The organism is Butyrivibrio sp. AE2015 (assembly GCF_000420825.1).
Taxonomy (GTDB): Bacteria; Bacillota; Clostridia; order Lachnospirales; family Lachnospiraceae; genus Butyrivibrio.
On sequence record NZ_ATVR01000002.1, the window covers coordinates 1 to 229,206 of the forward strand.

The following is a 229,206-nucleotide window of genomic DNA, read 5'->3' on the forward strand; positions in this document are numbered from 1 at the left end:
TGATTTTGACTCAGATACCATGTCTTTGCTTAGTAATTCGACATGCTGTGTCAGATTTTTCTCATAATTTCATGCCTTGAATAGAATCGTTTGGCATGAAATCTGGCATTTATTCTATTATTCATGTCTTGTGCATCTTTTTCGACATGACGCGAGCATCTTTTTTCTGTACACATGCTTTCTTTTATAAAACAATCATTGATGTTTAGATGAAAAGGATGATTTGGGCATATAGCGCTTAAAAAACTTCCGGCCACCTCTACTGTTCCCATCATCCTCACCGTCGGCACGCAGACCAGGGCGTTTTCCGCAGGTTCAGTCAATGGGGGCGTACGGAGCAGCAATATAAACTTTTCCAAGAAAGTCCAGAGAGATGGTCTTACCAACAAGCTGAGATTACAAAAAAATCCTCAGCCAACCCATACAGGGTGGCTGAGGACGAATTTTTATCCTACCAAAAATCAACATGTAATATTCCAAAGTCAACATGAAACATTCCAATTGGCTCATGATAGTTCTTATTGCATTTATATTACATAACTGCTGCCTTGAGCTCTTCAACCTTGTCTGTCTGCTCCCAAGGAAGGTTAAGGTCGTTGCGGCCGAAGTGTCCGTAAGCTGCTGTCTGCTTGTAGATAGGACGACGAAGGTCGAGCATCTTGATGATTCCTGCAGGACGAAGGTCGAATACCTTACGTACTGCTGTTGTAAGAACTTCATCAGAAACCTTACCTGTTCCGAATGTATCTACAAGAATTGATGTAGGCTCTGCTACACCGATAGCATATGAAAGCTGGATCTCTGCTCTGTCTGCAAGGCCTGCTGCCACGATATTCTTTGCTACATATCTTGCTGCATATGCTGCAGAACGGTCAACCTTTGTGCAGTCCTTTCCTGAGAAAGCTCCGCCGCCGTGACGAGCAGCTCCGCCGTATGTATCAACGATGATCTTACGACCTGTAAGTCCTGCATCACCCTGAGGTCCACCGATAACGAAACGGCCTGTAGGATTGATATAGATCTTAGTAGCATCATCAACCATAGCACCGTCAACTACCGCATCAATAACGTACTTTCTGATATCCTCATGGATCTGCTCCTGAGTAACCTTCTCATCATGCTGAGTTGAAATTACGATGGCTTCGAGTCTCTTAACTTTTCCATTCTCATCATACTCAACAGAAACCTGGCTCTTACCGTCTGCTCTAAGATATGGAAGTGTTCCGTTCTTTCTTACTTCTGTAAGCTTCTTTGTAAGCTTGTGAGCAAGGCTGATAGCGTAAGGCATATAATCATCTGTCTCGTTTGTAGCATAACCAAACATCATACCCTGGTCACCGGCACCGATAGCTGAAAGCTCTTCATCAGTCATCTGGTTCTCTCTTGCTTCAAGAGCCTTGTCAACGCCCATAGCGATATCTGCTGACTGCTGATCAAGAGCTACAAGTACTGCGCATGTGTTTCCATCAAATCCCTTTGATGAATCATCATATCCGATTTCCTTGATTGTCTCACGGGCAATCTTAGCGTAGTCAACGTGAGCCTTTGTTGTGATCTCACCTGTAATAAGAACGAAACCTGTACAAGCTGCTGTCTCGCAGGCAACACGGCTCATAGGATCCTGTTCCATGCATGCATCAAGAATTGCGTCTGAAATGTTATCGCATATTTTATCAGGATGTCCTTCTGTTACTGATTCTGATGTGAAAATAAATTTATCCATATAATACCTTTCTGTGCCATTTTAGGCACTAAAAAATCCACTCGATTTATGACGCGTGCAAGTCACAAATGAGTGGAACTAATCATCACAAGTCCCTCTTATTGCTCGTAGTCCGAAAAAACGGAATTGCACGCTCAGGTTGGCACCTTCCTGAATGATCAAGGGGTTGCCGTGGCTTCATAGGTCCTATGTACCTCCACCACTCTGAATAAGAGAACAATAAATTGTAAAAGCGGATATATTGCTATATCCGCCTAAATATTACCTTATATAGATCATAAAATCAATAGGGCAAATGATAACATTTGTCTTATAAAATTATAAACAAATGATAGCCACCTATCAGATAGCCTTATCAAAGGCATGCTCATATGTCATCAAACTATCAGATGATCTTGTCAAAAGTATCAGCAAGTGCAGGATAGATGTTCTTAAACTGCTGGTATCTTGCCTCATACTTTGCAACAAGCTCAGGATCTGGCTTCTCAGTCTTATCAACCTTAACGATTGCAGCTGCTGCCTCTTCAACGCTCTTGTAAGCTCCGCAGGCTACCATTGCAAGCATTGCGCCACCCATTCCAGGTCCTTCCTCGCAGGCAGGAACATCAACTTCGATGTTGAGGATGTTAGCGATCATCTTTCTCCAGAGAGGGCTCTTTGCGCCACCGCCGCAGATCATTGTTCTCTTTGGCGCAACTCCGATAGACTTTGCAACTTCATACATATCTCTTGTAGCAAAAGCAACGCCCTCAAGAACAGCCTGAGTCATATCTTCTCTTGTTGTATCCATTGTAATGCCTGTAAATGTGGCACGTGCGTTAGGATTGTTCCATGGTGATCTCTCTCCCATGAGATATGGTAAAAAGAATACGTGGTTCTCACCAAGCTTCTCAATCCCCTTCTGCTCATCGGCATAATTCTTGGTCTTAAGGATTTCATCCATCCACCACTTGTTGCAGCTTGCTGCGCTGAGCATGCATCCCATAAGGTGGAAATGTCCATCTGCATGGTCAAAAGAATGAAGTGCATTGTTCTTGTCTACTGCAAATGAGTCAGCTGACATGAAGATGGTTCCGCTTGTTCCAAGTGAAATATTACATCTGTTGTTGCCAACTGTACCTGTTCCAACTGCGGCTGCTGCGTTGTCTCCAGCACCTGCTGCCACTACAACTCCTGCATTTAAGCCAAGTTCGGAAGAGAGCTCTTTTGTAAGTTCCCCAACCTTCTCATAGCTTTCAAATAGCTGTGGAAGCATATCCTCAGTAATATGGCAGATATCGCACATCTCCTTAGACCACTTGCGGTTCTTAACATCGAGAAGAAGCATTCCTGAAGCATCTGAATAATCTGTGCAGCATGTTCCTGTAAACTTATATGCAAGATAATCCTTAGGAAGCATTATCTTTTTGATCTTTTTGAAGTTTTCAGGCTCATTCTCCTCAACCCAAAGGATCTTAGGAGCTGTGAAACCTGCAAATGCGATATTGGCTGTGTACTCTGAAAGCTTGTCTTTTCCAATCTCGCCGTTTAAATAATCAACCTGTTTCTGTGTTCTTCCGTCATTCCAAAGAATAGCAGGACGGATAACATTGTCATTCTCATCAAGGATAACAAGTCCGTGCATCTGTCCGCCAAAGCTGATGCCTGCAACCTGTGTTTTATCCACATCTTTAAGAAGTTCCTTAAGACCATCTACAGCCTCTCTGTACCAGTCTTCAGGGTTCTGTTCTGACCAGCCCGGCTGTGGAAAATACAAAGGATATTCCCTTGAAGTTGTTCCATGAATAGTTCCCTTTTCATCCATAAGCACGAGCTTAACAGATGAAGTCCCCAAATCTACACCTATAAAAAACATACCTTCCTCCTATTTTATAAAAGTAATTTTCTTTCTTCTCTGATCTACCAACTCTGTGAAAACAATACTCTTACATTTTCCACATGTTAATTATACATACTTTGTATAAAACTATCATTGCAGATTTTGCTTTTCTCTAACTATTTATTTGCATGAAGAAAGCATGTCGCAAACGACATGCCTCCTTATCTCATCACAGCTTCTGTCTTTCCACCATTTGAGCGAACTTGCCATTTTTAGCCATAAGCTGTTCATAGGTTCCCATTTCAGCAACATTTCCATCATCTATCATTATTATGCGATCACAATCTTTAATAGTAGAGAGTCGATGAGCTATTACTATTCTTGTGCACTTCAGTTCACTAAGGGAATCCGATACCACCTTCTGTGTAATGTTATCAAGTGCACTGGTCGCCTCATCAAACAAAAGAAGTTTGGGATTTCCCGCCAAAGCTCTGGCAATAATAATTCTTTGCTTCTGACCTCCTGATATACAGGATGCATTTTCATCCACGATTGTGTGCATCTTCATAGGCATGTTTTCAATATCATCAGCAATTCCAGCTTTTCGCGCCGCTTCCCAGGCCTCTTCCTCTGTCATTTGAGGATTAGCTATAGATATGTTTTTAAAAATAGTGCCTGAAAACAGTCGGCTGTCCTGCATGACAACGCCATAACTTCTGCGAAGAGACTTTTTATCAATGCTCTTAATATTTACTCCGTTTATATAAATACTACCAAGAGTACACTGTTCAAATCCCAAAATGAGACGCATTATCGTGCTTTTTCCACAGCCACTCTTTCCAACTATGGCAACGTACTCTCCCTCTTTTATACTGAGATTCAGTTTCTTTATTACAAGAGGCAGGTTTTCCGCATATTTAAAAGAAACATTATCAAACTCTATTCTGTTTGGCACCACGTGCTGCAGCTCATTGTTATCACTTTCTTCCGGCTTCTCCTCAAAAAGTATCTCCAAAGATTTTAGTATAGGTACTACCAGTGCTGCATTAGGAACTGTGTCCTGAAGCTGCGTAAAAACTCCCGTGAGCATACCGTAAACTGCAGTAAAAGCAATATAGTAATTCGTATACATCTGCATCTGATTTGCAGCAATGTAAGTAAAAAGAATTCCTATAAGTGAGACTGCATTTACCAGTACGTTACCATATACAACAATGAATCCGGGTCTGTACTCAGCTACTGCTTCCTGCTTAAATATCTTGAGCCACTGAGTATATAATCTCCTTTCAGAAGATGTTACTTTAAGGGTCTGGATACCATTCATCATAGAAACCAAAATAGCATTATCTTTGGTTGCATATTCAATCCTTCGGCTATTCACATCACTCTTTTTCCTGATTATCAGAAATGTCAGGCCAATATTAAGTATAGTAGTCACAGATGCCACTACAAACAGATTTCCACCAAGATTATATATTTGGAAAATGTAAAAGATACTTAGAATAGTCATAAGACCGGTCGTAAAAACTCCGGTAATAAGACTCTCGCAAAGCATCGGGAATATCTGCATTCGCTTGGCTATGGCACCTGCTGAATGATTCTTGAAAAAATCTGTGGGGAGTGAAAGCATTCTTTCCATTGTCGCAGCTCTTGTGTCGCGATCTACCTTCGAAGCCATTCTGTAGATCATCTGCGACTGGACAGTCCTGAAAAGTGTCACAGAAAGAGATGTACACACCATAAATACAAGATAAGCAATTATCGGAGTGGTGCTTTTATAATCATCAAGATTAAAGAACAAAGACCTGATAAGAAACGGGACTATAAGGCTCACAAGTATTGCAAATAGCCCAAGAACAATGGCCATAACTATATCAGAAACAATCAAAGACTTCACCATAAACAAAAGAAGATCTTTGATACCAAGTTTCTTTTTCTCAAACTGGCGAAGAAAACAAATTCCTGTTCTATCAAACTTATCTTCATTCTTTTTGGTAATCTTTACACTTTTTCCGCTTTTATAATCTACGTAGTGATAATTTCCTAATAAATTTGGAATAGCAGCAAATATCCTCTTCTCATTGTCAGAAATGATCATTGGACCAAGTGCATTTTCCGACCACCCTTTTTTTAACTGAACCTCGTGGATACTCAGGCCTCTTTTATCAAAAAATCTGGTCAGAATATGTATCCTTTCTTCCTCGGTTTTACCGCTGAACTCTTCCGGGTCGACTCTTTCCGGTTTTCCGGAATATAAAAGAATCTGCTCCACAACATCCGCTGTTACAGATGAAAGATAGTTCCTTCCAAAGCCTGAAAATGCCTTCTTACCTTCAACCACTTCAGTAAGGCCTATGAGAGCGTCCGAAAGATTCTGCTCGTCTTCCTCTATTCTGTTAAACAGTAATTCAGTTTCCGTATTGAAACTTTTTGTGCTCAATATAACACCTCACATCATCTGACCATTTAACTGTTAAACGCTTGTAACAAGGCTTGCATAATATGGGCAATGCTCCATCAGATACTCATGCCTGCCCCTGTCAACTATCACGCCCTTTTCAAGTACAATGATCTCATCGCAGTCACGTATAATAGATAAACGATGCGAAATTACCACTGTTGAAATATTCCTGTTATATATAGCTTTCATTACTCCGTATTCTGTCTCAGCATCCAGCGCTGCAGTTGCCTCATCAAGAATGAGTATCCTTGGATTTCTTGCAAGAATTCTTGCAATAGACATGCGCTGTCTCTGACCTCCGGAGAAATTGGCTCCTCTTTCTTTAAGCTCAGCACTATATCCACCTTCACGCGAAAGAATGTCCTTATGTATCTTTACATCCCTTGCAGCCAGGATAACATCATAGCTTTCAACCGTATCGTCATACATCCTGATATTATCTCCGATAGAACTCTCAAAAAAGGTAGTGTCCTGAGTAACATACCCTATACTTATGGCACGGATTTCTCTGGGAATATTCTCTATGTCAGTTCCATCAAGCATTATGCTCCCGCTCCATGGGGTCTGTAGTCCGGAAATAAGCTTAGCCACTGTACTCTTGCCACTTCCGGATCCGCCTACTATAGCTATGCTCTTACCTGCTTCAAGAACAAGTGAAAAATCCTTAAGAAGAGGCGGCAGCAACCTGTTGTAGCCAAAGGTTATATTTTTTAGTTCTAGTCTATCGCCAAGTTTGCGGTAGCTTTTCCCTTTCTCAATTTCATCCTTGCTGAGGTCATATTCCCTGCTATAGTGCATGACGTCCTGAACACGCTCTGTTTCAGTCTTCATCTCTAAAAATACTTTCGAGACATTTTCTACTGACTTGGCAGGTGCACTAAACGAGGAAAGATACGCATTAAAAGCAACCAGGATACCGATGGTCCAGTTCCCATGCATAACCCATATAGCGCCGATTATTATTACAATATTTGAAGTCAGCATCGAGATCATGTCCGGAATCTGACCAAATCTGACGGCAAGCTTTGACAGATTCATATTCTGCTCGGAGTAATCACCATAAATATCTGCCCAGTTCTGAAAAAAGTTATTCTCAACACCTGATGATTTTATGGTCTCGATCATTTCAATTCCGCTTAGTGTGGCAACGTTTAATGCTGCTGTATTTTTAGCCATAACCCTTGTAATATTGGTTCTCTGATTAGAAATAGCTCTGGTGATAAAAAGATTGACGAGCACAGAAAAAATACCAATTCCAGCCAGCAAAGGGCTATAGCTCACCATCATAAGGGCATAGAACAAAAGCGACGCCACATCGAGGACTACCGGGGTAATATTATTTATTATATTGGTTGCAAGCTCCTGGTTTGAGTTATATCTTTCCAAAAGATCGCCAGTCATTCTCTGTTCATAAAAGCGACAGGGCAAACTCATAAGATGCCACACAAAAGTAGTACAAGCAGTAATAGACATCTTACCTTGAAGCTTTATCATATAAGCTGATTTTATCCACAGAGCAATGAGCTGTATGACAACAAGAGTTAAATACATTGTGTAAAAAAGCAATCCAACTGTAACACCGGACTTAACTAGTATCTGGTCCACAAAAAACCTGTCGATTCCCGGAAGGCACATATTAACAAGTGTCATGATAAGTGTGGTCAGAAGTACAAGCGCAACCATTTTGCCTGTGCCTTTAAGCTGATTTTTGACAAAATCGAAAATCGTGACCGGTCTGCCATAAGGCTCAAATTTGTCAGTAGGTTTAAGCGTCATACAAAAGCCTGAATACATTGCAATAAAGTCCTGCTCAGGCATTTTGATTATTCCTTTTGCCGGATTATTGATATATACAGCATTCTTTTTAAAGCCATTTAAAACGACAAAATGTCCTCCTTCAACAAAAACAATACAAGGAAACGAAGCCCTTTCCTTAAGCCTGTTATACTCCAGCTTAAATGCCTTTGCTTCAAATCCCTGATTCTGCGCCACAAGATACATGTTTTTAAGATTCGACCCATCCCTTGATACACCGCAGTCCTCACGGACTTTCTCTAAAGGAATGTACCTCCCATAATAGGCAAATATCATGGTAAGGCATGCTGCCCCGCACTCTACTGCCTCCATCTGCATAACTATCGGGACTCTTGCAACTCCTTTCGTCAAAGGACCTTTAACTTGTTTTATTCCCATTCTCCACCCCTATAGTTAAGAATATACTCACCAGGAGTTATCTCTCGTTCGATTATCTTGACGTCTTCAACACCATCGTGAAGTACTTCTTCAAGCTTGATGTCCACTCTGTAATACACCTCATTATCTCTGATCATCATCGCCTGGATGTTATAATCACCGACAGCCTCTGCAATATCCCTTATATTCATTCCATTGCCGTCAATTCTTACTACTGTTCCGTTAGTACTGTTGCATATTACCTTCATCCCCGAATGGATATTCATTGCATCTGCATATTCTACCCAGCACATGACATCATCATCGTCTACATAAGCCATTGTGGTAACTGATATTTCTATTTCTCCATATGCCGCCCAGTAAAAGAACCCTATGAGCAAAATAGTTATTGCAAGCAATATGCCCCACACAGAAGGTCTTACAGCGTGCATATATGCCCCAAGTTTTTCCGGTGACTTAAGGCGCACCTCTTCTCTTTTTTCACTGGCATTAATAGTATTCATACAACATAGCTCCTTCTAAGCAATAAAGCTTACGTTAACCGGGACTCTTTTTAGCTTGATACCACCGTTTTCCTCACGCATCAGCATGAGTCTTGTAGGCTCCTTTACTACATTTCCGCTTCTTAAATAGGTCATGATATCATTGTCAAAATCCATAACCACAACCTCCTTTTTACCGGAAGCTGTATAATCAAACACTGCCTTTTCAAATCTAAACAGATCTGACCATCCATCATTGTGCTCATTATCCACTATTTTCTTAAGCACAATTTCAAGCTTATCAAGAAGCTCACTTTGAGTAACAAGTTCATAATACTTAAAAAACAGCATTTCGAAGTCATCTTCGTACTTCTTATAAATATCATGTATCTCATATTTGTTCATGATCTGGTACAGGGTCATGTAAAACCTTCCGGCAAACATGCTAAGCAGCATAACTACAGACTCAATATAGGGATACTTGATCCTCACCTCAGAATCGAAGGTGTAAAACTGAAGGAAAAGCTCTTTGTTCTGCCTTATGAGATCTTTACATCTTTTTCCACAAACTGCCCTGTTAAAAATACTTAAATCCACTTTTTCAAAGTCAAAATATGCTCTGTCTGCAATCTTATCTGCTTCCTCCGTTGCTGGAAGCGGAAAGAATTTGTGAAGCTGCACAGTTGCCTTTCCTGTTAAAAAGACCTTTCTTAGCATTGTAAGTGTCTTTTCATAATCTTCGATGGTTTCATCAGGATAGCCATAAATAAAAGAAACTGTGGGAACAATCCCCTGCCTAATCATGAAAGTTATCATATCCATGGCATTATCAAGGTTCAGATTCTTTTTTATAACCTTCTGCATTCTCTCAGATCCGGTCTCAATGCCAAGATATATTTCAAGACACCCGGACCTTTTCATGAGCTCTATCACTTCATGGTCAAGAACATCTACTCTTGATGAACATCTCCATACATAGGGGCTGCCTTTTTCTATAAGTGAATTGCAAAAGCTGACCAGATGCTTTCTGTTTGCAGTGAACATATCGTGCTGAATGGAAAAGCTGCGAATCCCATACATCTCATAGTATTTGTCCATTTCAGAAATCAGGACAGGAACGGGCTTAACACGAAACTGCCTTTTCCAGAACCTGGAAGTGGAGCAAAAGGTGCACTGAAACGGACACCCTCTTCCTCCCTCTATCATTACTCTTGCATCTTTATGTTTAAGAATTTCTCCCAGATCGTACTGGGTGTAATTAGTTAGCTCATCGTCAGCTAAAAGAGGTGCACATGGATTTTGCCTTATCTCATTTCCGTATCGATACGAAACTCCCGGAACAGATGAAAAATCTCTTTTACCAAAGATTTCATCCATAAGGGGCAATATGCTCTTTTCAGACTCGCCCAGGCATATGAGGTCTACAAAATCAAAGGTCTCAAGGCATTCTTTGGCGGTTAGCGTCGCATGGGGACCGCCATAGAAAATAAATATGTCTCTGTTTCTTTTCCTTATAACCTCTGATACCGCCACCACCATATGAAAGGTGTTGCATATTGTATAAAAGCCCACGACCTCCGGCTTCTTTTCAAGGATTACCTCCGCCATTTCGTCGATAAGATCATCAGGGGTTTTGTTAATGTCAAACTCACCTTTTGCAACGAGATTGTCAAAGCTCAAAATCTCCGTGTCATACTTTTCTGAAATGATGTTCTTTAATATGATCTGTCCAATATGCGGCGTGGCGTTTCCTGACTTGGTAAGCTCCATTCCGTTTACAAATAAGACTTCCATTAGTCTCCTCTGATTCCATTTTGTACCAACATGTTCTCGGTCATACTTTCTATCAGCATCAGTTCCTGACGTCTTCTTACCTTTTGTAATTCCTCGTTCTCAGCCTCTTTCTTTGCAAAAAGCATGCTGCTTGTCAGGGCTGAATGATCAAACCAGTTCTTTAATGCCTCATTAGAAGGCCCATCCATTACTCTGAAGACCTGTTCATATATCTTTTCATCAAAGAAAAACTCTATAAGACTCTTTATTGTTTCCTTGTCCTTGGCGGACATTTCAAGCCTTAGATACTGCAAAAGACACTGTTCATGTCTTCCCTGTTCTCCCTCTAAAAATGAAGCGGCATTATTTTTATCCCCTGTCATGATTGCCAAAAGAGCTTTTAAAATACTGCATGGCAAGGGCATATCCCTCATATCGCTTCTTGCACATACAGCGGACGAGTCGTCTGTTATGGCAAAAAGAATCTCTTTTGCCCTTTCAGCCTCAGTTACTTCCGATAATGCCGCAGCGCTGTGGACTATATCGCGGATTTTCGAATACTGAAGATTTCTTTTTCCAAATTTAAATGGGAGGATTGATACCCCCGGCGCATAAATACGCACTGAATAAATACCTGCGTATTTATATTTTCTTATGTACACATCCCCTGAAAGTCCTAAGAGAATGTCTGTAAGGTGCTGAGTCCATTCGCTATTGCCTGTGTCCTTCTCTTCCCAGCTTTTATATTCCCATGATGGTTTCCCTGCAAAAAAGGCATCGGGAAGATCAGCACAGTCATTTCTAAATGAATCTGAGAGATTTCTAAATCCCAAAACATTGCCGCATTCCTGTGGCCAGGAGACCATGTACTGCCTCGTCTTTAAATCCTTCCATCCCTGGGCCATTTCCGTAAGGCATCTCTCCAGCGCGATCTCAAAGAGCGGATGTGAACCAAATCTTGAAGAATACTTCCCACTTTGCCTGTCTACCAGAACAACATTGATGACAGGAAGCTTTTTACCAAGGGATGCATCCCGCACTATAAGGCTGCATCCTGACTGTTTCTCTATATCAGTTATAAGATCTGCAAGACGTGGCACCCTCTCCCTGATCTCATCAATTGTTATCCGGGGCGGAGTCAGCTCTTTTAATATGATCTCAAACTTGGCATATCTCTCAATAACCTCGCACAAAGCCTGCGTTGCAGCCTCTTCCTGGGTATTGCCTGAGGCCATGCCGTTACTACCCGAAAGTATATTTAACAGGTCCTCTGGCATATAGACCTGCTGCCTTGTTTTCACACTATAATATGGGACAAAAGATACCTCTTCCTGCCCCGTATATTCTTTGACAAATTCCTCTTTGGAGTGGTCATCGGGATCACTTGAAGAATTTCGAAAATCTCTTGCAATATCCTCATTTTCCCAGATCTTAGACGCAGGAAATCTCTTTTCATCAGGCCATCTTTTGATGTTCTCGCTCCCAAGGCTTGTCCTGTACAAGGCCCGGTTCTGCAGCCTCTCAGCAGCTTCACCATAGGCACTTGCCATGGCAAATTCTTTGCTGGCACCTTTTCCCCAGACCTGCCATCTGCAAACAGGGTCATATAAAAGGACGCTAAAAAGCTCATTTCCCGCCTTATACTCTTTTGTTTTTGTCTCTATTCCTATGGACTCGAAGGCATCTTTTACTATTCTTACAGTTTCCCCCGGGTCTCTTTCCTTACCTTTTCGAATCATCTTGTGTCACCCTTCCAACAGAACATCGCTCATAGCTCTTCCACCACCTGCTATAGGCTCTTTAAACACCACCTTCATCGGAGCTTTGAATATTGGTCCGTCAACCGTGATTGAATGATATTCACCATCTTCTCCGCAAACATCAATTTTCTTTTGCCTGAAATCTTCTATAAGTTCTTTGGTTATCTGCTTTCCTATATAAGACGGATCAAGATAATCTGTTTTAACGGCTTTAATTAAGAATTTATATCCTCTGTCAAGAACTTCATTTAGTATGCTTTCTGATGACTCATTCCACAGAGGGCATAAAAGCTCAATATTAAGACGCTCTGCCAGATGCCTGTTCCAGTCAGCCACATCCTCTCTGTAAATATCACCTGTGACCATGGCATCCGCATGATACTTTTCAATGGCCTCTTTCAAGACATTGTACATATCGTCCTCGTTGTGAAGTTCGTCTGTTTCACAGAATATGACAGGTATTCCTAAAAGCTCCTCATACTTCTCATAAACATCCCTTCTGATGCCATGATTGTAGTTAAAGCCTCTTCTTGTAACCGTAGTAAAAAGAGCTACCGGCTCATGTCCCTGACGAATAAGTCTATCCAGACATAAGGTACAATCTTTTCCCCCGCTGTAAGCCATTATAAATTTCATTTAGTCCTCCTATCCAAGGGCTGCCAGGCTCTTTCCCAGCTGCACTGCTGCCTTTACTTTATTAAGATAACCTTCCTTAAAATAGGTACAAAAGTACCTGTCCTTACCATGAAGTCCAAACCCTTCAATTCCTGCGATGATGCGGCACCCTCCCATACAGGTCTTGAGATACCCACATTCTTTGCATTCCGGATTAAAACGCGCATGCTCGCTTAGTGTATACCCCATAAAGTTCATGTATCCCGAGGACTTTATGGCTTTTTCTATCCCACCTTCGGATATCTTTTGCATGGACTCCCGTGCCTCTTTAACCCCGGCAATTCCCGCACAGGGAAGGAGTCTGTCATCCACATACAAAAAAGGAACTGTTTCTTCCTTGGCACACATTGCTTTATCACAGTCATCCACGTACATCTTAAAGCGCTCTACCGGTATATCCCATATTCCATTCTGGCCATCTCCATAGAAATATGCACTGAGAAATACTTTCATTTTGATGTTATCCACAAAATAAAAGGGGATATACTCACAAAATGCATCTAACACCTCAGATGGGGTAAGCATTTTGAGCTGATTTCCTTTTAGGGCATTGCCTGCCATTATAAGAGGTGAAACCTTAAGAGAACTGCAGCCATACTCTTGCAGAGTTTTTATACTCTCTCTTAGATTCTCTGCATTTCCTTTATAGAAGGTCATATCGCTTGCTGTCTCAAAGCCTTCCTCTCTGCAAAGATCAAATGCTGCCAGCGTCTTTTCTTTTGCCCCCTTAAAATTCCTCACAATATCATGCGTTTCATCACCGTCATAGCTGATGCTGAAGGTGGTTTCATTCCCAAAGTCTCTAAGCATGCCCAGGAGCTCTTTTGTTACTAGCGCTCCATTTGTGATTATTCCGGTCACTTTAATGTCAGCATCAAAAAGTGCTCTCAAAAGCTGTCCCAAATCTTTTCTGATAAGAGGCTCTCCTCCTGTCAGAACCACCTTCTTGATCCCATAATCCTTAAAGTATTCAATATCAGATAAAAGGCGGGAAATATCCGGTTCAGTTCTGTTATCTTCACCAAGATAACAGTGGCTGCAGTGATAGTTGCAGTTGCCCGTTATCATCCATTGCACAACATCCACATTTCCCATCAGGCTATTCCTCTAATATCTTTAGAAGTTTCTCGTAGTAACCCTTTTTGTAAAAAGTACATGTTAAAGGCGCCGGAAGTTTTATATCAATATCGCAGTTCTCAAAGGTATATCCGTTTGCAACTGCCTTATAGAGCATTCCGCACACACGACAGTTTCCGCCATGGCACCTTTCTTCCCAGTCGCAGCCTTTACAGTCTTTTGAATGTTCTATTACTTCTTCCGAAGTCATTCTCATAATTTCCGAATAATGCGAATCATTAATGATGTCTCTAAGGGGTCTTTTTAGAATATTGGAATCCTCTCCAAGCCATCCTGTCTGAAGTGCAACGCCTTCGCAGCCATCACATGGGAATACCATTCCTGTAGATGATACATAAAGATCATTTATCGCTTTAAAGCACCAGGCAGAATTTTTGATATCCTCCGATTCATATCTGTATGGAGATCCGCTTTTTAGCGCCTCTGCTGTTATGCCTTTTGTAAGTGTCGGGCCGTTAAACCAGACGATCTCAAGATCTTTTTTATTCTCCTGTCTGATACTTGACATTACCTCAAGCATTACCGTCCAATAATCCTCTGCTGACAAACTTCCATATCCGCTCCTTATCCACTTTGGGCCTTCACTGGTCCTTATGAAAAAGATAGATCGTATTCCCAGATCATAGAGATAGTGGGCAGTTTCAGGGAGTCTCTCTGCCGTCTTGGAATTCACATTGACATTGGCCTTCACCTCAAAGCCGCTATCCAGTGCAAATGCTATGGATTCCTCCGCTTTTTTTTGGGCTCCCTTATAATTTCGTATCCAGTCATGAGTTCCCACACCATCAAAGCTTATTACAATCTGCGGATTTAAACCGTTTTCTTTAAGGCTTTTTACTATCCTTTCATCAAGAAACATTCCATTTGTGTAAAGGCGGAACATTTCCATATTCCTGTCTGCCATGGCCTTTATGATATCTGTAAAATCAGAGCGAAGAAGTGGCTCTCCTCCTGTTATTGTGAGCTTTCTGATACCACAGTCTTTATACTGGTCAAGAATATAAGTTATCTGGTCAAAAGAAAATTCAAAGGGAACTTTCCCATATTCGGTAGCGGAAAAGCAGTGGATACAGTTTAAATTGCACCTTCCTGTCACACTAAAAAAACCGCGAGGAATACGCCTGTTATCAAAGTGCTTATACTTCTGCCAGGTTTCAATTTCTTTTGGTTTGTTCGTCTTTTCAAGGACTCCCATTTCCATATATTTTTTTATAACCTGCTCTTGCCTGCTGCCTTCTTCGATTTCAATATCAGTTACCCCATCGCATTTATTCAGAAGATCAAAGAGCGGAAATGTAAGTCTGTATGGAAGGTCCAGTTCACCGGACTTTTCAAGTAGCATAAGATCTTTTTGGTAACCTCTTAGGCACCATGGTTGTTTTAAGCCAAAAAACATCTATCCTCCCTGAAGGATCACCTGAAAATCCTTTCATATCTGTTAAGGTACTTCTTTAAGATTTTCTGAGCTTCGAGCTGCGACATTGTGGATAAAAGAAGCTCTTTTTCTTCATCTGTAATGTTCAAAAGAAGGTCGTACCAGCTTCCGGATAGCTCTTTTTCTCCGCTTTCTTTATATTTTTTGCTGCAAATATAAGGAACAACCTCTTCGAAGGCTTCTTTAAAGGTTCCGCAGAATCCTTTGTTCATAGTTCCATATGCGTGTTCGCTTTCAATGGCACATCCACCGCCGCAAACCATCATCATTGGACAAGCTTCGCAGTCCTCAAGCCTGTCAGCTGTACGTCCTCTCCATTTGGGGAAATTAAGATCGAAGCGAAAACTCTTTGCTTCAAGATCAGTGTAACCTACTGTGTATTCCTCCATTGAAACCACATCCCAACAGGTATATAACTTGCCGTCAGGGTCTACTACAAGCATATCTGACTCAGCTCCACAAGCTGCAGGACGAAGTGGGGGATATGTCTCTTTTGCAAGTGCACCTCCAACCCTTCTCGTGATCTGTCCATATAGCATGCAGTGCTGCAAAGCCGTTTTTTTATCTATACCTGATGCCTTCATGGTCTCATACATCTCAAGATCCGTTATGGCATTTTGTGGATCATCTTCAAAGCAGCCTATTGTAGCTTTGAAATACCAGTAGAAATTCGGATACTCTAAGAATCCTCTTTTTTCAAACTCCTCTGGGAGCTTCATTACACTTTCTAAATTAGATCTGTTTATATTAGTTCTAAGATGAACCCGTATGCCCTTTTTGAGCACAAGGGAAATATTCTTCATTATTTTCTCATAACTGCCCTGACCACCGGCCAGATATCGCCTCTTGTCGTGAACTTCTCTCGGCCCATCGACAGTTATCTGAATAAAATCGAACCAGTCAGGTTCCAATATATCTATATACTCATCAAGGTCATATCCGTTTGTGACGCATATAAGCTTGATCTCTCTTTCATGACAGGCATTTATTATATACTCCACCTGCTTTTTGTTGGTTCTAAGAAGCGGCTCTCCGCCATATAAAAAGACATTTCTTATGCGCCTGCCCTGTCTTATATACTCATCAACCTGAGCAAATACCGCATCTAAAACCTCATCGCTCATTGAGTGTCCAAGCCACTCATTACCTTTTTCAAGACGCTTACGCTCATAGCAGTAATCACATCTGAAATTACAGTTATAAGTTGGCATTATAACCAGATCAATAATGGACCTGTAGGGCAGAAGCCACCAGCACCTGGTCAAAAGAGAGGCGTTCTTTAGCTCCTCCTCATCTGACTCTTTTACCAGATGCCCCCTTTTCTTAAGTCTTTCAGAAAGCTCTTCATCAAGCCCCTGTCCTTCCGATTTAAGACTATCTATGCATGATAATGGAACAACGTCATAGGCTCCATAAACCCCATTTGCTAAAAGAGCCTTTCCTTCCACATCTTCAAATGGCAGGATCATGTCATACCTACTCAAGTGATAATTATCCATTATGACCCCCATATACTAAGTAAACCCACATATTTATACATATGTGGGTTTAGTTTTTTTTTGAAATTATGTTCCCCTTAGAACAAACCGATGCCTACACAACCAAAAGACACTGCACCGGCACAAGGCTCGCCACCCGCAATCTTCTCTGCGCTATCAAGACTTATTTCTTCACTTGAAAGCTGTGCTATGAATTTCTCCGCATCTTCAATTGGGAGATCTATAGACTCCGCTTTGCAAAGATCAACAACTTCCTGCGCAGTTTTGCAAGTTGTAAGCTTCTGAAAAAGCTCTTTTGACACTTTGATTTCGCTCATTTTTTGCACCTCTTATTCAAAAAACTAAACTTAGCACTGTGCACAGACATTTCCACCGCATGCTCCACCTGCAATATCTGTCATATCATCGATGCTGAGCTCTCCATTTGAAAGCTGTGCAAAATACTTCTCAGCTTCATCCTTAGCAAGTTCTATGCCCTCAGCCTTAGCAAGCTCTAAAAGCTCATCAACACTCTTACATTTTGCAGCCTTCTCAATCTGTTCCTTTGTAAAGTTCATTGCCATACCTCCTTAAAAACATAACAGCTCATTTACGGTTGAAAGTTTATACGAATATTCTATTACGTGTGGAAAAAAGCTGTCAACAAAATGGCTTTTGTTTATAAATATTTAATTTTTATCGATTTTTAGTCTGTCCTGAGAGCATCGATTGGCTTTAGTTTTGCGGCTTTATATGCCGGATTTATACCAAAGAATATACCAAGTACAACAGACGCTCCCGACACAAGCACCACCATTACAGGGTCTACCACAAATGGAAATCCTACGAGCATGCATGCCACATAGGATAAGCCAAGTCCAAGTGCCACACCTATGAGACCACCTATAAAAGTAAGCCTTGATGCATCCCCCAAAAACTGGAGCATGATATATCCCGTTCTTGCACCAATAGATTTTCTTATGCCAATCTCTCTTGTTCTCTCCGTGACAGTAACAGTCATGATATTCATGACGCCAATTCCACCTACCACTATTGATATAGCCGCTATAACAGAACCTACATATTTTATGGCCTTGATTATCTTATCAAATCCACTCATGGTATCTTCTCTTGTTATGGTTATTGCCCCTTTTCCTCTTACCTCCAGCAAATTTTCTGCTATGGAAGAGAGTCTCTTAAGGGCATCATCAACACTGTCATGACCAAGGACCAGCTTACAGGAAGCAACGACCTGATCCGGATTTTTTCCCAAAAACTCGCTGGCTGTAGTGAAAGGCAAGTAGACAAAATAACAGTCTGTAGCTGCATTATCAAGGTCCCAGGCCGTACTTTCAGTAACTCCCACGACTGTCAGATTATATGACTTTTGTCCAATTGTAATTGGCAGTTCTTTTCCAACAACATTGGTATAGCCAAAGATATCTTTTGCTGTAACCTCCGGTATAACACAAACCCTGTTACACTCATAAATATCTTCAAAGCTGTAGTATCTTCCTACAATGAGCTTCATGGCATTTTCATATCCAAGAGCCTCACCATCACCAAAAAGATCTGCAGTCACATCTTTTCCTCTCTTGTTGACGGTCATGGCCGGTCCGCCTACAGCCTCAAGCATATCTATTCCATAAATATCCCCGGCATAAAGATCCTCAAGCGCTTTTAAAACATCGCGTGTTATGAACTTGTCTGTTTTGGTCTGATCGACTTTTAAAATTATGCCTGCTGCCCTCTTATTAAGATCTGCCTTCATCTGGGCCTCATAGCCATCACTCACGATAAGCACAACCAAAACAGCTGTAATACCGATAACAATACCAAGTATAGTAAGTCCACCTCTTACTCGTGTATTTTTGACATCGCTCATGAGATTTCTAAGAGCATCTATGGGTTTCATTCCGGAAGCCTTAGCAGCAGGATATAAACCAAAGAAAACTCCTATTATGACAGAGAAAAGAGCTGCCATTACAATTTCCATCGGAGAAATAATGAATTTGAAACCCAGGAAATTACAGCCAATCTTCGCTGCGATAAGTCCTACAACAATTCCAAGAATTCCTCCAAGAAGAGTCAAAAAAGCTGATTCAGCCAGGAACTGTATCATAACCGCTCCGGTCCTTGCACCTATGGATTTTCTGATACCTATCTCCCTTGTTCTCTCTGTAACTGAGACAAGCATAATGTTCATAACGCCAATTCCGCCTACCACCAATGAAATGATAGCTATCAGGATCATGAACACACGAGCGCTGTTCATGACACTGCCAAAAACATCGCTTAGTCCCTCATATACTCTAAGCGGAATCAGTTCTTTATCCCTTATCATATGGTTCTGGGCTATGACATTTCTTGCCTGTTCCGAAAGCTCTGAAAGGCGCTCAGGATGTGCATATACACTGACTCTGGTCAAAGCATCGGCATTGACGTTGTAATCTGCGCAGTAGGAGGTATATGGAACTTCAACAGATGCCATATATTCATCCCCCGGATCATCGAACATACTAAAAACTACTGAAGCAGTATTTTGTCTCAGTCCTACTACGGTATAAGTTGCAGACTTTGCACCAATAGTAATCTCAATATCCATACCGATACAATTTCGCGTGCCAAATATTTTGTCAGCATCTGTATCGTTAATTACGCATATCCTTGCTGCATTGTCCACCTGCTGCTCAGTAAAATATGATCCGGCTGCCATTACAGGTCCTTGAGCATAAAGTCCCCCCTCTGATCTGCCGACGATAGCTGCCAGATAAGATCCTCTTTTTGTTTTGATCTTTACTGACTCATACTCAGGAGATAAAACGGGTGTGATGCCATATATATCCGGAACACGCTCTTTTACTTCCTTAAGATCCTCACGTGTTATTCTTTCTGTTGTTTTGTTGACATTCATTGAGATATCACCGGTATTAGGCATAACGCTATCCAGTTCTCTGACCAGAAAATCCGTCATACCATTTCCCATAGTGACTACTATGACCACAGATGCAATACCGATGATAATGCCCAGCATCGTCATCAGCGTTCGGGTTTTGTTACTAATTAGTTGTTTGACAGCACTTTTTAAAAATTCAAATAACTCGCCCATTTTGCAATCTGCCTCTCTTAAGATGATGATGCCGGCAAAATTACTTTCACCGGCATCATTATATGATTAACAAGATTCCAAAATAATTATATCATTTTTTTGTATTAGTCGTTAGCATTTCCTTTAAAAATGACAATGCCCTTTTTCTTGAACTTCTTAGGAGCCTCAGTAGTTGTTGCTGCAGGCTTTGCAGCTTCTGCAGGCGCTGATACTGCCTTTGGAGCAGCAGTCTTTTTAACAGGAGCAGCTTTCTTGGTTACTCCTGCTGCCTTTGCAACCTGATCAACAACTGAAGTTCTCTTTGGTGCAGGCTTTGAAGCCTTATCCTCTGCTTTTACCTTTGGTGCAGGTCTCTCTGCAGCTTTTGCAGCAGCTTCTGCAGCAACCTTTGCAGGATCCTGAAGCTTCATTGAAAGAGAAATTCTCTTTTTATCAAGCTCAACATCAAGAACCTGAACATCTACAATATCTCCTACGCTTACTGCCTCAAGAGGGTGTTTGATGTACTTGTCTGTGATGTGTGAGATATGAACAAGTCCATCCTGGTGAACACCTATATCTACGAAACATCCAAAGTCGATTACGTTTCTTACTGTTCCCTTAAGTACCATTCCCGGCTTTAAGTCCTTCATATCAAGGACGTCGCTTCTAAGGATTGGTGCAGGCATATTCTCACGAGGGTCTCTTGATGGTTTTTCAAGCTCTGAGAGGATATCTGTAAGTGTGATCTCACCGATTCCAAGTTCCTCTGCAAGTTTCTTTTTATCTGACTCAGATACTTTCTTTGACAGTGATCCTGCTGCAAGAGCTGTATTTGAAGTATTCTCAGTTTCTTTTTCCTTCTTTGAATTTGAAACCTCCGCTTCTGTGACAGCAAGGTTACTTCCTGCAAGAGCTGCAGCAAGGGCCGCACCCATAGCTGTGCTTGTATTTCTGATAACTACCTGCTTTGCCTTTTTCTGTGGCTTTGGCTTTTCTTCCTTTTTAGCTGAAGGCTTTTCAAGTGAAGCCTTGGCAGCGTTCTTCTGAGCCTGTCTTACATCATCAAATGTGATTCCAAGCTTATCCATGAGTTTTAATGTAGCATCATAGGATTCAGGATGAACACTTGTGGCATCGAGAGGGTTCTCGCCGTCAGCAATCCTTAAGAAACCTGCACACTGCTCATATGCCTTAGGCCCGAGCTTTGGTACATTTAAAAGCTCTGCTCTGCTGTTAAACTTACCGTTTTCTTCTCTATATTCAACAATATTCTTGGCAATAACTTTGCTGATACCTGAAATGTACTGAAGAAGTGGAGCTGATGCTGTGTTGAGGTCTACACCAACTTTGTTAACGCAGGTCTCTACTACACCTTCAAGGGCTTCTCCAAGTTTTTTCTGGTTCATGTCGTGCTGGTACTGACCAACACCGATTGACTTAGGATCGATCTTAACAAGCTCTGCCAAAGGATCCTGAAGTCTTCTGGCAATTGAAGCTGCGCTACGCTGTCCTACATCAAACTGTGGGAATTCCTCTGTAGCAAGCTTACTTGCTGAGTAAACTGAAGCACCTGCCTCACTTACGATTACGTACTGAACAGGCTTATCCAGCTCTTTTATCAGCTCGACAATAACCTGCTCTGACTCTCTTGAAGCAGTACCGTTACCAACTGAAATAAGGTCAACGTCATATTTGTCGATGAGCTTTTTAAGCTCGACCTTAGCCTCCTCAACTTTGTTCTGAGGTGCTGTAGGATAGATGACCTTTGTATCAAGGACCTTACCTGTTGCATCTACGATTGCGAGCTTGCAGCCTGTTCTGAAAGCAGGGTCCCAGCCAAGGACTGTCTTGCCGGCAATAGGTGGTGCCATAAGAAGCTGAGTGAGGTTTTTGCCAAATACGGAAATAGCGCCATCCTCAGCCTTTTCTGTGAGCTCGTTTCTGATATCACGCTCGATAGCAGGAGCAATAAGTCTTTCATATGCATCCTGGTTGATTTCTTTTATTACAGGAGTTGTGACAGGATTGTCGTTTTTGAGCATCTTTTTGTCAAGGTACTGCAAAATCTGCTCTTCGGGTGCCTCAATCTTAACAACCAGGAACTTCTCTGCCTCTCCACGGTTAAGAGCAAGTACTCTGTGTCCGAGAACTTTTTTAACAGGCTCTTCGTAGTTGTAGTACATCTCGTACACGCTCTGAGCCTTCTCATCCTTGGCCTTACTGGTAAGCACGCCCTGCTCCATTGTAGTTTCTCTTATGTATGTTCTGAAGTCAGCGTTATCAGAAACATCCTCAGCTATGATATCCATAGCTCCCTGAAGTGCCTCAGCAGGGTCATTAACTCCTTTTTCAGGGTCAACGAATGCAGCAGCCTCCTCCTGGAGCGGCTTTGTTGTTTCCTGCGCCAAAAGAATATTTGCAAGACCTTCAAGTCCCTTTTCTCTTGCGACGCTGGCTCTTGTCTTTCTCTTTGGTCTGTATGGAAGATAAAGATCCTCCAGAGCTACCATTGTTTCTGCAGCTATGATCTTGGCTTTGAGTTCGTCAGTCATCTTGCCCTGTTCTTCAATAGAAGCAAGTACCTGCTCTCTGCGCTCTTCAAGGCCTCTTAAATACTTAAGCCTTTCATCAAGATTACGAAGCTGCTCATCATTAAGTGAGCCCGTTACTTCCTTTCTGTAACGAGAAATGAATGGGATGGTGTTGCCTTCGTCAATAAGTTTGACAGCAGCCTCTACCTGCCACTTTTCCACGTTAAGTTCTTCTTTGATCTTTAATACAATATCCATACTTCCCTCGCTTATAAAAAGCTATTTAATAATAAATTTTTGCTGAAAATTCTATAAATCAGCACACTCCCCTATTATACCAAGCATTTTGCACTGTTTTCAAGACTTACATAAAGGCCCAAACATTGTAAAAAAGCGGTTAATATTGTATATTTAATGTATGAAATTATGTTCGCGAGGAGTTTTGTATGGGCGATAACGGGGATGATAAGTACTACTACAATAATTACAACTACAACAAGAGTCACAATCAGCTTGACAGCCACGTAAACATGGCCACTGTAGCTCTTGTTACAGGACTTATAGCTATTCCTCTTTGTTTTGTCATGAATATAGGCATCGTCCTTGGAGGAGTGGCAGTTGTCCTTGGCATTTTGTCTAAGGGTTTAGAGAAAAAGCTTCTCCCTCAGGCAAAGCGCGGAATTATATATGGAACTATCGGTATAGTTCTAGGTTACATTGTTTTTGTTTCATCTATGCATACTATTCTTACTGATCCTACCTACAGACAGCAACTCAACCAGATGTCCGAGCAGATGAACGGTCAGAGTTTTGATGATCTGTTAAAAGAGCTGGGGCTAAGTGACCTGTAACAGTAAGAGTCCTATGTTGAAAAGAGGTGCCTATGAGTATGATCGGTGCAATAGGCGGCGGATATGGAATGTTTGGAGGTTATGCAGCATCTTCCACAAGTGCTGCAGAAGCTACAAAACCTATCCTTAATCCAAACGAATCTACCCAGAAAGCTCCTGGAAAAACATCATCTCCTGCAGAGTGTGAGACCTGCAAGAACCGAAAATATCAGGACGGTTCCGATGAGATGGTTTCCTTTAAGAGCGCACAGCACATTGATCCTGCAGCGGCAGGTGCAAGAGTCCGCGGTCACGAGGCGGAACATGTGAGTAATGCATATAAAGACGCAGCCCAGAACAACGGCAAAGTCTTACAGGCTTCTGTTTCTATCAAGACAGCTGTATGTCCTGAGTGCGGACGCGTTTATGTAAGCGGTGGAACGACAGCCACCAAAATAAAATACGAAAACGAGGAGAATCCTTATCAGAAGGCGAGAAAGTCCATGGACAGACAGGGGCTTGTGGGGAACAATGTAGATCTTGCCGGATAAGGCGGGGTTTATTATCAAAATGACTAATCTAAAATCATCAGCAGAACTTAAAGCAATCGCCAAAGAGCGTTCTCTTGAAAAGTACGGAACACTTATATCTGCGGATCTTATCGTCATCATCATACAGCTGGTTCTGTCTGGTATTGTCACTGTTTCCAGTTCCGGAAGCATAGTTCAGTATGTGATAAATGAAGTAATAGTGCTTATTGTAAGCATTCTTTTAGGTGTGCTTGTTTCAGGCAAGACATACCTTTATATGAATCTGATCTATTCACAGAATGTCTCTATTTCAGATCTCTTTTTCGGATTTAAGATATTCCCTGAAAAGGCCGTGAAGGTTCAGTCTCTTTTTGTGCTTGTAGACTTCGTTATAGGGCTTCCTGCCACATATCTTCTCTACCTCACACAGCACAACACTTCACCGAATCTGCTCCTTGGAACAATACTTGCTCTTTTCGTAGAGCTCATTGTTAATATTTATATTCGTCTAACTTATTCACAGGCCTTTTACCTTCTTCATGATTTCCAGGACAGAAGTGCAAAAGAGCTGTTGGCAACAAGCAGACGCCTCATGAAAGGCAATCGTTTTAAACTTCTTTATCTCAACGTATCATTTATCCCGATCATGCTCCTTGGTGTGATAACTCTTTTTATCCCCCTTCTGTGGATAAATGTATATCGCAATGCTACACTTGCAGCATTTTATCAGGACCTTATTATGCAGTACGCGCATAACAATACAGTAGAACACTAAAAGGATGGTATGTTATGGACTTAATTGATGCAATCAAAGCTATCGATAAGCCCCACGAAGATGACATTCTGAACAGACTCTACACGACTTGGGGTGAAAACATTGATCCTGCCAATCTGTTAAAAGAATATCCTCGTCCGCAGTTCGTCCGTGATAGCTATGTCAATCTCAACGGATATTGGGAATATCTTTTTGCCCCTGTTAATTCAAAAGATGAGCTTCCTTCCCGCATGGAAGGAAATATTCTTGTACCGTTTTCACCGGAAGCCATTCTTTCAGGCGTTGAAAAAAGACTCCTTCCGGATCAGCTTCTATGGTATAAAAAGAATCTCCCCTGTATCACAAGAAAATCCCGCACTTCAAGGATTCTTCTGCATTTTGGAGCAGTCGACCAGTTTGCTGATGTATTTGTAAATGACTCCCTTGTTGGTTCTCACAGCGGCGGATATCTGCCATTTACAATTGATATAACTGATTTCCTTATTTTCAATGAGGATAATCTAAGTACAGCCGATAACACGATTTACCTAAGGGTTCGAGACACCAGTGATTCATCCTATCACAGCCGCGGTAAGCAGACTTTAAAACGCGGTGGCATGTACTACACAGCTCAAAGCGGAATCTGGCAGACTGTATGGATTGAAGAAGTTCCTGAAGTCTATGTCAGAGAGATCAAGATACATCCCGGCGCAGACCTTCATTCGGTGACTATAGAAGTTGCAACCAACAAAAAAGCTACCGTAACAGTGAAGATTCCCGGCCACGAACTTGTTAAGTCACCTGACTCTGACACTCGTCCCGGAACAACCTTTAGTGGAGAATGGTCTTTTTCTTCAGACACGTATCCTACTATCGGTGTAGATCACTCTGCTATTGCACCTTCCTATTACAGTTTTAAATTCAAGATTGAAAGTCCTCATCTGTGGAGTCCGGAGGATCCTTACCTGTATCCGATCCAGATCTTATGCGGCCAGGATCACGTAAGCTCCTATTTTGCCATGAGGTCCTTTGAAGTCAAATATGACGACAGAGGTAAATCCAGGTTCTTCTTAAACGGAAGGCCATATTTCCTCATGGGAGTTCTGGATCAGGGCTACTGGCCCGATGGTCTTTACACTGCTCCATCTGATGATGCACTTATATATGACATAACAGAAATGAAACGACTTCATTTCAACATGATGCGCAAGCACATAAAAGTTGAGTCTGCCCGCTGGTACTACCACTGCGACAGACTTGGAATGATAGTATGGCAGGATATGGTAAGTGGCGGCTCTTCCTATGCCAAGCCCGTGGTTTCTTATCTGCCAACTCTTTTCCCTAAGGTATTCGGGCGTATGTCCGACGGACCGGCCTACTACAAGACTTTCTCAAGAGGCTCAGCTGAAGGCCGCAGGGAATGGCTCGATGAAATGCAGAACACCATAAGATATCTCTACAACGTTCCCAGTATTGCAACCTGGGTACTATTTAACGAAGGCTGGGGGCAGTTCAACGCCGCAGGAGCCACCATTATGGCAAAAGAGCTGGATAAGACCCGACCTGTTGACCAGGCCAGCGGATGGTTTGATGAGGGAAGCGGTGACTTTAGAAGTGTCCACAATTACTTCAGGCCTTTGTCTGTAGAAAACGATCCTAAGGGACGTGCATTCGTTATATCAGAGTATGGCGGATACACATGTCACATAAGCGGTCATTCAAGCGTAGACAGGGTTTACGGCTATAAAAAATACGACACCTTAGATGACCTTGGTGTCGCTTATTACAATCTTATAAATGCGGATCTAAAACCGCTAATTCCAAAGGGGCTGGCCGGTGCAGTATATACGCAGGTCTCCGACGTTGAGGAAGAGGTTAATGGTCTTATGACCTACGACCGCAAGATAACCAAGATAAATCCTGACCTGGACCCAAACATGACAAAAAGAATTAATTCTTAAGCTAAAAAAGCTCCTCGATGATCAATCGGGGAGCTTTCTTACAGAAATCAGTAAACTTCTACCTGACCTCCAAATATTCTGCGCAATTTATTCCTTACCATGATGAATGCAGGAATAAGGAAAAGATCTGCAAGTATCCATGCTGCCGGTGAGGCAAGGCATATAGCTATGAATCCAAATCTAGGAACAAGGAGAATAGCAACAACGCTTCGGCCTATCATCTCCATGACTCCTGCAAGGACGGCAAACATTGAAAAGCCCATGCCCTGAATCAGGAATCTCACTATATTAACAAGTGCAAGTGGCACATAAAACATACTGTTGTAGAAAAGGAACATGTGAGCATTATCAAGGCAGGCTGCCTCTCCTGCATTAAGGAATATCATTGAGAACTGTCTTCCAAAAAGGGCAAGCACTACAAATGCAAGGATAGCGTATCCGCATCCAAGCTTAACTGCTGCCACAAGGCCCTGCTGAAGGTGATCAAGCTTTTTGGCTCCAACATTCTGTCCACCATAGGTTGCCATTGTTGAACCAAGAGCATCAAAGGGAATACAGAAGAACATTCCAACCTTACCTCCTGTTGTAACAGCAGCTGCCGCATCTGTACCAAGGGCATTGATAGCTGTCTGGAGGATAACACTTCCGATGGCTGTTATCGAGTACTGAAGCCCCATTGGAACGCCCATGTTAAACAGGATAACAAAGTGGTCTCTGTCAAGCTCCCAGTCTTCTTTCCTCAAATGAAGAATGTCTATCTTTTTGATTATATAAACAAGACACATTGTGCCCGCAGCCAGCTGAGAAACCACAGTGGCAAAGGCTGCTCCAAAAATTCCCCAGTGAAGCGGGATAATAAATACAAGGTCTAAAACGATGTTGAGAACTGAAGCAATTATCAGGTACTCTACAGGGTGCTTGGAATCTCCGAGAGCTCTTATTATGGCAGAAAGAAGATTGTACATATATGTAACCGGAATTCCAAGGAAGATAACAAGAATATAAATATATGCATATTCAAAGACATCTTCAGGAGTCTTCATGATCACAAGAATCTGTCTGCAGAAAATACTGACTAATAATGTCATTACAACTGCAAATACTGAGCAAAGAATAATGGCATGTGACACGAACTTTCTCATGCTCTTATAGTCTTTTGCTCCAAATCTCTGAGCTACAGGAATCGCAAATCCGTTACATACTCCCATGCAAAAACCCATTATAAGGAAGTTAACAGCACCGGTTGTTCCCATTCCTGTATAGGCCTCTTTTCCAAGGAACCATGAAACTATTGCAGTATCGATCATGTTGTACATCTGCTGGAACAGCATTCCCCAGAAAAGTGACATGGCAAATCCGAAAATCAGAGACATTGGATTTCCAACTGTAAGGTCTTTTATATTACTTGTCTTCTTCATAAATTACCTATTTTTCTTGAATCCTAATTCATAACGCGCTTCGCAAAAAGCTTTGCTCAAACAAATTTAAGTCAGAGTGCATGTAACACTCTGACTTAAAATCTACTAACAACGAGATAGTCTACTACTTTTTATCAAAATTTCAAGTGAATTTTTTATGACCAATTATTCCATTGCTGTAAAGCTTGTAACTTCACCCCAATCAGACTCTTCGGCGCCGATATCCTCATTTGCAAGGGCCTTGATTCTGAAGTAGTATGTGTTGCCAATTTCAGGTGTAAATTCAAGGTAGTTATTTATAATTCTGCCTTCTTCTACTGTTGGCTCGACGACACCACATCCGCTCTCAACTTTCTGAGTTAGCGCTTCGTCAAGATAAGTCTCAACCTGGTAACTTGTGAGTGCTTCGCTTGCAAGAGCATCCTTGAGGTCGATTTCAATTCTGTCTACAGTGTGAATATAAGGAATTCCTGGCTGATATGTAGCCTTTGGAGCAGTAAGTACACCGCACTTCTTATATCCGTTAAGGACAGCAACCTGTTTCTCATTATAATTAGCATCAAGCTCATAAAGGACTACTGCATAGTTTTCACCAAATGGCACGCAGTTAATGTTACCAACTCCACCATTTGCAGACTGTGAGCCAAGTACTACCGCACCATCGGCTACGGTTCCGTTTGAAACATCTGAATCGTTATAAACTTTGATAACATAGCTGTTATCTGATGAAGTGAAACTAAAATCACCATTTTCCTGTACTTCAAAATCTTTTACATTTCCACCAGATTCAAGCTTTGATACAGCAAATGCTGCAACTGCAACCACAGCGATAACTGCTACGATTATTGCAACTCTCTTGGCATTACTGTTTTTCTTAAGCTTTTCTGCAGACTCCTCAACTTCCTTAGGTTTTCTTACAAGCATAAAGATGCAAAGAGCAAAAAGTACTACAAATACTGCAATAAGTGCATAAAGTGCTTTCTGCCACCAAGGAAGGACAGCGACAACGATATCATTTGAAGAAATGCCATTCATTGCTGATGAATTTACAACTGCATAGCAGATACGATGACATGCTTCCCTTAAGTTAGACATTACATAAGCGTTATCTTTGTATTCATCAAGCTGGCTTGTACGACCATGATTGTCATACAGACCGTCATACATATCTGTGCCTGTACTAACTGCTCTTGGTGCATACATATAGCTTACACAGATAATTCCTTCATTGTCACTATCAGCATCAGTAATTGTGAATCCATCAAACCCAAACTCGCCTCTTACTACATTGTTGATGTATGAATGCATACCATTCCATGTAGTTCCGAGTCTGTTAAATCCTGTCATTATAGCCTTCGCATTTCCCATATCAGCTCTGAGAACCTTTGAGAATGCATTGAGATAAATCTCTCTTATAGCCTGCTCATTACTCCATGTACCAACACCTTCTCTGTGTGTCTCCTGGTCATTAAGGAAGCAGTGTTTTTCATAAACAATGATACCCTTTGACTGGATACCGATACACTCATTTGTTCCGATTGATCCGGCAATAAATGGATCTTCTGAATAATACTCATAGTTTCTTCCTGAATAAGGAGTACGATGTGTATTTATACCAAATCCATAAATACCTGAAATGTGAGAGTGTAATCCGTCTTCACCAATGAGTTCACCAACTCTTTTTACAAGTTCGTCATTGTATGTCTGTGCACGCATGCTGGCTGAAGGATAAGATGTTCCTTTACCACCGCCAACGAATGTTGTACCAAAACCAGTAGGTCCATTCTGATCTGATGTTGCAGGCTTTGAGATTGAGTTAACGGCTGCTGTTGTATGACCGCCTCTGATAAGAAGAGCTTTCATCTCCTCATAAGTCATCTGATCAAGAAGTTTGTCCCACATAGGATTATCATAAGCTTCGCCTTTTAAGGTAATGAGCTTAAGACCATAATTAGCTCCAAATACCGGCATCTTATATTCATCAGAATTAACTTCCTCAATTTCCGGGAAATAATCGCTCTGAACTTCCTCAAACATTTTGTCTGTCATGTTAAGAACAACAGATTCATGAGGATACGTTGCTACCCAATCATTTCTTGTAAGATATGTTATCTTCTGAGATTCATCATACTTATTGATATCAACATCATCAAACTGGTTTGTGATGTCTGCACCTGTAACAGCAGAGTGCGCAAATTTTTCTTTATCAAGATCAGCTACTGTGATTGTCTTTACAAGATCAGCATTTCCTTCTGCATCCATTCTCTGGTCTGTTGTCTCAGGTGAAAATCCCTTAGCAGCGAGAATGTTGTTAACAGCTTCGTGTGTTCCATTTGCAAGAGTAAAGTAGTATTCTCCGGCATCAAGAATGTATGTCTTGGCATTATTTGAATCGTAAGCAGCAAGTTCTTCTTTAGAAATTGTTATAGTAACTTTTTCACTCTGACCAGGCTCAAGTGATTCTGTCTTATCATATCCGCAAAGTTCAACAGATGCCTTCTCAACACCATTTTCTTTGTCATAGTCTGTATAAGGAGACTGGAAGTATACTTCAACTACTTCTTTACCTGCTACAGAACCTACGTTAGTAACATTAACGTTTACAGTAACATTGTTTTCATCTTCTGTTACTTCATAATCAGAATATTCAAAATCAGTATATGAAAGACCATAGCCAAATGGGAAGGCAACAATATCGTTATAAGCATACTGTCCAGGATTTCCTGTCTGCATTACATAATCTTCATATCTTGTCTCATAATATCTATATCCAATATAGATTCCTTCCTGATAAACCTGATAATTCATCTGGTTCATGAAAGCTTCAGGAATAGAACTTGATTTTACTTTTTCAAGGTAGTCTTTTCTGTAGTTTGCATACTGATGCTCACCAAAGTTCATCATTGCAGGGTTTTTAGTATTGTCATAGCAAATTGTATCTACAAGATGACCTGATGGATTGATATCACCTGTAAGAATTGCACCAAGAGAATCAATTCCGCATTCACCTGTTGTTGAGATTACAAGTACTGCATCTACGCCATAATCCTGAGTAAGGAAATCAACCTGAGGCATATTGGCTGCGTTGATTGTTACGATGATACCTTTCAATTTGCCTTCAGCTTTAAGATTCTTTAAGCCCTCAAGTACGCTCTTTTCATCGTCATTAAGTTTAAGGCCATTTCCATCCATGCCGCTTTCTGTGGCTGTGATTGCACCGAGATCAGACTGAGTAAGTGCATTGTCAAGTCCACTTGGGATATCATAGCCTTCGCCGGCAACTCTTGATACGTTGAAGATAGCAACATCATTGGCAATCATGCTGTCAAATGTGCTGTCTGACTCAAGTATAGACCAATTAACTTCATTTATAAGATAGTCAGCAGGGCTTGTGATAGAAGGGCCGCTTCTCTTAAAGTCTTTTCCTGCTCCTTCACTGTAAAACTTCCAAAGTGCACTGTTAGGTACAAGGCCTGCATGCTCCATAGAAGTATAGAATGTATACTCTCCTGTAGAAGCTGTACTACCTGAACCCGTTCCTGATGTCAAAAGATTCACAGTTGACTGGCTAAAAAGCCCTACCTTTGTCCCCTTCTGAATTGGAAGAAGTCCATCATTCATTACAAGGGCAATTCCTTCAGCCGTTACTTCTTTACAAAGTTCTTGTCCGGCTTTAACAAGGGCCGCATCATCATATACTTCACTTCCAGATGCAGTAAGCTGTGTGCTTCCGTCTGCATCCTTCTTTACAAATTCACTGGGGAAATAAACAACATTTTCCTCAACATCACTTTTGATAGTCTTGTATGGAACAACGCCTAATGCCCAGTTAATTACAGTACCATAGTGTATCGCAATCGGAGTACCTATGATGAAAACAAGCATAAGAATACCTGTTATAACTGTCAGGATTTTCCATATCAGTTTTTTCTTTTTCATTAATATTCTCCTTCTCCTATTATAATTCTTCCATCGCCTGCTGTAGTGACATTCCTGCTGCTATAGCTTCCTTACGCCTCTGATTGACTTCCTGGATTTCCTTCATTTTTTCCCCTGTAAGGATATAGCCTTTCATTGCTATTATTGTGGCAATCCACGCTACCATAGGTACTACGCAGAAAAGTATGATAACAACTACATTCATCCCTGATGAGTAGGGCGTATCTGCAGTTGGAAGAGACTTGATTCCTATCAGACTTACAGCGATTCCGACTACTGTAGCTGATAGTGAGGAAACAAGCTTATCCACAAGGGAAAAGAGTGTTCCCATGATTCCAGGAATATATTTTCCTGATCTGTATGTTTCATAATCTGAGCAGTCTGCAACCATTGGAATGGGCATATCTGCTGTAGAATAATAAGCACCGTAACCAACACCAAAGAACACAAGGAAAAGAACTGTGTAGATATTGATGCTGAGCTTTCCGTTTGAAATAAGTGAAAGGTTAACTCCCGGCACACCCTGCTTCCATGCAAGTAAAAGTGCAAGTACTCCTACGTAGCATACAAGTGCAAGTGATACGTATCTAAGAAGTGAAGCTCTCTGGCCTTTCTTTTGACTTGTTCTTACTGTGAGAACAAAGAAAGGAACTGAGAATACGTAACCAACTATCATCATTGGAAGGTAAAGTCCGTCGTAGTTACCCATCATGCAGCCGTAGAGCATGCACAAAACTGTTGTGTTTGTGGCAATTGAAAGAGCCAGTTTGCATCCTGCGCCCGCGATCATAAGTCTCTTCATAGGGCTGTTGTTTTTGATGATCTCTACATATTCGGAAATCTTTACTTTTTCCTGCTTGCTTCCACCGATTCCGAAGTACTTCGGCTGGTCTTTTTCCCAAATACCGATGATGGCAAGTATTGTAAGAATAATTGAAACTGTGATTCCAATTGGTGTTAAAACCTTATAAAAATCAGCGCTTGAGTAATCCGCTACATTTGCTCTGATGATAGGAGCAAGGAACTGCATAACTCCCATTCCTGCAAGAGAACCTACAGTATTAAAAATTGTGAAAAGAGGTCTCTGGCCAGGATCAGATGTAAGAACTGTCTGACCGGCCCTTGTGCAAGAGGTCTGGAATGTATAACCGATAACCCAGATCGCATAGAGTCCTACAAAAGCTACATACCTAAGGGCCATCATTGTTTCAGGTATCTTAGGGGTGATGATATACATAGTGATAATGCTAAGTGCCATAATGACATTTCCGATCACCATGAAGGGTCTGAACTTACCGAATTTACCGTTTGTTCTGTCCATAAGTGCGCCGATAACAGGATCTGTAAAAGCATCAAACACTCTCATTCCTGTTACCATTACCGATGCAAATAAAACTCCGAGTCCAAGTACGTTTGAACCAAAGGTCGCTATGTAAGCAAGGACCAGGACGTAATAAACATTTGTAGCTCCGTTATTCAGTGGAAAAAGAACCAGCTGATAAAGCTTTGCCCTGTTTATTCCATCATTCTTATTTACTGTTTCTGCCATAACTCTTCTCCCTTATTACTTTGTCCAGTTAGCTCCCTTATCTCCTGATTCCTTAAGTGTATATTCAGGATTTGGTCTGCTAACCTTTCTAAAGACTGCTTTGTCGCGGCATGCCCCGCTTACAGCCATAAATTCATTTTCTCCTGTAAGAGAAACCTTAAACTCAAATATGTGCTGGCCATGCTTGGTCTCAAGCTTGTTTCCATCTTTGTAAAGAGTAACTTCGTTCTGATTTGAATAAACCTTTACAGTTATCTTGTTTGAGGTTCTGTCCCTAAATCTCTTGGATGTGATATGAACAAAAGGTTCTTTGCTCCACCATGATTTGTAGATGTAGAAGCTGTCTTTCTTGGTCTTCCTGTCAAAAGTAATAAGTCCCTTGTGATTCATACCCGGCTCGCCACCCTGATTTCTGGCGTCAGCGGCAAAGTCAAACATATTCCAGACGTGTGTTGCCCACATGAATGGATTTCTTTCAAAGCATCTGAGCATGTACTCGTGATAATGGGCCTGATACTCCTCTGTGTGATCGCCTCTTCTAGGTCTTTCTGAATGAAGGTTTGGCATTCCCTCACATCCATATTCCGAGTAACCAAGACTTCTGTCCGGATAAACAAAGTGGAAAAATCTCATCCAAAGGTCATTCAAGAAAAGCCCCGGAACATACCATCCAAGGTAAAGATTCCAACTCACTGTATCTGTGATGTGCGCCACCTTATTAAATGGTCCGCAAACTGCATAACAGGCAAGAGTTGTAAATCTTGTCTTATCCATTTCATGACATAGATCGTTAAGCTCTCTGTGGTTATCCAGCATATCATTTTTATCTTTTGTGGATATTGTTATCTCATTGGATATTCCCCAGCATACGATTGATGGATGATTGTAGTTCTGAATTATCAGCTCTTTCATCTGACTGATCGTATTAGCTCTTCCCTTTGGCATATGCTCTGAAATATAAGGAATCTCAGCCCACACTACCATTCCTCTCTCATCGCAAAGATCATAGAATGTCTGGCTGTGCTGATAATGTGCAAGTCTGATGGTGTTGGCTCCAACCTCGCAGATAAGATCCATATCCTCTTTGTGCATCTCATCTGTGATTGCATTACCAAGGCCTTTCCTGTCCTGATGTCTGCTAACGCCGTGAAGAGTATATTTTCTACCGTTCAGATAAAAGCCTGTCTTGGGGTGATAATGGAAATCTCTGACACCAAAACGTGTCTCTACTTCATCAACCACATTTCCATCAACCAAAAGCTCTGCCTTTAATCTGTAAAGATATGGGTCATCGATTCCATCCCAGAGATGAACATCCTGAATGAGCATATCTGACCAGCCCTCATCCATAGATCTGTGAGACATCTCCTGACATACTTCATTTCCCTCTTTATCAAAAATCGTGACACGCACTTCCCCTGAATCAGTGTTGAGCCACATTTTTGTGGCTACCTTTGCTTTTTTATATCCTTCAATAGGAGTTGCTGTAACCTGAAGTCCCTTGCCTCCGAAGTAATCCAGGTCAAATCTCTTTTTATTAACTACTACGAGCTTTACATCTCTGTATATTCCGCCGTAGAAAGTGAAATCCGCCTTTTGTGGATAAACTTTATCGTTCGGTCTGTTATCCACTTTCACAAGAAGCTTGTTCTGTCCATCATTCAAAACTTCTGTGATATTCTTTCTGAATGTAGAATAACCACCTTCATGTCTGATTATTCTTTCATCATTTAAAAAGACGTCGCACTCTGAATTCACTCCGTCAAACTCCAGGTAAACGTCTTCGCTGTTTCTATCAAAGGAAGGACTTTCAAATTTCTTTTCATATGTTGCCAGTGTCCTTAGATAGTCATTTCCACCATCCTGACCGTCGATATTGTTCCAGGTATGCGGAATATTGACTACTTCTTTTTCTTTTCCATCAATAGAAAAGTTCCATTCGTTGTTAATGTAGTGAATTTTTCTCATGCAAAATCTCCTTTATATAGTCAAATATTACAAAATTGCAATATATGATTTCAATCATTGTGGAATAAACTACAGTTTTAACAGCATAATTTACAAGGCACAATCTAATGCTGTAAAATATACCTATGAAACAGTTCAGAGTTGCTATTGTAGAAGACGATACAGAGTATTCTTCATTCCTTGAAAGCTGCCTTAATAAATATGGGAGCGAAAAGGGATTTGATTTTAATGCAAAAATATATACCAAGGCCGAGAGCTTTTTAGATGATTACAAAAAGGCTTTCGACATTGTTTTTATGGACGTGGATTTGGGAAAAGGTTTCCTCAATGGTATGGAAGCCGCTAAAAAGCTGCGCCTTATTGACGATACAGCTCTTTTGTTCTTTGTTACAAACATGCCTCAATATGCGCCTGAAGGCTACGGCGTTGACGCACTTGACTACTGCCTAAAGCCCATCAGTTACAGTAACCTCTCAGTAAAACTCGACAAAGCCATGCGCCTTTTAGAGGGCAGGACAGGCCAGCCCGTTAAGGTAAAAGACAAAAAAGGCACTCATATTCTCTCTTCCAATGACATTATGTATATAGAAGTAATGGGACACGATCTTATGTTTCACACTGTAGATGAGATAATTGATTCCTACGGCGGGTTGAGCGAAAGGGAAACAGAGCTTGCAAACTGCAATTTTGCCAGATGCAGTGCTTCCGTCCTTGTAAATCTCGCCTTTGTCAAAGGGCTTTACGGCGATGAGATCAAGGTCGGCAGAGATATGATCAAAATCGGTCGTTCCAAGAAAAAAGCTTTTTTGGAGCAGCTTAATCTGTACCTTGGAGGTTGAGTATTAAATGAATGGTTCTTGGATAAGCAGTTTTACATCTGTTGGTTATTACCTCGAGATACTCATTGCTGAGTTTCTATTCCTTCAGACCTTTGAAAAAAGAAATCTATTTATATTTAGATTTGCAGCTCTTTTGCTGATTTCTTTTCCACTTGTATTTCTTATAGATCTTGATAGTACAGATTCTACATTCATCAGATTTTTCATGCTTCTTTTAATCATCGGAGTATCCATAATCTTTTATCTTAGTAATTACAAGGGCAATACCTTTTCAGTCATTTCTTCCTGTATCAACGGTGTTGCCACGCAGCATATCGCCAATAAGTTTACTGTACTGATATCACTAATTCCTTTTGTAAAAAGAATAAATGCCATTTCTTTTATCTGTCCAATATTGTTAGAGATGCTTGTCTTTTCAGTGGTGTACCTGGTCGTATTCTTTTTGGTTGCTACGAATTTCCATTTTGAAAAGAACTCCATCAGGCTAAATGTTCTCTCTATCACGATCATCCTCACATGTATAGGCGTAAACAGACTGGTTGTAGACCACAGTTCTGGCAACATCTACTACGAGCTTGCAGCTTGCACATACGCTATCATATGCTGTGCACTGGCTCTTGCAATGCAGCTCTACCTTTATAAGTGGCAGGAAGAAAAATCAGAATCCCTTGTTATAAAAGGTCTTTTGTCTGCTTCCGAAAAACAGTATGAGCAGTGGAAAGCAATGGTTCAGTTTACTAACATTCAGACTCATGACTTAAAGCATATGCTGGACAGGATTGAGCGCCTTGCAGATGAGAACAAGCTTGATGTGCCGGATCTTTCACCTATCAGAGATTCGATTGAAGGCTTCGCTCCCCTGGTAAAAACAGGCAACGAAGTTCTTGATGTTCTTCTTAGAAATATGAGCACTCTCTGCAAACAGCAGAATATCCGCTTTAACTGCGTAAGCTACACAGATTCTCTCGGTGCCTATGACAGCATGTCCTTGTATTTTCTTTTTGCCAATGCAATAGATAATGCAAGAGCTGGCGCCGATTCTGTAACAGATCCCGACAAGCGAGTAATTGACGTAAGTCTTAAAAAGTTCGGCGATTCTGTTATTATCCATATTTGGAACTATTTTGAAGGGGAGATTGTTTTTGACGGCCAGCTCCCTGTCAGAGAAAAAAATGAGAGTGGCCATGGATTTGGAGTAAAGAGCATAAAGATGCTGGTTGATAAGTTTGAAGGCGCCATGAACGCATACGCTGAAGAAAATGTATTTCACCTGAATATTATTCTTCCTATTTAACTTTTAAAACCGGGGCAATTAATGTACAATAACTTTATCTTTACTAGCACATTCCGTGCGGAAACGGGGATAAAATGGACAATATTAAGGCTGTAGTTTCTCTAGGACACGAAGCTCTCGGTGTTACAACCAATGAGCAGATGAATGCAACAAAGGTCACTGCCAAGGCATTGGCGGATCTCATAGAAGCTGGTTATCAGCTCGTCATCACCCACAGTAACGGACCTCAGGTCAGCATGATTCATAAAGCGATGACTGAGCTCCACAGAATCTATATCGACTACACAGCTGCTCCCATGTGCGTATGTAACGCTATGAGCCAGGGTTATGTAGGTTACGATATTCAGAACTCCCTAAAAACAGAACTTACAAGTCGCGGCATCTCAACACCTGTAAGCACACTCCTTACCCAAGTTACAGTAGATCCTTATGATGAGGCTTTTTACGCTCCTACCAAGGCAATCGGAAGAAACATGTCAAAGGAAGATGCTGACACCGAAATTAAAAAGGGTAATTTTGTAAAAGAAATTCCAGGCAAAGGCTATCGCAGAATAATTGCTGCTCCAAAGCCTATTGATATTGTAGAAATAGATGCCATCAGAGCACTTGTAGATGCAGGACAGGAAGTTATAGCCTGTGGCGGCGGCGGAATTCCTGTAATTGAACAGGGCCACGTACTTAAGGGCGCTTCCGCTGTTATTGAAAAAGATGCCATTGCCGGTAAGCTTGCTGCAGACCTTAAATCCGACAAGCTTATAATCCTTACTTCCGTTCCTTATGTATATACAAACTTTGGCAAAGAGGATCAGCAGCCAATTCAGAAGATGAATGTTGAGGCAGCTAAGAAATATATCGAAGCCGGAGAATTCGGCGAAGTTGACATGCTTCCAAAAATTGAAGCAGCTATCGAGTTCCTTGAAGCAAATCATAATGGCGAAGTTCTTATCACTTCTCTTGATTCTGTTAAGGATGCGCTCAAGGGCAAAGCAGGAACACAGATCGTATTTGAATAATAACTCAGCATTACTAAAATAGCCCAGTGCACACGCACCGGGCTATTTCTTTATCTCTTTTTACCTATCACTCGATTGGTTCGATATTAACTGAAAGTCTTCCACCATCCCAGCTATCGTTTGTACGATTCTCATCATCAATAAATTCCGGTTCGGAATAGGCATCAGAAGTAAAAGATGAAGACCCTGCAAAAACTGCTGCCCCAGCCAGAATTCCTACAATTGCAATTTTATGCTTTGCTACCATTCCTACAATACTTTTTATATCCACTCCCATATGCTTCCTCCCAAAAGCAGTTCTACTTATATGCTCTAATGTTGTCGAATTTTACTTTTGTTCCAACACCAAACACTCCCCAGTCTGATCCCTGCGACATATACATCCTTGTTGTGAAAGCCATTTTCTCATTGACATACATGCAGACAACACCATCTGAAACCAGCATGGAGACATCAAGCTGATCCGATCCTGAAATATCGAAATCGACATAGGACTGTGCCTTTCTCTCCATGATGTTTTCGCCGTTGTAAAACTCAATTCTGTTTGTTGCCCCATTAAATATGATGTTCAGTCTCCCCACATTTTCATCATTGGTGTTGAAGCAAAAACCAAACATGCCGTCCTTATCGAATTCCTTTATGGTTGTCTTTATGAGATAACTCCCCAGAAGGTCCTTGAACCCTGCCATCTCATACTGATCTCCTGCAAAAGAGATACTGCCCTCTTCAACAGATGTAGTTTCTGTCATTTTTAACGGCTCTACTGCCAGTTCATTAGAAAAGAGCTCTTCGACTTTTGGATTTAATACAGGAAAAAGGCTGCCATCTTCATTCTGTCTCAAAAGATGTGTGACCATATTTCCGCCCCAGTCATAGTCCTCTGAGTCTGCGTGCTTCTTTTTGGTTCCATTCCAGCCTACGACATAGAGATTATCCCCATCTGTCTCCATTCGGCCGGCGTAAAATCCATTACAGTCAAAAATATCCTGATCCGGAATTGTAAATGGTCCATCGATACTGTCCGCTATTCTGTAATGCACCAGCCTGTCAGGCCACTGATCAGAAAATGCCAGATACCATTTTCCCTTATATGTAAGAAGTGATGGACATTCCAAATTCGAATCCGTCCCCATGTCATTTTCAAAGAACACACCGGCATCTTCCCAGCTCTTTAGATCATCTGATGTGAACCTGGCTATAACTCCTATGTTGTCCTTTCTTGTGGCTACCAGCATGTTATAAAGGCCATCTGATTCTACATAGTATACGTAAGGGTCTCTGAAATCGTTTTGTGCATAATTATCACCAGCATACAGCGTATCCTCTGGAATTTTTTCCCAATTCTCCATGTCTGGACTTACGGCATGCATGACCGCTTCTTTTGGCTCAAACATATCATTATGTCCAGTATAAAAAGCATGGTACTGGCCATCCTTCCCCTTAATAACTGATCCGGTACCAAGCGCTATATCCTGATCTTCAACTGAATCGCCGTAGTTTAGGACAACTCCTTTGTCTTCATAAGAAGAGAAATCTGTAGTCTTTATAAGTCCCCAGGGGTGATAACCCTGTTTACCATCCCTTTGATCAGCCAGATAGAATACATTGTATGTCTCATCGTCATAAAAAGGCATTGTATCACCTACAAGTCCCTCCACCGATGCAGGAAAAATCACATGATCTTCTATGCTCTCCCCCAGGTAGTTTTCTTCCTTAGTTTCCACAGTATCCACTACTTCTTCATTCGTTTTTTCTGCCCCACATCCAACACTTGCCACAGCGAGCATGCCAACCAATACCAAAGCATTTAACCGTTGCATAATTCCTCCTTTGGTGCTTTTGCACTATCTTTTGACAGATTCAATATAGCATTATGTTTCATTTGTATCAATATAAAAGTGCATATGCCTCACATTTTCGTAAAATACTACATTTTTTCTGTTTTATTTTTTGTTTAATATGCACACTTGTTTCTCCAGGAATGTTGCATTTGACACATTCATATAGCTAAGATATGATATTTTAAGGTCCGACTTTATTTGATTGGGGATACATTATGAGTAAAAGAGTTACTTTACAAGAAATAGCAGATGCTCTCGGAATGTCCAGAAATACTATATCCAGAGCACTTAACAATTCCGGAAGCGTATCCATTGATACCAGAAACAAGATATGTCAGATGGCAACAGCAATGGGATACAAACAGTTCAATTTGGTTGACACAGCCGTCAACCCTTCCACGTCACTGCCTGCCGCAAATAGCGGAAAAACAGAGATTGCACTGCTTACACATGCTTTTCCCGGAGCTTCGCACTCAGGAAACAAGCTCCTTGAAGCATTCCAAAACAGGATCGATTCTTTGGGGTACAAGCTTTCAATTAATATAATCAAGGATACTGACATTGATAACTTAACCCTTCCTACCAATATAAATCCTGATAATATTGCGGGCATTTTCTGTATAGAAATGTTTTCTGACAAATACAGTAAATTCCTGTGTGATCTAAATATTCCTATTCTTTTTGTAGACACACCTCTTGTGCAAAAAATATCTCTAAATGCAGACACACTATACATGGAGAATATCACAAGCGTTTATCGCCTCGTAGACTCTTTTATCCAGGAAGGAAAAAAGAACATTTCTTTTGTAGGCGACAGATTTCACTGTCAGTCTTTTTACGAAAGATGGCAGGCATATGTTTCAGCAATGACTGACAACGGAATCAGTATCGAAACCGGCAACAGCATTTTGGAGGATGACTCCATGCCTTACCGTGACATTGACTGGCTTGCTGATAAGATCAGAGCTTTAAATAAAAGGCCGGAGGTTTTCTTTTGTGCCAACGATTTCCTTGCCATATGCACAATTAAAGCCCTTAGAAAACTAGGCTTAAATGTACCTGATGATGTATTGGTATGTGGCTTTGACAATGCACCTGAGGCAACAATTATTGATCCGGGTTTAACAACTGTAAAAATACACAGCAGTTCAATGGGATATATTGCCGCAGATATTTTGCTTTCACGAATTGCCAATCCGCATACTCCATATAAAAAGACCTATATAGAAACCGACATAATCCTTCGTGAGTCCACAGGTTCAGTACACATCTCTGTCTGAATCAAACATTAGCTCAATCATCTGTTAATAGAATGTTAACTTGTAAGGATGCGCCCGGTGTGCATATAATAACTTCATGGGTTTAGTAGTTTATATTGAAGATTGGAGTAGTTATGACAAATAACAGAGACGACGAATTTGATTTCAGAGAAGTCAAAGACGGCGAGGAATCCGAAGTTGTGGATACTACAACTGATTCAGCTGCCTCTGACGATAAATCTGATAATACATCGAATAATAATGAAGAAAAAACTGAATACGAAGATGTCTGCTTTGTCTGCAGACGTCCTGAAAGCAAAGCTGGCAAGATGTTCCATCTTCCAAACAACATCTGCATCTGCAATGACTGCATGCAGAAGACCATGGATACTGTAAGCCAGTTTGACTATCAGAATCTTTTGAACAATCCAAATCTCATGAATGAGCTCAACAAGAATCAGAATGGATTCCCAGGATTTGGATTCTTTAACATGGACAACAACAATGGTTTCAACATGGGCGGCATACCAAACTCTCAGAAGATAAAGAAAAAAAGCGAGAGCAAGGTAAAACCTGCTTTTGACATCAAAAACATCCCTGCTCCTCACAAGATCAAGGCTAAACTTGATGAGTATGTTATCGGCCAGGATCAGGCCAAAAAGGTTATGTCTGTAGCAGTTTACAATCACTATAAGAGAGTAGCCACAGACACAATGGATGACATTGAAATTGAGAAATCAAACATTCTTTTACTGGGTCCAACAGGAAGCGGAAAAACATATCTTGTTAAGACCCTTGCAAAGCTCCTTGATGTTCCGCTTGCAATTGCTGATGCCACATCCCTTACAGAGGCAGGATACATCGGCGATGATATCGAGAGTGTTGTTAGTAAGCTCCTTGCTGCAGCAGGCAATGATGTAGAAAAGACTGAGCATGGAATTATCTTTATCGATGAAATAGATAAGATTGCCAAGAAAAAGAACACCACATCAAGAGATGTAAGCGGCGAGTCAGTTCAGCAGGGCATGCTCAAGCTCCTTGAAGGCTCTAACGTTGAAGTACCGGTAGGCGCCGGCAGCAAAAATGCCATGGTTCCTCTTACCACAGTAAACACCAGAAATATCCTGTTTATCTGCGGCGGTGCTTTCCCTGATCTTGAAGAGATCATTACACAGAGACTTAATAAACAGACATCAATTGGTTTTGATGCTGACCTTAAGGATAAATACGAAGATGACCCTAACATTCTTTCTAATGTTACAGTCGAAGACCTTAAGAAATTCGGAATGATTCCTGAGTTCCTCGGAAGACTTCCTATTATCTGCACACTTCAGGCTCTTACAAAGGATATGCTTATCCAGATATTAAAAGAGCCTAAGAATGCGATACTTAAACAGTATCAGAAGCTCCTTGCGCTGGACGAAGTTGATCTTCAGTTCGATGACAGCGCACTTGAAGCTATCGCAGAAAAGGCACTTAAAAAAGATACCGGAGCCAGAGCTCTACGTGCCATCATAGAAGAATTCATGCTTGATATCATGTATGAGATTCCAAAGGATGAGAACATTGGACGTGTAACCATCACAAGAGACTATATTGATGGCAAAGCCTCTCCTCTCATAGAGATCCGCGGTGATTCCATCCAGCCAAAGCTCCCTGTATTTAACACTGAGCAGGCCACATCAGTATAAGGACAAAAAAATATGCTGTGAAAAATGAGAAATCATTTTTCACAGCATATTTTTTATTATCATTAGTGTCCGCCGCCCTGCTGCTGGCTATTGCCACCATTCTGTCCATTCTTGTCATCTGGAAGTGCAGGCTGCTGCTGGCCGTTGTACTGATTTTCACCTGATCCTGCTGCGTTAGAATCTGTGCTGCTTGATGTGCTGGCTGCTTCACCAAGTGTTACATCAAGAGTTACTTCTGTGTAGCCTGAATCACTCTGTCTCATTACAGTGATCGGAACTGTTGTGCCCTTTGCGTAGTACTCAAGTCTGCTCTGCAGATCATCCATTGAGGTGATTTCTTCGCCATCGAAGGAAATGATCACGTCGCCACTCTTAATGCCTGCATCGGCTGCTCCGCCGCCTTCATATACATCGTGAACAAGTACTCCAAGAGGAATTCCGTATACTTCATGAATCTCTGAAGGAACGCTTACACCTGAAATTCCGATATAGCCTCTGTCCTCATCAGATACCTTGCGCTTTGTCTCTTCGTTCATGAGCTTGTCGATGATAGGCTTTGCTACTGAAATAGGAATAGCATATCCCATACCTTCTACTGTATCTCCGCCAATCTTATTAGAGTTGATACCAATAACTTCGCCCTGAATGTTCAAAAGAGCTCCACCTGAGTTACCAGGGTTAATAGCTGCATCTGTCTGAATAAATGTATGTGTAACGCCTTCTTCAGTTTCAACCTCTCTGTTAATAGCTGAAATAACACCTGTTGTAACAGACTGGCCATAACCAAGTGCGTTACCGATTGCTATTGCAGGTTCGCCAAGTGTAAGTGAATCACTGTCACCAAGAGTTGCAACCTTGATTGAGTCAAGTGTGTCTGATGAAACCTCATCGATTGATACGGCAATTACTGCAAGGTCCATATCTGAATCTGATCCCTTAACAACGGCCTCCACTGATGAGTCGTCATTAAAGATTACTTCAAGGGAATCTGCACCCTCTACAACATGGTAGTTAGTTGCGATCAAAAGCTCTGTATCATTCTCACCTACAATAATACCACTACCTGAAGCTGTAGCTTCCTGTGTCTGTGTGTATCCAAAGTAGCTTGCTGATGCTGTGTAGTTATTATGAATGATAACCATTGCAGGCATCACTTCTTCAACAACTTCTGTTACATCTGTTACAACTACTGATGTAGCTGCGCTGGTTGTTGTAGTTTCAACCTTTTTCTCTGTAGACTGCTCTGTTTCTGTGTTCTCAGAGTTATCTGCAGTCTGTGTTTCTTCTTTTGTCTGATCTTCAGTTACTTCCTGAGATTTTTCACTTGAAGCTAAAAGTGAAATATGTCTTGAATATGCATAATATCCTGCACCAATACCTCCAACTACCAATGCAAGTATTAAAACTGCTGCAATAACAATTGCTGCTGTGTTTTTCTTTTTAGGTGGTTTGGGTGGTTCAGGTGTACTTCCAAAATTATTTCCACTATACTGATATGTTCCATATGTCTGCTGACCATTTCCATATCCGTATGAATTCTGACCGCCATATGAATTCTGATTATTTACATAATTATTATTTACATATCCATTTGAAGAAGTACTCTGTTGCCCGTATCCAGATCCATAACTATAAGATCCATAAGAATTGTTCTGTCCGTTTTTATCATCTTCAAACATCTCTACTACCTTCTTCCTTTCTTTTTATGAAATTCAGTATAGTTTTATTCTGTGACGGAATTGTGTTCAATTTATAATATAAAAATAATATTTTTTTTTATAATTTAGCAATACTCTCGAAAAGAAATTTCATATAATAAGAAGAAAATTCTCACATGCACCGCATCGTCAGCGCAGCATGTGAGAATTATTATCAATAGTCTTCTTCTATTACTTGAATTTCCATATAGTCAAAAGGTACGTCTTCAATAAAGGCATCCTTAGTAAATCTGCACTTGGCATGAATCTGAAAATCTCTGACTATAGGTTTAAGCCATATGGGCTTTGAAAGATCCATTTCATAGCAGGCCTTCTCTATTGAATTCATGACTTTATGTGTTCTGCTGTCTACAGTATCATCACACACAACCATGTCTTTGATCAGGTGATTATCGTCTATAAGTTTAACCCACAACCGAAACATCAGTGAATACCCCGCTGTCCTTAAGTCCTTTCAGGAAAGCTTCCCTGGAGCGGTTGATTATAAGCTCCTGTGGGAAATCTATGCTTTCGAGCATATTTACAGCTTTATCCATATGACCTATCTCGATAGAAATATGTGCATCAGTGTTAATACAGATGCTGACACCAAGCTCTGCGCATCTCTCAGCGATCTTTCTGCAAAGCTCTTTGTGATGTCCTTCAAAAGAAAAACTGTGTTCATTGATCTCTATCGGTTTATGGAGCTCTTTTGCCCTTAAAAGAACTTCATCAAGTTCAAAGGGAACTCCCGCTCTTCCAATATGTCCAATAAAGAACACCTTGGGATTCTCAAGAGCATTTATGTACATCTGGGTATTCCTTGCGATAGACTCACCAATCGTATGTCTCTTGGCATGAACACTTGCAATGACATAATCGCATCTGTCAAAAACCATCTTCTGTAAATTCTGAGGTGGATCGTATGTATCACCTATAGTTGATTTCAATACCTCAATATCGTGACCAAATAAATGACCATCCATGTCAACGATATCTGCTTCACAACCTCTTAAAAGTGTAACCCCCTGCCAATTTCTTGGCCACATATTGGTACAAAAGAGATACTGATAATTCTTGACCTCTTTGTAATCCCCAAACAGCATGTCACTGAAGTGATCTGTGCTGCCCAAAAGCGTCATACCCGCTTCCTTCGCTGCTCGTACATTTTCTTCAATAGTTGAATAAGCATGTCTTGAATAAAATGTATGAGTATGTGTGTCACACTCAATTTTGTACATTATAAAACCTCATTTAAATCTTTAATCGTCGTATCCATTTGGATTCTGACTCTGCCATCTCCAGGAATCAGCGCACATTTCCTTGATTCCGTTCTGAGCCTTCCATCCAAGTTCTTTTTCTGCCTTGTCAGCATTGGAGTAGCATGTAGCAATATCGCCGGCACGTCTCTCCTTGATAACATAAGGAATCTTAACTCCTGTAGCAGCTTCAAAGTTCTTTACAATGTCAAGAACGCTGTAGCCCACACCTGTTCCAAGGTTGTAGATGTTAAGTCCGCTGCCCGGTTCAAGCTTCTTAAGAGCCTTTACATGTCCGAGAGCAAGGTCTACAACATGGATATAATCGCGGACACCTGTTCCGTCCGGAGTATCATAGTCATCACCAAATACGTTGAGCTGTGGAAGCTTTCCAACAGCAACCTGTGTGATATAAGGCATCAGGTTGTTAGGAATTCCGTTAGGATTCTCACCGATTGTTCCGCTCTTATGAGCTCCGATAGGATTGAAGTATCTAAGAAGAACAACATTCCACTCTGGATCTGCCTTCTGAATATCTGTAAGAACCTGCTCAAGCATTGACTTTGTCCAACCATAAGGGTTTGTGCATGTTCCCTTAGGGCACTCTTCAGTGATCGGAATAAATGCAGGATTGCCATATACTGTTGCTGATGAAGAGAAGATGATGTTCTTGCAGCCGTGTTTTCTCATAACATCTACGAGAGTAAGTGTTCCTGTAATGTTGTTGTCATAGTACTCCCATGGCTTCTGAACAGATTCTCCAACAGCTTTAAGACCTGCAAAATGAATTACGCTGTCAATCTTCTCACTTGAAAAGATCTTCTCAAGTCCTTCTCTGTCTCTTATATCTGCCTCGTAAAATGGTACTTTCTTACCTGTAAGTGCTTCTATTCTTCCAATTACTTTTTTGCTGGAGTTTGCAAGGTTATCCATAACTACTACATCGTAGCCTGCATTCTGAAGTTCTACTACTGTATGTGATCCAATATAACCTGCTCCACCTGTTACAAGAATTGCCATAATCCACCTCTTTCTATAAAGTGATGGATATTTTTGTGCCACAAAAAATCCATCTGAATTTATTAAAACTGCTTTGTTCTCTCTATATATTATGGTCAGCCTTGTTTCTTTTCAACTTTCTATTGTTAAATCAAGCTGTCATTTTGTTAACTATTCTTATTTATAGTTCTATGCCACACTTCTTGCAGAGCTCTCTTGCGGACTCTACTGAGTCGATTCCTTCTTTGTTTTTGATAGGTGCGAACTCGTACTCTCTTACTACTTCGTATGGAAGACAGCTGTCGAGTTCGTGGATCATATCAAGAACGAGCTGCTCGAACTTGCAGCCGTTTGGCTTTTCAGGCTTTACAAGATTAGCATTCTCATCGATGTATGGAATCTTCTTCTCAACTACGTGAAGAGGAAGTGTCTTTTTAGCAATCTCATTAAGTGCTTTCTCATTAAAGAGGTAGTTAAGGATTACTCCGTAGTTGTATGCAGGATCACCATTCTCATCCTTGGCGTCCATCATTTCCTGTGAAAGCTCATAGTACTCAACAATTGATGGCTTGCCATCTTCAAGGCACATAACGCCAACCTTCTCATCAGGAGCGTTCTTTCTAACAACCTTTGCACCGCAGTCAACTGCTGCATTAACTGTAGCACCTACGAAGCAAGGGTCTGCTATTCTCTGAAGAACGTTGTCTACTGCAAAGATATCGATCCATTCGATGCCCTCTTCTAAAATAAGGTCACGAAGACCAGCCTTGAGCATTGATGAATACCAGCCTGCATTTCCGTTAGGTGATGTGGAGATTCTGTTCTTGCCCTCCATATAAACCTTTCCTTCATAGTCAGAAGCAGGTGCCATGTCCTGTTTAAAGAATGTAACCTTTTCCTCAGGATATCCGAAATAGTTGTGCTCCTTAAGGAAGTTTATTGTTGCATCATTATTCTTTTCACTTGTCATGATAAAGAGTCTTAAGTATGTTCCATCGGCCTGCTTAACTGTATCAAGAAGGTTCTCGATAATTCTCTGGAAAATGTACACATGCTTGGTAAGTCCTATATCATACATGCCCTTTGGATTGTCAGAGCCAAGTCTTGTTCCCATTCCGCCTGCAAGGAGACAAGCTGCTACTTTTCCGGCTTTGATAGTCTCAACACCAATCTTTGTGAACTCTTCTTTTCTCTTTTCAATCTCAGAGATCTGCATTGCTGCAAGTGGAGCAAAGTTTCCTCTTCCCTCGCTCTTACCAAGGTTCTTGCAGTTCTCAAGTACAGCAAAATCTGTCTCATCGATCTGCTGTAAAAGTTCCTTTTTCTCAGCCTCGCTGAGTTCATCGTAGTATTTAAGAACATGTTCCTGACCGAACTGTTCAAGTTTCTTTTTAGCTTCTTCGAAATTCATTAACGTTTCCCTCATCTTTCAAATTATAAAAACTCCAAGGAACATTTTAAGTGATTAGCAGACTTTTTACAAGGTGACAAAAAAGGCATACATACCACGTATTAAATGTGATATGTACGCCTTTAATATTTACGCTTAAATATTCGATAATTATCAGCCTGCTGTAGTTGAAGCAGCTGCTGCAGCATCTGCTGCCGGTGCAGGAGCCGGTGTTCCCGGTGTCCAGCCTGCAGGATCAACTAAGATTCCGTTCTTATCAAATGTGCAGTTTACGTTATCAAGCGGTACTGTCACAGATGTGAGCATCTTGCCTGTGTTGCCATCGAAGAATCTCCAGCCTTCTGCTGTCTGTACCCATCCAAGTGTCATATGTCCGTCTGTTGGCTCAAGGTAGTAGGTTCCGTCTGCAATCTTTGCAAGTCCTGTTACCATCTTGCCATCAGCTCCGAAGTAGTAGGACTGTCCGTCTATCACGTTCCAGCCTGTAACCATCTTGCCATCTGCTCCGAAGTAGTATCTGCTTGCTACATCTCCTGACCAGCCGGTCTGCATTACTCCGTCATCACCAAAGAGGTAATTAGCTCCCTCTACAGTCTGAAGTCCTGCAAGTGCGGTGTGAGTCTCAGGATTAAAATAGAATCTCTGTCCCTGCTCGTTGGAGTACCAGCCGCTTATAGCAATACCGTCTGCTCCAAACATGTACTTACCTGTTTCAAGAGCATGCATTCCTGTAAGCATTACGCCATTTCCGTCAAAGAGATAAAGATTATTACCGACCTGTGTAAGTCCTACATGCATCGCATAATTATCATCAAAGAAGTGGATTCCGTCTTCTAACTGAACAAATCCCTTCTGGCATACGCCGTCAGCATTGGCATAATAAACACCGGCTTCTCCCAGATTAAGGAGACCTGTGCATCTTACGCCGTTGGCATCAAAGTAAAAACGAGATCCGTCGATATCATTAAATCCAACTGCTGCAAGGCCGCCTTCAGCAGGTTTAAAGTAGTAGATACCGCTTTCATCCTGGAACCATCCGGTCTGAACAAATCCATTTTCATCCGCGTGATATCTGCCATTTGCAAGGTTAAGCCATCCGTACTGTTTACGGTAGTTGCTGTAATAATATACATGTCCGCCCCAGCTGTTGAAGCCTTCTCCGATTATTCTGGAGAAATAGTCAACATAAAGGTGGTTAACATCTACTCTTGTAGGGATTCCTGAGTAGGAACCATGGCTGCTTGACTGCCACATTGCATACTCGCCTGCATAATCACAGGAAGAGTTGTACTGTGCAATCCATTTTGCAGAAGCTACATTAGGCATCCTGTTAAGGAACCAGTTTCTGCTTGCATATACCATTGTCTCATATCCGTTAGCATTGAGGATGCCGCAAAATGTGTCGGCAATTGCCTGAAGCTGCGCTGAGCTTAAGTTCTTTTGACAGGAATCTTCTATATCAATTGCTACCGGGAATGTTACTGTATATGGTGCGATCCATGCTAAAACCTGGTTGGCTTCTGCAGCCGCTGCCTCAGGTGTTGTCGCATAAGAATAAATATAGACACCTGTTCTTACGCCTGCTGCATTAGCTCCGTTTATATTATTAGCAAACTGTTCATCAAGTCCTTTTTTGGTTGTGCCCACCCTGATCATTGCAAATCTGACGCCTGCTGCCCTGACCTGCTGCCAGTTGATTCCACCCTGATACTTAGAAACGTCGATACCAACTGCCACTTCCGGGCCGGATGCTCCTGCTGCGGCTTTGATTCCAAAGGCAGGAACAAAAGATAGGAAAGCTAAAACCGCTATCAGCAATCCCATAGAAAAAAAGATTTTTCTAGCTTTTTTCATTTAATGAAACTCCCCTTCAACTTTTTTACAAAACTCTTAACATTTTAATTATAAATGAAAAGCCACCTTGGAGCAACCTCCAAAGTGGCTTCTATTGTCAATCTGCTATACCCTATACATTAAGCAAATGGGTTCTCTGTTGGGTATGGAAGTGATGCTGGCTGATTGTAACCGATTGTCTCAGCACCAACATACTTAAATACTTCGTAAAGAGCCTTTCCAAAGTGACCAAATGCAACAGCACCATGGTGCGGGAAGTTCTGCTGAATAAGTACGTGTCTGTAGAATCTGCCCATCTCAGGAATAGCGAATACACCGATACCGCCGAATGATCTTGTTCCTACAGGAAGAACTTCACCCTGAGCTACATATGCACGAAGGTGGTTGTCTGATGTGCTCTGCAGTCTGTAGAATGTGATATCACCAGGAATGATATCGCCTTCAAGTGTTCCCTGTGTAACTTCTTCAGGAAGGTTTCTAGCCATGATTCTCTGGAACTTCATCTCGCAGCTTGAAAGCTTGCTTGTGCATGTATTTCCGCAGTGGAAGCCCATGAATGTATCTGTGTGCTTGTAATCAAACTTGCCCTTGATGCTCTCTTCATACATATCAGCAGGTACAGAGTTGTTGATATCAAGAAGTGTAACAGCATCGTTGCTGATGCATGTTCCGATGAACTCACTGATTGCACCGTAGATATCTACTTCACAAGATACAGGAATTCCGCGGCCTGTAAGTCTTGAGTTTACGTAGCAAGGAACGAATCCAAACTGTGTCTGGAATGCAGGCCAGCACTTACCAGCGATACATACATATTTCTTGCCGCCTCTGTGCTCTTCGATCCAGTCAAGAAGTGTAAGCTCATACTGAGCAAGCTTCTCAAGGATTTCAGGCTTCTTGTTACCTGCACCGAGGTCTTTTTCCATATCAGCCTTAACTTCAGCGATTCTAGGATCTCCGGCATGCTTGTTGAAGCTCTCGAAGAGGTCAAGCTCTGAGTTTTCTTCAATCTCTGCACCCATGTTGTAGATTTGCTGAATAGGAGCGTTACAAGCAAGGAAGTTCATAGGACGAGGTCCAAAGCTGATAACCTTGAGGTCTCTAAGTCCAACGATTGCTCTTGCGATTGGAACGAACTCGTTGATCATCTTTGCACACTCATCAGCTGTTCCAACAGGATACTCTGGAATGTATGCCTTTACTCCACGAAGGTGAAGGTTGTAGCTTGCGTTGAGCATACCGCAGTATGCATCTCCTCTGCCATCAATAAGGTCGCCCTGTGATTCTTCTGCAGCTGCGCAGAACATTACAGGTCCGTCAAATTTCTCAGCAAGAAGTGTCTCTGAAATTTCAGGTCCGAAGTTTCCAAGATATACGCAAAGAGCGTTACATCCTGCTCTCTTAACATCTTCAAGAGCCTCAAGTGTCTGAACTTCGCTCTCGATGATGCATACAGGACACTCATAAACGTCCTTATCCCCAAACGCTTTCTTGTAGGCTTCAGCCAAAGCCTTTCTTCTGTTTACAGCAAGTGATGCTGGGAAGCAGTCACGGCTTACTGCAACAAGTCCAATTTTTACTTCTGGAATGTTAATCATAAAAATCCCCTTTCTCGCGTAAAAACGCTTAAAACTTATATTGTTTTCCCCTAATTATTTTATTCGTATCTAAAATATTATCTGTCATTGATGACTAAAATACAATCTTGCAAAATGTAGAAAAACACTTCACTTTTTTATTCATATTGTACGCAATCAATGTCACAACTTAACATCAAAGCTTGCACACTTATGTCCTGTGAGCTCCTCAGAACGGGCATCAGGCTGCTGTGTTCCAAAATAGATTCTGAAGTTCTTGCCATATACCTTTCTCTCGCCATCTTCATTGACAGATGTGAAGGCCTTCTTATCAAGCTTTATTGTTACCTCTGTTTCTGCGCCTGCCCTAACATGTACTCTCTTAAATCCGCAAAGACGAGGATAAGTAGTGGCAAACTCAGAATCAAGATCCTTGATATAAACCTGTACAACTTCGTCTGTGTCTACTTTACCATCATTTACTACCGTAACCGTAAGCTCTGCATCAAATGTATCAGGCTCACTGCCGTTATCCATATGTAAATGGTTTTCAGGCTTAACATAGCAGTCACCATATGTAAGGCCATATCCAAAAGGATAAAGAGGTGTTCCTGTAAAGTATCTGTAAGTCCTGTTCTTCATTGAGTAGTCTTTGAAGTCAGGAAGATCATCTGCTGACTTGTAGAAAGTAACAGGAAGCTTTCCTGAAGGTGATACATCACCAAAGAGGATATCGGCTACATCTTTTCCGCCTCTTGCTCCCGGATAAAATGCCTGGAGAACTGCATCTGCATCATCCTGAGCCTTTGAAAGGTCTATCGCACTTCCGGCCATATTGATGACAATTGTAGGCTTTCCGCACTCAAGTACTGAGTAAAGGAGCTGTCTCTGTGGAAGTGGAAGGCTAAGGTTTATCTTATCTCCTGATGCAAACTGGTTTCCTGCATCTCCTTCTTCACCCTCAAGGTTCTCATCAAGGCCCAGCACAACAACTACTACATCTGAGTAATCTGCAACTGCCTTAGCCTCTGAAAGTCTGTCAGGAAGGTTAGGATCAGAAAGGTTACTTATATTGTCTTTGAAAATATCGCAGCCCTCTGAGTAAAGAACGTGGACATCTTCTCCAACCTTATCCTGGATTCCCTCAAGAACAGTGATATATCTTGAAGCTGTTCCGTGATAGTTTCCAATAAGTGACAATCTTGAGTTGGCGTTTGGTCCAACTACTCCGATGGTCTTTAACTTGCTCTTATCAAGAGGAAGGATTCCATTGTTTTTCAAAAGAACTACTGACTCTTTTGCCGCCCTGTGCGCAACTTCAAGGTGTTCTTTGCACTCAACAACATCGAAAGGAATCTCATCATACTCTGTCTTATCAAACATGCCTAAAAGGAATCTTGCTGTAAAGAGTCTTTCACAGGAAGTAGTGATAGTCTCCTCACTTAAAATACCTGCTCTGTAGGCATTCATAATTTTCTGGTATGTACATCCGCAGTTAAGATCACAGCCCATTTCAAGCGCAAGCTTTGCAGACTCTTCAGGACTCTTTGTAACCTTGTGATTCTCATGGAAATCTTTTACTGCCCAACAATCAGATACGAAGTGGCCTTCAAATCCCCACTTGCCTCTGAGTGTGTCAACCATAAGTGGCTTATTTGCACAACATGGTTCATCATTGGTTCTGTTGTAAGCACCCATTACAGCTTCAACACCAGCCTCTTTTACGCATGCTTCAAAAGCAGGTAAATAGGTCTCTTCAAGGTCCTTCTTGGATGCCTTGGCGTTAAAGAAATGTCTTTCTCCCTCAGGGCCTGAATGAACAGCAAAATGCTTGGCACACGCAGCTGCCTTCATATACTCTCCATCCCCCTGAATTCCCTTGACAAAAGGAACTGCCAGGCTGCTTGTAAGGAATGGATCCTCTCCATAGGTCTCATGACCTCTTCCCCATCTTGGATCTCTGAAAATATTAACGTTTGGTGCCCAGAAAGTAAGGCCCTTGTAGATATCTCTGTCTTCTCTCTTAGACTGCTCGTTATACTTGGCTCTTCCTTCTGTTGCAATGATCTCGCCGACTTCTTTCATCAGCTCCTCATCAAAAGCTGCAGCAAGACCGATTGCCTGCGGAAACATGGTAGCTGTACCGGCTCTTGCCACCCCATGCAGAGCCTCGTTCCACCAGTTGTAAGCAGGGATTCCAAGTCTGTCGATAGCAGGTGCGTCATAGCGAAGCTGAGATGCCTTCTCTTCAACTGTCATCTTAGCAACAAGCTCTTTGGCGCGCTTTCTTGCTTCTTGTCTATTCATATCTATACCCCTTAAGATTCTTTTGTTTACCATATTTATTGTATAGGTGGAGCATTTAATTTTCTTACCATATTTTGCCTTTATTAGCTTAATTATTGTTGTTAGTTACATGCAGATTTTTATATGCAAAAAACAGCTGCCACAATTAAGTGACAGCTGCTCAAAATTTTTTTGCCAATACTAATTATCTGATGTTCTCAGCATCGCCGTATGTAGCTTCCCATTTCTGAGTTCTCTCATCAATGATAGCCTGTCCGCCTGAACCAAGGTAATCAGCAACACCCTCATCCCAAACAGATTCGAATGCATCTACGCTTGCGCTCATAGCCTGATCATAGATCTGATCTCTCTTAGCTGAAAGTGTATCGCCTACGCCACCTTCTGCTTCGATGTCACCAGTCTTTACGTTGATACCTACTCTTGTGTCAGTCTTTGCAATTTCGTTAGCCTTGATTACATCCTCAACATCGATTCCTGCATATGAGTGAGCAAGAGTCTTCTCTGTGAGGTCATCAGATGTAAGGTGAAGACCATTACATGTGATTGTGTAGTCAATGTTCATACCAGAGTTCTGGATTGCATCGCCTGTTGCAGCAACGATCTCATATCCACCGTCATCAAGCTTGTTGCATGTAACACCTTCTTCACCAAGCTGTAAGAACTGGATTGTTTCAGGATCTGAGATGAAATCAAGGTAAAGCATTGATGCAAGAGGCTCATCGTTTGTTGCAGGGAAGAAGATCTTACGATCGATAGGGCCTGCGAGGAACTTGTTGTGTGTTCCGTTCTTGTCTTCGAATGGATCGATTGCTACATACTTAGCGTCTTCGCCTACAAGTCTCTTAAGGTTAGCCTGGATTGAATCCTCACCGTTTCTGAAAGGATAATCCCAGTTGTGTGTGAATGCGCCAACATAACCAGCCTTCATCATGTCATCTTCTGTTGTGTCGCCTGATCCGTAGATAGCGAAATCATTCCACATAAGGCCTTCGTTGTACCACTGGTTAAGGAGCTTAACTGCTTCCTTTGTTCCGTTCTGTGTAAGCTTTCTGTCATCGAAGCCGTTTACATAGAACTCTTTGTCAGAGATCGCTGGATCAATGAAAGACTCGATAAGAGTACCAGCTCTCCAACCTACATCGTAAGAAACTGAATAAGGAACCATCTTGTCAGCGTCTGCTCCAAGAAGTTCGCTAGCATTGTCCTTGAATGCTACGAGCATGTCATGGAACTCCTGCTTTGTTGTAGGTTCAGCAAGACCAAGCTTATCAAGCCAGTCCTTACGAACGAATGTAAGGATTCTGTTCATGTTAGCAAGCTTTGCTTCAACTGCCCATGTCTGGCCGTTCTCAGGATCAGCATCCCAGTAAAGGTTTGACTCACCAAGCCATGTCCAAAGGTTAGGAAGTTCATCCTTGTAATCATCAATGTAAGGTCTAAGATCAAGAACACCGCCCATGTCAGCATATGTCTTGATTGTTGGATAAGAATAAGTTACACATACATCAGGTGCTGTTCCGCCTGCAAGAAGGTTGTTGATTTCATCAACCTCTGTCCAACGAGGAACTGCTACGAACTCAACTTCTACGTTGTGCTCCTCAAGCATTCCCTTCTTAATGTAGTCTGTGTACACATTGTTTGTTGGGTCTGATCCGCCGTCGTTACCACGGTCATAAACCTCAACTGTGATGTGTCTTGTGTCTGCGAACTTACCATCTGTAAGTTCTGAAGCAACTGCTGGTTCTGTTGCTGTGTCAGCCTGAGTTGTCTCAGTCTGAGCTGCTGGTGCATCAGCGTTTGCCGGAGCACTCTCAGCGGCCTGTTCACCGCCCTGGCTACCGCATGCTGCAAGTGAAAGAGTCATTGCAGATGCAAGTAACATAGATAATACCTTTTTCCTCATAACATAACCTCCATTTATCTTTTGCCCCCTAAGGGGGAGTTAACTAAGGAAGTTCTGCTCTCACACTATGTGTGAGCCAGAACAAGAATTCGCACTATGCTCGAAAAAACCTCGCCAAGTGCTCATTCTTTTACCGCTCCAAGAGTAACTCCGTGGATGAAGTACTTCTGAAGGAACGGATAAATACACAAAATAGGAATAGTTGAAAACATAACTATTGCGGACTTAAGTGAATCCTTAAGACCAGGTGCTGAGAAACCTTCCTGTGTAGCAACTTCTACTGAATTGATGTTATTCAGAATGTTGTAAAGAAGAAGCTGCAAAGGATAGAAATCCTTGTTTTTCATAAACATAAGAGCATCTGAATAACCATTCCAACGTCCTACAGCATAGAAAAGAGCAAGTGTTGCAAGAACAGGCTTTGACAATGGAATGTAAATTGACCAAAGAATCCTGAAGTATGATGCTCCGTCAATCTCGGCTGATTCTCTAAGTGACTCAGGTATTCCATAAAAGAAACTTCTCATGATGATCATGTTGTAAACGCTCATACAATATGGAACGATGAGTACCAGCGGGTTATCCAAAAAGCCAATCTTCTGCATAAGCAGGTAGTTTGGAATAGTACCTGCAGAGAAGAACATTGTAATTGTGATAAAGATATTGATAATACCTCTGCCTTTTAAGTTTTCAAAGATCAAAGGGTATGCACAGATTGTTGTCATAAAGAGTGAAAAGACTGTGCATATAACTGTCAAAACTACTGTCCATACAAATGCGTGAATGTATTTCACATCACCAAGAACTGTCTTGTAAGCGTCAAAGTTAAGTCCCTTAGGTAAAAGATATACTTCATGCCTTACAAGGAAGTCTGTACCTGAAAGTGATCTTGCCAAAAGGTTGATCATAGGAATAACACAGATAAGACTTATAAGTACACATATAAAAACGAAAACCCAATCCCCAACTTGTGTTTTTGTGGATCTTATAGTTCTACTTTCATCCATTTTATATATTCTCCTTTAAAATTATGCGCTTGCCAGCAATATATCACCAGATTCCTCTCTCACCCAGCTTACGTGAAAGCCAGTTGGCAGCAAGCAGGAAGAATACATTTATTACTGACTGGAAAAGACCTATTGCAGTTGTCAAACTGAACTGCAGTCCCTTAATACCAGCTTTATATACATATGTAGAGATAACTTCTGCATACTTCATAACGAGGTTGTTCTGAAGTGCGAATGGTCTGTCAAAGTTTGATCCAATGATATTACCAAGAGCCATTATCAAAAGAACTACGATAGTAGGCTTGATTCCCGGAAGTGTAATGTGCCACATCTTTTGGAAACGTCCGGCACCGTCTACGCTGGCTGCCTCATAAAGTTCAGGTGAAATACCTGCAATAGCAGCAAGATATATGATTGAGTTCCATCCAAAACTCTGCCATACACCAAGGCCGATATATGTTCCAACCCAGTGTGCAGGATCATTAAGAAATGGGATAGGCTCTCCTCCAAATGCCTTGATAGCCATATTTACAAGACCATCTGTAGGTGTAAAGAGCTGAAGTGCAAGACCATAGATAATAACCCATGAAAGGAAATGAGGCATATATGCAATAGTCTGAACTGTCTTTTTGAACATTTTAAATCTGAGCTCATTTAAAATAAGAGCAAATATGATCGGTATTGGGAATCCGATAACCAGATCAAAAAGGTTAAGAACAATTGTGTTTCTCAAAGAATTGATAAAATCTTTTGTACTAAATGCTTTGATGAAGTACTCCATACCATGATTCTTAGCCCAGGGCATTTCCCAGATAGACTGGACAATGCTGTATTTCTTGAAAGCAATCATGATGTAAAGCATTGGAATGTACTTGAAAACAATCAGATAGATGATTGGCAGAGCAAGAAGAACGTATAACTGCCAGTAGCGCTTGATGTAGACACCAAAGGACTGATTACTCCCCTTCCTCTGTGTTTTGGTTCTGCTCATAAACTCCTCCTAAAACCCCTTTATTCTATTGTAGAAATATTGCACAATTTCTACTCTCTTATTGTAATTTATTGACGTCATATATTCCTATCAAATATTGACTATCACTTACTAATAAATGCGCGCTTTGTGCACAGTGCACAATTTCAAAAAGCTGACAACTGTAGGTTTTGTCCATGCAGTTACCAGCTTTTATTATATTTAATATATCTTTCTGCCCTTCTCGTCAGAAATACCACTCTTTCTATAGAAGTAAGAGTTCACCTGATCTCTCCACTCTTTTGCATTGTAGATCTGCAGTTCGAATCTGTGAGAAACATTCTCAAATACTTCTGAAGGAACCTTTCCTTCAAGACTCTTCCAGGTTTCAAAGAGCTCTTCAGCCTCAGCCTCGCCTTCAAAGTGGCTATCATAAATGTGCTGGATCAGTGTCTTTCCTGTTTTAAGTTTCCATGTATATGGAATGTGGTGGAAGAAAAGAAGCAGCTCTTCAGGACATTTTTCAGGATCATTGTACTTTTCAGCATTTTCTTTGTAATACTGCTGAGCGTATCCTGTTCCCTTATCTGATCTGTCAACTCCGATTCCCAGGTGGTCTGCCCTGTGATATGTGCCCCATCTTGAGTACTCATATCCATCAACGCTTGGGCCGTAGTGATCATGTGGTGTAACCATCCAGCCGATTCCAAGAGGACTTGTGTACTTTTCATATATCTCGCGAGATCTTAAAAGCATATCTGTAAGCTTGTCTTCATCCACTTTTTCAAGGGCAAATGTAAGTCTTATCCACTCTCTTGCTATTTCTTCAGAGGAAAGCTCCGTGTCAAAGGCAAGTCTTCCAAAACCATAAAGGTTAGCTGCTGCCAGATAATTTCCTGTCCAGTTCTTGTCATTACCGGTATTGATAACTGCTGCCATTCCTGCAAGCTTATTACCAAATGCTCTTCCGCTCACTACATCTGCAACAGTATCATTTTCTTTTTGACAGTAGGTCTTAAATCCAAGAACCTCCTTGAACATTGGCATAAGATAGCAAAGATCTATCTGATGTCCTGTGTATTCCTGTGCAATCTGAACTTCCAGCATCTGATTGGTCTTTGTAAGTCCACCAATAAGTGGAGAAATAGGCTCTCTGATCTGGAAATCCATAGGGCCGTTCTTTATCTGAAGGATAACGTTGTCATGATATGCTCCGTCAAAATCCTTGAAGTAATCATATCCGGCTCTTGCTCTGTCTGTCTTGTAATCTCTCCAGTCCTGAGTGCAGTTGTAAACAAAGCATCTCCAAATGATTATCCCGCCATAAGGAGCAACTACATCTCCCAGCATATTTGCGCCATCTGCCTGTGTTCTTCCGTATGTGAATGGTCCGGGTCTTCCCTCTGAGTCAGCCTTTACAAGGAATCCTCCGAGATGCGGAAGCTTTCCGAATACTTCTTTTGCCTTCTCTTTCCACCAGCTTATAACATTTTCATCAAGAGGATCACAGACTTCAAGTCCGCCAAGCTCTATAGGTGCGGCAAAATTAAGGGACAGATATGTCTTTATTCCATAATCTGCAAATACCTCAGACAGCTCTTTTACCTTGTCAAAATATCTGTCTGTAATAAGGTAAGTTGCTGCATCCTTAACATTTACGTTGTTAATGACAATTCCGTTGATACCGATGCTTGCCATGAATCTTGCATAGTCACGGGTTCTCTCATCAACCACGATCTCTTTATTTTCGAAAAAGAAAGATTGTCCTGAATAGCCTCTTTCGATGCTGCCATCCATGTTGTCCCAGTGGTTCATCATTCGAAGTGGGTTGGATGGAGTCTTTTCCACATTGATCTCAGAAAACTTTTTTCCACAGGAGAGCTGTCTTAATAGTTCAAAAGCTCCATATAATGCACCGTTATCATCTGACGCAAAAATGCTTACAGATGAGGCATCGCTCTCAAGCCTGAAACCTTCCTTTGCGATGGCATCCACTTTTTTAATAGTAAGAGCAATGTCAAAAGAGCCTGCGTTATCCACAACCTCATCTGATACAATTCCCTTTAATCCACTTTTGAGCTCACAAAGTGCACTCTTTATCACCTGTGAATCCTTGTTAAACCCTACCACTTCACAGCTGACAGTCTTATTATCATTACTTACATTCTTATAACCAAGCCAAAGCTGTGTCCATTCTTTATTCCCCATTTTAGTTAAAATCCTTTCTCCTAAAAAATCTTCTTTTATGATAAAATATTCCACGTAATCTTGCAGTTTCCTAGATAAGGAGCGTAATCAACATGATAAGTGACATCAATGAACAGGCTCGTGAAGACATCTTTTATGACACACTAAAGGGTGTTCTTTTATATCACAACACGCTTTCGGAATATCCTCTGCACTGGCACAATGAAGTGGAACTTATTCTCATAGTTTCCGGAACGCTAAATATCAAATTTCACAATGATACCCAGTCCATGATCTGCTGTAACCCCGGAGACATTGTGCTTATAGCACCGGGAACCCTGCACGAATATCTCTCAGATACTCCCGGCGGTGAAAAGCTTATACTCCTGTTTGATATCGGTGGATATTCTCAGGTTTCATCACTGGTTCCTCTTCTTAAGACTCTTCCACCTTATGTTCATATAAAGCAGAATGAGTATCCTCTTGAGGACGCCCGTCTTCAGAACTATTTCTGGGAAATAGACAGGCTTTATGGTGAAAGCGATGAGTTCCTTCATATATCTGTTTACTCACTGGTAACTCTTATTCTCGCCCAGATAGGAAGCATGCATCCCAACGATGTAACATCTGCTGTCGTAAATGATGACCCTCAGCGCAAGAACATCGACAAGCTTGTTTCTGTTACAAACTATATCGATTCCCACAGATCAGATGACCTTAGTGTTGAGCAGCTTGCTGAGATTGCAGGATTTTCCAAATTTCACTTTGAAAGACTCTTTAAGTCTTACATGGGAATCTCATGCTATCAGTACATTACCAAGCGCCGCGTGCTCATGGCCCAGGAACTTTTAGGTGACACAGATCTCTCCGTTATGGACATTGCCATGCAGTCTGGATTCTTTAGTCTTTCAACCTTTAACAGAGTGTTCAAAGACACCAATGGCTGCTCACCTACAGAATACCGAAAGCTCTACAGAGCAGGCGCGGACTTAAAATCATAAATAATTATTCTACTGTAATCTCAAATGGTGCAAGGGGCGTGCCTGTTTCGTTCTCGATAAGACCGCCGTGGTAAGTGTTCTCACAGCACCATTTGAGTTTTATTTTTTTACTGTCTTTATCTATCTTAACTAATACCTTATCTCCCAAAAGAGCTGCCTCTGCCTTTTGCGAAGTGCCTCCTTCATTCTCAATATAAAAATCAAGAAGTTCGTATCCTTTACCCTCATCAGCAACTTTAAGTCCCGCAGTATGAGCTAGTTTTATCTCAGCATAAGCTTCATCATCTTCTGTGACAATCTTTGCACTCTCAATTTCAGGTCCTTTGTATTCTGCGCCGCAGCCATATTTCATATGAGCTGCCCAAAGAGCCATTCTCTCACCGATTGGTTCTTTTACAGTGGGATGAAGGTCATTGTCCTCTCCAAGTCCCAATGTCACGATAAGCCCAGTCATTGGAATATCCAGTATCCTATTCTGAACAAGTCTGAATCTTCCCCAATCATCCGTGCAAGGAAGCTGGTCTATTACAAAGTTTGGAAGCTGAACTGCAATGAAAGGAAGGTTCTCATCATTCCAAAGCTTTCTGTATCCAAGGACCATTCTCTTAGTAAGATCCGCATAGTCCTCGTCTCTCTCAACATTTGACTCACCCTGATACCAAACCACACCATCAATAGGATAGTTTTTGCAGGGAGCTGTCATGCCATTGAAAAGACCTGTCGCTTTCCAGTTTACAAAGTCTGTTGGCTGTATCTTTTCGCACTCTGCGGCGATCCTGTATTTATAAGTACCATTCAGATAAACGGTTGCATCCTGATTAAAGATCTTTAGCTCTTTTTCCGGAGTAAATCTTCCAAGGCCGTTCTCCACACAAAGTCTTATAACTACTTCGTTATCCTTTTCTCTTGTAAGTCCTTCAGGAATATCGTACTTACGTGGTGGATACTGATAAGCGGTCTCACCGAGTTTTTGCCCGTTTACAAAAATAGTGTCGCTGTCTACCATTGTTCCCATAAAGAGCCTTGCTGATTTTCCCGCAAGTTCTTTTGGCAGGTCAAATTTCTTTCTAAACCACACAGAGCCTATAAAGCCTTCAAGCTCAGTTCCCTTGAAAAATCCCGGAACTTCAAAGGTTTTCCAGTTACTGTCATCTGTGCTTTCCAGCTGCCAGTTGTTCTTTATTCCTTCATCTTTCTGATAAAGAGTATTTCTCCATGCATCGCCGTTTGCAATATTCTTTGCAATCTGTCCATCGTAGAACTCTTTATCTGCATATCTGTCAGCCTCTTCCAAGAGCTCATCATAACCCTCAAGCATTTCTCTGCCCATCCAGCCAAAAATCCTTGAGCCACCAAGGCTTGCATTGATTATTCCTACGGTCTGACCTGTAAGTTTTTGAAGATGCTTGGCAAAAAAGTACCCAACAGCGGAAAAATCCATTATTGTCTCGTGTTTTACTTCTGTCCAGCTGCCTGTGTGATGTTCCTCCAAGGGTCCACTATAAGAGGTTTCCTCAACAATCTTGAAAGTACGTATTCTGTTATTAACATCGTTTTTTACAACTTCAGGATACTGATCCTTACACCTTGTAAGGGGAAGTTCCATATTAGACTGACCTGAGCACAGCCAGACAAGACCAAGCATTACATCCTTAACAACCTTTTTCTCACCCTTATCATCACTTACTACAAGCTCATAAGGGCCACCGCTCTCGCGGGCCGGCAGATACAGATCGAATCTTCCATTTCCATCTGTCTCTCCACTTACCTGATCCTTTTCAAGCGTTGCTGTAACCTTTGTGCCGGGTTCATCCCAGCCCCATATATGAATGCTCTTTCTTCTCTGAATAACTGCTCCGTCAGATAATAAACGCGGTAATCTAAGCGTAGACATGATCATACCCTTTCCCATTTATATTTATTTTGATTATACTTTGTGCACGCATTTTTTTACCTCATTATAAGTGCGAATAACTCCCCAGTTATTGCTTGCAAAAAAAAGTGCCTGTAGAGCTTTTTCCTCTACAAGCACTTTTCTCTTATTATCTTACAACTCCGAACCCCAGGATTGTAAACTTCTTATCGTTCATGCCGTCCGCCATCTTAATCTCGACTTTGTGCTGTCTGTTTTTCTCTTCATTGAAGAGAATCACGGCATTACAATGTGTCCATCCAACCTCTAATGGATTGACATCCTTTATCTTTTTTTCATCCACGAAAACCTGTGCCGTTCCGAAGGATGCGCTTCCTGAATCCTTGAACACCAGTAGCAGCTTACTGCAGTTAATGTTCATGACAAATGGTTCAGGATCTGAGCTTTTCCCATTATAAGCCCAGTTATTTGGAAATTCAGGTCGTGGAATAATATCTTCGTCCATCTCCACAAGCTGAACATCCTTATCAACATCGTCAAAAGAACCTGACGCAAGTTTTGTAATCTTGTATTTCTTTTTAAGAGCCTCTAACTCTTTTTTATCAAGCAGTTCAACCTTTTCAAAGTCCCCACCTATTACCGGATGTGGAAGTTTCTCATCTTCTTCATATGAAGTATCCCTTGATTCATTGACGTTATCGATCAGATTTATGAGGCAATCGCTCATTATCTGATGACCAAGATTACTTGGGTGGTATACATCATAAAAGAACTGATTCTTGGATATAACCCTTCCATCTTCCGGAAGAAGCTTAAACTGCTCTGTTACTGCATCCAGGACACTCACCATAGGAAGATCATATCTGATTCCTACAGGCCCCAATCTGTCCTGAAGATTCCAGTCAAAAGAAAATACTGCAAAAAGTAAAACCACTGCCGGCTTCCATGGAAGTGCCAAGGCCTTTCTTACAAGGCTTTCATAACAGACTCCCTTTGTCTCATCGCCTTCATCATTTACAGCAAATTCAATGACTATAAGGTCGGGCTTTTCGGCGTAGTCCCTAAGGACATCGCGCTCAAATCTTATCATTCCAAGTTCTGAGGGAGTTCCTCCAACACCTGCCTTGATAAAATTTACTTTCCCGCCTTTGATATATCTTTTCTGAAACTCGTCTGCAAAAACTTTTGCATAGCATTTCTCATTTATTGGTATAGCTCCGGCTCCCTGTGTAATAGATCCTCCAATAAAAGAAAGTGTGACATTCTCACCACTTCCGGCCTTACTTAAAACTTTTTCAAGCCTTGCGGTGTTTCCGGCATGCAACAGACTCCGTGAGATCATCTTTTTATATCTTGAAGACTTAAAATCAACAAGCTGTTCCATTGGCTGAACAGGAGCAATGAAGCCCTGATTAAGATAGAATCTGACATCCGCTGCTGCCTGGATTCCTGAAGTTCCAAACTCAAATCTTATCTGCCCCACTTCTTTATCTGAAGCTTCCCATTCTATATCCTCAAGATTTATGACTGTCTCCATCCCATCCATGTAAAGCTCCTTTTTTATCTGGGTAGCTTTTTCTCCCGGATGTTCAGGATACATTTCAAGTACGAATTTCACCGGCTCTTTGGCATCGCGACCTGAAACACTGACACCTATGCTGTGTACAACTGTCTTAAAGCCCTGAGCTGACTTAAGCAGCTCTAACATGTAGTCATCTTCGATGTTGCCTGATAATCTTGCAGCATCTATAAGTCTTCCACAGTCCATATAAAGAAACTGAACGCCCCGGCCATCAGGCTGAGGCGCTCCAAATATTTCTTTACCCTGCATTATGAAAAAGAAAGGTCTTTTCTTTGTAGGATCTTTGGGGGCCTTAGGACCCCCAACAGTTTTACTGAGCGTTTGCCTCGTCAACATAAGCTTTCCATGTGTCACGGATTGCTTCTACCTGCTCTGAAACAACTACGCCTGGTCCAATGTTCCATACAAAGTCTGAGCCAAGACTGAGGTTAGGAATCATTCCGTGGTAAGCAATTGTTCCCTTTTCTGTCATCATAGCGATTGTCTCATCAACTGCTCTCTCATCAAAGACACCATTTCTGGCTGTTGAAAGATATCCGTTGTAATCAAGGTACTCAGCTGAAGGAGCGTTTGTATAAAGGTTCCATGCAAATGCGATCTTCCAAGCCTTGTCTGCATCGTAGCATGCTGGAATAGCAATTGGGTTGTTTGTCCAAACGTTGATGTAGTCGTCCATCTTAGGTCCCTTAGGGAACATAACGAATCCAACTTCATCCTGCATATCCTCAAGGAAATTACCAGGTGTTGCGCAATACTCATCATCAACCATGAATGCTGCCATACCATTGATAAATGCTTCCTTGTAGTAATCCCACTCAGCGCCCTCTGGATCTGGCATGTCATAGTTTGTAAACATGTTTACTGTCCACTCAAGAGCTTCAAGTGTCTCAGGAGACTCAAGGTTATATACATACTTGCCGCTTGCATCCTTGTCGATGTATGATCCGCCGTTTGAGAATACAGCTGCTGTTGTCATGTTACCTTCGTTAAGTGTAAGGCCCCAAACATCTACAGTACCATCGTTGTCCTTATCCTGCTGAACCTTCTGCATAAGCTCTTCGAACTTATCCCATGTCCATGTTCCATCTGCCTGCATATCGTAAAGTGACTCAGGATCGATTCCGGCATCCTTAAGAAGTCTCTTGTTGAAATATACACCTGTACGTGCTTCTGAATATCCAGCGAACATAGCATAGATGCTGTTTCCTTTAGAATACTGCTCATGGAGCTTGTTTCTCTGGAACTTAATGTCATTAAAATCAAGGCAGTCAAGTGTTGCAAGGTCATACATAAGACCATTAGCCATAGCTGATGTGATAGCCGGGTCATCACGAAGTGTGAAGAGATAGTTCTCATCGCCACCTGTTGTTGCATAGTCTACGAAATCTGTAGGTGTTGAACCCCAGTCTCCAAATGCCTGAGACTTGATTGTGAAGTTGTATGTCTGCTGGATCCAATCTCTGTACTCCTGAAGAGCTTCTTCATAATCGTTAGCTGGAGCTGCAGGCTCATCTGATGACCACCAGTCACGGATGATGATCTCCATTCCGCCAAGGTCGATTGGGTTGCCGCTTGCATCTGTGATTACCTGATATGGATCATATTCATCAGATGGTGCTTCTGTAGCTTCTGCAGCTGCTTCTGTTGTAGCTTCTGCGGTAGCTGTTTCTGTGTTTGCTTCTGGCTGAGCAGTATCAGTTGCTGCTGGTGCTGCTTCCTGTGAGCCACAAGCTGCCATGCTGAAAAGCATAGCTGCCATTGTAATAACGGCTGTTGCTTTGTTTGTTAGAGACTTTCTCATACTCTAAAAATCCTCCTTTACCCCCTAAGGTAATATTATTGTTATCCAGACTTATTGTCCGGGTGGAACCTTACATCTTTATACCTGTGCTACTGATACTCTCAACAAATGCTCTCTGTGCAAAAAGATAAAGAACAATGAGCGGAACGATGATCATAAGTGTTCCTGTTGCGAGAATACAGTTTGAATATGCTATTGAAATTGTTGTCTTTACACCATTTATTCTCTGAATATATGCTCCGAGACTGTCCACAATTCTTGAAAGACCAGTGCTTATAAGCTTTGTGTTTCCAAGGAACATTCTTGAATAAAAACCATCTGTCCACTGCCAAACAAAGGCAAAGAGGAAACATGATGTAAGAATAGGTTTTGCCTGTGGAAGCATGATCCTTATAAAAGTCTTAAATGTTCCGCAGCCATCTACATAAGCCGCTTCTTCCAAATCTCCCGGAATATTTCTGAAGTACTGTCTTATCATGTATATATAAAGACCATTCTTAAGTCCCATACATCCAGCGCTCATAAGATAATATGGAAGTTTTGACCCCCTCAGGTTAATAGTCTGACCTGTTATGAGCTGTGAAAGACCAAGTACATCAAAAAATCTGAAGTGCAGATGGAGTGAGCTGGCAATGGTCTGTGGTGGAATAAGGATTACCAGTATCACACATGCAAACCAGAATTTCTTTAATGGAAATTCAAATCTTGCGAACCCGTATCCAACCAGTGTGCACATTGCAATCTGAAGCGCTGCGATTGTAAGCGAAATAAGTGTTGAGTTTAAAAGCGCCTGCTTGAAGCTTATGAGCTCTGCTGCCAGTCTGTAGTTAGCTGTTGTAAAGTGCTCAGGGATCGAGATAACAACCGGATTATAAAGATCCTGCTCTGTCATGAAGCTGACAGATATTTTATTCAGGATCGGCTGAATGATCATGAAGCACATTCCAAAAAGAAGAATGAATCTTATAATGCTTACAGCTCTTTCTCCTATTACTTTTCTAAGCAGATATCCTCCGGACTGTTTGTTCCTCTCCCAAAAGCTCTGCTTTGCGTAGGCACTATTTGTTTTTACATTAGTCATAGTAGTAAACCCTCTTAGAAATAAAGAATGATGTTATTCCCACAAATGCAAGTACCAGGATGAAATAGATCCATGACATTGCCGAAGCATTTCCATATTGCTGCTGCTCGATCATTACCTTCTGGATCTTTTCAATTACTCCGTTATCTGATCTCATACAGAAATCAACAACTGTGTAGATCCAGTTAACAAGGAACAATGAGCTTATCATCGGGAATGTTATCTTCCACAAACTCTCCCACTTTGTACATCCTTCTATATCAGCAGCTTCATACATACTTGATGAGATTGTCTGAAGACCTGATAAAAAGATAATGATCTGAATTCCGGAAGCAAGTGCCACATCATAAATGTTATCTATGACTTCAAATACCTGCTCAAAAGCTCTTACACCGACGCCTGTTGTTCTAAGTATTGATTCAAGAGCTCCTGTAATACTTACGCCCTCTGTTGTCTGTTCAATACTCTGTGCCAGGTTTGCCATGAGCTGGTTGTTTGATTCAAGTCCTACGATAACGCCGGATGAAAGGATAACAGGTAAAAAGAATATTGCTCTTACAAGAGCTCTTCCTTTAAACTTCTGATTCAGGACAAGTGCCACAAAGAAGCTGAACACTATGATCGCCAGTGAATAAACCATCATTCTTGAAAGTTCCTCCCACAAAAGCCTGTTGTATTCCGGGTCAACCCTGAATGCAAATATGTAATTGGTGATTCCTGAAAATGTCTTTGTAACTTTTCCTGCTGACAGATCAACGTTACAAAAACTCATGTAACAGGATTCAAAAAGAGGTTTTATCATGAACAGCAAAAAGCCAAGAATAAATGGTGATATAAAACAATATCCCGATATGGCTTTTCGCTTTTGTAATCCTGCCAGTTTATTTTTCTGCTTACTCATAAAGGATGCCTTCCTTATCTCTTAACGATATAGTCTCTTGCCGGTACTTTTACGCCTTCATCTGTAGTAAAATCGCTGTAACCGTAATTGACGTATACTTGTGTTCCATCTGCATATTCTGTACATGAAACATCTGAATTTAAGTTCTTATGTCCAACCATTTCCTGATTGAATGTGTGTCCCAGTTCTGCATTGTATCTGTTGTAGATACCAAGCATCTTGTCTTTCCAGGAATCATATGTTGAACCATAGTAATCTGTGTACAGAGTTTTCTGAGTGGCAAAAGAGCTCTCTTCCATAAATGAGAAGCAAAGGCCTGCTCCATACTCAGCGCTATATAGAACTTCGTTTTCAGCGTTACCGCAAATGTTTATTGGATTGCCTGTATAATCAACTCTTCCGTGAACTGCTATCTGGAAGAATGGAACACATTCATCAAGGATCGTGTATTCACTTCCTCTTAAATCCATCTCTGTAACCATGGAACAGAAAGGAATTGCATAATCATTACCCATGTTTATCATGAGCTTTGATCCGCCATCTGCGTATCCTTTAAGCTGCTCAACCTGGAGGTTCTTTACAGCTTCTCTGCTGTAGGTCTTCTTTCTGGAGAAGTCAGAAGAAAGATCCATTCCCAAGTCTTCAAAGCAGGCACCTGCGCCAAGACTGTTACTGCTCTTTACAAGTACATCTGACAATTTCTTTGAAAGATCTGTGTGAAGAAGGAAGTAGTTGTTATCTGTGTTTTCCCTCTGTGCATAAGTTACATGGCTGTAATTGTAAAGCTCAGCTCTTTCCTTACTTATGAATTTTGCTGCATCTCTAAAAGAGAAGAATCCATCGAGAAGGTTGCTGTCATATGCATACTCTGTTACACCGTTGAGGTAGACTTCAGCTCCTTTTTCATCAGCAGAAGCTATCATGTTCTTTAGATCTTTTTTACTTCCAAGATCAGAAATTGTTTTTGTTTTCTTAAGTATTTTTTGCTGAACACCGCCGTTGCACCAGCCAAGCATTTTTACTTTCATGTTTGAAACGCCGTTTGCACTAAGGTCTTCAACTATATTTGCTGCATCTTTATAACTTGTGAGCTTAAGTGGTCTTGATACAGGAACACCCACAACCTGCTTAACCTTATCGATGGCTCCTACCATTTCAATAGCAACAGGAGTGCTTTCATCGCTAACAAGGTCCATATATCCTACGTACTTGTCCTGGAGATATTTGCCATAGCACTTTGCCATGTCCACATAATCTCCTGAATTTACGAAGGTGTACCTCTGAGTCAGAGTCTCATCAGGTAACTCCTTTATGTATTCATAAATATCTGAATTGGCGATATCGCCTACATCATATTTTTCTCTCTGGCAGATGCTGTATTTTGCATTTACGTAGTTGTAACTGTGGTTCTTTCCTGCTATGTCTGCCTGAATAGAAGCGTATGGGCTTCCTTCTTCAAGGATACAGATAAAAGAATCATTTCCTTCAGATACACCGTACACACCGTAATATGCTCTTGTGTTGTGTACCACAGCATCTCTTGAAAGGCACATATCCCAGCCATATACATTTGTGTAATAGCTACTCTGTGAATTCTTACCGTTGTTGAAGTTAATTGTTGCTCCGCCACCTTCAGGAACAAACATAAATCCTTTATCGTTTGGACCGCCTGCTCCAAAATATGGAAGAGGAGTTATTGTGTAGATAGGTGTTTCTTTGTCGTACTCAAGGTCTTTAAGTGGAACTTCTACAACCAAATCTTTTCCCTCGAGCTTGTAAACTACGCTGACATTGAACACTGGGTTTTCTGAAGTCTTAACTGAAAGATCAAGCTCTTTGTCCGCAAGGAAGTTCTCATATGTGTAACCAACTGCTGCAAACTTCTCTTCAATGGTCTTTTTCACATTTTCTTTTGTTCCGCTTCTGAGAACGTAGATAACTTCATTTTCCATGCTTGGATAATTTGCTAAAAGCTCATCCTTGTTATCTTTTGCTGTGAGCTTGTTGATGTCGTATTTCTTGTAGTACTGCTTAACAAGATCAGCTTCTTTCTTATCCATCTTTGAAAGCCAGTCATTCATCTCTGTTTCAGTGATAACCGGCGGTACCACATATTCTTTTTCTACATTACCAAGAGAGTAGTTGACTCTTATCTCATTGTCGCCCGGAATGATCTCGTATATTCCGTTATTGGTGCTATAGCCAAAAGTGCTGTAGGTTGTCTCAAGTCCCTGTGTTATGGAATATGACATAACAAGTGGAGACTGAAGGAATGTCTTCTGATCATCAAGAGCTGCTGTATCCTCTAAAACGTCAGCAGGATTTGAGCGCCATACTTTTCCAGAATCCTTAACCTCAAGCTCGAAGGCTGTTGTCAAAGGATCCATGGTGAGTTTCAGCTCACCGTTGTCTACTACAACCGGTGTGTCATTTCCCTCAAATGTATAGGGCTGAACCAGCTCTTTTTCCTCTGCTACAGGCTTGTAGTTAATAACAAATATGGCTGCAATAACTATGATCAAAGCCAGAATAATCGAGGGCAAATGCTTTATTATAGTTGTCAGGAATGAACCTATATATATTTTTTTTGGTTTCTTATTTTCTGTCTTCAAATCCGTCACCTCTTGTTATTACTACATTCGGAACATCAATTCTTTTCCCAGGGAAATGAAATATGCAATTCCCTGAGCGACCATGCTAAAGAAGATCATCAGGATAAATATCATTACCAGCATTGCAAAAAGTGTTGCTACAACGAACAATAAGTTCTTGCCTGCGGAATACTCGTGGATCTGCCCCATTGCCGCTATTATCAAAAGAGCTGAATAAACTAATGATAATAAGCTTACAACCGAGTAGAATTCTGCTTCCTGAACTGTTACAAAATTACTGAATATCATGAGCGGAAACTGTATCAGGACGTATGGAGTAAATGCATAGCAGGTTGCCATGTAAACCTGTCCAAGTCTTCCTTTTCCATCAAACAGTGTTGTAAGTCCCCAGTTTCCAAGTACCCAGAGAGCAAGCGGAAAAACTACACTTGCCAGATACATGAAGATATTTAAGTCTTCCCAGTAAACTTCCATAAACAGAAAACTTGTATAGCGAAGCTTTAATATTCTTATGAGAAGCGCCAGCGCAAGTATGGTATTGGCTGCTGCATATGTGCCTCTCTTTTCATGAGTAAGATCCCAGAAGCCATCCAGAGGATGAGTCGTGCAGTAAAGTGCAAACTTGAGGGAATCTATATATTTTTCTTTTGGAGTAAGATTTTCTCTAACATTTGCTATCATAGCTTCACCTTTTTTCTTCTACTTTGAATATGTCAGCATTATCAATCTGCCACCTGATGCTCTTTATCTTTCCTATGGAAAGAGGAACCAAAAACAGTATAATGACAAATGCTACTATCCATCCGATGTGAGCCTCAACCCACTCTTTTCTGTACTGCTTATAGGCCTTTGAGTAGTTCTCTCTGTCATATTTAAGTTCGAAATACTTCATGGCATCTTTGTATTGTTCCTGACGAAGAAGTGCTCTTCCGATTCCGATGTAAGCAAGGTCGTAGTTGCCATTCTGGTCCATGACCTGCTGCCAGTAATTACCTGAAGCCTCGTAATTGCCCTTATCAAATTCCTCTATTGCGCTATATACAAGGTTTCCAAATTCAGTAGGAACAAAAGATGTTATTGAGCAGTCAAGACTGTCTACAACATAAAGCTCATGGCCGATGTGCTCAATTGCTGATGGTCTTCTAAAGTATCCATCCATGTTACCGTTTCCACCGAAAGCAAATACCATTCTGCCCTGGTCATCATATGCAAAAAGTCTTCCTCTGTTTCTGTCCAGGCATACATAGATGTCATTGTCCATAACTGTTACATCTGTGAGGATTGAAGGTCCTTCATATCCACCGCCGGATCCAAGATAAAGATCTCCACCCACTGACCAGTTGCCGTTGGAAACCAGAATATCGTCACCCATGAGGTTCAATTTTCTTACAGCATTCTCATCTGATCTTGCCTGATCTTCCGTACGGGCTTTTGTTGCATATATGAAACCTTCATAGTCCATGTAGATGTTTTCATACTCTGTAGGAACGAATGACTCAAGTTTTGCTCTCTGTTCCTGAGAAGCAAGTTTCTTCCATATATAATCTGTCCACTCAAAGCTAACAGGTGTCGCTCCTACAAATCCTGAGAAAGTGCCGTCATTTTCGTACTTCACAAGACCTTTGTTTATTCCTGATGCGATACAGTAAACTCTCTCTGCCGTATCAACTACCAGTTTATTTGGCTGAAAAACAAGTGAAGGATCAAGGGTATTATCTGTGGGTTTGATAAATTCCATCAGATAGTTGAAGTCCTTATCAACCTTCAGTATCCTTGCATTTCCCTGATCTGCTATGAAGATATTTCCATCTTCTGAAACTGAGATATCAGTGGGATTGTTAAAGGTTGCAGGTCCTGATCCGCCTTTTATTGAATCTACAACTCTTACAACTTCAAGCTTCTCAGGTGATACTCTGTTTAATTCAATGATCCTGTTATTACCGCTATCGCACAGATAAAGGGAATTACCGTCAGCAAACAACCCTTGAGGATTTTTAAGTTTGACATCAAGTCCAAGCTCTGAAGATGTGAGTACTTTGCTGACAGAATACAGATCAGGACTCTCCTGAACATCTCCCCAATAATCGTAGTTATACGTGTAGTGTTTCTCTTCTGCGCAGGCCGTAACAGGCTGGAAAAGCACAACTGATACACCAATGAATGCTGCTAAAGTTTTTATGAATAAATTCTTTTTACGCATATCGCCTTGACCTTTCGCTTTAATCTTTAAGACCTGAGCTAGCCATTGTTTCAAGGATCTGGCTCTCAGAGAATACAAAGATAATGATTGGAACGATCATAACAACAACAAGAACGGCTGCTCCCTGTCCTGTTCTTGCAATTCCTCCGCTCTGAATCTGCTGAAGGGCATATACAAGAGTTTTTCTTTCTTCTGAATAGATATATGTTGATGCCTTGTTGTTCCAAAGAGCCTGAACCGAGAAGATAATAAGTGTCATCCACGCAGGCTTAACGTTTGGCATTACTATTCCTGAAAATACTTTCCACTCATTGGCACCGTCAATCTTGGCTGCTTCTATAAGTGATGTAGGAAGTCCTTCCATGAACTGCTTCATAAGGAAAAGACCCATTGGTGAAGCGAAGGCCGGGATGATGATTGACCAGTAAGTATCGATCCATCCGAGTTTGTTAAGTATCAGGTAGTTAGGAATCTGTGTTACCCAACCTGTGAACATCATGGCTACTGTTACAAGTTTGAAAAATGCCTTGTTTCCTGGGAAATCATATTTCGCAAGAACGAAAGCTCCCATTGAGGCAATGATAAGGTGCCCTGCTGTTCCAACAAATGTGATGAAAACTGTGTTGAACAGGTATCTTGTAAATGTGACCCAGGATTTTCCCATTGTTACAAACAAATCTGAGAAGTTATCAAGCGTAGGATGCTGAGGAAAAATTCTCGGTGGGAATTTAAAAAGTTCATCCAGAGGCTTAAGTGCACTGCTGACTGCGTATATGATCGGAAAAGCCATGACTATGGCAACAAGTACAAGGAAAACGTAAAGTGCTATATCTCCTGCAATTGATCTGTTCGGTTTTCTTTTCTTAATTAGCTTCTTGCTCATATCAAGTTCCAACTCTCCTTAAAAGACTCTGGATTGCCTTGTTGCAAAGTATCATCATAAGGAACAATATTGTTGCTATTGCGCAGGCATAACCCATTTCAAATCTTGAAAAACCATAGTCAAACAAATGAGTAACAATTGTACGTGCAGCATAATCTGTACTTGGATATCCACAAAGAGCCATAGTCACATCTGCGACACCAAATGATGATGTGATGGACATAACTGCACCGAACATAAGCATTGGTTTCATGTTTGGAAGTGTGATATACCAAAGCTCCTGCCATCTGTTCTTTATTCCATCCATGTACCCGGCTTCGAACTGAGCTCTGTCTACGCCCTGAAGTCCGGCTACGAATGAAAGGAATCCTGTTCCCAAACTCATCCAGAGGATAACCAGCATACATATTGGAAGCATGTAATGTGGATCAATAAGCCAAAGCTTAGGACCATCAATGATTCCCACACTCATCAGGAAAGCGTTTACGTATCCGTAAGCATCTCCTCTAAAGAACACTGAGAAGATAACATAACAGTTACCTGCAATTGATGGCGCATAGAACACGATTACCGCTATACTTCTGATCCATCTTGGAAGCTCATTTATAAGCCATGCAAACAGGAAAGAAAGAATGTAGCCCAAAGGTCCTGTTATCAGTGCTATCATCAGTGTGTTTTTTACACCTATCAGGAAGATATCATCCTGGAGCACAAGGCTTATGTAGTTCTGAAGTCCGATAAATCTCGGCGGTTCAAGGATGTTGTAATATGTGAAGCTGTAGTAGATTGATGCAACTACAGGGAACACATAGAACATAGTGAACAATATTGCATATGGAGCAAGAAAGAGATAACACATCTTGCGGTTTTTGGCCTTTTTAAGTGCCACTGTAAAATTATGCTTTCGAAGCTTTATATACTTCTGCAGATATTCCTTCATTGTCAGTTCTCCATCGGTTTTTGTTTTTATTCAACCGGCATACCAAACTCAATACGTTTCTTCTTGATTTCTTCATCAATCAGAATTGAGTAATCGATGATTGTCTCTCTGGAATCAACCTTATCGTTGATTACTTTTCTTATGGCATTTGAGATGTGTCTTCCTGTGAAGTATCCACCTGGCACTTCTCTTATACCAACTGTGTTGTCCCACTGCTCACTTAATACTTTGATATCATCTGCGCTCCAGGAAAGATTTTCGAATGCATCCCTGTTTGCTGTTGCATATCTTGCAGATGAACCAAGGAGTGCCTCGATCTCTCTACCGAATCTTACCTGTGTATCAGCATTTGCCCACCACTTCATGAACTCCCATGAATTTTGTCTGAGCTCTTCATCCTCTGTTGCGATCATCATTGTTGCGGTTCCTGTGATGAAGTCTGATCTGTCGATATATTTTTTACCGTTTGCATCTACTCTCTCGGTTCCCGGGATCAGTGTGAAGTCCCAGAGGCCTCTTATTTCAGGAGCTGAAACCATAAGTGTGTTGTAGGTTGAATATGGTGCTACACCTATTGGCATTTCTCCTGCACGGAATCTGCTTACAAAGTCATAGATAGTTGGGATTCCATAGTCGTTAAAGTATCTTACGTAGTCATCGAATGCCTTTACTCCGGCTTCGGTATTAACCGTTGTCTTTGTTCCCGCCTCGTTGTACATGTCTCCGCCATACTGGTAAAGTAGTGAGAAGTACATTGAAAGGTCAGGCACATTTGACATGATCGATGTTGACGCTGCTGCAGCTCCGCTACTTCCTGCTGCTGTCGGGATACCGATTGAAAGGTTATTTCCCTGAATCGTAGGAAGCATCTCGATCAGCTCTTTCCATGTCTGTGGTGTTTCAAGCTCAAGCTCTTCCAGTACATCTTTTCTATAGAACATTACGTTGAAGCCCTGTGTCTCCGGAATACCGTAAATATGTCCGTCAAGTCTATACTGTTCATATGAACTCTCTGAATAGTGAGATAAAACTTCTTCCCATCCATCAAACTGTGTTATATCCTCTGCTGCACCTCTGAGGGCGTAGTTTACAGGCTGATCGGCACCAACTGATAAAACTACGTTTGGTCCTCGTCCTGCAAGTACTGCGTTAAGGAGTGCGCCGGGATCTACAATCTCTACGTTTACCTTTACTCCTGAATTTGGAGTAAAATCATCATCAACCATGGACTTAAGGATTGTTCCCTGGTCTCTACCTGTGAGTACCCAAACCTTTACTACTTTATCGCTTGAGTTCTCATCGTAAACATCACCAACTGAGTTATAGTCCACAAAGAATGATGCGATGAAAGACTTTACTTCATGGCCTGCTTTAGTAAAGAAGTTGGCCTTATCTTTTTTTACCTTGGCATCAGTTCCTGAAATCACCAGGTAATCCACATCAAGCTTTGTTTCACTCATCTTAAGAGATGCTGTACCAAGAGCTGTTATGTTGTCCTTGAATGTAACAAACTCTGTTGTGATCTTTTGAGGCTTTTCTATAAATCTTTCAAGCTGCTGGGCGATAGTCTGCGCTGTTGCGATGTTATCTGCTTTCTGTCCGGAGTAAGCAACCATATCATCAACGATCTTGTAAAGTCTTTTTGCTTCAAGATCCATGGCCCTCATAATTTCCGGATATGTTGTATCAATATGATAATCTCTGTACACATCAGGTCTTGCACCTGTGTATACCAGAATTCTTCTGTATATCTGATTCAGTCTGTAAGTTGAATCTTCCATTTCCTCAAGGATTGCACCCATACCGCCAAGAGTTGCCTCTAGTCTTACGTTGTGTGTTCCTTTTGTCAGATAGAACTTATAAGGATTTCCCTCTGCATCTGAGAGTGTCATTGAGTCCCAGTCATTGCTATAGGCAAAAGAGATTTCTTCAAGTTCTTTAAATGGAATCTTTCCATCTATGAGTACGCTTCTGTTTGATACAGAGCCTCTTGCATAGTTCTGTCTTGCCTTGACTGTGATGTTGTAATATCCATCTTCAGGTACTTCAAAGTTCCATTCGATCCACTGTCCGGAAGCTCTCCAGGCCTCACCGCCTACGTAGTTAAGGACTGTTGTTGTAACACTGTTTGGAACTGTTGTAGGTGATGATCTGTCATATTTTGCATAAAGTGAAGATTCTGACCTTAATGTTGAATCCTCGCCCTGAACTACTTCAAGATAAGTTTTTGCAGCTTCTGTTCCTTCGCTGCCCTGATTGCTTGCGATATACTGCTCGTAGCTCGGTGTTTCTTTTACTCCACAAAGCTCAACCCTTGAAAGGACCATAGGTTCATTGTCTGCTACAAATGTCAGAGTGTTGTCACCTTTTTCAAAGTAGAAAACATAAGGCTCAGCTACGAATCCCATGTCATCTCTAAAGAATGCACTCTGCCAATCGAAGTACTCAACCTGCCTTGGACGGATCTCATTTCCCTGGTTATCTATCTTTTTCTCTCCACCGTCCATCCACATTCTGGTAAAAGAAATGTTTCTTGCATCTTCAAATGGAATCTCGCCGTTTACCAAAACAGTTCTCTCTGCAGGAACGCCTCTGGATTCCGGTATGTAGTAGTCGATATCTATCTGATACATTCCGGCCGTTGGAACATTTACATTCCATGTGATCTCTGAACCGGTTCCTGTGAAAACGCCATCTCTTGATGCAACTGATTCTTTGTGCACCTCACCTGTTGACTGATAATCAAAAAGGCTGACTTCCACGTTTTCCTGTGGATAAGCATCTTTTGCATGTTCATTTATATATCCGGTGTAGGCACCAACTCTTTCCATGCCTTCAATTTCTTCGGTAAGATCGGCATCTGCATATTTGGCACTGAAGTCTTCGATTTTTCTGCTTGAAAGACCAATGCATATGCATACTATAACTGCCAGGATTCCCACAACTATTAAAACTTTTTTAAGTGTTTTGTTCATGTTTTTAGTCCCTATTTTTACAGTTATTATTCTTGAGCAAATACCCAGAAAGCCGGCTTAGGCTCGTAATTTCCATCAAAAAGCAATGGGCATTGTTTTTGCTCTTTATTGCTTCCACCGCCTACATTTGATCTGAACTGAAGCCATGAAAGCGTATCTATTGTTCCCCAGAAAGTCATGCCTGTTATGTTCACACCTGAGTTCTTGGCAGATTGAAGAGAATAATACATGAGGTTGTAGATCTTTCTTTGTTTCTCATACTCTTCTTCCATAGCTTCAGGGCTTCCATCATAACCATCTGTAGCTCTTAAATCCCACTCTGTAACCTGAACTGCTCCTACGACTTTTCCGTAAGCCTTTATTGATGTTTCCATCTCAGCTGCTGAAGGGCCTTCCATACTGTAATGTCCCTGCATTCCCATGGCTGAAATCCTTGTTCCTTCGCCCGGAGCTCCTTCATTTTCCTTTATCTTCTCAAGAAGCTTGATGATTCCTTCTCTCTTTTTGGCATCGCATTCGTTATAGTCGTTGTAGTAAAGCTCAAGGTCGGCAGGTGCATATTTGTTGGCATATTTAAAAGCATTTATTATGAAGTCTTCATTCTGATATACATGCCACCAGCTTGAATTGCCGCCGTGTCTGTCTTCCAAAAGATCCTCTTCAGGTCTTTCTGTATCGGTTCTGTAAGTTCCGGTTGAATCTGACACTGCTTCGTTTACAACATCCCATCCATAGAAGAGATCTTTGTAAGGGCTGCCCTCGCCTGTGAAATGTGTAAGGACTTCTCTTATGTACCACTCAAGTCTTTTGTCCATTTCTTCGGCTGTCACATAATCTTTTGTCTTGTCGTAGTCCACATGGAAGAACCACTCCGGTGTCTGTGAATGCCACAAAAGAACATGGCCTCTTACCTTTATCTGTCTGTCAGGATTTGCTTCGTTCCATTTAAGTATCTTATTAAGGATCTTTTCTGGATTAGTGTAATTAAGAACAGGAACTGTAATTGTTTCACCGTTTAGTTCTGCCTCTTTTGTTCCCGGACATTTACTTACGCTGTATCCGAAAAGTGAATCGGGTTTTAATTCATTTCCGAGGGTAACTGCATTAAAGTGAGTTGTTACCAGATCCCAAAGTTTTGAGTCCCAGGGTTCTTTTCCGGTTATGGCACATCCGATCCGGCATCCCATCTTTTTTTCTACTGCATCGCGAAGCGCCGGTATTTCTTTTGCCACATCTTGCTTTTCTGTACTCATCTGTGTACTTCCTTCTATATTCGTATCTTCTTTTGCAGATGCTTCTGTATTTGATGCTTCTTGTGTCTGTGCTTCCGCACCTGACTCTATATTTGATTCTATGTTGGATTCTATGCTGGATTCTGCTGAAGATGCAGCTGTACTGCTCACGCTGCCGCAGGCCGATGTTGACATCATTACGGCTGCCAGAGCCATCACTGCCAGATACTTCCCCTTTACCATCAACTTTCCTCCCCGCTTTCTAGTAATCACTTTTTGCTAAAACATATTAAAGTTGACAATGTATAGCATATAGGCTACAGGCCTGACTCGCTTACCAGTTGTTGCCAGACGACATTCAGATATTGCGATTAGGTGACAGAAATTGCCCTTCATTTTTTGTGCATTATTCACAATTGGCATAGGGATGTTCTAGAATGTATTATCTAATATGAGCAGAAAAGAATAGAGAATAGCAATTTTTGAGAAGTCTTGATAATCATAAAATGTTATCATAATTTATGAATTATTCGTAAAATAGTATCTGAAATAAGAGAGGTTACAGCTATGCCACCTAGGAAAGACCCAGCGGTTAAGCTTGAATATTATCAACAGAATACCGATTACAAAACACGAGTAATGGTTAACAATGTTGAAAAACAGATTTTTCCAAAAGATAGTGCGCTTCGTATCTGGTACAACGAACTTTCATGCGACTATTCATCTCATTGGCACAATGCTTTGGAGATCATCTCTCCCATTGAGAATTATTATGATGTTGAGATTGATGGCGTTTCACACCATGTAATGCCCGGCGAGATCATTATCGTCCCACCCAGGAAATCTCACGCTCTTCATGCGCCCAAGACAGGATGCAGATATGTATGCCTTTTTGACATTGACTTTTTTTCATCACTTCGAGGCTACACAAGCCTTATTCAGTTGCTTCAGGAATGCATTCACATCACACCTGAAAACTATGCACCTATTTATAATGAAATATATGACAGCTTTTCTCTGATCTGGCAGGAATACTTCCAAAAAACAGAATTCTATGAGTTCTCGATTTATTCACACCTCTTCCAGATCATGACAATGCTTTCAAGATATCACCTCAGTAAGATCAATCTCTTTACCGAGAGCACTCCGGTTAAGAGGAATGAGTATTTTGAAAAACTCAATTCTGTCATCGACTATATTGATAACAATTATGTATATGACATTACCCTTGAAGATGCTGCTGCCCTCAGCGGCTTTTCAAAGTTCCATTTTTCAAGGCTCTTCAAAGAATACATGAACTGCACCTTCTATGACTACCTGATAAATCAGAGGATCAAGGCCACAGAAGTTCTTTTGACTGATGACCGCCTCTCAATTACAGATATTGCGCTGCAGGCAGGCTTTTCAAGTATTTCTACCTTTAACAGGACCTTCAAGCAAAAGAAGGGCTGTACTCCTGGCGAATACCGCGCCCTCTACTCCGGTGGCCTCGGCCGAGAACGCGGAGATGTAAGCGCCAAATAAGTTGTAGGATTGTGTATTTTTACTCACTACTCGTTGTCGTGATTTACTAAAATTCAAAACAGATAAATGTCTCCTTTCATGCTTATTCAGAGCAGTCGACATTTATCTGTTTTTTCATTTTGTAAATCATCTCCGCCTGCGTATGATTCGTAAAAATGCGCAATCCATACTATCTATTTGTGAAATTCTGAGCTGTCAGAATCGCATCCTTATCTCGTAAATTCCCATGAGTAAACCTGATATCCTTCGCCTTCGAAAACAAAGAATACGTTATGCATACCGGTTACTTTTTCATCAAGATCATAGTGAACTACTACAGGCTCTTTTGAGTCTACCGATACAGGAACAACTATAGCTTCATCAGATGATGGGGTGTCAAGGCAGATTCTTATAGAGCCCTTTCCACTTCCAAGTACTTTAACGTCAACTGCGCTCGCACCGCCATTTCCAAACTCAACTCCTGAAAGGCTTGTCCATGATCCGTTCTGGATTCCTGTGAGGATCATCTCACCTGAACCATACTTTTTAGCAACATCGCCATACTGTGTAGTCTTGATATCAGCGCAGTTGCTCATGGTTACTGCAGGAATTTCTTTATATGGATCAAAGGCTTTTGTCTGGTCAACGCCATGTCTTGTGCCTATACTGGCTGTTGGTTCAAGGTCTCCGCCCAGCATCAGGCTGTCGATATTTGTGCTTCTGTATCCCTGAAGGATTCCCATTTCTTTTTCAAGAATTCTTGAATGGTATGTGATATACCACTGTCCGTCAAATTCAAACATGCAGTGATGGTTGTTTCCACCCTGACCAAAGAACACCTGAGGATTCTTAAGAACGGCGTGGGCCGGTTCAAAAGGTCCCATAGGAGAATCTGACTTCATTGTCACTATTTCTCCCTGTGAGAAGCCAAGTTCAGACTCTGCTCCCTGTGGCACATCAAAGTTAGAACAATATGAATAGTAGTAAACTCCGCCAATTTTGTTTATTCCTGAATCCTCAAACAGATATGGCACATTCTCGATTGGCTTTGGATCACCATCGATGCTTATCATGTCTTTTCCTAGTTTTGCAACTCTTGCTGTTCCCGGATTTGAAGCTTTTTCCTTACAAGGAACTCCTCCGCCAAAATAGATATAGGCTTCTCCGTCATCGTCCATAAGTACAGCAGGATCAAAGAGCCATGTTACTTCCGCACATGTAGGCGTATCTCTTGAAATCAGTGGGCCATTTAAAGGATCTGTAAATGGTCCAACCGGGCTGTCTGCTGTGAGAACAGCGATTCCGTTACCATTATTTGCAAAATATAAAAAGAACTTATCCTTGCCATCTATTTTCTTGTAAGCTGCTGCGGGCGCCCATGAATTAGCTCCCCAGGAAGCTGCTCCCTTTGTTCCTGCAGCATAAATAGTCCCATGGTCTGTCCAGTTAACAAGGTCCTCTGAAGACACCACATTAATTGTATTTATATTGCTATAAGTATTCTCTTTTACTGTTCCATCAACATTGTAAGAAGGCTTATCTCCTGTCATGTAGATATAAACTCTATCACCATAAACAAGGGCATATGGATCTGCCCCAAATCTCTGTACCATAATTGGATTGTGTTCTGTAATCTTCTTGTAGCTTTTCATAATCTCCACTCTATCTAATACTTCCATCGAAATTTCCCCCGCCATCTCAGTATTCGCAAAAGATGGCATCTCTCCCTCATAATATCCACAACCTCCAAGAAGCAATAGCGCAAAAGTAGCAATAATTAGGTGTATAAGAGGATTCCCGGTTTTTATCGATTTAAACCAATGCATAGCCATGCCCCATTGCTTCTTTAGAGTTTGTCAAAAGAAAATATATCGAATTTAACAGGTTCAAAGCCACCAAAAAGTTGCTGATTTTGTTTCAGTAATTGCGGAAGTCCCCAATTTAGCAAGCTTTACGCAGTGTGTAGCAATATTTGATTGGAAGGCAAAGCCGAAAAAATAGAAAATTACGGTAGGGTATAAACATTATTATTATGTATTGGGGAGATTATAAAATGCTTAGAAAAACACGCGTAGAAAACGGGCTTGTTAATGGCCTTCCGGGCAATGACCCGAGGGTAACTGTTTACCGAGGCATTCCTTTTGCTGAAGCACCTATTGGGGAAAATCGTTTCAAGGCTCCACAGCCATGTAAAGACTGGGAGGAACCTCTTGATGCCTTTGAATTTGGGCCGATCTCATATCAGGATACTCCCGGAACCGGAGACGGACTCTACGACAGAGAATGGCACGTAGATCCTGACATTGCCAAGTCCGAGGACTGCCTGTATTTAAACATCTGGACACCAGCCAAAAGAGCTGATGAGAAGCTTCCTGTTTTAGTATGGTACTACGGCGGCGGATTCCAGTGGGGTTACACCGCTGAAATGGAATTTAACGGAGAAGCTCTTGCAAGAAAAGGAATCGTTGTAGTCAGCATAGCCTACAGACTTGGATGCTTTGGCTTTTTGGCTCACAAAGAGATAACAAAAGAAAATCCTGATGCTCCTGCAAACTTTGGTCTTCTTGACCAGAAGGCAGGCCTTCACTGGGTTAGCAGAAATATTTCTTCTTTTGGCGGAGATCCTTCAAAGATCACAATAGCAGGTCAGTCTGCCGGCGGATCAAGCGTTATGCACCAGCTTACTCACGATGGCAACCGTGACATTATTAAGGGCGCTGCCATTTTTAGCGGGATTATCAGACATGTAAACGCAGAAGATGATATATTCAGGCCCCTTAATCTTGAACAGGCCGAGGACCTTGGCGAGAAATTCTTTGAATCTCTCGGCGTAAAAGATCTTGAAGAAGCAAGAAAGCTTACTTCCAAGGAGCTTCTTGACGGATACAACAGATTTATCAAAGACCATCCCAGAATGTATCCAATTGTGGATGGCAAGTTCTGTACAGGGGATCCTGTTGAGAGATTTGTTAAAAGGGATTGCGCAGACGTTCCTGTTATCTCAGGAAACACTGCAGATGAGTTTACAATTGACGGAATCAGTATGGTTGAGTCCTCTGTAAAGAGCGCATTTACTGATGCAAATAAAAATGATGCAGGTCAGAAGTTCTACTACTACAGATTCAATCCCGATATTCCAGGTGATGGACACAAGGGTGATGCTTATCCCGGAACCTTCCATTCATGCGATCTGTGGTTCTTCTTTGACACACTTGGAATGTGCCACAGACCTTACAAGGGAAGACATTTTGATCTGGCAGACCAGATGAGCAGCTATTTTGCAAACTTTGTAAAGACAGGTAACCCGAATGCAGAAGGTCTTCCTGTTTGGGAGCCTTATAAGACCTCATCTCCTCACGAGATGGAGTTTCTTGGCAGAGGCGCTACGCCAAAACTTGAGGGCGGCATAAGACAGAACAGCCGCAATCAGGCAGTAAATCCTTATCTTCCTTCATGGGAATATATCCCGGATGGCGAGCCTTACGTATTTGGCGACAGAGTTTACGTATATGGATCACACGATCTGTATCAGGGCGAAACCTTCTGCCTAGGTGATTACGTATGCTGGTCAGCACCTGTTAAAGACCTTGGCAACTGGAAATATGAAGGCGTGATTTATCCAAAGACAGCTGACCCACTTAACCCTGACGGACATATGTGCCTCTATGCACCTGACATCACAGTGGGTCCTGATGGCAGATATTATCTGTACTATGTTCTTGATAAAGTCTGTGTTGTATCTGTTGCTGTAAGTGATACACCTGCAGGACCTTTTGAGTTCTACGGATATGTGCACTATGAAGATGGTACAAAGCTTGGCGACAAGGAAGGCGATGAGCCACAGTTTGACCCGGGCGTATTAACTGAAGGGAATGAGACATATCTTTTCACAGGCTTCTGCGGACAAGGCGATAAGTCAAGACATGGTGCAATGCTCACAGTCCTTGATAAGGATATGCTCACAATAAAAAAAGCTCCCGAGTTTATTGCTCCCGGCAATTGCTACAGCGAAGGTACAGGCTTTGAAAAGCACGCTTTCTTTGAGGCACCTTCTATCAGAAAGCATGATGACACCTACTATTTTGTTTACTCTTCAGAAGTTATGCATGAGCTCTGCTATGCTACTTCAAAGAGCATTTACGGACCATACACCTATGGCGGTGTTATTGTAAGTAACTGTGATCTTCATATCGACAGCTATAAAAAGGCTGACGAAGCTACAGCTTATGGTGCCAACAACCACGGCAGCATTGTGGAGATTGACGGCGATTGGTATATCTTTTACCACAGACATACAAACGGAACCTGGTTCAGCAGACAGGGCTGCGCTGAAAAGATCCACTTTGAAAGCGACGGATCCATCAAGCAGGTTGAGATCACTTCCTGCGGACTTAACGGCGGACCGCTTTCTGATGTTGGTGAATATCCGTCATATATAGCTTGTAACATATTCACTAATGACCATAAAATATATGTTGAAGCAAACGCCCCTAGAGTTGTACAGGAAGGCGGCGACAACACACCAAACAATGGCTACATCAAGGATATCGTGGATGGCACAACCATTGGATTTAAGTATTTTGAGTTAAAGGATGCAACAGGTCTTCGTATTAAGACCCGAGCATATTTTAGCGGTACATTTGAAGTAAGAACATCTCTGGATAGTGAGCCTATATGCAGCATCAGTGCTCATGGTTCAAATATCTGGACTGCATTTGAAGGCTCTTTTGCCAAGGTAAGCGGAACATATCCGCTCTATCTCACATACAAGGGCACAGGGAATTGTTCACTTGCTTCTATAGAAATTTTGCATTCTTAAATCAAAAATTCAAGAGTGTAGAAATATATTCATTGATTTACAAGGAGTTTGTTATGAAAAGAAAAAAATTATTGACCTTACCTCTTATTCTGGCTCTTTTGACAGGGTGCGGAGCGCCTGCTGCACAGCCTGCTTCCGGAAATGCAGGTAATGAAGCTGCCAGCAATGGTGCAGAAACTGCCACTGAGCAGGCATCAGTAGAATCCTCAGATGCAGCGGCATCTACTACTGAAGTAAGTGCGAATGCGGCAAACGACGCTTCTGCAGAGGCAAGCAACGAATCAACAGCCGACGATGTAACTGCAAAACCAGAACCAGCAAAGGACAAATACGATATGCGAGATATCACACCAACAGATCTTGTTGCAGAGATGAAAACAGGATGGAACCTGGGAAACACATTCGATTCCTTCGGAACTTCAGGCGTTGAAGCCGAGACCTATTGGGGCAACCCAAAGACAACAAAAGAGATGATCGATGCTGTTAACGAAAAGGGCTTTGACTGCATAAGAATCCCTGTGACATGGGCTGACCATTTAGGCGCAGCACCTGACTATACCATCGATGAAGCTTGGTTTGACAGGGTTGAAGAAGTTGTAAATTATGCTCTTGATGACAATATGTACGTTATCATCAATTCTCACCACGAAGAGGAATGGAGAATTCCTGATGATGCCCACATCGATGCCGTAGATGAAGAAGTAAAAGCTATCTGGGTTCAGATTGCAAACAGATTTGAAAAATACGGCGACCACCTCATTTTTGAAGGCTTAAACGAGCCCCGAGTAAAGGGCGGCACAAACGAATGGAGCGGTGGAACAGGTGAAGGCAGAAAGTGCCTGGACAGACTTAATCAGACTTTTGTAGATGCTGTTCGTTCAACAGGTGGCAACAACGAAAAGAGACTTGTTCTCATTACAAGTTTTGCATCATCCCACGTTATTCCTACCATTGGAAGCATGAAGATTCCTGAGGATGACCATCTTGCTGTTTCAATCCACGCATATACACCTTATGACTTTACTTACTCTGCATCCGGCAATTCCTATGACACCTGGGACGGTTCCCACAAGGGAGATATTGCCGGTGTAATGCAGGATCTTCAGAGAATCTTTGGAGTTAAAGGCATTCCGGTACTCCTTACAGAGTATGGCGCCGAAGACAAAAATGGAAATACTCAGGAAGTATGCAACTGGGTTACAGAATATCTTACAAGAGCAAAAAAGGCTGGCATCCCATGCTTTTGGTGGGACAACGGTCTCTTCGAATCAGGCAATGAGCACTTCGCTATCTTCAACAGAAATGACTGCTCATGGTACAGAGAAGACGTTGCAGACGCCATAATGGCTGTATACAACGAAGAAAAATAAATGGACCTTGGGGACGGGGTTTGTGGTCCATTTACTCAAGTGCGGTATAATATACGAAAATGGACCACCAACCCCGTCCCCATGGTCCATTACTTGTATTCTCTCAGGATATCAAGTCCCAATAGCAGTGCTTTTTCATGTGAATCCGCTCCAAAGTCTCTTGCATCGTACTCATGGACATTTGCAAGTGAATCGGCTGTAAACAGGAATTGTCCGAAGCTTGCGCCTCGCTTTCTGCAGCATGCTGCAAGAGCAGAGCACTCCATCTCTACTACGGAACAGCCTTCATCCAATCGGTACTTCACCATATCTTTTGTCTCTCTGAAAAAGCCATCAGTAGTCCAGGTTGTGCATGTCTCAAAAGGAAGTCCGTGCTTGGCAAAAGTTTTCTCGATAACACCCTTTGGTTCTTCATCAAGCTCAATGTACCTTGAGGGCAGAAGATAATGATAAGATGTTCCCTCTGCCCTAAGCGCCTTGGTTGGGACAAGAAAAGCATTTTCCGGTATCTTAGCCAATACTCCGCAGGACCCTACTGCTATTACTTTCTTGCAGCCGCAGCTTACCAGAGTATCCAGGACCTGTGTTGATGATGCTGCGCCTATCGGGGATTGCACAAGGCAGATATCTTCATTTTCTTCGTGAAGCACATATATCTGGATATTGTGAGATACTGTGATCAGCTCTTTTACCACTTCAGCCTTCTTCTCCCTGGCATACCTATGGACCACATCTCCAAGGAAAGCAAACAGACACTTTTCAGGTAATGCTACTTCTTCCAAGTCATGATCTGGGGCGATGACCTCCGGTGAAAAATCGTCATATTCCAGTATTGGTATCTCGTTTTTTATAATCATGCGTTTCCTCCTGTCTCAAATATGTTCGCCATGATGATCTCGTCTCTGTAGGTTCCGTCCTTTAGCTTGAAAGCTCTTGGATTCATCCCGTATTCCTTGAATCCCATCTTCTTGTACATATGCCTGGCTCTGTCATTGTCAGAGAAAACTCCCAGCTCTACCTGCTCAAAGCCATTTGCTTTCGCCTGCTCAAGCGCGGTCTTCATCATGAAACTTCCAAGTCCCATTCCTGTGTACATCAGGCGAATAGACATTCCAAGATATGCGCGGTGAAGATATTTTACATGTGGCCTAATGAGCGTTATTCCAAGATCTCCAATCAACTCATCTCCGAGATAAGCGCTTACCATGAAGTCTCTGTCGCTTTCTGCAATACTTCCAAGTATCTCTTTGATTCTCTCAAGATTGAATGGACCATCTTCAGGTTCCCTCGCCATAAAATGCGTCTCAGCTGAAACTGCCTCCCTGTGAAGTTTTACCTTCATTGCATCCTCAGGACCTGCACTCTTTATAGTTACTTCTCGTCCATCAGGTAAAAGAAATTTCTGCTCTTTTATTCTCATAGCCACCTCCATAAGTTTTTATATTTTTTGAAATAAAATAAGCCTCATCAAACTATCGCTTGATGAGGCCATGCATACTATTTAGGTTTAAAGCACTATCTATGCCTTACAAATAATCCTATCCTCATCACACATATCAAAAACAGACCCCTGAATCACATTCACGGATGTCAAATTGACTATATTCATTGTGACGAGATTAAGTCTTATCATATTGTTCCTCTTTCTGAAAAATTATTAGTTGTTAGTATAATTGACAGAAAACTTAATGTCAACCGTTTTGTTGTTACGAAATTATTTTGATGTTATCGTCTTACCGTCAATCAATGGATACAACCAGTCATTAAGCTCACGGAATCTATAACCGGTTGATTCAGCTTTTTTGGTATTAAAACTTAGTGTATCTTCAAGACCATTATATGGGGCTTCATCCCCATGACTACTTATCACAGCACTTTTGCCGAAACGTTTCTCTATATGATCAATGATATCTGAAATCTTGACAGTTTCTTTTGAACAGCCATTTACCGGACCTGGTACAAAATGATCAGCCAGATATGCGATGAAGTCACCGGCATCTTTTTCATATATGAATGACATCTCCTTGTCAAGATCATCAACATTCATCGGCTTTTGATCTCTTATGTGCTCTATATAGAAATCCAATCTTCCGGTGTAATCATTCTCCCCCATAACAATCGGATATCTGACAAAAGAAATATTGGCAGGGTCCATATACTCAAATACTGCTCTTTCTGCCTGCCTCTTTGACTCTCCATAGTTCTGTATCCTATCAATCCAATGAAGTTCATATTCTTCAGCTTTAAATTCATCTTCCACAATCTCAGCGTGATCTTGAAAATAAACAGAACATGTAGACATCTGTATATATCTGTCACAGCTTACGTTTTCCAAAAGCGCCTTTACATCATTGGAACTGTAGGCAATTTTATCTACTATCAAATCAAAATGTTGTCCATCCAAAGCGGCTTTGACACTTGCCCCATCCGTCCTATCCATTACAACATAGTCTACGGAACCTTCAAAAATCGGTTTTGAATTACCTCTTGTCGCAATTGTAATTTCATGTCCATTTTTGAGCAATGTATTAACCATAGGTATCCCAAAATATCTCGTTCCACCAACAACAAGTATTTTCATATCATTCTCCTTCAGCATTTGCTTATATAATGTGCTATTTATCATATATTCTGAAGAAACTCCACATTAGCATAAAACTTAAAAGCCGCCAGGGCTTTGGCTCTGACGGCTTTAGATATTAGTTATATTTACTTTCCTGTCCGGAGGAACCGATTCTTACGAGAGCTCTGTAGAGCTTGGCTTCTGCACGGATACGTGTTTCTTTATCAAGCTGCTGGTTCTTAAGAGCTTCTTCAGCTTTTGCCTTAGCAGCTTTAGCACGATCTACATCGATGTCTTCGCTCCACTCCCACGTAGTAGGAAGAACTCTGACTTCTCCGTTCATAACCGAAAGCATTCCACCGATACAGGCAGCCTTTCTTTCCTGGCCGTCGTCCATGGTCACTTTGGCAGTTCCCATACCAATAGCAGTACAGTAGTTGGTGTGGCGAGCAAGAATCTCCACATCACCATCTATTGTACGGAGCAGTATTTTCTGAACTTCACCTTCAAATTCCAGACCATCCAGGGACACAACCTGTAAATGATAAGAAGTGGACATAGGTTACTCCTTTGCTATTACTTGTTAGCTTTTGCTTTCTCGAAGACTTCATCAATAGTTCCTACAAGAAGGAATGCACTCTCAGGAAGATCATCGCACTCGCCATCAAGGATCATCTTAAAGCCTCTGATTGTCTCTTTAAGAGGAACGTATTTTCCAGGAAGACCTGTGAACTGCTCAGCAACTGAGAAGCTCTGTGACAGGAAGTTCTGAACCTTACGAGCTCTGTAAACAGTAAGCTTATCCTCTTCTGAAAGCTCATCCATACCCATGATAGCAATGATATCCTGAAGTTCACGATATCTCTGAAGCACCTGCTGAACTCCCTTAGCTACTTCATAGTGCTCTTTTCCTACGATATCAGGAGAAAGAATACGGCTTGTTGAATCAAGAGGATCTACGGCCGGGTAAATACCCTTAGATGCGATATCTCTTGAAAGAACGGTTGTAGCATCAAGGTGTGTGAATGTTGTAGCAGGAGCAGGGTCAGTAAGGTCATCGGCAGGCACGTATACAGCCTGAACTGATGTGATTGAACCCTTCTTTGTAGATGTGATACGCTCCTGAAGAGCACCCATTTCTGTAGCCAATGTAGGCTGATAACCTACGGCTGAAGGCATACGTCCAAGAAGCGCTGAAACCTCTGAACCAGCCTGTGTGAAACGGAAAATATTATCAATGAATAAAAGCACATCCTGATTTTTTACATCACGGAAATACTCAGCCATTGTAAGTCCGGAAAGACCAACTCTCATTCTGGCTCCCGGTGGCTCATTCATCTGTCCATAAACCAGGGCAGTTTTATCAATAACTCCACTTTCCTTCATTTCTCCGTAAAGGTCGTTTCCTTCACGAGTACGCTCACCAACGCCGGTGAATACTGAAATACCACCGTGTGCCTTAGCAACGTTATTGATCAGCTCCATGATAAGTACGGTCTTACCTACTCCGGCACCACCGAACAAACCAATCTTACCACCCTTAGCATAAGGGCAGATAAGGTCAACGACCTTGATACCTGTCTCAAAGATTTCTGTAGCAGGAACCTGATCCTCATAAGCAGGAGCCGGACGATGGATTGCCCATCTCTCTACTCCTTCAGGTGCAGGCTGATTATCTACAGGTTCTCCAAGAAGGTTGAAAATTCTTCCTAAGCACTTGTCACCAACCGGTACAGTGATTGGGCTTCCTGTGTCTACGGCATCAACGCCACGAACAAGTCCGTCTGTGGAGCTCATGGCTACGCAACGAACTACGTCATCGCCGACCTGCTGCGCAACTTCTGCAACAAGTTTGCGGTCTTCGATCATAATTTCTATGGCATTGTGAAGATCAGGAAGTTCACCCTCTTTGAAGCGGATGTCAAGTACAGGACCTGTAACCTGTATTACCTTTCCAACATGATTTTCACTCATTGTTAAACTCCTTAATTTTTAATTTGTTCCAAAATATTAACTAGTGGAAGTTCTGCTCTCGTGCTACTGTTACTAGTCAGAGGAAGTTCTGCTCTCAGCTGCAAAGCAGCTTCGCCAGAACAAGCTTCACACTAAGCTCGATTATCATCTCGCTAAGTGTTCAGCTTTCTGCTCCAGCAACAATCTCAGTAATTTCCTGAGTAATGCTTGCCTGACGGGCTCTGTTATAGTACAAGCTCAAGTTATCGATCATCTCTTCTGCATTGTCTGTAGCTGCTTCCATAGCTGTTCTACGAGCAGCAAGCTCTGAAGCATAAGAAATATTGATACTTGAATATAGTATTCCTGCCAGATACTCTGGAACAATCTCATTGAACACTGTCTCACTGTCAGGTTCATATAGTATCAGGTCTTTTGCCTTTCCATCTTTTTCCAGGTTTTCAGATTTCAAATCTGAAAGAGGAAGAAGCGATGTGGATGTAGGTACCTGAGACAACATGGACACGAAGTTTGTGTAGCACAGGAAAACGTGTCCGAAGCCATCGCCACCATATGATCCGCAGATAAGCTTTGCTACCTGGAAACAGTCTGAAATGTTTACCTTGGCAACTTCGGCGTATTCCTCTGTGAGGATAGGCACATTTCTATGCTTAAAGAACTCCACAGATTTTTTACCGATAGGGAGAACTGTTACATTATTCTTGTCCTTGATCTCAGCTTCAACAAATTTAAACAGGTTTGAGTTGTATCCGCCTGCAAGACCTCTGTCTCCGGCAATTACAACATACAGCCATCTGTCATTTCCACTCTTGGTGTAAATTGAACGGAAATCGTTATTTCCGTTGGCTATATCTGTAAGTGTTGCAAGCATTGTCTCAAGATAAGGTTTCGAATTATCAGCTCTCTCTTTAGCTTTACGAAGCTTTGAAGCTGCAACCAGCTGCATTGCTTTCGTTATCTGCATTGTGCTCTGGACGCTTTTTATTCGGAGTTTAACAGCTTTCATTGATCCAGCCATTTAGTTTTCCTCCTGATTATTTTCTCTTTAAAAAGTTTTCAGTATAAGCGTTCAGTGTCTCTTTAAGCTTTTCTTCTGTTTCAGCTTCAAGCTTTCCGCTCTCACGGATCTCGCGCATAGCTGCGATTCCGGTAGGATTGCTATCAAGGAATTCATAAAGTCCGGCTTCATATTCTGCAACATCAGAAGCAGCAACCTTGATAAGAATATTGTTGACAACAGCATAAAGAATAGCTACCTGCTTTTCTACAGGAACAGGCTGATTCTTGTCCTGCTTAAGAACTTCAACAATACGTTCACCTTGAGCAAGACGTGCCTTGGTATCCTCATCCAGATCTGAACCGAACTGAGCGAAACTCTGAAGTTCACGATACTGTGAATATACAAGTTTAAGTGTACCGGCAACCTTCTTCATAGCCTTGATCTGAGCATTACCACCAACTCGGGATACTGAAATACCAGGGTTAACGGCTGGCATGATTCCTGAGTGGAAAAGCTCTGTCTCAAGGAATATCTGTCCATCAGTGATGGAGATAACGTTTGTAGGGATGTATGCTGATACATCACCTGCCTGTGTCTCAATAATAGGAAGGGCTGTAAGTGAACCTCCTCCATTTTCTTCTGAGAGTTTGGCAGCTCTTTCAAGAAGTCTTGAATGCAGATAGAAAACGTCTCCAGGATAAGCTTCACGTCCCGGTGGTCTTCTGATCAGCAAGGAGAGTGCACGGTAAGCTACGGCATGCTTGGACAAGTCGTCGTAGATACAAAGCACGTGTTTTCCTTTATACATGAAGTACTCACCCATAGCACAGCCTGTGTATGGTGAAATGTACTGCAGTGGGCTTGGTTCTGAAGCTGTAGCTGCTACAACGATTGTGTAGTCCATAGCTCCGCCCTTTTTAAGGTCTTCAACAAGAGCTGTTACTGTAGAACGTTTCTGTCCGATAGCAACATAAATACAGATAACATCCTTGCCCTTCTGGTTAAGGATTGTATCTATAGCAATTGTTGTCTTACCTGTCTGTCTATCGCCAATGATAAGCTCACGCTGACCTCTACCAATAGGGATCATTGAGTCGATAGCCTTGATACCAGTCTGGAGAGGCTCCTTAACCGGCTGTCTGGCAATAATACCAGGAGCTGGTGATTCAACTGGTCTATACTCTGTTGTTTCGATTGGGCCAGCTCCGTCGATTGGCTGACCAATGGCGTTAACAACACGTCCAATCATTTTTTCTCCTACAGGAACAGATACGACTCTTCCTGTACGCTTAACGGTTTGTCCTTCGCTGATTCCTACATCCTCGCCGAACAAAACCGCAGATACTACTGTTTCCTCGAGGTTCTGAGCCATTCCGAATGTACCATTCTCAAACTCCAAAAGCTCACCGGACATACAGTTCAAAAGTCCGCTTACACGTGCGATACCATCACCAACTGTAAGAACTGTACCAGTCTCATTCTGGATAATTGCATTCTGATAATTCTTTATCTGGCTTCGAATGACCTCGGATATTTTTTCTGGTTTTAGTTCCATATCATCCTCCGATATATTTTTTAGATGACTGTCTCATCGACTCTTCTGCGAAGCTCGGATAACCTTCCCTTTACTGTTCCGTCAAAGAGCTGTCCCTCAAGATCTACTCTCACGCCGCCAAGAACGCTGCTATCAACCTTCTGTCGTAGCAATACTTTCTTGCCGCTTATGTTCTCAAGTTTGGCCTTGAGAAGTGAAAGCTGAGAATCATCTAAGGCTACTGCCGTGGTAACAAGGGCATCAGCGATGCCGTGTTCCTCGTTGTAGCATCTTCTGTATCTCTTTTGACATGCAGAAAACTCTCTTAGGATTCCCTTCTCAATGAGAATCTTGATGAAGTTTAAAAGGTACTCCTGGCAACCATCACCAAGTGCCTGGTCAACCAGCTGAAGCCTTTCCTTCTTTGGGACTGAGGGTTCCGAGAGGAGTGTTACATAATCCGGATTCTCTTTGAAGATTCCGTTTATTACCTCCATTTCGCCCAATATTTCATCCGATAGGTTTGATTCCGCTGCCAGATCATATAGGCTCTGCCCATAAAGATCTCCAGCTTTACTCATAGTTTCTCCTTATTACCCCCTCAGCAGTAAATGCTTTCGGGCTGTTTTATTCCTTTATGCTCCAACTTGATTGATGAACTCATCAATAAGTTTCTTGTGATCGGCTTCGTTGATCTCTTTTTCAACAACCTTGCCTGCAATATCCATTGCAAGTGAGCCAATCTCGTCTTTGGCCTCGTTGACCGCCTTTTTCCTTTCCTGCTCAATATCAGCAGCCGCCCTGGCTTTGATGCCTGCTGCCTCTTCCTGTGCCTCTTTTACAAGGGCATCAGCTTTGCTCTGCGCCTCTTTCTGTGCGTCAGAAACAATCTTTGCAGCCTCAGCATGAGCGCTGGTCAGGCTATCTTCGTATTGATCTTTAAGAGAATCGGCTTCTTCCTTGGCCTCTCTAGCTTCCCTGATCGTCTTATCAGCAAGATTTTTTCTCTTTTCAAGAATGTCATTGATAGGCTTGAAAAGAAACTTCTTTATCAGGAACATCTGAATGAACAAGTTGATTATCGTTGCGATAAATGTCCAGGGAACCAATGTAACCAGCTCCTGCGTGTTTTCCGCAGAAAGCATCATTAGAGCCTGTAATTGCATATATATTCTCCTTTTAAAAAATTAGAGATTAGTTTAAGTATCCCATGAACATTCCAGGTGCAACGAAGATAAGAAGAAGACCTGTAACGAAACCGTAAATACCGGTTGTCTCTGCAACGGCACAACCAAGAAGCATAGTACTTGTTACATCGCCCTTACACTCAGGCTGACGTCCAATAGCTTCAAGAGCCTTAGAAACAGCAGTTCCTTCACCAATACCAGGTCCGATACCAGCTATCAGTGCACATCCAGCACCAATACCGCATCCTGCAAGTGCAATACCTTTTGCTAAAATCTGAAAATCACCCATGTTTTTTGCCTCCTAAAATATGGTTTTTTGATTTAATAAATGATTCAATATTTAGTTTTAAATTTTGCTTAGCCTTCTTCTGCCGCATTGGCGATGTACATGACGGTCAGCATACAGAAGATAAATGCCTGCATGCATCCTGAGAACCAGTCAAAATATACGCCTGTAATTGCCGGAATACCTACGCTAAGAATTGGTATGTTGGATAAGAAATTGCCAACAACACCGGGGATGAGTCCGAACAATGCTGCGGACGCAAGACCCAAAGCCCAATAGATAAGTCCGTCGATTACTACGCCTGAAAGGATATTTCCAAAGTGACGGCAAGCCATACTAACCGGTGTAGCAAGCTCTGACAAGATGTTAAATGGTGTCATAACTGCTATAGGTGTTGTGAATCCCTTTAAGTATCCGCCAACTCCATTGGTCTTGATCTTAGTAGCTGTGATCATGATGAAAACAACTACAGCCCAACCGGCTTCTGTCGATAAGTCTGCTGTAGGACTACGAAGCCCCACAAGGCTGATAAGATTTGATATTACACTTGTGGCAAAAAGAGCTGACACAAATGGTATCAATTTATCGAACTTATTGCCTCCAGTATTGTTACGGACAAAATTATTGCCCATTTCCACAAGCATTTCTGCAAATGCCTGTCGTTTGGAAATATTCTCAATGCGTAGGTCTCTTGTGAGGAAGATACACAATCCTGTGATAATTATCATTACAAGCCAGCTGACGATCAGCGTCTCTGTAATGTTAAAATCTCCAAGAATCGGAATTCCTGTGTGGATCGTATAGTATATCTTCGGTCCAACGACTGAGAAATCATTACTCATATCTTCGCCTTCAACCTCCTTTCCCCGCAGACAAAATCCCGCGTAGTTTGATTATGATGCTCGGGATGAAAAGCGGTGCAATTCCTGACACCAGGTTGAATACCGGCAAAACAATAGCAAGTATCACCCACAGGAACTGGAGCATGGTCCTATATCTATAGCTTACGCTCATAGTCCTTCTTGCTCTCTCTTCATCCGTTATAGATGCAACTTTTTGCACTGATACAGCCATCCAGAAAAAATTACCAACGGCCACTATAAAGCCGCCAATTCCACCTAAGATGACCTTTATATCAAATGGTGCCCAACTTGGAACAACCATGTGCAAAACATAAAACACTACATATATCACAAGAACCCCAACTGCTGTTCCTGCTGCAATTATCCCCGTTTCTTTCTTTACAGCATCCTGTAATTTCATACTTTCCTTTGTCTCCTGTCGAATTAAGTATCAGAAGTGTTTATTAAAATAAACTTCTGTACCGGATTTTTCTTTTTTCTTTTTCTCTTCCCTGTGAATCACTGCCAGATAAACTTTATAGGCAGTTGTCATAGATCCTCCCAGGCCCAAAATGAACCCCGGTATATAAACCCAAGCCCCGACCGAAAGTCTGGTGCATAGAAGATAACAGATGAATAAACACATAAGTAGTGGCATAAGGAGTGATAGGCCAAGTTGTCCGACCATAGCAAATTGACTTAATATTTCTGACATTCGCTTTGCCTGCATTTGGGGCTTTACTCCTTTCGCTGTTGTCGCAAAACCGTTTATTGAGCATAAAATAAACAGTATAACAAGTTAATAATACACTTTTTGCCTATAATTCTCAACCTTGTTAGACAATTTAGTGTATCTGTAGTTTTTGGCATAAAAAAGCCGGAGACCGCGCAAATTCTACGAATTTAGCGGCTCCGGCCACAATATTTATAAATATTTTATCAAAATTTCGGTTATTGTTCTTTAAATCTTGAATTTACTGATGAGTTCCTCAATTGCATCTGAAGAATCTGATACAGCTGCAGCACTGTTATCAACACCCTTAGAGTTTTCAGCCACCTGTTCTGCACTTGTTGCAAGTGTTGTTGCTGTAGCACTTACTTCCTGTGTACTTGCTGACTGTTCCTCAGAAATAGCTGCCATAGATGTTGCTATCTCATCTACATTTCCTACTTTTGCAATCATCTCACCAACGATATCGCTGGCCTCATCAAGGCTCTTGAAGATTTCTTCAAAGGTTGATCCTGCTGTAGTAACAGCATCCATGTTGTTACTGATCTCTTCCATGTTGGTCTTTGACTTATCTGAAAGATCCTGAATCTGAGATGTAATATCTTTTATGATCTCTGCGATCTGAGTAGTTGATTCAGCACTGTTATTGGCAAGCTGTCCGATCTCAGTAGCAACAACTGCGAATCCTTTTCCGGCCTCTCCCGCTCTTGCAGCCTCAATTGATGCATTAAGTGAAAGAAGGTTTGTCTGCTCTGCAATAGATGTGATCATTTCAATAATAGAATTGATCTTGTTAGCTGATTCTCCAACGTCACCGACAACTCTATTCATTTCTTCCATAGAAGAAGAAATATTATTCATTCCTGTCTGAACAGCTTCCATATCACGCTGTCCTTCTTTTGCCTTTGTTACAAGACTGGACATTGTAGCCTGAGTCTGATGGCTCTTGTCTGTAAGATTGCTAACTTCCTGAGCAAGCGTTGTTGCCTGATTTGCAAGCTCAGTAACTGCATCTGCCATATCATCCATAGCTCCCTGGATCTGCTGCATTGCCTTGCTCTGCTCACCAGCCTGTTCGTTAAGGTCACTGGATGCGCTCTTAGAGTTGCCTGCCTCGTCAGCCAGCTTATGTGTTACATTTTGAAGTTCAGCAAGAGTCTCTCTCATCTGGTTGACATAATCAAACATGTTATTGTTCATTACGCCAATCTCATTCTCATTGCCATTTCCTTTTTCTATCTCAACTGTAAAGTCGCCATTTGCAATTCTTGTAATATTGTCTGTAAGGTTGCTGACAGGCTTTGTAACCATCTTTCCAATGATCATCGCAATAACTATTGCCATTGCAATTATCATGATCAATGCCATCAAAATACTAATATTGAGGAACTTATAAAGAGAGGACATAACGTCTGATACCTTAGTGAATGAAACAAGATACCAGTCAGTTCCTTCTACATTGTTAAAGGCAACATAGTAATCTTTTCCATCTGTTCCATGAATATTCTTTATCTCACTTGTTCCACCTGATGATACAATCTGCGCAACTTCCTGTATAAAAGAATCATTTGGATACTCAGATACATCTTTTCCTATCTGATCCTCTGAAGGTGATGCAACCATCATTGAACCAGAGAACATCATTGATGAACCTGTACCAAGAGGCTTATATGCACTTGCAGTTTTGGATATATCGTTCAAGAACACGTCAGATGACATAACGCCGGTTCTTCCATCTTTCAGAGTGATCTTTCTTGATATGGTCGCTACCATCTCACCTGTATTAAGGTCAACTGAAGGTGGATTCAATGTCATAGTGCTATTTGAACTTCCTGAGATATACCAGGGTCTTGATGTTGGATCGTAGCCCGCATCAGGAACCCATCCAGATATGTCTATATAATCTTTATTTGAAAGTCCAATATAAAAACCTGTACCTGTTTCAGCAAACTGTGACTGAGTGAACTGGTAAGCGTTTATCAATTCCTGATCACTTTCATAGGCAGTATTTTGGATAGCCTCGCAGATGCCATCATAGAAAACCTTTATACTCTCTACTTTTCCACTAATCTCAGCAGCATTAGCTCTGGCTTCTTGCGAAAGTCCGTTTGTTGCCTGCTGTTCAATAACATTTTTCGCCTGAATTGCAATAAAGATTGTTACAATGGCAATAGCCGCAATAATCATGGGAACGAGCACAATAAGTAACTGTGCACTGATTCTCTTTCCCTTTTTCACGCTTTTTTTACTATTATCTGACATATCTGCCTCCTTATCTGAAAATGTCATACTAATAGTATACAAAGCAATAATTAACGAAATATAAATTAAGTCTATTTTTATTATTAAATAAAAACCTAGAAAAAATGCGGCTTTGCGCCGCATTTAAAATTGTATCTTTATTCATGTAAATATACTTTATAAGGTCCAAAATCATACTCTTTAAAATCAAGTCCAATCAGCGATTCTCTCTCGCTTTCCTCCGGAAGATACATCACGTAATTGCAAGACACATCATATGGCTCCGGAGCCCAAAAACTGTATTTTAATCCATCTCCATTGTTGCCATATTTGTTGTGATCGTACTCGTATGGCGAAATTTCTTTTGCCCAAAGGTAGTAAATATAAGCTTCGTTGGCTCCACCCACGTAAGTAAGCCTTGATCTTACGCTTTCCGACTGACTATCAAGGAAGTTATACACATCAGTAGGGTCTTCTGCAAAAAGCCTCTGTGGGTAAACTGTATCTGCATATTTATTGAAATAAAAATCTACAAACTGCACACCATTTATCAGATAAAGTACCAAAAGGCAGATTGCAAGAGCACTTGACGCAAACTTCTGCCTGTTTCTGGCAAAAAGAAATTCAACAGTCACTACAATAAAGAAGGCCAGGCCAAAAAACGCGCTGTTAATCCTGTATGTGGTAACCCCCTGAATGAACAAGCCAAAAAGAAGTACTGAAAATGTATAGATAAGGATAACGCTTTCAAATCTTATCTTCTTTTCGCGAACACTTTTTACAAGCCTTGTCAGAGTATAGAGCCCACCAAAAGCAATAACAGGAAGTGAGAACATATAGAGCGCACCGAATTGAGGAAATGAATCAAAATCAGTGTTGTCCGCCCTAAAAAGACTATCAAAGGTCCATCTAAGGTTTGGTTTAACCTGGTCAAAGACGATATCATCAAGTCTGTAATTTAAGACTATAGGAATTGTCATGGGTCCTATGTGTATTGCAGGAAGGCCGTATATATTCACTATCTGCAAAAGTATCTGCGGAATAGCAAAAATAATGACCGGGATTGCAAAGGCTATCATTGAGCTTATAGCGACTTTTTTTCTAATGGCGATGAGGTAGATTACCAGAAATAAGTAAAACAAAGGAAGTACAACATCGCTGAGAGCATAGGAATAAAAGGTTATTCCTGTCACTGTCCCAAGAAGAACAAAACATGTCTTTTTACCATAGTTCTCATCCCTGAGGCAGTATTCCAAAATATTAAGCATAATGACACTAAGTCCAAGCATCAGATTGCAATCAAGGGCTATTCGTCCCGCCTGAGTAAAATAAGGTACCGCCAAAAAGACGAACAGATAGATGAGACTGGCTCTTTTACCTGAAACTATGCGAATGAGGCGCCAGCCAAAGATTCCGGCAAGCATTGAAAAAATGACCGATGGAAGTCGTAGCATAAGCGGGGTAAATCCGCCTAAAAGAATAAACGGAACTGTGAGATAGCAATATAATGCGCTCTGTCCGCCGCCATAATTGCTTAAGTACATGGGAAAACTGTTAAGATATCTGTCCACGCCAAAGTGAGCTATGCACCAGGAATCATACCCCATGCCTATCTCATCAACGTGGAGGCCTCGTGGTATATCACTAAGTTTATATAATCTCAAGATAAGCGCAAGAACCAGCATTACTACAGAAACAACTGTATAGAAATATTTTGAATCTTTTATTTTTCGAAGATTTAGAATCATTGCTCCCCCAAAAAGTATAGTGTAAAAAAGCACCATCACCATTATATCAGTGACAGTGCTTTTAATCATCATATTATCAAGCTTCGTCTTCTGTCTTTGTAACAGCAATATGGAGCTCTTCAAGCTGCTTGTCTGTAACGTATCCTGGAGCGCCCATCATAATATCCTGAGCATTCTTGTTCATAGGGAAAGGAATGATCTCACGGATTGAATCCTCACCTGCAAGTAGCATTACCATACGGTCTACACCGGGAGCAATACCTGCGTGTGGCGGTGCGCCATAGCAGAATGCGTTGTACATAGCAGGGAACTTAGCCTTAACATCTTCCTCTCCAAGTCTTACCATCTCGAAGGCCTTGATCATGATCTCAGGATCATGGTTACGAACAGCACCTGATGAAAGCTCTACACCATTACATACAAGGTCATACTGATCAGCAGTGATTGAAAGAGGATCTATCTCACCTCTCTCTGCCTTAAGAAGTGTCTCAAGTCCACCTGATGGCATTGAGAATGGATTGTGGCAGAATTCAAGCTCTCCTGACTCCTCACCGATCTCATACATAGGGAAGTCTACGATCCAGCAGAATGCATACTGCTCTTTGTCCATATGTCCAGGTACTGCAGCACCGAATGTCTTAACAATAACGCCGGCTGTCTTCTGAGCTGCACCAAGTTTACCGCTTGAAAGAACTACGAGGTCGCCAGCCTTAAGTGAAAGAGCTGAAACAACTGCATCCTTAATAGGTGCAACAAATTTAGAGATACCACCAACAAGCTCTCCGTTCTCATCCATTCTGAACCAGTAAGCTTTATTGCCTGACTGAACTTCTACATCTGCGATTGTCTTGTCGATGAACTTTCTGCTTTCCTTGAAATCAGAAATAACTACAGCTTTGATTCTTACGTTTGTATCGCTGCCGTCCTCAGCCTTTGTTGCAAATGGTCCGAAACCGCAATCAGCAAGGCTTTCTGTAACGTCATCAACTGTAAGATCTATACGAAGATCAGGCTTGTCTGAACCGTATTTCTCCATAGCCTCAAGATATGGAATTCTCATAAATGGAGCGCCTGATGCACGATTGTATGTACCGTATTTTGCAAAGATAGGAGGAAGAACATCCTCAAGTACTGCGAATACGTCTTCCTGAGAAGCAAAAGCCATCTCCATATCAAGCTGGTAGAACTCTCCCGGGCTTCTGTCTCCTCTTGCATCCTCATCTCTAAAGCAAGGTGCGATCTGGAAGTAACGGTCAAATCCTGCAGTCATAAGAAGCTGCTTGAACTGCTGTGGAGCCTGTGGAAGTGCATAGAACTTACCAGGATGCTTTCTTGCAGGTACAAGGTAATCTCTTGCTCCCTCAGGAGATGATGCTGTAAGGATAGGAGTTGTAATCTCCAAGAATCCGTGCTCTGTCATGGCCTGACGAAGAGCTGCAACAACATTGCATCTGAGAATAATATTCTTTTTAACTTCAGGATTTCTAAGATCAAGATATCTGTATTTAAGTCTTGCTGTCTCATCTGCTTCTCTTGAATGGTTAATCTCAAATGGAAGCTCATTGTAACGGCAGCGTCCAAGAACAGTAATGCTCTCAGGAACAACTTCAATGTCTCCTGTTGCCTGCTTGGGGTTCTTGGAGCTTCTCTCCCTTACTACACCCTTAACTGAAATAGTTGATTCCTTATTGATAGCCTTTGCTGTCTTGACCATCTCTTCTGTCTCAAGGACAATCTGTGTTGTGCCATAGAAGTCTCTTAAAACTACAAAGCCAAGCCCGCTTCCAACTTCACGCATGTTCTCGAGCCAGCCAACAAGAGTAACGCTCTCGCCGACATTTTCCATGCGCAGCTCGCCACAGTTATGTGTACGTGATTGCATCATACTAATGTACTCCGTTTCTATAAAATCGCTACAAGCTCAACTAAGCTCGATAAAACCTCGCTAAGTTGACTTGTATGGTTCGCACTAAGTTCGTAAAACACCTCACTAAGTGCTCTACTCAAAAAAATGTTGTGCGTAATTTTGAAAAAATCCAATACTACGCACAACATTTTAGACTATCATCGTAATAGTTTCAAGGACTTTTATTTCACCTTGTTTCCACCCCATTCAACCACTGTAAATCCGCTTCTGTCAGCCCCCTCAATATACTGAGGATTGATCTTCACAAATTTATCTGTCGGATACCACGCCATAAATACTCTTATAACTGTATCCGGCTCAGGAGAAACTGAGAGTTTTGCCCCATCTTTATAAGTATCTGTCTGAAAGCTGATCATATTGTATTCGTTACCCTCCATCATAGGTAACCAGAAATCCATAAATTCTGATGTCTCTGCGTCGTTAAGTCCCAGAGCGTGAAGTTTTTCATCAAGGAAAGCACTTGTATCCGCTCCTGCTACACAGAAACCTGAGAAGAAATCATAGGAGAAGTTTGGATCTCCCTCCCAGAAAAGGTAATCATACTGCTGTCCTTCAAAGGTTATCTTTCCATCAGTGTTAGCAGTAACATTCCAGGTATTCTCCGCATTAAACTCAGGGATCAGATCAACAAGATTTCCGTCATAATCAAGCCTTACGGAGATCTCTGCGTTATCTTCCGTAGGGTACAAATAGATCACAGGCTTAAGATCGCGCCCTGCTATGCATTTATCACTTGGTTTCTGGGGAACATTGGCGACATTGGCAGCAAAAGCTGTTACTCCCACTCCTAACATTAATACGCCAGCTAGAAATATACCCACAATACTTTTCTTACCCATAGAAAGTACCTCCATTTCGTACTAATATTATAATTCTTTTTTCGAAGTTATTAAACGGTTTTTTGCGCGAATTTATCGTATTTTTTCAAATTTTATCAATTGTTTTCAGGTGTAAAAAATGCCACCACAACATAGCCTTAGAACATGGTTTTGGGGCACAAGATATTGATTTGTAAAAAGTATGAGTCTATTACAATCTGGCAATAAAAAAGACTGCGAAAAAATGATCTCTCATTTTTCGCAGTCCCTTCTAAAGCATATTTTTACATCATTTTCTTTATTTCATCGAATACGAACTGAACCTTAGGTCCAACGATAACCTGAACAGTTGACTTGGATGGACGTACAACTCCGGCAATTCCGGCTTTTTTGATAGTCTTTTCATCAACCTGAGTATAATCATTAACTTCTACACGAACTCTTGTAGCACAATAATCATATTCCTTGATGTTCTCTTTTCCGCCAAGGCCTTCCAGTATGAACTTAGCCATTGTGGTGAAATCATCATTTGAAAGCTCGATCTTGTTTTCTTCTTCCTCGTCATCCTCACGGCCCGGTGTCTTAAGGTCGAATTTAACGATGACAATACGGAATACAACGTAATAAATTACTGCAAACACAAGTCCTACAGGAATAAGGAGCCAAGGATTAACTGCCATAGGTGCCTTAAAGCTCAGGAACCAGTCAACGAAACCTGCTGAGAAATTGAAACCAATTCTAAGAGGAAGCATTGCACATACGATAGCTGAGATACCTGTGAGAACTGCATGTACAAGGTAAAGTCCCGGAGCCATGAACATAAATGCAAACTCAAGGGGTTCTGTAATTCCTGTAAAGAATGAAGCAAGAGCACCTGCAAGGAGAAGAGATGCAGCTGTCTTCTTTTTGCTGTCTTTTGCTGTATGATACATAGCAAGAGCTCCGGCAGGAAGGCCGAACATCATAACAGGGAAGAAGCCTGTCATGTACTGTCCTGTAACGCCCTTAACTGCGCCATCAGCTCCTGACCAGAAAAGTCCAAGGTCATTGATTCCTGCTGTATCAAACCAGAATACGGCATTGAGGGCATGGTGAAGTCCCAGAGGAATAAGTGCACGGTTAAGCATTGCATAGATACCTGCTCCGACAGGGCCAAGTCCTAAAATAGCTTTTCCGAAAGCAACAAGAGCACCGAAGATAATTGGCCATATAAAGTAAAGGATAACAGCACACACAATAGAAGCTGCGGCAGTTACAATTGCAACACATCTTTTTCCACTAAAGAATGCGAGCCAATCCGGAAGCTTGGTGTCTTTGTATCTGTTGTAGCAGCTTGAACCAATAACACCGGCCAGAATACCGATAAAGGCATTGCTGATCTTGCCAAAGGCTGCTGGTACTTCAGATGCATCCACGCCTCTGTACATGGCAACCGCGCCTGTACTCAGCAAAGTGGTGATCATAAGAAATGAAACAAGACCTGCAAGAGCACTTGTTCCATCGTGATCTTTTGCCATACCTACAGATACACCGATGGCAAAAAGAATAGGAATCTGGTCGATAATAGCAGATGCTGCCTTGATGAAAAATGCTGCAACAACGCTGTTAGCGCCCCAACCAGTTGGATCGATCCAATAGCCGATACCATAAAGAATACCTGCTGCCGGTAAAACAGCTACTGGAAGCATCAGGGATTTCCCGATCTTCTGTAAATACTTCATCATACTTTTGTTCCTCCTTATATTATTGTAATTTTCATTACAATGGTCACTGAGTCAAAAGAATTACTGTGTCCCCTGCGGATACGGCTCCGCTCTTCTTTTCGATTTTTGAAAACTTTCCTGAATTAGAAATGATGACAGGCGTAACAGTATCGAACCCCGCATTTTTAACGCCCTCAAGATCTACTTCGACGATCAGATCGCCTTTTTTCACATCATCGCCCTGTTTGGCATGAATGGTATAGTGTTCACCATTTAACTTAACAGTATCAATTCCTATATGTACAAGTATCTCGGCACCGTCTTTGGTAGTCATAGCATATGCATGACCTGTTGGGAAAAGAGCCATAAGTTTCCCATCTGCCGGTGCATAAAATTTTCCTTCAGAAGGCTGAATGGCTACTCCTTTTCCAATCATTTCCTGTGCAAAGGTAGGATCGCTAACTGTCTCTATCGGTACCAATTCACCATTTACCGGTGATGATACTTCTATGTCATTTCCTTTAAACAACTTATCAAAAAGCCCCATACAGCACCTCCAATGTTACTATTAATATAACGCTAAACCGATAAAAATTCCATTGAAAAACTTTATTTATTTTTAATATAAATTGTGTTACATTAAACTCGGTATTAAATCTCGTATGAAAGGTGGTGGTTTTTATGAAGTCTGATTCACATATATGCAGTAGTGATTCTGCTCCCGGTCGAAGTACCAATTTAACCACCATTAACAAATTCATAGGAGATTATTATCATGGAATTACAAGAAGAAAAAACAATCGCTGAAATCTTGCAGGAGCTTCTTGAATCCAGACAGTATACTAAGCTTCGCCAGACTATCTCTGAGATGAACACGGTAGATATCGCTACTGCTATGGGAGAGATGGAAAACGAGGATTCTCTTAAAATGTTCAGAATTCTCCCAAAAGACATGGCTGCAGATGTATTCGCTGATCTGGAATTGGATGCTCAGCAATATATTATCCGATCACTATCTGATCGTGAAGCTTCCAACATTATTGACAATCTGATGGCCGATGATGCTACTGACCTGCTTGAGGAAATGCCCGCAAACGTAGTTAAACGTATTTTGGCCAATGCAAGCCCTGAGACCAGAGCTGATATCAATCACCTTCTTCAGTATCCTGAGGATTCTGCCGGTAGTATCATGACTGTGGAGTATGTAGATCTCCGCGAAGACATGACTGTAGCAGACGCCATTGAAAGGATCAGAAAAAAAGGCGTAGATTCAGAGACCATCAATATTTGCTATGTAGTTACCAGGCAAAAGGTACTGGTTGGTACTGTTGCACTTAGATATCTGCTCATAATGAAGCCTGATGAAATAATCGGCGACATCATGAACACCAACGTCATCAGCATCAACACCATGACTGACCAGGAGGAAGCTGCAAGAGTTTTCCAGAAATACGGATTCACTGCTATGCCTGTAGTTGATAATGAGAGCCGCATGGTCGGTATCATTACTATCGATGACGTAGTAGACATCCTCGAAGAAGAGGCAACAGAGGATATCGAAAAGATGGCAGCTATCGTGCCATCCGACAAGCCATATCCCAAGGTTGGTATTTTTGAAACCTACAGAAGCAGAATACCCTGGCTCTTGTTTTTGATGATAAGTGCTACATTCACAGGCGCCATCATCACAGGATTTGAAGATGCACTGTCCGCTTTCGTTGTACTCACCGCATATATTCCAATGCTTATGGACACAGGCGGAAATGCTGGTTCACAGGCAAGTGTTTCCATTATCCGTGGACTTTCACTTAAGGAAATAGAGTTTGAAGATATCTTTAAGATCATCTGGAAAGAGATAAGAGTTGCTGCTCTGTGTGGCCTTACACTGGCAGGTGCAAACTTCGTAAAGCTTATCTTCATTGACAGACTATCTATCACAGTTGCCGCAGTAATCTGCGTGACACTTTTGATAGTAGTTCTTATTGCAAAGATGGTTGGCTGCTGCCTTCCTATGCTTGCCTCAAAACTTGGATTTGACCCGGCTGTAATGGCAAGCCCGTTTATCACAACAATTGTTGATGCCCTTTCACTTTTGGTTTATTTCAACATCGCCACAAGGGCACTTCATCTGACAATATAAAAGACATGTATTTTTTGTCTCGTCTATCTACAAATAACAAGCCTTGTTTTCTTTCATGTTTATTCAGAAAACAAGGCTTTTGTTTTATATCAGTTCATAGATTTGTATATCCCATGAGGTACTCATCTACTTCTTTTGCACAGGCTCTGCCTTCGGCAATGGCCCACACTACCAGGGATTGGCCTCGGTGCATATCTCCTGCAGAAAAGAGCTTTGTATTTGGAATATGATAGCCATCATCAGCTGTTACTACTGTTCCGCGCGGGCTCCTCTTTAAAGAGAACGCATCTGCAGAGTAGTCTTCACATCCAATAAATCCGGCTGCGATAAGTAAAAGGTCGCACTTAAGTGTCTTTTCTGAACCGGGTACTTCTACAAGTTTTCCGTCTTTGAAAGAAACTTTTACAGTTTCAAGCTGCTTGATATTGCCTTTTTTATCGGTAACTACATTCTTTACAGTAGTTTCAAAAACTCTTGGATCGCTGCCATATACATAGATTGCTTCTTCATGTCCGTAGTCAGTCTTTAGAGTTTTGGGCCACTCAGGCCATGGATTATTTGCTGCCCTTTCAACCGGAGGCTTTGGCATCATTTCCAGTGCTGTTACGGATTTTGCTCCCATTCTGACAGCTGTTCCGATGCAGTCATTGCCTGTGTCACCTCCACCGACTATAACTACATTCTTTCCGTGAGCATCGATATAGCCACCTTGCTTTGCGAGGGATTCCACAGTTATGTCTTCACTCTTTAAAAGAGCCTTTGTTGTCCTTGTCAGGAAATCCACTGCAAAGTAAACGCCCTGCACTTTGTCCGGGTCTGCTGCTGGAAGTGGCCTTGGCTTTTTGGCACCGCAGCATAAAACTACGGCATCAAACTTATCAAGAATATCTTTGGATGACCATGTTTTATCCGCACTTTTTGTGGCACCGGATGCGCTATCTTTTTTACAGGAAATATCTCCGGCTCCAATATTCACTCCTGTATGGAATACTACTCCCTCTTCCTCCATGAGCTTTCTTCTGCGCTTTATGACTTTTTTATCGAGCTTCATGTTAGGGATTCCATACATCAGAAGACCCCCAACTTCATCTTCTCTCTCAAAAACCTCTACAGTATGACCTCTGTGATTTAGTTCATCAGCAACTGCAAGGCCTGATGGTCCGGCCCCGATAACAGCAACCTTTTTTCCGCTTCTGATTGCAGGAACAACAGGCTTTATATATCCTTTTGAAAAAGCTGTTTCCACAAGATAGAGTTCGTTATCATGCACTGTTACTGAATCACCATTCTGTCCACACATGCAAGCCTTCTCACAAAGGGCCGGGCATACACGGCCGGTAAACTCGGGGAAATTGCTGGTTTTATAGAGTCTGTCAAAGGCGTGTTTTTCATGACCCTTATAAATTTCATCATTCCACTCAGGGATAAGGTTATGAAGTGGACACCCTGTTACCATTCCCCCAAGGTTCATTGCAGACTGGCAAAAAGGCACTCCACAGTTCATGCATCTGGCCGCCTGCTCCCTTCTTGGCTGTGTATCAAGAGGTGTATGAAATTCTTCAAAATTCTTTATTCTTTCTTCAGGTGGTATATCACCGTTATTAGTTCTTTTATATTCAAGAAATCCCGTATCTTTTCCCATAATTCCTATAATCTCCTATATGTGATCCCACTTTATGCAAGTTCCTTAAAGGCCTCAAGAACGGCATGTTCATGGTCTATTCCCTGTTCCTCAAACTTTCCAATTGCTGTTATCATCTTTTGGTAGTCGTTTGGAACTATCTTTTTGAAATCAGGAATATATGCTTCAAAGTTATCCAGTATTTCTTTTGCAAACTCAGACTTTGTTTCTTTTTCATAGTCCTCAAGAATGCTCTTAAGCTCTGCTATGTCATACTTCTCTGTCAGTTCATGAAGTGAAGCCATGTCTTTGTTCATACGAAGATATAGAGTGTGCTCTTTGTCCAGCACGTAAGCAATTCCGCCGCTCATACCTGCGGCAAAGTTCTTACCGGTCATTCCAAGGATCACTGCCCGGCCGCCTGTCATATATTCAAGTCCATGGTCGCCGCAGCCTTCCGCTACTGCCACTGCACCTGAATTTCTTACACAGAATCTCTCACCGGCAACACCGCATACATAAGCCTTTCCTGCTGTTGCACCATAAAGAGCCACGTTTCCGACGATGATATTCTCATGGGCTTTGTAGGTCGCTTTCTCAGAAGGTCTTACGATGACTTTTCCTCCCGACAGGCCTTTTCCGAATCCGTCGTTGGCATCACCGTAGAGCTTTAAGGTCACGCCCTTTGGAACAAACGCGCCAAAAGACTGTCCGCCACCGCCAAAAGCTTCAACATAAACTGCATCATCACTTAAGGTATTGCCAAAGTCTCTTGTAACCCTGCTGCCAAGAAGTGTTCCAAAACTTCTGTCAGTACTTGATACTTCCACTTTCATTTTTATCTGTGATGCATTCTTTGACTTTTCAAGGCTGTTCTTGTTCTTCTCATACTCAGGAATAAGGACTCTTGAATCCAAAGTTTTATCAAGTTCAAAGTTATAAACATCCTTGGGATCAAAATGGTTGTCTTTTCTCTCAGCGAAGGCCCTATCAAGTATCCTGCTAAGGTCTGCTGCCTCTTTTCTCCTCTTGATGTCAGGGTCTTTGCCATCGTAGCTTCTGACTTTCAGGCAATCTGTGCGTCCTACCATTTCTTCTATAGTCCTAAAGCCAAGGACGCTCATGATCTCACGGAGCTGCCTTGCAACAAAGAGCATAAAGTTCATGACATGCTCAGGCTTTCCCTTAAATCTTTTTCTGAGTTCTTTGTTCTGAGTGGCAATTCCCACAGGACATGTGTCCTTTGAGCAGACTCTCATCATCATGCAGCCCATGCATACAAGTGGCGCTGTAGCAAAGCCAAATTCCTCTGCACCAAGAAGTGCTGCGATTGCAACATCTCTTCCTGTCATGAGCTTTCCGTCGGTCTCAAGCACAACTCTGCTTCGCAGACCATTGGCCAAAAGAGACTGATGTGCTTCGCTTACTCCAAGCTCCCAGGGAAGTCCTGCATGGTGAACAGAAGATGAAGGAGCTGCGCCTGTTCCGCCATCATAACCGGATACCAGAATTACCTGTGCTCCTGCCTTGGCAACGCCGGAAGCTATAGTTCCAACACCTGCTTCGGATACAAGTTTTACAGAAATTCTTGCCTTATCGTTGGCATTTTTAAGGTCATAGATAAGCTGGGCCAGATCCTCAATTTAGTAAATGTCATGGTGAGGAGGCGGGGAAATAAGCGCCACTCCCGGTGTTGAAAATCTGGTGCTTGCAACCCACGGATACACTTTTTTACCGGGAAGATGTCCACCTTCTCCCGGCTTTGCGCCCTGAGCCATTTTTATCTGGATTTCTTTTGCACTCAAAAGATACTGGCTGGTAACGCCAAATCTTCCGGAAGCCACCTGTTTAACAGCGCTGTTTCGCTCAGTTCCAAAGCGCTCCACATCTTCACCGCCTTCACCGGTGTTGGATTTACCACCAAGTCTGTTCATGGCTGTAGCAAGAGTCTCGTGAGCTTCCTTGGAAAGTGAGCCGTAGGACATGGCTCCTGTCTGGAATCTTTTTACGATCTGCTCTTCGCTCTCAACTTCATCAAGTGGCACTGGCTCTTTAGCCGGAACAAATGAAAGAAGGGCCCTTAAAGTATGAGGTCTGTCCTCATCATCAACCATCTGTGTGTATTCCTTAAAGCGCTCGTAATCTCCCTCTCTTACTGCTCTCTGGAGTGTTACGATCGTCTTTGGACTATACATGTGGTCTTCTTTGTCTTCTCCACTTCTAAGGGAGTGGAAGCCTATGGAATCAAGTGTCGTGTCGCTTGGAAGGCCCAGCGGATCGAAGGCTTTATTGTGCCTTGATTCTACGTCCTCGCCAATTTCTGCGATTCCAATACCGCCAACACGGCTCGTTGTTCCGGTAAAATACTTATCAACAAACTCTTTTGACAGTCCTATAGCCTCAAATATTCTTGCAGACTGATATGACTGGAGTGTTGAGATTCCCATCTTTGCAGCGATCTTCACAACGCCGCCAAGAAGTGCTTTATTATAATCTGCAATTGCAGTGTGGTAGTCTTTATCAAGTATTCCAATATCAATGAGCTCAGCTATGCACTCCTGGGCAAGATAAGGATGGATAGCTCTCGCACCAAAGCCAAGTAGAGTTGCGATCTGATGAACATCCCTTGGTTCACCGCTCTCAAGTATGAGAGACACTGCTGTGCGCTGCTTGGTCCTTACAAGGTGCTGCTCCACTGATGAAACTGCAAGGAGTGATGGAATCGGCATATGGTTTTCATCTACACCTCTGTCTGAGAGAATGATGATGTTAACGCCATCTGCCACCGCTCTGTCCACTGATACATCAAGCTGCTCAAGAGCTCTTTCCATTGGTGTGTTCTTATAGTACAAAAGAGATATCTTTTTCACCTTAAATCCAGGCTGATCAAGGGCCTCGATCTTCATGAGATCAACACCTGTCAGGATTGGATTATTGACTTCAAGGACTCTGCAGTTATCACTTTTTTCTTTTAACAGATTTCCATCAGAACCAATGTAAACCGTAGTATCTGTGACCACTTTTTCTCTAAGTGAATCGATAGGCGGATTGGTTACCTGGGCAAAGAGTTGCTTAAAATAGCAAAAAAGCGGCTGGTGGTGCTGGGAAAGCATAGCCAGCGGGATATCTGTTCCCATTGAAACCGTTGGCTCTATGCCATTCATGGCCATCGGCATGATCTGATTTTTTACATCTTCATAGGAATAGCCAAAGACTTTGTACAGCTTATCTCTCATCACCTGGGAGTGGGTCGGGATCTTTCTGTTGGGAATCGATAGTTTACCCAGATGAAGCAGGTGGCGGTCAAGCCACTCGCCGTAGGGTTTTGCCTTTGAGTATTTATCTTTGCACTCTTCATCTGAGATGATGCGCCCGGCCTTGGTATCGACGAGAAGCATATGCCCGGGGGACAGGCGTGATTTTTTCACAATGCTCTCTTCAGGGATGTCGAGCACTCCCACTTCTGATGAGAGGATAAGCCTATTGTCATTTGTCACATAGTATCTGGATGGACGCAGTCCATTTCTGTCAAGGGTTGCACCGAACACCTCCCCATCGGTGAAAAGAACTGCTGCAGGGCCATCCCATGGTTCCATCATTGTTGCATAGTAATGGTAAAAATCTTTTCTGTCCTGAGCCATGAAATCGTTGTGCTTCCAGGGTTCAGGAATTGTGAGCATCATCGCAAGGGGAAGGTCCATACCGTTCATGTACAAAAATTCAAGGGTATTATCAAGCATGGCGGAATCTGATCCTGAGGAAGCGATAACAGGATATACTTTTCCAAGCTCTTCGCCAAACATATCTGAAGACATGGTCTCCTCACGGGCCAGCATTCTGTCGCTGTTACCTCTGATAGTATTGATCTCACCATTATGTGCAATCATCCTGTATGGATGGGCACGCTGCCAGGAAGGAGTTGTATTAGTAGAGAAGCGGCTGTGAACCATAGCAATCGCAGTAACATATTCCGGCGATAAAAGATCTTCGTAGAAATTACGCAATTGGCCTACCAAAAACATTCCTTTATACACAATGGTTCTGGATGAAAAAGAGCAAATATAGGTGTCCTCAGAGGATTTCTCATACTCTCTTCTAAGGCAATAGAGCTTTCTGTCAAAGGGAATTCCAGCTTCTACATCCGAGGGTCTTTCGATGAAGCACTGCTCAATATATGGCATGCAGCTTATTGCAACTTCTCCAAGGATTTCAGGATGAACAGGTACTTCTCTCCATCCGATGACCTTAAGATTTTCCTTCTGGGCAATAACTTCAAGCATGCGCTTTGCAAACATGCGCTTCATGGAGTCCTGTGGAAAAAAGAACATTCCTATTCCATAATCTCCGGCATTTTTAAGTGTTATTCCCTGCTTCTTTGCTTCTTTTGAAAAGAACTTGTGAGAAATCTGAAGAAGTATTCCAACGCCATCGCCTACTTTACCTGTGGCGTCTTTTCCGGCTCTATGTTCAAGTTTTTCGACGATAGAAAGGGCATCGTCCAAAACTTTATTATCCGGTTTTCCATCTATATTGATAACTGCTCCGATGCCGCAGGCATCTCTTTCATTCATCCATGGTTCCATGTGGGCTTCCTTCCTTTGTTGATCAAATTTACCTTAATGAGAAAAGCATCTGGCCGTATGTCGGGTAGCTGAGGTACTTGTCAGGGATAAGGGCTTCAGCCTGATCTGCATATTTTCTGAGTTCATCCATATCTGTAAGGACTGTGCTCTGATAGAATGCTGCTATTTCAAGAGCATCTGTTTTTCCCTCAGCTGTTACAGTATCTTCTGCCAGTTTCTCAAGTGCCTTGCTCATCTCCAGGCTTGCTTCATCAAGCTTCTTTAAAAGAGAAATTTCAAGAGTTGCAGCCTTGTCTCCAAGAAGGCTCTTTTTCTGCATAGCCTCTTTGCTGAGGTCTTTTTCGTAAGCAACAATGCCTTCTGTAAGGTCTTTTCTTACCATCTCCTGCATGGTGAGAGACTCGATGTGGACTGACTTTGAGTAATTCTCAAGAAGGATCTCGTATCTTGAATGGATCTCTTCTTTTGTGAAGATGCCGTGCTTTGTGAAAAGCTCAATTGACTCATCTGAAATCCAGTATGGCATTGCATCAGGAAGTGATTTAAGGTTTGGAAGACCTCTCTTTGCTGCTTCCTCTACCCATTCATCTGTATATCCGTTTCCGTTGAAAAGAACTCTCTTGTGAGCTACAAGTGTCTCTTTAAGAACTTCTGCTATCTTTGTCTTAAGTTCCTCGCCCTTGAAAGGAGCAAGCTTTTCATAAAGCTTTGCAACTTCTTCTGCAACTGCTGTGTTGAGGACGATGTTGGCATTTGCTACTGAAACTGAAGAACCGGGCATACGGAACTCGAACTTGTTTCCTGTGAAAGCAAATGGTGATGTTCTGTTTCTGTCTGTGTTGTCTTTTGTAAAGTGTGGAAGGACTGTTGCACCCATTGCCATCTGAACCTTGCCTGCGCTCTGGTATGCACTTCCTTCTTCTACTGCCTTAAGTACTTCTGCCAGCTCATCACCAACGAAGATTGAGATGATTGCTGGTGGTGCCTCATTTCCACCAAGTCTGTGATCGTTTCCTGCAGATGCAACAGAAAGTCTGAGGATTGGTGCATACTCATCAACAGCTGCAATTACAGCCATAAGGAATACAAGGAAAGGAGTGTTCTCTCCAGGATTTTTGCCCGGATCAAGAAGGTTGATTCCAGTATCTGTGCAAACAGACCAGTTGTTGTGCTTACCTGAACCATTGATTCCTTCAAATGGCTTCTCATGCAAAAGACAAGCGTAATTGTGCTTGTCAGCAACTTTTTTCATAACTTCCATTGTGAGCTGGTTGTGGTCAACAGCGATGTTTGCTGTCTCAAATACAGGTGCAAGCTCATGCTGTGAAGGAGCAACTTCGTTGTGCTTGGTCTTTGCAGGGATTCCAAGTTTCCAAAGTTCTTCATCAAGGTCGTGCATGTATGCTGATACTTTTGGCTTGATAACGCCAAAGTAGTGATCTTCCATCTCCTGACCCTTTGTAGCAGGAGCACCGATAAGAGTTCTTCCTGTGAAAAGAAGGTCTTTTCTCTTTTTGTAATAATCTTTATCAATAAGGAAATATTCCTGTTCTGAACCGATTGTTGTATTTACTCTGTTTACATCCTCATAGCCTAAGAGATGAAGGAGTTTTACTGCCTCACCCGACAGAGCTTCCATTGATCTTAAAAGAGGTGTCTTTTTATCAAGAGCTTCACCGCCGTAGGAGCAGAATGCTGTAGGAATGTAAAGTGATCCGTCTTTGATAAATGCAGGTGATGATGGATCCCATGCTGTATAACCTCTTGCCTCAAATGTTGCACGAAGTCCTCCTGATGGGAAGCTTGATGCATCAGGTTCGCCCTTTACAAGCTCTTTTCCTGAAAATTCCATAATGACTCTTCCGTCATCTGTAGGTGAAATAAAACTGTCATGCTTCTCTGCTGTGAGACCTGTCATAGGCTGGAACCAGTGTGTAAAATGAGTTGCTCCGTTTTCAACAGCCCATTCCTTCATGGTTGCAGCTACGCAGTTAGCAACCTCAAGCTCTAAGTGTGTTCCTTTCTCAATTGTCTTATGAACTGCCTTATAAATGTCTTTTGGAAGACGCTCTCTCATTACTTTGTCGTTAAATACAAGGCTTCCAAATTCTTCTGTTAATTTGCTTGCTTCTATCATCCTTTTCTCCTCCGTTAAAATTTATTTACCTGAAGCTCCATAGTTGGAAAGGACTCTGGCTGATGGATCATTGACATTACAGCCCTCCCAACTCTTATTTGGCATCCAGAAATCTATAACCATATCCGACTGTCCCGGATAGTATTTTTCAAATATCTCTCTATAAAGAAGTGATTCCTTTGTGAAGGGCTTCGCGTGAATGTATTTTTTCCTGAGGCCCTCATACTCCGCGTAGGTGTACTTCTCATCTGCATATTCCATGAGGTCGTCCCTAAGGGAATGTCCAACAGCATCTGAGAAAGCCGCCTTTTCTCTCATAAGGATTGAATGGGGTATCACTTCGTCCTTTTCAAAGGCCTTTCGCAAAAGAAATTTACCTATTCCGTAGGTGTTTAATTTCTTTTCAGGGTCAATGCTCATAACATAATCCACAAAATCCAGATCTCCGAAAGGAACTCTTGCTTCGAGTGAATTTACGCTTATGCATCTGTCTGCTCGCAGGACGTCATACATGTGGATTTCTCTGATTCTTTTGGCTGCTTCTTCCTGAAAAGCTTCCGCACTTGGCGCAAAGTCTGTGTACTTGTAGCCAAAGAGCTCATCCGATATCTCACCGGTAAGGACCACCTTGATATCAGTGTTTTCATGAATCCACTTGCACAGAAGATACATTCCGATTGAAGCTCTTATGGTTGTGATGTCGTAGGTTCCAAGAGCATGTATAACAGGTTCTATGGCCTTAATGACATCTTCTTTTGTAATGATCACTTCATGGTGATTGCTGTGGATGTAATCTGCTACTTCTCTGGCATATTTCAGGTCAATGGCATCTATATCCATGCCGATTGCAAATGTCTCAAGTGGCTTATCCGAAAGGCTCGCCGCCACACCACATACAAGTGATGAATCAAGGCCTCCGGATAAAAGAAATCCCACGGGCGCATCAGCGTCCAGTCGCTTTTTTATTCCATTAAGGAGTTTGTCGTGGATCTTCTCGGTTACGACTTCGAGACTGTCTGTTGATATTTCTTTTACCTTAGTCAAATCCCTATAGCAGACAAACTCTCCGTCTTCATAGTAATGCCCTGGTGGGAAAGGCATTATCTTATCTGTAACTCCCACCAGGTTTTTAGGTTCAGATGCAAAAATGATGTATCCTTCGCTGTCATAGCCGTAGTAAAGCGGTCTGATTCCGATCGGATCTCTGGCTGCTATGAATTTCTTTTTCTCCCCGTCATAGATAACGCATGCGAACTCAGCATCGAGGATACTGAACATTTTGGTACCAAGTTTTTCATATAAAGGAAGCAGTATCTCACAATCGCTTTCGCTTTTGAAGCTGTAGCCAAGAGATGTCAGGTACTTTTTCAGATCTTTGAAGCCATAGAGCTCTCCATTACAGATAACGGTATTTTTTCCATTATTGAATGGCTGCATACCTTCCTCTGAAAGGCCCATGATTGAAAGGCGATTAAAGCCCATCCATCCGCCTTTTACCTTTTGGATCCTTGTCATGTCAGGTCCACGAGATGCTGTTTTTTCCAGCATTTCTTCAAAGAAATCTTCACTTACCGATTCTCTTGCGTATGTAAGAATTGCGCACATACTGTTTCCTCCTGGGTGGTTTAAATTATTCTACGTCAGCCAAAGCAGCGGCACCTTCTTCTCCGGTGCGGATCTTGACTACATTGTCGAGACTGTAAACGAAGATCTTGCCATCTCCAATGTGGCCTGTATAAAGAGTTTTCTTAGCTGCTTCTATAACGTCTTCAACCGGAATCTTGCTCACAACAACTTCCAGTTTAATTTTAGGAAGGAGTGTGGCATCCATTTCGACGCCACGATACATGTCGCCGGAACCCTTCTGGACGCCACAACCCATGACTTGAGTAACAGTCATTCCGGTTACGCCAAGGTCGTTCATAGCGCGTCTAAGCTTGTCGTAACGGGATAACTTTGCGATAATAACAACTTTGTGAATTCCTGATTCTGTATGTACAGGTGCTGTAACAACAGGAACTGAAGCTTTCTTCTGGAACTCTGAAGCCGCTTCGTAGTCGCTTACACCAAGATCTGTATTTTCATTTACTGCCATGTTCAATGTGTTTGAAACATCCATGATTGCAAATCCTGAATATGCTGATGCAAGTCCATGCTCAGTAGAATCAAGTCCAAGGATCTCCTCTTCTTCTGAAACACGAAGTCCAAGAACTGCCTTGATGGCAAGGAATGTGATGCTGATTGCTACTGCTGTCCAGGCTGCTGTAGCAAACATTCCAACAAACTGGATTCCCAGGAGTTTAAATCCGCCGCCATAGAAAAGGCCGACCATTTCGTTTCCTGCGGCATCAGCTATTGAATAGCCGGGTGCTGAATTTGTAGCAAAAAGACCTACTGCAAGTGTTCCCCAGATACCATTGAGGCAATGTACTGCAACAGCTCCTACAGGATCATCAATGTGGAGCTTGTAATCAAGCAGCCATACACCGAAGCAAACAAGAAGTCCTGCTACGATACCAATCACGATTGCACCAAAAGCATCTGTTACATCACATGGAGCTGTAATAGCTACAAGTCCTGCAAGTGAAGCATTGAGACACATTGAAACATCAGGCTTGCCATATTTAAGCCATGTAAAGATCATGCATGTTACTGTTGCAAGTGCAGGAGCAATTGTTGTTGTAACAAATACGCTGCCGAGCTGATCAACTGATGTACAAGCTGCTCCGTTAAATCCGTACCAGCCAAGCCAGAGAATGAATACACCAAGGGCTGCTGCTACAAGATTGTGACCAGGGAAAGCATTTACCTTTGTAACTTTTCCTGATTTATCTCTTTCGAACTTACCAATACGTGGTCCAAGGAAGGCTGCTCCGATAAGAGCTGAAATACCACCAACCATGTGAATGCAGTTAGAACCTGCAAAATCGTGGAAACCAATCTGTGAAAGCCAGCCGCCGCCCCATGTCCAATGTGCTTCAATTGGATAAATGATTGCTGAGATAACTGCCGAGTACACACAATAGGAAATGAATTTTGTTCTCTCAGCCATTGATCCTGAAACGATTGTTGCTGTAGTAGCACAGAAAACAAGGTTAAATACGAAGTTTGACCAGTCAAAACCGGCATAATTTGTAAAAATATCAAATCCCGGTTTTCCGATTATTCCGGCTAAATCCTCCCCAAGAAATAATCCGAAACCGATAAGAATAAATACTACTGTTCCAATACAGAAATCCATAAGGTTTTTCATTATGATATTTCCTGTATTTTTGGCTCTTGTAAAACCCGCCTCACACATTGCAAATCCGGCTTGCATCCAGAAAACCAATGCTGCACCTATAAGAAACCAAACACCAAAAACACTGCTGTCTATTGCGCTTAAGATTTCCTCGCTCATACTTTTTCTCCTCTCTCCCGGGAAAATCATAAGATTCAAACCTTTACAGATTTCCCAGTAAAAAAAGCGATGCAACGGCACACTACGTTTTTGTAGTATGATGCCCCATTGCATCGCTTAGTCTTTATGATGTAATATTATAGTTTTTATGGAATACATGTATACACATTAGTGTGTAGTCCGCGGATCATGCACCCATATATGCAAAAAGCGCCTTAGAGAGTACTCTCTAAGACGCCTTTGTCTTTATGAATATGAAGTTTACTCCTGTATAAAAAACATGTCAAGAGATTTTGTATACAATTTTTTTCTCTTTTTTTACTGCTGGAACAGCCATTCCATAACTGCTATGCAATTATATGCGTAATCAAATGAAGCCATATGGTATGAAGCTCCACCGCCGGCGCCTCCACCATTTCCGCCCATCATTCCTTCAGGCTTCTCTCCGGTTATTTCCATTGTAGGCTTGTCTTCATTTATATCTGAGGAAGCGTCTGTTGCAGAATTGGTAGTTGAAATATTGCCTTCTTCAGAAGGACTCATTTGTCCACCGCCCATAGGTGAATTGCCGGTTCCTGCGTCAATTGTTCCTGTTTTCCATGATATGAAATACGCTCCTGTGGCTTCTCCACTGAATAATTCTGATGCAGCCGATGAAAGTTCATCTGCTGACCAAGTACCGTCCCACTGTGCATATGTGTATGTAACTCCATCCGCATCATATCTGGCCATTAGATCCTGCGCTCCGCTCCATGCACTTGTATCATCTTCTGCTGCAAAATAAACAAAGGTCTGTCCTTCCAGATTTGAAAGAAGTTCTGTATCCCACTGTCCATCAACAAACATGCAGCCTGCATACAGATCCGGGTATTCCGAAGCAAGAATAAGTGTTGTCATGCAGCCCATGGACTGGCCTGTTCCATATATCTTTTCTGTATCTACCGCATATTCTTCGGACATGTACTCAATAAATCTCTTCGTTAACTCAACATATTCTGTTGTAGTATATCCATCATGGTCATCAAGTATTGTTTCCGGATATGTTGGTACAGCTACGATCGTTGGGTATACTGACTGCCACTCTGACGATGCCCATACAATACCGCCCAAGCCCTGAGTAAGTGAGTACTCCGCATCGGTTCCAGCAGTTGTTGAATCACCAATGAACACCACCATCGGATATTCTGCATTTTCATCATATCCTTCAGGAAGGTATAGATTATATGTTATTGAAAGACCTGTTTCCTCATCGGTGTAGGTAAGCTGATCAAAAAAATCTGTATATGTCGCCACAAGACTTTCTTCATCTTCTGCAAGTGTATTACTTACAAGTCCCAGTTCTAACACCGCACCGGTATCTGATGCATTTGCAGTTTCTGATGTAGAATCTGTAGTTTCTTCTTTTGTCTCTTCAGAAGAATCGCTTGCTGCCTGGCTACTCTCAGATGACTCGGTCTGAGTATTATCTGCTTGCTGTGTTTGGCTTCCGCAGGCCACTGCAGAAGCTGTTATCACACAAGTTGTCAAAATAGTTACCAATCTCTTGAACATTATAAAATCCTCCATATATTTGTTCTGGTTATCGTTATATTATTGGAGTAATTTATAATGCGAGCTACCATTCGCAGTAAGTCTGTATGCGTTTTTTCTAAGAGCAGTGTTTTTTAACTTACATCCTCATGATAGATTTGTTAACTAAATCCAACCTAAAGAACTACTAAACGTATTCTAAAATCCTAAAGTACATTCAATTTACGCACTTGCCTCCAACAAGATCTGTTTATTTAGAAATTTTTTGGTTTGTTCCAGTGTAGCGTTCTTTTCCACGCCAATTAGGCATACGCTCTTTAAAAAAAAATGAACCATTAACCCCGTCCCCATGGACCATTAAAGGTTATAAATCTTCGAATACTTCTCTTTGAAGTGTCTGATGAGTGGCTTTGCAGAAAGTTCCTGGCCGCACACAGCTTCGAGAACTTCACTGGATATTCTGGTAGCGCCATACTGGTGGATCTTCTCATTGAGCCACTTTGTGATCTTCTTTATTTCTCCGGAAGCAAGGATATCATCAATACTTCCAAGGTCTTTCTCAATTGCTTCAAGGAACATTCCATCATATATGCTGCCAAGAAGGTATGATGGGAAATATCCAAAGCTTCCGTCCGACCAGTGCATGTCCTGCAAAACGCCCTGAGCATCAGTTTCAGGTACTACGTGAAGAAGCTCATCCATCTTTTCATTCCACATCTTAGGAAGGTCTTTTACATCTGCTCCATCAATAAAGATTGCCCTCTCCATCTCGTATCTGAGGATAATGTGGAGACAGTATGTAAGCTCATCGGCTTCTGTTCTGACAAAGCTGTTTTCAATGTGGTTAATTTCTTTATAGAATTCCTCAAGTGTTACAGCTTTAAGCTCCGGAACAATCTCGCATACCTTTGGCCAGATTGGTTTCCAGAAATTGATGTTTCTTCCAAGGATATTCTCATAGAATCTTGACTGGCTCTCATGAAGTCCCATGTAGCTGATGGAAGCGCCTTCAGTTCCTTCATACTTGTGGTCAACATTCTGCTCAAAGATGGCATGTCCACCTTCATGAATAGCTGAGAAAATTGCAGAAATAACCTCATTCTCATAGTAATGATTTGTGATCCTGACATCATCAATTGACATGTTTGTGGTAAACGGGTGCTCAGTCTCAGCCTGGGCAAATCTTTCCATGTCAATTCCCATGTACTCCACAAGGAACTTGCAAAGCTCAGCCTGCTCGTGAGCAGGTACTTTCATAGTAAACTTGCTGTGATCCGGCTGTGGGCAGGCAAGAATCTTATCCAAAAGAGGGATCAGCTCTTCTTTAAGTTCCTCGAAAACTGCATCAATCTTATCCTGTGTCATGCCTCTTTCGTAATCATCGATAAGGGCATCATAGGGCTGCATATCAGGGGAAACATATTTCTTGTATTCTTTAACCGCTTTGATAGTTTTCTCAAGCGGTGCTTCGTATGACTTCCAGTCATTGTTCTGTTTAGCCTTAGGCCACGCAATTGAAGAAGCTGTGATTGTTTTTACATATTCCTCGTAGAAATCCTGAGGAACACGTCTCATCTTATCAAGCTGCTCCTTGGTTCTTGTAATGTCAAATTTCATTACGTCATCAAGTTTATCGAATTCTTCTTTTTCAGAAAGCTTGCACACAAGGCCATAGAACTCATCATCTGTTGCTTTCTTGAAATGCTCAGTTGAAAAGAATGAAATGGCATCTGATAATTTCTCTTTTCCACCATCAGGACATGTGGTCTCAAGATCCCAATGCATAAGGGACATTGCATGTCCAAGGTAGTTAAGTTCTTTCTGTTTTGCTTTGTATTTCTCAAGTAATGTCATGTAATTTGTCTCCTATTATAAATAATATTTTTCTTTTTCAATATTCAATTTATAGCTTCAAAACACTTACTCCATATCCGGGAAGAGTTATCATTCCTGAAGCATCTTCCCCTTTGAATACATCAAGCGCTTTTCCTTTAATTATGAAGTTCTTGGCATCCTTTGAATAGTTAAGTATAAATGCGAATTGATCATCTCCATCCCCTCTTACCGCAAGCTCCAACTCCTCCGGTAGTTCAAGGTATTCTCCATATGGGTTCTTAACTCCAAGCTTGTCAAAAAAGACTTCAACTGACTCTTCGTTAAAAGAACTGCCATAATAATATACTTCACCCTTGCCGTATTTATTTACTGTTAGGGCTCCGTATCCTCGATAATAGTCATCCTCATAAGTTGCCAGAACTTTGCAGTTTTGTCCACAATCTGCCTCTGATCCGCACTCATTATCCACAGTGAGCTGATCAGCAAATACACTTGCTGTGAATAATGTATCATCCCACTTAATGTGGACATCACCTGTATCAGGTGCAATATAGGTGTACTCCGGGATGTCACAGCCTGTAAGTGGTTTGAGTTTTCCAGGAAGCTTCTCCATTGTGCACTTTCCGGTTATTTCCTTATAGCCACTTCTGCAGCCAATTACGAGCTTTCCACCATTCTCAACATACTTTGTAAGTGCCGGCAAAAATCTGTCATCTACAATTGTCATATGTGGATAGATCAAAAGATCATATTGGGAAAGCGTTTCAAATAGCAGCTCTGTATACACTTGTCCACTGGCATCATCTCTTCTGAGATATCCACTAAGATACACAAAATCAATTGGTGTATGGGTTTTCTGAGAGGCATTTATGATTGCCTTCTGGCTTTGCTCCTCAACACTTTTATGCCATACATCATACTCAGCATCCCAGACATTATCGCAGTCCTTTAAAACAGCAACTTTTGCAGCATACCTGCATCCTGCAACAGCTGATAATTTCTGCACTTTAGTGTTAATATCCGCAATCTCTTTTAACCTTCTGTTGTCTCTTCCGGAATAATCAAGGATTCCATGCCAGTACATCTCCGTTCCGAAAGTCGCAGTTCTCCACCTGAAATAGCTGATAAAATCTGCGCCATGAGCAATTGACTGCATTGTCCACAAGGTGATCTGGCCAGGTCTTGGAGTAGGCGCTCCCATCCCGGAATTCCAACCGTTGGCGCCGGATTGCTGCTCCATAATGCCAAATATAGGTGATATTGACCTTGTCTCTGTAAGATGCCTGCTCCACTTTCTGTCTCTGAGTGAATCTTCTGAAGGATCATATCCATCAAGAGTATATGCAAAATTCGGATAGGAATCATAGGTTATAAAATCGAGACTCTCATCTCTCATCCTCTGATAATCCACATGTCCAAAAATACCATTGGTGGTAATGAAGTCATCTTCTTTTTTGTACTTGCGTATTATGTCCGCCTGCATTTTAGCCCAGCTGCAGGCACTATCAGATACAAATCTGTAGTAATCCAAGGTCTGATGAGGGTTCACAACTCCCTGAATAGTAGTTCTCGGAATGTGAACCTCATTCCAGTCAGTATAGGTCTGGTTCCAGAAAACTGTTCCCCATGCATCATTTAATGCATCAAGGCTCTTATATTTATTCTGCAGGAATCTGTTGAAGGCTTTATCATCACTTTCTGAGTAAAACTCGGCTATTTCACAGTTTATCTCATTATCGATCTGCCAGCCTATTACGCTTTTTCTTTTACCATAGTGTTCTGCAAATTTCTCAACAATTCTTGATGACAATCTGCGATAATTCTCAGAGTTGTAATTATAATGACGACGCATTCCATGCCTGAAAAGAACTCCATCTTTCCTGGCATTTAATACATCAGGATATTTCTCAGTCAGCCACGCCGGAGGCGTAGCTGTAGGTGTTCCCATGATCACCTGCATCCCAATTTCATCCGTCAGATCAAGAAACTCATCAAAGAAATCAAAGTTAAAATTGCCTTCAGTAAGCTCTACTTTACTCCAGGCAAACTCTGCTATTCTGACTGTCTTTATACCCACAGACAGCATCCTTTCAAGGTCTTCCCGCCACAAGGCCTTATCCCAGTGTTCAGGATAATAACAGGTCCCGAGCGTTATACTTTCCCCATTCAGTATCTTTCTCATTATGTCGTTTTCCCCTTTTTTCCCATTTATATATGAATTACCTTTTCCTTACGCAAATACCTTAGTGCGCCATCTTCCCTTCATATATCTGATAACGCAGCCAAGTCCTGTGATTGCCCAGGTAAGACCGTTAGTGTACCAGCATCCCCAAAGTCCCACGCCGGGAATAGCCATAAGTATAGTTGCAAAACCGATTCTTCCAACGACTTCTATAAGACCATTTATCAGCGCAAATGCGGCATCACCGACGCCATTAAGCATTCCTCTGAACACATAGATAAGACCAAGTGTAAAGTAGAATAAACTTGTTATTCTAAGACCTCTTGCACCGATCCTTATGGCCTCTGCGTTTGGTGTAAAGAATCTGATTATGTTCTCACCAAATGCAAACATAACAAAGATCATAAGAGCACTAAATGCTGCAACAAGGAAAACGCTCTTGATACATCCACTCTTTACTCGGTCAAGCTTTTTAGCTCCTGCATTCTGGCCGGCAAAAGTTGAAACTGCTGTTCCAAGAGAGCCAAATGGCTGCTGAACAAGCTGTTCAATACGTCCTGTAGCAGTATAAGCTGCCATTACGTTACTTCCGAAGCTGTTAACAACTCTCTGAAGAGCCACACATGAAAATGCAATGAGCGCATTTTGGAGCGCCAGCGGAATACCAAGTCTTATGGCTTTATCAATGATATCTGTGTTGACTATTTTATGTTTAGGCTCAAGCTGCAGATATGGATTCTTTTTTACTCCAACTGCTATAGAGCCGATCATTGCGATTGTCTGGGAAAAAACTGTTGCTATTGCAGCACCTGCAACTCCCATGTGAAGGCCAACTACGGTCACAAGGTCAAGAACAATATTTACGATACATGCTACAACCAGGAAAATAAGCGGAGTCTTACTATCTCCAAGAGCTCTCAGGATTGATGAGATCATGTTGTATGCTGCAACAAGAAATGTTGCTCCGCAAACTATTCTCATATAAAGTAGCGCGTCGCCCATACACTCATCGGGAGTGTCCATAAGTGTTAAAATAGGTCTCGCAAACACTACGCTTACAACACTCATAAGAATCCCCGCTGCAAGTGTGATATAAATAGAGTTTCCTACAATCTTTTTTACATAATCGTCTTTTCCGGCGCCAAAGTTCTGGGAGATCATGATGCCTACACCGGCGCCCATACCCATGCAAAGTGAAAAGAATAAGAAGTTCACACTTCCAACCGCTCCAATAGAAGCAAGGCCATATTCGCCACCGAACTGACCTACTATTATAGTATCTGCAAGATTGTAAAACTGCTGGAACAGATTACCTAAAAGCATAGGAATAGTGAACTTAATAAGAAGCGCTATTTCATTGCCTTTTGTCATATCGGTAACATATCGTTTTTCCATAAAAACTCCTCAATACACCTCAATACAAATTTGATTGTTACGCCTTAATCGCCCATCTCATCTTGGTAGACTTACTGCGAGGATTCAGCCTGCACTCTTCAGCAGAAGGCCTTGTCACATCCTCTGATATATCGCTGTAAACTCCATTCTTTTTCAGTTCCTTAAAGGACTTTTTAACAAGTCTGTCTTCCCCTGAGTGGAAAGTCAAAATCGCAACTCTTCCACCTGGATTAAGTATTCCGTGGAGCTTTTCTAAAAATGAATAAAGAACTTCAAATTCACTGTTTACATCTATTCGAAGCGCCTGAAAAACTCTGGCACAGCTCTTTTTAATAGCCTGTTCTTTCTCTTCTTTTGGAACTTTCCAAAGGGCACCTTCAATTGCTTCTCTGAGTGCAGTTGTGGTATCCATTGGATTCCCCTTTTTCATCAGGTTAAAAACTTTGTCGGCAATTTCCTCAGCATAGGGCTCATCTGAGTTCTCAATGAGCATTCCGACAAACTCATCCCTTGTAATGTTATGGAGCCTTTCTGCTGCCGATTCTCCATGCTCAGGGTCAAGCCTTAGATCAAGAGGTCCGTCAACCTTATAGGAAAAGCCTCTCTTGGGATCATCAATCTGCATTGAAGAAACTCCAAGGTCTGCCAAAACAAAGTCAAACTTACCGGCTTCCTCTGCCACTTTATCTATGTTGGCAAAGTTAATGAGTCTGAATTTAAAATTGTCTTCTCCAAAGCCGGCGCTTCTTAGCCTCTCCACAGTCTTTTGTGATTCTATGGGATCGACGTCAAGGCCATAAACACAGCCGTTTCCTTTAAGCTGCTCAAGCATTTTTCTGGTATGTCCGCCATATCCAAGTGTGCAGTCAAGCCCCTTTTCGCCTGGCTGTATCTTAAGCACCTCAAGAATCTCTTTTACCATGATGGAAATGTGCATACCTGCAGGTGTAGAACCTTTTGAGATAATCTTCGCCACTGTATCTGCATATTTCTCAGGGTTTTGCTCTTTATATTTTTCTTCAAACTTTCTGGGATATTTCCCAGAATAGTGTACTCTGCGCTTATGCTGTTTTTCTTCCATTTATCCTCCAAAATAGGTAATGCTATGGAATAATTGTAATATTATCCAAACATAAAAGGAAGTCCGGTTTTATTCAGACTTCCCTTTTTTCTGTACTATATTTTTATGATTTACATATTTATCTCATCAATAAATCTATATCCCTTTGGTAAATAAAAACCTGTCTCCATCTCCGCAGGCATTGGGTGAGACAGCTCCTCATCATTCCTATAATCCAGCGCAGTTTTATTCCTGAGGAATCCCTCGTGATTATAAAAGCCTACAGCTCCGGGATGAGTATGTAAAAATGGATTAAGGCCATCCCTTTGGATATCCTCCCCAAGATTCTTAACTATCTCCCATCCGATTCCAAGTCCCTGATAGTCAGGGTCCACGGCAACATTCTGTATATAGGCTTCCTCAACGCCATCGGTTATAGCTCTTGCCACCCCGATCAATTTTTTCCCGTCATAGGCAAATGATACATAGTCGCTTAGGTCAAAAAGATATTTTGTTTTATCCACTTTTTCTTTAGTGATCTCAACTGTCTCATTCCTCTTTTTTCCGAAGGCACCTGACAATACCTCAGTAGCTCTTTCATAGTCTATTCCCGATCTATCTGAAGTATAGACCAGATCAAGGTCTTTCTTTTTGCTTTCTTTATCAGGCTTTGTATGGGACTTTTTTTCGACATATTCATTTTCAAATTTAAAGCCAAGAGGTAAAAAATATCCATCCGGGTATTCATTCTCCTTCCCCTCAAAGCCAACATAGGTATAGGCTGTCTTGGTCCTTTGAAAGCCATTTTCTTCATAAAATGCAATACTTCCAATCCTTGCATTTACAAATATATGCTGACCTTTAAGCTGAGTAACAAGCCGCTTTATAAGTTCTTTCGCTACTTCATCTGAATAGCCATTTTTCACAGCGTGGTTGTAGATTACTGCCCAGTCGCCGTCGGATATTGCTCTTACTGCTCCTACAAGCTTATCTTCATCATAGGCAAAAACAAATTTCTGGCTTTTTTCAAAGGCCTTTTTTGTATGTTCAACATCCCTATTTTTTTCTTTATTCACTTCTGAAAGTAGTAGATTTAGTTCATCAAAATCAACACTTTCCAGTTTTTCAACATATTTTAGTGACATTTTGTCCCCCAAAAGCTTTTATTATTCTTAGAAGTTTCCTTCATCCATCGAATTGATCAAAGATTGTGCATTAAAGCAGGCCACATAATGACCTCCGCCAAAATCATGGAGAGGCGGTACGCCTTCTTTTTTGTCGGATGTAGCATACGGGCAACGGCTTGCAAATTTACAGCCTGTAGGAATGTCCACAGGGCTTGGAATATCTCCTTCAAGAAGTGATCTTTTCCTTGAGTTTTCCACTAGAGGGTCCGCCACCGGAATTGCTGAAAGTAATCCCTTTGTATATGGATGAATTGGATTCAGATACAGCTCCTCGGCATTGGCAACTTCTACCAGTGACCCAAGATACATAACGCCTACTCTGTCAGATATGTACCTTACAACTGAAAGGTCATGTGCTATGAACAAAAGAGTAAGTCCAAGTTTATCCTGCAGTTCCCTTAAAAGATTTATGATCTGAGCCTGAATGGAAACATCCAGCGCTGATACCGGTTCATCACAAACAATAAATTCAGGATTCACCGCCAGAGCTCTTGCTATGCCAACACGCTGTCTCTGTCCTCCGGAAAACTCATAGGGAAACCTTTGGGCATGCTCTTTGCTCAGACCAACAAGTTCAAGCAGCTCACACATCCTGTCAGTACGATCCTTGTCATTACCAATTTTGTGGATCTTCATCCCCTCTTTGATAATGTCTCCAATTGTCATTCTAGGGTTCAATGATGCGTATGGATCCTGAAAGATCATCTGAACTTTTGATGCATACTCTTTGGCTTCCCTTCTTCCAAGCTTTGCTATGTCCTTTCCGTCATAACGGATGCTTCCGCTTGTCGGCTCATATATCCTGACAAGAGTTCTTCCTAAAGTGCTCTTTCCGCAGCCGGACTCTCCAACAAGTCCAAATGTCTCACCTCTTTTTATCTGAAGAGAAATGCCATCTACCGCACGAAGTTTCTTTTTATTTTCAACATCAAAATATTTACTTAAATTTTCTATTTCAAAAAGTACATCATCTGACATAGGTTTCTTCCCTTTTCTTTGCACCTTTGAATGCAAGTGAGATTCGTGGATACGGACATTCAGGATCAAGCAAATGACACCGGCATAAATGTGTTTCGGATAATTTTGTTTCCTCTGGCATCTGCTGATGGCAGATTTTCATAGCATATTTGCAGCGATCAGCGAATGGGCATCCAACAGGTGGATTTACAAGATCAGGTGGTGTCCCTTCTATAGACTCAAGCTTTTTGTCTTTTCTCTGTTTCTCATTTGGAACTGAATCCAGAAGCCCCTGCGTATATGGATGCTCTCTTCTGTAAAAAATATCTGCAGCTGTTCCTGCCTCAACTATCACTCCGCCGTACATTACAACAACTGTCTTTGCCAGATTTGCCACAACGCCCATGTCGTGAGTGATCACTATTATTGACGTTCCCTTTTCTTTTTGCATTTCCTTCATAAGTTCAAGAATCTGCAACTGTACTGTGACATCCAGGGCTGTTGTAGGTTCATCCGCAATAAGAATCCTGGGGGCACATGCCATTGCCATTGCAATCATAACCCTCTGTCGCTGTCCTCCTGACAGTTCATGAGGATACTGATCTACTCTCTGATCAGCATTGGGGATACGGACCATTTTTAAAAGTTCTATAGCCCTTTCCCTGGCTTCTTTGCGGCCAATCTTTTTATTATCTTTTCCCTTTTCATGTCTCTTTAAGATCTCTATTATCTGGTTTCCGACTGTCATGGTAGGGTTAAGGCTTGTCATGGGATCCTGAAAGATCATACTGATCTCTTTTCCCCTGATTTCCTGCATCCTCTTCTCATCAAACTCAAGGATGTCCTGCCCATCAAGTTCAATATGTCCGCCCTTGTACTCTGTGATATCAGGATCATGAAGCTTTAAAATGCTCTGTGCCGTAACTGATTTCCCAGATCCCGATTCGCCTACGATAGCAAGTGTGCCACCTTCTTCCAATGAAAGATTAACTCCTCTGACAGCCTGCACTTCGCCGGAATATGTATGAAATGACACCTTCAGGTCTTTTATCGCTAACATCCTGTCTCCCCCTATCTGCGCATCTTAGGATCTAAAGCATCCCTAAGGCCATCACCAAGCAGATTAAAAGCAAGCATCGCAAGTGCAAACAATACTGCAGGTGCAAAGAATAACCACAGCGATGCCGGAAACTGACTTGATCCTGCCTGAAGCATATTGCCCCAGCTTGCTTCCGGTACCGATATTCCAAGTCCCAGATAGCTAAGACCTGCCTCCGCTCCTATTGCCCCCGGAATGCTCATGGTGTAATTAACAATGATCGGTCCTATTGCATTAGGTAAAAGATGTGTCAAAAGAATCTCTTTTTTCCCTGCACCAAGGACTTTTGCTGCAAGAGCATATTCATTCTCCCTAAGAGACAAGATCTGCCCTCGTACAAGTCTTGCAAGACCGATCCATCCGGTTATTGTCAGAGAAAGAATAAGTGTCGGAATCCCTTTTTTCAATACAGTGAGCATCAGTATCATCACAAGCATCTGTGGAATACTCATAAGAATATCTATAATCCTCATCATGATATTATCTGCCTTACCACCAAGAAATCCTGCGATTCCACCATATAACATACCCACCACAAGATTTATGGTCTCAGCTATGAATCCGATCATTAGAGAAGTTCTGGTCCCGCGTATCAGCCTTGTAAAAACATCTCTCCCAAGTTCGTCCGTCCCGAGGATATGCTCTTTGGATGGTGGTGTCAGGGTGTGAAGCAGATCAGTCTTTTCATAATCCGGAAAAGCAATTGGGCCTGCGATTGCCACCACTATCAGGAACAAAATAAAAACCAAAGAGACCATTGCCACCTTATTCTGTAAGAGAGTCCTGACAACTCCCTGTGAATACGAAATAGATTTTCTATATATTTTCTGGCTTGCCTCAAGATCTCTTGGGACAGGTGTAAAATCTTTTACCATTTCCATTTCTGCTTTTTCCTTTGTTATTTTGCAAGTCTTACTCTTGGATCAATTACGCTATAGAGCAGGTCCACCAGCAGCATACTAAATACAATAAAGATTGAATAAAATACCGTAAGGCCCATCGTCATGGTATAATCTCTGGCTGTTATGCTGTTTACCAGGTATTTTCCAAGTCCGGGAATTGCGAACTGGCTCTCAATAATATATGATCCTGTCACAACCCCTCCGATCATTCTTCCAAGTACGGTTATAACCGGCATCATTGCATTTCTGACTTCATGCTTCCAGATGATCTGCTGCCTTGATATTCCCTTTGCCTTGGCCGTCCTTATGTAATCCTGATTTATCACGTCAAGCATCGATGTTCTCATAAGCCTTGCAAGAGAGGCTACGGTCCCCATTCCCAGAACAAAGCTGGGAATGATGGTATACCGGAAGCTCTGCCATCTTGCAATTGGGAAAAGCTGATAATCTGTATGAAAAGTGGCCTTTACCCAACCGGATAATCCAAGTCCAAGAATTGTCTGAAGAATAGTACCTAGAACAAAGCTGGGAATTGAAATACCTATAATTGCTGTAATAGTTGAAATATGGTCTATGGGTTTATTCCTATGTAGTGCTGCCTCAATTCCCAAAAGGATGCCTGCTATTGTTCCAAAGATAAGCGCCCTTATTCCAAGATCTGCAGATACAGGAAAAGCAGTAAGGATTATTTCAGTCACGCTCCTGTATCCGTTTGACATTGACACTCCAAAATCGCCATGAAGTATGTTCCAGACATAGGTCAGATACTGTTTATAAAGAGGCTTATCCATTCCGTATTTTTCCATCAGTACCGCCAGTGTCTCAGCCGACATACTGTCATTGTTTCCGGAAAAAGGCGTACCCGGAATGGCATGCATCAGGAAGAATGTCGCAGTCATGACAACAAATATCGTTGCAAAGGCGAGAATTATTCTTTTTATGATATATCTGCGCATGTGTGATCACCTCAAAGCTTTATGTCTATCAGTTAACAGTTGCATAGTAAAGATCAAGATAAGGAACTACTGCTCTTCTTAATACTCCTCCTACACGGTTTGATACAGAATAGTAATGGCCTGTGTAATAAAGAGGTGTGATTGCTTCTTCCTCAAGAAGTATTTTCTCTGCTTCTCCAAGGAATTTCACTCTCTCTGTAAGATCTGTGCTGTAAGTTGCATCATGATATGCCTTATTGAAATCCTCATTTATGAACAATGCAGGATTAGCAGAGCTGTCTCTCTCATAACCTCCAAGGAAGTTTGTGGCATCATCCCAGTCAGCTCCCCAGCTTGCAAGGTAAAGATCATACTCAAAGGCGTTTCTTCTGGTTCTTACTGCACTACTGTCAGAAGTTTCAACTTCAACATTTATTCCAAGATTTTCTGAGAGAAGCTGCTGGATAGCTCCTGATACTGCAATAAACTCATCAGTGTTTGTTGTAAGGATTGTAATTGTGATATCTTTAGGATCACTTAGGCCAAGTTCATCAATTCCTTTTTGCAAAAGAGCTTTTGCATTGTCTACATCATAGCTGTAATCAAGTGTTGGACCAACAATTTCTCTGAAAGATTTGCTACCATCACCGGCAAGACCAACCGGAATAAATCCATCTGCAGGAGAACCTACATGAAGCACTCCGTTTACAAGAGCATCTCTGTCAATCGCTGCTGAAATTGCCTGTCTAATATATTTATTTCCAAGATAGTCGTTTGTGAGATTGTAATAGAGGTAAGCCGTTCTGCCATTGTTGTAAGTCTGAGCTGTATAGCCTGCTCCCTCAATTGCAGATAGTCTCTGGTAAGAGAAGTCAACCACATCAAGCTCACCATTTAAGAACAGGTTAACCTGAGTTGCCTCATCTGGAATTACATAAACATTTACCTGATCGTACTGGATATTATCTGCATTCCAGTAATACTCATTCTTTTTAAACACCAGAAGATTGTCATGCTCCCAGGAATCAATATAAAATGGTCCGTTACTGATTGAGTACTCTGCCTCAGTTCCGATATTCTCTACCCCAACCTCATTTGAAAACTCTCTGTCATAACCAAAGTGCATAGGATGTGTAATAAGATATGGGAAGTAAGTAACAGGATATTCGAGATCAAATACCAGTGTCTTGTCATCAACTGCAGTAACTCCAAGGGTCGAAACATCTGCTTCGCCTGTATAAATAGCTCTTGCATTCTTTATCTCATACAGGAAATCTGCAAAACTAAGCTGTGCTGTGCCATCAAGCATTGCCCCAATCGCATATACCCAGTCATCTGCTGTAACGGGTTCACCATTACTCCAGCCGCTATCTCTGAGTTTAAATGTCCACTGTGTGTAATCATCATTGTGCTCATAGCTCTCGGCAAGACCATCCCCAAGTTTGCCATCTGCATATCTTGTAAGGCCTTCTCGTAAGAGTCCGTTTGTGACCATGAGACTGTCACCGATAGCATCAAAAGTAAATGTAGGGTCTGATGAAATTGCTATGTTAATCGCCTTTACCCCATTCTCGGTACTCTGCGCTTGAGTAGATGCCGCATCAGAAGGTGCTGCTGAATCTGTGGAAACCGCATTGGCCGCAGGCGCTGACTCGTTGCCTGTCTCAGGACCTGACTCATATGTTCCGCATGCTGTCAGAGCGCTAAAGCTCAGTGCTGTTGTTACAATCAAAGCAAATGTCTTATTAATTATTTTTTTCATAAGCTACTCCTCTTCTTTTCTGATCACATTGTTAATCTGTAACTATTATTGATACTTAATCTATTTCCGACCTTCCCAGCCATGTTGTAAGCTCTGCCACCTTCACAAGTTCGTCAACACAGGTATATTCGTTTGTTGTGTGAACTTCATGCATAGCACTTGCAATCACAAGCCCTTCTATCCCGTGTCTGGCAAAATTGTTCTGATCACTTCCCCCATAGGTCTCTACAAGCTCACCATCAACTGACAAGGTCTTCAAACAGGCTTTTTTAAACCTGCTGACAGCAACGCTGTTTTGTGATGTTCTATAACTTTCTATCTGGATCGTGGCTTCTACCTCTGCCTGTCCTTTATATGCAGCTGCTGCATCCTCAAACGCTTTTCTTACAAGTTCTACCTGGTTCAAGGCTTCCTCATGAACAAGGCTTCTGACTTCTCCTGTTATCTCCACATATTCAGGGACACTGTTTCTTTGGGTTCCTCCCTTTATGGTCCCGATATTAAGTGTGGTATTATCTGACGCCCATCCATTTTTCAGACTGCTTATTGCCTGCGCTGCAATGGCAATGGCATGTATTCCATCCTGAGGACAAAAGCCTGCATGTGCACTTTTGCCTGTAACCTTTATAAGCAGTGATATAATGGTCGGCGCTGCAAAAGCTGCTCTTCCAAGCGGGCCGCTAAGATCGAGTACAAAAGCCGTTTTTGACTTTACATTAGCGTAATCAAACACTCTGCTTCCCTGTCCATAGGGTTCTTCAGCTATAGGGAAAAGAACTTCTATCTCCGGGTGTGGAATATCATCCTCCTTAAATACCCTAAGCATCTCCAGAATTGCCACAAGACCACCGACGTCATCAGCTCCAAGAACTGTGTCTCCTTCAGAAGTTATCTTTCCATCATCATGGATAAGTGCCTTCTTACCGATCCCTGGTTTTACCGTGTCCATATGGGCTGAAAAAAGAATTGGTTCTCCAGCTCCTGTTGCCGGAATCCTTGCAAATATATTCCCTGCGTTTTCAGGATTTTTATCTATGATCTTCTCACCCGCAAGTATTTCAAAAGCCTCATCTTCTCTGGCTTCTATTCCTAAGTGCCTTAGCTGTGAAAGGATATAGTCAGCAATTTTTCTCTCGTGATATGATTCAGAGTCAAAAGAGACCATTTTTGTAAATTCATCAACTACTCTTTTTTTGTTTACCGGCATTTTTCCTCCTTTCTCACCTATTTAAAAATGAAACTCTGATATCTTTTCTTCCTTTATTGCAGGCAGCTCTGACTGTGCGCTTCTGGATGGACTGAAATACTCTATCAGATCATCTCTTAATTTTTCAGGTATTACCCTTGGTATCGGGAAAACAATTGAATTTGCCAGTCTGTCAACAATCCTTATAAGAAATCCCGCTTCTTTTTCCAGAATCTTTCCAAGCTCTTTCTCATGTCTTTTAACAAATGCTTTTGAGCCTTGAAGTCCTGTTTCTTCTGATCCAAACCAGACTGTATAAACAGTTCTTTTTCCCGGATGATCCTTAAGGTGCTCAAGAAGTGATAAAATTTCTACCGTTCCGGCTCCGTTATCCCATGAGCCTTTTGAAAACGGAACGCTGTCGTAATGAGCTCCGGCCACCAGGATCTCCTCGGGATATTCAGTTCCCTGAACTTTTACCAGAAGGTTTTGAGATTCTACTTTTTCTTCCTTCAGTGAAAGTGTTACTCTCACTTTTTGTGGATATGACTTAAGTAGTTCTACTGCATCTATCATTCTTATCGTGAATGCAGGGACAGCCCCGATATCCAGTAGATTATCTCTGAACCTTACGGTTTCCAGGTCGCTGTTCTCATAAGTGTCTCTGATGGTTCCACTTGTGGTTATGTATGAAACAATTCCTGCTTCCTTAAGCTTTCTATAGGTCTTAGGTGAAAGTCTGTCATGGATAAGAACAACTTTGCCTTTTATTCTGCCAAGGCTCACGTCATCAAATGAACTTAAGTAGTAAAGCTCTGCTGTGATTCCTTCCTCAGGAGTACTGCTGCTGTCTATAACTCCGGTAACCGAAAAAGATCTCTCCTCGCCATTTTCATATATAGCTGTAAGCGTAGCTTTCTTTGGAACCTTTCTGGTATATTCAAAGGTTTCCACTTCTGGTTCGAATCCTATCTTCCTTATTTCTTTTTCAAGAAAAGAAGCTACCTCTTTCTCTTTATCTGTTCCGCTTGGTCTGGAAAAACTGATTGCTGAAAGACGTTCATATATTTTGAGTGACATTTTGTTTTCCCCCTTGCTTTTATTGATTGCTATTATGCCCTCTAGTGCACTGTATTGTAAAACACACGTATCTTATAGGTGGGTATAAGCTTTTTTTATCAGACAAAAAAACGGATACAGGCAAAATCCTGCATCCGCTCTTCCAATTTCATATTCTTTTATTCAAACTGACTTGCGTAAAGCTTGTAATATACACCTTTTCTTTCCATAAGGGATTCATGATTTCCCTGCTCAACTACATCCCCATGTTCCATAACAAGAATATTATCAGCATTTCTTATGGTAGAAAGCCTGTGGGCAATGATAAAACAGGTTTTTCCAACCATGAGGTTTCTCATGGCTGCCTGAACTTTCCTCTCTGTAGCTGTGTCAACATTACTTGTGGCCTCATCAAGTATAAGCATACTGGTGTCATATAACATAGCTCTTGCAATAGTGATCAGCTGCTTCTGGCCCTTACTGATGTTGCCTCCATCTTCCCCTATAACTGTATTATAGCCCTTGGGGAGTCTCATAATATAGTTGTGTATATGAGCAGCCTTTGCTGCTTCTGTAACTTCTTCAATGGTTGCATTCTCTTTTCCATAGGCTATATTGTCAAAAATAGTTCCATTAAATACCCATGTATCCTGAAGGACCATTGAATAACTCTTCCTAAGGCTCTCCATTGTGTATAGCTTTGAATCTTTCTCGTCAACAAGGATACAGCCATTTTGAGGATCATAAAACCGCATGAGAAGATTTATCATTGTAGTTTTCCCGGCACCTGTGTGACCAACAATAGCTATTGTTTCTCCGGGATCTGCCTTCATGCTAAAGTCATTTATGATGGTCTTGTTCTTGATATATCCGAACTTCACATCCCTTGCTTCCACAAATCCCTTTGCTTCATTTAAAGTAATGGCTCCCTCTTTGTCTTTTACTTCCTCAACTTCGTCGAGTAGCTGAAAAACACGCTCTGCCGCCGCAAGCGCACTGAAGATTTCATTTACTATGTTGGAAATCTCATTTATTGGTCCGCTAAACTTCCTGCTATAGAGGATAAAGCTTGATATCTGCCCAAGACCAACGATTCCGTTCATGTAAAGCAGGGCGCCTCCAAGGCCAATTGCAGAAAGTCCAATGTTGTTGATAAGGCCCACAGTTGGTCCCATTGTCATGCCCAGACCGTCAGCGTCACGGTACGCTTCGGCTGCATTTCTGTTTATTTCCTCAAACCTTTCACAGACATAATCCTCATGAGCATAAGAAAGTATTGTCTTTTGTCCGGTAAACATTTCCTCCGCAAAGCCGTTCATCTCGCCGTAGGCAAGGCTGCGCACCCTATATAGTGGTCTGGTCTTTTTGCTCATATACCTTGTAAAAAGAACTGACGCAGGTATTGTAAATGCCATGCACAGCACAAGTGGCGCTGAAATAAAGCACATCATTGTAAAACTACCAACCACTGTCACAATACTGGTAAGGATCTGTACCACATCAGATGATAAGCTGGTGCACACGACATCAATGTCGTATGAGACACGGCTTATGATATCTCCTGCAAAATGCTTGTCAAAATAACTTACAGGAAGTTCCATGAGCTTATTAAAAACATCCTGCCTCATATTCCTTGCAACATATCTTCCAACGCGCATCATTCCAATATTCACACAAAAACTAAGGATATTACTCCCGACATATGCCAGTAGCATCAAAAGTCCATAGTGAATAACCCGCGTAAGGTCCACATTTCCTGCCCCTTTACTGGCTTCAGTTATTGCTTTTCCTGCAAAATCAGGTCCCAAAAGATTCCCTATGTTACTGGTAAAAGCACAGATGAGCAAAATAAGTACAATGAAGATATATCGAAACATATATCTGAGCAATCGTCTTAAAGTTTTTCTCGGATTTTTTGGTTTTTGTTTTTCTCTACCTCTGTCTCCAGGTCCCGGCATCGTAAGCTCCTTTATGTAGTCTGCATCTCATATGTTTCTCTATATGCGCTGCAGCTTTCCATAAGCTGCTTATGAGTTCCAAGCCCAATACATTTCCCGTTATCCATGACCATTATCTTGTCCATTCCCATAACGCTGCTGACTCTCTGCGCGATCAGTATCAATGTGCTTTCCTTATGATTTTCTTTAATTGCCTTTCTCATGGCAGAATCTGTTTTGTAGTCAAGTGCACTGGAACTGTCATCAAGTACCAATATCTGCGGTCTTCCTGCCAAAGCCCTTGCAACGAGAAGTCTTTGTTTTTGCCCACCTGACAGATTAGCTCCCTTAATATCAGCCTGATATTCAAGGCCCTTATCGAGAGCATTTATATATTCATCCGCCAAAGCATCCTTTATGGCCTTAGCTATCTCATCTTTTGAAATATTTCTTCCAAAATCTATATTGTTATAAAGCGAATCCTTAAAGATCATGTCATTCTGGAACACCGCACCAAATTTAGATCTAAGCTCATCTTTGTCAAAAGAGCTGATGCTTTTCCCATCAATTCTGATACTTCCTTCATCAGGGTCATAGAACCTCATTAGCAGATTTATTATTGTAGTCTTACCACATCCGGTTGGCCCTATTATTCCAAGACTCTCCCCTTTTTTCAGTGAAAAGCTGATATTATCAAGAGCCTTTTCTCTTTTTCCACCTGCAAACCCATTATCCGTATTCAGCTCTTTTCCATAAGAAAAGCTCACATTTTCAAAACTAATGAAATCATCACCTTCTGCAGGTTCTTTATCTGTCTTTATCCAGTCGTCATTACCCTTTAGTACGTCGTCAATTCTATCTGCGCTGGCACTTGCCTTTGACAAACTCATGAATATTCGGTTAAGTCCCATCACTCCCATGGTGATCATGTTGAAATAAGTTAAAAAAGCCAGAATAATTCCGGGCTGCATAAGGCCGTCATTAACTCTTTTTGCTCCGAATATAACAACAAGCGTAAGTCCAACGTTAAGACATAACTGCATAAAAGGTCCCGGAATCGCCATTACAGTTCCCGCTCTTATATCACTTTTCGCCATTTCTTCATTGGCTCTGGAAAATCTTCTTTTCTCATAGTCCGCTTTACTTAAGGCTTTCACAACGCGAATTCCTGTTATGTTTTCTCTCATGATACGAACTACAGAATCAAGTCTTTGCTGAACTTTTGTGTATATAGGGATTCCCTTAAGAGAAACGATGAGCACAACCCCAATCAGAAAAGGGAGCATTACAATAAGAATCATGGCCAAATGGAAATCCATGAAAAGAGTCATGATAACTCCGCCAAGAAGCATCATAGGTGCTCTTACACAGAGACTTTGAAGCTGTTGAACTGCAGATTGAACATTATAGCTGTCAGAAGTCATTCTGCTGATAAGACTGGGAAGAGTAAATTCATCGAAGCTGTCGCCGGATAGATTTGCAGTCTTTTTAAAAAGATCGCCCCTTACATCATAGCTCACCTTGTGGGCATTATAGATTGCTTTCCTATTAGCCATCACGTTAAACTGCCTGCAAAAAATAGAAGCAGCAAACATAATTAACCCCCATATGACCACCTGCACAAGATCTTTGGAGGGAACCACATAATCTATCATGTACTCAAGAATATATGGAAGTGAAAGCTCTGACATAGTTCCTATGAGCTTTATGAATATAGCCGCAAAAACAGCCACTTTATACTTTTTCATATACCTGAATATCAGCTTCATCTTACACCCCCATACCATTATTATGCCTTCTTGAATATTTTATTCAAGAAGGCATTTTTATCAGGCGTTCTTTAATTTTCCTTTTATAGGATTTATCGTAGCATCAAATTCAGGTCTGTAGTTAGTTGGTTCTCTGTCATCCCATGATGGTGAATTCCAGATAGTTTCAGAAATCTCTGACTGGTAATCCTCAGGAGTTTCTCCCTCAGGGTGCTTTAAGAAAAGATTGTCCGGATCCGCTGAAAGTTTTGCTCTCTCATGGTCTGTCTTCCAGATTTCCTCAAAAGGAATAAGCGGAACAATCCTTGACTCATATCCCTTAAAGAAGCCTCTGTCACCTCCTATGCCGCGACCTTCTCTGAAGAATGTGTACTTGGCAAATGTAGGAATTGAGTATAGCTCTCTTAAGTAACCCCAAATATTTTTATATTCCGTGATTCTCTTTTTCATCGGTCCAATTGATCTGAAATATCCTGTTTCCCATCTTACAAGAGATACATATGCTCTGATGTCAGAGTCAGTAATATAATCACCAAAGATAAAGCGGTTTGTCTCAAGTCTCTTATCGAGCTTTTCAAGTGAATCGAAGAAATCTTCATAGCCCTCGTTATAAGCCTCCCATGACACGCCAAAGGCCATGCGGTAATGACCATTGTTGATGTGTGGGAAAAGCCAGTCATTAAATTCATCGATTTCTTTTCTATATTTCTTTGGATAAAGGTCAGGCGCATCTACAGGCTGGAACTTTCTAAACTGCACCTCAATGTAGTTAGACAGTCTGTGATAATCATTGTTTACAGCCTTTTTCTCCTTGATGTCTACAAAGGTTGGAGTCGTTGCTCTGCCCTTGTAATCAGGATTAGCATTTTTATAAAACTCTGAAAGGAAATGCACACCTGTTATAGGATCCTTATAGTCTTTCTGATCCGCAAATCCATGGCCGTAAACATTAGTCTGTCCGGAATGGCTTGTTGTCTGATCCCTGATCACATCCTGAAGGCCTAAAAGATCTCTTGCAATAACAGGTCTGTTTGACCAATTGCAGCCATGGGCCCAATAGATTGCGTATCTGCCATCCTCTGCCTTAAACTCACCCTCCTTATCTCCAAATGGGACAATAAAGGAATTAGGCTGTCTCACAAATACGCCTCTCTCATTGGTTTCATCACGCTGTTCATTTGGTCTTGGTGCAAGACCACCGGCCTGTCTTGCAAACTCTTCAGCAAGCTCATCAGTATATCCGTTAACGTCCTGCTTTGCCGGATTTGAATAATTGACTGTGCAACTGTTACTCATTTTCACGCTCCTCCTTACTTGTACTGTCTCGTTTCTGTGTTGGTTAAATGCTAATACGGTATGAGGAGTCTGTAAAAGACACTAATCTTATAGGCAAATATAAATTTTTCTTATACCGGTGAAAATGTAGTTTGCCTGTCCTTTATTTCTCTTGTAACTAATTTAGTAATTTGCTATGGTTGAAACATCATCAAAAATAAGAAATGAGGATTCTATGTCTTCCAGTTTTATTTCTATCACAAACTTAAATACTCCTGATCTTCGCGTTTATCATGAATACTCCGAGAATCAGTTATTCCACATAAATGAACCAGACCTTGGGATATTTATTGCAGAGAGTCCCAAAGTTATCGGCCGGGCACTTGATGCAGGCTATGAGCCAATATCTCTTTTGCTGGAAAAAGATCAGACGGAAAAAGAGGCAGAGGAAATCATAGAGAGAATCACCAGTAGATTCGATGTTCCGGTATACGTTGCTGAATCTGAAGTTTTGACACAGATCACAGGTTTTCACCTTACAAGGGGCGTGCTCTGCGCTATGAGGAGAAAAGAGCTGCCATCCGTAGCTGATGTATGTCAAAAGGCCAGAAGAGTTGCAGTTCTTGAAAATGTTACCAACCCAACAAATCTCGGCGCCATTGTAAGAAGTGCTGCTGCCCTTGGTATGGACGCAGTTCTTTTCACCCATGGCTGCACTGATCCGCTGTACAGGCGTGCTGCCAGAGTCAGCATGGGAACTGTATTCCAGGTGCCTTGGACTTTTTTACCTGAGGGAAAAGAGTTTGAGAGCTTAAGAGAGCTTGGATTTAAGAGCGTCGCAATGGCACTTAGAAACGACACTAAGGATATCAGCGATGATGAGCTCCAAAGTACAGATAAACTGGCCATTTTCCTTGGTGCTGAAGGCGACGGGCTTTTACCAGAAACAATAAGCGCCTGCGACTATTGCGTTAAGATTCCAATGGCACATGGCGTTGATTCTCTTAACGTTGCAGCCGCAAGCGCTGTAGCTTTTTGGGTATTATCTGCTGCGATGATTACTGTTTGATGGAATTCACCAGATCTTTTTGAATATCATTTAAAAGATCCACAATGTTTACTTCATCTCCAAAAGTAAACACATATCCATGAAGGGATTTAGCTTTCTGCATCAGGTTTTTGGAGTGTTCCCAAACAAAGATTGCAGACTTACCCTTGCCATTTTTCGCTTCCTGAATGAGATTTGCAGCAGCACTGTTGCCATCAAAGGCAATTACTGCAGATGGCCTGCGTTCAAATATCTCGTAGTTGAAGCTCTTATATATTCCCATTCCCTGAGCTTCCGGCGATACTCTTACCTGTACTCCGGTGGCTTTTATTTTATCTATTTCTTTTTTATCCATCAGTGAAGGAACAACACAGTATATCCTGAATTCCTTCTTGTTATGATTTATCAGGTACTTTTCATACCCGGCCAATTTGTGTCCGATAACAAAGCACACCTCTTCAGGATTTAAGTATTCCATCAGAGAATCCATCTGCTCTGCTGCCTTTTTGCTGACCTTGGTCGCTCTGCTCTCAGTGTTAAAGCTTCCCCCAATAAGCACAACCGGGAATCTGTCCCATGTGATCTCGCTGATCTGTTCTTTTAATTCCTGATTAGAATCCAGTTTTGGCTCTTTTTTGGTCTTGCCTTTTGAAATCCTAACGGTCTGCATTTTTTCCAAAAGAACTTCTTCCATGTCTCTGTCTTTTATGAGATCAGCAAAGAAAGCTTTCTTTAAAGAATATGCTTCCTGGGCTTCTTTTATTATCTGTGTCTCAGCATCTTTCATGAGCTGAAGCTCAGCATCAGACAGTCCCAGCATTTTAGCCAGTGACAACTGCTCATCGATCGATGATGTTCCGTACAAAGCCGCTCCATCAGTACCCTGAACGCATCGTATTCCCTGTTTCAGGTACTGCTTAAGAGGATGATGCTCCAATGAATTTAAGTTATTAAGGCGCACATTACTTGTGATCTGGAATTCAAGAACAACGTTATTTTCCTTAAGCTGCTTTAACACCTCTTTTCCTTTCTTGGAAGAAGGACTGTAGGTGTAAAGACCATGTCCAAGGCGCATCCTTGGCATCTTTTGGCCCGGAGCAAGGGAATCTTTTACGCAGGCAATGCTGTGAGCGATATTATCTTTCTGGCTGTCGTTTTCTCCCGCATGGACTCTTATAACAAAGCTAGGGTCCTTGGCTGCAATCTTTACGATTTCCTGGAATGCAGGTTTTAGCGTGATTATGTCATTTATCTCTTCACCGACAAAATCGCATCCTGCGACATATGGATCAAGTGCTGTAGCTTTCAAAACCTCAAGGTTCTGTTCAATGTAATCAGACGGAGTCACTGCATCTTTTACAATGGTCAGAGGAATTCTACGCATAGCTGCCAGGAACCTGATCATTACGCCGGTTTCACGGTAAATATGAGGCATAACCTCATGAACCTGCCTTAGCATTTCAAGTGACTCGTATTTTTTAACAAGGGTTGTATCACTTATCTCTGCATAGTAAACGCCCTGTGCTTTATAATTTCTTGCTATCCACAGGAGTTTATCCTGAAAGATTGTATTTTTACAGTAATAAACATTTTCCTTATCCGTAAGCATCTGCTTCAGATAAGCTTTTACGTCTGCATCGGGGATCTGATCCACGCTGTGCAGATTTATCTTTTCCTCGCTCTCTTTTCCTTTGCAAAAGACATAACGATAAAGGTAGACTTTCTCAAGATTTGTAAATACCGCCTGCCCATCCTTAATAACAGCAAGGGATCCACGGATCTTGACTATGTTCATCTCTGCATTATCAAGGTTGTTAAGGATAAGATCTGCAAAATTTATAAAGGTATTGTCATCAATTCGTCTGTTGAGGTACTTGCCCTGAAGTCCTGAAGACACAAACTGCCTGGCAACCTTTTCTCTCTGAATATTGGCTTTATCCCATTGAGCCTGAGTAAGCTTAAGATCGAGCTTTTTTACATAATAAAGAGGATATCTTATCTGATGGGCTATTCCCAAAGCGATGAGAACGTCACCCGGAAGATTACCATTCATATGCGTGTGAAGATCCGCGCGGAACTTAAGATCCTTGCGAACCCTGGTCTTGAATATAGTCTTGTCCAGTTCCAGCTTAAAATCTTTTGTCTGACTCATAAGAGTCTTGGCAATTGCAGGTATGGTTGCCTTAACAACGACCTGACCATCCGGATAGATACTTGCTATCTCTGTTCCGCCAAGCATGAAGACATAGCTCTCTGAATTGCAGGAATCCACAAAGCAAGGGACTTCGCCGCGGATGACAAGCATGTCATTATCTCCCTTTGAAAGAGGAAGTTTGCATATGCTTGCAAGGTTTCGAATCAGATTCCCTGTGCCATGATTGGGCGTTGTCAGTACGTAGTACATCTTACCCAGGTCTTTGTACAGGTTTACGATTATATCTTTTTCATTATCTAAAAAGAAACATGTGAAATATGTCATAAATTAATCCTCAACAAGCTAAAAAAAACACTCTATGCTTATATTTTAGCATAGAGTGTTTCTGTATTTTTTGCAATGTTGTTATTACTGTGCTGCTTTTCTTGCCTCAAGCATTGGACCATACTTCTCTGTATCAAATGCTGTAAGGTCTGCCCATCCAAGGCCTTCGAGCTGTGAAGTCATGTCATCCCACTGCTTCTCGAAATCTGCATCATCTGCTGCAAATACCATTCTCCAGGAAGCATCCTTGATGATATCGCCGCACTGCTTACGGATAAGGCTGATATCTGTTGTATCGATTGCAAGTGCAATGTTGATACTTGGAACTACTGTCATCATGTTGTTCTTTAAGAGATATTCAACGTCATCAGCTGCGCCAAACTTCTCTGACCACTCTTTTGTAGTCTTTGTCTCGTTCATCTTGATTGTTGATGACCACATATCTGTTCCATAAGGCTCGTTTGTATCTGGATTAACATCGCAGCTTGCTACGATCCACTGGTTGATCTGGTTGTTACCATCGTTCCAGTTTCCGCCGCCCTGATCTTCAGGAACTGCAACTTCTGCTGAGAATCTGTTAAGTCCGTCTTCTGTAAGAACATACTTGCCATTTTCTACTGTGTAGATAAGGCCTTCTGTACCGCCATGCTGGATCTGTACACCTTCTGGTGAAGCATACCAGTCAAGGAACTCCATAAGTCTTGCAAAGTTCTCATCACTAACCTGTGAACCAACACCGATAACTCTTCCGTCACCATAATATGTATCTGATGCCTGGTAGAGGTTTGTATCTGCTACAGGAATCTCGATATAGTTAACACCTTCTTCACCCTTTGAAGGAGTGTTCCAGAAACCATACTGCCAGCTATACCAGTAGAGGTATACTCTCTTGTCCTGCATCTTTGAAACCATCATGTTCCAGTCCTGAGTAGCTGAGTCAGGATCTACAAGGCCCATCTTGTTAGCCTGATAGAAGAATTTGAGCATCTTGTAATATGCACCGGCCTTGTCTGTAAGGGGAACGATTGAATTATCTGTACCGATAAGAACTGATCCGTTTACTTCCTGTCCATACCACTTTGTAAGCTGAGCTACACACTCCATATACTGGCTATCCCAGTCTTTCCAAAGACTGATAGCATATGCAGGGTCACCTTTATCGTTCTGTGGATGAGCCTTCTGGATATCTGCAAGACAGTTAAGAAGGTCATCTGTGTTCTTGAGCTCAGGAGCACCAACTTCATTATACATATCCCATCCCATACGAGGATATGTGTAAACGTGAAGCTGCTTATAAGCTGTAGGTCCGTTTGTGTTCATCTCAAGTGGAATAGCGTAGATCTTGCTGCCATCACCAAGCATTGCGTTAAATGCCTTGATCTGTTCCATATACTTGGAAAGGTTAGGATACTGAGCAATAACATCTGTAAGATCATGAACAAGTCCTGACTCTACGCACTCCTGCATATCAGCGTTATCAAGAATGATCAGATCTCCAAGAGCACCTGCTGCGCAGCGTGTCTGATAAAGAGCTGCTCCATCGCCTGATACCTGTGGTGCAATAATGTTAAGGTTCATGTTGAATTTGTCTTTTACAATCTTGCCATACCAGCCTGACTGTACACCCTGGAAGTTAGCTGCAACATCGTAGAAATCTACAGTGTACTCAGAGTCATGTGAAACTTCACTTGCTGTGGCAGTATCCCCACCTGCTGTCTCAGTAGTTGTTGCTGTTTCAGTTTTTGTTTCTGTCTGGTTACTGGTTGTTCCTGTGCTTTCTGCTGCTCCGCTTCCGCATCCTGCCAGCATTGATGCTGCCATAACTGTGGAAAGAGCAAGAGAAGCAAATTTCTTAAACTTCATTTTCATTCCTCCTTTTTTAACCTCTTTTACCATTTATATCAACCCAGATGGGCTGTATTCATTACGTTTTGGGTGGCGTTAGCCTTTGACTGCTCCAATCATAATACCTTTTACGAAGTACTTCTGGAAGATTGGGTATACGAGCATGATCGGGAGCACGACGATCACTGTGATGGTCATTCGTACACTGGTTGTGGTCTGCGTTGTGGCTGCTGCAGCTGCAAGGGATGACGTGCTCGTGTTGCTCTGGGCAAGTGATGCAAGTGAGCTTGCCTGATTCAGATACTGATAGAGTACAAACTGCAGTGGATAAAGCTTTGTATCTGTCATAAGAAGAAGTGTATCCTGGAAGGCATTCCACTGGCTTACTGCTGAAAAGATTGCTACAGTTGCCATAATAGGCTTGATTACAGGAATTATTATCTTAAAGAACACTGTCAAAACTCCTGCGCCGTCCATCTCGGCTGCTTCCTGCAGCTCTTTTGGCACTGACTCAACAAAGGTCTTTGTCAGGATCAGATTAAAGGGTGATACGATAGCTGGAAGTATGTATCCCCAGAAGTTATTGGTGAGGTGCATGGTCTTCATTACGAGGAACCATGGAATAATTCCGGCATTGAAATACATTGTTGCCACAATGAGTCTGTACCAGAACTTCCTTAGCCACATCTTTTCCTGAGTGAACATGAATCCAAGAAATGCTGAAGCAAATACTGTAAGTGCAGTACCAAGAACCGTTCTCATAAGAGATATCTGAAAGGCCCTTAAAAGTCCGTCAATTCTGAAGGCTGACAGATAGTTCTTAAAATGAATTCCCTGTGGCCAGAAAAGAATATCTCCTTTGGCGCTCAGATCATTGGCACTTATTGTGTTGATAACTATGTAATAGAACGGATAAAGACACAGGAAAGCTGCTATAGAGAAAACAATGTAGCAGACAATTTCAACTGTTCTGTCTCCGGCGCTTACTTTTATTGTTGAACCTTTTTCTTTTGACTGTCCCATCTTAAACCTCCATCAAAGTATGCTCTCGCCACGGATTCTCTTTGATGCTCCGTTAACAATGACCAAAAGCACTACGCTTACCAAGCTCTTAAGCATGCTGATCGCAACTGAAACTGAATAACCGCCGCTGCCCATAGCCATGTTGTAAACGTAAAGATCAAGAACCTGGATATATTCTTTGTTGAAAGCGTTTTGGAACACGTAATACTGCTCCATTCCGTTGTTGAGGAAATTAGCTACGTTAAGTACCAGAAGAACAAAATATGTAGGCAAAAGACTTGGAATTGTAATGTGCCATATTATCTGCATTCTGGTTGCTCCATCTACTCTCGCCGCCTGGATCATCTCATCATCAATGCTAGAAATTGCAGCGATATACATGATTGCTGCCCAGCCAAGGTTTTTCCATGTGAGCCACAACCACTGTGTAAACCAAACATGGCTTGATGACTGTAAAAAGAGAATTGGCTGTTCAATGAGTCCTGATTTTAACAAAAGAGAATTGAGCATTCCTGTGCTGTTAAACAGTGAAAATGCTATGGAATAAACCATTACCCAGCTCACGAAGTTTGGTAGTGTTGTAACTGTCTGTACAAACTTTCTGAATTTCACTCCTCTGATCTCATTGAGGAAAACCGCAAAGATCATCGGAAGCCAGCTGGTTCCAAGTGTTAAGCCACTCATGGCAAAGGTGTTTTTCAGCACCTGAACAATCTGTTGAATTTTAGTCTCACTGCTTACGAGTGATGCAAACCATTTGAATCCTACAAAAGGACAGTTTGCCAAAGTTTTTGGTGGTTTATAATCATAGAATGCATACATCCAGCCATATAGCGGATAGTAGCTAAAGAGTAGAACTAAAATAATAAACGGTAGTACTAATAGAAATAGTTTCAGAGAATAGATCTTCTTTTTTGACACCCCTAATACCTCCCGATGGTTTAACGTTAAACCTTATAGCAAAAAAAATTACTTTTCAGAAACTGATCTTCTTTTTATCATCTTGCACGGATACTTATAAACTTTAGGTTCATCCCCAATTTGCGAATCCCCATTCGCACCTTCAAGCTTATCAAGTAACAATTCCGCTGATTTTGCTCCTATTTCTCTAAGCGGTAATTCAGTTGTAGTGAGCTTTGGTCTGAAGAACTCGGCAATGCTCTCATTATCAAATCCCGCTACCGAAATATCTTTTCCCACGATCAGCTCTTTTTCCTCAAGATAGTCATATACGCCGCCGGTCATCCTATCTGAAATTCCAAATATTGCTGTTACATTCTGTTCAAGTAATGCCTTGGCGCCTTCATGCCCGGCTTTCCTTGACCAATCGCCATAGTAAACAAGCTTTGGATCAAACAAGAGACCGTTTTCATACATTGCTTTTTGATAGCCCATTAGTCGCTTTGCTGTATGGATATTGTCCATTCGACCTCCTATGAAACCTATTCGTTCATGCCCCATCTTTATAAGGTAGGACACCATTTCATAGGCGCTCTTTTCATCATCGATCACCACTGACGGTATGTGGGGCGATTCGGAATAGGCGTAGCACATGACTATAGGAAGATTGAATCCTGCGTTAAATGTTTTTATGATCCTGGCATGTCCTGCAAGATAGATAACTCCGTCTATCTGGGCGGAAAGAATATCTTTTATCACAGGATCAAGGACTGAGTGATACTCATCCTCCTGGCCGTACCAGGTATCGGACCATCTGTCGTAGAGTCTGAGGTTATGGACAACGACCCTGTAGCCCTTTTTTTCGCAGGTCTCCATGATGCTCTCAATCATTGGCGGTGATGTGAACTGCGCAATATCCTCCGCTATTACGGCTATTGTTCTGGTCTTTTTTACCCTAAGCCCCTGAGCAATGGTATTGGGCTTATAACCAGTTTCTTTTATAACCTGCATTATTCTCTTTTTAGTTTCTTCACTGGTCTTTGCCTTGCCATTAATAACGTTGGAAACTGTTGTGGCAGACACGTTGCATCTTTCTGCAACCTCCTTGAGTGTCACCATATTACTTCCCCATGTGTGATTTGTAGTAAATCGTTAAACATACGTATATTATTACGCTTACGCCACTTTGCTGTCAATACTTTTTGTGCAATAACACCAATTTGTTTGATAATTAGGCTCCTTTTTGTGCAATTGTCATTGACTTTTGGCGTTTTCAATCATAGTATAGATACATATTTGATGTTAATCGTTAAACAAAATTAAACTTTATTGTCTACTTTGTATGAAAGGAGTTTTTATGATCTACTATGTTGACGCCAATGCGTTTCGCGATGGTGACGGAAGCATAAACCGCCCTTTTAAGTGCATTGGTGCGGCTGCAAATATAGCGCAGCCTGGGGATGAAGTCGTTGTTAGGCCCGGTATCTACAGAGAATATGTTGCTCCAAGGAATGCAGGAACATGTGAAGCTCCTATAGTTTACCGTTCTGAAACTCCTCTTGCTGCTGTTATTACAGGTGCAGAAGAAGCAAAAAACTGGAAAAAGGTTAAGGGAAACCTTTGGAAAACCTCTGTTAAAAATAGTATTTTTGGAGATTACAATCCTTACACTACAAGAGTTTACGGAGACTGGTACTTTGCCCCTATCGTAAGGCATACCGGAGCTGTTTTTATCAATAACAGCATGATGTTTGAAACCACATCTCTCGCAGAATGTCAGAAGGGAAAGCCGGATCCTTTAGCGTGGGATCAGGAAGCTGCTAAATATCTGTGGTATACAGAGCAGGATGGCGATGAGACAGTTCTCTATGGTAACTTCCAGGGCCTTGACCCCAATAAAGAGAATGTAGAATTTTTAGTAAGACGAAACTGCTTTATGCCTGAAGAGAATGGCATAAATTACATAACTGTAAGTGGCTTTACTATCTGTAAAGCAGCTACAACCTGGGCTCCACCTGCTGCTTACCAGGATGGCTTGATCGGCCCTCACTGGAGCAAAGGCTGGATCATTGAAGATTGCGAGATTTACGGAAGTAAATGCTGTGGAATCTCTCTCGGAAAGTATCTTGATCCGGAAAATGATATGTATTTCACCAAGAGACACGTTAAGAGCCCTACACAGATGGAAAGAGATGCTGTTTGTCGTGGCCAGTACCATGGTTGGTTAAAAGAAAACATCGGCCATCATCTTATCCGTCGCTGCCACGTTCACCACTGCGAGCAGACAGGTATTGTAGGTAGAATGGGAGCTGTATTCTCAACTATTGAGGACTGTGAGATTCACGATGTATGTACTTCACAGCAGCTTGGCGGAGCTGAAACAGCAGGAATCAAGCTTCATGCTGCTATCGATGTAACAATCAGAAGAAACCACATCCATCACAGCATTATGGGAGTATGGCTTGACTGGCAGGCACAGGGTGCAAGAGTCAGCCAGAATCTCATGCACGATAACACCAGACCTGATGGCGTAAAACAGGGTCCCGGTGCAATGTTTAACACTGATGTATTTATAGAGGTTGGACACGGTCCTACACTTATAGATAACAATATTCTGCTCTCACCTGTTGCTATCACTATTCCAAGTGAAGGAATCGCAGTTCTGCACAACCTTATCCTTGGCGGTTTCAGCCTGATCAATTCAGGAGTAGACAGTATCATCAATGGCCAGCGTGAACCAAGATATACTCCTTACCATATTCGTCACCGCACCGAGGTTGCCGGCTTTATGACAATTCTTCATGGTGATGACAGGATCTACAATAACATCTTTGTTCAGCAGCACAAGATTGATGACAAAAAGAAAACTGCTGCAGATGCAGATTACAAGGCAGTTGGCACTGCTCCATTTGATATCTTCCCAACTTATGAGGAATGGGCAGACCAGTTTGATCTTGAAAAAGACCCTGATATGGGCCATCTTGCTGAAGCTCACTTTGGTCACCTCCCTGTATGGGTTGATGGTAATGCTTACTTCAATGGAGCAACTGTTTATAAGAAAGAGAAGAATAAGCTTGTAGATAAAAAGACTAAAGTCGCTGTAGAGTTAAAAGAAAAAAATGGTGATTATTACCTTAAGACTAATTACGACAAAGTGCTCAAAGATTTTGCATGCGGAGTATTAAGCACAGAGTGCCTTGGCGTTGCCTTTGAACCAGAGCAGAAGTTTGAGAACCCTGACGGTACACCAATCACCTTCAATAGTGACATTTTAGGTAACCACCGCTCATCGGAGACCATTCCAGGACCACTTAGCAGTACTTCGTCCAAAGAAGTACTCATATGGAAACACTTAGTTTTATAATAAGAATCTAAGAATCGAGTAGGCTGACTCCTACTCGATTTCGCACACGAACATTCCGCACTTAGTGCTCCATGTTCTTACGACCGGCAAATGAATTTGTATGCAAGCATCCATTCGCTTGCCGGTCTTGTGCAACAAAAAAGCATCACAGAAAAATCTGTGATGCTTTTTGTTTTGGTTTAAATTAAAGAGCTGTGTGGCATGTACGTGCGATAACGTCGAGCTGCTGCTCCTTAGTAAGGTTGATGAACTTAACAGCATATCCTGATACACGGATAGTGAAGTTAGCATACTCAGGCTTCTCAGGATGCTCCATAGCATCAATGAGCTTCTCCTTACCAAATACGTTAACGTTGAGGTGGTGTGCACCCTGGTTGAAGTAACCATCAAGTACGTTAACAAGCTTATTTGATCTCTCTTCGTCATCATGACCAAGAGCGTTAGGGTTCATTGTCTGTGTGTTTGAAATTCCATCAAGAGCGTACTCATAAGGAATCTTAGCAACAGAGTTAAGTGATGAAAGAAGACCGTTCTTCTCTGCACCGTATGATGGTGAAGCACCAGGAGCAAATGAAGCGAATGCTGGTCTTCCATCAGGTGTAGCACCTGTAGCCTTACCATAAACAACGTTTGATGTGATTGTAAGGATAGATGTTGTAGGCTCTGAATCACGGTATGTGTGATGCTTCTCGATCTTCTTCATGAATGTCTTAAGAAGCCATACAGCGATCTCATCAGCTCTCTCATCATCGTTACCGTATCTTGGGAAGTCTCCCTCTACCTTGTAATCAATTACAAGACCTGACTCATCACGAACAGTTGTAACCTTAGCGTACTTAATAGCTGAAAGTGAATCTACAACGTGTGAGAAACCAGCGATACCTGTAGCGAATGTACGTCTTACGTTTGTATCGATAAGAGCCATCTCAGCTGCTTCGTAGTAGTATTTATCATGCATGTACTGGATGAGGTTGAGGATGTTTACATAGAGTCCTGCAAGCCAATCCATCATAATGTCATATTTGTGCATTACTTCGTTGTAATCAAGTACTTCTGAAGTAATAGGAGCCATCTCAGGTCCTACCTGCATGTGCTGACCATCTTTTGTAAGGAACTTCTCATCCTTACCACCGTTGATAGCGTAAAGAAGACACTTAGCAAGGTTTGCTCTAGCTCCGAAGAACTGCATCTCTTTACCAGTCTGTGTAGCAGATACGCAGCAGCAGATGCTGTAGTCATCGCCCCAGATAGGTCTCATAACATCATCGTTCTCGTACTGGATTGAAGATGTTGTAACTGAGATCTTAGCAGCATACTTCTTGAAAGTAGCTGGAAGCTTTGATGTGTAAAGAACAGTAAGGTTAGGCTCTGGTGAAGGTCCCATGTTCTCAAGTGTGTGGAGGAATCTGAAGTCGTTCTTTGTAACCATATGACGACCATCCATACCAAGTCCACCAACCTCAAGTGTTGCCCAAACTGGGTCTCCTGAGAAGAGGTTGTTGTATGAAGGGATACGAGCAAACTTAACCATTCTGAACTTCATTGTCATGTGGTCGATAAGCTCCTGAGCCTGTGACTCTGTAAGAGTTCCCTCTTTAATATCTCTCTCAATATAGATATCAAGGAATGTTGAAACACGTCCAACAGACATAGCAGCACCGTTCTGAGTCTTGATAGCTGCAAGATATCCAAAGTAAAGCCACTGAACAGCTTCTTTTGCATTCTTAGCTGGCTGTGAAATATCGAATCCGTATACAGCAGCCATTTCTTTCATTCCCTTAAGAGCTCTGATCTGCTCTGAGATCTCTTCTCTCTGACGAATGATGTGATCAAGCATTGTGCCGTCACCGCAGTTGTTGTAATCTTCCTGCTTTTTCTTGATGAGGTAATCAATACCGTAAAGAGCTACTCTTCTGTAGTCGCCTACGATACGTCCACGGCCGTATGTATCTGGAAGACCAGTTACGATGTGGCTGTGTCTAGCTGCTCTCATCTCAGGTGTGTAAGCATCAAATACTGCCTGGTTGTGTGTCTTATGGTACTCTGTGAAGATCTTGTGGAACTTCTCATTTACCTTGTAACCATATGTCTCAGCAGCTTCTTCTGCCATCTTGATTCCACCGTAAGGCATGAATGCTCTCTTAAGTGGCTTGTCTGTCTGAAGACCAACGATCTGCTCAAGGTCCTTCATAGACTCATCGATGTATCCAGGGCCATAAGCTGTAAGGCTTGATACAACTTCTGTCTCGCACTCGAGAACGCCGCCCTTTTCACGCTCCTGTTTCTGAAGCTCCTGAAGCTTGCCCCAGAGCTTATCTGTAGCTTCTGTTGGGCCTGCAAGGAAGCTTTCATCTCCATCATATGGTGTGTAGTTGTTCTGGATGAAGTCTCTAACATTTACATCATCCAGCCAGTGGGTTCCTTTAAAACCTCTCCATGCTTCGTTCATAATGTACTCCTCTCAAAAAGCAATAACATTGTTTGTTAATTATTTATCTAGTCATTTCCGAAGCATATATTAACACCTAGTCACAGAGCGAACATTGATTACAATCAAGTTTTAATTTATTTTTTATTTTTCACATTTCGTTCACAATTATTCAAAGCCAACATATTCAACAGCTAGCGAAAAAAGCTGTGAAAAATCACAGCTTTCCGTTAAGTATTGCTCTTGCGTTATCTACTCTTTCCTGTGAAGGAGATTCAACTCCCTCAAGCTGGTATGGAATACCTAGCTCTTTAAATTTCATCTGTCCCATGGAATGATATGGGAGAACTTCTACTCTCTGTATATTAGAAAATCTCTCAATAAACTTTCTTGTTTCTCTTAAGTAGTTGTCGTCATCTGTAATTCCAGGTACAAGTACGTGGCGGATCCAGATTGGCTTTTTGATCTCATCAAGATATTCAAAGCACTCTTTGATATTGTCATTAGGTAGACCTGTGAGTTTGATGTGCTCTTCCCTGTCAATATGCTTGATATCTACAAGGAGCAGGTCTGTATACTCCATAAGTTCTTTAAACTTTGAAAAGAAAGGCTCCTCTTTTGTAAATGGCTGTACAGCTGTGTCGATACAGGTATTGATTCCGCGCTCTTTCGCCTTTTTGAACAGTTCCAAAAGAAAGTCTATCTGAAGAAGTGGCTCTCCTCCACTGACTGTTATTCCGCCGTCTTCGCCCCAATAGCTTCTATATCTTTCTGCAAAATCAAGAACTTCATCTGCAGTCCTGAGATCGTCTGATTCAGGATTCCAGGTATCTACGTTGTGACAGTATTTACATCTGAGATTGCACCCTTTTAAAAATACTATAAATCTTATTCCAGGTCCGTCTACTGAACCAAAAGTTTCTATTGAATGAATTCTTCCCTTTACCATAATACTCCTTACTAAATAACACAATGTTGCAGACAAATATAGATTTATCTGCAACAATAATTACTGCGAAATATATATTTCTCTCAACGTATCTCTGTCAAGCACCTTGATCCTTGCGTGTCCCAGCCTTTCGATCAGTCTCATTTTTTCCATTTCCCTGAGTTTCCTGCTGACCGTTTCTGTTCTAAGGTTAACACTTGCAGCAATATCGTCGAGCTTTAATACTATATCATCTGATGGGCTTCTGTCTACTCTGTACATCAAAAATCCTGCAAGCCTTGCCATTGGGTCTTTTGTGGACAAAAGCATATTTCGTTCATTGGCATCATGCAGCTTCTTACTGAGAAGAATGATGATATTCATGGCTGCTGTCGGATTGTCTACAACTTTTATGAAATCGTCTCTGTGAATAAGACAGATAGAAGCATTTGTAAGACACACGGCAGAGTAGGGATAAATACTTCCATCCAGAAACATGCCTTCCCAAATGATATCGTGGTCTGCCAGAATTGTTATGATCTGTTCCCTTCCAAGGGAATCATATCTGCAAAGTTTAACTCTTCCTTTTCGTATTATGCAAATAGAGTCAACTGCTTCACCTTCTCTAAAAAGATAACTGTTCTTTTTAAGAGTCTCATGAATTGAGTGCTCCATAAGGCTTACCTGAGCATTCACAGGAAGTCCCTCAATAAGAGGAACGCTCTCAGTGCAGAATCCACCGCACTCTTCGCAGATATTTAGACCAATGATGCCTCGCTTTAGCTCTTCACCATGGTCTTCTTTCTGATATATGCCTCTTTGTTTATTGTCTTTGTTATCTATATTACTTTTCATATTCTATAACCTGACTATACGCAGCCATTACTTTTTTATCCACATATAGCAATATGCCTGTGTTCTGACCGCAAAAGCCTCTGTTTCAAGAAGTTTTTTCACTTCCTCTTTGGTATACCATCCTGGAACTATCTCTTCTTGGGTAGATGTACTCTTTGAAAAAGTTCCATCAGCCACTCCTACGCAGCATGCATTTCTTTCATTGGAAAAGCCTATTGCACTGTAGCACTTTCCCCACCACTCATCTATGCGCACGATATCGAGGCCGGTTTCCTCTTTAAGTTCTCTTCTTGCAGCCTGTTCCCTGGTCTCGCCTTCATCAATGAGCCCAGCCGGGAAATTGTAAACCCACTCGCCGGGAGCCATTCTGAATTCCTTGTTGATAAGAATCTTTTCTCCGGTCACATCGTGCATGATTATGGCAACCGCATCTTCTTTCGGATTACTTAAATCTTTCCTGCTTTTAAGCTCAGGGTTTCTGCTGATCATCTCATATACTTTTTCCTGATCATCCACCGTTCTATAGTGAATATCGTACCTTGTGATAAACTTGCCCTGCTCTTTTTTCTCTAAAAACTCAAATTCCATAGTTGATTCTTTTCCCTGATAAAAGATTAGTATTTAACAGCCGGCAGTCTGTACTTTCTCTCATAGAAATCAACAGCCTGCTCAAATCCGTCATTCTTCTCTGCCTTAAGTGTCTCAAGGTAGCCATGAGCAAAGTAGTTATCCTCATGGGATTCAATTATGCCAACAGCAATGTTGCTGCAGTGATCTGCAATTCTCTCGAAATCTGTACCGATATCACTGAGGTCAAAACCCTGCTCAATTGTACATTTTCCTTTGCGGAGTCTTCTGATATGACGACGCTTAACCTCTTTCTGGATCTCGTCAATTGTCTCCTCAAGTGGCTCTATAGTCTTGGCAAGCTTAGCATCCTGATTGTCAAAAGCAGTAACTGAAGTATCTACGATATCGATTACAGCAGATGAATATATATCCATCTCAGCCTGGGCCTTTGGAGTAAACTTTCTGCCATTTTCCTCCATATTTCCGGCTTTCTGGGCAATATTAAGAGCATGGTCGCTGATACGCTCATAGTCTGTAATACAGTGCAAAAGAAGTGACAAAGTATGGCTGTCTTCCTGTCCAAGGTGATGAGAGTTTATCTTCATAAGATATGTTCCAAGCTCATCCTCGTACTTGTCGACCTGACGCTCAAGGTACTCAACTTCGCCTGCAATCTCAGCGCTATAATCTGTGATAAGTCCAATGGCCTTCTCCAATGACTCTTTTGTCATTACAGCCATAGTAACTGCTGCCTGCCTTGCCTGTTCAAGAGCAAATGGAGGGTTTGACAAAAACAGTGGATCCAGTGTGCGAATTCCCTGCATCTCCTCCTGCTCTTTCTTTTCCTTATCGTCAATAGGAATTGTCTTAAGAGCAAGGTTAACAAGCAAACCGGAAAACGGCAGCATAAGTGGTGTTGCAACAAGGTTGATAAGGGTATGAATTCCGGCGATTCCTGCCATTCCTATCTTTTCATCCATAAACTCAAAGTGGATAACTGCATTTAAGCTGTAGAAAATGATCATGAACAGAACTGCCTTGATTATGTTGAAATAAAGGTGCATAAGAGCAGTTCTTTTACCGTTTTTATTGGCACCAAATGATGAAAGGATGGCTGTGATACATGTACCAACTTCAGCGCCCACAACAACAGGTATAGCAACAGAATGCTTAACCTTAACAGATAAAGACAAAGCCTGAAGCACACCGATAGTACCTGCAGAACTCTGAATGAGCATTGTGAAAAGAATACCCACCAAAAATCCAAGTATAGGATTTGAGAATGTTGTCAAAAGAGCTTTGAATTCATCTACGTCCTTTAATGGAGATACAGCATCTGACATTGAGCTCATTCCAAACATAAGCACCGCAAATCCAAGAAGGATCGTTCCGATATTTCTCTTTTTCTCATTTTTGGAAAACATGTAGAGCCCAATTCCAATTATGGCCAAAAATGGCGTAAATGACTTGGGTTTCAAAAGATTTATAAAGAAGTTATCACTGCTGATCGCGTTCAATGAAAGAAGCCAGGCTGTAAAAGTAGTACCAAGATTGGCACCAAGGATTACGTTAACGGCCTGCTTAAGAGTCATAATTCCTGAATTAACAAGACCTACAACCATTACTGTTGAAGCAGATGACGATTGTACCAGTGCAGTTACTCCTACACCGAAAATATAAGCAATTACAGGATGCTTGGTGACCTTTGCAAGGACACTCTCAAGCTTTCCTCCGGCAGCCTTTGTAAGTCCGCCGCTCATTACATTCATTCCATAAAGGAACATTGCAAGACCACCTACGAGTCCTGCCACAAGTGTAAATAATTCTAGTGAGTCCATTTTACCTCCGATAGATGCCCTCCCTTAAGAGTCCTCTAACTCTTTGCATCTATTTCTCTAAGTTTTCCTTTTGTTACAAGTATATCTTATAGGAAGAACTTAAAAATTACCATAAAAACTTAACCATTCTTACATATTTCCCAAAATGTGCCTCGCTAAGCGGCACATTTTTGTCAGTTCTATACTCTTTGCCGTATATATTCTCTTCAACGTCCACTGTATCTGTTGTCTTAAATCCAAGTTTTTCACAAATATGGATGGATACTGCATTCTCTGCTTTTACAAGAGTCTGAACCTTATCGAAGAAAAGCATATTTTTTCCATATTCAAGTATGGCCGAACATGCTTCAAAGGCATATCCCTGCCTCTGATACTTTTTACCTATCAGAAATCCCAATTCTATCTCGTCAAAACCATTTCTGATGGAGAAGCCTGCTCTTCCTATTACTTTTCCATCTTCCTTCCTGACAACTGTCCATATTCCAAAGCCCATAAGACCATAGACTTTCTCTATATAGTCTTTTTGGTATCTCTTTTCATCCTCAGGATTCTCAAAAAGGCCTTCCATATACCTGGTCATTTCAGGATCTTTATAAAGTTCATAAAACTCGTCAACATCGTTCAAAGTGGTCTCTCTGATAAGAAGTCTCTCTGTCTGAAGCACTTCCCAGGGCTCACCAACATACCGCTGATATGCCTTTACATAGGAATCAACCTCCACCTCGTCTATGTCGGAAAAAACATATTTAAGTCCTTCAAAATCCTGGCCTTTATTAAAGTCCCCCAAGACCCCGACCACAGGTATATCCGCTTCCCGTAGCTCATGCGCAAAGTCTCCTTTGTCTGTAACAATAAGGATGCTCTCTTTTGACGGGATAAATTCGCTCACTGTTACAGCCTCTATGGATTCATATGTTGACTCATATCCACATTCTTTGATATAAGTACATGCTTCTTCCGTAGACTTTAGGACTGCAGGTATTTTTAAGTTGTTTTTGGAAATAATAAAATAGACTTTTTTCAGCACAGTAGCCACCTCTATCAATTATTATACAATATAATACGCCTATATGCTTCACAAACACTGAAGCCATAGGCGTTAACAATTTGTTTACAATTAATTAAAAGAATGGTTACTTCAAATCATCTTTTAGACATATAGACTTGTTAATATAATATTGTCAGATGAGTTAAGACAATACCAAATAAAAACTTTTTCATAATATGCCAGGTAAGGAAGCTTACCTGGCATCCTCCCTTTTATAGGGTTTTTTTAATCTAATTATCTCTTATTTATTCCCATGAAGGAACTTTTCCATATCAGCTACTGCTAATTCTTCATCGCTTCCATCAGCAATAACAGTAACCTGCTCACCAGATGTGAGATTAAGTGTCATCATTCCCATGATGCTCTTTGCGTTTACCTTTTTAGACTGAGCCTCGATATGTACTGTGCTATCATACTTACTAGCAAGCTGAACAAGCTCTGCAACAGGTCTTGCCTCAAGTCCTCTAGGCAATTTGATTTCGATAGATTTTGTTAACATAATTCCCCTCCTTTAGGATCTGATCTTATCCGCAAGTTCGCTTAGTTTCCTAAGCCTGTGATTAACTCCTGATTTACCAACCGGTGGATCAAGATATGTTCCAAGCTCCAATAGTGTTGCATCCGGATGTTCTAGTCTTACCTCAGCCATTTGTCGAAGGCTTTCCTGTAGCTTGTTAAAACCATAATGGTCTTTTATAAAGGTGATATCTTCTATCTGTTTTGTAGCCGCATTAACTGTCTTGGTAATGTTGGCTACCTCACAGTTAACTCTTCTATTAATAGAATTCCTCATTTCTTTAACGATTCTGAGATTCTCAAGATTCATGAGACTTACAGGAGCTTCCATAATATTGAGCAGATCGACAATCCCTGCTCCTTCTTTTACATAAAGTACATAGTACTTTTTACGTCTGACAATCCTGGCCTCTATATCAAAGCTCTCTATCAGACTCTGTAAAAACAATGCCTGAGCCTCTAATGAACAATCAAATTCAAGATGATATCCCTTGTTTGGATCACTTATAGAACCGACGCACAAAAATGAGTCACGCAGAAAAGCTCTCTTACAGCAGGAATTCTTCGTAACCATTGGATTGATGCCTTCTGTCAGGTCCTTGATGTTTCCATCAGAGTCCATTAACTTGATTGCCTTCAAAATATCTTCTATAAGCGCCGTATCCTCTAGCACAGGCTTTAATTCATGCCCATTTTGAGGAATACTATTTCTTATATTAAATGCTTTCCTAATTATTGTAAAGAACTTTCTAGACACCATGGGATTATCGGTTTGTAACGATAGTCTGCATGCTCTGCCGTCTTTAATCTCAATACTGCCATCCATAAATATTATTGCTGCCAGTTCCGCCAATTGGCAGTGCCTTGAGCTCCCTATGTGCTTATCAAGTTCTTCTTTTACTTCAGATGAAAATGACATTTTTACTTTGCCTGCTTAACATCTCTGTGAAATAGTTTTAAACCGTAGTTGCCGCCCGATGCTTTTAATCTTTCATATAATTCATTAGCAATAGTGACGCTTCTGTGCTGTCCGCCGGTACATCCTATTGCCACTACCAGCTGATACTTGCCCTCTTTTACATATCCTGGAATAAGGAAATTCAGCATATCCTCAAGCTTGTCTACAAACTCTCCGCAAGCTGGAAAGCTCTTTACATAATCCTGAACGCCCTTATCATTTCCGGTCTGATGCTTAAGTTCATCAATATAGAATGGATTAGGTAAAAATCTTACGTCAAAAACCAGGTCTGCATCATATGGTATTCCATATTTGAAACCAAAGGACAGGATTGTTACCATCAGTGAATTGTACTCTTCATTCTTAACAAAGATCCTGTCAAGTTCCTCCTTGAGCTCCCTTGTCAAAAGCTGCGAGGAATCCATGATGTAATCCGCTCTTTTTTTTACCTCGGCAAGAACTTTTCTCTCCTTGGCAATTCCATCCTCGATCCTGTCTCCAACTGAATTGACATTCATAGGATGGATTCGTCTGGTTTCCTTGTATCTCTTTATAAGGACCTGATCACTTGCGTCCATAAAAAGAACTTCAACAGGTATTCCACGGTCTTTTAGGGAATCTATGATTCCTGCAACTTCCTCAAACTGCTGACCGGCTCTTGCATCTATACCAAGAACTACTTTACTGATCTCATTCTCCGGCATAGTTATAAGCTCTGCAAATTTCTCAATAAGTGAAACCGGTAGATTATCAACACAGTAAAATCCGGCATCCTCTAACATATGAATAGCAGTAGACTTTCCACCGCCGCTCATTCCTGTAACGATAACAAATCTCATTTTGCCATCCTTTCAAATAAAGAAAATATATCAGAACTTTCCAAGCATGATCACTTCAGGTTCAAGGGTCACACCTGAATTCTCGTAAACTCTTTTTCTCACTTCACATATGAGTTCGTAAACTTCAGCTGATGTAGCATTACCTTTATTTATAACAAAACCGCAGTGCTTCTCGGAAACAGCAGCATTTCCAACAGAGAAGCCTCTAAGTCCCGCATCTTCGATAAGTTTTCCAGCAAAATACCCTTCCGGTCTTTTGAAGGTTGATCCGGCACTTGGAAATTCAAGGGGCTGTTTTTCCCTTCTTTTTGCCGCAAGCTCCTGCATGTTTTTGGTTATTGCCTCTTTATCACCTTTTTCAAGAGAAAGAAGGACTGAAATGACAATATAGCCTCTTCCCTTGATTGCACTGGATCGATATCCAAATTCCATAGAAGCATTGTCCAGCACCATGATCTCTCCTTCAGGCGAAAGAACTGTCACAGATCTTGTAACCAGCTTCATCTCTCCACCATAGGCTCCGGCATTCATTATCATGGCTCCGCCAATTGTTCCCGGGATCCCAGCTGCAAACTCAAAATTTTTAAGTCCATTATCCCTCGCAAAAGCTGCTATCTGAGAATTCATAGCTCCTGCTTCTGCATAAATATCATTATCACCTTCAAGGTGTATATCGTTCATTTTACCAAGTGAAATAACAACTCCGTCAAATCCCTTGTCAGAGACCAGGAGATTACTTCCATTTCCCAGAACAAAAAATTCCGTGCCGAGCTTTTTGATAAGAGCCATCACTTCTACAAGCTGTTCCTTATTATCCGGCCTTATAAACAAGCTTGCAGGCCCACCAGTTCTAAATGTGGTGTGCCTGCTCATTGGTTCATTTTCTAATACATTTGAAGCAGATACTATCTGCTCTATTGCATTTATTATTGCTTCGTTCAAAATAATCCTTCCTGTAACTTTATGGCATCAAAAGTTTCGCTGCACCATATACTCCTGCGTCATTGCCAAGTTTAGCAAGAGCAAACTTAGCACCGCTGCATCCGGAGAATACATATTTCTTGAAGCTTGGCATAAGAAGGTCAAAGAGCATTTCGCCGGCCTTTGATACGCCGCCTCCAAGAACGATAATTTCAGGGTTAACAACTGTTGCTGTAATAGCAATACCTTTTCCAAGATAATATCCGTACTGTTCAGCAATCTTAACTGCAAGGGCATCTCCTTTTTTTGCAGCATCAAAAATGTCTTTACACTCAAAATCGCCGTTTCTGAGAACACTGTCTTCATTAGAAGAAGCAAGCATTCTCTTTGCAAGTCTCATGGCTCCTGTTGCGCTTGCATACTGCTCGAAGCAGCCGTGCTTGCCACATCCGCAGGCATCTTCTTCATCATCTACAAGATGAATGTGACCTATCTCTCCGCCGGAACCAAAGGAACCTGTAAGAATCTTGCCTTCATTTATAATTCCGCCGCCAACTCCTGTTCCAAGAGTAACAAGGAGCATATTCTTATAGCCCTTTCCGCCGCCTTTCCAGGCTTCTCCAAGAGCTGCAACGTTAGCGTCATTTCCGGCTTTTACAGGAAGTTTTAATTTAGAATGAAACTCATTAACTACATTATAGTTCTCCCATCCAAGATTAACTGCCTGATAGCAAAGGCCATCAGCATTAACAGCGCCGGGAACGCCAATTCCTGCTCCGATAACTTCTGTATCTTCTATGTTTCTCTCCTTCATTTTTGCTCTGATGGAGTCTGAAACATCAGCGAGGATCATTTTGCCGTGGTCCTCTGTCCTAGTAGGAATCTCCCAGAAATCAAGCATCTCACCTGTCTCTGTGAGAAGTCCTATTTTCGCAGTTGTGCCCCCTACATCTGCTCCGAATACGTATCTAGCCATAACCAAAACCTCTTTCTATTTTTTATTATTTAGTCATCGTCCTCATCATCATTTCTTCTCTTTGCAAGAGAATTCTGAACTCTGTTGTAAAGCTCCTGTGCTGCATTGTAGCCCATAGCTTTCTGTCTGTGGTTAACTGCAGCTGATTCGCAGATAACCGCAAGGTTTCTACCAGGTCTAATAGGAATCCTGTGGCAAACCACTTTATTGCCAAGGTACTCTGTATACTCCTCTTCAAGACCAAGTCTGTCATATTCTTTATCTTTATCCCAGTCCTCGAGCTTGATAACAAGGTCAATATTCTGGGTCTCTCTTACGCTTGAAACACCGTAAAGAGTCTTAACATCAATAATACCAACACCCCTCATCTCGATAAAATGCTTGGTAATATCAGGTGCTGAGCCGATAAGAGTCTCTTCACTTACTCTGCGAAGCTCAACAACGTCGTCTGATACCAGACGATGTCCTCTTTTGATAAGCTCAATAGCTGTCTCGGACTTACCGATTCCGCTTTCTCCGGTGATCAGAACGCCTACACCAAAGACATCTACCAAAACTCCGTGGATAGAAATACATGGAGCCAGCTTAACATTAAGCCATCTGATGATCTCAGCTGTGAAAGCTGATGTTGATTTTTTAGTCATAAGCACCGGAACTTTCTCTTCCAATGCAATCTTTATGAATAATGGATCAGGTGTCAGTTCTCTACAGAAAACAACTCCGGGAACATCAAATGAAAGGAATTCTCTGTACATCTTTTCCCTTTTCTCTTCAGGAAAAGACTCCATATATGTGTACTCAACGAATCCGATAACCTGTAGTCTTGTTGCTTCAAAATGCTCAAAATATCCTGCAAGCTGAAGCGCAGGTCTGTTGATATCCGGCTGGATTATCTTTATCTTTTTAATATCCAGCTCAGGAGTAAGATTCTCAAGCTTCATCTTTTCAATGATTGATTTTAAACTAACGCTTGCCATTTCACCCTCCATAAAAAAACATAGTTTTATTCCATATTATTAATGGAACTCCCAGGTCAAATAATAACACAGTCATTACTCTTCTTCAATTTGTTTCACACTGTGGAAAAAGTCATAAATCTGCTGCGCAACTGTTTCCGGAATATCAGGAACCTCTGCAAGTTCTGATACATTGGCATTTCTTATATCTTCTATAGAAGAAAAATGTTTCATCAGGGCTTTGCGTCTTGCAGGACCGATTCCCGGAATATCATCAAGAGTACTTTTTACCTGGGATTTACTTCTAAGTGATCTGTGGTACTCTATCGCGAATCTGTGGGCCTCATCCTGAATCCTTGTTATGAGCTTAAAGCCTTCAGACCTGGTGTCTATAGGCAGTTCAACGTTGTTATAGTAAAGACCTCTTGTCCTGTGATTGTCATCCTTTACCATTCCACACACAGGAATAGTAATGCCAAGTTCATCCAGCACCTGGAGACATATATTTACCTGACCTCGTCCTCCATCCATAAGGATAAGATCAGGGAACTTGGTAAAGCTTCCGTACTGCGCATCTATATCTCTTACTTCCAGATCATGTCTCTCCTCGATTCCGTGGAGAAGTCTTCTGGTCAAAACTTCGTGCATGCAGGCATAATCATCAGGTCCCGCCACAGATTTTATCCTGAACTTTCTATAATCGCTCTTTTTTGGCTTTCCTTTTTCGTAAACAACCATGGACCCTACGTTAGCAAAGCCACTTATATTGGAAATATCATAGGCTTCCATTCTGTTAAGCCCCTTTAAACCAAGGAGCTTCTCGATTTCTTTTACGGCGCCTATTGTTCTTCCTTCTTCTCTTTTGATTCTCTCTTTATCCTTGGAAAGAACAAGTTCTGCATTCTGAGTTGCAAGTTCCATGAGCTTTTCTTTCTGTCCACGCTCAGGAACCGTGATATAGACTCTGCTGCCCTTTCTCTGAGTCAGCCATTTCTCTATAACTTCCATATCCTCAATCTGCTCTGGCAAAACAAGCTCTCTGGGGATAAATGGTGTCCCTGCATAAAACTGCTTAACAAAGTTAAGGAGTATCTCTTCCTTGGGATTTTCAGACACATGCGTCATATAGAAATGCTCTCTGCCAATAAGCCTTCCATCTCTTACAAAGAATACCTGAACAACTGCATCTTTATCGTCAGAAGCTATAGCCACAATGTCCTTGTCCTCCATGGAGGAATCAGTCATCTTCTGCTTTTGAGCAACTACCTTTACACTTGCCAAAAGATCTCTGTATTTTGCCGCAGATTCAAAATCCAATTCCTCGGATGCAGCTTCCATTTTTTCCTGAAGGTCTTTCATGATAACGCCGTAATTGCCATTTAAAAAGTCCAGAGCCTTATCAATTCTTTGTCTGTATTCTTCCTTGGAAACCTCACCTGTACAAGGGCCACAGCACTGCTTCATGTGATAGTTAAGGCATGGCCTCTCAAGTCCTATATCCCTTGGTAGTGTGCGGTTGCAGTTTCTGAGTCCGTAGATCTTATTTATAAGGTCTATCGTGTCCTTAACTGCAGCTGCGCTGGTAAATGGTCCAAAGTATCTGGACTTATCTTTTTTCATTAGTCTGGAAAAAAGAACTCTCGGGTAATCTTCCGATACAGTCACTTTGATATATGGATAAGTCTTATCGTCCTTTAAAAGAGTGTTGTATCTGGGAGAATTTTCTTTTATAAGGTTGTTCTCAAGGACAAGGGCTTCAAGCTCAGAGTCTGTAACTATATACTCAAATCTGGCTATCTGCTTTACCATCTGATCGATCTGAGGTCCTCTTCCTATGTTTGCACGAAAATAAGACCTTACACGATTGTGAAGGTTGATCGCTTTTCCTACATACATGATGGTGTCATTTTCATCACGCATGATATAAACTCCGGGCTTGTTGGGGAGTTTTTTTAGTTCTTCTTTTACGTCAAAGCCTGCTTGTGGCATGTCAGCTTAATTTCTCCTGACCTTATAGATAAAGGGGAACAGAATAAATTCTGCTTCCCCTTTTGTTTAATAATTCTTTATCACTTGTCAAAATCACTTGGTACATGTGAGAACAATCCGCCGCCCTGAGGCTGTGCCTGCTCTTCCTGAGGTTGTTCTTCATGAGAAGCTTCTGCTTCCTGCTCTGCAGGTTCACTTGCTGCATCTGCACTGTCAAAAGAACTTTCAGGCTCGAAAATACTCTGTGGTGCCTCATAAGCAGTCTGCTGAGCTGGTTCAGAAGTTTCCTCTGTTTCAGGAGTCTGTTTTTTCTCTTCCTTACTTTTAATAGGAACATTCTCTCCTACAAGAGCTGACTCAGCGCGAGTTGCATAGATTCTGCCATGCTTTGCTGCTTCTGCCTCTTCCTCTGTAGGTTCAGGGATATTGCAAACCTCACGGTAAATCTTCATGAACTCTTTACCTGTGATAGTCTCTTTCTCAATAAGGAACTGAGCAATCTTGTCCATTGCATCAAGGTGTTCTCTGATGATCTGTTTAGCCTTCTCGTAGCAGTCAGCAAGGAGTTTTTTAACTTCCTCGTCAACAAGTGCTGCTGTCTGATCGCTGCAATTTAGAACTCTGTTTCCATCGAGATATCTGTTCTGCACAGATTCAAGCTGCATAAGTCCGAATCTGTCGCTCATACCGAACATAGTGATCATGCTGCGGGCCATGTTGGTAGCCTTCTCAATATCGTTCTCAGCACCTGTTGTTACTGTATTGAAAATTACCTCTTCTGCAGCTCTTCCGCCGAGTGAAACAATGATGTCATCTATGATCTCATCTTTTGTCTGAAGGTATTTCTCATCCTCTGGAACCTGCATTACATAACCAAGAGCACCCATTGTTCTGGGAACGATAGTGATCTTCTGCACTGGCTCTGTGTTCTTCTGAACTGCACTGATAAGGGCATGTCCAACTTCGTGGTAAGAAACGATCTTGCGCTCTTCTTTGCTGAGGATGCGGTCTTTCTTTTCCTTACCTACAAGTACCTGCTCAACAGCTTCCATAAGATCCTGCTGGCATACATATTCTCTGTGAGCTTTGACTGCATTGATAGCAGCTTCGTTGATCATGTTAGCGAGGTCTGAACCAACAGCTCCGCTTGTTGCAAGGGCGATACCCTTAAGATCAACTGTCTCATCCATCTTAACGTCTTTTGAATGAACTTTGAGGATCTCTTCTCTTCCCTTAAGGTCAGGCTTATCAACGATGATACGTCTGTCAAAACGTCCGGGACGAAGAAGGGCTTTATCAAGGATTTCAGGTCTGTTGGTTGCACCAAGGATAAGTACACCCTTTGATGAATCAAATCCATCCATCTCTGAAAGGAGCTGGTTAAGAGTCTGCTCTCTTTCCTCATTGCCACCGCCGTACTTGCTGTCACGGCTTCTACCGATAGCATCAATCTCATCGATAAAGATGATACAAGGTGCATTCTTACTTGCTTCACTGAAAAGATCTCTTACACGGCTGGCACCCACACCAACGTACAACTCGATGAAGTCTGAACCTGCAAGTGAATAAAATGGTACATGTGCCTCACCGGCTACAGCCTTTGCAAGAAGTGTCTTACCTGTTCCTGGAGGTCCTACAAGAAGAGCTCCCTTTGGAAGTTTAGCACCGATCTTTGCATATTTTGCAGGGTTATGAAGGAAGTCTACCACTTCTACAAGAGACTCTTTTGCCTCATCTTCACCTGCTACATCTTTAAAGGTAATACCTGTTTCTTTCTGAACATAAACCTTAGCATTGCTCTTTCCAACGCTGAGTGGTCCGCCGCCTTTACCCATTCTTCTGAAGATAACTGAAAGAATGAGCCAAAGAAGAAGGATTGGAGCAACATACTGAATAATAAAGGCAAGGATAAGTCCTGAGCTGTCAGGTACTTCACTGCTGACTTCAACGCCTGCCTCAAGCATTCTCTGTGTAAGAACGCTATCCTCTTCAGCCTTACCTGTGTAATATGTCACATAGGAATTACCTGTCCAATAGTAGTATCCGATTCCAAGCTGGTCCTCGGATTTATTCTCCTTTGGATAGATATCGATCCTGTCACTTTCGATGACTATTTTTTCTACTTCACCTTTATCTACCATATTAATAAATTCGGTGTAGGTAACTTCTCTGTTGGTATTCTCAGAAAAAGCTCTCAAAAAATATGTCATGCAGACCATTGTTACCAGGGCTGCCACCAAAAGAAGTATTATATTTTGGCGTCTTGGAGAATTGTTTCCCCCTCCAAGAGGGTTATTATTTCTCTGATTTTGATTATTATCCATTTTTTAATTCCATTCTCTAACGTGTTATGTTATACTACAACCTGTTTGTGCTATAATTAAAATGATATTTTCATAGCACCGTATCATACTATTATATAGAGTACAATTCAATAATTCAATTACAATTAATTCTTAATCTCTGAAAGTTTTATTAATTCACGCAGGAGGAATCAAAAATGGCTGTAAAGTATATCTTTGTGACTGGTGGTGTTGTATCAGGTCTGGGAAAGGGGATAACTGCCGCTTCGCTTGGCAGGCTATTAAAGGCCCGCGGATATAAAGTTACAATGCAGAAGTTTGACCCCTACATCAACATTGACCCCGGAACAATGAACCCTGTTCAGCACGGCGAAGTATTCGTCACTGAAGATGGTACTGAAACCGACCTCGATCTTGGCCACTATGAAAGATTCATAGATGAGAATCTTGATAAGAATTCTAACGTTACAACCGGTAAGATTTACTGGTCTGTTCTTCAGAAAGAGCGCCGCGGTGACTATGGCGGACGCACAGTACAGGTTATTCCTCACATTACAAATGAGATTAAGAGTAAATTCTATAGAAACTTCACCGATGATGATACAAGAATTGCAATCATAGAAGTCGGCGGAACAGTCGGCGACATCGAAAGCCAGCCTTTCCTTGAAGCTATCAGACAGTTCCAGCACGAAGTCGGACATGAAAATGCAATGCTCATCCTTGTATCACTTATTCCTTATCTTCGCGTTTCACAGGAAATCAAAACAAAACCAACTCAGTCAGCTGTTAAGACAATGCAGGGAATGGGTCTTCAGCCAGACGTTATCGTATGTAGAAGTGAGGTTGAACTTGATCAGGATACAAAGGACAAGATAGCTCTTTTCTGTAATGTACCAAGCAGCCACGTTCTCAACAACCTTGACCTTGAATATCTGTATGAAGCTCCTCTTGCAATGGAAAAAGAGCATTTAGCGCAGGTTGCCTGTGAGTGCCTGCAGCTTGATTGTCCTGAGCCAGACCTTACAGACTGGAAGGCAATGGTAGATACTCTCTACTCACTTAAGCACGAAGTTAAGGTTGCACTTGTTGGTAAATATACTCAGCTCCACGATGCTTACATCAGCGTTGTAGAAGCTCTTAAGCACGGCGGAATCTCCAATCAGACTGCTGTAGATATCAAGTGGGTTGATTCAGAGACAGTTAATGATGACAACGTAGCTGAGATTCTTTCAGATGTAGACGGAATCATCGTTCCTGGTGGTTTTGGTGATCGTGGAATAGAAGGTATGATTTCTTCTATTAAATATGCTCGTGAGAACAACATCCCATTCCTAGGTCTTTGCCTTGGAATGCAGCTGGCTATTGTTGAGTTTGCACGTGATGTTATCGGATATAAGGATGCTCATTCTATCGAATTTGATCCTAATACAACACATCCTATGATAGCTCTTTTGCCTGATCAGAATGGTGTTGAGGATATCGGCGGAACACTTCGTCTTGGCTCATATCCATGTGTTCTCGACAAAGAGTCTAAGGCATTTGAGCTTTTTGGTTCAGAGAACATAACAGAGCGTCATCGTCACAGATACGAAGTAAACAATGACTACAGAAATGTTCTGGTACAGAACGGCTTAAAGCTTTGCGGTATGTCACCAGATGGCAGAATTGTTGAGATGATCGAACTTCCATCCAACGATTTCCACATGGCAACACAGGCTCACCCAGAGCTTAAGTCCCGTCCAAACAGACCACATCCACTGTTCTCCGGATTCATCAAGGCATCCCTTGAGCACGAGAACAAGAGATGAGGATAGGACGCGTAAAGTATTTTCAGTAGTCAAAAGGCCTGCTCTCTCGGATTTTTCGATGTGATAAAGCTAGATATAAAACACCCCAAAATGACTTGTTTCATGCTTATTCAAAACACAAGTCATTTTGGGGCTTTTTTATATCAGTTTATCATCATCTCAAAATAAATCGTTCGCAGGTCTTTTGCCTACCGGAAATGCTTTTCGCTGTTCTACGCCCATATCCATAGACCGTGAACCAGAAAGGATTCAATACGGAGAGACATTATAACTTAACCGGCAGTTTTCCAGAAGCTTTGATTTCCTTATCAAGTAACTTACCTATAAGGTTGATCATTGGCAGTGTATATTCAAATGCTGCATATTTCCACACAGTATCAGGTATGTCCCTTAGATCATATGGGTTTCGGAGTGCGAATATAGCGGCTTTAGGATTTTTTTCCAATACCTTTTCTATCAGCTTTAGTTGGCCGCCGAATACATGGGCATTGTAGGTGCCAACGATTACAAAAGAGCTCTTGCTGGCAAGTTCTGCTGCTCTTTCTATCTCTTCCTCGCTTGGATTTTCACTAATTACCAGTGCTTTTCCTCCTAAGCGGTCTGCCAGAATTTCACAAAATGATGAAGCGACGTCTTCTTTGACATTGCCAACAAGGCCTACATTAAATGGTCTGGGGCTTATAAAGAGAGTGTCTGAGTCAATCCTAAGAGGATAATCTGCTTTTGAAACTAGAGTAAGAGTTTGTTCTCTGATGTCCTCAATTTTTTCTTTAAATTCTTGGCTACTTTTATCTTCCTTTATACATTTTAAATACTTTTCTTTATACGAGAGTATTCGATCTGCGCTTTCCTTGATGCTCTCAGCCGATATGCTTCCATCATTTATAGCAGCTTCTATCCTGGATATAACTTTATGGAAATATGAAGGAGTGTGAGAGATCATTATAATATCTGCACCTGCTTTAAATGCAGCCAAAGCACCCTCTTCTACGCCATAAAACTTTTTTATAGCCTGCATTTCAAGGCAGTCTGTGAGTATAAGTCCCTTGAATCCCATTTCTTTTCTCAATAAGTCTGTCAGGATTTTCCTGGACATTGTGGCAGGAATCATGTCTTTTTCAACCTTAGGAAAAAGAATATGTGCAGACATTATTGCAGGAACTTTGTTTTCAACTGCTGCCTTAAATGGAACTAGTTCCATCCCTTTAAGTTCGTCCAATGTCTTATCAACGCACGGAAGTGTCACATGGGAATCTGTTGACACATCGCCGTGTCCGGGAAAGTGCTTTGCACATGAAAGAACGCCTGCATCATCAAGGCCTTTTGCCATTTGCAGAGCATACTCACTTACTTTCTCCGGGGTATCTCCATAGCTTCTACACCCAATTATAGGATTAGAAGGATTAGAATTAATATCCATAACCGGTGCCAGATTAAAGTTGATTCCAAGCTCTTTTAGCTGTAATCCTGTATAGTAGCCCGCAGTGTAAGCATTGTGCGAGTCACCTGTGGCTGAGATTGCCATGGCTCCTGGAATATTTCCCATGTTTTCAGACAGACGCGCTACCATTCCGCCTTCCTGATCGATCATGATAAATGGGGGATAACCCGTAACAGAAGTAATATACTCTTTGATCTCTGCGCAGAGTTTTTTTATCTGCTCCTCATCTTTGAGGTTCTCCTTAAAAAGAATGATATTGCCAATCTTGTATTTTTTTATAACTTCCTTAACTTCTTCATTAAACTCATATCCCGGAAAACCAACAACAAACTTCTGGCCCACCATCTCTTCAATTGTCATGTCAAACCTCTTTCATAGCCAGTCTAAGGGCTCCTACTGATGCATCTTCCTGAGGAAAAAAAATTTTTAATCCTGCTCGTTTTTCCAATTTTTCTCTGATATGATCATTCTTTTGAAGAACGCTTCCCCAAAGAGCCACCTCGGAGCCAAACCCAAGTCTCTTTTTCACTGCACTGATCAAACTGTTAAGCTCTTCTACAACAGCATCCTCTATAGCCATTGCCACAGGATCACCTCGTTTTATTCCTTCTGACAATAAAGGAGCCAGTGCCGCAATATCTCCCTTGTTGGTGTCTTTTGAATAGATGTATCCTATCAGTTCTCTGATGTCTTTGATCCCAAGCCTGTCAAATACCAGTTCCCTGAACACTGTGTTTTCGCCTCGGCCATCCTCTGCCCTTACTACCGCCTCCAGGATTCTTATAGATATGTCATAAGCGCTGCCCTTATCATCGATGAGATGGCCATAACCACCTGCTCTTGCGCTCATTCCATCAGGTCTTTTTCCAAAGCAAAGACTCCCGGTGCCTGAAATAAGAAGTATTCCATACTGCTCGGGGAATGCTGCAGAAAATGCTGTTTCATGATCCCCATAAATTCTATAATTTCTAAAGCCTGCTTCGCTCATGGCTGCTGCGAAGCCTTCTCTAATCTGCACATTGCTAATGCCCGCAAGTCCTATGGCAAGGCCTTTGCAATCATCAGGGCTCCCAACATTTTTAGTAATGCTATTTACTATATCCATTATATTTTGGATAAAAGAATCCTTGGAAAGCCCATTCCCGTTTAGAGCCGGTCCTATTCCTGAATAAATCTCTTTTCCATTTTCATCTGCGCAAACAAATCTGCTGCCGGTGCCTCCACCGTCGATTCCAGCATAAAAACTCATCTAGTCATCCCCACTTAATCATATATATGAAACTCATTTTTTCTGATCTGAAATTCTGCCTGTTCCTGTTTTATCTTTTCGATTATTTCTGCAGCCTTAAAGTCTTTATCTAACGGCATTCCTGAGAGTAGTTGTATAAATGGCTTGTCTCTGCCTGCCACAGGTGGCAAAAACTCAAATTCATCATATGCTCTATCCAGTATTTCAAGCAGCGTTATTCCCATTTCAAAAGGCTTTGCTTTTTCTCTGTCGGTGATATGAATGTGAATTCCGCCGCAGTACTTTCCTGCATGCTTGGAAGTATAGGGATTAAAGAAATATGGAGTTGCAAAAAATCCCTCAAGTCTTCTGCCATTGAATTCCTTAGCGAGTTTTTCCGAATCCTTGATATAAGAAGCTCCAATGACACTAAAGGGGTTTGCTGTCCCCCTGCCCTCGGATGCATTTGTCCCTTCTATAAGGCAGGTTCCCACATAAACAAGTGCTGTCTCGAAGGTCGGAATATTGGGGCTTGGCATGATCCAGTTAAGTCCTGTCTCAGGAAAAAGAGCTGATCTTTGCCACCCCTTACATGGAACAACTGTTATATCTGCTCCAAGCTTTTGCTCTATATTGACCATATTTGCAAACTCACCCGGAGTAAGGCCATACCTTACAGGAAGTGAATAGCAGCCGACAAAGCTAAACTCCTCTTTGGGTAAAATATTTCCTTCCGTAATCACTCCGCCAAGGGGATCTGGCCTATCCAGTACAACTATCTTTTTACCTTTTTTGGCGCAATCCTCTATCACATTTTTGAGCGACGAAATAAAGGTGTAATATCTGCTGCCCACATCCTGTATGTCATAGACGATGATGTCAAAAAGATCCAGCATTTCTTCTGTCATTCTTCGTCTCTGACCTTCGTAGAGACTATATACAGGAAGCCCTGTCGCTTTGTCGTGGAAGTTTTTTACCGTAGCAGCATCCTCGATGTCTCCCCTGATCCCATGCTCTGCACCAAAGAGAACTTTTAGATCACAGATTTCTTTTAGGGCATCTATAGTGCTCTTCCCATCGATACGCCTTCCTGTCGGTGTTGTAATAAGTCCGACTCTTCCTCCCTGAAATACATCCCTATATTCTTCTAACCTATCCGCTCCACACAAAACCATCTAATTCAAAGCTCCTGTTAACTAGTAAGTAATCCTTCCCATAATAACGGGGTGATCTGCCCCTGTGACAGATGGCACATTATTGCATTTCCTCTGCATTGTCTCATGAGCCAGCACCGCCATGGCTACCGCTTCTTTGGCGTCAGGGTTTATTCCTGCCTCTTCTGCCTTCATCACCCGGCAATCCAAAAACAGCTCTTTTAAATAAGTCATGATTGCCTCATTGTGTGCGCCACCTCCGCTTACAATGAGCTTTGAAGGATAAACAGAGGAGAACTCTCTAACTGAATAATATACACATTCCGCTGTGTACCTGCTTACCGTCGCGATCATGTCAACTTTACTGATATTATTAGTGGTGCAAAACTCATATATATCTTTTAGAAAAACAGAATTGTAATGTTCTCTCCCAGTTGATTTTGGCGGCACAATCTTAAGGTAATCATCCTGCATCATATGGTCCAAAAGAGCTTTCGAAGCTTCCCCTGAAAGAGCTATTTTACCGCCTTCGTCATAGGCTTTCTCGCCCTGAGTGTAGTCCTTTACCATCTGGTCTATAAGTAAATTCCCAGGGCCGGTGTCAAAAGCTACAACATCATCAATCCTGCCATTTGCCGGTATGATTGTAATATTTGATATTCCCCCAATATTTAGCAGCGCCACATCTTTATCTTCTCTATACAAAAGAAATTCTGTATATGGCACAATTGGAGCCCCTTGTCCACCTGCTGCCATATCCCTGGGTCTAAAATCACTGACCGCAGGACATCCCATTTTTTCGCAGATAAAACTAGGATCTCCAATCTGAAGTGTTCCTCTTATTGTATTCCCCAGATAAGCTACGGCTTTTGGCTGATGCCACAGGGTCTGACCATGGCATCCGACAAAAGAAATATCATGCTTATCCACACCCGCTTTCTGGCATAAACTGACACATGCGTCTGCATAAAGCTTCCCAAGGAGCTCCTGCATAAGGCATATTTCTCTGGTTCCGCCATTAGTTCCCTTCGAAAGGGATATCAATGTTTCTTTTACCTCTTCCGAATAGGGATAACATTCAAATTCTAAAAGCTCAGCTTCTACTGAGCTATTGTCCTGTGATATCTTAACAAGCGCCGCATCAATCCCGTCCATGGATGTGCCGCTCATTAAGCCAATCGCAAGTTCACTCTGACAGTGCATCCGATATTATTCCTCCCGCATCAGCCAGTATGCTCTGTGCTTTATCAGCTTCAACGCCCTTCTTTATCATGACTATAGCGACCTTGGGCTTATAATCGCATTTTTTCAGCGTTTCAACAGCCACTTCTCTCGTAACACCTGTTGCCCTCTGAACTATGGTCTCGCATCTGTTTACAAGTTTTTCATTTGAAGCCTTAACATCAACCATCAGGTTACCATATACTTTTCCAAGTTTTATCATGGTGCCTGTGGATATCATATTCAATATCATTTTCTCAGCAGTACCGCTCTTTAACCTGGTAGAACCTGTTATTACTTCAGGCCCTGTCTCGGGCGCAATGCCTATATCTGCAAGTTCATCTATTTCAGAACCGGGACAACTTGTCACACCTACCACTTTGCAGCCAATGCTTCGCGCATACTTCATAGCGCCGATAACATAAGGAGTTCTGCCTGACGCAGCAAGCCCTACTACCAGGTCTCTGTCAGATAATTTTTTCTCCTCCAGGTCTTTTGCCCCAAGTTCATAGGAATCCTCTGCCCCTTCCACCGCTGAAAAGATAGCAGTAGTTCCACCGGCAATCAGCCCCAGCACCATTGATGGGTCCGTTGAAAAAGTCGGAGGGCACTCAACTGCATCCAGGATTCCCAGTCTCCCTGATGTGCCGCATCCAACATATATTAGCCTTCCGCCAACTTTCAACCGCTCCGCAGCACTTTCAATTGCCTCTGCAACCTGTGGCAATACTTTTTCAACTGCATATGCTACCTGCTTATCTTCGCTGTTGATGAGCTTTACCATCTCCAATGTATCAAGTCTGTCGATATGCTCCGTTCTCTCATTTCTTTGCTCTGTTGCTATATTAGAAAGATCCATTTATAACCTGCTCCTTATATCAGCCTTTTACTGCGCCAACTGTGACGCCTTCCAAAAAGTATTTTTGTAAAGAGAAAAACAATACAAACATAGGTATTACTGAAATGCAGGCTCCTGCCATCATAGGTGACAAAAGAGAGCCATTGGCAAACTTAAATGTCTTAAGTCCTACCTGGATCGTGTACATTTCTTCTTTTGACGTAACCAGAAATGGCCAAAAGAACGTGTTCCACGAATTCAGGAATGTGTTTATTGCCATTACTGACAGAATTGTCTTTGATAAAGGAAGGATTATTTTGTTGAAGATCATAAGCTGACTGCATCCTTCAATTTTTGCACTTTCAATAAGCGCGGTTGGAATTCCCTGAAAAAACTGTTTAGCCATAAAAATGTTGTAGGCTGTGCACATCCCCGGAAGTATCAGCGCGGGGTATGTATTTGTCATATGGAAATTTTTTACTATTAAAATATAAAGCGGGACCTGCGTAACCTGATAAGGTATCATCATTGAAAGCAGTATTACAAAGAACAGAAAACTTCTGCCTCTGAATTTAATTTTTGAAAATGCATAACCTGCCATTCCGGCAAAGATAACATTTCCAAGTACAGTAAAGGTTGCCACAATAATACTGTTCCAGATCCATTTCAGCGAATAATTGCTAAAGCTTATAAATGCCTTGTAGGAATCAAGTGACCACCTTCCCGGAAAAATGTTATAGGATGTGGATGCAGATTCGATAGCAGGTCCAAACGACCACGCAAACATATATACAATTGGGAACAGTGATACTGCTGCAAACGCGATCAAAAAGACTGCGATCAGAGAATTTCTTATGTAAAAAATACTTCTATTATGTAGATGTTGAGAATAAAGTCCAGTTGCCATTTTTGCTTTCCCCTAATATGTCAATACTCAATATCTTCTCCCATTAACTTAAACTGGAGTGTTGTAAGTGCTGCTATAACAATTGCCAGCAAGATTGCCTGGGCGCATGCAAGTCCATATTTTCCATAGGTAAATGCATTGTTAAATATCAGCAGTCCGATCATGGTTGTATTATTGTCCGGACCTCCACCTGTCATCATGTAGGCATTCATGAACACCTGAAAAGATCCGATCACGCCCGTTACCAAAAGAAATAATGTGGTAGGTCTGCACATAGGAAGCACGATATATCTGATCTTTTGGAAAAACTTCGCTCCATCCATTTCAGCTGCTTCATAATATGTGTTATCAATACCATGAAGTGCCGCAATGTATATGATGATATTTGCACCATGACTTGATAAAAGAGCCATAATGATCAGCGAAAGCATGGCAGTCTTACTTGATGAAAGCCAGTTCTGTGATGTTGCTCCAAAAAGAGCCAGTACTCTGTTGAATATTCCATTTGGAGAGGCATCATAGAGCCAGAGCCATACAACTGAGATTGCCACACCTGAAGCTATTCCAGGCAGATAGTAGATTCCTTTGAACACTGACTGCACACTCTTTGTAAAAGGAACTATCATGATCGCTATTGAAAATGAAAGTATCAGAGACAGCGGAATGACAACCACTGTATAAACAAGAGTGTTCTTGATGGACTTCCAAAATAGGTCGTTTCCCAATGCTGTTATGTAATTTTCAAATCCAACAAATTCAGAACCGAATGGCTTATATTCCTGAAAGCTGGTAATCACCGCGGATATCACAGGATAAAGGGTAAAGATCACGAATACAGCTACTGCCACACCTATAAATCCCCATCCGCTTATGTTGTCTGCCATATGATATCTTGGCTTTGAAAGATTCTTTTTTTGTATTTCCTGCTTTTTCAAGGGTTGCACTCCTTTTAAGAAAGCCCCACCTGCTCTCGGCGGGAGGGGCTTTTCACATTTTCATGTGGTATTGATTTATTTATTTGATCCAGCCGGATGCACAGTTCTCTTCGCCAAAGAGCTTATATGCTTCTGTGCAGATTGCATCATACACATCCTTAGCAGTTGTCTCGCCTGCAAGAAGTGCCTGGAACTTAGGAACGATTGTCTCATCCATCATTGTCTTTGCGTTAGCACTCTGCTCTGCAGAAATACCTGTAGGAGGTGCAACAACCTTAGAAATAGCATATGCTACAGCTGCTGCGTTCTCATCTGACTGATCAAGCTCGAAGCTTTCCTGTGCCTTTCTTGCTGATTCGCAAACACCTGTAAGATATACAGCGTTATCTACAGTTGCAGCTCTTTCACCTGAGCAAAGGAAATCCATGAACTTAAGAACATTCTGAAGGTGCTCATCAGTTGTGTTGTTGTTTCTGAGTGCGATCATTCCATCAACTGTACCAAATACTGATGCTGTTGCATTGTCCATTGTTGGAACAGGAAGGAATACATATTCCATCTCAATTGTTCCCTCAACTGCCTCAGGGTCTTTTGCCTGCATCTTCTCAATATTTCTCTTGATATTGTTTTCAAAAAGAGGCATTGCCTTACCTGTAAGCATTGTCTGGCCTGTCTGAAGCATTACAAGTCTCTGGCCTGCTTCTACAGCGTAGTTAGGCATATAGCCTGATGATGTCATAGTCTCAACAGCTTCAAGAAGTGAAAGCATGTTGTCTGATGTATAAGAATACTTAAGATCCTGTGTGAAACTTGAAGTAATTCCTGCTGATACACCAAAGATATTTATGAAGTCCTGTGTTGTTGCGCCTGCGTTGGCAAATACAAAACCAAAGCGGTCACTTGTTGTTCCGTTTTTGATAACATCCAGGAACTGATCATATGTCCAGCCACTGGTCTGAATCTTGGTAACATCTGCGCCTGCGGCTTCGAGCATCTCTCTGTTTCCACCAAGGGCCTGAATTGTGATATAAAGTGGAAGTCCATAGAGAGTCCCCTCAAGAGTCATATAATCCAGCGCATTCTGATCATAGTCAGACAGTCTTTCAGGATCTATGTACTTAGAGATATCAATTGCTGTTCCGTTCTCTACATAAGAACCTATAGCTGCATAGCTTACTTCTGCAATATCGGGAGCTTCGCCGGCGAGTGCCATTGTTGTGAGTTTTTCTGTGTGATCATCCCAGCTTGTTGATATAACATCAATTGTGATGTTGGGATATTCTTTATTAAATTCGCTTATCCATCCCCCTAAAAGATCAACATAGTCCCCAGTAATTGGTGGAACCATAATTGTGATCGTGTCTGTAACATCAGAAGCAGCTGCTGTCTCCTCAGCCTTAGCCTCTTCAGTTTTTGTTTCTGCCTGCTGGGGCTCACTTCCAGCTGTCTGGGTCTCTGTAGCAGCATTGCCACATGCCACAAGGCTTGAAATCATTGCCACAGACAAAACCGATGCCAATACCTTTTTTACTTTCATACATTCCCTCCTTATATGGATATAACTTGAATCCCGAAACAAATACCTTAACTAAATGTTAGACCTTTGATAACACTTTTTCAACAATATTACATCATTACGAAACATTGTTTCATATTCTGTAACTTTTCGGTTGTCGTGTCAGTTTTCAGAATTCTTTTCTATATGGGTGGAATTTATCTGACTTATGCAATAGTCATAATTTGCCGTAGCATAGGCGGTAAAGAGAATATCTACGATATTAAGTTGTGCCATTCGGGAAGAAGTTGCCCCACTTCTGAAAAGAGACTCGCTGGCAGGAGTGTAGAGCACATGGTCCGCCATTTTTGACATAGTCGAAGGCGCAAATCGTGTTATAAGAATGCTGGGAGTGTGGTTTATCCCTATCGCTTCCATGCATTTGATCATTTCTGATGTCTCACCGGAATAAGAAATAAAAATAGCTACGTCCTCAGGCTGGGAATTTTTGGCAATAAGATATTGAGAATGCCAGTCCTGAGCTATCAGACACAGCTTATTAACTCGCAAAAATTTGAGGTAAGCATCTTCTGCTACACATAAAGAAGCTCCCATTCCGAACATTCTAAGGCACCTGGCATCAGCTATAAGCTTTGTACACTCTTCAACCCTGTCCACATCCAAAAGTTGCTGAGTCTCCTGCAGAGTCATGATGTTTCTGCTTGTTGTCTTATCGATAATGGTTTTTATACTGTCATCTTTTCTTATACTGTCTCCATTATCCCGCTGCTTACCGTTGTACTGCGCAAGCTCGTAAAGAACAGCCTGTCTGAACTCCTTATAGCCATCAAAGCCAAGATGCTTTGTAAGTCTTACGATAGTTGCAGGTGAAACATATACCTCTTTTGCCAGCTCCCTTATTCCATTTTCAATAACAATGTTGGGGTCCCTAAGGATGTGCTCTGCTGCCATTTTCTCTGCGCTTCCTATATACCCCTGCATTTCTCTAAGTCTAAGTAAAGGATTTTTCACGTCTGTCACCAGCTTTCAGATCAGCGACAGCGCTGCTTCATCAGCAACAAGCGTAAAGTCGGGATGAAGCTGAAGTATAGATGCAGGAACCTGCGGTGTTATCTTGCCAAAGAAAGCCTCTTTGATAATCGGAGCCTTTTTTTCACCATTTGCAACCATCACGATCTTTTTAGCTTTCATGATAGTTCCGATTCCCATTGTATATGCCTGGCGAGGCACCATAGATGCATCTGCAAAAAACCTCTTGTTTGCCTCTATTGTGCTCTCTGTAAGATCAACGATATGTGTTTTTGCCGGAAAAAAATCTGCCGGCTCATTAAATCCTATGTGGCCGTTATTACCTATTCCAAGGAGTTGAAGGTCGATTCCCCCAAGAGCCTCTATTGCCTTCTCATAGCGGTCACACTCGCCTTCCGCATCTTTGTTGGTCCCATCGGGGATATTGACGTTGTTTAAATCTATATTAACCTTTGAAAAAAGGTTTGAATTCATAAAGTATTTGTAGCTCTGATCATTTTGTGGATCAAGACCTACGTATTCATCAAGATTAGCTGTCCTTACCAAAGAAAAATCCAAATCTCCAGCCTTGTACATCTCTACAAGGCGCTCATACAACCCTATTGGTGAAGAACCAGTTGCTAGCCCAAGAACACTGTCCGGTTTCAAAATAATCTGTGATGCCAGTATGTTTGCTGCCTTTCTACTTAGTTCGCCATAATCTTTTGCTCTTACTATCTCCATACTATCCTCCTCACATTCTAATCCACATAACCCCTATAATATTATTATATATCATATCTATATCATCGCATATCCGATAAGCGTTTTACTTTTTGCATTGTAAAGGGGCTGCCGTTAGACAGCCCCTCTTATATATATACCTTCTCTAAGTATCTATATATCAGTTGATTGAATCGTAGTATGCAGCTCTTGAATCAAGGATCTTCTGAAGTCCTGAATTAACAAGTTCCTGATATCCGCTCTCGTAAACAGATTCAAACTGATCTGCAGGAGCACAGATACATGTGTAAACAAATGAAAGCATCTTGTTCTTTATATCTGTTCCGTATGTAGCCTGCTCATCAGAAACATATCCGTATACAGGGAAACGATACTTACCAGTCTGGCAAACTGTGTAGTAGTTCTTGTACCAGTCAACTGAAGCCCAATCCTGCTCCTGTGTCTGATAGTTTGACTCTGACATTGTGTCATAGTTGTTTACCCAATCAAAGTTAAGGTTCATGATGCAAAGGTCATCACATGTTCCAGGATATCCCTTAGCTTCCTTATCAGCTGTTGAAGGTTCTACAGCTACGCCAAGATCGTTGTATGTGAGGTCTGGTGTGTAACGAACCTGAACTGCGTTTGCTGGATCTGCAAGCCAGTTAAGGTACTTCATGCATGCTACTGCCTGCTCATCAGAAGTTGTCTCCTGAGGAATCATTACGAACATAGCATATCTGTACTCATAAGGTGTTCTGTATGATCCGTCTGGAAGATCGAAGCACTGTACAGGGATGAATGAAGCATCTTCAGCGCCAAGTGTTGTGTTGAGAACTGCTGTTGAATCCCAAATATGTGTTGTATCATCAAGAACAAATCCAATCTTGCCGTTTGCTACATCTGCAAGGAATACAGACTCATCTGTATCTGTTGGGAAGTCCTGAGTGATAAGACCATCGTTGTACCATGTGTTGAGCTGCTTGAGACCATCCTTTGATCCTGGAGCAACTGCCATGTAAGCTTCAGCGTATGTGTAAGCAAACTTGTCATCCGGAATATCTACATAAGATCCAAGGAAGTTAAGATACATCTTCTCTGTATCAGCACGTCCGCTCATGCCCCAAGGTGTGCCAAGTCCTGCATCCTTTACAGCATAAAGATACTTGCCAAGTTCTTCTTTTGTCTTAGGAACATCCATTCCGAGCTGATCAAGCCAATCCTTACGGATGTAAGCTGTGTGACGGGCATTTTCTGTTCCTCTCTGTTTCATAACAGCGAACTTCTGATCACCAAGATCAGCAATACCTGTCTGAGCTTCGCCACAGTACTGCTCAATATTTGAACCATACTGCTTGTAAAGATCTGAAAGATCTCTTAAAGCTCCGCTTGATGCGTAATTGTAGAAAAGATCCTGTGAATATGTCATTACGATATTAGGAGCTGTTCCACCTGACATCATAATGTTAACTTTGTCATCTGACTCTGATCTTGGAACAGAAACGTATGAAACGTTAATGTTGTAAAGATCTTTCATCTGCTGCTGGATCCACTGGGTAAGTGCGTTATCTTCAGTTGTTGTGTTAGGTGCAGCATTTCCTCTGTCCCATACCATAACTGTGATATCTACTTCATCGCCCTTAAGGTCCTCTGCTGGTGCCTCTGTAGTAGCAGTTGCATCAGTTGTCTGAGTAGCTGTGTCTGTAGTTGTTGTAGTGTCAGTCTGTGTTGTTGTGTCCGATGAGCTGCCGCAGCCTGTCATTGCGCCTACTACCATAGCTGCGCTAAGAAGTGTTGCCAATAGTTTCTTTTTCATTTGAATCCTCCTTTTAGAAAATAAATCTGAACTCGCTTAGAGTTACATTCTTTTGATAATAAGGAAGTTAAACCTCGCTTCGCTAGGTTTAACACGTTCGCACCAGCTTCGATAAAACCTCAGCAGGTTCTCACAGCTCAGCCTTTCACCGCACCAACCATAATTCCTTTTGTAAAGAATTTCTGAACAAATGGATATACGATAAGCATAGGGAGCATTGAAATTACAATGCTGGCTGCTTTGATGTTTTCTGCTACAAGGTTAGTCTGAAGTCCCTCTTCTACAGATACGTTGATTGATTCAACGAACTGCTTAAGTACCATCTGTACCGTGAAGTACTTGGATGAATTGATATAGTAGAGAACATCACTGATTCCGTTCCATCTTCCTACTGCATAAAAAAGACCAAGTGTTGCAAGTGTAGGATAAACAAGTGGAAGAACTACGTTTAAAAGGCATCTTGCCTCGCTGCATCCGTCTATCTTAGCTGCATCATATATAGCAGAATCAATTCCTTTAAATGCGTTGCACATGATGATCATGTTGTATGCACTAAGTGCACCTGGGATAATAAGCGCCCATACTGTATCGATCATCTTAAAATCTCTTACGTTCAGGTACTCAGGAATTACACCGGGATGCAAATACATTGTGAGCACGAACAGTGTCATAATTATCTTTCCGCCAACGAGCCCTTTCTTTGAAAGAGGGTAAGCGGCAAGAACTGTCATAAGAAGATTTATAATAGTTGATGCAAGCATCAGTACTATTGAATACCAGAAAGAGTTTACAAAGCTTCCACTCTGAAGTGCTCTTGTATAAGCTTCTGTAGTAAGATCAACAGGTAGGATAAATACTTTACCTGCAAGGATTGCGTTCTTTCCACTGAGTGATACAGCAAGTACTCGCAGGATAGGAACCATTGCTATACATGTGATAAGTATAAAAAATGCTGTCCAGAAAAACTGGAATATTCTTTCGTTTTTACTATTGATGGCACTCATTACATGATTCCCTCCTGTCCCATTTTCTTGATAACAGCGTTAGCTGCAAAGACAAGAACTATTCCGACAACTGTCTGGAAAAGACCTACAGCTGTTGCGAAATCGAATCTTCCTGCCGCAAGACCTACTGAATACACATAGGTACTGATAACATCAGAAGCATCTCTTACCAGGGTATTACCCATCATATATGGCCTGTCAAAACTGATGTTTACAAGTCTTCCGATCTGCATGATGAGAAGGACTGTTATTGTTGATGAAATTTGAGGAAGTGTTACATGCCATATTCTCTGAAGTCTTGTAGCTCCATCGATGTAAGCTGCCTCTCCAAGAGATGCATCAGCTGCCATCAAAGCTGCAAGGTAAACAATCAGTGAATAGCCGGCTCCCTGCCATACACCCATGATCCAGTAAACAAATCTCCAGATAAATGAGTTACTAAGGAATGATACGCTCTCTCCGCCAAGAGCTACGATAAGGTTGTTAACAAGTCCTGAGTTTGAAAAGAGCTGTGTAACAATACCTGAAATAATAACCCATGAAAGGAAGTTTGGCAGATACAAAAGTGTCTGTGTTGTCTTTCTTACACCTTCACTTCTCAGCTCATTTAAAAAGATTGCCAAGAAAATCGGGAATGGGAATCCAATAATAAGATCACCAATGTTCAATACCAGAGTATTCTTCAGTGCACTCCAGAAATCCTTTGATGTAAAGGCCTCTTGGAAGTTCGCAAGTCCGATCCATGGGCTTTTCCAGATGCCTTTAAATACGTTGAACTTCTTAAATGCTACTACTACTCCGAGCATTGGTTTGTACTTAAAAAGAATCATATAGATAACCGGAATTATCAGCATAAGATACAGCTGCCAGTTATTTCTTAAATAGACTTTTACTTTACCCTTCTTATCTTTTTTCATAGTTTCTCTTTCCTAACCCCTGTTTTTAAAACGCACGTTGCCGATATAATGATAACTCTTTAATACTTTATCATTGTATACTACTATTTTAACCATGTCATGAATAAGAAACTATAGATAATTTGCTATTATTACTCTAAAACATTGCATTTTTTGTTTTGACCAAAAATATGCACAAAAAGGGCAGATAAACTTTTGTTCATCTGCCCCAAAACTATGATACTAATTATTTTGTTTCCTCATAACTAAAACCGCGAAGGCTTAATTCATTTGCAAGACTGCAGGCTACAAAGTGTCCCTTTTCAATCTCAAAATACTCAGGAGTACACTCCTTACACTTTTCAGTGCAATATCTGCAACGTGTGTGGAAATAGCATCCACTTGGTGGATTAGCCGGGTTAGGAATCTCTCCCCTAAGAGGTATTCTCTCCTGGATAAAGTTTGGATCAGCAACAGGAACTGCTGACATCAAAGCCTCTGTATATGGGTGCTTTGGATGTGTGAATATCTGCTCTGTCTCACCATACTCAACCATTTTGCCAAGGTACATAACACCAACTCTGTCAGATATATGCTCAACTACAGACAGGTCATGAGAAATGAAGATATACGTGAGCTTCATTTCTTTCTGTAAATCCTTAAGAAGGTTTATTACCTGCGCCTGAATTGAAACGTCAAGAGCTGAAACCGCCTCATCACAAACAATGATCTTGGGCTTTATGACCAGCGCTCTTGCAATACCGATACGCTGTCTCTGACCGCCTGAAAATGCATGTGGATATCTCATAAGATAAGCAGGATTAAGGCCTACTTTCTCTGCCATTTCTTTTGCCATCTGATCCATCTGGCTGTCAGGCATCTTGGGATAGTTGGCCTTTAGAGGCTCCTTTATGATATCAAGTACGGTCATTCTTGGGTCAAGAGATGAATACGGATCCTGGAAGATCATCTGGATCTCCTTGCGGATTCCCTTCATCTTCTTTTTATCAACTTTCAGGAAGTCTACTTCTTCTCCTGATTCTGTCCGGTAAAAGACCTCTCCCTCTGAGGCATCGTATGCTCTGACAATACATCTTCCAAGAGTTGTCTTTCCACAGCCGGACTCTCCAACAATTCCTATTGTCTCTCCTTCTCTTACGCTAAAAGAAACATCTGTAACTGCTTTAACAGTGACATTCTTGGAGGTAAAGCGCTTGTGGAGATGCTTTACTTCTAAAATATTATCTTTTTCCACGCTTTTTTCCTCCCTCATCTGGCTCAACAGGATTTGCTGCCTCTTCTGCAAGCCTCTTTTCAACTTCAGCTCTGTGTGCCTGGCAAGCAGGATTAGAGCAGTTAAAGCATGCAATCTTATGTCCTGGCTCTACCTCAACAAGTTCAGGCTCTGCCTTATCGCAAAGTCCCTCAATCCTGCAGTCGCATCTGTCATAGAATCCGCACTGTTTTGGAAGGTTCATGGCAAGCGGCACTGTTCCTTCAATTGAGAACAATCTCTCATCTTTTCTTCCACCAATCTTATGAACTGATCCCATAAGTCCACGAGTATATGGATGCTGAGGATTTGCATATATTGTCTTGGAATCGCCTGTCTCTACAACTTTTCCAAGGTACATAACTGCTACTCTGTCGCACATTCTTGCAACTACGCCCAGGTCGTGTGTGATGAACAGAATAGCCATGTTGAACTCTTTTTGAAGCTCCTTCATCAGCTCAAGGATCTGAGCCTGAATTGTCACATCCAGAGCTGTTGTAGGTTCATCAGCGATCAAAAGCTTTGGATTACATACAAGCGCCATTGCAATGAGTGCTCTCTGAAGCATGCCGCCTGAGAACTCGTGTGGATACTGATTATATCTCTTTTCCACATTTGCGATTCCGACTTTTCTCATGACTTCAAGGGAAATCTCTTTTGCCTTCTTTTTATCCTTAGTTATATGCAAAAGAGTTGCCTCAGTAATCTGATTTCCAATGGTGTACATAGGTGAAAAAGCCACCATAGGTTCCTGGAATATCATTGAAATCTGCTTTCCACGGATATTTCTTATTTCTTTTCCCTTTGGGTCCATCTTAAGAATATCCACTTCAGTGCCATCCTCATTTCTGAACATGATCTCGCCGTGAGGTGTGCACTTTCTGTCATTGATCGCAAGAATTGATTTACATGTGATTGATTTGCCGCAGCCTGACTCTCCAACAAGTCCAAGGGTCTCGCCGCGCTTTATTTCGAAGTTTACTCCTCTTACAGGTGTAAGAGTACCTTCCATCATCTTTATGTCTACATGGAGGTCCTTTACTTCTATAATGTTATCTTTTTCCATAGGTTCCTCCCGATTACTTGTATGGATCAGCTGCATCTCTCATTCCATCGCCAAGGAAGTTAAATGCCAAAACTGTGATAGTAACGAAAATAATTGGAATAAGCTTGTGTGGGTTTGCTGCCACATCTGTTACTGAGCTGGCTTCCTGAAGAAGAACGCCCCAGCTTGTTGCAGGTGACTTGATACCAAGTCCAAGGTATGACATTGATGTCTCACCTACGATGGATCCCGGAATTCCAAGAGTCAGGGATACGATAAGATAGCTCATAAAGCCCGGAACAAGATGCTTCCAGATTATCTTCCATGTTGATACGCCTGAGATTCTTGCAGCCATAACGTAGTCTTCATTCTTAAGTGAAAGAAACTTACCTCTTACTACTCTAGCCATTCCTGTCCAGTTAATGAAGGAAAGAATGATCGTCATGTAGAAATACATCTTAACTGTGGAAATTCCTGCAGGGATAGCTGCTGAGAGCGCCATCCAAAGAGGAATCTGAGGCACAGCTCCGATAACCTCTATTATTCTCTGAATTATGATATCAATAACACCACCAAAATATCCTGAAATAGAGCCAATAGCGACACCCAGGAAAAAGCTTATGAATGCGCTGGCAAATGGGATTGAAAGTGAAATCCTTGCTCCCAACAGCACTCTGGAAAAGATATCTCGTCCAAGTGAATCTGCTCCGAAGAGGAATATTTTTGCTCCTGTTCCTCCATTTGAGCCTTCGCCCACACCAAAGAGATGAAGGTCACACGGGAAAAGACCTAATATCTTATATTCAGTTCCGTGAACAAACCATTCAATCTTGTAGTATTCAGAAAGATCAGGTTCAAGTTTTACTTCAAATGTCTTTTTATCAATTGTCTTTTCAAGCTTGTAAACGTGTGGTCCTACATGCTCGTCATTGAAAATAGTGTAAATCTCCGTTGGAGCTGAATTTCTGTACAGTCCGTCGAACTCATCAAGTGAATATGGTGCAAGGAAATCTGCAAACAGTGCTCCTATGTAAAGAACTGCCAAGATAATAAATGAAACCTGAGCAAGTTTATGCTTTTTAAGCTTTCTTGCCATCAAGGTCCACTGGGAGGCAAGATAATAATCTTCTTTTGACTTAGTACGTTTTGCCATTATCTGTTACCTCCTGAATATCTGATTCTTGGATCAAGGAAGGCGAGGGCTATATCAGACAAAAGAACTCCGATAACGACCAGGACTGCCTGGATCATAACGATTGCACCTGCAAGGTACATATCCTGAGACTGAAGAGCCTTATAAAGTACAGGTCCCTGGATCTGCATGTTAAGCACAAGAGCTGTTACTGTAGATCCCGAGAACAGGCTTGAAAGAACTCCGCCAAGGCCTGATACAGTAGGGTTTATAGCTGCTCTGAAGCAATACTTCATGATGATCTTTCCTTCAGGAACACCCTTAGCTCTTGCTGTAAGTGTGTACTGCTGCGCAACCTCATCAAGCATCTGGGCTCTCACTGAACGGATGATTCCGCAGGTGCCGCTTGTACCAATTACGATAATAGGGATGATCATTCTTTTTAAGAAGTCACCGAAATTGTATAAATGAACGCCGTTTTGTAACATCTCCTGACTGAAAAGGCCTACGTTGGCATTCCCCGTCCATTTATAGGAGAGATACATAAGCACAATTGCCAAAATAAAGTTCGGTATGGCAGTACCTAAGAATCCGATTATGGCCGATATGTAATCGCCAACAGAATACTGATGAGTACTTGCATATACCGCTATAGGTATAGAAACCAGATACTGGAACAGCATGATTATAGCTGTTACGCCGATTGTCAGCCCCAGTCTGTCATTAACTACACTCCATACATCTCTTCCGTATGCAAAAGAGTATTTCCAGTTGTGATGTGAATGATAAAGTCTGTAATACGCTGAATCTGTAGGTGTCCAGATAATATCTTTTACCCACTTTAAATACTGCTGCCAAACAGGCAGATCAAGTCCGTAGTCTGCTCTCATTGATGCCGCATAATCTGCATCTACTAATTCACCCTCGGTTGCAAGCGCCGCTATATGCGCGGATACATAGTCTCCCGGAGGAAGCTGAATAACGAAGAAAACCAAGATTGAGATTAAAAGAATTGTTGGAATGAACATGAGTACACGCTTGATGATGTACTGAACAAGATCCTTCTGAAAAAAGGCCTTAAGACTGTCCCCAAAACTCCTTTTTGCCACTTTTTCCTCCATTAGAAATGTCCCTTTCCTTAAAAATCCGGAGACGTGGAAACCAACCACGCCTCCGGTACTATTTAGAATAATACTACTGTGTTGTCCCCAGAATTACTCTGCCTTAAACATTACTTCGTAATGAGCCATGTTTGCGTACTGATAGCAGTCAGCCCATACAAGGCCATCTGCATAGTTCTTAAGCTTTGAAGAAATGATCTCGTAAGAATTCTCTGCCTTAAGGTATGCAATTGACCAGAGATTTTCTTTGTGGATATTGAAGATTTCAGCCTGATATCCATCTCTCTCAGTCTCATCAGATGTAAGACGCCACTTGTCATAAAGCTCAACGAGCTTAGCCATATCACCTGTAGGTTCAACACCCTGTGCACCCTTTGTTGCATAGTATGTACCATACTCGCCATACCATTCAGCTGCCTGGGCGATAGGAACGAATGGAGCTGCTCTATCCTTAAGTGAAGCACCGCCGATAGATGTATGAGGTCCCATTACAGCAACCCAGTCGTTGTTGTCGATTGTCTCATCAAATGCTGAAACTTCAAGGTTCTTAAGTGCGCAGTTGATACCTACTGCCTTGTAGTACTGTTCAAACACAGGATATGAATCATCTGCTCCTCCATCATATGCAAGGAATGTGATCATGAGGTCTGAACCATCTGCGAAATCATAGAATCCGTCAGATCCCTTTACAAGTCCGCATCCTTCAAGAAGGCTCTGTGCCTTTTCTACATCGTACTCAGTCCACTTTGCTTCCCACTCAGCGTCATAGCCAACGTTGCCTTCTGCAGGAGCTGCCTGACCAGGCTCAAGGAATCCATCTGTAAGAAGCTGTGATACCTGTGCTCTGTCTACGCAGATTGACATTGCCTCACGGAAGTCCTTGTTAGCAAAAAGATCTGCATAATTCTTGTCTGTATTTGTGTAGTTAAATGTAATCTGGTAGCTACCCCAGTTTGTTGTTCCCCATTCACGGATCTCTGCTGCATCACCAAGGTCAGCCTTTGTTGCTGCAATATCCTGCATAGCAATTGTGATGATGTCAAGCTCGCCTGAACGGAACATAAGAAGATCCTGTCCGTCTTCTGAAGTTGTATTGAAGTGAAGTGCATCAACATATGGAAGCTGATTGCCTGCTGCATCTACTTTCCAGAAGTATGGGTTACGATCCATGATGCAAAGTGTGTCATCCTTTGAGCTGTTTCCGGGAACAGTTGAAAGAACGAAGGAGTTAAGTGTAGGAACTCCTGATGTGTTCCAGAAGTTGTAAGCTACTGCTTTTCCTAAATCCTTAACTGTTGCTGCATCAATGTTCTTTTTCTGAGCGTTTGCAAGAACTTCTTCCTCTGTAAGGCCTGTGCTCTGCCAGTACTCATTCTCAACATATGGGAAGTCCTCAGAATCAGGGATAAGGTCGCTTAAGTAATGAGCTGGAGCCCAGCACCATTTAAAGTCGCCGTTCTCGATGAAGTCAGCAGGATACTTTGGATTAACGAATGTCCATGTTACTGTGTAATCATCAACCTTCTTAAGAGTTGCAAATGCATCCTCTCCATCTACTTCTTCCTTAAGTGCTGACCAGCCGTTCTTCTTGCTGTCGAAATTTGAAAGATGGCACATGTAGTACCAGAATGTGATATCGTCAGCTGTGAATGGCTCACCGTCAGACCACTTCATGCCTTCTCTTAATTTGAAGGTCCATTCTGTGTAGTCATCATTATGTTCAAAAGATTTAATAACGTTTGGATAGTAAGATCCGTCTGTGTTGTAACGGATGATAGACTCAAGAGTAGGTCTTGATAATCCCCAACCGCCGCCTGCGCCTGCAAGATTGATAACCCCACCATAATTACCAATCTCAATTTTTGCACCGGTAGCATCTGCTGTCTCAACAAAAATGTTGTCAGCATTAGGAATTCTTTCCTCTACTGCAGGTAGTGTTCCTGCAGTTACCTGCTCTGCAAGCATAGGTGCTTCTGAATAGCCTGAAATTTCTACAGCTTCTGCTGTTGTAGCTTCTGCAGTTGCTGTCTCTGCGACTGACGCTTCAGCCTGTGAACTCTCAGTAGTATCTGCTGATGTGCTTGGTGTAGCTGCTCCGCCACATCCTGCAAGCATTGTTACAGATGTTGCTGCTAAGAGAACTGCAGATAATACTTTATTGCTTGTACTCTTTCTCATATTCCCTCCTTATATTGAAAACCTTCAACACTACTATGATAACATTGGTTTCCTACACTATATAGCCAAAATTTTATCTTTTTTTAATAAAACATTGCATATTTTGTCATAATGACAATTATTAATATTTCATTAAATAAAAGATCATGGATACATCTTACGGTACAGTCCCTTTAATACTTCTGCATCAAGTTCTCTGATCGTGTTTGAAGGGCTTCCACTTATCATGGCATCCTCTGCCATTTTATCGATGCTTGCATAGAATTCCTCTCTGTTTATGCCATAGCCTTCAAGAGTTGGAATCTGACAAACATCACAGATTTTTCTTATCTGAACCATGAAAGCGTCAGCTGCTTTTTCATCGGAGTCATCGTCAGTTGCTGCACCAATTGCTCTTGCCATATCAGCAAATCGGTCCATTGCGCCCTCTTTTGCATATTCAAGGCATACCCCCAGAAGCATAGCATTGGATATTCCGTGTGGCACATGGAAAAGAGCTCCGATAGGGCGGCTCATTCCATGAACAAGAGTAACGCTTGAATTGTTAAATGCCATTCCTGCCTCAAGTGCAGCAATAGACATCTGTGTTCTTGCCACATCATTTCCGGCATCATGATAGGAAAGTGGCAGATAGTTAAAAATTCTTTTTATTGCAGATATTGCCAAGGTATCTGTAAGTGCCTGGGCCTTTCTTGATGTATAAGCTTCTACCGCATGAGTAAGGGCATCCAGTCCTGTTGATGCAGTCATTTTAGGTGGAAGTGTAAAAGTAAGTTCAGGGTCAATGATCGCTACATCAGGAATTAGCTGAGCACCCTTAAGAAGCATTTTTACCCCTGACTCAACATCCGAAATGATAGTGAACTGAGTAGCCTCAGAGCCAGTGCCAGCAGTTGTTGGGATTGCGATCATCTTCGCCTTTATTCCCGAGATTTCTTTTCCCATGTAGTCGGAGATCCTGCCGGGATTAGCATCCATTGCAGCCACAGCTTTCATGATATCAAGCGCACTTCCGCCGCCTATTCCGATGAGGAAATCACATTCTTCCTTCTTGTAGATAGAAAGAGCTTCATCGATCATGACATTGGTAGGCTCTCCAAGGAAGTTGTCAAAGATTGCATATTTTATGTTCTTTTTGGAAAGCGCATCAGTAACGATTTTTACCTTTCCAAGTTTCTCAGTGATCTGGTCGCAGACAATAAGTGCCTTTTTCCCGAAGTTATCAATATAATTTCCAACTTCCTTAAGGCTGCCTTTCCCTGTAACTATTTTCCCAGGTACTATAAATTCTTTTGCCATAACAAAAGTCCCCCTTACTCTACTTCAGAAAGCTTTACTGGTCTGTGTTCTTTTACTGAAAGGTTAGCTGCCATTGCCATAAGAACAGGCTTAAGTCCGTCGTCGATACCAACTACAGTGTCTGTATCATTCTCTACAGCATCGATAAAGGCCTTGATCTCATCTGAATAAGCCTGCATGTATCTCTCAAGGAAGAAAAATAATGGCTTTTCACCTGTTACACCCTGTTCGTTTGAAAGAACTACATTAGACTGTGAATCATTGGCATTTGCGACCATTCCCTTTGAGCCAAATACTTCAGCTCTCTGGTCATATCCGTATACAGACTTTCTGCAGTTATCAATAACTACGAGAGCTCCGTTTTTCATCTTGATCGTGATAACAGCTGTATCTACATCGCCTGCTTTTCCAATTTCAGGGTCAACCAAAACTGCTGACTGCACGTAGATTTCTTCTGCATCACATCCGGCAAGGAATCTTGCCATGTCAAAATCGTGGATTGTCATGTCCATGAACATTCCGCCTGATACAGCAACATATGCAGGTGACGGTGGTTCAGGGTCTCTTGATGTGATCTTGATGATCTGAGGATCACCGACTTTGCCTGCTGCCACTGCTGCCTGAACGGCTTTGAAGTTATGATCAAATCTTCTGTTGAAGCCCACCTGATACTTAAGGTTCTTGCCCTTAAGTGCATCGATAACTTCATGGATCTTGTTTACGTCATGATCGATCGGTTTTTCGCAAAAGACATGCTTTCCTGCGTTAATTGCTTCGATAGAGATAGGAGCATGAGTATCTGTTGATGAGCAGATAAGTACTGCCTGGATCTCTGGGTCGTTTATGACTTCCTTATAGTCTTTTGTAACGTTCTGTATTCCCATTCCTTTTGCCCAAGCTGCAGTTTCGTCATTCATGAAGGGATCTGCGAGGGTCTTTATCTTTGCTCCCGGAACGTTATTTGTAATGCTCTGTACATGTACCTTTCCAATTCGGCCTGCGCCGATAATTCCAACTGTAACCATTATTTTTCCCCTTTCAACTTTTAAAGTCCTGTCTTTTCTGAAATGTACTTTCTTGCTTTTAGTGCGTATTCGAATGGATTAGCTTTTGCTGGATCCTGCTCTGCTTCTACTACTACCCAGCCTTCGTAACCGGATTCTTCGAGTACTTTGAAGAGTGGTGCAAAGTTTACGTCGCCATCTCCAGGTACTGTGAAGACGCCTTCCCTAACGCCTTTTAAAAAGCTCCAGTTGTTTGCGCGTGCTTCTTCAACTTTTGCTTTACGAATATCTTTTAGATGGACATGTTTAACTCGTTTCACATATTTTCTAAGAATTGGCTCAGGGTCGATGCCTGCAAATGAGAGGTGGCCTGAGTCGAAGAGGAGGTAGACGAGTTCAGGATCTACCATATCCATGAAACGGTCGATTTCTTCCTCAGTCTGGACTACTGTTCCCATATGATGGTGATATGTAAGTGTCATGCCGTGATCTTTTGCGACTTTGCCAAGGCGGTTAAGTCCGTCGGTAAGTTTTACCCATTCATCATCGTTCATAACATACTTATCCACAAAAATAGGCTGATCAAGTTTGCCCTGTGTGGAATAGCTCTGCTCAGATGCGCCGATAACCTTTGCCCCGAGAGTTTTCAAGAATTCAAGCTGTGCAATAAATTCTTTTTCCACTTCTTCATATGGTTTTATTAAAAGAAATGATGAAAACCACTGGTTGCAAACCTGTATTCCCCTAAGATCCAGTGCTTTCTTTAATACTTCTGCATCCTTTGGATACTTACTTCCAACCTCACACCCTTTGAATCCGGCAAGGGCCATTTCTGAAATACACTGTTCAAAAGTATTCTCTTTTCCCAGATCAGGCATATCATCGTTGGTCCAGCCAATTGGTGCTATCCCCAAAGAAACCTTGTTTTTATCTAACATTTTCCCTTCTCCTTTAAGTTTTTTACCCCTTATAGTCATATAACCAAACATACCGTTCATCATCTATTCTGTCTGTCCATGGATTGCCTGGCAGATGTCTTATCATCCAGCAGGTGTACATCTGAAATCCCGGTGCACAGGACTGCGGATGAACTTTGCCTCCGGGGATTGCTGAAAAGCTTCCGTCAACACTCTTAAACACCTCATCTCCCACGAAGCTTGCTCCGAACCCCTCCGGACGATCAAATAGGAAATAATATGTCTCAGGCTGTGGATGAGTGTGTGGAATGTAGCCTGACCAGTTGCCCGGATCATTTAACACTTCTCCCAGAACCATGTTTGAATATGGCGCTGTCTCATAATCAAATGCAGTGCTTACTCTTCTCTTTGCCGTGCCCCCGAATTTGTCTTTGCAGGAATAGATCCAAGGTGTGTTCTCAGGATCATAGAACTTTGCTTCGAATTCTCTTTCATTATCTGTGCACTGAATGAGAACCTCGGCGTCGCTTTCTGCCTCGATCACAACCTTTGTGTTCTTGCAAACATGGAGAGCATAGAGCCCATCTGTGAAAACGTCTTTTCTGTAGACTTCTTTTTCCTGCCCATTCCATGAGTACTTGAGCTTTCCTTTGAGCAAAAGAACTGCCATTTCCTCTTCAGGTTTTATCAGTTCTTTTACCTGCCCCTGTGACATGCGATAAACTCTGATATCCATAAGCATATCTTTGTAGTCGTTGTCATAGGTTGTAAGGATTTTCTCACCGTTTTCGTCAAACTCAGGATATCCAAAAACTTTTCCCATCTGTGTAACCCCTTCTTTCTAAACCCTTTACATATCTATGTTTTTCTTAATATTTTCTTGCTTCGCGTCTGCCTTCTTCGACTTCTTTTCTGCAGTCTCTAACGCTTTTACTCTCAGATACAGCTGCCAGTCCTACATCCCACCAGGAATCATAGCCATCAGTCATAGTCTTAGGCATTACCTTAAGATCTATTAGTGTTGAAACTTTCTGTTTCCTGGAATCCTTGAGGGCTTCTTCCAGCTCTTCCACTGTTCTTACTGTGTAAGTCTTAAGTCCGTATCCTCTTCCGATCATTGCATAATCAATAGGAATAAGGTCTCCTGAGAGCTTTCCATTTTTGTCTCTATAGCGGAACTCTGTTGCAATAGATCCCATACCATGAGTCATCTCAAGGTTGTTTATACATCCAAAGCCGCAGTTATCAAATACAAGAATGTTTATCTTGGCTTTTTCCTGCATTGCTGTCGCAATCTCGCTGTGGAGCATGAGGAAACTTCCGTCTCCCAGGAATGTGTAGACTTCCTTCTTAGGATCTGCGAGCCTTACACCGAGAGCTCCTGCAACTTCATATCCCATGCAGGAATATCCGTACTCTGCGTGATAGCCGCATCTTTCGTCCGTAGTCCACATTCTCTGAAGGTCACTTGGAAGTGAACCGCCGGCTGTCACTATAGTTGCGTTCTCATCTATGCATCTTCTGACTGTAGCAATTGCTGCAGTCTGAGTAAGAGTTGCCTTAGTAAGTTCATGGAACTCTGGAAGTGTTCTTGGATCGCGAGCCTCGATCATTGGCTTAAACTTAGGGCCTGTATAAACAATGCCGCCAAGTCGCTCCATCTCTTTGTCCCATTTAGCTTTTGCAGATTTTATCTCATCTTTATAGGCACTCTTATATTTGCTCTTTGAGAGTTCTTTTATCACCAAAAGAAGCGTCTCTTTCAAATCGCCAACTGCCTTTGTAGCATCCATCTTGTAAGCATCAAAGCGGTTTACATTTATGGTCACAACCTCAGCGCCCTGTTTAAACTGCCTCTTTGAACCTGTTGTAAAGTCTGAAAGCCTTGTTCCAAGCGCAATTATAAGATCAGCCTTCTTTGCAATCTGGTTAGCTGCTGAAGTTCCGGTTACCCCGATTCCTCCAAGACACATAGGATCAGATGATTTGCAGGCACTCTTTCCTGACTGAGTCTCTCCAAATGGAATGTTAAAAGAGTTGCAGAATTTCTCTATTGTTTCGCCGGCTTCAGAATACTTGGCTCCGCCGCCAACTACTACTAGTGGCTTCTTTGCCTTTTTTATCTTTTCAACAACATCAGCTATTTCCTCAGCTGCTGCCGCCTGACGAACTATCCTGTGGACTCTCTTTTTAAAGAAGTACTCCGGATAATCGTAAGCTTCACCCTCTATATCCTGAGGAAGTGCAATGCAGACAGCGCCGGTCTGAGCCGGGTCTGTCAAAACTCTCATAGCGCTTATCATAGCTGTCATAAGCTGCTCAGGTCTGTTTATTCTGTCCCAGTACTTGCACACTGGCTTAAATGCATCGTTTGTTGTAACAGCAAGAGATGAATCAACTTCCAGCTGCTGCAGAACAGGATCAGGCTGCCTTGATGCAAAAGTATCCGCTGGAAAAACAAGAAGCGGAATATGATTAACAGTAGCATCAGCGCAGGCTGTGACCATATTTGCAGCTCCGGGGCCAACGCTTGAAGAACATGCGATAATCTTTCTTCGATTGTGCTGTTTTGCAAATGCGCAGGCTGTGTGGCACATTCCCTGCTCATTTCTCCCCTGAAATACTTTTAACTTACCCGGATTCTGATCAAGGGCTTCCCCAAGCCCTACCGCGATTCCGTGGCCGAATATTGTGAAAATACCTTCTACAAACTTTGTCTCTTTTCCATCAAAAGAAACGTACTGCTGGTCAAGGAATCTCACCAGCGCCTGTGCTGTCGTCAGCTTAACTGTTTTCTCCATAACCTTCTCCTATAAAAAAAGCTATACCCATGTTTTTGCTCAAAAAAATATGATATAGAGCAAAATTTATCTCCATATCATACATTTTATTTTTATTTTATAGCATTATCTACGCGGTTTTTATGCTTGCAAGGATAAAACATTGCATTTTTTATCTTTTAAGTATATCATAACAAATTCAATTCCACCCTCCTCAAAATTTCTGGAAGTATCTTAACAGAATTCACTTTATATCTTTCTCGTAAGGTATCCAGAAGTTCTTTCTTAGTGATTTCTGGCAATTCAATCGTACTACAGAATATACACAAGGCAGAATCTGCCACCTGCTTACTAAAAGGGCTCATCTGCATCAAAAGGCTGTCAATCAAAAGAGATATTCCTGAGAAAACATCTGTCCCATAAGAAGTAAATGATATCTGCTGAAGTGAGTAGAATGGCTCTATTTCTGAATAATCAAGCCCCGCTGTATATAGATCCTGTAAATAACTGTTCGCTGTTTCTATCATATTTCTGCTAATGTCAGACATCCTGACCCAAAAGCCTTCATCATCACACTTTCTTGCGGATACAGTCATCGGAAGGCTTGTTGCCCCTCTCGTAATAAAAAGATTTATTGTATATTTGTCAGTCCCTACAACATGGGAACTAATTGATTCCGGAAAAACATATACTTCCTGATTAGTCCTCTTTAATGGTTCTCTTTTGGCAACTCCATTTTTATTGTTCTCATGGAAAGAAACAATTACCTCTTCTCCCTTAGTCGCATCAAGTTTAATATATACAGAAATCCGATAGTACTCATCGAGTACACAAATTGCATTATCAAATTTCTCCTGTGTTTTAATCTCTTTTATCATAAAAGGCTGAATATGTTCCAGATACTTCTTGATGTAATCCAATTTATCAACACCAATAAAGTCAAAGTACTTGAAAAGATGCCTATTAAGACCAGAAGCATGCTCTGACTCATCCAGTTTTATTCTGTCCAGCCTTGAAAGCCTGCGAAGCCTCTTACACAGAGTTTTCTTGTTTGCTAATTCATCATCTTGTTTTTCCTGAGGTTTACTCTCTTGTTCTATCTGAACTGTTTCGCTATTTATTTTCATCAATTCCAGCGCATATGAGTAAATCCTCCTCTTTTGCCCATCATCTGCGCTCCTAAACAATTCGATTAAATTCTTCTCATCATTGCTTAATGAAAAAGAATAGTCTATGCTCTCTTTTAAATTGCTTGAATCTGCACCATCATCTAATAATTCATCTAGTGACACTCCCAGCACATTGCAAATAACCGGAAGTTTCGCTGCAGATGGATTAAAGCCTTTTCTCTTCCAATCGCTGATTGTGCTCTCTGCTATTCCTGTTTTCATCGAAAACTCTTTTTGCGTGATTCCCCGCTGCTTAAGAATTTCAAAAATCTTGCTTCCTATCTGCATAAAACCTCCATAAAAACTAAAAGAGCTACAATTCGATTAGTCGAATTCGTCTAATCGAATTGTAGCTCTTACAATCTCATGAGTCAAGCACCACCTCACGATGGTCACCGATTTTAATATAATAGAAAATGTTCTTGCATTATGTTTTGCCTATATCTGAATTCTTTCTATCAGTTGTGTTTTTCGAATCACCAAAACAAAATATTGTAGTTCGCATTTATAAAAGATATGTAAACTTGCATTTTATAGCTATTTTAGAAAGTTTCCTTGCATTTTCAGGTCTTTATTTTCATCCTCTAGCGATCATCTCGCCGTACTCTGCTTTTTCTTCCTCAATAAACTTTCTGACTTCATCGGTTGTTGGTAATTCCTCTGAGCAGGAGTGGCTCTTTACCATCATGGAAGCTTCTGCGCTGCCAAACTCAAGGCAGTCGATCATTTCCCAGCCTGAGAAGATTCCGTATAGGAAAGCTGATGCGTAGCCATCGCCGCCTCCAAAGCCCTTCAGTGCTTTTACAGGGAATGGCTTTATTGAATACTTCTCGCCATCCTTTGTATAAGCAGTTGAGCCTTCTTTGCCATGCTTAATAAGAACAATCTTGGCGTTCTCATTAAACCATGCATTGGCGCTCTGCTCATCATTTCTTCCGGGCTCAATGAGCTTTTCTGTAAGGTCAAACTCTTCTCTTGATCCCATGATGATATCAGCTTCTTTTGCTACGGTTGCGTAGTAAATTGAGATTTCATCATCGTTTTTCCAATTGTATGCCCTGTAGTCTATATCGAAGATTACTCTTGTGCCATTCTTTTTCGCAAGCATCACTGCCTTTAAAGCAGCCTCTCTCGATGGACTTGCAGCAAGCGCTGTTCCCGATATCAAAAGAGCTTTACTATTAGCAATATACTCTTCATCAATATCCTCAACAGAAAGCTGAAGATCTGCTATCTCATTTCTGTACATGAGGATGCTGCTCTCTGTAGGTGAAAGGATTTCTGTAAAGGTAAGACCGAGTTTCTCACCATTTGTACATCTTGTAATGTGAGAGGTATCAATTCCCTCTTTTTCCATAAAGTGAATAACAAAATCTCCGAACTGGTCATCAGATACCTTGGCAAAAAAGCCTGCTTTAAGGCCATGTCTTGTCACTCCGATAGATGTGTTGGCAGGAGATCCGCCCAGGTACTTTTTAAAAGTAGTACACTCTTCAAGTGGATGAAAATAATCTACAGGATTAAAGTCTATAGCTATTCTCCCCAAGAAAACTATGTCCATTTTTCTATTCTGATCAAACTCTACATACCTCATCTTAATACCCTCTAATTTTTAACAAAGATTTTCTTAGAACTGGCTCCTCTTATTCCTTACAGTAATTGTATGGTCAAATCCTGTGTAATCTGTGAAGTAGATTGTTGATGCACCTGCGTTTCTAAGCTCGGAATCCTCTTTACCCTCCATAAATCTGTGTGCGCCAAAGGCAGGTCCCACAATAAGAGTATCCTTGTGATTAGAAAGCTCGACGTAATCATCTTTTACAGTAAGTGCTTCATTTCCTGTGAGATGGGTTGCGAGATGCCCATTTTCAAGGAATGTTGCCCCTGTAAATGAGAGCTCGATTCTCCAAGGCGCACCTTCTACGCCGCTTGTCTTAACACGTACATCGATTCCGTCTTTGTCTTTTGACTCTGTAACCCAAACGTCGATGTCCATGTCAGGACCCATTTTCTTGTCTCTCTTGGAATTATCCATCTCCCACCAGTCGCTGGTAGCAGGTCTTTTCTCATCTGTCCAGGGAAGGTAATACCAGCCATGCATTGTCTGATGCAGGTGAACACCGCCCTCTATCTCTTCCATTGTTTCAGCCTTGAAAGCTCTGTGCTCACAGAAGCTTCCTGCGACCTTCATCTCCATCTTTATAGATCCATTATGGAAATAAAGGAAGTTGGACTTGCCGCTCATAGCTGTGTATGTATATCTTCCGGACTTATTTCTGGAAATTCCTGAATTCTTATAGAAAACATGGTAGTCAGGATTGCCATAAAGTCCCTCATGCTCTATTGTTCTCCACTCCGGATACCACATGAAGTAAATGAGGCTGTCCGGAGCAAGCATATTTTTCTTTTGGCAAATATCGATGATAGTGTTGCACATTTCATAGAACTCAGGGATGTTGTGTCGCTGTCCCATGAGCATGTATTCGGTGTAGTAATCTGTCGGATATGAAAGTCTGTCTTTATCAAATCTTGTAGAATTAGCAGTGTAAACAGATCCGTCAGGCTCCCAGTAATGAAGCATCATGTGAAGGTTTCTCACAGCATACTCTTCATACTTCTTATCACCTGTTGCCTCTGCTAAAGTGATCATGGCATCGTTGTTGACACGGTTGTAGTTACCTGCTGACTTCTCAGCAAATTCGCCATCTTCGTTGCAGTCGATACCTTCAGCAAGATATTCATTTGCACGCTTTACCATGTCATCATTATTGTAGATCTTTGCACACTCCATAAGGGTTGATGCGATTGCCCATCTGTGGTTAGGTGTGTGGAAGCCGCCTGTCACGATGCCCTTTGCAGCCTTCTCGATAATTGCGCTTATTGTATCGAAGATTTCCTGTTCTTCTTTTGTCTTCTTATCACCTACAACATCCCTCAGGTAAAAGAAAAATGGCATAAGCTTCTTTATAGAAAAAGCTGTATCAGGTGCAGAGTTGAAATTACATGTAACATAGTCATAAAGACCTGTATCATGCTGCATTTTTTTAGCAAAGCCAAGTCCCAACCTGATTCTGTTTAAAAGAGCTTCATCCCTGTATAAAGAGCTGTCACTGTTACAATAAAGAGCGATCATGGATGCTGTTCTGTAAATTGTGTATTTGGCATCCAGGATATGATTGTCATCCAAAAAAGCTCCTACATTAGGGTTCTTCTCATCCATGATCTGCTGGCGCATTGACTCATAAACCAGCTCCTCTGTATCCTTTAAAATTATCTGATAGTGTTTTTCCATAATATGCCTCCAACTGCAAATTATTCATATCTTATGTAAGCATCTTTAAGTACATGCTTTAGTAGTTTATCCTCTATCGATCAGCGCTGCGCCGATGATACCTACATCTCCGGCATCGCTAATTCCATGAGCAAGCATGATCTCTGTGTTCTTTTCACTGGTTCTGGAATATATTCCTTTGGCAACCTTCTTTTTAAGATCATCCAGGAAAAGATCTGCTGCCCTTGTTATACCGCCGCTTAAAACCAACACATCCGGCTGAAGAATATTGATAAGATTTGTTATTCCCTCAGACAGATATGTAGTAAATCCATCAAGAACCTCCAATGCAAGCCTGTCTTTGCGTCTTACCGCTTCAAAGAATATCTCGCCATCTGCATTTTCTGCTTTTCCACAAAGCTGCCACAGCAAAGACTCCTTATCCACATCTTTTTCCATTGCTTCTTTTGCCTGGTTCATAAGTGATGTTGCAGAAGCATAGTCTTCAAAACAACCTTTCCTTCCGCAGTTGCAATCGACGCCGTCAAGGTTAATTGTCATATGCCCAAACTCTGCTGCCGCAAAATTGACACCTCTAAGCAGCTTCCTGTTAATGATGATGCCTCCGCCTATTCCGGTTCCAAGAGTTACCATCATGAAATTGTCCACATCGTAGCCGCCGGTGATGTACTCACCGATGGCAGCTGCATTTCCATCATTATCAAAAGAGGTCTTGCTTCCGAGCTCTGTACCCAGTGCTTCTTTTAGCTTTGGTAAAAAAGGTACCTCTTCAAAGCCAAGGTTATTGGCATACATAATCCTGCCTGTGGTCAGCTCCGCTGTTCCCGGAACGCCCACGCCAATGGCTTCTATATCTGACTCCGACAAGTCCTTATCCACGAGGATCTTCTTTATAGTCAGTGCAATGGCATCTATCATCTGCTCAGGCTCACTTGCCTCAGATGTTTTTATGGATGTCTTAACAACTATGTTGTAAGCCTCATCGACTAGTCCTATTGCAATATTTGTTCCGCCAACATCTACGCCTATTCTATACATGTCTTTTCCCACATCTTCTCAAGTATTATCAAGCTTTCAACACCTCTAAAAGGAACAGCATTGCCAGGGCCTGTCCATAAGGCATTGGCTTGATCTCAATCTGCTTGTAGAAGTCCTTGGATTCGCGTCCCATTGGTGTTCCGTAAGAAACCTGATTAACAGTTCCGTCTTCTGCTATATTGTCCAGCACAGGTGCAAGTGCCTTCAGCGCAATCTCTTTGTACTTGGGATCAATAAGTCCCATTCTCACTGCCTTTAATATACCATAGGCAAATCCGCATGTAGCGCTGGTCTCCACATAAGAAGTCGCATCATCTACAAGTGTGTGCCACATTCCGCTTTCATCCTGATACTTCTCAAGTGCCTCAACCTGAGCATTAAGAGCTTCTATCAAAAATCTTCTATCAGCACCTTCAACTTTGGCAATTGACAGATACTCGGGCACTGCCATTGTAAACCAGCAGTTTCCACGACCCCAGAGAGCTTCTGCGAAGTTGTGATTTCCTTTAAATGTCCATCCATGGAACAAAAGACCTGTCTTATGATCTACCAGGTATTTGATATGTAAAAGGAACTGATATCTGGCTTCCTGTCTGTATTCGTCGTTATCTTCTATTTCTCCCATGCTGGCAAGAAACATAACTGTCATGAAAAGAGTATCATCCCAGAGCTCCTGATCATTTTCGCTATCTGAAGTTCTGTGAGTAAAACCGCCTTCTTTAGTTCTTACAAAATCCTTCATTATAGCTTCTGCCCACTCATGACAAACTTTTCTATATGTAGGGTTCTCTTTTTCCTTAAGGATAAAAGATAAAGGAAGGAGAGGAGCTGTTGTATTTATGTTTTTTGCAGGAAGGCCAAGAGAAATCTCTTTTTCATAGAACTGATTAAGAAATTCGAGATACTCCTCTTTTCCTGTCTCTTCATACATCTGTAAGAGGCCATAAAGTCCGACGCCCTGAGTCCACTCCCAGTGCTGATATCTTGACACATCATCTCCTGCCAGATTCTTTGACTTCATATTTTCCAAAAAGTATTCATCATCCTCGTAAAGGAATTTCTGGAAACTGTCTGCCAGAATTTTTAATGTGTTTTCAATCTTTTCATTATCGACTTTCATTTGATACCTCTTTCTTTTTCATATATACTATTCTCATGCTTATAAATGACAGTGTTTATTACGAAGACAACCACTATATAATTATCAACAACATCCCTAACAATATTTTTTACTATATTGATTATGATAAAAGAGATGCCTCTATAAACATGGAGTTCCAGCATCTCCATCCATATTACGAGATGTTGATCCTTCTTGCGCCGAATGCTACTCATCTTATTGAAGGTGTTCCCTACAATATTCACATGGGTGACATTGTTCTTTTGGCGCCTTCTGTCATGCATAAATCTGTTTATTACAAGGGCGAACCCAGCAAAAGAATCATCATTGACTTCATGTATGAGCTGAACAGCCCTGAAACAGCTGATGCCTACGCTGAAATACTTCAGCCTTTCAAAAGTGAGGTTCCTATATTCAGGTTTGATCTTGAGGACCGACAGAAACTTATCGATATTCTCAACTCACTTTTTATCTTTTCAAAAGAGCATCAGTACTATGGCAACCCTGCCGATGAATTTTACATTCATACCAAGTTCCAGGAGTTTTTATACACTCTTTACAGTCTGAAGGATAAAAATCTCTACACCAATGACCAGAGCTATAACTCTATAGAGCAGAAGATGTATGAAGTTTCATCCTATATACACGCTCATTACAATGAAGATATTTCTCTTAATACCCTTTCAGAGCAGTTCTTCGTGAGCCCGAGCTACCTGTCCCGTGTATTTAAGCAGGTTACCGGATTTAATCTGTCCAACTACATTCAGCTCACCAGGATTAAGAACGCTCAATATCGTCTGGTTTCATCAAACGATAAGATTTCAGTTATTTCTGAAGAATGCGGTTTCGCTTCGTTTTCTCAGTTCAACCGCATCTTCAATAAAGTAGCAGGAACTTCGCCAAGGCAGTATAGGCAAACTGCTATCACTCACAAATAAATGCAGGTGTGACACATATTTCAATTACCCGCAAATAACGGGATTAGAAATAGCAAGGTTTGTACAATCACTCTTTGCAATGAAATATACAAAACGGTCTTCTTTTATGGTCTGTTCTATTTTCTGGCTGTAATCGTAGAAGCCGTTTTCTTTTTTTGCATCAAGCTCTATTTCTTTTAACAGGCCATTCTCAGAATGAACTTCCAACTTTGTAAGTTCTCTGTTTGATAAAAGCTTTAGATCTATATGGAGCTCTTTTTCGCCGCAGAGCTTCTCACCTGGAAGCTTGCCATTAACAGTCGGAATAAGTATTGGTCCGTTAGTTAAGAAGCTGTGTCCACTCTTTAGAGTCTGTAAAAGATTTTTCTGCTCCCTGTCTTTACCGGCATGAATGTAAGTTCTGACGCCGCCACTTGTAAGGCAGGTCTCAGCCCATTTCTCAAGTATTGGTAACAGGCTTTCGCATATAAGCTCAAATACATGGACTTCTTCAGGATACTTTTCCTCCAGTTCTGACTTGTTTTCTTTTATCAAATCGTACGTATCGAGAATATTGTCATAGAGCACGTGGTAATCGTCTGCAGCAATGTTGTGAGTATCACTTCCTGTTGTTGCCGGAAGGAAAAGGCCTCTTCTAAGGCACTTAAGCCACAGCTCATATGCCGCATAGTCTGTGCTTCCCATCATCATTGGGGCTGAGCCGTTCCATATCTCCATAGTCTCAAAGATGTCCAGCATATCCTCAAAATTCGGATTCCAGGAGATCGATCTCTGAAGATCTCTTGGGTGATTTATCTGTGGAAGGCCTCCGTTTGCCTTGATCTCATCTGTGATCCTCACAAACTCAGCTCTTAAATACTCATCTGTCCTGTGCTCATCATCAGGAATTTTATATATTACATCCTTTTCAACGCCCATCTGCATAACATGGCCATTAGATGTAGAAATCTCTTTTGACATTATTGGTGTAAAATCATCTCTCTTGCAGGCTCTCCAATAATCATGGTTGAGCACGTTGTGATGATCGGAAAGTGCACCATACCTAAGACCCATGGCCATCATGGAATTAGCAACTTCCTTTGGAGATTCAACCACATCATCATCCCCGCCAAACACAGGGCTTGAATAAATGCAGTGGTGGTGCAGATCTCCGGCAATCCATCCATCATCTGACAGATCAATGAAATGATTTAATTCATACTGTCTTTTTTCATATTTATTTTCTGTTACTTCCAAAGAGTCTGTGATGATCTCATACTCACTTCCTTTGGAAATCTCTACTACGTATTGTCCAACAGGAAGCTTTCTTGAAAGGCATCCGTCAAAGCCGGTAATGTCGCGGATCATGGTTATTTTTCCGTTTACTCTGTTAAAGTTCTCAGGCGTCTCTCCGGGTAATAATTTAAAGAGCTTTACCTGGGCCGGAGTTCCCTGGCCGTGGCACTTTGTTTCTATATAAATACTTCCGAGGGTTCCGTTTTTATCTACGATTCCATTGTTATGAAATCTGTTTCTATCATTTGTCCCCGGATAATCTACTTCGTTTACTCTTTTATTTCCTTTAAGTTTGTAGTTTTCCAGTGCATATTTTGTGAATAAAAGTAGTCTATCTGCATCCATGTTGGATACGACTACGTCTTTTTTGCCTTCTTCTTTAAATTTCCCCTGCAACAGCCCGATGGCTATTGATAAAAACTTTGTTTCTTTACTCATGATTGCTCCTCTCTGTTGTAACTGCAAAATAATGGCACGAATTGCTCCGTTGCTCGCAACTCTCGCAATTCTAGAACATTCGGAATTCGCACAATAGTGCTTCTTCCTCATATTCTTCGGGTTTCAAAGCCATAATACTTATCATGCTAGCATGAACGTATTATGTCCTTTCTCCCCTGCCATTAAAAAATGTATGACATAGAGCATAATCATATCTCCATATCATACATTTTATTTTCATAATCGTGCATTATCTACGCGGTTTTTATGTTATCTATTTAAAAAGATTGCATTTTTTGTTGTTGCTCTTATGACCAGCTTTCACCACAAAGGACAATATTTGCAATCATCAATTGCATTTTTTCGCCCTGTTATTATACCTGAAAATCCCCAAAAACACTGGTCAATGGAGTTGCCTTGTAGGCATTTAACAAAGCTGCAGCATATTCACTCTGGGAAAGAGTCGTTCCTGCTGCCCCTAAAGTATTCGCTGTAAGAGAATTGGAATTCAAATCTGCAAGAGTGAGGTCATCGGAGCTACTTGTGCTGCTCTCGGAAGTCCCGCTTATAAGCGTGTTTTGCAAGAGATTTCCAGAAAAGTACGCGGACTGCGCCAGCTCTTTTAACGCATTCTGAGAAAGAAGCCCGTTGTAGGCGTTCGAGTTGGCTGCTGAATCCCCATCTGTTGAAGTTGACGAGGGCTGTGTTTCTTCAACGGCTGAAATTGCAATTCCACTAAGGTCTGCCCCGTGTTCTGCCATATTCTGTAGTATTTCAGCCTTTACATCCACTGTGTGGGATGCGATGTTTTTGGTAATTTCAGATCGAACATCGACACTTCGGCTTGCTATGTTATTCAGAATTGTCGTTTCAAGATCCATGTCAGTAAATACTGAATTTATTTTGTCAGTCAGGGCATCCTGAGTTGCTGCGCTGACTTCTGCATCTTCTGCCAAAGAAGACTCACTGCTGTCCTGGGCTGCCTTATTCAGATATTTTTGGAAAGCGGAAACGCCACTAGAATCTGTGGTATTAGAATCTTCAGATGTAGCCTTGGCTACATCTGAAATAGAATACAAATAATTATTTACCGCACTTACAATCCCCGAAATGCTCAGTGCCATGATCTTTCTCCCCAGAAATCCTCATAATACTTTTTTATAAATATTCGCCGTTTCTTTAATTACATTATATAGTCAATAATTGTTTTGTAAAACAATATATTGTTTGTATTTGAAAAAATGATCATTTTGCTGATAACATATTTCAATTATTACCTTTAGAACCTTCCGGGATAGCCAATTTCCTGGGCTCTTTCGTTAAGAACCGCTTTTATCCCTTCAGAATCATATATCTGGAATCCCTCGTCCTTAAATCTGACTCCCAGTTCTGCTATATCTGCTTTTCCGGCTTCAGTTTCTACTTCGCTATAACTATCATCAAATGTATAGAAAGAATAGAAAGAATTTCTTTCCTCATAATTCTGCTCAAAATAATACTCGAGAACAGCCATGTGCTCGGCATCTATTCCTTCTGTGGAAATCGAAGTTACTGAATCACCCTTATAAATGTCATATGTTTCCATCAAAGAAAGTGTTTCTGACACACCATAAAAGAATTTATATTCTCCGCTTGCGTCTACGTAAGCATAATCCACATCATGGATATTAGCAGCTGATGCTCCGCCGCTCTCAATTGTTCCATCGGCGTTAACTGTTACGTATGATCTTTCTGTAGTACTTTGGTCATAGCAAATAACAAATCCATCATTTATTTTTTTGATTATCATATCAAGGCCAAATCCAGCGCTAAGCTGAGCCTCAACAAGAAGTTCTTCCTCTCCGTCACTTCCGCAATCCACCTTTGAATATGTGATTTCAGCATCCTGCTGAAAATCTTCAATCTTCTTTAAAGCATCACATATTTCGTTAACGGTATAACTTTCACCAACTGTGAGTACCTGTGACAGCTCAAAATATCCAGGAACATCGCCTTTTCCAGTGTATTTCACTTTGGCAGTTCCATTTTCTACATCGGCATATGTCTGCCCATCTGAATTTTCTACTGCATTTCCTGCTCCATTCTCCGCGGTGCTTTCTGATGCAGCTTCTGTTGTTTTTCCTGTGGTGTTCTCCGCCTTACTTTCTGCTGGAGTATCAATTGAGCTCCATGTCGCGTTCTCCGCATCATTCGCTCCACATCCAGCCATTACCATTGCAGCAGCAACCGCCGCTACAGCGATTCCCGCCATTTTCTGATTTCTTTTCATAGCATCCTCCTCATAATTTGTATCTATCTTGAAATGCCTCATTTAAGGCATCTTCAAGTCAAACTGGTGTTTCCATTCCTCATAGCGAAGAACCTGCATACATACATTATAGTCTACCTGTGAAAAAAGCATATGCAAGAACTGCTAACCTTATTTCATTAGCAGACACCTTATCTTTTATATTTATTTTAATTCAAAGAATACCAGAGAATAAAATGGCCCTCTAACCCCGTCCCCAAGGGACCAAAAAGGGTCAAGATACCGATAAGACAAACGTCTTAATTTCAAATGGCTCAATCTCAAATGACAAAAGTTTATTCTGGGCATCGTAGCTAAAGCCATCATGTATTTCAGTCTTTTTTTCAAGAAGGTCACACTCAGCCACGTCTTTCGGACCAATATCAAAGGCTGTAAACAGGCTTGCTTTAACAGTGTGCTTTTCACCGTATCCTTCAAATAATCTGATCACTATATCATTTGAGTTCTCAGCCATCTTAACAGCTTCAACGAATACGCCTCTTTCTTCGATGTCAATTACGCCACGCATAGCTGCTGCCACTATGTCAGATGGCTGACCGCTTAAAGAGCTCTTGTTCTCAGGAATATAGAAATGACTGTTCTCATTTAACTTTCTAGCCTCCTCTATTACTTTGCCTTCTCTGTAATCGCCCTCATGAGGGAAAAGAGAATAGGTAAACTCATGAAGTCCCTGATCTGCGTTAGGGTTCGGGAATATTCCTGACTTGATAAGTGTAAGTCTCATAAGTTTTTCTTTTGCATCATAGCCGTATTTGCAGTCATTAAGTACAGCGACACCAAAAGAGCCTTCTTTATCAGAAATATCCATCCATTTATGAACACAACACTCAAACTTAGCTCTATCCCAGCTGTTTTCTCTCTTGAGATTTCGTTTCAGATTACCATACTGAGTCTCGCATGTGATCTGTTCTGAATCCACATCAACAGGGAATGCAGCCTTCAAAAGAGTCTGATGCTCATGCCAATCTATTTTTGTCTCAAAATCTATGCGCTTCGAATCTGCATAGAAATGGATATTCTGCTGAATTTCAGAGTTTCTGAATGGCCTCTTTATACTAATTACGATTTCTCCCGTTTTATCAACACCGCTCACTGACAACTCGCTTATATCTGTAACATCCCATGAAACATTCTCAAAATCTGCATCGATATTCCAGCAGTCGTACTCTTTAGGCTTATCCTCAAAGGCAATCAGTCTGTTCAAAGGACTCTGGTTCGTATCTCTAAGCTCTTTTCCACATTTTTTGTCAAAAAGACTTTCTAATTCACCATTGCTGTCCACTACTACTGTATAAAATCTTGTATTTATAAAAATCTTTCCATCTTTATTTTCACAAGTAATGTCATTACTTACAGCTTTTTTCTCACCACAAGCAATATCACCGCCTTCAGCATTATCCACACCGCAGACAAGCTTTGACAGATCAAGTTCCTTTACTGCTTCGTCTATGATATTTTCTGCTCTTCTTTTTATATCAGCATAGTCCACGTCAGAATCCTGATAAACTTCTTCTATTGAAGATCCCGGTAAAATATCGTGGAACTGATTGAGCATGATCTTCTTCCAGATATCCTTAATTTCTTTTGCCGGATATGCACTCTTTCCCTGTAAAAATGCGCATACAGACAAAAGCTCAGCTTCTGCTAAGAGATACTCTGACCTTCTGTTATTCTTTTTGTTCTTTCCTATAGATGTGTAGGTTCCTCTGTGATATTCAAGATAAAGCTCATCTTTCCAAACTGAAACCTCCCTATCTTCAACCTTCTTTAATAGCTTTTCAAAAAACTCTCCAACTGTTTCCTGCCTGGTCCTTGGAACTCCTGGAATCCCCATCTCAAGCCTTCTACTCATCTCCAGCATTTCCCAGGTTGGACCGCCGCCTCCATCTCCATATCCATAGCAGTCAAGAACTACATCTGTAAGGTCTTTTTCCCTGAAGGCTTCCCATGCTCCCATTACCTGAGATGCATTCTGCCTTCCGTTGTAGGTATAGTTAAGGATCCTGTCATCCTTTCCTGCTTCCACAGCCTTGTCGTAATCACAGGTTGTGATTATATAGGTAGGGATCACGCTGCCATCGATACCTTCCCAGTTGAAAAGATCATGTGGCATCCTGTTGGTATCATTCCAGGCAACCTTTGTGGTCATAAAGGCCTTTATTCCGCTCTTTTTAAGGATTTGTGGAAGAGCTGCGCTATAGCCAAACACATCAGGGAGCCACAAAACCTTGCTGTCTACACCAAACTCCTCTTTAAAATACTCTTTTCCATAAAGGATCTGCCTGACCAGAGACTCACCTGAAGTCAGGTTACAGTCTGCCTCAAGCCACATTGCACCTTCGGGTTCAAAGCGGCCTTCCTTAACTTTCTCTTTTATCTCCTCAAAGAGCTCTGGCTCTTCTTCCTTCACAAACTCATACATCTGTGGAGTACTAGCCATGAAAAGATATTCCGGATACTTTTTCATAAGTTCCATAACAGTTGAGTAGCTGCGAATGACCTTTTCTCTTGTCTGACGAATTCTCCACTTCCAGGCAACATCTATGTGAGTATGTCCAACACTTGCCACCGTAACCGGCAGATAATCTTTGCCATATAGGTTTTTCCTTAGGAAATCTGCGGCTTCTGCGAGTTTTCCACAATTGTTGGTAAGTGGATTTTTATTATCCACGTTTTCCACGTCTATTAATCCACACGCTGTGGATAGTCCCTCAAGTATGATTTTCACGGAGTTTTGCACATCCGTGGATATCTTTGTGGATAACTCATCGAGAATCTCATCAGAGATTTCCACATTTTTATTCTGCTCTTCAAAGGCTCCTGCGGTTGTATCAAGCACAGATTCGCGCTTTGAGGAAGGAATCCCAAGCATGGCCTGCATGGCTTCAAATGGGACTTTCAGGTCAAAATAGAGCTTCTGAACAGCCTCATTTCTGGCAGCAATTGTCATCTTCAGATAGTTCTCATTTTTATCAAGATTTGAATAGGCATATATCCTGATATCCACAGTCCTATCTTTTCCACAATCCCAATCTTCTTTATCAAAGATAGTAATGCTGTTGTGGTTCATATCCATTCCGCAACGTCTTTTACCATTTATGTATACCAGCATCTGTGGATTGTTTGTATTCCATATGTCTTCAGCCCCTGTGGATAAAAAGAGAAGAACCTCTTTTCCTCTATAAATCTCAGGTATTTCCACTGCCACATGAAAACAGTAGTGAGTATCCGTCTCTCCCCAGGAAGCTCCATGTTCAAATCTCTCCCATATTGAAGTGTCTTCTAAAACTGTTTCCCTGCTGCCATAAGGAACTTCTTTTATCCTGATCCCATCTTCGGTCATCAGCTCATCTACTGGTCTGACATCTTCCCAAAGACTATTCTCCAACATTTCTATTGTGTCTTTTATCTTGTTATATTTTTCTGCTTTACCCATTTTTTAACCCCTGTTTTAAGCAATGTTTATAATACTTAATGTAGCATACACGCTATTACTAATAAATACCTATAAATATTTGAATCACTGAAAAAGAATACAGTTCCGTCTTTACCCTGTGCTCAATAATCGCCTCCCCCCTTACAATTTTACTTACTTTTTCTGCAATTTATATCTCACAATTGGAAACCAGTTTGCGTTATAATAGTTTCATAAACTTCGAAAGGACGCTTACATTATGAGACAGCTAAAACCTATTACTAACAAACTTTTGTGGATCTTTGCATTGGGGCAGTTTGGATGGAGTCTTTTATCCGGAATCGTATCTAACTGGATGGTGTACTACTACACCGGAAGTCCCGATGCTCAGAATCCAAACACCGGTCTCTTTGCATCAGGCATAACTCAGGAACCGATTCTTTTTAAATTAACATTATTTGGTCTTGTTCTTGCTGCGGGAAGAATATTTGACGCCATTACAGATCCTCTGATCGCAGGATGGTCCGACAGATGCTCCAACAAAAAAGGCCGTCGAATCCCATTTTTACGCACAATGGCAATTCCATTTTCTCTTTGTACAATTGGACTTTTTGCGCTTCCTCAGACATCATTAATTGCAGCTAACGACGTTATCCTTTTTGTTCTGCTCATGGTCTTTTACCTCTTCATGACCATGTTCTGCACTCCATACAACGCTCTTATTGCAGAGCTTGGTGATACACAGCAGCACAGGATCAACGTTTCAACTTATATTTCATTTACTTTTATTGTTGGTCAGAGTATTTCGTTCCTGCTTCCAAACCTTGCAGGTGCACTTACCGGGGTAGCCGGACAAAAAGGTGCTATTCGCCTGTCAGTTGCTATAATGTCTGCAATTGCATGCATAGCAATGCTCATCCCTGCCTTTTATATTAACGAAAAAGACTACATCGACAGCACGCCAAGTGATACCAAGCCATTTAAATCTCTTGCCCAGACCTTTTCAAATGTTCAGTTCCGTCACTTTGTATATAGCGATGTTATCTATTTCTTTGCACTGACTCTTTTCCAGACAGGACTTGCCTTCTATGAGACCAAGCTTATGGAGATTGAGGATACCTGGACCTTTGTTTTAACTGCTACAATGACAGCCATAAGTGTTATGCTCTATCCTCTGGTAAACCTTCTTGCCAAGAAGATTGGTAAAAAGACACTTATCATCATCGGATTTTTCGCATACTGCTGCGTATTTGCTATAACAGTATTCTGCGGAAAAGGTCTTCATTGGGGATTCATCATCGCTGTAACAGCAGCGATCCCTATGGCTATCCTCGGAATTCTTCCTCAGGCCTGCGTTGCCGATGTTGCTGAACTTACAAGACTTGAAACAGGTGAAGACAGAAGCGGCATGTTCTTTGCAGCAAGAACTTTTGCCTTTAAGATGGGACAGGCGCTTGCAATGGTAATCTTCACATCAGTCACTGTTTCACAGACCAAACAGAGCTACCGTTTAACAGCACTAGTTGCATTTATCTGCTGCTTTATCGGAGCCTGCATCTTCTTTACTTTTAATGAAAAACAGATTCTTGGAAAGATAAAAGAACTTAAAGGAAGCGATGAGATCTGATCAAATCAGTTGAGAATTTATAAAATAAAAAAATCAAGCGAAATATTTCTAGCTGAAAAAGCTGCTCAGTAAAACACTGGGCAGCTTTTTCACGTTATGAGGAGTTTATTTAGAACTTAACAACTTCAGGCTCACTAGTAAATGAGCTGAATGTTGCAGTTGCATTCTTGAGATAGAATACTTCTGTGTTTCCATCATCTGCTTTGTACATGTTCTGAAGTGATGGATACGCATCAAGCATAGACTGACGAGCTTCAACTCTGTCATCCTCTACGAGCTCACCTGCTACACGAAGCCATTCTCCGCCTTTGAAAGCACAAATCTCAACCTTAGGATTAGCATGTATTTGCTTTGATACATCCTTTACTTTTCCTGTCTGAATATAGAGCTTACCTTCGAAAATGTGGGCTGTTCCAAAAGGTCTTACTCTTGGCTGATCACCCTCTACTGTAGCAAGATAATATGTTCCTGCATCTTTAAGAAACTGTGCAACTCTCTCCATCTTTTTCATCTCCTTTATATTAATTGTAGCAATCATGGTTACGTTTTATATAATTATATTGCGCGCAATCTCGAAAGGCAACATCTTATTTTCTCATTAACCAAGTATAGTTTTTAGCTGGTCTTTAATAAATATTGGAATCTGCTCTGCCAGCTCATCCCAAGGCATGTAGTCTGTTTCAGGAATTGAAACTTCCTCAAATTCCATTGACGGTTCAAATGAAAAATGCTCTCTTATATACTTAACAACCTTCTCATTTTCCTCATCCGTTATATGAATATCCTTAAGGTATCTTTCCGGCGCATCCAGTCCATGAATGCCCGCAAGCCTACCACAACTCTCAGAAAGTTCTGTGTATAGATACATCACCTTTGGACTGCAGAGCATCGCATGCTTCCCCGGCTGAGAGTACATTATCAGCCTGCTGCCCTTTGGATAAACTATCTCAGCGCTATTGCCTCTCTTTATAAAAAACTCTTCACCCAACGCATCCTTTTTATTAAAAGAAGTAAGCTCAGGAACCAGGGCATTCAAAAATCTTCCGTGGTAACTCCCTTCAGCTCCTACGATGTTGTCATAATCATCAATATATATCCAGATATGCTCAAGGTCATATAAATGCTGAATATCATAATCCAGGTAATACGCGTATTCTATAACTTTTACTGCCCCTTTGAAATTTTCAAAATCAAAGGTCCTGTTAAAAGACTTACTTCTAGCCCCATTTTCATTATATATTTCATAGCCCACCTTCTTTATCTTTATTGGCTCTTTAATATCCATAAAGATAATCGGTGCATAGTCCAAGAAAGTATTACTCATCTTCTCATCTCTCTTCTTTGCAAAAAAGAGATGGTCAAAAAGACCATCTCTTTAGCTAATCTATTTGTGTTCGTTAGATCAAAGCTGAGGACCAGCTGATACAAGTGCCTTACCAGCATCGTTGCCTGTGTACTTAACGAAGTTCTTCTGGAATCTTGCAGCAAGATCCTTTGCCTTCTCTTCCCACTCAGAAGCGTTAGCATATGTATCTCTAGGATCAAGGATAGCTGGATCAACTCCTGGAAGAGATGTAGGTACTTCGAAATCGAAGTAAGGAATCTTCTTTGTCTCAGCCTTAAGAACGTCTCCGCTAAGGATTGCATCGATGATTCCACGAGTATCCTTAATAGAAATTCTCTTGCCTGTTCCGTTCCAACCTGTGTTTACAAGGTAAGCCTTAGCTCCGCTCTTCTGCATCTTCTTAACAAGTTCCTGAGCGTACTTTGTAGGATGAAGCTCAAGGAATGCCTGTCCGAAGCAAGCTGAGAATGTAGGTGTAGGCTCTGTGATTCCTCTCTCTGTTCCAGCAAGCTTAGCTGTGAAGCCTGAAAGGAAGTAGTACTGTGTCTGCTCAGGTGTAAGGATTGATACTGGAGGAAGTACTCCAAAAGCATCTGCTGAAAGGAAGATTACGTTATCAGCATCAGGACCAGCTGAAACCTTATTTACCTTCTGAGCAATCTTATCGATGAAGTCGATAGGATATGATACACGAGTATTTTCTGTAACGCTCTTATCATCAAAATCAATCTTGCCGTTAGCATCTACTGTTACGTTCTCAAGAAGAGCATTTCTCTTGATTGCATTGTAGATATCAGGCTCAGACTCTTTATCAAGGCCGATAACCTTAGCATAGCAACCACCTTCAAGGTTGAATACGCCGTTGTCATCCCAGCCGTGCTCGTCATCACCGATGAGGAGTCTCTTAGGATCTGTTGAAAGTGTTGTCTTACCTGTTCCTGAAAGACCGAAGAAGATTGCTGTGTGCTTTCCATCCATATCTGTGTTAGCTGAGCAGTGCATAGAAGCGATGCCCTGAAGTGGAAGGAAGTAGTTCTGCATTGAGAACAGACCCTTCTTCATCTCTCCGCCGTACCATGTATTAAGGATAACCTGCTCTTTGCTTGTTACGTTGAAAAGAACTGCTGTCTCAGAGTTAAGTCCGAGTTCCTTATAGTTCTCAACCTTAGCCTTAGAAGCGTTGTAAACAACGAAATCAGGCTTGAAGTTTGCCTGCTCTTCTTCTGTAGGACGGATGAACATGTTCTTTACAAAGTGTGCCTGCCAAGCTACTTCCATGATGAAACGAACAGCAAGACGTGTTCCTTCATTAGCTCCGCAGAAACCATCTACTACATAAAGCTTCTTGTTTGAAAGCTCTTCTACAGCGAGCTTTTTGCAAGCGTCCCAAGCTGCCTGAGATGCTCTGTGGTTATCGTTAGGATATTCCTCAGATGTCCACCATACTGTGTCCTTAGACTTCTCATCTTCTACAATGAACTTATCTTTTGGAGAACGGCCTGTATAAATACCTGTCATTACGTTTACAGCGCCAAGCTCTGTTTCCTGACCCTTGTCAAAGCCCTCAAGGCTAGGATCTGTCTCATCAGCAAAAAGCTGCTCGTATGATGGATTGTAAACGACTTCTTTTACTCCTGTGATGCCATACTGGCTTAAATCGATGTTTGCCATTTTGCTATCCTCTTTTCTTATAATAATTGTTTTTACGGACAAATTAATAAAATAATCTGATAACCCGTAGTTGCACATAGTAAATATCGGAAAATTACGCCCGATACTACTTTTATACTACAAAGTCAAAGTTTTAACAAGTTTTTTAATGCAAAATATCTATAAAATTACTGTAAATAATTGTCAATTTCAAAGCACAATACGGAATGTGGTTTAAGCTTAAACTTCTCGCCATTTGACAGCTCTTTTGCCACATTGCTCCACATCTCTACAGCCTGATATCTCTTCCTTGGAGAAAGACCTATATCCTTAAGCTTTAATTTGACTTTCTTCTCTTCCTCGCTGATGTTGAAAAGAGCAAGATAAAGCTTTCCGTCCTTTGTTACACTTCTCCAGATAACAAAGTCGTCTTTTCGCAGGATCTGTCTGGCTTTTCTGCCATTCTTATGCATATTCATAATTCTCTCGTTAGTGAGAAGGCTGTCGGTAAACTCATCGTTATCCCTAAGCTCTCCGCCAAACATAAGTGGAGATCTGAATATGCACCAAAGAGTCATAAGTATCTTTTGCTCATCGTGTGAGAAGTGAGTATAATGCCCCTTTTCACTGCCTTCCTGATTGCAAACACATACGTGTCCTAACGGAAGCATATCGCAATCCGGCCAGTGGTCCTTGCAGCCAACACCCTGCCATGCATAGCATCTTTCAAACATTCCGTAGAGATATTCCCACTTATCCCAGAAATCGTCCGTCATGCGCCACATATTTGCATTTGCTAAAAGAAAATCCTTCTCCTCAACTTTAGCAGGTCCCGGTGACAGGCTGAGGACTATGTCTCTGCCACAATTTGCTATTGCATTTTTAATAAGTTCAATTTCAGATAAAACTGCACCCGGAGCCTCAGGAGCATAATTAACTCTTGCTATGTCATCTACTTTTACATAGTCAATGCCCCATTCTGCATACATTTTAAAAATAGAGTTGTAGTACTCCTGCGCACCTTTAGCCTTTGCATCGACACCATACATATCTGTATTCCACATGCAAACGCTTGAATCATGCGCAATATCCCTTGCAGTAGCATCTGTCCCCAAAAGCTTTGTATTTCTGTGAACAGCCTGCCTTGGTATACCTCTCATAATGTGTATACCAAACTTAAGGCCCATATCATGGATCTGATCCGCGATCGGCTTAAATCCTTTACCATCCTTAGCTGACGGAAATCTGTTCACAGCAGGAACAAGCCTTGAATACTCATCCATTTCAAGTTCTGTGAATTTGTGATACCAGTGAGAATCTGCTGTTGGTTCATACCACTGAATATCGCAGATCACATACTCCCAGCCATAGTCCTTAAGGTGCTCCGCCATATATCTGGCGTTACCCAAAAGCTGCTCTTCATTTACGCTGGCACCATAGCAATCCCAGCTGTTCCACCCCATTGGTGGCCTTTTTGCTACATAATGCTTCTCTCCCATATAACCTCCTGATGCCTGACATTACATAATTTAATTATTTATACCTTACTTTAACAAAGCCTGATAAATATCCCTTTTGCCGACACCCCTGTCAGCTGCTACCTTCTTCATGGCATCCTTATGAGGAACACCCATATCCTCATAATACTTCATGTGATCTTCTATGCTCATTTCCTGCCAGGAAAGACGTTTTTCTTCGTCCTGTTCCTTCAGGCTTTTGCCCTCAATGACCAGAACATATTCGCCTCTAGGCTCATTTTTTTCATAAAAAGAAATTGCTTCTTCTATTGTAGTTGGTGTAACCTCTTCAAATTTCTTGGTAAGCTCTCTGCAAATTGAGATTCTTCTGTTTCCGAGAGTCTCATACAGATCATTTAATGCCGCCTTCAAATGATGAGGTGCCTCATAGACTATCATGGTCCTGGACTCATCCTGCAGATCCTCGAGGATTCTTTTCCTGGATTTCTTGTCATCAGAAGAGGGCAAGAAACCTTCAAAACAGAATCTTCTGGTGCTGAGACCTGAAAGAGTTAGGGCTGTAATACAAGCCGCAGGTCCAGGCAGCGAAGTTACTGTGATTCCTGCCTTGTGGCATTCTGCTACCAAAACCTCGCCCGGGTCTGATATGGCCGGAGTTCCTGCGTCTGTGATCAGCGCAACATTAGTCCCTGAAAGCATCTTTTCAATAAGCCATTTTGCCTTATCGAATTTATTGTATTCATGATAGCTCGTCATTTCTGTATGTATATCGAAATGATTGAGCAGTTTTATGCTGTTTCTTGTGTCCTCCGCAGCAATCAGATCAACGCTCCTTAGCGTCTCTAAAACTCTGAATGTCATATCATCCAGATTACCTATCGGAGTTGCACATAAAAATAACTTTCCCTGCATCTTATTACCTGTCTAAATTGTTCAATTATGGTTTTACTATTTACCCGCTTGAACCGCCTAAATCCATTGATCAGAAACCATAGATATCATAAATCTCTTTAGTATATTTGTGCTGAGATTCATATATTATAAGCGGCGGCTCGACTGTGATCCTGGATTTTCCGCCACGGGCACCTTCTATGAGGACCATGCTGGGCTCTTTATCTATAAATGGATATACTAGCCTCATCCTCTTTGGCTCGAGCTTGTACCTGTTCATGACCACCATTATCTCTGCCAGCCTGAATGGCCTGTGGACCATGTAAAACTTTCCTCCGGGCTTAAGGCACCTGGCTGCTGCCTTTACAACATCCTCAAGGTCGCACAGCACCTCATGCCTTGCTATCGCCTTTGGCCCGTCAGGGTTCTGAAGCCCATGCCCACCGATCATGTATGGCGGATTACTCGTAACAACGTCAAAAGAGGCAGCTTCGAATAACTCGCCTGCCTCCTTAATGTCTCCCTCGACTATCTTTACTTTTTCTTCCAGGTCATTAAGAATCACACTGCGATTTGCCATTTCGGCGCTTTCAGGCTGTATCTCAAGACCCACCAGCTCTTTTGCACCAGTCTTGGCTGCCATTAGTATTGGAATAATTCCTGTTCCGGTTCCAAGATCAAGGACTCTTCCTCCATCCGGTGCTGACGCAAACCCAGACAAAAGAACTGCATCCATTCCAAAGCAGAATTTGTCCGGATCCTGAATGATTCTATAACCGTTTCGCTGCAGATCGTCCAGTCTTTCTCCGGGCTTTAGATCAATTGTCCCCAAGTTTTGACTTTCCTTCCTGTTTTTCAATCTTCTCAAGCTTCTCGAGTTCTTTTATCTCCTCATCTTCCTGAGAATTCTTTTTATTATTCTGATTCTTTTTCTTTGGTTTCTTTCTAATAGACTCTATGTCATCAAGCTTGTACTCGTGAACTTCCTTCTCATCATCCACGTCCACAAGAATCTTGATTGTCTGTCTAAGGATATTTACACTTGATACCTCACCCTCAAGTCCATCCTTAGCCTTACAAATATCACCAATTCCAGGCATTTTTCTGTTAAGCTCTTCGTACACATCCTCTTCATTCTTAAGGCAGCACATAAGCCTTCCACATACGCCTGATATCTTCGTAGGGTTAAGCGATAAGCTCTGTTCCTTGGCCATCTTGATGGAAACAGGAACAAAATCTGACAGATATGAGTGGCAGCAAAGCGGTCTTCCACAAATACCATAACCGCCGATTATCTTGGTCTCATCTCTTACACCAATCTGTCTGAGCTCAATTCTGGTCTTGAAAACAGCTGCAAGATCCTTTACCAATTCTCTAAAGTCGATTCGTCCATCTGCAGTAAAGTAGAAAAGAATCTTATTGTTATCAAAAGTATATTCAGCATCGATGAGCTTCATATCAAGATTATGTTTCCTGATCTTTTCAAGACAAACTCTGAATGCCTCTTTTTCCTTTTCCCTATTGGCCTTCTCCTGCTCATCATCCTTGGTGCTGGCTGTTCTAAGTACAGGCTTTAAAGGCTTTACGACCTCGTCATCCTCAACTTCTCTGGGCTCGCCAACAACTGTTCCATACTCAACGCCACGCGCAGTTTCTACAATTACATGGTCGCCCTTTTTTATCACATATTTTCCTGGTGAAAAGAAATATATCTTTCCGGCCGTTCTAAATCTGACGCCGATTACTCTTGTCATAAATTCTCCTTAACAGCAAGGAGCATCAGCTCCAATGCCAAATCTATATTAACATTCGAATTGATCCTGTTTTTGGCTCTTTCCAAGTCATGGATCATCCGATCTATCTGAGTGTAAGAACACTTTTCAGTAACACTTCTAATATACGATATCTTATCAGAGAAAATCAAGTGATCCTCGTTTTCTGTGGCCTTATAGACAAGCATATCTCTGAATAAAAAAATAAGAACATCCAAAAAGTCCTCAAGTGCCCCAGTGTCGATTCCTTTTTTGCTTGTCTTCTCACTTTCTTCATCCGGCGCAAGTATTTCATGGACTCTGTCCATCATATCGTGAATTTCCAAAGCTTTTAACTTGGAAACAAGCTCAATCGTTCCATTTTTCAGATTATCAAATTTTTCATTTGATGCCAGATCCAGCGCCTTGCCTACATTGCCTCTTGCAAAAGAAGCGCACAACATAGCCTTATAATCAACTACGTGGCAATTTTCCATAAGATACTTCTTTATGGAATCATCCTTTGCCGGCTTCATCGGCAACACTATGCATCTACTGATTATTGTGGGAAGAAAGGCATTTAAGTTATTGGTAAGAATAATAATAACTATATATGAAGGTGGCTCCTCTAGCGTCTTAAGAAGTGCATTCTGCGCCGCCGGTGTCATCTTCTCGCCTTCTGGAATTATATAAATCTTACGATTACTCTCATAAGGTCTGATCACCACATCATCCCTAAGTCCGTGTCTTATATCATCAACACCGATACTCCCCGGTTTCTCATGGGTAAGAGTAATAATATCAGGATGATTACCGCTAAGTGCTTTTATACAGGAAGGACACTCGTTGCAGCTTTCTATCATCCCGTTCTTTTCAAGCCTGTGTTCACATAATAGAGCCTTGGCAAAAACTCTTGCTATAAACTCTTTTCCTGAACCGGTTTCCCCGGATATTATATACGCATGAGATACTTTATCCGTTAAGAGCGCATTCTGCATGTGCTCTTTCATCTGAACTTGATCTATAATATCGGAAAAATCCGCCATCTTTACTCCCTCAGGTAAATATATCCAACAAAAGCCCCTCTATTTGCCCTATCTTGGCAAGAATCCCAATGTTGTCTTTTTCATCCTTAACGAGCTCTCTGGCAAGCTCATCCAGTTCGTCATCCACCTGCCTTATTATTCCATAGACACGGTGCCTTCCCTTTCTATCCAGAAAGTTTTCCCTGGAAAAGACATGGGATCTTGTAACTACCTCGTTCAAAAAATCTTTTATCAACAGTCGGTAACGCTGCATATCTTTGATATCATTGCGTTTACCAATCTTTTGTCCCTGCTGGACAATGTCCTGCAACATAAGATTAAGACGCTCTGCCAGATTTGAATCCTCAAGCTTACTGGTAAGAACGAATTTAAAATCACCAGAAGCCTCCTGAACCTGTTCCTGCGCCTGAACCTGATTTGTCTGCTGAATATTATTTACTCTAATATCCATACTTTGCCCCCGCTGATAAAGCAGCCATAGTTACATTAATATTTTATCCTATTTTCTGAGCAATGTATTCTGTTATTTCTTCTATGCATGATTCTATTTTGGCGTTATTGGTAAATCTTTCTGTAATACCTGCAGACTTTATCTTGTCCTCACTGAAGTCCTCTTCATCTGCAAGAAAACGCCTGCACATCTCATCATACTTGGGATGCTCTTGCTTATCCTCGCGAGCCATAGCCCTTTTTAAACGGATTTTGGCTTCTACGTCTATAAGCAAAGGCACCACATTTTCTTTTCCGAAATAATCTCTTATGTAGCAATATGATTCCAATGTACCAATCACAAGGTAGTTTCCATCTGTAAGATTGATCTGCCCATCATCCACCGTGAAATATCTCCATTCACCATAATGGGTATAATAGGTCCTCTCCTCGATGATCTTGCCCTGTGACTTCAATTCCAGATATTCATTTTCTTTTTTAAAAAAGTACTGAACCCCGTCCTTCTCACCATCTCTCATGGGTCTGGTTGTGTAAGGCACAACTTTATCAAGGCCAAGCTTTTCATTTTTTATAAGCTCCTTGTAGATTGTATCCTTACCCGAGGTGCTCTTTCCCATTAAAAGAAATATCTTTCCCATTAGCTTGATTAAAGCTCCTCTACACGAATCATATTTGTTCTTCCAGGAATTCCAAGTGGTACACCTGCTGTAAGAACAACTTTATCTCCACTCTTTAAGTAGCCTGCATTTTTGGCTGAATTGATTGCCTCTTTAAAGAGCTCATCTGCTGTATCTTCCTGTCTGATATGAAGTGGTGTTACGCCCCACATAAGGTTTGCCTGTCTGCAAACTGTAGGATTGATAGTGCATGCAATGATCTGGCAATTTGGTTTGTATCTTGAGACCATTCCTGCTGTAAATCCGGACATTGTTACTGTAAGAATAGCATCCGCATTTACCTCTGCTGCAATGTTACATGTTGCATGAGAAATGGCATTTGTAACATCTGAAGGAGCGTAATCTCTTTTACGAAGTCTTCCAACGTAATCAATATCTGCTTCTGTACGCTCTGCGATTCTAGCCATTGTCTTAACAGCCTCTACAGGATAATCACCTGATGCTGTCTCTCCTGAAAGCATGATTGCTGTTGTTCCATCGTAAATAGCGTTAGCTACGTCAGTAACCTCAGCACGTGTTGGACGTGGATGATGGATCATTGAATCGAGCATCTGTGTAGCTGTGATAACGTATTTACCCTTAGATTCAGCAAGCTTGATCATATCTTTCTGAATTACAGGAACATCTTCAAATGGAACCTCTACACCCATATCTCCACGAGCAACCATGATTCCATCTGCTGTATCAAGGATAGACTCAAGATTCTTGATACCCTGTGTGCTCTCAATCTTAGCAATGATCTTCATTGGGCTGTTTTTAGCCTTTAATATCTCACGAATAGCAAGTACATCATCTGCAGTTCTTACAAAAGAAGCTGCGACAAAATCAAAGCCCTGCTCGCAACCAAATTCGATATCGCCTCTGTCCTGCTCACTAAGATAAGGCATTGTAAGCTCAGCGCCTGGCACGTTTACACCCTTTTTATCTGAAACAGGTCCACCATTTACAACTGTGCAGATAATATCTGTCTCTGTAACTTCCTCTACTCTAAGCTCAATAAGACCATCATCGATAAGGATTGTCATTCCCTTGTGGCAGTCATTTGTAAGCTCTTTGTATGTTATTGCAACTTCAGACTCAGTTCCCATAATATCACGGGATGTAAGAGTAAACTTCTGTCCTGCTGTCAGCTCTACCTTACCCTTTTCAAAATCCTTCAATCTGATCTCAGGACCCTTTGTATCAAGCATAACTGCGATAGGTAGTCCAAGCTCTTCTCTGAGTTTCTTTATTCTATCATATTTTCTCTTATGCTCCTCGTGAGAACCGTGTGAAAAATTAAAACGGGCTACATTCATTCCTGCAAGCATTATCTCGCGGAGCTTGTCTTCACTCTCACTTGCTGGTCCAATTGTACAAATTATTTTTGTCTTACGCATAATAAACCTTCCTTTTTTTCTATTCCCTGAACGTTAAGTCCTTGATCTAGATATGACCTAACAGTATCAATTATTTCTTTTGTATAAACTTCTCCCGGTACAATAACAGGTATTCCCGGAGGATATAGATTTACGAACTCTGCTGCAATCCTGTTTTCGGCATCGCTAAATGAAACAAACTCGCTTTCAGCATCCCATGCATCGCAAATATTCATTTTCCGCGGAGGTATAAAAGAGATTTTGTGGGAAACTTGATTATCCTGGGCAACAGAAAGACCTTTATCTATTTCTGTTAAAGCGTTTATAAAGCGGTTTATTCCTTCCTCTTTATCCCAGCCTGTAATTATGGCCAAAACAGTGTTTTCTCCAGCCATTTCCAACTGAAGTCCATACTCCTCACGAAGTATATCATATAACTGCTCTCCTGTCATTGTGCTATCTTGGACAGAAACTAGTACTTTTGAGGGATCATCTATTACATTTTTGCCAATTACCTTCAAAACCTTACAATCAGACGTTTCTCTTTGAATCCTATTTCGGAATTTTAATAGATTCTCTATGTAACTGTTACCGTTTTCTTCCATCTCTTTTATGCACAGATCTATTGATGACATAAGCACATAAGATGGACTGCTGGACTGATATATCCTCAAAAAGCGCTTTAATCTGGCTCTATCTATGAGGTCTCCTGATACATGGATCAGTGCCGTTTGCGTCATCGATGGCAAAGTCTTGTGAACACTGTGTATAACAATATCTGCCCCCTGAGAAACAGCATTTTCAGGGACTGATATATATCCTGCCTCCGCTGATGCTTCATTTGCTTCCTTTTCTTTATTAAACATTGTGTCCTGCGTTCCATTAGTACCTAGTCCAAAATGCGCTCCGTGAGCTGCATCCACAATTAATGGGATGCCTCTTCTATGGCATATTTCAGAAATCTTTCGGATATCTGAACATATTCCTTCATACGTAGGAGATGTTATAAAAACTGCTTCTACATCAGTGTCTATATATTGCTCAATATCATCTTCTGAAAAACTATCCGGAATATTCAACCCCTCAATTTGCTTATACGGAAGATATTTAACATTAAGATTTCTTAGATATGCTGCGTGATAAAAAGATTTATGGCTTCCCCTGGCTGCAAGAATTTTTCCGTTTTTTGAAACGGCTGCTGATATAGCTGCAAGAACGCCACTTGTACTGCCATTTACCAAAAAGTATGTCTTATCTGCTCCGTAGAGCTTATTGGCCCTCTCTTCAGCCTCTAGTATGATCCCTGTTTCGTCGTGAAGATTATCATATCCGTCAATTTCCGTTATATCACAACGAAAAGCACCCTTCATCGGGGTGCTTAGCTCATTCCTCTTATGACCTGGCATATGCAATGGATACATATTACTTTCTGCCAAGTTTATCAGTTCCTGGTAAAGATCAGGCATAGTTAACTCTAATTTTTCCCTTTCGTAGCTTAAGCGTCTCTAATGTGGAAGCATATTTATCCGCCAGGCAAACAATCCATGCTTCTCTGCATCTTGGCGGATTGATAGTAAGCGGCCACATATGTTTTGAAATTATATCTTTTTCCCTCTCAGTAAGTGCGAAATCTCTTGTGGCATTTTTTAAGGCGATACCGGGATGATAGAATCCATGAAGCTTAGGATGAATGTTTCCTGGTGCATCTGCTATATGCCAATCATATAGAAAATAGTCATGAAGAAGTGCACCTCTTACAAGCTCCCTCTCACGGCCATTAATAGACAGTTTTCTATTGAGCTTAATTGCGCACAAAGCAACATGAATGCAATGCTCATAGACAGTTACATTTCCATGCTGGATAAACTCTTTTAGCTTTGCAAACTGTTCAGATTGAAGAACTTCTCCTCCATGCTCCCTGAGGATTGCTCTGTATTCTTCATCACTTTCAAGCTCATTTAATATTTCAGGATCAAAAGTATCTGGATCATATCCTTTTATATCCAGAACTTCTTTGATTATTCTTTTATCTTCAGCTGATAATCTCTTCATATACCTCATACCGTTCATCTAAAAATCGATACTACATACATTAACTTGTTTAATATTACCATAATTATCAGTTAAAAGTATAAAAATCATAAAAAAACTCAGTAAACAATTTCAGTCTACTGAGTTAAGAAATTAATAAAAAAGATGCCTAGAGTCGGAATCGAACCAACGACACGAGGATTTTCAGTCCTCTGCTCTACCAACTGAGCTATCTAGGCATAGAGTAGCGGGGACAGGATTTGAACCTATGACCTTCGGGTTATGAGCCCGACGAGCTTCCAGACTGCTCCACCCCGCGTCATTATTTAAAAGCTTTACGCTCATTTGCAATAAAAAAATGGATGGCGGTGGATTCGAACCACCGAAGCAATTTGCAGCAGATTTACAGTCTGTCCCCTTTGGCCACTCGGGAAGCCATCCATATAGAGCCGATGAGCGGACTCGAACCGTTAACCTGCTGATTACAAATCAGCTGCTCTGCCAATTGAGCCACATCGGCTTACACACGAATTGTGTTGTCTTGAAAAATGGGACCTACAGGGCTCGAACCTGTGACCCTCTGCTTGTAAGGCAGATGCTCTCCCAGCTGAGCTAAGATCCCGTTCAAAGTAAACCAAAATATGAAGTTGAGCGACCCGGAGGGGGTTCGAACCCCTGACCTCCGCCGTGACAGGGCGGCGCTCTAACCAGCTGAGCCACCGGGCCATCTTTTGAAGTATTGTACCTTCAAAACCGAACACTGATTTATCTAAATCCAATTCTCTATACTTACCTTTATGGATAAGCCCTCGACCTATTAGTACACATCAGCTGAACACGTTACCATGCTTACACCTTGTGCCTATCTAACCTCGTACTCTACAAGGGGTCTTACTGCCGAAGCAGGGATATCTCATCTTGAGGGGGGCTTCACGCTTAGATGCCTTCAGCGTTTATCCCTTCCGGACGTGGCTACCCAGCCTTATGC

At 41.6% G+C, this 229,206-nt stretch carries 169 protein-coding genes, 6 tRNA genes, 1 rRNA gene, 1 pseudogene and 1 riboswitch; of the genes and pseudogenes, 19 read left to right on the forward strand and 158 right to left on the reverse strand.

The features are described 5' to 3' along the window. Window positions 1–532 precede the first annotated feature (532 nt). The 15 genes from metK to G585_RS0101260 all read right to left on the reverse strand — a co-directional run bounded on the left by metK (window position 533) and on the right by G585_RS0101260 (window position 22,816). On the reverse strand, window positions 533–1,723 hold the full coding sequence (gene metK / locus G585_RS0101190) for a methionine adenosyltransferase (RefSeq protein WP_022772392.1): 1,191 nt from the start codon (window positions 1,721–1,723) through the stop codon (window positions 533–535). A gap of 95 nt (window positions 1,724–1,818) precedes the next feature. Further along, window positions 1,819–1,938, reverse strand: a riboswitch (SAM riboswitch). 170 nt (window positions 1,939–2,108) lie between these two features. Next, window positions 2,109–3,578 (reverse strand): xylulokinase, encoded by a 1,470-nt coding sequence (gene xylB, locus G585_RS0101195; RefSeq protein ID WP_022772393.1) that lies wholly within the window; start codon window positions 3,576–3,578, stop codon window positions 2,109–2,111. 193 nt (window positions 3,579–3,771) lie between these two features. Then, on the reverse strand, window positions 3,772–5,982 hold the full coding sequence (locus G585_RS0101200) for an ATP-binding cassette domain-containing protein (protein ID WP_022772395.1): 2,211 nt from the start codon (window positions 5,980–5,982) through the stop codon (window positions 3,772–3,774). Between the two features lie 33 nt (window positions 5,983–6,015). Next, window positions 6,016–8,196, reverse strand: coding sequence for a cysteine peptidase family C39 domain-containing protein (locus G585_RS0101205; protein ID WP_022772396.1), 2,181 nt, complete (start codon window positions 8,194–8,196; stop codon window positions 6,016–6,018). Then, window positions 8,187–8,699, reverse strand: a complete 513-nt coding sequence (locus tag G585_RS0101210; RefSeq protein ID WP_022772397.1) for a hypothetical protein — start codon at window positions 8,697–8,699, stop codon at window positions 8,187–8,189. The genes G585_RS0101205 and G585_RS0101210 overlap by 10 nt, the downstream gene beginning before the upstream one ends. A gap of 15 nt (window positions 8,700–8,714) precedes the next feature. Further along, window positions 8,715–10,472, reverse strand: coding sequence for a B12-binding domain-containing radical SAM protein (locus G585_RS0101215; RefSeq protein ID WP_022772399.1), 1,758 nt, complete (start codon window positions 10,470–10,472; stop codon window positions 8,715–8,717). Then, the gene (locus tag G585_RS0101220) at window positions 10,472–12,190 is read right to left on the reverse strand and encodes a YcaO-like family protein (protein WP_022772400.1); all 1,719 of its coding nucleotides are present in this window, start codon (window positions 12,188–12,190) and stop codon (window positions 10,472–10,474) included. Before G585_RS0101220 ends, G585_RS0101215 begins: the two co-directional genes overlap by 1 nt. A gap of 6 nt (window positions 12,191–12,196) precedes the next feature. Further along, complete coding sequence (locus G585_RS16695; protein ID WP_022772402.1) at window positions 12,197–12,847, reverse strand: hypothetical protein; 651 nt, start codon at window positions 12,845–12,847, stop codon at window positions 12,197–12,199. Window positions 12,848–12,856: 9 nt separating this feature from the next. Continuing rightward, entirely contained in the window at window positions 12,857–13,981 is a 1,125-nt protein-coding gene (locus tag G585_RS18635) for a radical SAM/SPASM domain-containing protein (RefSeq protein ID WP_022772403.1), read from the reverse strand. Between the two features lie 4 nt (window positions 13,982–13,985). Then, the gene (locus G585_RS0101235) at window positions 13,986–15,419 is read right to left on the reverse strand and encodes a radical SAM protein (protein WP_022772405.1); all 1,434 of its coding nucleotides are present in this window, start codon (window positions 15,417–15,419) and stop codon (window positions 13,986–13,988) included. A gap of 17 nt (window positions 15,420–15,436) precedes the next feature. After that, window positions 15,437–16,957, reverse strand: a complete 1,521-nt coding sequence (locus G585_RS0101240) for a radical SAM/SPASM domain-containing protein (RefSeq protein WP_022772406.1) — start codon at window positions 16,955–16,957, stop codon at window positions 15,437–15,439. A 77-nt stretch (window positions 16,958–17,034) separates the two neighbouring features. Continuing rightward, complete coding sequence (locus G585_RS0101245; protein ID WP_022772408.1) at window positions 17,035–17,274, reverse strand: hypothetical protein; 240 nt, start codon at window positions 17,272–17,274, stop codon at window positions 17,035–17,037. Window positions 17,275–17,304: 30 nt separating this feature from the next. Next, window positions 17,305–17,514, reverse strand: coding sequence for a hypothetical protein (locus G585_RS0101250; protein ID WP_022772409.1), 210 nt, complete (start codon window positions 17,512–17,514; stop codon window positions 17,305–17,307). 128 nt (window positions 17,515–17,642) lie between these two features. Next, window positions 17,643–20,045 carry an ABC transporter permease gene (locus G585_RS0101255; protein WP_081644729.1) on the reverse strand — a complete coding sequence of 801 codons (2,403 nt, stop codon included), beginning with the start codon at window positions 20,043–20,045 and terminating at the stop codon, window positions 17,643–17,645. A gap of 104 nt (window positions 20,046–20,149) precedes the next feature. Further along, the gene (locus G585_RS0101260) at window positions 20,150–22,816 is read right to left on the reverse strand and encodes a Tex family protein (RefSeq protein ID WP_022772412.1); all 2,667 of its coding nucleotides are present in this window, start codon (window positions 22,814–22,816) and stop codon (window positions 20,150–20,152) included. Between the two features lie 188 nt (window positions 22,817–23,004). Between G585_RS0101260 and G585_RS0101265 the strand changes: the two genes are divergently transcribed. Genes G585_RS0101265 through G585_RS16705 form a run of 4 tightly spaced genes read left to right on the forward strand, consistent with a single transcriptional unit; the run spans window position 23,005 to window position 26,633 of the window. Then, window positions 23,005–23,409 carry a hypothetical protein gene (locus G585_RS0101265; RefSeq protein ID WP_022772413.1) on the forward strand — a complete coding sequence of 135 codons (405 nt, stop codon included), beginning with the start codon at window positions 23,005–23,007 and terminating at the stop codon, window positions 23,407–23,409. 32 nt (window positions 23,410–23,441) lie between these two features. Then, window positions 23,442–23,939, forward strand: a complete 498-nt coding sequence (locus G585_RS0101270; protein ID WP_022772414.1) for a hypothetical protein — start codon at window positions 23,442–23,444, stop codon at window positions 23,937–23,939. Window positions 23,940–23,958: 19 nt separating this feature from the next. Beyond that, the gene (locus G585_RS0101275) at window positions 23,959–24,693 is read left to right on the forward strand and encodes a DUF975 family protein (protein WP_034480862.1); all 735 of its coding nucleotides are present in this window, start codon (window positions 23,959–23,961) and stop codon (window positions 24,691–24,693) included. Between the two features lie 14 nt (window positions 24,694–24,707). Next, window positions 24,708–26,633: a glycoside hydrolase family 2 protein gene (locus G585_RS16705; protein ID WP_022772417.1), complete on the forward strand. Its 1,926-nt coding sequence runs from the start codon at window positions 24,708–24,710 to the stop codon at window positions 26,631–26,633. Window positions 26,634–26,680: 47 nt separating this feature from the next. Here the strand turns inward: G585_RS16705 and G585_RS0101285 are convergent, their stop codons facing one another. The 4 genes from G585_RS0101285 to G585_RS0101300 all read right to left on the reverse strand — a co-directional run bounded on the left by G585_RS0101285 (window position 26,681) and on the right by G585_RS0101300 (window position 35,507). Continuing rightward, complete coding sequence (locus tag G585_RS0101285) at window positions 26,681–28,051, reverse strand: MATE family efflux transporter (RefSeq protein WP_022772418.1); 1,371 nt, start codon at window positions 28,049–28,051, stop codon at window positions 26,681–26,683. A 165-nt stretch (window positions 28,052–28,216) separates the two neighbouring features. Then, on the reverse strand, window positions 28,217–31,990 hold the full coding sequence (locus tag G585_RS16710; RefSeq protein WP_022772420.1) for a glycoside hydrolase family 3 N-terminal domain-containing protein: 3,774 nt from the start codon (window positions 31,988–31,990) through the stop codon (window positions 28,217–28,219). Between the two features lie 19 nt (window positions 31,991–32,009). Then, window positions 32,010–33,539, reverse strand: a complete 1,530-nt coding sequence (locus G585_RS0101295) for an MFS transporter (protein WP_022772421.1) — start codon at window positions 33,537–33,539, stop codon at window positions 32,010–32,012. 15 nt (window positions 33,540–33,554) lie between these two features. Beyond that, window positions 33,555–35,507 (reverse strand): glycoside hydrolase family 2 protein, encoded by a 1,953-nt coding sequence (locus G585_RS0101300; RefSeq protein ID WP_022772423.1) that lies wholly within the window; start codon window positions 35,505–35,507, stop codon window positions 33,555–33,557. Between the two features lie 125 nt (window positions 35,508–35,632). On the opposite strand from G585_RS0101300, the gene G585_RS0101305 reads away from it, so the two are divergent. The 3 genes from G585_RS0101305 to arcC all read left to right on the forward strand — a co-directional run bounded on the left by G585_RS0101305 (window position 35,633) and on the right by arcC (window position 38,653). Continuing rightward, complete coding sequence (locus tag G585_RS0101305) at window positions 35,633–36,346, forward strand: LytR/AlgR family response regulator transcription factor (RefSeq protein ID WP_022772424.1); 714 nt, start codon at window positions 35,633–35,635, stop codon at window positions 36,344–36,346. Between the two features lie 7 nt (window positions 36,347–36,353). Continuing rightward, window positions 36,354–37,640 carry a GHKL domain-containing protein gene (locus tag G585_RS0101310; RefSeq protein WP_022772425.1) on the forward strand — a complete coding sequence of 429 codons (1,287 nt, stop codon included), beginning with the start codon at window positions 36,354–36,356 and terminating at the stop codon, window positions 37,638–37,640. 74 nt (window positions 37,641–37,714) lie between these two features. Then, window positions 37,715–38,653 carry a carbamate kinase gene (gene arcC / locus G585_RS0101315; RefSeq protein WP_022772427.1) on the forward strand — a complete coding sequence of 313 codons (939 nt, stop codon included), beginning with the start codon at window positions 37,715–37,717 and terminating at the stop codon, window positions 38,651–38,653. A 67-nt stretch (window positions 38,654–38,720) separates the two neighbouring features. Here arcC and G585_RS0101320 read toward each other — a convergent pair whose 3' ends face one another. Together G585_RS0101320 and G585_RS0101325 are read right to left on the reverse strand one after the other, a co-directional pair. Next, a complete protein-coding gene (locus G585_RS0101320; RefSeq protein ID WP_022772428.1) occupies window positions 38,721–38,930 on the reverse strand; it encodes a hypothetical protein in 210 nt (69 codons plus the stop codon). A gap of 22 nt (window positions 38,931–38,952) precedes the next feature. Then, a complete protein-coding gene (locus tag G585_RS0101325) occupies window positions 38,953–40,473 on the reverse strand; it encodes a glycoside hydrolase family 32 protein (protein WP_026663709.1) in 1,521 nt (506 codons plus the stop codon). Between the two features lie 236 nt (window positions 40,474–40,709). On the opposite strand from G585_RS0101325, the gene G585_RS0101330 reads away from it, so the two are divergent. Further along, window positions 40,710–41,774, forward strand: a complete 1,065-nt coding sequence (locus G585_RS0101330) for a LacI family DNA-binding transcriptional regulator (RefSeq protein ID WP_022772431.1) — start codon at window positions 40,710–40,712, stop codon at window positions 41,772–41,774. Window positions 41,775–41,887: 113 nt separating this feature from the next. Beyond that, window positions 41,888–43,444, forward strand: coding sequence for an ATP-dependent Clp protease ATP-binding subunit ClpX (gene clpX, locus G585_RS0101335; RefSeq protein WP_022772432.1), 1,557 nt, complete (start codon window positions 41,888–41,890; stop codon window positions 43,442–43,444). 62 nt (window positions 43,445–43,506) lie between these two features. On the opposite strand, the gene G585_RS19270 is transcribed toward clpX, so the two are convergent. The 12 genes from G585_RS19270 to G585_RS0101395 all read right to left on the reverse strand — a co-directional run bounded on the left by G585_RS19270 (window position 43,507) and on the right by G585_RS0101395 (window position 60,636). Then, the gene (locus tag G585_RS19270; protein ID WP_022772434.1) at window positions 43,507–45,123 is read right to left on the reverse strand and encodes a S1C family serine protease; all 1,617 of its coding nucleotides are present in this window, start codon (window positions 45,121–45,123) and stop codon (window positions 43,507–43,509) included. Window positions 45,124–45,316: 193 nt separating this feature from the next. Beyond that, window positions 45,317–45,586 carry a hypothetical protein gene (locus tag G585_RS0101345; RefSeq protein WP_022772435.1) on the reverse strand — a complete coding sequence of 90 codons (270 nt, stop codon included), beginning with the start codon at window positions 45,584–45,586 and terminating at the stop codon, window positions 45,317–45,319. Further along, the gene (locus G585_RS0101350) at window positions 45,567–46,382 is read right to left on the reverse strand and encodes a phosphatase (protein WP_022772436.1); all 816 of its coding nucleotides are present in this window, start codon (window positions 46,380–46,382) and stop codon (window positions 45,567–45,569) included. Before G585_RS0101350 ends, G585_RS0101345 begins: the two co-directional genes overlap by 20 nt. 21 nt (window positions 46,383–46,403) lie before the next feature. Beyond that, window positions 46,404–47,420, reverse strand: a complete 1,017-nt coding sequence (gene galE / locus G585_RS0101355; protein ID WP_022772438.1) for a UDP-glucose 4-epimerase GalE — start codon at window positions 47,418–47,420, stop codon at window positions 46,404–46,406. A 160-nt stretch (window positions 47,421–47,580) separates the two neighbouring features. After that, complete coding sequence (locus tag G585_RS0101360; RefSeq protein ID WP_022772439.1) at window positions 47,581–48,810, reverse strand: UTP--glucose-1-phosphate uridylyltransferase; 1,230 nt, start codon at window positions 48,808–48,810, stop codon at window positions 47,581–47,583. A gap of 153 nt (window positions 48,811–48,963) precedes the next feature. Next, window positions 48,964–50,664, reverse strand: coding sequence for a GH25 family lysozyme (locus G585_RS0101365; protein WP_022772440.1), 1,701 nt, complete (start codon window positions 50,662–50,664; stop codon window positions 48,964–48,966). A gap of 119 nt (window positions 50,665–50,783) precedes the next feature. Continuing rightward, window positions 50,784–52,262: an L-fucose/L-arabinose isomerase family protein gene (locus G585_RS0101370; protein WP_022772442.1), complete on the reverse strand. Its 1,479-nt coding sequence runs from the start codon at window positions 52,260–52,262 to the stop codon at window positions 50,784–50,786. Window positions 52,263–52,424: 162 nt separating this feature from the next. Beyond that, on the reverse strand, window positions 52,425–54,548 hold the full coding sequence (locus G585_RS0101375; protein ID WP_022772443.1) for a glycoside hydrolase family 3 C-terminal domain-containing protein: 2,124 nt from the start codon (window positions 54,546–54,548) through the stop codon (window positions 52,425–52,427). Window positions 54,549–54,732: 184 nt separating this feature from the next. Beyond that, window positions 54,733–56,451, reverse strand: coding sequence for an extracellular solute-binding protein (locus G585_RS0101380; RefSeq protein ID WP_022772444.1), 1,719 nt, complete (start codon window positions 56,449–56,451; stop codon window positions 54,733–54,735). 122 nt (window positions 56,452–56,573) lie between these two features. After that, the gene (locus G585_RS0101385) at window positions 56,574–57,458 is read right to left on the reverse strand and encodes a carbohydrate ABC transporter permease (RefSeq protein WP_022772446.1); all 885 of its coding nucleotides are present in this window, start codon (window positions 57,456–57,458) and stop codon (window positions 56,574–56,576) included. A 43-nt stretch (window positions 57,459–57,501) separates the two neighbouring features. Continuing rightward, a complete protein-coding gene (locus G585_RS0101390) occupies window positions 57,502–58,449 on the reverse strand; it encodes an ABC transporter permease (RefSeq protein ID WP_022772447.1) in 948 nt (315 codons plus the stop codon). 201 nt (window positions 58,450–58,650) lie between these two features. Continuing rightward, a complete protein-coding gene (locus G585_RS0101395; protein ID WP_022772449.1) occupies window positions 58,651–60,636 on the reverse strand; it encodes an alpha-glucuronidase family glycosyl hydrolase in 1,986 nt (661 codons plus the stop codon). Between the two features lie 92 nt (window positions 60,637–60,728). Here G585_RS0101395 and G585_RS18640 point away from each other — a divergent pair, with 92 nt between their 5' ends. Next, window positions 60,729–61,616 (forward strand): AraC family transcriptional regulator, encoded by an 888-nt coding sequence (locus tag G585_RS18640; RefSeq protein WP_022772450.1) that lies wholly within the window; start codon window positions 60,729–60,731, stop codon window positions 61,614–61,616. A 4-nt stretch (window positions 61,617–61,620) separates the two neighbouring features. Here the strand turns inward: G585_RS18640 and G585_RS16725 are convergent, their stop codons facing one another. The 12 genes from G585_RS16725 to G585_RS0101460 form a co-directional block, all read right to left on the reverse strand. Beyond that, a complete protein-coding gene (locus G585_RS16725) occupies window positions 61,621–63,510 on the reverse strand; it encodes a sialate O-acetylesterase (RefSeq protein WP_196802875.1) in 1,890 nt (629 codons plus the stop codon). 148 nt (window positions 63,511–63,658) lie between these two features. After that, on the reverse strand, window positions 63,659–65,407 hold the full coding sequence (locus G585_RS0101410) for an SGNH/GDSL hydrolase family protein (RefSeq protein ID WP_022772453.1): 1,749 nt from the start codon (window positions 65,405–65,407) through the stop codon (window positions 63,659–63,661). Continuing rightward, the gene (locus G585_RS0101415) at window positions 65,382–66,872 is read right to left on the reverse strand and encodes an extracellular solute-binding protein (protein ID WP_022772454.1); all 1,491 of its coding nucleotides are present in this window, start codon (window positions 66,870–66,872) and stop codon (window positions 65,382–65,384) included. Before G585_RS0101415 ends, G585_RS0101410 begins: the two co-directional genes overlap by 26 nt. Before the next feature lie 70 nt (window positions 66,873–66,942). After that, a complete protein-coding gene (locus G585_RS0101420) occupies window positions 66,943–67,953 on the reverse strand; it encodes a carbohydrate ABC transporter permease (RefSeq protein ID WP_022772455.1) in 1,011 nt (336 codons plus the stop codon). Further along, window positions 67,946–68,854 (reverse strand): carbohydrate ABC transporter permease, encoded by a 909-nt coding sequence (locus G585_RS0101425; RefSeq protein WP_022772457.1) that lies wholly within the window; start codon window positions 68,852–68,854, stop codon window positions 67,946–67,948. Before G585_RS0101425 ends, G585_RS0101420 begins: the two co-directional genes overlap by 8 nt. A 14-nt stretch (window positions 68,855–68,868) precedes the next feature. After that, on the reverse strand, window positions 68,869–71,466 hold the full coding sequence (locus tag G585_RS0101430) for a DUF5696 domain-containing protein (protein ID WP_022772458.1): 2,598 nt from the start codon (window positions 71,464–71,466) through the stop codon (window positions 68,869–68,871). Between the two features lie 21 nt (window positions 71,467–71,487). Beyond that, complete coding sequence (locus G585_RS0101435) at window positions 71,488–72,147, reverse strand: Yip1 family protein (protein ID WP_022772460.1); 660 nt, start codon at window positions 72,145–72,147, stop codon at window positions 71,488–71,490. A gap of 4 nt (window positions 72,148–72,151) precedes the next feature. Then, window positions 72,152–73,666, reverse strand: a complete 1,515-nt coding sequence (locus G585_RS0101440) for a hypothetical protein (RefSeq protein WP_022772461.1) — start codon at window positions 73,664–73,666, stop codon at window positions 72,152–72,154. Window positions 73,667–73,685: 19 nt separating this feature from the next. Then, a complete protein-coding gene (locus G585_RS0101445; RefSeq protein ID WP_022772462.1) occupies window positions 73,686–74,549 on the reverse strand; it encodes a carbohydrate ABC transporter permease in 864 nt (287 codons plus the stop codon). 1 nt (window position 74,550) lies between these two features. Beyond that, entirely contained in the window at window positions 74,551–75,489 is a 939-nt protein-coding gene (locus G585_RS0101450; RefSeq protein WP_022772464.1) for a carbohydrate ABC transporter permease, read from the reverse strand. Between the two features lie 26 nt (window positions 75,490–75,515). Then, window positions 75,516–78,464 carry an extracellular solute-binding protein gene (locus tag G585_RS0101455; protein WP_022772465.1) on the reverse strand — a complete coding sequence of 983 codons (2,949 nt, stop codon included), beginning with the start codon at window positions 78,462–78,464 and terminating at the stop codon, window positions 75,516–75,518. Between the two features lie 26 nt (window positions 78,465–78,490). Further along, window positions 78,491–79,939, reverse strand: a complete 1,449-nt coding sequence (locus tag G585_RS0101460; protein ID WP_022772466.1) for an endo-1,4-beta-xylanase — start codon at window positions 79,937–79,939, stop codon at window positions 78,491–78,493. A gap of 324 nt (window positions 79,940–80,263) precedes the next feature. Here G585_RS0101460 and G585_RS16730 point away from each other — a divergent pair, with 324 nt between their 5' ends. Beyond that, entirely contained in the window at window positions 80,264–81,220 is a 957-nt protein-coding gene (locus G585_RS16730) for a helix-turn-helix transcriptional regulator (RefSeq protein WP_022772468.1), read from the forward strand. A 209-nt stretch (window positions 81,221–81,429) separates the two neighbouring features. Here the strand turns inward: G585_RS16730 and G585_RS0101470 are convergent, their stop codons facing one another. Continuing rightward, the gene (locus tag G585_RS0101470) at window positions 81,430–82,878 is read right to left on the reverse strand and encodes a glycoside hydrolase family 43 protein (RefSeq protein ID WP_242829977.1); all 1,449 of its coding nucleotides are present in this window, start codon (window positions 82,876–82,878) and stop codon (window positions 81,430–81,432) included. Between the two features lie 374 nt (window positions 82,879–83,252). On the opposite strand from G585_RS0101470, the gene G585_RS20030 reads away from it, so the two are divergent. Both G585_RS20030 and G585_RS16735 read left to right on the forward strand, forming a co-directional pair. After that, on the forward strand, window positions 83,253–86,018 hold the full coding sequence (locus G585_RS20030; RefSeq protein ID WP_022772470.1) for a carboxylesterase family protein: 2,766 nt from the start codon (window positions 83,253–83,255) through the stop codon (window positions 86,016–86,018). 53 nt (window positions 86,019–86,071) lie between these two features. After that, on the forward strand, window positions 86,072–87,388 hold the full coding sequence (locus G585_RS16735; protein ID WP_022772472.1) for a glycoside hydrolase family 5 protein: 1,317 nt from the start codon (window positions 86,072–86,074) through the stop codon (window positions 87,386–87,388). Window positions 87,389–87,477: 89 nt separating this feature from the next. On the opposite strand, the gene G585_RS0101485 is transcribed toward G585_RS16735, so the two are convergent. From G585_RS0101485 to G585_RS0101580, 19 genes are all read right to left on the reverse strand, one after another. After that, window positions 87,478–88,245, reverse strand: a complete 768-nt coding sequence (locus tag G585_RS0101485; RefSeq protein ID WP_022772473.1) for a nucleoside phosphorylase — start codon at window positions 88,243–88,245, stop codon at window positions 87,478–87,480. Beyond that, window positions 88,242–88,808: a GNAT family N-acetyltransferase gene (locus G585_RS0101490; RefSeq protein WP_022772474.1), complete on the reverse strand. Its 567-nt coding sequence runs from the start codon at window positions 88,806–88,808 to the stop codon at window positions 88,242–88,244. The genes G585_RS0101485 and G585_RS0101490 overlap by 4 nt, the downstream gene beginning before the upstream one ends. A 294-nt stretch (window positions 88,809–89,102) precedes the next feature. Then, on the reverse strand, window positions 89,103–89,969 hold the full coding sequence (locus tag G585_RS0101500; protein WP_022772477.1) for an NAD-dependent epimerase/dehydratase family protein: 867 nt from the start codon (window positions 89,967–89,969) through the stop codon (window positions 89,103–89,105). 118 nt (window positions 89,970–90,087) lie between these two features. Further along, window positions 90,088–90,510, reverse strand: coding sequence for an ATP synthase F1 subunit epsilon (atpC, locus tag G585_RS0101505; RefSeq protein ID WP_022772479.1), 423 nt, complete (start codon window positions 90,508–90,510; stop codon window positions 90,088–90,090). A gap of 17 nt (window positions 90,511–90,527) precedes the next feature. Beyond that, window positions 90,528–91,925, reverse strand: a complete 1,398-nt coding sequence (atpD, locus tag G585_RS0101510) for a F0F1 ATP synthase subunit beta (RefSeq protein ID WP_022772480.1) — start codon at window positions 91,923–91,925, stop codon at window positions 90,528–90,530. A gap of 160 nt (window positions 91,926–92,085) precedes the next feature. Next, a complete protein-coding gene (gene atpG, locus G585_RS0101515; protein ID WP_022772481.1) occupies window positions 92,086–92,943 on the reverse strand; it encodes an ATP synthase F1 subunit gamma in 858 nt (285 codons plus the stop codon). 16 nt (window positions 92,944–92,959) lie between these two features. Next, window positions 92,960–94,480, reverse strand: coding sequence for a F0F1 ATP synthase subunit alpha (gene atpA, locus G585_RS0101520; protein ID WP_022772483.1), 1,521 nt, complete (start codon window positions 94,478–94,480; stop codon window positions 92,960–92,962). Window positions 94,481–94,500: 20 nt separating this feature from the next. Next, window positions 94,501–95,040, reverse strand: a complete 540-nt coding sequence (gene atpH, locus G585_RS0101525; RefSeq protein ID WP_022772484.1) for an ATP synthase F1 subunit delta — start codon at window positions 95,038–95,040, stop codon at window positions 94,501–94,503. A gap of 54 nt (window positions 95,041–95,094) precedes the next feature. After that, window positions 95,095–95,625: a F0F1 ATP synthase subunit B gene (gene atpF, locus G585_RS0101530; protein WP_022772486.1), complete on the reverse strand. Its 531-nt coding sequence runs from the start codon at window positions 95,623–95,625 to the stop codon at window positions 95,095–95,097. A 28-nt stretch (window positions 95,626–95,653) separates the two neighbouring features. Next, window positions 95,654–95,935 carry an ATP synthase F0 subunit C gene (gene atpE / locus G585_RS0101535; protein WP_022772487.1) on the reverse strand — a complete coding sequence of 94 codons (282 nt, stop codon included), beginning with the start codon at window positions 95,933–95,935 and terminating at the stop codon, window positions 95,654–95,656. A gap of 68 nt (window positions 95,936–96,003) precedes the next feature. After that, window positions 96,004–96,774 (reverse strand): F0F1 ATP synthase subunit A, encoded by a 771-nt coding sequence (locus G585_RS0101540; RefSeq protein ID WP_022772488.1) that lies wholly within the window; start codon window positions 96,772–96,774, stop codon window positions 96,004–96,006. A gap of 10 nt (window positions 96,775–96,784) precedes the next feature. Beyond that, the gene (locus G585_RS0101545) at window positions 96,785–97,195 is read right to left on the reverse strand and encodes an ATP synthase subunit I (protein ID WP_022772490.1); all 411 of its coding nucleotides are present in this window, start codon (window positions 97,193–97,195) and stop codon (window positions 96,785–96,787) included. 30 nt (window positions 97,196–97,225) lie between these two features. Continuing rightward, window positions 97,226–97,504 carry an AtpZ/AtpI family protein gene (locus G585_RS19970; protein WP_022772491.1) on the reverse strand — a complete coding sequence of 93 codons (279 nt, stop codon included), beginning with the start codon at window positions 97,502–97,504 and terminating at the stop codon, window positions 97,226–97,228. A 231-nt stretch (window positions 97,505–97,735) separates the two neighbouring features. Beyond that, window positions 97,736–99,766, reverse strand: a complete 2,031-nt coding sequence (locus G585_RS0101555; protein WP_022772493.1) for a methyl-accepting chemotaxis protein — start codon at window positions 99,764–99,766, stop codon at window positions 97,736–97,738. Window positions 99,767–99,903: 137 nt separating this feature from the next. Further along, window positions 99,904–101,493 carry an ArnT family glycosyltransferase gene (locus tag G585_RS0101560; protein WP_155827698.1) on the reverse strand — a complete coding sequence of 530 codons (1,590 nt, stop codon included), beginning with the start codon at window positions 101,491–101,493 and terminating at the stop codon, window positions 99,904–99,906. A 76-nt stretch (window positions 101,494–101,569) separates the two neighbouring features. After that, on the reverse strand, window positions 101,570–103,378 hold the full coding sequence (gene aspS / locus G585_RS0101565) for an aspartate--tRNA ligase (protein WP_022772495.1): 1,809 nt from the start codon (window positions 103,376–103,378) through the stop codon (window positions 101,570–101,572). A 203-nt stretch (window positions 103,379–103,581) separates the two neighbouring features. Beyond that, the gene (locus tag G585_RS19835) at window positions 103,582–104,259 is read right to left on the reverse strand and encodes a hypothetical protein (protein ID WP_022772497.1); all 678 of its coding nucleotides are present in this window, start codon (window positions 104,257–104,259) and stop codon (window positions 103,582–103,584) included. A 263-nt stretch (window positions 104,260–104,522) separates the two neighbouring features. Continuing rightward, on the reverse strand, window positions 104,523–105,962 hold the full coding sequence (gene nagE / locus G585_RS0101575) for an N-acetylglucosamine-specific PTS transporter subunit IIBC (protein ID WP_022772498.1): 1,440 nt from the start codon (window positions 105,960–105,962) through the stop codon (window positions 104,523–104,525). A gap of 43 nt (window positions 105,963–106,005) precedes the next feature. Beyond that, complete coding sequence (locus G585_RS0101580) at window positions 106,006–106,488, reverse strand: PTS sugar transporter subunit IIA (RefSeq protein WP_022772499.1); 483 nt, start codon at window positions 106,486–106,488, stop codon at window positions 106,006–106,008. 228 nt (window positions 106,489–106,716) lie between these two features. Here G585_RS0101580 and mgtE point away from each other — a divergent pair, with 228 nt between their 5' ends. Beyond that, window positions 106,717–108,081, forward strand: coding sequence for a magnesium transporter (gene mgtE, locus G585_RS0101585; RefSeq protein ID WP_022772501.1), 1,365 nt, complete (start codon window positions 106,717–106,719; stop codon window positions 108,079–108,081). A gap of 94 nt (window positions 108,082–108,175) precedes the next feature. On the opposite strand, the gene G585_RS0101590 is transcribed toward mgtE, so the two are convergent. The 21 genes and pseudogenes from G585_RS0101590 to G585_RS16760 all read right to left on the reverse strand — a co-directional run bounded on the left by G585_RS0101590 (window position 108,176) and on the right by G585_RS16760 (window position 141,914). Beyond that, window positions 108,176–109,723 carry a glutamate synthase subunit beta gene (locus G585_RS0101590; RefSeq protein ID WP_022772502.1) on the reverse strand — a complete coding sequence of 516 codons (1,548 nt, stop codon included), beginning with the start codon at window positions 109,721–109,723 and terminating at the stop codon, window positions 108,176–108,178. A gap of 32 nt (window positions 109,724–109,755) precedes the next feature. Then, a pseudogene (gltB, locus tag G585_RS16740) lies at window positions 109,756–114,285 on the reverse strand (glutamate synthase large subunit). Window positions 114,286–114,313: 28 nt separating this feature from the next. Further along, the gene (locus tag G585_RS0101600; protein WP_022772504.1) at window positions 114,314–116,422 is read right to left on the reverse strand and encodes a glutamine synthetase III family protein; all 2,109 of its coding nucleotides are present in this window, start codon (window positions 116,420–116,422) and stop codon (window positions 114,314–114,316) included. Between the two features lie 21 nt (window positions 116,423–116,443). Beyond that, complete coding sequence (gene asnB, locus G585_RS0101605) at window positions 116,444–118,027, reverse strand: asparagine synthase B (RefSeq protein ID WP_022772506.1); 1,584 nt, start codon at window positions 118,025–118,027, stop codon at window positions 116,444–116,446. Window positions 118,028–118,052: 25 nt separating this feature from the next. Beyond that, complete coding sequence (locus G585_RS0101610) at window positions 118,053–119,822, reverse strand: ammonium transporter (RefSeq protein WP_022772507.1); 1,770 nt, start codon at window positions 119,820–119,822, stop codon at window positions 118,053–118,055. A 318-nt stretch (window positions 119,823–120,140) separates the two neighbouring features. Next, entirely contained in the window at window positions 120,141–121,373 is a 1,233-nt protein-coding gene (locus G585_RS18645; protein ID WP_022772509.1) for an alpha/beta hydrolase-fold protein, read from the reverse strand. Between the two features lie 336 nt (window positions 121,374–121,709). Continuing rightward, window positions 121,710–123,206, reverse strand: a complete 1,497-nt coding sequence (locus G585_RS0101625; RefSeq protein ID WP_022772511.1) for a carboxypeptidase M32 — start codon at window positions 123,204–123,206, stop codon at window positions 121,710–121,712. A 49-nt stretch (window positions 123,207–123,255) separates the two neighbouring features. Then, on the reverse strand, window positions 123,256–125,370 hold the full coding sequence (locus tag G585_RS0101630; RefSeq protein ID WP_022772515.1) for a beta-galactosidase: 2,115 nt from the start codon (window positions 125,368–125,370) through the stop codon (window positions 123,256–123,258). Between the two features lie 48 nt (window positions 125,371–125,418). Then, window positions 125,419–126,765, reverse strand: coding sequence for an MATE family efflux transporter (locus G585_RS0101635; RefSeq protein ID WP_022772516.1), 1,347 nt, complete (start codon window positions 126,763–126,765; stop codon window positions 125,419–125,421). A gap of 37 nt (window positions 126,766–126,802) precedes the next feature. After that, a complete protein-coding gene (gene rsmH / locus G585_RS0101640) occupies window positions 126,803–127,846 on the reverse strand; it encodes a 16S rRNA (cytosine(1402)-N(4))-methyltransferase RsmH (RefSeq protein ID WP_022772517.1) in 1,044 nt (347 codons plus the stop codon). 110 nt (window positions 127,847–127,956) lie between these two features. Next, window positions 127,957–128,970 carry a GNAT family N-acetyltransferase gene (locus G585_RS18650; protein ID WP_022772518.1) on the reverse strand — a complete coding sequence of 338 codons (1,014 nt, stop codon included), beginning with the start codon at window positions 128,968–128,970 and terminating at the stop codon, window positions 127,957–127,959. 27 nt (window positions 128,971–128,997) lie between these two features. Further along, window positions 128,998–129,990: an ABC transporter ATP-binding protein gene (locus G585_RS16750; protein ID WP_022772520.1), complete on the reverse strand. Its 993-nt coding sequence runs from the start codon at window positions 129,988–129,990 to the stop codon at window positions 128,998–129,000. Continuing rightward, window positions 129,980–131,029: an ABC transporter ATP-binding protein gene (locus tag G585_RS16755; RefSeq protein WP_022772521.1), complete on the reverse strand. Its 1,050-nt coding sequence runs from the start codon at window positions 131,027–131,029 to the stop codon at window positions 129,980–129,982. The genes G585_RS16750 and G585_RS16755 overlap by 11 nt, the downstream gene beginning before the upstream one ends. 11 nt (window positions 131,030–131,040) lie before the next feature. Beyond that, window positions 131,041–131,949 carry an ABC transporter permease gene (locus G585_RS0101660; protein ID WP_022772523.1) on the reverse strand — a complete coding sequence of 303 codons (909 nt, stop codon included), beginning with the start codon at window positions 131,947–131,949 and terminating at the stop codon, window positions 131,041–131,043. A gap of 17 nt (window positions 131,950–131,966) precedes the next feature. After that, window positions 131,967–132,926 carry an ABC transporter permease gene (locus G585_RS0101665; protein WP_022772524.1) on the reverse strand — a complete coding sequence of 320 codons (960 nt, stop codon included), beginning with the start codon at window positions 132,924–132,926 and terminating at the stop codon, window positions 131,967–131,969. A gap of 28 nt (window positions 132,927–132,954) precedes the next feature. Further along, complete coding sequence (locus G585_RS0101670; protein WP_022772526.1) at window positions 132,955–134,667, reverse strand: peptide ABC transporter substrate-binding protein; 1,713 nt, start codon at window positions 134,665–134,667, stop codon at window positions 132,955–132,957. A gap of 55 nt (window positions 134,668–134,722) precedes the next feature. Then, window positions 134,723–135,874: a M20/M25/M40 family metallo-hydrolase gene (locus G585_RS0101675; RefSeq protein ID WP_022772527.1), complete on the reverse strand. Its 1,152-nt coding sequence runs from the start codon at window positions 135,872–135,874 to the stop codon at window positions 134,723–134,725. A gap of 21 nt (window positions 135,875–135,895) precedes the next feature. Continuing rightward, a complete protein-coding gene (locus G585_RS0101680) occupies window positions 135,896–136,933 on the reverse strand; it encodes a M28 family peptidase (protein ID WP_022772529.1) in 1,038 nt (345 codons plus the stop codon). A gap of 158 nt (window positions 136,934–137,091) precedes the next feature. Continuing rightward, window positions 137,092–138,870 (reverse strand): ABC transporter ATP-binding protein, encoded by a 1,779-nt coding sequence (locus G585_RS0101685; protein WP_022772530.1) that lies wholly within the window; start codon window positions 138,868–138,870, stop codon window positions 137,092–137,094. An 11-nt stretch (window positions 138,871–138,881) separates the two neighbouring features. Next, window positions 138,882–140,618 (reverse strand): ABC transporter ATP-binding protein, encoded by a 1,737-nt coding sequence (locus G585_RS0101690; protein ID WP_022772532.1) that lies wholly within the window; start codon window positions 140,616–140,618, stop codon window positions 138,882–138,884. Window positions 140,619–140,678: 60 nt separating this feature from the next. Then, window positions 140,679–141,914, reverse strand: a complete 1,236-nt coding sequence (locus G585_RS16760; RefSeq protein WP_022772533.1) for a glutathione S-transferase C-terminal domain-containing protein — start codon at window positions 141,912–141,914, stop codon at window positions 140,679–140,681. A gap of 214 nt (window positions 141,915–142,128) precedes the next feature. On the opposite strand from G585_RS16760, the gene G585_RS0101700 reads away from it, so the two are divergent. Next, window positions 142,129–142,962 (forward strand): TrmH family RNA methyltransferase, encoded by an 834-nt coding sequence (locus tag G585_RS0101700; protein ID WP_022772534.1) that lies wholly within the window; start codon window positions 142,129–142,131, stop codon window positions 142,960–142,962. On the opposite strand, the gene G585_RS16765 is transcribed toward G585_RS0101700, so the two are convergent. The 5 genes from G585_RS16765 to G585_RS0101725 all read right to left on the reverse strand — a co-directional run bounded on the left by G585_RS16765 (window position 142,952) and on the right by G585_RS0101725 (window position 150,307). Next, window positions 142,952–145,420 carry an adenosine deaminase gene (locus G585_RS16765; RefSeq protein ID WP_022772536.1) on the reverse strand — a complete coding sequence of 823 codons (2,469 nt, stop codon included), beginning with the start codon at window positions 145,418–145,420 and terminating at the stop codon, window positions 142,952–142,954. The two genes, G585_RS0101700 and G585_RS16765, sit on opposite strands and share 11 nt — an antisense overlap. An 84-nt stretch (window positions 145,421–145,504) precedes the next feature. After that, a complete protein-coding gene (locus tag G585_RS0101710; RefSeq protein ID WP_022772537.1) occupies window positions 145,505–147,283 on the reverse strand; it encodes a sugar ABC transporter substrate-binding protein in 1,779 nt (592 codons plus the stop codon). 78 nt (window positions 147,284–147,361) lie between these two features. Further along, on the reverse strand, window positions 147,362–148,288 hold the full coding sequence (locus G585_RS0101715; protein WP_022772539.1) for a carbohydrate ABC transporter permease: 927 nt from the start codon (window positions 148,286–148,288) through the stop codon (window positions 147,362–147,364). A gap of 12 nt (window positions 148,289–148,300) precedes the next feature. Then, the gene (locus tag G585_RS0101720) at window positions 148,301–149,209 is read right to left on the reverse strand and encodes an ABC transporter permease subunit (RefSeq protein WP_022772540.1); all 909 of its coding nucleotides are present in this window, start codon (window positions 149,207–149,209) and stop codon (window positions 148,301–148,303) included. Window positions 149,210–149,257: 48 nt separating this feature from the next. Beyond that, complete coding sequence (locus G585_RS0101725; protein ID WP_022772543.1) at window positions 149,258–150,307, reverse strand: LacI family DNA-binding transcriptional regulator; 1,050 nt, start codon at window positions 150,305–150,307, stop codon at window positions 149,258–149,260. A 238-nt stretch (window positions 150,308–150,545) separates the two neighbouring features. On the opposite strand from G585_RS0101725, the gene G585_RS0101730 reads away from it, so the two are divergent. Then, window positions 150,546–152,552, forward strand: coding sequence for a right-handed parallel beta-helix repeat-containing protein (locus tag G585_RS0101730; RefSeq protein WP_022772544.1), 2,007 nt, complete (start codon window positions 150,546–150,548; stop codon window positions 152,550–152,552). A 184-nt stretch (window positions 152,553–152,736) separates the two neighbouring features. Here the strand turns inward: G585_RS0101730 and pflB are convergent, their stop codons facing one another. The 14 genes from pflB to ftsH form a co-directional block, all read right to left on the reverse strand. Next, window positions 152,737–155,001 carry a formate C-acetyltransferase gene (gene pflB, locus G585_RS0101735; protein ID WP_022772545.1) on the reverse strand — a complete coding sequence of 755 codons (2,265 nt, stop codon included), beginning with the start codon at window positions 154,999–155,001 and terminating at the stop codon, window positions 152,737–152,739. Window positions 155,002–155,197: 196 nt separating this feature from the next. Further along, the gene (pflA, locus tag G585_RS0101740; protein WP_022772546.1) at window positions 155,198–155,929 is read right to left on the reverse strand and encodes a pyruvate formate-lyase-activating protein; all 732 of its coding nucleotides are present in this window, start codon (window positions 155,927–155,929) and stop codon (window positions 155,198–155,200) included. A 60-nt stretch (window positions 155,930–155,989) separates the two neighbouring features. After that, the gene (locus G585_RS0101745; RefSeq protein ID WP_022772547.1) at window positions 155,990–156,763 is read right to left on the reverse strand and encodes a Crp/Fnr family transcriptional regulator; all 774 of its coding nucleotides are present in this window, start codon (window positions 156,761–156,763) and stop codon (window positions 155,990–155,992) included. Between the two features lie 27 nt (window positions 156,764–156,790). Next, the gene (locus G585_RS0101750; RefSeq protein WP_022772548.1) at window positions 156,791–157,351 is read right to left on the reverse strand and encodes an NUDIX hydrolase; all 561 of its coding nucleotides are present in this window, start codon (window positions 157,349–157,351) and stop codon (window positions 156,791–156,793) included. Window positions 157,352–157,377: 26 nt separating this feature from the next. Next, complete coding sequence (locus G585_RS0101755; protein WP_022772549.1) at window positions 157,378–159,171, reverse strand: Na/Pi cotransporter family protein; 1,794 nt, start codon at window positions 159,169–159,171, stop codon at window positions 157,378–157,380. 106 nt (window positions 159,172–159,277) lie between these two features. Further along, window positions 159,278–160,198, reverse strand: a complete 921-nt coding sequence (locus tag G585_RS0101760; protein ID WP_022772550.1) for a GNAT family N-acetyltransferase — start codon at window positions 160,196–160,198, stop codon at window positions 159,278–159,280. Window positions 160,199–160,460: 262 nt separating this feature from the next. Next, window positions 160,461–160,718, reverse strand: a complete 258-nt coding sequence (locus tag G585_RS0101765; RefSeq protein ID WP_022772551.1) for an HPr family phosphocarrier protein — start codon at window positions 160,716–160,718, stop codon at window positions 160,461–160,463. A gap of 12 nt (window positions 160,719–160,730) precedes the next feature. After that, on the reverse strand, window positions 160,731–161,654 hold the full coding sequence (gene whiA / locus G585_RS0101770; RefSeq protein ID WP_022772552.1) for a DNA-binding protein WhiA: 924 nt from the start codon (window positions 161,652–161,654) through the stop codon (window positions 160,731–160,733). Between the two features lie 2 nt (window positions 161,655–161,656). Continuing rightward, window positions 161,657–162,532, reverse strand: coding sequence for an RNase adapter RapZ (rapZ, locus tag G585_RS0101775; protein WP_022772553.1), 876 nt, complete (start codon window positions 162,530–162,532; stop codon window positions 161,657–161,659). A gap of 30 nt (window positions 162,533–162,562) precedes the next feature. After that, complete coding sequence (gene murB, locus G585_RS0101780) at window positions 162,563–163,474, reverse strand: UDP-N-acetylmuramate dehydrogenase (protein ID WP_022772554.1); 912 nt, start codon at window positions 163,472–163,474, stop codon at window positions 162,563–162,565. Window positions 163,475–163,493: 19 nt separating this feature from the next. Then, window positions 163,494–164,429, reverse strand: coding sequence for an ROK family glucokinase (locus G585_RS0101785; protein WP_022772555.1), 936 nt, complete (start codon window positions 164,427–164,429; stop codon window positions 163,494–163,496). Window positions 164,430–164,458: 29 nt separating this feature from the next. Further along, entirely contained in the window at window positions 164,459–165,406 is a 948-nt protein-coding gene (gene hprK / locus G585_RS0101790; RefSeq protein WP_022772556.1) for an HPr(Ser) kinase/phosphatase, read from the reverse strand. 75 nt (window positions 165,407–165,481) lie between these two features. Beyond that, complete coding sequence (gene uvrC / locus G585_RS0101795) at window positions 165,482–167,374, reverse strand: excinuclease ABC subunit UvrC (RefSeq protein ID WP_022772557.1); 1,893 nt, start codon at window positions 167,372–167,374, stop codon at window positions 165,482–165,484. Window positions 167,375–167,454: 80 nt separating this feature from the next. Next, window positions 167,455–169,698, reverse strand: coding sequence for an ATP-dependent zinc metalloprotease FtsH (gene ftsH / locus G585_RS0101800; RefSeq protein ID WP_022772559.1), 2,244 nt, complete (start codon window positions 169,696–169,698; stop codon window positions 167,455–167,457). A gap of 176 nt (window positions 169,699–169,874) precedes the next feature. On the opposite strand from ftsH, the gene G585_RS0101805 reads away from it, so the two are divergent. Beyond that, window positions 169,875–171,485, forward strand: coding sequence for a CTP synthase (locus G585_RS0101805; protein WP_022772560.1), 1,611 nt, complete (start codon window positions 169,875–169,877; stop codon window positions 171,483–171,485). Window positions 171,486–171,750: 265 nt separating this feature from the next. Here the strand turns inward: G585_RS0101805 and nagZ are convergent, their stop codons facing one another. The 29 genes from nagZ to G585_RS20150 all read right to left on the reverse strand — a co-directional run bounded on the left by nagZ (window position 171,751) and on the right by G585_RS20150 (window position 205,992). After that, window positions 171,751–173,286 (reverse strand): beta-N-acetylhexosaminidase, encoded by a 1,536-nt coding sequence (gene nagZ / locus G585_RS0101810; protein WP_022772561.1) that lies wholly within the window; start codon window positions 173,284–173,286, stop codon window positions 171,751–171,753. A gap of 1 nt (window position 173,287) precedes the next feature. After that, a complete protein-coding gene (locus G585_RS0101815) occupies window positions 173,288–174,175 on the reverse strand; it encodes an N-acetylglucosamine kinase (protein ID WP_022772562.1) in 888 nt (295 codons plus the stop codon). A gap of 14 nt (window positions 174,176–174,189) precedes the next feature. Then, on the reverse strand, window positions 174,190–175,329 hold the full coding sequence (locus tag G585_RS0101820) for an exo-beta-N-acetylmuramidase NamZ family protein (RefSeq protein WP_022772563.1): 1,140 nt from the start codon (window positions 175,327–175,329) through the stop codon (window positions 174,190–174,192). Between the two features lie 21 nt (window positions 175,330–175,350). Next, window positions 175,351–176,511: an anhydro-N-acetylmuramic acid kinase gene (locus G585_RS0101825; RefSeq protein WP_022772564.1), complete on the reverse strand. Its 1,161-nt coding sequence runs from the start codon at window positions 176,509–176,511 to the stop codon at window positions 175,351–175,353. Further along, window positions 176,495–177,388 (reverse strand): N-acetylmuramic acid 6-phosphate etherase, encoded by an 894-nt coding sequence (gene murQ, locus G585_RS0101830; protein WP_022772566.1) that lies wholly within the window; start codon window positions 177,386–177,388, stop codon window positions 176,495–176,497. The genes G585_RS0101825 and murQ overlap by 17 nt, the downstream gene beginning before the upstream one ends. A 19-nt stretch (window positions 177,389–177,407) precedes the next feature. Continuing rightward, on the reverse strand, window positions 177,408–178,274 hold the full coding sequence (locus G585_RS0101835) for a carbohydrate ABC transporter permease (RefSeq protein ID WP_022772568.1): 867 nt from the start codon (window positions 178,272–178,274) through the stop codon (window positions 177,408–177,410). Between the two features lie 20 nt (window positions 178,275–178,294). Then, window positions 178,295–179,209: a carbohydrate ABC transporter permease gene (locus G585_RS0101840; RefSeq protein WP_022772569.1), complete on the reverse strand. Its 915-nt coding sequence runs from the start codon at window positions 179,207–179,209 to the stop codon at window positions 178,295–178,297. 79 nt (window positions 179,210–179,288) lie between these two features. Then, window positions 179,289–180,746 (reverse strand): ABC transporter substrate-binding protein, encoded by a 1,458-nt coding sequence (locus G585_RS0101845; protein WP_022772570.1) that lies wholly within the window; start codon window positions 180,744–180,746, stop codon window positions 179,289–179,291. Window positions 180,747–180,887: 141 nt separating this feature from the next. Next, the gene (locus tag G585_RS0101850; protein ID WP_022772571.1) at window positions 180,888–181,736 is read right to left on the reverse strand and encodes a MurR/RpiR family transcriptional regulator; all 849 of its coding nucleotides are present in this window, start codon (window positions 181,734–181,736) and stop codon (window positions 180,888–180,890) included. A 15-nt stretch (window positions 181,737–181,751) separates the two neighbouring features. Next, window positions 181,752–182,477, reverse strand: coding sequence for a glucosamine-6-phosphate deaminase (gene nagB / locus G585_RS0101855; protein WP_022772572.1), 726 nt, complete (start codon window positions 182,475–182,477; stop codon window positions 181,752–181,754). A 160-nt stretch (window positions 182,478–182,637) separates the two neighbouring features. Continuing rightward, a complete protein-coding gene (locus G585_RS0101860; RefSeq protein ID WP_022772574.1) occupies window positions 182,638–184,272 on the reverse strand; it encodes an extracellular solute-binding protein in 1,635 nt (544 codons plus the stop codon). Between the two features lie 137 nt (window positions 184,273–184,409). After that, window positions 184,410–185,276 carry a carbohydrate ABC transporter permease gene (locus G585_RS0101865; RefSeq protein WP_022772575.1) on the reverse strand — a complete coding sequence of 289 codons (867 nt, stop codon included), beginning with the start codon at window positions 185,274–185,276 and terminating at the stop codon, window positions 184,410–184,412. Next, window positions 185,276–186,193, reverse strand: a complete 918-nt coding sequence (locus G585_RS0101870; protein WP_022772577.1) for an ABC transporter permease — start codon at window positions 186,191–186,193, stop codon at window positions 185,276–185,278. Before G585_RS0101870 ends, G585_RS0101865 begins: the two co-directional genes overlap by 1 nt. Before the next feature lie 226 nt (window positions 186,194–186,419). After that, window positions 186,420–187,427, reverse strand: coding sequence for an ABC transporter ATP-binding protein (locus G585_RS0101875; RefSeq protein ID WP_022772578.1), 1,008 nt, complete (start codon window positions 187,425–187,427; stop codon window positions 186,420–186,422). Next, window positions 187,414–188,511: an ABC transporter ATP-binding protein gene (locus G585_RS0101880; protein ID WP_022772579.1), complete on the reverse strand. Its 1,098-nt coding sequence runs from the start codon at window positions 188,509–188,511 to the stop codon at window positions 187,414–187,416. The genes G585_RS0101875 and G585_RS0101880 overlap by 14 nt, the downstream gene beginning before the upstream one ends. Before the next feature lie 13 nt (window positions 188,512–188,524). Continuing rightward, entirely contained in the window at window positions 188,525–189,643 is a 1,119-nt protein-coding gene (locus G585_RS0101885; protein ID WP_022772581.1) for an ABC transporter permease, read from the reverse strand. Further along, window positions 189,643–190,731: an ABC transporter permease gene (locus G585_RS0101890; RefSeq protein WP_242829978.1), complete on the reverse strand. Its 1,089-nt coding sequence runs from the start codon at window positions 190,729–190,731 to the stop codon at window positions 189,643–189,645. Before G585_RS0101890 ends, G585_RS0101885 begins: the two co-directional genes overlap by 1 nt. A 105-nt stretch (window positions 190,732–190,836) precedes the next feature. After that, complete coding sequence (locus G585_RS0101895; RefSeq protein ID WP_022772584.1) at window positions 190,837–192,921, reverse strand: ABC transporter substrate-binding protein; 2,085 nt, start codon at window positions 192,919–192,921, stop codon at window positions 190,837–190,839. A 144-nt stretch (window positions 192,922–193,065) separates the two neighbouring features. Continuing rightward, window positions 193,066–194,220 (reverse strand): iron-containing alcohol dehydrogenase, encoded by a 1,155-nt coding sequence (locus G585_RS0101900; RefSeq protein WP_022772585.1) that lies wholly within the window; start codon window positions 194,218–194,220, stop codon window positions 193,066–193,068. Between the two features lie 14 nt (window positions 194,221–194,234). After that, window positions 194,235–195,245, reverse strand: a complete 1,011-nt coding sequence (iolG, locus tag G585_RS0101905) for an inositol 2-dehydrogenase (protein ID WP_022772586.1) — start codon at window positions 195,243–195,245, stop codon at window positions 194,235–194,237. A 20-nt stretch (window positions 195,246–195,265) separates the two neighbouring features. Next, complete coding sequence (gene iolE, locus G585_RS0101910; RefSeq protein ID WP_022772588.1) at window positions 195,266–196,162, reverse strand: myo-inosose-2 dehydratase; 897 nt, start codon at window positions 196,160–196,162, stop codon at window positions 195,266–195,268. Between the two features lie 22 nt (window positions 196,163–196,184). After that, window positions 196,185–196,964, reverse strand: a complete 780-nt coding sequence (locus G585_RS0101915) for a 5-deoxy-glucuronate isomerase (RefSeq protein ID WP_022772589.1) — start codon at window positions 196,962–196,964, stop codon at window positions 196,185–196,187. A gap of 46 nt (window positions 196,965–197,010) precedes the next feature. Continuing rightward, window positions 197,011–198,942 carry a 3D-(3,5/4)-trihydroxycyclohexane-1,2-dione acylhydrolase (decyclizing) gene (gene iolD / locus G585_RS0101920; protein ID WP_022772590.1) on the reverse strand — a complete coding sequence of 644 codons (1,932 nt, stop codon included), beginning with the start codon at window positions 198,940–198,942 and terminating at the stop codon, window positions 197,011–197,013. A 167-nt stretch (window positions 198,943–199,109) separates the two neighbouring features. Beyond that, the gene (locus tag G585_RS18655; RefSeq protein WP_022772592.1) at window positions 199,110–200,378 is read right to left on the reverse strand and encodes a helix-turn-helix domain-containing protein; all 1,269 of its coding nucleotides are present in this window, start codon (window positions 200,376–200,378) and stop codon (window positions 199,110–199,112) included. 289 nt (window positions 200,379–200,667) lie between these two features. Then, complete coding sequence (iolC, locus tag G585_RS0101935) at window positions 200,668–201,684, reverse strand: 5-dehydro-2-deoxygluconokinase (protein ID WP_022772593.1); 1,017 nt, start codon at window positions 201,682–201,684, stop codon at window positions 200,668–200,670. Window positions 201,685–201,717: 33 nt separating this feature from the next. Next, a complete protein-coding gene (locus tag G585_RS0101940; RefSeq protein ID WP_022772594.1) occupies window positions 201,718–203,382 on the reverse strand; it encodes a hypothetical protein in 1,665 nt (554 codons plus the stop codon). A gap of 66 nt (window positions 203,383–203,448) precedes the next feature. After that, the gene (locus tag G585_RS0101945) at window positions 203,449–204,432 is read right to left on the reverse strand and encodes an ROK family protein (protein WP_022772596.1); all 984 of its coding nucleotides are present in this window, start codon (window positions 204,430–204,432) and stop codon (window positions 203,449–203,451) included. A gap of 16 nt (window positions 204,433–204,448) precedes the next feature. Further along, entirely contained in the window at window positions 204,449–205,540 is a 1,092-nt protein-coding gene (gene bglB / locus G585_RS0101950; protein WP_022772597.1) for a beta-galactosidase BglB, read from the reverse strand. After that, the gene (locus G585_RS20150) at window positions 205,537–205,992 is read right to left on the reverse strand and encodes a hypothetical protein (protein ID WP_442852419.1); all 456 of its coding nucleotides are present in this window, start codon (window positions 205,990–205,992) and stop codon (window positions 205,537–205,539) included. Before G585_RS20150 ends, bglB begins: the two co-directional genes overlap by 4 nt. A 168-nt stretch (window positions 205,993–206,160) precedes the next feature. On the opposite strand from G585_RS20150, the gene G585_RS20155 reads away from it, so the two are divergent. Continuing rightward, on the forward strand, window positions 206,161–206,478 hold the full coding sequence (locus tag G585_RS20155) for a helix-turn-helix domain-containing protein (RefSeq protein ID WP_442852420.1): 318 nt from the start codon (window positions 206,161–206,163) through the stop codon (window positions 206,476–206,478). A gap of 24 nt (window positions 206,479–206,502) precedes the next feature. Here G585_RS20155 and G585_RS16780 read toward each other — a convergent pair whose 3' ends face one another. The 4 genes from G585_RS16780 to G585_RS0101975 all read right to left on the reverse strand — a co-directional run bounded on the left by G585_RS16780 (window position 206,503) and on the right by G585_RS0101975 (window position 213,935). Next, window positions 206,503–208,191 carry a CehA/McbA family metallohydrolase gene (locus G585_RS16780; RefSeq protein ID WP_022772600.1) on the reverse strand — a complete coding sequence of 563 codons (1,689 nt, stop codon included), beginning with the start codon at window positions 208,189–208,191 and terminating at the stop codon, window positions 206,503–206,505. A gap of 374 nt (window positions 208,192–208,565) precedes the next feature. Then, window positions 208,566–209,315: a hypothetical protein gene (locus G585_RS0101965; protein ID WP_022772601.1), complete on the reverse strand. Its 750-nt coding sequence runs from the start codon at window positions 209,313–209,315 to the stop codon at window positions 208,566–208,568. Window positions 209,316–209,470: 155 nt separating this feature from the next. Further along, window positions 209,471–210,460: a hypothetical protein gene (locus tag G585_RS0101970; RefSeq protein WP_155827707.1), complete on the reverse strand. Its 990-nt coding sequence runs from the start codon at window positions 210,458–210,460 to the stop codon at window positions 209,471–209,473. 253 nt (window positions 210,461–210,713) lie between these two features. Beyond that, the gene (locus tag G585_RS0101975; RefSeq protein ID WP_022772604.1) at window positions 210,714–213,935 is read right to left on the reverse strand and encodes an alpha-mannosidase; all 3,222 of its coding nucleotides are present in this window, start codon (window positions 213,933–213,935) and stop codon (window positions 210,714–210,716) included. Between the two features lie 238 nt (window positions 213,936–214,173). Here G585_RS0101975 and G585_RS0101980 point away from each other — a divergent pair, with 238 nt between their 5' ends. Continuing rightward, window positions 214,174–215,541, forward strand: coding sequence for an MFS transporter (locus G585_RS0101980; protein ID WP_022772606.1), 1,368 nt, complete (start codon window positions 214,174–214,176; stop codon window positions 215,539–215,541). Between the two features lie 109 nt (window positions 215,542–215,650). Here G585_RS0101980 and G585_RS0101985 read toward each other — a convergent pair whose 3' ends face one another. From G585_RS0101985 to G585_RS0102080, 20 genes are all read right to left on the reverse strand, one after another. Beyond that, window positions 215,651–216,043 carry a pyridoxamine 5'-phosphate oxidase family protein gene (locus tag G585_RS0101985; RefSeq protein WP_022772607.1) on the reverse strand — a complete coding sequence of 131 codons (393 nt, stop codon included), beginning with the start codon at window positions 216,041–216,043 and terminating at the stop codon, window positions 215,651–215,653. A 96-nt stretch (window positions 216,044–216,139) separates the two neighbouring features. Further along, a complete protein-coding gene (locus G585_RS0101990; RefSeq protein ID WP_022772608.1) occupies window positions 216,140–216,865 on the reverse strand; it encodes a hypothetical protein in 726 nt (241 codons plus the stop codon). A gap of 78 nt (window positions 216,866–216,943) precedes the next feature. Beyond that, window positions 216,944–218,557 carry a phosphoenolpyruvate carboxykinase (ATP) gene (gene pckA / locus G585_RS0101995; RefSeq protein ID WP_022772610.1) on the reverse strand — a complete coding sequence of 538 codons (1,614 nt, stop codon included), beginning with the start codon at window positions 218,555–218,557 and terminating at the stop codon, window positions 216,944–216,946. A gap of 167 nt (window positions 218,558–218,724) precedes the next feature. After that, window positions 218,725–220,035, reverse strand: a complete 1,311-nt coding sequence (locus G585_RS0102000) for a glycoside hydrolase family 27 protein (protein WP_022772611.1) — start codon at window positions 220,033–220,035, stop codon at window positions 218,725–218,727. A 45-nt stretch (window positions 220,036–220,080) separates the two neighbouring features. After that, entirely contained in the window at window positions 220,081–220,926 is an 846-nt protein-coding gene (gene rsmI / locus G585_RS0102005) for a 16S rRNA (cytidine(1402)-2'-O)-methyltransferase (RefSeq protein WP_022772612.1), read from the reverse strand. A 70-nt stretch (window positions 220,927–220,996) separates the two neighbouring features. Continuing rightward, the gene (locus G585_RS0102010; protein WP_442852421.1) at window positions 220,997–221,641 is read right to left on the reverse strand and encodes a tRNA1(Val) (adenine(37)-N6)-methyltransferase; all 645 of its coding nucleotides are present in this window, start codon (window positions 221,639–221,641) and stop codon (window positions 220,997–220,999) included. A gap of 82 nt (window positions 221,642–221,723) precedes the next feature. Continuing rightward, entirely contained in the window at window positions 221,724–222,659 is a 936-nt protein-coding gene (locus G585_RS0102015; protein ID WP_022772615.1) for a PSP1 domain-containing protein, read from the reverse strand. Next, complete coding sequence (locus G585_RS0102020; protein WP_022772617.1) at window positions 222,656–223,702, reverse strand: DNA polymerase III subunit; 1,047 nt, start codon at window positions 223,700–223,702, stop codon at window positions 222,656–222,658. Before G585_RS0102020 ends, G585_RS0102015 begins: the two co-directional genes overlap by 4 nt. A gap of 10 nt (window positions 223,703–223,712) precedes the next feature. Next, window positions 223,713–224,153 (reverse strand): YaaR family protein, encoded by a 441-nt coding sequence (locus G585_RS0102025; protein ID WP_022772618.1) that lies wholly within the window; start codon window positions 224,151–224,153, stop codon window positions 223,713–223,715. A 43-nt stretch (window positions 224,154–224,196) separates the two neighbouring features. Next, entirely contained in the window at window positions 224,197–224,790 is a 594-nt protein-coding gene (locus G585_RS0102030; RefSeq protein ID WP_022772619.1) for a guanylate kinase, read from the reverse strand. A gap of 8 nt (window positions 224,791–224,798) precedes the next feature. After that, window positions 224,799–226,208 (reverse strand): pyruvate kinase, encoded by a 1,410-nt coding sequence (gene pyk, locus G585_RS0102035; RefSeq protein ID WP_022772621.1) that lies wholly within the window; start codon window positions 226,206–226,208, stop codon window positions 224,799–224,801. After that, window positions 226,190–227,653: an aminotransferase class I/II-fold pyridoxal phosphate-dependent enzyme gene (locus tag G585_RS0102040; RefSeq protein ID WP_022772622.1), complete on the reverse strand. Its 1,464-nt coding sequence runs from the start codon at window positions 227,651–227,653 to the stop codon at window positions 226,190–226,192. The genes pyk and G585_RS0102040 overlap by 19 nt, the downstream gene beginning before the upstream one ends. Continuing rightward, window positions 227,646–228,239, reverse strand: a complete 594-nt coding sequence (locus G585_RS0102045) for an HD domain-containing protein (protein ID WP_022772623.1) — start codon at window positions 228,237–228,239, stop codon at window positions 227,646–227,648. Before G585_RS0102045 ends, G585_RS0102040 begins: the two co-directional genes overlap by 8 nt. Before the next feature lie 145 nt (window positions 228,240–228,384). Continuing rightward, window positions 228,385–228,457: transfer RNA gene (locus G585_RS0102050), tRNA-Phe, on the reverse strand. Window positions 228,458–228,463: 6 nt separating this feature from the next. Then, a tRNA-Met gene (locus tag G585_RS0102055) sits at window positions 228,464–228,537 on the reverse strand. A 40-nt stretch (window positions 228,538–228,577) separates the two neighbouring features. Then, window positions 228,578–228,659, reverse strand: a tRNA-Tyr gene (locus G585_RS0102060). A gap of 6 nt (window positions 228,660–228,665) precedes the next feature. Further along, window positions 228,666–228,738 (reverse strand) — tRNA-Thr (locus G585_RS0102065). Between the two features lie 29 nt (window positions 228,739–228,767). Then, window positions 228,768–228,840, reverse strand: a tRNA-Val gene (locus tag G585_RS0102070). A gap of 30 nt (window positions 228,841–228,870) precedes the next feature. Beyond that, window positions 228,871–228,944 (reverse strand) — tRNA-Asp (locus G585_RS0102075). Window positions 228,945–229,015: 71 nt separating this feature from the next. Further along, window positions 229,016–229,206, reverse strand: a 23S ribosomal RNA gene (locus G585_RS0102080); the annotation flags it as partial.

Excerpts from the sequence above, each read along its gene's own strand:
- G585_RS0101305 (WP_022772424.1), top strand. The coding sequence starts at position 35,633 with ATGAAACAGTTCAGAGTTGCTATTGTAGAAGACGATACAGAGTATTCT.
- G585_RS0101380 (WP_022772444.1), bottom strand. The coding sequence starts at position 56,451 with ATGAGGAAAAAGGTATTATCTATGTTACTTGCATCTGCAATGACTCTT.
- G585_RS0101820 (WP_022772563.1), bottom strand. The coding sequence starts at position 175,329 with ATGGTTTTGTGTGGAGCGGATAGGTTAGAAGAATATAGGGATGTATTT.
- G585_RS0101440 (WP_022772461.1), bottom strand. The coding sequence starts at position 73,666 with ATGCGTAAAAAGAATTTATTCATAAAAACTTTAGCAGCATTCATTGGT.
- G585_RS0101685 (WP_022772530.1), bottom strand. The coding sequence starts at position 138,870 with ATGCCGGGACCTGGAGACAGAGGTAGAGAAAAACAAAAACCAAAAAAT.
- G585_RS20030 (WP_022772470.1), top strand. The coding sequence starts at position 83,253 with ATGCTTAGAAAAACACGCGTAGAAAACGGGCTTGTTAATGGCCTTCCG.
- G585_RS19270 (WP_022772434.1), bottom strand. The coding sequence starts at position 45,123 with ATGTTTGAAGATGATAAAAACGGACAGAACAATTCTTATGGATCTTAT.
- iolG (WP_022772586.1), bottom strand. The coding sequence starts at position 195,245 with ATGGTTACAGTTGGAATTATCGGCGCAGGCCGAATTGGAAAGGTACAT.
- G585_RS0101240 (WP_022772406.1), bottom strand. The coding sequence starts at position 16,957 with ATGGATAATTATCACTTGAGTAGGTATGACATGATCCTGCCATTTGAA.
- G585_RS16725 (WP_196802875.1), bottom strand. The coding sequence starts at position 63,510 with ATGTCTACGCTTAGATTACCGCGTTTATTATCTGACGGAGCAGTTATT.
- G585_RS16735 (WP_022772472.1), top strand. The coding sequence starts at position 86,072 with ATGAAAAGAAAAAAATTATTGACCTTACCTCTTATTCTGGCTCTTTTG.
- galE (WP_022772438.1), bottom strand. The coding sequence starts at position 47,420 with ATGGCAATTCTTGTAACAGGTGGAGCAGGTTATATTGGATCACATACA.
- atpE (WP_022772487.1), bottom strand. The coding sequence starts at position 95,935 with ATGGGTGATTTTCAGATTTTAGCAAAAGGTATTGCACTTGCAGGATGC.
- G585_RS0101310 (WP_022772425.1), top strand. The coding sequence starts at position 36,354 with ATGAATGGTTCTTGGATAAGCAGTTTTACATCTGTTGGTTATTACCTC.
- G585_RS0101270 (WP_022772414.1), top strand. The coding sequence starts at position 23,442 with ATGAGTATGATCGGTGCAATAGGCGGCGGATATGGAATGTTTGGAGGT.
- G585_RS0101635 (WP_022772516.1), bottom strand. The coding sequence starts at position 126,765 with ATGGAAAAACGATATGTTACCGATATGACAAAAGGCAATGAAATAGCG.
- G585_RS0101745 (WP_022772547.1), bottom strand. The coding sequence starts at position 156,763 with ATGAAAAGTAATATAGATAACAAAGACAATAAACAAAGAGGCATATAT.
- G585_RS19970 (WP_022772491.1), bottom strand. The coding sequence starts at position 97,504 with ATGCAGGCAAAGCGAATGTCAGAAATATTAAGTCAATTTGCTATGGTC.
- atpH (WP_022772484.1), bottom strand. The coding sequence starts at position 95,040 with ATGAGTAAAGCTGGAGATCTTTATGGGCAGAGCCTATATGATCTGGCA.
- G585_RS0101205 (WP_022772396.1), bottom strand. The coding sequence starts at position 8,196 with ATGGGAATAAAACAAGTTAAAGGTCCTTTGACGAAAGGAGTTGCAAGA.
- G585_RS0101970 (WP_155827707.1), bottom strand. The coding sequence starts at position 210,460 with ATGAAAAGAAATCAGAAAATGGCGGGAATCGCTGTAGCGGCGGTTGCT.
- G585_RS0101245 (WP_022772408.1), bottom strand. The coding sequence starts at position 17,274 with ATGAGCGAAATCAAAGTGTCAAAAGAGCTTTTTCAGAAGCTTACAACT.
- atpG (WP_022772481.1), bottom strand. The coding sequence starts at position 92,943 with ATGGCTGGATCAATGAAAGCTGTTAAACTCCGAATAAAAAGCGTCCAG.
- G585_RS0101560 (WP_155827698.1), bottom strand. The coding sequence starts at position 101,493 with ATGATTCTAAATCTTCGAAAAATAAAAGATTCAAAATATTTCTATACA.
- G585_RS0102000 (WP_022772611.1), bottom strand. The coding sequence starts at position 220,035 with ATGGGAGAGAAGCATTATGTAGCAAAAAGGCCACCAATGGGGTGGAAC.
- G585_RS0101460 (WP_022772466.1), bottom strand. The coding sequence starts at position 79,939 with ATGGTAAAGGGGAAGTATCTGGCAGTGATGGCTCTGGCAGCCGTAATG.
- G585_RS0101450 (WP_022772464.1), bottom strand. The coding sequence starts at position 75,489 with ATGAAGGAATATCTGCAGAAGTATATAAAGCTTCGAAAGCATAATTTT.
- G585_RS0101940 (WP_022772594.1), bottom strand. The coding sequence starts at position 203,382 with ATGGAAAAACACTATCAGATAATTTTAAAGGATACAGAGGAGCTGGTT.
- G585_RS0101885 (WP_022772581.1), bottom strand. The coding sequence starts at position 189,643 with ATGGCAAAACGTACTAAGTCAAAAGAAGATTATTATCTTGCCTCCCAG.
- pyk (WP_022772621.1), bottom strand. The coding sequence starts at position 226,208 with ATGCGTAAGACAAAAATAATTTGTACAATTGGACCAGCAAGTGAGAGT.
- G585_RS0102015 (WP_022772615.1), bottom strand. The coding sequence starts at position 222,659 with ATGACAAGAGTAATCGGCGTCAGATTTAGAACGGCCGGAAAGATATAT.
- G585_RS0101365 (WP_022772440.1), bottom strand. The coding sequence starts at position 50,664 with ATGAAAAAAGCTAGAAAAATCTTTTTTTCTATGGGATTGCTGATAGCG.
- G585_RS0101710 (WP_022772537.1), bottom strand. The coding sequence starts at position 147,283 with ATGAAGTTTAAGAAATTTGCTTCTCTTGCTCTTTCCACAGTTATGGCA.
- G585_RS0101815 (WP_022772562.1), bottom strand. The coding sequence starts at position 174,175 with ATGAGTTTTTATGCTGGAATCGACGGTGGAGGCACCGGCAGCAGATTT.
- G585_RS0101435 (WP_022772460.1), bottom strand. The coding sequence starts at position 72,147 with ATGATAGCAAATGTTAGAGAAAATCTTACTCCAAAAGAAAAATATATA.
- G585_RS18655 (WP_022772592.1), bottom strand. The coding sequence starts at position 200,378 with ATGCAGATAGGAAGCAAGATTTTTGAAATTCTTAAGCAGCGGGGAATC.
- G585_RS0101265 (WP_022772413.1), top strand. The coding sequence starts at position 23,005 with ATGGGCGATAACGGGGATGATAAGTACTACTACAATAATTACAACTAC.
- G585_RS0101415 (WP_022772454.1), bottom strand. The coding sequence starts at position 66,872 with ATGAGAAAGTCTCTAACAAACAAAGCAACAGCCGTTATTACAATGGCA.
- G585_RS0101260 (WP_022772412.1), bottom strand. The coding sequence starts at position 22,816 with ATGGATATTGTATTAAAGATCAAAGAAGAACTTAACGTGGAAAAGTGG.
- G585_RS0101235 (WP_022772405.1), bottom strand. The coding sequence starts at position 15,419 with ATGTTTTTTGGCTTAAAACAACCATGGTGCCTAAGAGGTTACCAAAAA.
- G585_RS0101360 (WP_022772439.1), bottom strand. The coding sequence starts at position 48,810 with ATGAATTTCGAAGAAGCTAAAAAGAAACTTGAACAGTTCGGTCAGGAA.
- G585_RS0101665 (WP_022772524.1), bottom strand. The coding sequence starts at position 132,926 with ATGCGCAGATATATCATAAAAAGAATAATTCTCGCCTTTGCAACGATA.
- G585_RS0101385 (WP_022772446.1), bottom strand. The coding sequence starts at position 57,458 with ATGGATGAAAGTAGAACTATAAGATCCACAAAAACACAAGTTGGGGAT.
- G585_RS0101715 (WP_022772539.1), bottom strand. The coding sequence starts at position 148,288 with ATGGGACAGTCAAAAGAAAAAGGTTCAACAATAAAAGTAAGCGCCGGA.
- rsmH (WP_022772517.1), bottom strand. The coding sequence starts at position 127,846 with ATGGAAGAAAAACAGCATAAGCGCAGAGTACACTATTCTGGGAAATAT.
- nagZ (WP_022772561.1), bottom strand. The coding sequence starts at position 173,286 with ATGACAATTGAAGAGATGGTGGGCCAGAAGTTTGTTGTTGGTTTTCCG.
- G585_RS0101985 (WP_022772607.1), bottom strand. The coding sequence starts at position 216,043 with ATGGAGAGAGTTGCACAGTTTCTTAAAGATGCAGGAACATATTATCTT.
- G585_RS0101600 (WP_022772504.1), bottom strand. The coding sequence starts at position 116,422 with ATGATAGAAGCAAGCAAATTAACAGAAGAATTTGGAAGCCTTGTATTT.
- G585_RS0101250 (WP_022772409.1), bottom strand. The coding sequence starts at position 17,514 with ATGAACTTTACAAAGGAACAGATTGAGAAGGCTGCAAAATGTAAGAGT.
- G585_RS18650 (WP_022772518.1), bottom strand. The coding sequence starts at position 128,970 with ATGTCACTAAAATATGTTGAAAAACTGGAAAGTGTTGATTTTGATGAA.
- G585_RS0101895 (WP_022772584.1), bottom strand. The coding sequence starts at position 192,921 with ATGAGAAAGAGTACAAGCAATAAAGTATTATCTGCAGTTCTCTTAGCA.
- G585_RS0102030 (WP_022772619.1), bottom strand. The coding sequence starts at position 224,790 with ATGGGAAAGATATTTCTTTTAATGGGAAAGAGCACCTCGGGTAAGGAT.
- G585_RS0101865 (WP_022772575.1), bottom strand. The coding sequence starts at position 185,276 with ATGAGTGCCATCAATAGTAAAAACGAAAGAATATTCCAGTTTTTCTGG.
- hprK (WP_022772556.1), bottom strand. The coding sequence starts at position 165,406 with ATGGCAAGCGTTAGTTTAAAATCAATCATTGAAAAGATGAAGCTTGAG.
- G585_RS0101215 (WP_022772399.1), bottom strand. The coding sequence starts at position 10,472 with ATGGAAGTCTTATTTGTAAACGGAATGGAGCTTACCAAGTCAGGAAAC.
- G585_RS18645 (WP_022772509.1), bottom strand. The coding sequence starts at position 121,373 with ATGTTCAAGAGATTGGTAACTATTTTGACAACTTGTGTGATAACAGCT.
- nagB (WP_022772572.1), bottom strand. The coding sequence starts at position 182,477 with ATGGAGATAGTAAGAGCAAAAGATTATGGCGAACTAAGTAGAAAGGCA.
- G585_RS0101390 (WP_022772447.1), bottom strand. The coding sequence starts at position 58,449 with ATGAGCAGAACCAAAACACAGAGGAAGGGGAGTAATCAGTCCTTTGGT.
- G585_RS0101330 (WP_022772431.1), top strand. The coding sequence starts at position 40,710 with ATGAGTAAAAGAGTTACTTTACAAGAAATAGCAGATGCTCTCGGAATG.
- G585_RS0101375 (WP_022772443.1), bottom strand. The coding sequence starts at position 54,548 with ATGAATAGACAAGAAGCAAGAAAGCGCGCCAAAGAGCTTGTTGCTAAG.
- G585_RS0101445 (WP_022772462.1), bottom strand. The coding sequence starts at position 74,549 with ATGAGCAAGAAGCTAATTAAGAAAAGAAAACCGAACAGATCAATTGCA.
- nagE (WP_022772498.1), bottom strand. The coding sequence starts at position 105,962 with ATGATGAAGTATTTACAGAAGATCGGGAAATCCCTGATGCTTCCAGTA.
- G585_RS0101555 (WP_022772493.1), bottom strand. The coding sequence starts at position 99,766 with ATGTCAGATAATAGTAAAAAAAGCGTGAAAAAGGGAAAGAGAATCAGT.
- G585_RS0101975 (WP_022772604.1), bottom strand. The coding sequence starts at position 213,935 with ATGGGTAAAGCAGAAAAATATAACAAGATAAAAGACACAATAGAAATG.
- G585_RS0101325 (WP_026663709.1), bottom strand. The coding sequence starts at position 40,473 with ATGCAACGGTTAAATGCTTTGGTATTGGTTGGCATGCTCGCTGTGGCA.
- G585_RS0101470 (WP_242829977.1), bottom strand. The coding sequence starts at position 82,878 with ATGGAAGTATTAGATAGAGTGGAGATTATGAAAAGCTACAAGAAGATT.
- G585_RS0101730 (WP_022772544.1), top strand. The coding sequence starts at position 150,546 with ATGATCTACTATGTTGACGCCAATGCGTTTCGCGATGGTGACGGAAGC.
- atpC (WP_022772479.1), bottom strand. The coding sequence starts at position 90,510 with ATGTCCACTTCTTATCATTTACAGGTTGTGTCCCTGGATGGTCTGGAA.
- G585_RS0101870 (WP_022772577.1), bottom strand. The coding sequence starts at position 186,193 with ATGAAAAAAGATAAGAAGGGTAAAGTAAAAGTCTATTTAAGAAATAAC.
- G585_RS0101275 (WP_034480862.1), top strand. The coding sequence starts at position 23,959 with ATGACTAATCTAAAATCATCAGCAGAACTTAAAGCAATCGCCAAAGAG.
- G585_RS16765 (WP_022772536.1), bottom strand. The coding sequence starts at position 145,420 with ATGACATATTTCACATGTTTCTTTTTAGATAATGAAAAAGATATAATC.
- G585_RS0102010 (WP_442852421.1), bottom strand. The coding sequence starts at position 221,641 with ATGGATGCAGTTCTTTTGTCTGGGTTTGCGTCAGCACCGGATGGAGGA.
- G585_RS0101350 (WP_022772436.1), bottom strand. The coding sequence starts at position 46,382 with ATGTACAAAATTGAGTGTGACACACATACTCATACATTTTATTCAAGA.
- G585_RS19835 (WP_022772497.1), bottom strand. The coding sequence starts at position 104,259 with ATGGGTAAGAAAAGTATTGTGGGTATATTTCTAGCTGGCGTATTAATG.
- G585_RS0101255 (WP_081644729.1), bottom strand. The coding sequence starts at position 20,045 with ATGGGCGAGTTATTTGAATTTTTAAAAAGTGCTGTCAAACAACTAATT.
- G585_RS0101990 (WP_022772608.1), bottom strand. The coding sequence starts at position 216,865 with ATGAGTAATACTTTCTTGGACTATGCACCGATTATCTTTATGGATATT.
- G585_RS16780 (WP_022772600.1), bottom strand. The coding sequence starts at position 208,191 with ATGAGTAAAGAAACAAAGTTTTTATCAATAGCCATCGGGCTGTTGCAG.
- G585_RS0101490 (WP_022772474.1), bottom strand. The coding sequence starts at position 88,808 with ATGAGAATAAAAGAGCAGAAATTTCTTTTACCTGATGGACGAGAAGTA.
- G585_RS0101580 (WP_022772499.1), bottom strand. The coding sequence starts at position 106,488 with ATGGGGCTTTTTGATAAGTTGTTTAAAGGAAATGACATAGAAGTATCA.
- G585_RS0101220 (WP_022772400.1), bottom strand. The coding sequence starts at position 12,190 with ATGATTCGAAAAGGTAAGGAAAGAGACCCGGGGGAAACTGTAAGAATA.
- G585_RS0101755 (WP_022772549.1), bottom strand. The coding sequence starts at position 159,171 with ATGGACTCACTAGAATTATTTACACTTGTGGCAGGACTCGTAGGTGGT.
- G585_RS0101785 (WP_022772555.1), bottom strand. The coding sequence starts at position 164,429 with ATGGCTAGATACGTATTCGGAGCAGATGTAGGGGGCACAACTGCGAAA.
- G585_RS16760 (WP_022772533.1), bottom strand. The coding sequence starts at position 141,914 with ATGAGTAACAGTTGCACAGTCAATTATTCAAATCCGGCAAAGCAGGAC.
- G585_RS0101540 (WP_022772488.1), bottom strand. The coding sequence starts at position 96,774 with ATGAGTAATGATTTCTCAGTCGTTGGACCGAAGATATACTATACGATC.
- G585_RS16705 (WP_022772417.1), top strand. The coding sequence starts at position 24,708 with ATGGACTTAATTGATGCAATCAAAGCTATCGATAAGCCCCACGAAGAT.
- G585_RS0101675 (WP_022772527.1), bottom strand. The coding sequence starts at position 135,874 with ATGCCGGTAAACAAAAAAAGAGTAGTTGATGAATTTACAAAAATGGTC.
- G585_RS0101345 (WP_022772435.1), bottom strand. The coding sequence starts at position 45,586 with ATGTTTCGGTTGTGGGTTAAACTTATAGACGATAATCACCTGATCAAA.
- G585_RS0101965 (WP_022772601.1), bottom strand. The coding sequence starts at position 209,315 with ATGGCACTGAGCATTTCGGGGATTGTAAGTGCGGTAAATAATTATTTG.
- pflB (WP_022772545.1), bottom strand. The coding sequence starts at position 155,001 with ATGAACGAAGCATGGAGAGGTTTTAAAGGAACCCACTGGCTGGATGAT.
- G585_RS0101670 (WP_022772526.1), bottom strand. The coding sequence starts at position 134,667 with ATGAAAAAAATAATTAATAAGACATTTGCTTTGATTGTAACAACAGCA.
- G585_RS0101630 (WP_022772515.1), bottom strand. The coding sequence starts at position 125,370 with ATGAGAAAGATACTGAATGGGGAAAGTATAACGCTCGGGACCTGTTAT.
- G585_RS0101210 (WP_022772397.1), bottom strand. The coding sequence starts at position 8,699 with ATGAATACTATTAATGCCAGTGAAAAAAGAGAAGAGGTGCGCCTTAAG.
- iolC (WP_022772593.1), bottom strand. The coding sequence starts at position 201,684 with ATGAGGTATGTAGAGTTTGATCAGAATAGAAAAATGGACATAGTTTTC.
- G585_RS0101750 (WP_022772548.1), bottom strand. The coding sequence starts at position 157,351 with ATGGAATTTGAGTTTTTAGAGAAAAAAGAGCAGGGCAAGTTTATCACA.
- G585_RS0101420 (WP_022772455.1), bottom strand. The coding sequence starts at position 67,953 with ATGACTAATGTAAAAACAAATAGTGCCTACGCAAAGCAGAGCTTTTGG.
- G585_RS0101860 (WP_022772574.1), bottom strand. The coding sequence starts at position 184,272 with ATGAAAAAGAAACTATTGGCAACACTTCTTAGCGCAGCTATGGTAGTA.
- G585_RS0101500 (WP_022772477.1), bottom strand. The coding sequence starts at position 89,969 with ATGAAAATACTTGTTGTTGGTGGAACGAGATATTTTGGGATACCTATG.
- arcC (WP_022772427.1), top strand. The coding sequence starts at position 37,715 with ATGGACAATATTAAGGCTGTAGTTTCTCTAGGACACGAAGCTCTCGGT.
- murQ (WP_022772566.1), bottom strand. The coding sequence starts at position 177,388 with ATGGATCTTTCTAATATAGCAACAGAGCAAAGAAATGAGAGAACGGAG.
- G585_RS0101485 (WP_022772473.1), bottom strand. The coding sequence starts at position 88,245 with ATGATTATAAAAAACGAGATACCAATACTGGAATATGACGATTTTTCA.
- pflA (WP_022772546.1), bottom strand. The coding sequence starts at position 155,929 with ATGGTAAAGGGAAGAATTCATTCAATAGAAACTTTTGGTTCAGTAGAC.
- G585_RS0101915 (WP_022772589.1), bottom strand. The coding sequence starts at position 196,964 with ATGGGAAAAGTTTTTGGATATCCTGAGTTTGACGAAAACGGTGAGAAA.
- rsmI (WP_022772612.1), bottom strand. The coding sequence starts at position 220,926 with ATGCAGGGAAAGTTATTTTTATGTGCAACTCCGATAGGTAATCTGGAT.
- aspS (WP_022772495.1), bottom strand. The coding sequence starts at position 103,378 with ATGATGCAATCACGTACACATAACTGTGGCGAGCTGCGCATGGAAAAT.
- G585_RS0102045 (WP_022772623.1), bottom strand. The coding sequence starts at position 228,239 with ATGAAGAGATTATCAGCTGAAGATAAAAGAATAATCAAAGAAGTTCTG.
- whiA (WP_022772552.1), bottom strand. The coding sequence starts at position 161,654 with ATGTCATTTTCATCTGAAGTAAAAGAAGAACTTGATAAGCACATAGGG.
- G585_RS0101320 (WP_022772428.1), bottom strand. The coding sequence starts at position 38,930 with ATGGGAGTGGATATAAAAAGTATTGTAGGAATGGTAGCAAAGCATAAA.
- asnB (WP_022772506.1), bottom strand. The coding sequence starts at position 118,027 with ATGTGCGCAATTCTTACATACGCAAGAGAATCGGTAAGTGAAGATTTC.
- rapZ (WP_022772553.1), bottom strand. The coding sequence starts at position 162,532 with ATGAGATTTGTTATCGTTACAGGAATGAGCGGCGGTGGAAAGTCTACT.
- iolE (WP_022772588.1), bottom strand. The coding sequence starts at position 196,162 with ATGTTAGATAAAAACAAGGTTTCTTTGGGGATAGCACCAATTGGCTGG.
- pckA (WP_022772610.1), bottom strand. The coding sequence starts at position 218,557 with ATGGCAAACATCGATTTAAGCCAGTATGGCATCACAGGAGTAAAAGAA.
- G585_RS20155 (WP_442852420.1), top strand. The coding sequence starts at position 206,161 with ATGTATGAAGTTTCATCCTATATACACGCTCATTACAATGAAGATATT.
- metK (WP_022772392.1), bottom strand. The coding sequence starts at position 1,723 with ATGGATAAATTTATTTTCACATCAGAATCAGTAACAGAAGGACATCCT.
- G585_RS0102020 (WP_022772617.1), bottom strand. The coding sequence starts at position 223,702 with ATGGCGGATTTTTCCGATATTATAGATCAAGTTCAGATGAAAGAGCAC.
- G585_RS0101825 (WP_022772564.1), bottom strand. The coding sequence starts at position 176,511 with ATGCACTGTCAGAGTGAACTTGCGATTGGCTTAATGAGCGGCACATCC.
- G585_RS0101625 (WP_022772511.1), bottom strand. The coding sequence starts at position 123,206 with ATGACATTACTTGAGAAATACAAAGCAAAACAGAAAGAACTTAACTAC.
- atpF (WP_022772486.1), bottom strand. The coding sequence starts at position 95,625 with ATGCAATTACAGGCTCTAATGATGCTTTCTGCGGAAAACACGCAGGAG.
- mgtE (WP_022772501.1), top strand. The coding sequence starts at position 106,717 with ATGGAATTACAAGAAGAAAAAACAATCGCTGAAATCTTGCAGGAGCTT.
- G585_RS0101835 (WP_022772568.1), bottom strand. The coding sequence starts at position 178,274 with ATGGCAACTGGACTTTATTCTCAACATCTACATAATAGAAGTATTTTT.
- ftsH (WP_022772559.1), bottom strand. The coding sequence starts at position 169,698 with ATGGATAATAATCAAAATCAGAGAAATAATAACCCTCTTGGAGGGGGA.
- G585_RS0101610 (WP_022772507.1), bottom strand. The coding sequence starts at position 119,822 with ATGAGCGAGGAAATCTTAAGCGCAATAGACAGCAGTGTTTTTGGTGTT.
- G585_RS0101455 (WP_022772465.1), bottom strand. The coding sequence starts at position 78,464 with ATGAACAAAACACTTAAAAAAGTTTTAATAGTTGTGGGAATCCTGGCA.
- G585_RS0101295 (WP_022772421.1), bottom strand. The coding sequence starts at position 33,539 with ATGGCAGAAACAGTAAATAAGAATGATGGAATAAACAGGGCAAAGCTT.
- G585_RS0101395 (WP_022772449.1), bottom strand. The coding sequence starts at position 60,636 with ATGGGGAATAAAGAATGGACACAGCTTTGGCTTGGTTATAAGAATGTA.
- G585_RS16695 (WP_022772402.1), bottom strand. The coding sequence starts at position 12,847 with ATGAAATTTATAATGGCTTACAGCGGGGGAAAAGATTGTACCTTATGT.
- G585_RS0101680 (WP_022772529.1), bottom strand. The coding sequence starts at position 136,933 with ATGTCACTCAAAATATATGAACGTCTTTCAGCAATCAGTTTTTCCAGA.
- G585_RS16730 (WP_022772468.1), top strand. The coding sequence starts at position 80,264 with ATGCCACCTAGGAAAGACCCAGCGGTTAAGCTTGAATATTATCAACAG.
- G585_RS0101660 (WP_022772523.1), bottom strand. The coding sequence starts at position 131,949 with ATGGAAATGGTAAAAGATTTTACACCTGTCCCAAGAGATCTTGAGGCA.
- G585_RS16755 (WP_022772521.1), bottom strand. The coding sequence starts at position 131,029 with ATGTTAGCGATAAAAGACCTGAAGGTGTCATTTCATACATATTCCGGC.
- G585_RS0101590 (WP_022772502.1), bottom strand. The coding sequence starts at position 109,723 with ATGGGAAAAGATACGGGATTTCTTGAATATAAAAGAACTAATAACGGT.
- G585_RS0101805 (WP_022772560.1), top strand. The coding sequence starts at position 169,875 with ATGGCTGTAAAGTATATCTTTGTGACTGGTGGTGTTGTATCAGGTCTG.
- G585_RS0102040 (WP_022772622.1), bottom strand. The coding sequence starts at position 227,653 with ATGCCTGATCTTTACCAGGAACTGATAAACTTGGCAGAAAGTAATATG.
- G585_RS16710 (WP_022772420.1), bottom strand. The coding sequence starts at position 31,990 with ATGAAAAAGAAAAAACTGATATGGAAAATCCTGACAGTTATAACAGGT.
- G585_RS0102025 (WP_022772618.1), bottom strand. The coding sequence starts at position 224,153 with ATGGATATTAGAGTAAATAATATTCAGCAGACAAATCAGGTTCAGGCG.
- clpX (WP_022772432.1), top strand. The coding sequence starts at position 41,888 with ATGACAAATAACAGAGACGACGAATTTGATTTCAGAGAAGTCAAAGAC.
- G585_RS0101900 (WP_022772585.1), bottom strand. The coding sequence starts at position 194,220 with ATGGCAAAAGAATTTATAGTACCTGGGAAAATAGTTACAGGGAAAGGC.
- G585_RS0101700 (WP_022772534.1), top strand. The coding sequence starts at position 142,129 with ATGTCTTCCAGTTTTATTTCTATCACAAACTTAAATACTCCTGATCTT.
- xylB (WP_022772393.1), bottom strand. The coding sequence starts at position 3,578 with ATGTTTTTTATAGGTGTAGATTTGGGGACTTCATCTGTTAAGCTCGTG.
- iolD (WP_022772590.1), bottom strand. The coding sequence starts at position 198,942 with ATGGAGAAAACAGTTAAGCTGACGACAGCACAGGCGCTGGTGAGATTC.
- G585_RS0101410 (WP_022772453.1), bottom strand. The coding sequence starts at position 65,407 with ATGTTGACGAGGCAAACGCTCAGTAAAACTGTTGGGGGTCCTAAGGCC.
- G585_RS18635 (WP_022772403.1), bottom strand. The coding sequence starts at position 13,981 with ATGGGAAATGTGGATGTTGTGCAATGGATGATAACGGGCAACTGCAAC.
- G585_RS16750 (WP_022772520.1), bottom strand. The coding sequence starts at position 129,990 with ATGTCAGATGATGTACTTTTTGAAATAGAAAATTTAAGTAAATATTTT.
- G585_RS0101425 (WP_022772457.1), bottom strand. The coding sequence starts at position 68,854 with ATGAGTAAGCAGAAAAATAAACTGGCAGGATTACAAAAGCGAAAAGCC.
- atpD (WP_022772480.1), bottom strand. The coding sequence starts at position 91,925 with ATGAGTGAAAATCATGTTGGAAAGGTAATACAGGTTACAGGTCCTGTA.
- atpA (WP_022772483.1), bottom strand. The coding sequence starts at position 94,480 with ATGGAACTAAAACCAGAAAAAATATCCGAGGTCATTCGAAGCCAGATA.
- G585_RS0101300 (WP_022772423.1), bottom strand. The coding sequence starts at position 35,507 with ATGAGAAAAATTCACTACATTAACAACGAATGGAACTTTTCTATTGAT.
- G585_RS0101690 (WP_022772532.1), bottom strand. The coding sequence starts at position 140,618 with ATGAAGCTGATATTCAGGTATATGAAAAAGTATAAAGTGGCTGTTTTT.
- G585_RS0101545 (WP_022772490.1), bottom strand. The coding sequence starts at position 97,195 with ATGAAATTACAGGATGCTGTAAAGAAAGAAACGGGGATAATTGCAGCA.
- uvrC (WP_022772557.1), bottom strand. The coding sequence starts at position 167,374 with ATGCCACAAGCAGGCTTTGACGTAAAAGAAGAACTAAAAAAACTCCCC.
- G585_RS0101845 (WP_022772570.1), bottom strand. The coding sequence starts at position 180,746 with ATGAAAGTAAAAAAGGTATTGGCATCGGTTTTGTCTGTGGCAATGATT.
- G585_RS0101765 (WP_022772551.1), bottom strand. The coding sequence starts at position 160,718 with ATGTTAACAAAATCTATCGAAATCAAATTGCCTAGAGGACTTGAGGCA.
- G585_RS0101285 (WP_022772418.1), bottom strand. The coding sequence starts at position 28,051 with ATGAAGAAGACAAGTAATATAAAAGACCTTACAGTTGGAAATCCAATG.
- G585_RS0101725 (WP_022772543.1), bottom strand. The coding sequence starts at position 150,307 with ATGGTGACACTCAAGGAGGTTGCAGAAAGATGCAACGTGTCTGCCACA.
- G585_RS0101370 (WP_022772442.1), bottom strand. The coding sequence starts at position 52,262 with ATGATTAACATTCCAGAAGTAAAAATTGGACTTGTTGCAGTAAGCCGT.
- bglB (WP_022772597.1), bottom strand. The coding sequence starts at position 205,540 with ATGAAAGTCGATAATGAAAAGATTGAAAACACATTAAAAATTCTGGCA.
- G585_RS0101980 (WP_022772606.1), top strand. The coding sequence starts at position 214,174 with ATGAGACAGCTAAAACCTATTACTAACAAACTTTTGTGGATCTTTGCA.
- G585_RS18640 (WP_022772450.1), top strand. The coding sequence starts at position 60,729 with ATGATAAGTGACATCAATGAACAGGCTCGTGAAGACATCTTTTATGAC.
- G585_RS0101880 (WP_022772579.1), bottom strand. The coding sequence starts at position 188,511 with ATGGAAAAAGATAACATTATAGAAGTAAAGGACCTCCATGTAGACATA.